Here is a 227,259-nt window from a genome sequence, read left to right on the forward strand (position 1 = left end):
GCCAACCTCCTGGTTGTTTTGGGATTTCCACATCCTTTCCCACTTAGCCACGAATTAGGGGCCTTAGCTGTAGGTCCGGGTTGTTTCCCTCTCCACGACGGACGTTAGCACCCGCCGTGTGACTCCCGGATAGTACTCTCAGGTATTCGGAGTTTGGTTGGGTTTGGTAAGACGGTAAGTCCCCCTAGCCCATCCAGTGCTCTACCCCCTGAGGTATTCATCCGAGGCGATACCTAAATATCTTTCGCGGAGAACCAGCTATTTCCCAGTTTGATTGGCCTTTCACCCCTAACCACAAGTCATCGGAGCCTTTTTCAACAGGCACCCGTTCGGTCCTCCAGTGAGTGTTACCTCACCTTCAACCTGCTCATGGCTAGATCACTAGGTTTCGGGTCTAATACAACGAACTTGACGCCCTATTCAGACTCGCTTTCGCTACGCCTTCGCCTATCGGCTTAAGCTTGCTCGTTAAATTAAGTCGCTGGCCCATAATACAAAAGGTACGATGTCACCCAGAACGAATCTTGGGCTCCATCTGTTTGTAGGTGTCCGGTTTCAGGTCTATTTCACTCCCCTCGTCGGGGTGCTTTTCACCTTTCCCTCACGGTACTGGTTCACTATCGGTCGCTGAGGAGTACTTAGGCTTGGAGGGTGGTCCCCCCGCGTTCAGACAGGATTGCACGTGTCCCGCCTTACTCGTGGATACATCATCGCATTACTCGTACGGGGCTATCACCCTCTGAGGCCCAGCTTTCCTGACTGGTTCCGATTGTCTTTGATGTATCACTGGCCTGGTCCGCGTTCGCTCGCCACTACTAACGGAGTCTCTGTTGATGTCCTTTCCTCCAGGTACTTAGATGTTTCAGTTCCCTGGGTTTGCTTGAAACCTCCTATGTATTCAGAAGTCTCATACCTTCTCTTGATAACCGGAAATCCAAAACCTCTTCGATCGAAATCTAAAGGCCTAGGCATCTTCCATTATCTGGTCGAACCCCACACCGATGTCTTTCGACAAAGGTCTTGGAGTTCCGGCTATCGAAGGTGGGTTTCCCCATTCGGAAATCCGCGGATCAAAGCTTCTTCGCAGCTCCCCACGGCTTATCGCAGCGTAGCACGTCCTTCATCGCCTCTCAGCGCCAAGGCATCCACCGAACACCCTTAAGGCACTTGATTGCTCTCATTATCAATGTCCACACACTCGGCAGAATGTTGTCTGCAGAACTGCCTTGCGGCACGCGCCCTCGATGAACGCTATCTGCAGCCGGACAATGATTAGAAAGACCAGCTTGCTTCGTAAGATCGTTCCGATAGCGAGGCGGTCAAGCTTCGCTAAAAGGATCATTTACAACTCGCCCGTCTTTCAAGTTTGACCTTGAAGGACGCGTGAGCGCCGAAATGATCCGGAGATAATGAAGTATCGCGCAGAAATCTTCTGCACGATCCAACTCGGATCGATCTCCTCTTTACGATGTCAGAAATCACGCAGCCTGCTGTCCATCCGGACTAGCAAGTGCGAAGTGATGTTTCGCGGACGATTTAGGTGCACGATCAGTCGATGATCAAACCATCTGGTGGAGCCAGACGGGATCGAACCGACGACCTCATGCTTGCAAAGCACGCGCTCTCCCAGCTGAGCTATGGCCCCGTAACCAGAAGACGAATGCTCACTCGATGAAAGTGGTGGGCCTGGGAAGACTTGAACTTCCGACCTCACGCTTATCAAGCGCGCGCTCTAACCAACTGAGCTACAAGCCCCTAACGCTATCCTATCAAGGACTAGGGTCTTGGCGTGCAGCAACCGGCGACTAGCGCCAAATGCAATCGCACAGCGCAGCCCCGGCGCGTGTTCGTCCGCGAAGAAAGAGAAACGAAGACGGCGAAATCCCGCCAATGCAGCTCAACAATCCTGACGACTGTTGGCCACTGATGTTTCTAAAACGATCCGATAGTGAGCCGAAGCTCGCTGAAGGATCATCCTTAGAAAGGAGGTGATCCAGCCGCAGGTTCCCCTACGGCTACCTTGTTACGACTTCACCCCAGTCGCTGACCCTACCGTGGCCGGCTGCCTCCATTGCTGGTTAGCGCACCGTCTTCAGGTAAAGCCAACTCCCATGGTGTGACGGGCGGTGTGTACAAGGCCCGGGAACGTATTCACCGTGGCGTGCTGATCCACGATTACTAGCGATTCCAACTTCATGGGCTCGAGTTGCAGAGCCCAATCCGAACTGAGACGGCTTTTTGAGATTTGCGAAGGGTCGCCCCTTAGCATCCCATTGTCACCGCCATTGTAGCACGTGTGTAGCCCAGCCCGTAAGGGCCATGAGGACTTGACGTCATCCCCACCTTCCTCGCGGCTTATCACCGGCAGTCTCCTTAGAGTGCTCAACTAAATGGTAGCAACTAAGGACGGGGGTTGCGCTCGTTGCGGGACTTAACCCAACATCTCACGACACGAGCTGACGACAGCCATGCAGCACCTGTGTTCCAGGCTCCGAAGAGAAGGTCACATCTCTGCGACCGGTCCTGGACATGTCAAGGGCTGGTAAGGTTCTGCGCGTTGCGTCGAATTAAACCACATGCTCCACCGCTTGTGCGGGCCCCCGTCAATTCCTTTGAGTTTTAATCTTGCGACCGTACTCCCCAGGCGGAATGCTTAAAGCGTTAGCTGCGCCACTAGTGAGTAAACCCACTAACGGCTGGCATTCATCGTTTACGGCGTGGACTACCAGGGTATCTAATCCTGTTTGCTCCCCACGCTTTCGTGCCTCAGCGTCAGTATCGGGCCAGTGAGCCGCCTTCGCCACTGGTGTTCTTGCGAATATCTACGAATTTCACCTCTACACTCGCAGTTCCACTCACCTCTCCCGAACTCAAGATCTTCAGTATCAAAGGCAGTTCTGGAGTTGAGCTCCAGGATTTCACCCCTGACTTAAAGACCCGCCTACGCACCCTTTACGCCCAGTGATTCCGAGCAACGCTAGCCCCCTTCGTATTACCGCGGCTGCTGGCACGAAGTTAGCCGGGGCTTATTCTTGCGGTACCGTCATTATCTTCCCGCACAAAAGAGCTTTACAACCCTAGGGCCTTCATCACTCACGCGGCATGGCTGGATCAGGGTTGCCCCCATTGTCCAATATTCCCCACTGCTGCCTCCCGTAGGAGTTTGGGCCGTGTCTCAGTCCCAATGTGGCTGATCATCCTCTCAGACCAGCTACTGATCGTCGCCTTGGTAGGCCGTTACCCTACCAACTAGCTAATCAGACGCGGGCCGATCTTTCGGCGATAAATCTTTCCCCGTAAGGGCTTATCCGGTATTAGCACAAGTTTCCCTGTGTTGTTCCGAACCAAAAGGTACGTTCCCACGCGTTACTCACCCGTCTGCCGCTGACGTATTGCTACGCCCGCTCGACTTGCATGTGTTAAGCCTGCCGCCAGCGTTCGCTCTGAGCCAGGATCAAACTCTCAAGTTGGACTTGAACTTTGAACCGGCTGATCACAACGTTTGACGAGGTCCCACCATTTTTCATCGACCGAAATCGACGAGCTGCCTGCGATTCACATCGCTGGCAACGATGGTGTTTCCTTTAAAACGTGTACCGCCGAAGTCTTTCGTCCGGTCTCGATCAGAAAAGCCGAAGCTTTTCAGAGCCGAGACCCGCAAGGACTCCGCCGTCCACGTTTCTCTTTCTTCATCTTCACTTGTCAAACAGCCCGGGACCGGAGAGGCCCCAACCTTCCTGAGAGGAAGGGTTCCGACACCCTTACCGACGATGGATGAACTCCAACCGACTGGTGTCGGCTGTTGTGTCACTCAACAAGGTGAGGAGCATCAGTGGCGCGTTCGCTCGCCTTGGTCAGTGACCCGGCGGCGCCGCGCTCAGTGGTTGGGGTTATAGGCCCCACCTTCCGGGCTGTCAACGCCAATCGTCAACAAATCGTCGCACAGTGGATTGTTGAAAAAAATTCAGTGATTCCAGTCGATTAGAGAGGGCATGAGCGCGCCGACCGCGGCCGCGCCGCAAAAAATCTCAAAAAAAGTTTGCGCCCCAGGGAGCTCCGGAAGGGCTCCGGAAGCGGCTTCGGGCGCCCTCCCCGGACGGGCTCGGCCGGTCGCCCCTTCAGGAAACTTTTTCCATATTAGGCGCCGTACTAGAGCCACAATCCCGCGGCGTTCTGATAAGAGACAAGCTTGAATCGCGGGGATGCCAGTGGGGGCTGCCGGCGGTTTGCGTGGGGTCAGAGGAAGGCGATCATACGATGAAGCGGCCTTCTTCAGACATTCGAGAGACATCGAGAGATCTTTTTCCGCTTAGCTGTTCGTAATTTCGGCCGGCCCGTCATCAGGGCCTTCTGACCGCGAGCGCCTGTGCGGCTTGCCGTTTCCTGCGATGCCCCTCCAAGAGGGCGACCAGGGAGGGGCTCGAAACCGGGCTGGTATGGGCCTCTTGGGTCGTTGATTGGGGGACTTGGGTTGAACCACAGGACGTCACGCGGCGCTTACGGGCGTGAGACCGGGATCATCGATCTCGGCCACGAGCCGCCGCTTTCCGTCGATGGTTCCGAAGCCGCCGTCATCGACCGCCGTCGTGTTTCGGTCCAATGGTTCAGCGGGACAATTCTGACCGGACTTTGCGGCGCAGCCCTGATCGGCGGCGCCGTTTTCGCTTCGCTCGACGGCGAGATGACCTTCGCCAAGGTGCCGGAGCGGGTCGAAGGCGCGCTGCGTGGCGCGTTTGGCGCAGCTGATCGCGCCGCCACGCTGCACAAGAGCGACCGCCTGCCGCCACCGAACGAATCCACCGCATCGCGCAACATCGTGCGCGTCTCCACGGTGGCCCGCGTCGGCAATCGCGACGTGATGCGGGTGCGTCCCTTCGTCCGGATCGCCGGCAATCTGTCGATGACGACGAGCGACCTGTCGGCAAAAATTCCGCCGTTCAACGCCCAGCGCCTTCTCACCGACGTCGGCTCCGATCCGAAGACCGCCGCCGACGATCCCAACAACCCCGAAGCGGTCGAACCCGACGCCGAGGTCTCCTTCGTCACCAAGGACCTGTCGCCGGTGCTGCCGAAGGCCAAGATTTCCGCGGTGGTGGCGCTCGACGACATCCTGATGCGGGTCCGCGATGCCGCCAACTGGCGCGGCAATGGCGGGGTGCGCTACGCCTCGCTCGCCAATGCCACCGCCGACGTTTCCGGCGCGTCCGACATGAAGATGGCCTACGCCACCGAAGTGTCGCCGTCGGATCCCTATGCCGGCTTCGAGACGCGCGTGGTGCCGGAAAACGTCACGCTGCTGCCGAAGACCAAGGAGCAGATCACCGGCGGCAATCCCAACGGCGAGCGCGTCCATCTGGTCAAGAAGGGCGACAGCGTCGCCTCCGTCCTGCGCGATCTCGGCGCCACGGCGGACGAGATCAAGGCGATCGCCGCGACGCTCGGCCCGCGCGGCCGCGACGGCGGCCTGAAGGAAGGCGAGAAGCTCCGCATCCTGATGGCGCCCGCAAGCCCCGGTGCCCGGCTCCAGCCCTATCGCGTCGTGGTTGCAAACGACACCATGGTCGAGGCGATCGCGGCGCTGTCCGACCTCGGCAAATACGTCGCGGTCGACGTCTCCAGCATGAACACCGTCGCTGATGCCACGGCCAACGCCAACAGCGACGACGATGACGACGATGACGGCACCGGCGTGCGGCTCTACCAAAGCATCTACGAGACCGCGATGCGCAACAAAGTGCCGATGCCGGTCATCGACGACATGATCAAGATCTACTCCTACGACGTCGATTTCCAGCGCAAGGTGCAGCCTGGCGATTCCTTCGACGTGTTCTACGCCGGCGAAGACGAGGGCGTGACGTCGAACGAAAAGAACGACGTTCTGTTCGCTTCCCTCACGGTCGGCGGCGAGACCAAGAAATACTACCGCTACCAGAGTCCCGACGACGGCGTCGTCGACTACTACGACGAGAGCGGCAAGAGCGCGAAGAAGTTCCTGGTCAGGAAGCCCGTCAACAACGCCATCATGCGCTCCGGCTTCGGCGGCCGCCGCCATCCGATCCTCGGCTATGTGAAGATGCACACCGGCGTCGACTGGGCCACCGCCTACGGCACGCCGATCTTCGCCTCCGGCAACGGCGTGATCGAGAAGGCCGGCACTGAGGGCGGATACGGCAAATACATCCGCATCAAGCACAACAACGGGTACGAGACGGCCTATGGCCACATGTCGGCCTTCGCCAAGGGCATGGAAGCCGGCAAGAAGGTCCGCCAGGGCCAGGTCATCGGCTTCGTCGGCTCGACCGGCGCGTCGACCGGCCCGCACGTGCACTACGAAATCCTCGTGAACGGCCGCTTCGTCGATCCGCTGCGCGTGAAACTGCCGCGCGGCCGATCGCTGGAAGGCCCGATGCTGGCCGGCTTCGAGAAGGAGCGCGACCGGCTCGACGGCATGATGAGCGGCCGGGGCGGCGCCATCGCCCGTATCTCGGATGCGACCGGCGGACCGTTGCAGGTCACCAACCGGTAGGCCGGCAACCGGCCGACATCGACCGGACATCTTCACCAACACGGTTGAATGGGACGCTTTCGAAGCGACGCCGCCTTACGCCGACACAACGTCAAGTTTCGTTTGCCAAAGCCGGATGACGGGCGAATACTTTCCAAAAATGGGAGGTCACGCCATGAAGAACAGGCTTGCCTGCACAGCCGTCATTGCTGCGATTTTCTGCACCACGAGCGCGTCAGCCCAGAAATTACCGGAGATTTGGGAGGTCACGAAACTCGTCCCCGGCTCGGCGTTCCATGGCGTGCATGGGCTCGGGATCGACAAGGCCGGCCATCTGTTTGTCGGCAGCGTCGCCGGCGCCATGCTCTACGAAGTGGACATCGCCGGCGGTACCGCCAAGGTTGCAATCCCGGCTCCGATCGGAATGGCCGACGACATCGCATTCGCGCCCGACGGCACCATGGCCTGGACCGGCTTCCTGGCCGGCGATCTCTATTCGCGCAAGGGCGACGGCCCGATCAAGAAGCTCGCCTCCGGCCTTCCCGGCATCAATTCGCTGGCCTTCCGCAAGGACGGCAGGCTCTACGCCACGACGGTCTTCCTCGGCGACACGCTCTACGAGATCGACGTCGAAGGCGTCAAACCGCCGCGTCAGATCATGGAGAAGATGGGCGGCCTCAACGGCTTCGAGTTCGGTCCCGACGACAAGCTCTACGGCCCGCTCTGGTTCAAGGGACAGGTCGCCAAGGTCGACGTCGACAAGGCCGAGCTGACGGTGGTTGCCGACGGCTTCAAGGTCCCGGCCGCGGTGAATTTCGATTCCAAGGGCAATCTGTGGGTGGTCGACACCGCGCTCGGCCAGCTCGTTCGAGTCGATCCCAAGTCGGGCGCCAAGACCATGGTCGCGCAGCTGAAGCCGTCGCTGGACAACCTCGCGATCGACGAGAAGGACCGCATCTACGTCTCCAACATGGCCGACAACGGCATCCAGGAAGTCGATCCGGCCAGCGGCCAGGCCAAGCAAATCATCATCGGCAAGCTCGCGTTGCCCGGCGGCATCGGCGTCACCTCGGAGAATGGCAAGGATACGATCCACGTCGCCGACGTGTTCGCCTATCGCACCGTGGACGGTACGACCGGCGAGGTCACCGAGAAGGCGCGCATGCATGCCGCCGGCGTCACGCTCGAATATCCGATGAGCGCGACGGCAAAGGGCAACGACGTGATCCTGTCGAGCTGGTTCACCGGCACGGTGCAGGTGATCGACAACAAGACCGGCGCGACGCGCGACATGCTGCATGACTTCAAGGCGCCGCATGATGCGATCGTGCTCGAGGACGGCAGCATCCTGGTGGCCGAGCTCGGCACCAAATCGCTGGTCCGCGTCAGCGGCGAGCACGGCAAGGACCGCACCACGCTGATCGGCGACCTCGAGGGTCCGGTGGGGCTCGTCGCCGGATCGCGTGGCGAGGTCTATGTCACCGAAGCCTTCGCGGGTGTCGTGTCCAAGATCGAGCAAAACGGCGAGAAGACCGTGCTCGTAAAGGAGTTGAAGATGCCCGAGGGCCTCGCACGTACCAGCGACGGCAAGCTGATCGTGGCGGAAGTCGGCGCCAGGCGGCTGATCGAGATCACGCCGGAGGACGGCAAGATCACCGAGATCGCGGCCGATCTCCCGATCGGCCTTGCGGGCGCACCCGGCGGCCTGCCGACCCACATCCCGACCGGCGTCGCCATCGGCGCCACCGGCGTCATCTATTTTTCCTCCGACATCGAGAATGCGATCTACAAGGCGGTGAAGAAGTAGCGTCTGCCAGCGGAATCCGGCTGCGGGGGAACCGGCGCGCGGGTTCCCGGTTAGAGGCTAACGGGACCGACCAGCAGGAGGATCGCCCCATGACGCGCCTCTCACGCGACGATGTCGTCAAGGCCGTGGATCGGGCCGACGAGGTCACCATTGCCCAGATTATCGGGACCGGCGCGACCGTCGAGGAGCTCGCCGAAGCCCAGGCCTGGCTCGCCAATGACGAGCCGTTGATCAACGATTTGCGACCGCTGGCGCAGGGACGGGTGCGCGAGCTGGTCGATATCCTGTCCGAGCTTGAAGAAGAAGACGACGAGGCTGGACCGGCCGAGCCCGGCTCCGCGTCCGCCGTCGGCTAGGATCAGCCCAAAACAATTCGCCCCGGAGAAGTGAACCTCTCCGGGGCGATCTGTCGTTTCAGGCAGCGATGACGCTCAGTTCAGCTTCCGCTTCGACGCCGGCGCCTCGAACTGGGCGATCTCCGCGGTTTGCGGGGCCTTGCCGTTGAAGGTCAGCACGTTGCCTTCGGACGAGATCGCGACGTTGTCGCCGTCCTTGACGTCGCCGGCCAGGATCATCTCGGCGAGCGGGTCCTGGAGGTAGCGCTGGATCACCCGCTTGAGCGGCCGTGCGCCGTAGGCGGGATCCCAGCCCTTGGCGGCGAGCCAGTCGCGGGCCGCGCCGTCGAGCGTCAGCACGATCTTGCGATCGGTCAGCAGCTTCTGCAGCCGGGCGAACTGGATCTCGACGATCCGGCCCATCTCGCTCCTCTGCAAGCGATGGAACAGGATGATCTCGTCGACACGGTTGAGGAATTCGGGGCGGAAATGTCCCCGCACCATTCCCATCACCTGCTCGCGCACGGCCGACGTGTCTTCGCCCTCGGGTTGATTCACCAAGAACTCCGAACCGAGGTTCGAGGTCATGATGATCAGCGTGTTGCGGAAATCGACGGTGCGGCCCTGGCCATCGGTCAGGCGGCCGTCGTCGAGCACCTGCAACAGGACGTTGAAGACGTCAGGATGCGCCTTCTCGATCTCGTCGAACAGCACGACCTGGTAGGGCCGGCGCCGCACCGCTTCGGTGAGCGCGCCGCCCTCGTCATAGCCGACATAGCCCGGAGGCGCGCCGATCAGCCGCGAGACCGAATGCTTCTCCATGTACTCGGACATGTCGAGGCGGACCATCGCGGTCTCGTCGTTGAACAGGTACTCCGCCAGGGCCTTGGTCAGCTCGGTCTTGCCGACGCCGGTGGGGCCCAAGAACATGAACGAGCCCATCGGCCGGTTCGGGTCCTGGAGGCCGGCGCGGGAGCGGCGCACGGCGGTTGCGACCGCATGGACGGCTTCGGCCTGGCCGACGACGCGCTTGCCGAGGGAGTCCTCCATCTTCAGAAGCTTGTCCTTCTCGCCCTCCAGCATCTTGTCGACGGGCACGCCGGTCCAGCGCGAGACCACCTGCGCGATGTGATTGGCGGTGACCGCCTCCTCCATCATCTCGCCGGAGTTCTCCTTGGCCTCGATGTCCGCGAGCTGCCGTTCGAGCTCGGGGATCCGGCCATAGGCCAGCTCGCCGGCCTTCTGGAATTCGCCGCGGCGCTGGGCATTGGCGAGCTCGACACGCAAGCCGTCGAGCTCGGCCTTGAGCTTCTGCGCATCGGAGAGCTTGTTCTTCTCCGCGCTCCAGCGCGCCGTCAACGACGCGGATTTTTCCTCGAGCTCGACGAGTTCCTTTTCAAGCGTCTGCAGGCGGCTCTTCGAACCGGCGTCGCTCTCCTTCTTCAATGCTTCCTGTTCGATCTTCAGCCGGATGATTTCCCGATCCATCGAATCGAGCTCCTCCGGCTTCGAATCGACCTGCATCTTCAGGCGCGCGGCGGCCTCGTCCATGAGGTCGATCGCCTTGTCCGGCAGGAAGCGGTCGGTGATGTAGCGGTTGGACAATGTCGCGGAGGCAACAAGCGCGGAATCGGTGATCCGCACGCCATGGTGCTGCTCGTACTTGTCCTTCAGTCCGCGCAGGATCGAGATGGTGTCCTCGACCGAGGGCTCGCTGACGAAGATCGGCTGGAAGCGCCGCGCCAACGCCGCATCCTTCTCGACATGCTTCTGGTACTCGTCGAGCGTGGTCGCGCCGATGCAGTGCAGCTCGCCGCGGGCGAGCGCCGGCTTCAGCAGGTTCGATGCGTCCATCGCGCCGTCGCCCTTGCCGGCCCCGATCAGCGTGTGCATCTCGTCGATGAACAGGATGAAGGTGCCCTCGCTCCCGGTCACTTCCTGGAGCACGGCCTTCAGCCGCTCCTCGAACTCGCCGCGGTATTTCGCGCCGGCGATCAGTGCGCCCAAGTCGAGCGAGAGCAGCTTCTTGTCCTTCAGGCTCTCCGGCACGTCACCGTTGACGATGCGCAGCGCGAGGCCCTCGGCGATGGCGGTCTTGCCGACGCCGGGCTCACCGATCAGGACGGGATTGTTCTTGGTCCGGCGCGAGAGCACCTGGATGGTGCGGCGGATCTCCTCGTCGCGGCCGATGACCGGGTCGAGCTTGCCGTCGCGCGCGGCCTGGGTCAGGTCGCGGGCATATTTCTTCAGCGCGTCATAGGCGTTCTCGGCGGTCGCCGAGTCGGCAGTGCGGCCCTTGCGCAGGGCCTCGATCGCCGCGTTGAGGTTTTGCGGGGTGACACCACCCTTGCTGAGGATCGTGCCGGCCTCGCTGGTCTTCTCCAGCGTGAGGCCGAGCAGCAGCCGCTCGACGGTGACAAAACTGTCGCCGGCCTTCTCGCCGGCCTTTTCGGCGGCATCGAAGGTGCGCGCGAGCTCTGGCGCCAGATAGATCTGCCCGGCGCCGCCGCCGGAGACCTTCGGCACCTTGTTCAGGGCGTCCTCGGTCGCCTTCAAAATTGCGCGGGAATTGCCGCCGGCACGGTCGATCAGACCGGCAGCGAGCCCCTCATTGTCGTCCAGCAGCACTTTCAGAACGTGCAGGGTCGAAAACTGCTGGTGCCCCTCGCGCACCGCAAGCGACTGCGCGGACTGGATGAAGCCCCTGGAGCGTTCGGTATACTTCTCGATGTTCATCTTTTCTTTCCCTCGGCCTGCCCATGGAGCCCTCTAAGGCACTCCAAACGGCATCTTCATTGGGTTTCCGATTACCGCATTGACGTTTCTCAACCGGTAACGGTCGTTATTTACCGACGCTGCCGCCGGCCTGAGGCAGATGTGGGAAGCGGGCTGCGGGAGCGAAAGAGGCGTCTTCACAATTTCGTGCGCGCATCGGCCCGCTTGGCGCGGCGTGGCCGAATCCCCTAAGTAGCGCCATGACAGCCAGCCAGACCGCCGAGATTACCGGCCTCTACCGCTATCCCATCAAGGGCCTCACCCCGGAACCCCTGCCCCGCGTTGCCTTGCGGGTCGGCCAGACCCTGCCCGCCGACCGCCGCTACGCCATCGAGAACGGCCCGAGCGGGTTCGATCCCGAGGCGCCGGCCTGGAAGCCGAAAATCCAGTTTCTGATGCTGGCGCGCAATGAGCGGCTGGCTTCGCTCGACAGCCGGTTCGAGGACGCGACCAACCGCCTGACCATCCGCAAGGACGGCCAGATCGTCGCCGGCGGCGATCTGGAGACCGCCGCCGGGCGCGCCGCCATCGAGCGCTACTTCAGCGAAAACTTTCAGCCGGAGCTGAAGGGCCCGCCAAAAGTCCTGTCCGGCCGCGACCACAGCTTTTCCGACGTCGCCCGCAAGGTCGTCTCCATCATCAATCTGGACAGCGTCCGCGCGATCGAGGCCATGCTCGGCGGCACCGCCGTGCATCCCCTGCGCTTCCGCGCCAATCTCTACGTGAAGGGCTGGCCGGCCTGGTCCGAACTCGACCTCGTCGGCCAGACGCTCGCGATCGGTCAGGCCCGGTTGCAAGTGGTCAAGCGCATCGTCCGTTGCCCGGCCACCAACGTGGACCCGGTGACGGCAAAGCGCGACCTCGAGATTCCGCCGACGCTTTCGCGGCATCTCGGACATATGGACTGCGGCATCTATGCCGAGGTGATCACCGATGGCGAGATCGGCGTGGGGGATGCGGTCGCGGTGGAAGAGCCGAAGCTGGTGTGAGCTTCGTAGGGTGGGCAAAGCGAAGCGTGCCCACCAACTTTATCTCTGCGGAGCGAGATGGTGGGCACGGCGCTAACGCGCCTTTGCCCACCCTACGCTCCCTCACCTCAGTTCGGCATCACATACGCATAGATGCGGCCGCGCGAGACCGGCGCCTCGCGGACGCGGTTGCCGTTGTTGCCGGAGATCATGATCGGATTTCCCTGCGCGTCGACGCCGGTGATGATGCCAACGTGGCCGCCCCGGCCGCCGCGCGACATCACCGCGATGGCACCGACCTGCGGGCCGGAGACACGCGTGCCGTAACGCGCGAATGAATTCGCCATGTCCGAGCCGGTGCCCCGGTGGCCGGTCTTCTCAAGCACCATGTTCATGAAGCGCGCGCACCACAGGCTGCCACGCCCGGTCGGGTTGCCGCCGAGATAACGGCGCGCCTCGGACACGAGGCCCGATCCGCCGCCGAAGCCGCTGCTCATACCCATGTTGCCGGCGCTGCCATTGTCGCCAGCGCTGCTCTTGTTGACAGCGTGGCTCATGTTACGGGCGCGGCTCACTTTGCCGGCGCGGCTCACGTTTCCACCGATGCCCATTTCACCGCCGCCCAGATAGCGCGTGTCACCCATGCCGCCGCTATTGGCGTTCGGATCGTAGCTGGCCTGCGTGTCCATGAATCCGCTGGCCTGCAACTGCGCCGCGCTGCGCTCGAAGCGCGAGCTGCGGGCCTGGTGCCGGTAATGATGATATCTGCTGGCGTGATGCGCGTAAGCGTGCCGCTCTGCGCTATGACGATGCGGCCGTGCCGAGGCCGGAGACGAGAACGCGGCGACCGCCGCGAAGAACAGCGCCAGCGCGACAACACAACGCGACAGGCGAGACGCAAACAACTCGAACATTAGTCATCCTTCGTTGACACCCCCACTTCCCAGCCGGCCCGTGCGCGGCCGACATCCCTCGGGCCGTTAAGCCGCCCCATGTGGCGAGAAAAAGACACCGTGCCGGTGAATAGCTGGGTTGATTTTGTGTCGGTGCCGGCCTGACGCTGCCGCATTGCGGACAACAGCATTAACTGCGATCCTTCACATGCGGCTAGAAGAGAGGGAAACGGTTAATGCCCCACGCCACGACCAGGGACGACGTCCGCATCTATTTCGAGGAAGCGGGCCAGGGAACGCCGATTATTTTCCTGCACGAATTCGCGGCCGACTACACCAATTGGGAGCCGCAGATGCGCTACTTCTCGCGCGGCCACCGCTGCATCACCTATTCGGCGCGCGGCTACACGCCGTCGGACGTGCCTGAGGGCGAGGTCTACACCTACACGCATTTCTACACCGACGCGCTCGCGGTGCTCGATCATCTCAGGATCGACCGCGCGCATCTCGTCGGGCTCTCGATGGGCGCTTATTCGTCGCTTCAAATCGGACTGAACGCGCCGCAGCGGGCGCTGTCGATGACGCTCGCCGGCGTCGGCTCCGGTTCGGAGATCGAGAATCTCGACGCCTGGCGCAGGCAATGCCGCGCCAATGCCGAGCAATTCGAGACGCTCGGCTCCACGGAGGTGGCGAAAGTCACGCGCGAGGCGCCGAGCCGGATTCCCTTCCTGGTCAAGGACCCACGCGGCCACGCCGATTTCTACGCCGCGCTGGCGCGGCACGATGCCAGGGGATCGGCGCGCACGATGCGCGGCTTCCAGGGCGGCCGTCCCTCGATCTACACCATGACGGACGCGATCAGGGGCGTCGCGACGCCGGCGCTGATCATCTGTGGCGACGAGGATGACCCTTGCGTCGGGCCGAGCCTGTTCCTGAAGAAGCATCTTCCGGCCGCGGGCCTCGCGATGTTTCCGAAGTCGGGGCACGTGCTCAACCTCGAGGAGCCCGCGCTGTTCAACGAGACCGTGGAGCGGTTCGTCACGCTGGTGGAAGCAGGTCGATGGCCGGCGCGCGATCCGAGGTCGGTGGCGGCGCAATAGTTTACCCTGTCATTCCGGGGCGCTCGAAGAGCGAACCCGGAATGACGCCTACGGCGTCACTTCCCCTGCCCGCGCGTGAGCAGAAACACGCCCTGCTCGCCGAACATATTCCACACCCACCAGGGCAGGTTCAGCGGCACCGGGCGGCCATAGAGATCGAGCGCCACCGAGCGTTCCATCTTGACGTTGATCTCGTCGCAGAGCTCGACGAAATCCTTGATGGTGCAGAAGTGGATGTTGGCGGTGTCGTACCAGGTCGCGGGCAGGTTCTCGGTGCGCGGCATGTGGCCGCCGATCAGGAGCTGGAGCCGCATCTTCCAGAAGCCGAAGTTCGGGAACGAGACGATGGCGCGGCGGCCGATGCGCAGGAGATTTTCCAGCACCACACGCGGCTGCCGCGTCGCCTGGAGCGTCTGCGACAGGATCACGTAGTCGAAGGCATCATCGGGATAGTTCACGAGGTCGGTATCGGCGTCGCCCTGCACCACCGCGAGGCCCTTGGCGACGCAGCGGTTGACGCCCTCGCGCGACAATTCGATGCCGCGGCCGTCGATGCCGCGGGTCTCCAGAAGCTGGAGCAGATCACCGTCGCCGCAGCCGACATCGAGCACCTTGGAGCCCGGCTTGACCATCTCGGCGACGAGCAGATGGTCGGCGCGAAAATGACCGGACTGTTCCGCGCTAAGGCCGCCCAGCGGCAGCACTTCCTGCACTGACATCCTAGCCACCCCTGCCGTTGAGTCCGCGCGCCTTGCCGGCCGATTCCAGGAAGGCGCGGGCAATGTCGAAGAATTCGGGCACGTCGAGCAGGAAGGCGTCATGGCCGCGATCGGTCTCGATCTCGGCGAACGATACCCGCGCGCTCGACGCATTCAGCGCATGCACCAACGCGCGCGATTCCGAGGTCGGGAACAGCCAGTCGCTGGTGAAGGAGACCACGCAGAAGCGCGTCTTGATGCCCGCGAACGCCTTCGCCAGCACGCCGCCATGGTCGCCGGCGATGTCGAAATAGTCCATCGCGCGCGTCAGATAGAGATAGGAGTTGGCGTCGAAGCGCTCGACAAAGGACGAGCCCTGGTAGCGCAGATAGGACTCGACCTGGAAGTCGGCGTCGAACGAGAAGGTCGGCAGGTCGCGGTCCTGCATGCGCCGGCCGAACTTGCGATGCAGCGCCGCGTCGGAGAGATAGGTGATGTGCGCCGCCATCCGTGCGACCGCAAGGCCGCGATGCGGATGGATGCCGCGATCGGCGTAGCCGCCATTGTGCCAGTCGGGATCGGCCATCACAGCCTGGCGACCGAGCTCGTGAAAGGCGATGTTCTGCGCCGAGTGCCGCGTCGAGCAGGCAATTGCCAGCGCGGAATACACGCGCTCGGGGTAGGCCGCCGTCCATTGCAGCACCTGCATGCCGCCCATCGAGCCGCCGACCACCGCGAACAGCGTGTCGATGCCGAGCCGGTCGATCAGCATCGCCTGCGCGCGAACCATGTCAGGGATGGTGATGACCGGGAAATCCAGGCCCCACACTTTGCCGGTCGCGGGATTGATCGAGGCCGGCCCGGTCGAGCCCATGCAGCCACCGATCACATTGGCGCAGATGATGAAGTATTGGCTCGGATCGAGCGGACGGCCCGCACCGACGAGGGTTTCCCACCAGCCGGGCTTGCCGGTGACGGGGTGCACATTGGCGACATGCTGGTCGCCGGTCAGCGCATGGCAGATCAGGATCGCGTTGGAGCGATCGGCGTTGAGCTCGCCATAGGTCTGGTAGGCGATCTGGAACGGGGTGAGATCTATGCCGCAGTCGAGCGGCAACGGCTGATCAGCGCCGAAATGCGCGACGAGCGAGCTCGGATGATCCACCTCATGCGACCGCTCATCGGCACTGATCGCGGGACTGGATATCGACGTGACGCCAACCATCTGACCATCGACCTCGTTTGCGATCCGACTTCAGACCGCTACTTGCATCAGGCCATAAAAAACCCGGCCTGAACGATAGGTTCGGCCGGGATCGGAAGCGTCCCCGGCCTGTTTAGCGAGTTTTTTAACGTGGCTGCAAGCCGGCCGGCTCAAATGACCACGGAACAGGCAAAACTTAACGGCTTGGACGGTTTTCGTCAAGATACGGTCCTGATTGACCAAATTCGTCCCCGTCGCGTCAGCCGAAAAGGCCCGATTTCCCTTTGCATTTCTCTTTGCTTTCGCCGCTCCGACTGCCTAATCAAGACATCGACCGCGGCGGGTCCGACCTGATGGACCCGCATTGGAACGCCTCTCAACAGCACTTGCCAGATATGTCCCAACGTCCGCCCGCGCCACCATCGTTGCAGGAATTGCGCAAGGAGATCGACGCGATCGACGAGGGCATGCATCGCCTCCTGATGCAGCGCGGCGACATCATCGACCGCCTGATCCAGGTGAAGCAGACCCAGGAGGTGGGCTCGGCGTTCCGGCCTGCGCGCGAGGCCGACATGATGCGGCGGATCGTGGAGCGCCATCGCGGCATCCTGCCGCTCGACACGGTCGAGAGCATCTGGCGCGTCATCATCGCGACGTTCACTTACGTGCAGGCGCCGTTCGCGGTGCATGCCGACATCTCGGTGAGCGAGCCCGCGATGCGCGATTCCGTGCGATTCCATTTCGGCTTCACCGTGCCTTACGTCGCGCATTTCAGCGCGCAGGCCGCGGTCGAGGCGGTCGCGAAATCCAAGGGCGATCTGGCGCTGGTCTCGGCGACTTCCAGCCGCACCCCGTGGTGGCTGGAGCTGGAAGCAGAAGGCGCACCGAAGATCATCGCGCGGCTGCCCTTCGTCGAGCGTGCCGACCATCCGGCCGCGCTGCCCGTGTTCGCGATCTCGCGCGTCGCCGACAGTGCCCTGGTGACGGAGGTGGAGACTTTCAGCGTGCGCGTCTCGGGGTGGAATGCCGAGATCGCGCGGGCGCTGTCGCCGCTCGCCGACATCGTGGCGGTGCCCGATACCGCCTTCGATGGCGCCGCGCTGCTGGTCTCGGTCACGAGCGCGAGCAGCATCGACAAGATCAAGGCTGCCCTGATCGAGGCGGGGGCCTCGGTGCGCTCCACGGCCCTCGTCGGCAGCCACGCGACGCGCTATACGGTGCCCCCGACCGGGTCGAAATCGTAAGTTACGAGCCGCCTGCCATTCCGGAGTTGAAGATGTCCCGCCCCGTGCCGAACCCCGGCATTCTCGATATTGCGCCCTACACGCCCGGCAAGAGCCCGGTGCCGGAGCCGGGCCGCAAGGTGTTCAAGCTCTCGGCCAACGAGACGCCGTTCGGCCCCTCACCCAAGGCGATCGAGGCCTTCAAGAAGGTGGCTGATCATCTGGAAGACTATCCGGAAGGCACCTCGCGAGTGCTGCGCGAAGCCATCGGCCGCAGCTTCGGCCTCGACCCCAACCGCATCATCTGCGGCGCCGGCTCGGACGAGATCCTCAACCTGCTCGCCCACACCTTTCTCGGCCAGGGCGACGAGGCGATCTCGACCACGCACGGCTTCCTGGTCTACCCGATCGCCACCATGGCAGTCGGCGCCAAGAACGTCATTGCACAGGAGAAGAATCTCACCTGCGACGTCGACGCCATCCTCAAGGCTGTGACGCCGAAGACGAAGCTGGTGTGGCTCGCCAATCCGAACAACCCGACTGGCACCTATATTCCGTTCGACGAGGTCAAGCGCCTGCGCGCCGGCCTGCCCTCGCACGTGCTGCTGGTGCTGGACGCCGCCTATTGCGACTACGTCTCGCGCAACGATTACGAGATGGGCATCGAGCTCGTCGCCACCACCGAGAACACCGTGGTGACGCACACCTTCTCCAAGATCCACGGCCTCGCCGCGCTGCGCATCGGCTGGATGTTCGGGCCCGAGCACATCATCGACGCGGTCAACCGCATCCGCGGTCCGTTCAACGTGTCGACGCCGGCAATGTACGCCGCGGTCGCCGCGATCGAGGACACCGCGCATCAGGCGATGTCGAAGCAGTTCACCGAGACCTGGCGCAACTGGCTGACCGAAGAGATCGGCAAGCTCGACCTGAAGGTGACGCCGAGCGTCGCCAATTTCGTGCTGATCCACTTCCCGACCGACAGGGGCAGGACCTCGGACGACGCCGACGCCTTCCTCACGAAGCGAGGCCTCGTGCTGCGGGCATTGAAGAATTACGGCCTGCCGCATTCCCTGCGCATGACCATCGGCACCGAGGAGGCCAACCGCCTCGTCGTCGACGGTTTGCGCGACTTCATGGCCGGCAAATGAGCGTACAGCCGCACTTCCAGCGCATCGCCCTGATCGGCTTCGGCCTGATCGGCGGCTCGATCGCGCGCGCTGCGAAGCTCCAGGGCCTGGCCGGCGAGATCGTCACCACCGCGCGCTCGGAGAAGACGCGCGCGCGCGTGCTCGAGCTCGGCATCGTCGATCAGGTCGTGGCGACCAATGCGGAAGCGGTGAAGGATGCCGATCTCGTCATCCTCTGCATTCCCGTCGGCGCCTGCGGACCGGTGGCGCAGGAGATCGCCGCGCATCTGAAGCCCGGCGCGATCGTCTCCGACGTCGGCTCTGTGAAGGGCGCGATCGTCAGGGACATGGCGCCGCATCTGCCGAAGACCGTTCATTTCGTGCCGGCGCACCCCGTGGCGGGCACCGAGCACTCGGGGCCGGATTCCGGCTTTGCCGAGCTCTTCATCAACCGCTGGTGCATCCTCACCCCGCCGGAAGGCGTCGACGCGTCGGCCACCGATCGCTTGCGCGCCTTCTGGGCGGCGATGGGTGCCAAGGTCGAGGTGATGACGCCGGATCATCATGATCTCGTGCTCGCGATCACCAGCCATCTGCCGCATCTGATCGCCTACACCATCGTCGGCACCGCCGACGAGCTGGCGCAGGTGACGGAATCGGAAGTGATCAAGTTCTCCGCCGGCGGTTTTCGCGACTTCACCCGCATCGCGGCGTCCGACCCGACGATGTGGCGCGACGTCTTCCTCGCCAACAAGGAAGCCGTGCTGGAGATGCTCGGCACCTTCACCGAGGATCTGGCAAAACTCACCCGCGCGATCCGGCGCGGCGACGGCGAAGCGCTGTTCGACCACTTCACCCGCACCCGCGCCATCCGTCGCGGCATCGTCGAGATCGGCCAGGATTCGGCGGCGCCCGACTTCGGCCGGCCGCATGCGGCGCTGAAGAAGCCGTAGCTCCTGTCATTCCGGGGCGCCCGAAGGGCGAGCCCGGAATCCATTGGGCCACAGCGCACGCGGTGAAATGGATTCCGGGTTCGATGCTACGCATCGCCACGGAATGACGAGAGAGGTTTCAATACAGCGGCGGAATCTGGCCGACCTTGACCGGGCCGAGCAGCACGGCGCCGTCGACGAACTTCAGCGGGAAGCTGCGGGCCTTCTTGCCTTCCAGCGTGCTCTCGGTGCCGATCGAATTGATGCCGGCGGCGACGCCGGCATTGGCGTTCTGCTTGATGACCTTGCCGAGGCCGGGAACGGCGCGATCGAGCGCGCCGAACAGATTGTTGAGATCCTGCGACTTCACGCCGGGCGCGACGCGGTCGAGGGTTGCCTGCGGCACACCCTCTTCCAGCATCTTCTCGATACCCAGCGCCGGGATCACGCGCTCGAGGCCCGTCACCGTCATCTGCAATTCGCCGTCGAGTCGGCCATTGGCCGAGAGCCCGAGCGTGCCGGCCGCGACCGCGATCATCTCGCCCTGCTGGATCCGCGACTGCACGATCTCGATATGGCCGCCGGCGGCCTGGATCTCGCGGAAGCGTTGCGGCCATGGCTTTGGGGTGAGGTCGGAGAGCCCGGTGACCTTGGCGCGCGTGTCCGCCTCGAACGGCTCGGCGAGCAAGGGGTGAACACCCTGGATGCTGCCCTGCGCGACGTGGAGCACGGTCTCGATCACGGGATGATCGGACGGCGATCCGTCCGCGAGGCGCCCGTGCAGCTCGACCTGCTTGGCGCGCGCGAGCGGCACCTGCACGCTGCCGTCGAGCCGGTTGATGACGGGATCGTCGAACACGATGGAGGCGCGGTCCGGCACCGCCGGCAGGCCGACCACGCTGCTGCGGCCCTTGCTCCAGTTCACCACGAAGGTGTTTTGCGTAACGCCGTCGGTGAGGGTCGCCGGCGCCGAGAATTCGGCGATGACGCGCTTGGGATCGTAGACCTGGGCGACGACCAGGATGTTGTCGAGCCTCGCCGTGAACGGCGTCTTGCTCGCGTTCTGCGAGACCAGGGCGACGCTGGCGCCGGAGCACTGGACCTCGAAGCGGAACGGGAAGCCCGCGATCGAGCGCTTGGCGCAATCATAGATGCGGCCGGACTTGGCCTCCTGCGCGCGCCAGGCGTCTGCGGCGATTTCGGCCTGCGAAGCGGCGTAGAACCAGAAGCAGCTCCACGCGACGGCGAGGATCAGGAGGAGAATGGGTGCGATGAAAAGGCCCCAACGGGGGCGGCGGCCTGCGGCAACGGTCAGATTGGACATGCGGCGACCCTTTGGCCTCAGATTTTGTCAAATGTAAGCGAGGTTGGCTTGCTCCGAAAGGCGGAGAATTCGCTTCGCTTGGGGGCGCGGTTCTGGTAGCCGTGCCCGCCATGTCGGAAATCACCCTCCCCTCCGTCACGACAGCCAACGGCGACCTCTGGGTGTTCGGCTACGGCTCGCTGATGTGGCGGCCGGGCTTCGAATTCGAGGAGCGCGTCCCGGCGCGGCTGGTCGGCGAGCATCGTGCGCTCTGCGTCTATTCCTTCGTGCATCGCGGCACGCCGGAGAAGCCGGGCCTGGTGCTCGGGCTCGATCGCGGCGGCGCCTGTCGCGGCATCGCGTTCCGCGTCGCCGAAAAGAACCGTGCCGACGTCGTCGCCTATTTGCGCGAACGCGAGCAGGTGACGTCGGTCTACCGCGAGGTGATGCGCTCGGTGTGGCTGGAGAACGATGCGCGGCAGCGCGTCTCCGCACTCGCCTATGTCGTCGACCGCGGCCACGTGCAATATGCCGGCCGGCTGTCGCTCGCCGATCAGCATCGCCACGTGCTCCAGGGGCACGGCCAGTCCGGGGCCAACCGCGACTACGTGACGGCGACGGTGAAGGCGATCGAGGCCGAAGGCTTTCGCGACACGCAACTGCATCAGCTCGCGACGATGCTGCATGGGGAAGCGCATTCCCTGCACGCGCCGGCTCCGAGCGAAGATCGCGAAAGCCGCTAGCTGCCAGTCGGCGCGTAGCTCGGCGCCGAACCGATCAGCTGCTCCTGCTCCTTGCGGCCCGCTTCGACGAGGCGGTCGGTCGCCTCTTCGATCGCCGTTTGCACGCGGGAGAGATACTCGTCCTTCGGCAGGCCCGGCGGCAGCGGATCGAGAAACTCCACCACCAGCGTGCCGGGATAGCGCATGAAGGTGCGGCGCGGCCAGAACAGGCCGGAATTGAGCGCAATCGGCAGACACGGCACGCCGCAGGACGAATAGATCTGCGCAAAACCGGTCTTGTAGTCGGAGGGCGCGCCCGGCGCGCGGCGCGTGCCTTCCGGAAAGATCACGAGCTGGCGGCCGCTGCGCACCGCGTCGCGCGCCCGCCGCGTCATGTCCAGCAGCGCCTTCACGCCGGCCTTGCGGTCGATCGCGATCATCCCGGTCTTGACCAGGAACTGACCGAACACCGGGATCTGCATGAGCTGACGCTTGAGGATGAAGATCGGGCGGTCGAAGAATCCCGGCAGCACGAAGGTTTCCCAGAACGACTGATGCTTTGCCACGATCACCAGCGGCCCCTGCGGGATCTTCTCCTGCCCGCGGAATTCCACCTTGATGTTGCAGATCACCCGCATCAGGACCAGCGTCGCCTTCGCCCACCATTGCGCGACCGTCAGCATGGCGCGCGGAGGCATTGCAAAGGTCGGCAGCGCCACGATCGCGAGACACACCAGCACGGCGTAGAACAGCACGTTGAACACGAGCGAGCGCAGGAAAATCAAGAACATCGACGATCCGATCAATTGCCGATCAATTGGCCTGTGCAGTGGCGGGCCGCTTCGGCTGCATCCCGGGAGGCTGCTCCGATACTTCGGGCGAAAGGTCAATCCCGAAATCCTCCAGCCGCACCCTGACTTCGGCCGCGATATATTTGACATATTCCGACAGCAGCAGCCGCAAGGTGGACGCCGAGGCCCACCACGGCTCCTCGCGCCATTTGTCGCCGACCACGGCGAACGGGATCAGAATCGTCTCCGGCATCGCGTGCGAGAATTCCACCAGCGCGCGCGGCATGTGATAGTTCGAGGTCACCACGATCAGCGATTTGAACCGGCGCGCCTGCGCCCAGCGCCGCGCCTCCGCGGCGTTGCCGCGGGTCGAGAGCGCGGTGCGGTCGAGGTCGACGCAGCAGGTCATGAAGGACTGGTTCTCCGGCAGGGTCCGCGAGATGTCGCTTGCGGTCGAGGTCGGATGCACCCCGGAAATCAGGAGCCGCCTGCCGTAGCCGGCAGCCAGCAACTCCATCGCATCCGACACCCGCGAGGAGCCGCCGGTCAAGACCACGATGCCGTCCGCCTTGCGGTCCGGCGCGATCTCGGCGCCGCGCAACTGCGACAGGAACGCGATGAAGCCCGCCGCCGCGCCGACGAAGGCGAACGCGATCGTCGACACCACGGCTGCGCGCAGCCAGCCGCGCGGCAATTTCGGCGATCGATCGTCGGTCGGCGAGGTCATGCGATGTCGGTAATCCCTTCCCGGATGATTTTAAAACGTTTTGAGGCGAAGTGGAGTCCGGTTTATTCACCCTCTCCCCTGTGGGGAGGGAAGAAGCCATTTCAATCGACATCATTCAGCGTCGAGAACAGCGTCTGGCGCGAGGCGACGGCGGTGATGGCGCCGATCAGCACCGCCTGCACCGCGAGCACGACATAGCCGGAAGGCCGCAGCGAGAAGGTGCCGAGCAGGGCCGCGAACTGGTCGCCGACGGGCGTCCCCGAAAACCAGCCGGCGATCGACTCGGAGAAGCCGAACACCAGCATGGCGGCGCCGCCGCCGATCACGCCGCCCTCCAGGCCCAGCCTGAGGAAATGGCGCAGGAAGCGGTTGGCGATGTAGCGGTCGCCGGCGCCGACGAAATGCAGGACCTCGACGATCGGACGGTTCGCCGCCATGGCGCCGCGGGTCGCGAACGAGACCGAGATGATCGTCGCGATGATGACGAGCGCGAGGATGCCGAGACCGGCGAGCACGGTGGCGTTGGTCATCGAGCGCATGCGCTCGATCCAGGCGCGGTGATCGTCGACGCTGGCGCTTGGCGCCACTTGCGTCACGCGGGCGCGCAAGGCGGCGAGATCGAGCGCCGTGCCGGGCTGCACGCGCGCGATGATCATGCGCGGCACCGGCAGATCGTCCATCGACAGTCCGGTGCCGAGCCAGGGCTCAAGCAGCTTGCCGCTCTCGTCCTTGGTGAACGGCTTGACTTCGACAATGCCGGCTTGCGCGCGCATCGCCTCGGTCACCGCGGCGGTGTCGCGCTCGAGGTCGCGCCCGGACTGCGGGCGAACCTGGATGGTGATTTCGCTCGCGACGTCCGACTGCCATTCGGCGGCGGAGGCGCTGACCAGCAGCACCGTGCCCGTGGTCATCGAGGCGAGGAAGGTCATGATGGCGACGACGGCGACCAGCGCGCGGCCGTGGATCGAGGCGCGCGGCACGATCGGCGACATGTTGCGCGCCTTGGCCGGAAGCTGCGGACGCTCCTGTCCGAGATCGACCAGCACGCCGCGCTCGTCGGGCTTACTCATAGACGTGCAGCCGTCCCTGATGCAGCACCAGCCGCCGCGCCTCGTACTGATCCATCAGGCCGATGTCGTGGGTCGCAATGATGACGGCGGTGCCCGATTTGTTGAGCTCGATGAAAAGGCGCAGCAGGCGGCGGCCGAGCGTCGGATCGACGCTGCCGGTCGGCTCGTCCGCGAGCAGAAGCTGCGGCCGCGAGATCACGGCGCGCGCGATCGCCGCACGCTGCTTCTCGCCGCCGGACAGGATCGGCGGCAGCGCGTCCATGCGTTCGCCGAGTCCGACCCAGCGCAAGAGGTCGATGACCTCCTTGCGATAGCTCGACTCGCTGCGGCCCATGACGCGAAACGGCAACGCGACGTTCTCGTAGGTCGTCATGTGGTCGAGCAGGCGGAAATCCTGGAGCACGATGCCGATGCGCTTGCGCAAGTCGGCGATCTCGTCCTTGCCGAGCTGCGAGATATCGTGGCCGAACAGGTTGACGAGGCCGCGCGTCGGCCGGTGCGACAGGAACAGCAGGCGCAAGAGCGAGGTCTTGCCGGCGCCGGACGGGCCGGTGAGGAACTGGAAGGAGTGCGCCGGGATCTGGAAATTGAGGTCGCGCAGGATCTCCGGCCCCAGGCCGTAACGCAATCCGACATTTTCGAACCGAACCAAGCTCAGCTCCGTTCGAGAGGGGGCGATGGCCGCGACGCGACGCTCCGCCACACGCGATCAACGGTTTTTGCGACCGTTATGGTTTCCGGTTCGTTAACGGTCGCCCTGTAGCATCCAGTACGCCCGGGTCTCCGCGACCTTGGCATCGTCAAGACTCGTTCATGCATCAAGGCTCGTCCATGCATATCGTCTGCCCCCATTGTACGACATCCTACGCCATCAAGCTTGCAAGCCTGGGGGCGAACGGGCGGACAGTCCGCTGCTCCCGGTGCAAGCAGACCTGGGTCGCCTATGCCGAGGATGCCATCGAGGAGGCGTCCGTCCCGGCCATGGCCGCCGCCAGCCAGGCCGACGACCAGTCCGACCTCGCCGAGCAGTGGAACTCCTACGCCAAGGACGACGGCGCCACTGACACGCCTGTGGTCGACAGCCCCTCCATCGCCAGCGACTGGCCGGAGGAGGACGCCAAGGAGACCGAGGACGAGTGGTCGGCGGCGGCCCGGGACGCCGAGGACGAGGTCGCCGGCGCGCAGCACCAGTCCTGGTTCCGCGGCCTGTTCAGCCGGCGCGGGGCACGGGTGAGGCGTCAGGCCCCCACCGCGGCGCCGCGAAAGTCCCATTTCGGCCTGCCGACCGCCTGCGCCGCCATGGGCGCGCTGGTGCTGGCCCTGATCGTCTGGCGCGGCGATATGGTTCGGCTGCTGCCGCAGACCGCGGCCTTCTACAAGATGGTCGGCCTCGACGTTAACCTGCGCGGGCTGGCCTTCAAGGACGTCAAGCTCTCCAGCGAGACCGTTGACGGTAAGCAGGTGCTGGTGATCGAGGGCGTCATCGTCGGCGAGGGCAAGAAGCCGCTCGATATCCCGCGGCTGCGCTTCGCGGTGCGCGACGCGCAGGGCGCGGAGATCTATGCCTGGAATACGGTGCTGGAGCAGACCGTGCTGCGACCCGGCGAGCGCGCCTTCTTCCGCTCGCGCCTGGCCTCCCCGCCGCCGGAGGGCCGCAATATCGACGTTCGCTTCTTCAACCGGCGCGACATTGCCGGCGGCAGCGTGTAATCAGGCTCGCAAGGTCCGCACGGGAGGTTGGTCCCAAGGTTGGTCCCATGCCAAAAATCTTGATCGCCGACGACGAGGATTCGATGCGCCAGCTGGTGGCGCGCGCCATCGCCATGGACGGGCACGAGACCGTGACCGCGCAGGACGGCGCCGAGGCGCTGGAGATCCTGACCCGCGAGGACGGCGCCTTCGATTTGCTGCTCACCGACATCCAGATGCCGGTCATGGACGGCATCGCGCTGGCGCTCTCCGCCGCGCGCGATTTCCCCGACCTGACGATTTTGCTGATGACCGGATTTGCCGACCAGCGCGAGCGCGCCTCGAACCTCAACGCGCTGGTGCATGACGTCGTGACAAAACCGTTCTCGGTCGCCGACATCCGCACCGCGGTGGCGGACGCGCTGGCGGCGAAGAAGAGGTAGCGCGCGCCGCACTTGTAGCACTGCTGTTACGCGATCCTCGTCCCTCATACACGGTGTCGTCCTGGCGAAGGCCAGGACCCATACCGCGAGGTCTATCTTTTAGGAATCGATAGCCGTACTGGACGACGAGTCTTCGCCAAACCACTCCCTGGGGTAATGGGTCCTGGCTTTCGCCAGGACGACATTGGGGAGATAACCGGGTTCTCGCCTCAAAAATCCTTCAGCAGCCGCTCGATATAATCGAGCTCGATCTGCGGACGCGAGGTATCCCCTAAGCGGCGGCGGAGCTCTTCGAGGATGCGGCGGACGCGCTGGGCGTCGATCTCGCCGGGGATCTTGACCGTGTAGTCGTCGCCGAACTCACGGCCGTGAAGCGGGCGACCGAGCGGATCGGTCTGATTGCCGCCGCTCTGCTGGCGGCCGGCCCGGTTGCCGGGACCATCGCCCTGCCCCTCGCCATCCCCCTGCTGCATCGCCTCGGCCATCTTCTGCGCACCCTTGCGCAAGGCGTCGAGAGCCTTGCCCTGCGAGTCCACGGCGCCGTCTGCATTGCCCTCGCCGAGCTTTGAGCCGGCATCGCCCATGGCACCGTCGGCGGTGTCCAGGCTGCCGTCGTCATCGTCACCGTCCTGATCGCCATCCTGACCGGGCTGTCCCTGGTCGCCCTGCTGGCCCTTCTGCCCCTGCTGCCCTTTCTGGCCCTTTTGTCCCTTCTGCGTGAGGCCGCGCTTGGCGAGCTCGTCCTGCAGCTTCTTCAGCCGGTCGCGCAGCGCCTGCTGGTCCTGCTGGAGGTCCGACATCGACTGATCGCCCTGCTGCTTGCCGCGCGAGCGGTCACGCCGGGAGTCCTGGCCCTGCTTGTAGGTCTTGTCGCGCAATTGCTGCTGCTTGCGGATCATGTCGCTGAGCTCGTTGAGCGCCTGCTCCATGTCGCTGTCGCCGGATTGCCCGGGCTGCGCCATCTGGAGATTTTCCATGATCTGCGCCAGCTGCTCGAGCATGCGCTGCGCCGCCTCGCGATTGCCTTCGCGCGCCGCCTTCTCGATCTGCTTCAGAAGATCTTCCAGATCCCGCTGCGTGATGACGGAGCGATCGCGATTGGAGGATTGGTTCCTTTCCGTCGCGCGCTTGTACTCCTCGAGCTTCTGAATGGCATCGGATTGATTGTTCAGGCTGCGCCCGGATTCCTTCTGCCGGAGGTTATCGCCGGCATCCTGCATCGCCTTTTCCGCGCCATCGAGCAGCGCATCGGGATCCTGATCCTGCTGGGCAGCGACGGACGGAAGGCCTCCCAACAGGAAGGCGAGGCAGGCGATCGAGATCGCCTTCAAGACTGGCACGCGCGCTAGCTTCCGCATTTCCGGTCCCGCGTAAACTGATTGGCCCCGTCGTCCCCCGCCTTGGCCCGGTTGCTCGCCGACTTCCGATAGGCCTGAAGCTGCTGACGCAATGCGTCCTGCTGCTGCGCCAGCTCCTCGAGCTGCTCGGGCGTCGCGTGCTGGGTCTTCTGTCGCAGCTCGACGGCCTTGTCGAGGATGAGCTGGACTTCCGCGGGGAACGGCTGCCGGGGTCCCAGCGGATTTTGCTCGGCGCGCCGGGCGAGGTCGCGCACCTTGCCGGCCATGGCCTCGCGGAGCTTCTGCGTCAGCACCCTGATCTCGTCCTCGCCGGCACCGCGCTCCAGCGCCCGCTTGAGCGCGTCCTGCGCCGAGCGCAGCGCGGCGTTGACGCTGCCGGCGACACCGTCGTCCTCGATGGTGACCGCGAACGCCCACATGCTCGCCACGACGTCGCGCATCGCGTCGTCGGTGCGGGCCGCCTCGAGCTGGAGCGCGAGGCTGCGGAGACCGAGATAGCAGCCGGCATCCGGGGTGAACAATTCGGGCGCGATCATCAGCGCGTCGAGCGCGGCATAGACGTCGGAATTCTTGTTGGCGTCGAGCGCGAGGATGCGGCGCTGCTCGATCAGCGCGCGCGCGAGCGAGTTCGTGAACAGCCGCTCGGGCAGGCGCATGTTGAAGGGTTCGCTTCTAGCCTCGTTGCCGGCCTCGTCCTTGGCGGTGAGAGTCAGCGTGACGTCGGCGCCGGCATAGGGATCCTCGCTGAGGTCCTTCACCGTCTGGCCGACGCCGTTGCGGGTGCGCGCATTCGGCAGCACCAGCGGGAATTGCGGCGGCTGGAACAGCGGCCGTGCGGCCGCCTTGGTATCGGCGTCCTTGGTGGCTTCCTTCGCGCCGTCCTTGCCATCGGCGGCGCGCAGGCCAATGTGCGCCTCGGCGCCGGTGACGCCGTAATCGTCCTCGATCTTGTAGGAGAGCTGAAGCGCGCCGCGCGCCTGGCGCTCCGGATCCTTTGCCAGCGCAATCGTCGGCGCGCGGTCCGGCGTTGCCGCAAACGCCCACTGCGGCTGGCCGGAGGGCGCGCGGACATGCGCGGTGCCGTCGCCGGTGATGGCGAAATGCTTCTCGTTGGTGCCCTTGGGCGTGGCTTCAGTGGGGGCGACCTCCTTGAGGCCGCCGGAGACGGCGACATCCAGGCTGCCGCCGGAGGAACGCACGATCAGGGTCGAGCCGGCGGGAACGGCGAGCGGACCGCTGGCGGGCAGCGCCGCGGCCTCCCTGTTGGCGGCAGACAGGATCACCGGCGGCTTGCCGGTGTAGAGCGGCGGCGTGACCCAGGCATCGACGCGAACATTGGTCGGCGCCAGCACGCCGTTCCAGTCGAAGGCCGCCCCAAGCCGCATCGCACGCTCGTCGCCGGCGGCGAAGAAGGTCGCAACCAGCATCACCATGACCAGCGCACGCAGCGCCCAGGGATCATGCAGAGCGAGCCGCGGGTGCGGCAGACCGGCGCGGATGCGCTTGAGCGAGGCCAGCGTGCGCTCACGCTGCGCCTGCCACAGCGCCTTCGCAACCGGGTCCTGCGAGGTCAGCGTGTCCGTGAGCGTGGTGGCCGGGCGGTGACGAATGCCGGAGCCGCGATCGAGCCGGCCCAAAGCCTCCTCGCGGCTCGGCCAGCGGAAGCGAACCAGCGGGAACAGGGCGGCAATCGCGATGCCGGCGAAAACGACGAGACCGATGGCGCGGGCAAGGAACGGCAGCGCCAGCCAGAGACCGGCCCAGGACAGCGCCAGGAACAGGCCGACGACGGTCAGAAGCCGTGCCAGATTCGGCCAGGCACGCTCCCACGCGATGGCATATCTCGCCCGATCGAGGGCCTGCGCCAGCTTCAACCGCGACAGAGCGTCGCCATCGCGGATCGGGTCTGACGGGTCAGGGGTGACGCCGTTCAATAAGCTCTCCAGGTTGCCCGGTGGAGAAGAGCGTATCACAACGGCAGCACTGAGGCATCCGTTCCTGTACGGGAGACACCCCTTTTCCCGCATAACACGAGGACGTGACTGGCCCGCCGCAACCCCGTAATTTCCGCGCCGCCATCCAAGGGAAACGAAGGAAACGCCATGGACAAGAAGATGCACGACAAGGGCCTGGAAGTCCGCAAAGCGGTGCTGGGGGAAGCCTATGTCAACAACGCCCTGAAGAACGTCGACGACTTCAACCGTCCGTTCCAGGAGATGCTCAACGAATATTGCTGGGGCACGGTGTGGGGCCGCGAGGAGCTGCCGCGCAAGACCCGCAGCATGCTCAACATCGCGATGATCGCGATCCTCAACCGCCAGCACGAATTCCGTGCGCATCTGAAGGGCGCGCTCACCAACGGCGTCACCCGCGACGAGATCCGCGAGATCCTGATGCAGGTCGCGATCTACGGTGGCATGCCGGCCGCAGTCGACAGCTTTCGCATCGCGCGCGAGGTGTTCGCGGAGATTGATGGGAAGGCGTGAGGGGGCAGGCTCTCGCCACTGTCGTCCCGGACAAGCGTAGCGCCGATCCGGGACCCATCACCGCAGGCGGATGTGGTTAGCGGGACTCGGAGTGACCGCTTTCGCGCTGCGACTCCTCGCTGGGGCTATGGGTCCCGGATCTGCGCGCGCTTGAGGCGCGCTTGTCCGGGACGACACCGGGGATAGAGCGCGGATTTTCACGACAACAACGAATAATCAACACAAGGAAACACCATGGACATCGGATTCATCGGCCTCGGAAACATGGGTTTCCCGATGGCGCGGCGGCTGATCGAGGCTGGCAACCGGCTCGTCGTGTTCGACACGCGCAAGGAGGTCGTGGACAAGCTCGTGGCGCGCGGTGCGACGCCGGCGACGTCGCCAAAGGACGTTGCCGATCAGGTCGAGACCGTGATGGCGAGCCTGCCCTCGCTGCAGGCTTCGCTCGAAGTTGCAACGGGGACGAACGGCGTGATCGAGGGAAGCCGCGTCAAGCGCTTCATCGATCTGTCCACCGTCGGCTCGACGATGGCTTCGAAGATTCACGGCCTGCTCGCCAAGCGCGACATCGTACAGATCGACTGCCCCGTCTCCGGCGGCGTCGGCGGCGCCGAGAAGGGCACGCTGGCGGTAATGGTGTCGGGGCCGAAGGCGGAGTTCGAACTGCTCAAGCCGGCGCTCGATGTGATCGGAAAAGTGTTCTTCATCGGCGAGAAGCCGGGCGCCGCGCAGACCATGAAGCTCGCCAACAATTTCCTCTCGGCCACCGCGATCGTGGCAACGTCGGAGGCGGTCGTCATGGGTGTGAAGGCCGGGCTCGATCCCGCCGTGATGATCGACGTCATCAATGCCGGCTCGGGCATGAACACCGCGAGCCGCGACAAGTTTCCGCGCTCGGTGCTGCCGCGCACGTTCGATTTCGGCTTCGCCACGGGGCTGATGGTGAAGGACGTGCGCCTCGCGCTGGAGGAAATGAAGCAGCTCGGCCTGTCGATGGAGGTCGCGGACGCCGTGGGGCGCCTGTGGGAGACCGTGATCAGCGCGGAAGGCGCCGATTCCGATTTCACCGCGGCGATCAAGCCGATCGAGAAGAAGGCGGGGGTCGTGGTTGGGGGGAAGACAGGTGGTTTAGCGGGGAAGTAGTTTTCTCGCGCATCCCCTTTCCAGGTCGTCCTGGACAAGCGAGCGTAGCAAGCGCTGATCCAGGACCCATTACCACAGGGCGAGGTTTGGCGAAGACTCGTGGTTACCAGCCTCCCGCCAAAGTACTCCCTGGGGTAATGGGTCCTGGCTTTCGCCAGGACGACACCGAAATTGTCGAGGTTACGTCGCGTCTCACGATGAGATCACGACACGCCTCACAGCCACGGCGCCGGCGTGTCCATCGCGATCAGTTGCTCGACATCGATGCGCGGGCGAACCACGGCGTATTGGTCGTCCTTCACCAGCACCTCGGGCACCAGCGGCCGCGTGTTGTAGGTGCCGGCCTGCACCGCGCCATAGGCGCCGGCGGTCATGATGGCGAGGAGATCGCCCGCCTTCGGCGTCGGCAGCGTGCGGTCGAGCGCGAGATAGTCGCCGGTCTCGCAGACCGGCCCGACGACATCGGCCACCATCGTGGCCGCGTCCCGGGCCGGCTGCGTTACCGGCAGGATATCGTGATGGGCTTCATACAGCGTCGGGCGGATCAGATCGTTCATCGCAGCGTCGATGATGACGAAATTCTTGCCGTCGCCGTGCTTCACATAGATCACCTTGGCAACCAGGATGCCGGCATTGCCGACGATCATGCGGCCCGGCTCGAACATCAGCGTGCAGCCGAGATTATGGCTGACGCGCTTGACCATGGCGGCATAGGCATCGGGCGCCGGCGGCGCCTCGCGATCCATGTAATAGGGAATGCCGAGGCCGCCGCCGAAATCGACATGCGAGATGTCGTGGCCGTCGGCGCGCAGCGTCTGCACGAATTCGGAGAGGATGCGAAACGCCGTCTCCATCTTCGACAGATCGGTGATCTGGCTGCCGATATGCACGTCGGTGCCGGTCACCTGGATCCCGGGCAGCTTCGCCGCGCGCGCATAGACCTCGCGAGCATGCGCGATCGGGATGCCGAACTTGTTCTCGGACTTGCCGGTGGAGATCTTGGCATGCGTGCCGGCGTCGACATCGGGATTGACGCGCACGGAAATCCGCGCGGTCTTGCCCATCTCGGTCGCAAGGCGCGACAACAGCTCGAGCTCCGGCTCGGATTCGACGTTGAGGCAGAGGATGTCGGCGGCGAGCGCAGCGCGCAGCTCGTCTTCCGTCTTGCCGACGCCGGAGAACAGGATCTTGCGTGCGGGGATACCCGCGGCCAGAGCACGCTTCAATTCACCGCCGGAGACCACGTCGGCGCCGGCGCCAAGCCTGGCGAGCGTACGCAGCACCGACTGGTTGGAGTTCGCCTTCATGGCGTAGCAGACCAGCACCTTCTCGCCGGCGAAAGCATCGGCGAAGACGCGGTAATGCCGCTCCAGCGTCGCGGTCGAATAGCAATAGAACGGCGTGCCGACGGTTGCGGCCAGCTCGGACAGGTTCACCGCCTCGGCGTGCAGCACGCCGTTGCGGTAGTCGAAATGGTTCATGGCGTTGGCTCAGTTGCCCCAGCCTATTTGCTGGGTTGGTCGTCCAGGAGCGGGTCGAGAATAAACGGTTTCTTCTTGCCCTTGGACGCCGCGGGGGCGGCGTCGGCGGCGGAGCTGGGGTTGAACAGGCTCGGCGTCTTTTGGGCTGCGGTCTCGGTGTCGGTTGGAGCTGCGACGTTGGCCGTGGACGCGCCGGAGGCGGTCGGCGGCAGGTCGAGGGGACCTTTGCGGCCGCAGCCGGCAAGCGCGAGCGCCGTCAGGCTCAAGACAATGATGGCCCACCCCGAGCCGGCCGGGCGAAACTTTGACGTCACGACGAATTCCCCACTACGCGGGGCGCACCATACAGAGATTGGCGCGCTCTGGCGAGAGCCGGATGACCATGAAACATAAGCGAAATTTTGCCCCTCAGCCCAATTTTCGCTCTTTTTCCAGCCGCTTCGCCCAGCTCTTTGCCTGCGACGCCACGTTCTTCGGCGCGGTACCGCCGAAGCTGGTCCGGCTCTTCACCGACGATTCGACCGAGAGCACGCCGAGCACGTCCTTGGTGATCCTGGGCTCGATCGCCTGCATCTCCTTCAGCGGCAGCTCGTGCAGCGCCACGCCGCCCTCGGCGGCCTTGGCCACGATGCGGCCGGTGACGTGGTGGGCCTCGCGGAACGGCATCTTCAGCGTCCGCACCAGCCAGTCGGCCAGATCCGTCGCGGTGGCATAGCCCTCGCCGGCGGCGGCCTTCATCTTGGCCTCATCGGGCGCGAGGTCGCGGACCATGCCGGTCATGGCGCGGATGGCGAGCGACAGCGCGGCAAAGCCCTCCATCGCGCCCTGCTTGTCCTCCTGCATGTCCTTTTGGTAGGCGAGCGGCAGGCCCTTCATCACGATCAGGAGACCGTTGAGCGCACCGATGACGCGGCCGGTCTTGGCGCGTACGAGCTCGGCGGCATCCGGGTTGCGCTTCTGCGGCATGATCGAGGAGCCGGTGGTGAACTTGTCGCTGAGGCGGATGAGGCCGACCAGCGGCGAGGTCCAGATCACGATCTCCTCGGCAAAGCGCGACATGTGCACGGCGCAGATGGAAGCCGCCGACAGCGTCTCCAGCACGAAGTCGCGGTCGGAGACCGCGTCGAGCGAGTTCGCCATCGGCCGGTCGAACAGAAGCGCCTTTGCGGTCGCGTGGCGGTCGATCGGGAACGAGGTGCCGGCAAGCGCGGCGGCGCCGAGCGGCGATTCGTTGAGCCGCTTGCGGGCGTCCTGGAAACGGCCGCGGTCGCGCGCGGCCATCTCGACATAGGCGAGCAAATGATGGCCGAAGGTCACGGGCTGCGCTGTCTGCAGATGCGTGAAGCCGGGCATCACGGTGCCGGCATGCTCCAGCGCGCGTTCCACCAGAGCCTGCTGGAACGCGGCGAGCGCGGCATCGGTCTCGTCGAGAACGTCGCGGACATAGAGCCGGAAGTCGGTGGCGACCTGGTCGTTGCGCGAGCGCGCGGTGTGCAGCCGGCCGGCGGCGGGGCCGATCAGCTCGGACAGGCGGCTCTCGACATTCATGTGAATGTCCTCGAGCGCGCGCTTGAACGTGAAGCCGCCCTTGCCGATCTCTGACAAAATCGTGTCTAGACCCTTGCCGATATTTTTCGCATCAGAGGCCGTGATGATGCCCTGCGTGGCAAGCATCGCGGCGTGGGCCTTGGACGCGGCAATGTCCTGGGCATAGAGGTGACGATCAACGTCGATGGAGACGTTGATCTCTTCCATGATCTCATCGGGACGTTCCGAGAACCGGCCGCCCCACATCTTGTTGCTCATGATCCCCTGCTCACGCCTTGCTTGTCGCTGGTCACGTTTGCTGGCCGCCGCCAGCCGTATTAAGAGGCCCCTGATAGCCATATCTGCGACCGGATGACAAACGATATGCTCGACACGAAGCCCTCCGCCACGCGCCGGATCCCCCTCGTCATCGCCACCGTGGCGGTCGGCGGGCTGGCCGGCTTCGCTGCGTTGTACGGGCTGGGCCTGAGCCGGGCGCCTACCGGCGATCCGGCCTGCGGGGCGGCAGTGGCTACGGCGCAAAAGATCGCCCCGCTCGCCCATGGCGAGGTGGCGGCGCTGACCATGGCGAGCGCGCCCCTGAAGCTGCCCGACCTCGCTTTCGAGGACGCCGACGGCAAGCCGAAAAAGCTGTCCGATTTCCGCGGCAAGACGCTGCTGGTGAACCTCTGGGCCACCTGGTGCGTACCCTGTCGGAAGGAAATGCCGGCGCTGGACGAGCTCCAGGGCAAGCTTTCGGGCCCGAATTTCGAGGTGGTCGCGATCAATATCGACACCCGCGACCCCGAGAAGCCCAAGACCTTCCTGAAAGAGGCCAATTTGACCCGGCTCGGCTATTTCAACGATCAGAAAGCCAAGGTTTTCCAGGATCTTAAGGCCATAGGCCGGGCGCTCGGCATGCCGACCTCGGTGCTGGTCGACCCGCAGGGCTGCGAGATCGCGACGATCGCGGGACCGGCGGAATGGGCGAGCGAGGACGCGCTCAAGCTGATCCGGGCTGCGACGGGCAAGGCCGCCGCGGCGCTTTAAGAGTTTCAGGCCGTAACGTTGAGATTGCCGCCGACGCCGGGGCCGACATTGGCGAGCGAGGGCTGACCGGCGCCCATCAGCGTCAGGATGGTGGATTTCTCCATATCCATGTTCTGCTTGGTCAGCGTCGCCGCGATATTCGACTGCAACGCGCCTTGCTGAGCAGCCAGCATGGTGCTGACCATTGCCATCATGTCCATTACGCGAACCCTCGTACCGGCCGTAACCTAGGCGCGAGGGGTTAACGCGACATGAATTGTCACGGAGCCGTAGGGTGGGCAAAGCAAAGCGTGCCCACCAATCAGCATCCTAGTTGCGGAGACATGGTGGGCACGGCGCTTTGCGCCTTTGCCCACCCCACGACGTCAGCGCGTCGGAACCGGCTTGGCGCCGCGATAATCGTAGAAGCCGCGCTGGGTCTTGCGGCCGAGCCAGCCGGCCTCGACGTATTTCACCAGGAGCGGGCACGGACGGTACTTGGAGTCGGCGAGGCCCTCGTGCAGCACCTGCATGATCGACAGGCAGGTATCGAGGCCGATGAAATCGGCAAGCTCGAGCGGACCCATCGGATGGTGCGCCCCGAGCTTCATCGCCGCGTCGATCGCCTCGACGTTGCCGACACCTTCGTACAGCGTGTAGATCGCCTCGTTGATCATCGGCAGCAGGATGCGGTTGACGATGAAGGCCGGGAAATCCTCGGAGACCGCGACCTGCTTGCCGAGCTTGGCGACGAATTCCTTGGATGCCTCGAAGGTCGCATCGTCGGTGGCGATGCCGCGGATCAGCTCCACCAGCTCCATCAGCGGCACCGGATTCATGAAGTGAATGCCGATGAAGCGCTCGGGCCGGTCGGTGGCGGCGGCAAGGCGCGTGATCGAGATCGAGGACGTATCCGAGGCGACGATCGCCTCGGGCTTCAACACGGCGCAGAGCTCGTGGAAGATCTTGCGCTTGACCTCCTCCTTCTCGACTGCGGTCTCGATCACGAAATCGCAGTCGGCGAGATCGTCGAGCTTCTCGGCGGCCACGATGCGCGACAGCGCCTTGGTCTTGGCCTCCTCGGTGACGACCTTCTTGGAGACCTGGCGGGCCAGATTGCCGTTGATGGTGGCCATGCCCGACTTGAGGCGATCGGCCGAAACGTCGTTGAGCACCACGTCGAAGCCAGCCAGCGCCGCAACATGCGCGATGCCATTGCCCATCTGCCCCGCGCCGATCACGCCGACCTTCTTGATCACTGCCGCCATAATGTCATCCACCGGAACGGCGCGCATATCGCGCCTGCCTATCCCCCAAGCCGGGAGGTCTGATTGATCAGAGCCTTGATTTAATCAGAACCTTGGCTCGAAACCTAGATTGGATCGCTCCCCCGGCGTGCCCCACGCCAAAGAAAACGCCTCAAAAATGAAACACCGGCCGGAGTGTATACCTCCGGCCGGTGTTTTGAACGGCTTTTACTTGCCGAGCTTGCCGAGTTCGGCTGTCAGCTCCGGAACCGCCTGGTAGAGGTCGGCGACCAGGCCGTAATCGGCGACCTGGAAGATCGGCGCGTCCTCGTCCTTGTTGATCGCCACGATCACCTTGGAGTCCTTCATGCCGGCCAGATGCTGGATCGCGCCGGAAATGCCCACCGCGACATAGAGCTCGGGGGCCACGACCTTGCCGGTCTGCCCAACCTGCCAGTCGTTCGGCGCATAGCCGGCGTCCACCGCCGCGCGCGAGGCACCGACGCCGGCGCCGAGCTTGTCGGCGAGGGGCTCGATGTATTTGGCGAAATTCTCGCGGCTCTGCATGGCACGGCCACCGGAGACGATGATCTTCGCCGAGGTCAGCTCGGGACGGTCGCTCTTGGCGACCTCCTCGCCAACGAACGACGACAGGCCCGGATCGGCCGCAGCCTGAACGCTCTCGACCGGCGCGCTGCCGCCCTCGCCCGCTGCGGCGAAGGTGGAGGTCCGCACCGTGATGACCTTCTTGGCGTCCTTCGACTTCACCGTCTGGATGGCGTTGCCGGCATAGATCGGACGCTCGTAAGTATCGGGGGCGACCACCTTGATGATCTCCGAGACCTGCATGACGTCGAGCAGGGCTGCGACTCGCGGCATCACGTTCTTGAAGCGCGAGGTCGCGGGCGCGACGATCGCGTCATAGGACGGGGCCAGCGAGACGATCAGCGCGGCCAGCGGCTCGGCAAGATCGTGCGCGTAAAGCGCGCCATCGGCGAGCAGCACCTTCTTCACGCCTGCGAGCTTGGCGGCGGCGTCCGCCGCGGCCTTGGCACCCTCGCCGGCCACCAGGACCTCGACGTCCGCGCCGAGCGCGGCGGCCGCGGTCAGGGCCTTGTTGGTCGCATCCTTCAACGACGCGTTGTCGTGTTCGGCAATCAGAAGCGTCGTCATCAGAGCACCCCGGCTTCGTTCTTGAGTTTCGACACCAGCTCGGCGACGTCCTTGACCTTGACGCCGGCCTTGCGGCCCGCCGGCTCGGTCGTCTTGAGAACCTCGAGGCGCGCGGTGACGTCGACGCCGTAATCGGCGACGGTCTTCTCCGCGATCGGCTTCTTCTTCGCCTTCATGATGTTGGGCAGCGAGGCGTAGCGCGGCTCGTTGAGACGCAGGTCGGTGGTGACGATCGCCGGTCCCTTCAGCTTGACGGTCTGCAAGCCCCCGTCGACTTCGCGGGTGACCTTGAAGTCGCTTCCTTCGACCTCGAGCTTCGAGGCGAACGTCGCCTGCGACCAGCCGAGCAGCGCGGCCAGCATCTGGCCAGTCTGGTTGCTGTCGTCGTCGATCGCCTGCTTGCCGAGAATGATAAGGCCCGGCTGCTCTTCCTCAGCGACCTTCTTCAGGATCTTGGCGACGGCGAGCGGCTCGACGGTGCCCTCGGCCTTCACCAGGATGCCGCGATCGGCGCCCATGGCAAGACCGGTGCGGATCGTCTCCGACGCCTGCGCCGGTCCAATGGAAACCACCACGACCTCGGTGGCCTTGCCACCTTCCTTCAGGCGCAGCGCTTCCTCGACCGCGATTTCGTCGAACGGGTTCATCGACATCTTGACGTTGGCGAGTTCAACGCCCGATCCATCGCCCTTGACGCGGACCTTGACGTTGTAATCGACCACCCGCTTTACCGGCACTAAGACCTTCATCGATCCTCTTTCACTCAATTTGGGAGGGGGGTTATCAACTGGCGCGGAACCTAAAGGCCTGACCCGGCCCGGTCAACGCGCGAAGGGGCCAAATTTTAGACCTTAGAAATGCGCCGCCCCAATGGGTCAGCGGTTCTGGCCTGGAACCCAGAGCACGTCGCCGGCGCCGTTATGGTTGGCGGCGCGGCTGGCCACGAACAGGAAGTCCGACAGGCGATTCATATACTGGATACCAGCAGCGCCGACCGGCTCGCCTGGCTGGGCCGCCAGTTCCACCATCACGCGTTCCGCCCTGCGGCATATCGTGCGTGCGACATGGAGGTAGGCGGCAGCGGGCGTTCCCCCCGGCAGCACGAAGGAAGTGAGCGGCGCGAGCTTGTCGTTGAGCGCGTCGATGTCGTGCTCGAGCCGCTCGACCTGGCTTGCCACCACCCGCAGCCGTTCCACCTTGCCCTCACGCTCGGGCACGGCGAGGTCGGCACCGAGATCGAACAGGTCGTTCTGGATGCGGCCGAGCATCGCATCGAACTCGGGCGCATCATGGGTATGGAGACGCACGACGCCGATCGCGGCATTGGTCTCGTCCACCGTGCCATAGGCCTCGATGCGCAAATCATACTTCGGACGGCGTTCGCCCGAGCCGAGCGCTGTCGTGCCGTCGTCACCAGTCTTCGTATAGATGCGATTCAGCACAACCATGTTCAACGCCCCATCGCCCAGACCGCGATCATGGCAATGACAATCGCCACGAACTGCAGCAGCACGCGCCAGCGCATCAGCTTCTGCGAGGTGTTGGGCGAGCCGCCGCGCATCATGTTGACGAGACCGAGCAGCAGCACCAACGCCACGGCACCGGCCGCCGCCGGCAGAATGAAAGTACTCAGGATAGATGCCATCGGGGGTAGATAACACCGTGCGCGCCGGTCCGCTATCTCCCCCCACCCGTCATTCCGGGGCGCGCCAACGGGTCGGCAACGCGGCCCGGTGGCGCGAGCCCGGAATCCATCAAGCAGCGTCACGCGCGGCGAAATGGATTCCGGGCTCGATGCTCCGGGTCGCGCTTTGCGCGGTCCCGTCACATCGCCCCGGAATGACAACTGGCTTGGTCGGCGATCTGGCTTTTAAGCCAATAATATCAGAAGCTAGCTGGATGATTTCTGATCAGCATAGGTCGCCTGTCTTCTTTGCCTCTCCCGGCAAGCGGGGGGATGGTATGCGCCGGGGCAAGCCGTGAAAGCCATCCGCTACATCTACGTCGTCGTGATGGATGCGTTCTACACGTTCCTGGCCGACGACGGCTGGGCGATCGCGAGCCACATCGCGCTGTCGACATTGATGGCGCTGTTCCCGTTCCTGATCGTGCTGACCTCGCTCGCCGGCTTCTTCGGTTCCAAGGAGCTCGCCGACCAGGCCGCCAGCCTGATGCTCGAGGTCTGGCCCAAGCAGGTCGCCGACAGCCTTTCCGGCGAGATCCACGACGTGCTGACCACGACCCGCACCGGCGTGCTGACCATCGGCGCGGCGCTGTCGGTCTATTTCGCCTCGAACGGAGTCGAGGCGCTCCGCGTCGCGCTCAACCGCGCCTATGCGGTGGTGGAGATGCGGCGCTGGTATTGGCTGCGGCTGGAGTCGATCGGCTATACGCTGGTTGCGGCCTTCACCGCGCTTGCCATGGCGTTCCTGATCGTGCTCGGCCCACTCATCATCGAGGCGACGCGACGCCACATCCCGCTGTTCGTCGAGTCCAACGAGAGCATCCTCACCTGGCTGCGCTACGGCATCACCATCGGCGCGCTGGTGGTGGCGCTGATCATCCTGCATGCGTGGGTGCCGGCGGGGCGGCGCAGCTTCCTCCAGATCCTGCCCGGCATCGTCTTCACCATGGTGGCGTCGCTGATCTCGGGCATCGTGTTCGGGCAATATCTGGCGCGCTTCGCCAACAATTACGTGACGATGTATGCGGGGCTGGCCTCGGTGATCATCGCGCTGGTGTTTCTGTATTTCATCGCCGCGATCTTCGTCTACGGCGGCGAGCTCAACGCCGCGATCATCAAGTCGCGGCTACCTCACGGCGTGTCGCTTCAAGCAGCGCAGTCGCTAAAGCACGCGGAGACACGGGCTTGACCAGGAAGGCGTCGGCGCCCGCCTCGCGCGAGGCCGCCTCGTCCTCGCCGCGCCCGGAGACGCCGATGATGGGTATTTGAGCGAGCGGCGCCGGCATGGTGCGGATCCGCCGGATGGCCTCGACGCCGTCGATGCCCGGCAGCACCATGTCCATCAGCACCGCGTCGAAGGCCCCCTGCGCGAGCCGGTTCACCGCGTCCTCGCCGCGCCCAATGAACTCGGCATGATGGCCGAGCTCGGTCAAAATGGTGTTGAGCACGACGCGACCGAACGGATTGTCCTCGACGCTGAGCACGCGCAGCGCGGCCGCCGCATCGGCCTCGGCTTCGCCCTTCGCCTTGCGGGACCTGGCCGGTCCCGCCGCGTCCAGCGACACGGTCAATGTGAAGGTGGCGCCGCCGCCGCGCCGCGGTGCGACCGAGATGTCGCCACCCATCCCGCGCGCCAGCTGCTTCACCGAGGATAGCCCCAAGCCCGCGCCGCCGAAGCGCGAGGCGATGGTGACATTGGCCTGGGTGAACGGGCGGAACAGCCGCTTGATCTCAGCCATGGTCAGGCCGATGCCGCTGTCGGACACCGCGAAGGCGACGCCGACCCTGCCCTTCATCTTGTCGTTTTTCTTGCCTTTGGCCGGACGCCAAGGCGCGACCACGAGCGCCACGCCGCCCTGGTCGGTAAACTTCACCGCATTGTCGATGAGGTTCTCGAGTGCAGCGCGCAGGCGGACGGGATCGCCGACCACCAGCCCTGGCAGCTTTTCGGAGAGCTCGACCTGGGCCTGGAGGCCCTTGGCCGCGGCGCGCCCGGCGAGCGAATCGCCGGCGCTGCGGGCCAGCGCCCGCAGGTCGAACAGATCCTGCCGCAGCGCGCCGCCACCCTTCCCGGCCCCCTTGCCGGTTCGGGCGGCGTCCACGAACAGGGTGGCGAGGCTCGCCAGATGCTCGGCACCGGCCTTGATGGTGTCAGCCCAGCGCCGCTCCCGCTCCCCGAGATCCGAGGTCGCGAGCAGGTCGCTGATCGCGAGAATGCCGGTCAGGGGAGTGCGGACCTCATGGGCAAAGGCGGCAAGCGCCGCCTGGACCACGTCCGGCGCGACCACTTTGGTGCTACGCTTGCGCACCTTTCCGGCCGCCCCGGACCGCTTCCGAGGCAGTCGCCTCGACGTCCGCGTAGTGCGCGCTGGGCGCGTTTTCGCCGCCATAATTCCCCTTCGAAGTATCCCCTTCGAACCCCCGGGCCGTCAGTCGAGCATGGCACGGCGGAACCCCTGGAGTCACGGCGGTGTTTGGCTAAACCCCAGAGAAACTTCACCTAATCCCACCAGAGCGCGGATGCCAGCGGGCGATGCACCGGCGTCGCGTAACTCCCGCAAGCCGGTCGAGCGGCTCGATTTCGACAGCTTCCGCCCGGCTTCATCCCGAATCAGGTCGTGGTGGCGGTAGGCGGGTTCCGGCAGGCCAAGCAGGGCTTGCAGCAGGCGGTGGACGGAGGTGGCGTGAAACAGGTCCTGGCCGCGCACCACCTCGCTGATCCTCTGGAGGCCGTCGTCGACGACCACGGACAAATGGTAGCTGGTCGGCGTCTCCTTGCGAGCCAGGATCACGTCTCCCCAGGCCTCCGGCCGCGCGGGAACGACGCCCCTCTCGCCCTCCGGCCCCTCGCCGAGCTCATTCCAGGCCAGACTGGCAACGCGCCGGCAGGCGGCCGCCATGTCGAGCCGGAGCGCATAGGGCGCGCCGGATGCGATCAACCGCGCCTGCTCGCCGGCGGACAGCGACTTGGCGTCTCCGGGATACAGCGGCGCGCCGTCGGGATCGCGCGGCCACGGCCCATCGGCCTCGCGCGCGGCCACAAGTCTTGCGATCTCGGCGCGGCTTTCGAAGGCGGGATAGACGAGGCCGAGCGCAGAGAGCTTTTCCAGCGCGGCGCGGTAATCGGAAAGATGCTCCGACTGCCGGCGCACCGGTGTTTCCCAGGCAATGCCGAGCCAGGCGAGATCCTCGTAGATCGCCGCCTCGAACTCAGGCCGGCAGCGCGTCGCATCGATGTCCTCGATCCGCAGCAACAGCCGCCCGCCGGCCTCCCGCGCGTGGTCGAAGTTGAGCAACGCCGAATAGGCGTGGCCGAGATGCAGGAAGCCGTTCGGGCTCGGAGCAAATCGGAAAACGGGTGGCGACATATGACAGGATCTCGTGATGGCCGGGCTTGACCCGGCCATCCATCTTCCATGACTCTGTTACGATGGGAGATGGATGCGCGGGTCCCGCCTACGCCGAAGGCATCAACGGGCTTTTCGGTATTGGGCCAGCGCAGCTTTAGCAGAGACGGCAAGCCCGCGCATGACGAGTTAGGCCACAATGACCATCCACCTCGAAACCCAGTCCGATCTCGAAGAGGCCGTCCACGCGCTGGTGAAGCGCGATCCTCGGCTCAAGCCCGTGCTTGCGGCTGCGGGCATGCCGGCCTTGCGGCGACGCGAACCGGGCTTCCCCGGGCTCGCGCATATCGTCTGCGGGCAGCAGCTCTCGACCGCCAGCGCCGCGGCGATCTGGGGACGGCTGTCGGCCGCGTTAGATCCGTTCGATCATGAGGCGGTGGGCCGCGCGCGCACCGACCGGCTGGGACGGCTTGGCCTGTCCGCCGCCAAGATCAAGACGCTGAAACATCTTGCGCGCGAGATCACGGCGGAGCGGCTGAACCTCGACGTGCTCGCCGAGGAAGATGCCGACGCCGCGCATCACACGCTGATCTCGCTGCCCGGCATCGGACCGTGGACCGCGGACGTCTATCTCCTGTTTTGCCTCGGCCATGGCGATGCCTGGCCGGCCGGCGACCTCGCGGTGCAGGAGGGCATCAAGATCGGCCTCGGCCTTCAGGCACGGCCGACGGAGAAGCAGATGGTGCCGCTCGCCGAACCCTGGCGTCCGCTGCGCGGCGCGGCGGCGCATCTGTGGTGGAGCTATTACCGCGCGGTGAAGAAACGCGAGGGCGTGCTCGCGGGCGAGGCGAACGCCGTTTTAAACAATGTTGCTGTTGCAAAGCCCTCACAGGTGAAAGAGAAGATGCCGGCACGAAAAAAGCCGGGACCTTCGCCATGACCTCGACCGACTTCGTCGTTGCGCGCAACGAACTCGAGCAGTGCAAGCTGATCGAGACCGCCATTCCGGATGCAGCCGCGCTGCCGCAGGATGCGCTGCTGGTGAAGGTCGAGCGCTTCGCGCTCACCGCCAACAACATCACCTATGCCGTGATGGGCGACGAGCTGAAATACTGGCAGATCTTTCCGGCGCCGCAGGGCTTCGGCAACATTCCGGTGTGGGGTTTTGGCGAGGTGATCGCCTCGAAACATCCCGGCGTCGCAGCCGGCGAGCGGTTGTTCGGCTATTTTCCGATGGCGACACATCTCGTCATCGAAGCCACGGACGTCAGCAAGCGCGGCTTGCGCGACGGGGCTGCAAATCGGCAAGGCGTGGCGCCGGTCTACAATCTCTACTCACGCGTCACCGGCGACCCCGCCTACGCAGGCCGGCAGGGCGACTACCAGGCGCTGCTGCGACCGCTGTTCATGCTGTCGTTCCTGGTCGACGACTTCCTCGCCGAGAACGATGATTTTGGCGCGCGAACCGTGCTGCTGTCGAGCGCCTCGAGCAAGACCGCGTTCGGCCTTGCGCATCTGTTGCACACACGCGGCCGCAAGGTGATCGGCCTGACCTCAGCCGGCAATACCGGCTTCGTGACGTCGCTCGGATGTTACGACGAGGTCGTCACCTATGACCGCGTGACGTCCTTGCCATCGAATGCGCCGGTCGCCTTCGTCGACATGGCCGGCAGCAGCGCCCTGCGCGCCGAACTGCACCGGCATTTTGGCGACCAGATGAAATGCTCGGTGCGCGTCGGTTTGACACATCGCGCCACCGAGGCCGACGAAGGAGCCCTGCCCGGCGCAAAACCGCGCTGGTTCTTCGCGCCGGACCATATTCGCAAGCGGACGAAGGATTGGGGGCCTGGCGGCATCGAGCAGCGCTTTGGCGCGGCATGGTCGGGCTTCGCGCCGCTGCTGGAGAAATGCCTGCGTGTGATCGAGAGCCGCGGACCGGAGGCGGTGCAGAGCATTTATCTCGACACGTTGAAGGGGCGCATTCCGCCCGAGCAGGGCCATATGCTCTCGCTGCTCGGGTAAAGCGCTTTTGACATCGGCTGATCCAGTATAGCGTTCGACCTCTATTATTATCGGAGCATGATCTCTTCGGAAAACCGCTACACGCTTTTCCGGATCATGCTCCAGAGGAAACGCCGCGAAGACGGCCACGAGGTCGCGAATGCTGGACAGGACGAAGGATATTTCCGTCGCCGCGCAGGCCTGGCTCGATGAATTCGCGGGCGCGCTAGGCAACCCGGAACCCGCCACCGCGCTGGACCTCCTCTTCCTCCCCGACAGCTTTTGGCGCGATGTGCTGGCGCTGAGCTGGAACTTGCAAACGCTGGCCGGCCGCAGCGCAATCGCGCAGGCGTTGGCCGCGCTCGCGTCAAGGGCTGCGCCGACCCATTTCGAGATCGCACCGAACCGTGCGCCACCGCGCTGGGTGACGCGCGCCGGCACCAGCAACATCGAAGCCATCTTCAATTTCGAGACCGCGCTCGGACGCGGCAGCGGCATCCTGCGGCTCGTGCCCGATAGCACCGACGGCGACCGGTTGAAGGCGTGGACGCTGCTCACCGCGCTCGACGAGCTCAAAGGCTTCGAGGAACAGCTCGGCACGTCACGCCGCGCGGCCAGGCCTATTCGCGCGATTTCCGCGGGCCGAACTGGCTCGACCAGCGCAACACGTCGCGCGACTACGCCGATCGCGACCCGGCCGTGCTGGTGGTCGGCGGCGGCCAGGCCGGGCTCGCCATCGCGGCACGGCTGAAGCAGTTGAAGGTCGATACCTTGATCGTCGATCGCGAGGCGCGGATCGGCGACAATTGGCGCAAGCGCTATCACGCGCTGACGCTGCACAACCAGGTGCAGGTCAATCACCTGCCCTACATGCTGTTCCCGGCGAACTGGCCGGTCTATATCCCCAAGGACAAGCTCGCCAACTGGTTCGAAGCTTACGTCGACGCGATGGAGCTGAACTTCTGGACCGGCACCGAGTTCGAGGGCGGCGCTTACGACGAGGCAAAGGGCCGCTGGACCGTCACGCTGCGCCGTGCCGACGGCGGCAAGCGCACCATGCATCCGCGCCATGTGGTGATGGCGACCGGCGTCAGCGGCATCGCCAATGTTCCTCACATCCCAACGCTCGAGAATTTCAGGGGTACGCTGGTGCATTCCAGCCGCTACGAGGACGGCGAAAACTGGACAGGCAAGCGCGCCATCGTCATCGGCACCGGCAACAGCGGCCACGACATCGCGCAGGATCTTTATTCCAGCGGCGCCGAGGTGACCCTGGTGCAGCGCTCGCCGACGCTGGTCACCAATATCGAGCCGTCTGCGCAGTTGGCCTATGCGACCTACAATGAGGGCACGCTCGAGGACAACGATCTGATCGCGACCTCGATGCCGACGCCGCTGGCGAAGAAGACCCATGTGATGCTGACGGAGCAGTCGAAGGAGCTCGACAGGGAGCTGCTCGACGGCCTCTCCCGCGTCGGCTTCAAGCTCGACTTCGGCGAGGCCGGCACCGGCTGGCAGTTCAAATACCTCACCCGCGGCGGCGGTTATTATTTCAACGTCGGCTGCTCCAACCTCATCGCCGAGGGGGCGATCAAGCTCAGGCAGTTTTCCGACATCGAAAGCTTCGTCGCCGAGGGCGTTCGGATGAAGGACGGCACGACCATTCCGGCCGACCTGATCGTGCTCTCGACCGGCTACAAGCCGCAGGAATATCTGGTGCGAAAGCTGTTCGGCGATGGCGTCGCCGATCGCGTCGGCCCGGTCTGGGGATTTGGCGAAGGCTTCGAGCTGCGCAACATGTATGCGCGCACGAAGCAGCCCGGCCTCTGGTTCATCGCCGGCAGCCTCGCGCAGTGCCGGATCAACTCGAAATATCTCGCGCTCCAGATCAAGTCCATCGAGGAGGGGATTTTGGGGCGTGAGGTGGGTACAAGGTAACACACACGTCATTCCGGGGCGCGCGTAGCGCGAGCCCGGAATCCATCTACCCCCCGGGATATGCGGCCCGATGGATTCCGGGTTCACGCTACGCGTGCCCCGGAATGACAAGAGGAGAAACCCAATGCCAGCCATTCTCGGCACCGGCGAGCACCGCTACCGCGTCGTCGAAAACTTCGCGAAACTTCCGGACGGCTGGCAGCTCACCGACGTCGCCGCAGTCGCGGTCGACAGCAAGGACCGAATCTACGTCTTCAACCGCGGCGCCCATCCGATGGTGGTGCTCGACCGCGAGGGCAATTTCCTGCGCAGTTGGGGCGAGGGCCTGTTCTCGCGCGCGCACGGCCTTCACATCGATGCCGACGACAATCTCTACTGCACCGACGACGGCGACCATACCGTGCGCAAATGCACCAGCGACGGCAAGGTGCTGCTGACGATCGGGATCCCCGCAAAGCCGGCGCCGTTCATGAGCGGCGAGCCGTTCCACCGCTGCACCCACACCGCATTGTCGCCGAAAGGCGAGATCTATGTCTCCGACGGCTATGGCAATGCGCGCGTGCACAAGTTCACGCCGGACGGCAAGCTGATCAAGAGCTGGGGCGAGCCCGGCTCCGACCCCGGCCAGTTCAACATCGTGCACAACATCGCCACCGATTCCGATGGCTGGGTCTACGTCGCCGACCGCGAGAACCATCGCGTGCAGGTGTTCAATGGCGAGGGCAAATACGAGACGCAGTGGAACAACCTGCACCGGCCCTGCGCGCTGTGCTGCTGCGGCGGCAGGAGCCCGACCTTCGTGATCGGCGAGCTGGGCCCCGGCCTCGATATCAACCGCAATGTGCCCAATCTCGGCCCGCGGCTGTCGATCGTGGACGCCAAGGGAAATCGCATCGCGCGGCTCGGCGGCGAGGAAGGTCCGGGTGTGGCCAGCGGCAAATTCCTGGCCCCCCACGGCATCGCGCTGGACTCGAAGGGCGACATCTACGTCGGCGAGGTCGGTGTCACCAACTGGGCGACAAGCTTCCCAGACCAGGAGATGCCGGCCGTGGTGCGCGCGACCCGGTGCTTGCAGAAGCTGGAACGGGTACGGGAGTAGCCGCCGCGGCAAGCCACGACGCGCCGCCAAAGGCGGTTCCGCGCCAGTTGCCGGCCCCGCCCCGAATCGCGGCGTTTTTGAGCGCTTTTGCCACCCCGCCGCCGCATTGCCTGCGCCTGAATAAGTCGCTCAACGGGCTTCACAATCCCGTCACGCTGCATGTAGTATGTCAATACATGCTGCTTCGCAGCGTACATGGAGGCCGGGAGCGTTACTTGAACGCACATGTCTCGCAAGGCAGTTGGCCGGTGTTGGTGCTGAATGCGGACTTCCGGCCGCTGAGTTACTACCCACTGTCTCTGTGGTCGTGGCAGGACGCGATCAAGGCGGTGTTCCTCGACCGCGTCAACATCGTCGCGCATTACGATCAGGCGGTCCGAAGTCCCACGCTGGAAATGCAGCTGCCAAGCGTGGTCTCGCTCAAATCCTTCGTCAAGCCGACCACCCACCCCGCCTTCACCCGGTTCAACGTCTTCCTGCGCGATCGTTTCGCCTGCCAATATTGCGGCTCGCCCGAAGACCTCACCTTCGATCACATCATCCCGCGCAGCAAGGGCGGCCAGACCACCTGGGAAAACGTGGTCGCGGCGTGCTCGCCCTGTAATCTGCGCAAGGGCAATCTCACCCCGGCGCAGGCCAAGATGTTTCCGCGCCAGAGCGCCTTCGCGCCGACCGTGCACCAGCTCCACCGCAACGGCCGCATGTTCCCGCCGAATTACCTGCACGACAGCTGGCTGGACTATCTCTACTGGGATACCGAACTGGATCCGTAGGAGCTACGGATGATGCAGCCGGGCTTCCCTCACCGCGTGCTGTCAGCGGCGGTTTCAATTGCACTCGGATTTGGATGGCCTACCTCCGTCTACGCTCTCGATTGCGCGAGAATTGCCAACTTCGAATCCTTCGATAACCATGTCGATCAGGCCAAGAGGGCCGAGGACCTTCGGGCCCGCGAGGCTCTGGCCAATCTAAGTCCAATCGTCCTGAGTGGCCGCCTTGCCAAGGTTCGCCCGCTGCCCGGTCCGGGGACAAACCTGCCAACCGAACTGCTGACATTCGTAGACGTCAAGATTCTGCGTGGCGATTTACCTCGGAGCAGGATCGATCGCAGGGCAGTCATCGCGAGTTACGAGTGGTGCGATGGAGGCTGTACCGAGGAGCAGCAGCGGTGGCACCCAGGCGCATTGCTCACAATTGGAGTTGCGGCCGCGGCTAACGCGGCGGACAAAATGAGCGTGGGCCGGATCAAAAGCGGGCGGATCGACGGCCAGTTTGGTCCATGCGGCGGCGGGGTTCTTTCGCCGCTCGAATTGAAACTGATTTCCACGCCCCCCGAAGAAATCGCGCGGCTGGAGCACGAATACCCGATCCGCAAGCGTCAATAGGCAATAGCTCCTCAAACCCCGATCGCGTTCCTCGCCACCACGTCGCGATAGAACGCCGCGCTCAGTTTCGCGACCCTCGCCTGCGTCTCGAAGTCGACCCGGTAGAGGCCGAAGCGTTTGCCGTAACCAAAAATCCACTCGAAATTGTCCATCAGGCTCCAGAGGAAATAACCGCGGATCGGCACGCCCTCAGCGACGGCGCGCTGCATCTGGGTCAGATAGTTGCGCAGGAACATGATGCGGTCGAGGTCGTAGACCTGACCGTCGGCGGCGATCCTATCCTCGGACGAGGTGCCGTTCTCGCTGATGTAGATGGTCTCGATGTTCCAGATCTTCGCGGCAAGGCGCGGCGCCCAGTAGATCACTTCGGGGCCGACCCGCAGCCATTCCGAATTCATGTGCGGGAACGAGGTGGGGAACGGCAGCACATGGAAGCCGGGCGCGCGGTCGGAGGCGGTGACATAGAATTGCGGCGCGTAGATGTTGAGGCCGACGAAGTCGTTCGGCGTACCGATGATCTTCAATTCCTCGGCCGTGAATTTCGGCGCGTCCGCGCCGGCATAGGCGAGGAAGCCGTCGGTATACTTGCCCTCCAGCACCACGCCGAGGAAGCCGGCATTGAGCTCGCGCGTGGCGATCTCGGCGGCACGGATGTTTTCGGGCGTTGCGATCACCGGCACGCAGGCCGCGATATTCTCGGCTGCGCCGACCCTTGTGCCGGCGCGCCCCGAGGCGCGAATCGCCTGCACGGCAAGCCCGTGCGCCAGCGCGACGTGATGGCGGGCCTGATTGAGCTGCGCGGCCGGCAGCCTGAGGCCGGGCGCGTCGATGCCCCAGCCATAGCCGAAATTCACGAAGCGCCCGACCTCGTTCACGGTGAAGACGTTCTTGACGCGATCGGTCAGGCGTGCGGCGACGTACGCAGCGTAGTCGGCAAAGGCCTTCGAGGTGTCGCTCGACTGCCAGCCGCCGACGCGGTCCTGGAGCGCCTGCGGCAGGTCCCAGTGATAGAGCGTCGCATAAGGCTCGATGCCGCTCGCAAGCAGCTCGTCGACGAGGCGGTTGTAGAAATCGAGCCCCTTGGGATTGGGTTGACCCGTCCCATCAGGAAACACCCGCGGCCATGCGATCGAGAAGCGGTAGGCCTTGACGCCGAGCGCCTTGATCAGCGCGACGTCCTCCTTGTAGCGGTGATAGTGCTCGTTGGCGCGGTCGCCGGTGGAGCCGTCCTCGATCTTGCCGGGCGTGTGGCTGAAAATGTCCCAGATCGATTTGCCGCGGCCATCCTCGTTGACGGCGCCTTCGATCTGGTAGGCCGAGGTCGCCGTGCCCCACAGGAAATCCTTCGGGAAGGGTGCACCGCGCCCGGCCGATGGCGTTTCGCTCTCCGCAGCGCGAACGCCCGTCGCGGCTCCCAGCGCGGCAAGGCCCGCCAGTTTGGCAAAACGACGCCGCGAGAAATCCGCCGACATATCTATCTCCGCGCCTGCTCCATGTCGATCTGATAGGCGGAAATCCGGTCGATCTCGAATGCGACGCTCGGCGGCGATTCCGCATCGACGGGACCGACGCCGACGAAGAACTTCGATCCGATCGCGAGATTGACGATCAGGTACATGGGATCGTCAAAGCCGATCGGCACCTTGATGTCGGAGACCGGCTCGCGGTCGATGAAGTAGACCAGGCGATCCTCCTCCCACAGCACACCGTAATTGTGGAATGTGCTCGAAGCGTCGCCGACCGCGAAGTCGAAGCCGCAGGACTGGATCTTCTGGGTCGACGGAATCCGCCAATGCGTCGTCATCACGAGATCGCCAGGCCGCTCGCCGCGGCCTTCCAGCACATCGACCTCCGGCGGCCAGCCGCCGTCGTCCGCCAGCATCCAGAACGCAGGCCACACCGCATGGCCGACCGGGACCTTGGCGCGGATTTCGAAATAGCCGTGCTTCTGCGCGAACCTGCCCTGCGTGGTCAGGATCCCGGAGATGTACTCGTTGTTGAACAGAACGGACTTCAATTCCTGCGGCGTGCGGCTCGCGACGATCGAGAGCACGCCGTCCTTCACCTTGAACGGATCAAGCCCGAGCGGCGCCGATGCGCGCCCGGTGTAGCGCGGATCGACATAGATCTGCTGCTCGCCATTGGCGCTGGTCTTGCGCTTGAAGTCGGAGCCGTCGCCGCCCCAATAGCGCGCCTCCGGCCACGCCGCACCGCCGGCATAGTGCGGCACCCAGCGTCCGCCCGACAGCGGGTGCTCGTCGAAATCCTCGTTGAACGTCCGCCGCAACGGCAGGAACATCAGCGAGGCAGGATTGACCGTTTCGAGCTTGCGGCATTCGATCATCGACGGATCGGTCGTCACTTGCAGCGACATGGTGCCGGGCGCGCCGTCGAGATCGTCCTGCACTGCGCCGATCGCGGGCACGGCGGACAGACTGATTGCGACCAAAGCGCTCTTCGTCCAACGGCCGATCATCGCTGCACATCGAAGGTATAAGGAAGCGGATTGAGGCTAACGCGCCCGCATTGGCGCGAGCAAGAGCGGCCATGCGGCGGCGCACGAATTTGAGGGTACCGCCCGCAGGCGGGAGCCATATTTTCGTGCACTTGCACAAACCGGGAACCAGCGGTGGGCGGGCCGGCGCTCCGTCAGGTTCGAGGTCGCCGGCGGCATATGGCTTCAGGCCCTGGACCAATCCACCGCAATACGACTGCTGACGGCGCCGCTCGCATTTCTGTCGGTCGGCATCGGCTATCTCTTCTTCACCGCGGCAACACTCGCGGGCGCGGCCTGCTCCACCTTGGCTGGCGCATGCGGGCCATCACGGAGCACGGAACCCGAAGCGCGGGCGTCCGTTCAATCTGGAGGCCCAACGCTCTCGAATACACTGCGGGAGCGGTATCCGGGCCCGTCAAAGCACAGGGGAAGACGCGCCATGCCCACAGCCGAGAAAGATCACGTCTACAAGATCCTGGAACTGGTCGGATCGTCCGAGACCTCGATCGAGGATGCGATCAAGAACGCGGTCAGCCGCGCCGCCAAGACCATCCGCGAGATGAAATGGTTCGAGGTGGTGCAGACGCGCGGCCACATCGAGAACAACGCCGTGCGCCATTACCAGGTGACGCTGCGCGTCGGGTTTACGCTGGAGGAGTGAGGCAGGAACGCCGGGCGGATCCGGCGTGAGGTCAGCGTGGTTAACATCAGCCGACGATAACCCGTCGAAACATCGAGGACCGGTTCCGGCCGAATACGGGATTCGCACAATCAGCGCGGATGACGCAACAGGCCGTTAAGGCGAAAGTGAGAGGTTTGCACCGAAATGGAGCAAGCCTGATGAATACGGGCCGCGACCTCGGGAAAACGCGTCTTCCGCTCTGGGCGGCGGGTTTCGTCATGCTGACTTGCTTCGCCATCCTGGGCCTGAGCGGCTGGCGCGAATGGGAAACGCGCAATGCCGAGCTCAGGACCGCCGAAATCGACGTGACCAACCTCGCGCAATCGCTGATCCAGCATGCGGACGACACGTTCGAACTCGTCGATACCATCCTCGTCGGGCTGGTCCATCGGCTCGAGCTCGATGGAACGGGTCCGGACACCATCGCAAAGCTCCAGACCTATCTGCCGACCCGCAAATCATCGGACCGCATCCGCGGCATCTTCGTCTATGACGAGACCGGCCGCTGGCTTGCCACGACCGAGCAGGTCGACTTCTCCAAATTCAACAACAGCGACCGCGAATATTTCCAGCGTCATCGCGACTCGCCGGATCCGGGCACACTGATCGGACGCCCCGTCAAGAGCCGGGCCGGGGGCCAGTGGATCATCACTGCGTCGCGCCGGGTCAACCATCCCGACGGCAGCTTCGCCGGCGTTGCCCTGCTCACGATCGACGTCAGCTATTTCGTCAAGTTCTACGAGCGCTTCGACCTCGGTCCGCACAGCTCGGCGTCGCTGCTGAACAACGACGGCATCATGCTGGCGCGCAGCCACGACGAGAGCGGCGCCTTCGTCGGACGCGACCTGTCCAACGCGCCGTTGTTCAAGCAATGGAAAAGCCGTCCGGCTGCGGCAGTCTACTATTTCAAGTCGCCGCTGGATAACGTGCAGCGGCTCAGCTACTACCAGCGCAGCAGCCGCTATCCCCTGATGGTGCTGGCGAGCAAGTCGCAGGACGACGTGCTGGCCCCTTGGCGCCGCGCGGCGGGTGCACGCATGACCGTTGTCGTCGGCCTCGTCCTGCTGATCGCGGCGATCGGCTTTTACCTGGTCCGTCAGCTCTTGCAGCGGCAGCGCATGGCACAGGCTCTGATCGCCAAGGAAGCCCATTTCCGCCTGCTGGCCGAGCAATCCAGCGACATGGTGACCCGGATCGGACTGGACAACCGGCTGATCTACGTTTCTCCGTCATGCGCGCGCATCATCGGATGGTCTTCCGACGAACTCCTGGGGACGTCGGCCGTGGCCGGGGTTCACGCGGAGGACATGGAACGGGTCGAGCAGGCCATTGCCGCGCTGAAGAATGGCGAGGCCGAGGAGGCGAGGTTCGTCTACCGTCAGCGCCATCGCGACAAGGGCGAGATCTGGGCCGAGTCGGCCCTGCACGTGACCCGGGCGTCCGACAGCGGCGAGATCGACGGCGTCGTCGCGGTGGTGCGCGACATGACCGAGCAGAAGGACTTGCAGAACAAGCTCGCCTCGCTCGCGGCGACCGACGGCCTCACCGGGCTCGCCAACCGGCGCGCATTCGATGAGCGCCTCGCGGACGAATGGGCCCGCGCCCGCCGCGATGGCACCCAACTCTCGCTCCTGCTGATCGACGTCGATCATTTCAAGGCGTTCAACGACCATTACGGGCATTTGGCCGGCGACGGCTGCCTGCGTGCGCTGGGGCGGATCCTGTCCGCTCATCCCCGGCGGCCGGCCGACTTCGCGGCGCGCTACGGCGGCGAGGAGTTCGCCGTGCTGTTGCCGAACACCGACGCCGACGGCTGCGCCAGGGTCGGCGAGGAGATTCGCGGTGCGTTGCGCGACCTCGCCATGCTGCATGCACAGAATCCGCCCTCGCGGCTCGTCACCGCGAGTGTGGGCGGCGCGACGGCGTTTCCATCCGAGACCACGACCGACTCCAGCGCGCTGGTGGCGGCCGCCGACCGCGCGCTCTATGCCGCCAAGGACAGCGGCCGCGACCGGCTGGTGATGTCGGGACAGGTCGTGCCCTGGCCCGCGAGGAGCGCGTGACGCAGTCGCCGGCCTACCAGGCGTAGCGAACGCTGCCCTTGCCGGCGTAGCTGCGGGTGACGTTCGAGAACTCGCCTTCGAAGCTCGCCGCCGCGGACCAGCCACTCAGCCAGCTCATCTCCACGGAAGCCGTGGTGAGCGCGGAGTCGCGAGCCTGCGCAGCGCCGTTGACGACGAAGCTCGCGCCCGGCAGCGCCTGGAAGGTCGCGGCAATCGGAGCGGTCCGGATTGAAATCATGCGCCCATGCGAGGCGGCCGCGCAGCGTCAGCACGCCGGCCTGCATGGCGAAGGATCTGTCGGTGCGCAGGCCCAGCTCGCTGCGGGTGTCCGTGACGGTCCTGGCGGCATAGCGCAAGGCGAATGCGGCGGAGCCGGCAACGGCCTGCTCGGCATAGGCCGGCAGATCGAGCGTCGTGAACTGTAGCGCGCCATAGGGTGTGATGCCGATCCCGCCGATCCACGGCGCGACATGGCGATAGCCGCCTTCGAGACGACCGGAATACGCATTGGCGTCGAACTCGGCGCGCAGGTGATCGGCGCCTGCGATCGTTGCAGTGCGGTCGGTCGTGATGGCCTGCCAGCCATAGGCCAGCGCCGCCGACAGATAAGCCGACCCGCTCGTGTGTCGCAGATAGGCGGCGGCCTGGAACAGGTCGGAGCGGCCCGAGCCGAGGCCGTTCACACCGAAGCTGGTGCCACCACCGGCGAGCGCGAAGCCAAGCAACGTGTACGGTGAGAGCCGATAGTCGGCTCCGACCACGGTGCCAACGATGCGGCTGGTCGCTGCATTTGAACCGCCCGCCGCGTTGCCGTCGGTCCACTGCGACCCGCCGAAGCCCGCGGCCCACACGCTCCAGCGTTGCGCAAAGGTCTGCGGCGGGGCTTTTGTCATCATCGCGAATGCGTCAGCGCGTTTGAAAGATCGCCCTGGACGGCCACCGTCCCGCCGCTCTGCACGAAGATGGCACCGCCGGCACCGAGGCCACCACCACCGGAGTTGGATCCGGTCCCACCACTGCCGCCATTGCCGGCGCCAAAGCCGCCGCGCCCGGCAGCCGTGATCCCGCCGCCGCCTCCCCCGAAGCCGCCGGCACCGCCGGTCGAGGTGGACAATCCGGCTGCCGAGCCACCTCCGCCGCCGTAGCCGCCCGAACCGCCCGTTGTTGCTCCGCCCGCATTGGCACCGCCACCGCCACCGCCAAAACCGCCCGCGCCTCCAGCCACGGGCCCCCCGCCGGACGAACCACCGCCGCCACCGCTGGCGAAACCACCGGCGCCTCCGGTCTGGGGACCACTACCGCCGTTATGCACCCCACCGCTCGGACCGCCGGCAGTGCCCGAGCTGTTGGCGTCCGAGCCGACGAATAGTCCACCGGCTCCAGCCGGAGTCAGAGGATAGGACTTGCCGCCCACGCCGCCCCCGCCGCCCACCTCTCCGAAGTTGTCCACGACGCCGCCGCCCTTGGCCTGCGTGTTCGAGACGGCGACGTTCGACAAGGTCAATGCGCCGTTGCTGGAAACGAAGATCGCGCCGCCGAGTCCGGCGCCGGCACCGGAGCCCAAACCGGCTCCGCCCTGCGCCACCGCATTGGCGATGGTCAGGCTCTTCAGTGTCACCGAATAGGTCGAGCCGGTGGTCCCGGCATCGCCGATGAAGAACGGCCGGTAGGTGCCGGCGCCGCTGATGGTCGGGTTGTTACCATTGCCGTCAATGGTGATGTTCTTGGTGATGATCGGCAGCGCGCTCAGGAGCGTGATGGTACCGCTGACCTGAAACAGGATGGTGTCGCCGCTCGTGGCGCTGGCGATCGCCCCCCGCAGGCTGCCGGCGCCGCTGTCGGCCGTAGAGGTCACCACCAGCGTCGCTGCGCGCGCCGCACCGGACAGGCCGAAGAACGATGCCATGACCGCAACACTTGCGAGCGTTGCACACCGGCGTGCACCAAGCCGAAGGCTCGTCTGCCCGATCGACAGGCACGAGGGCGGACGCAATCTGGTCGTCATGAAGAGCCTCGGACGCAAGCTGCGTGGCAACGCTGGTGATCTCGACGCGTCGTTAGCAGACTGGACACCTGCACAATGTGCCCGGTGTCTCAGGCGTGGATTTCGGTGAACAGTGATGCATGTGCGGCACATCGAGGCCGCGCGCCCGCAGCCTCGTCGAACGCCCTCATCGTCCGACGTCGCTTGCGTCCTCGTTGCCGAACCGCTACATGCGGGGGCGATGCTGGTCTGCTGCCGGGCTCAGAACATTAAGGCGCGCGACCTCGTCGAGGCGTGATGCGGACGAGACGGCGGTGAACAAGACGATGCTGGCGGACGACCCCGAACACGGGCCGAGCGCGCTGAGACAGTTGCGCGCGATGACCGTGGACATCTGCGATGTCATTGCGCTCACCGACGAGAACGATTTCCACATCACCACCACGACAGTGATGGCCGGCAACGCATTGCTGGTCGATTCTCGCGCCACTGACCTCGAATACGACCGGACGCCTGCGCACATCGCACGCGGCGGCCTCGACCACTATCAGATGACCCTCTGCATCGAAGGCGAGATGCGGTTCAGCTCCGGTCGCCGCGAGGTGACGTTGCGGCCCGGTGACATTTGCCTGCTCGACATGGCGCAGCCGAACCGGACGGTGTTTCGCGGCGGTAGCGGACGCACCCACCTGATGGCAATCATCGTGCAACGGTCGATGCTGGCGCCACGGCTCGCGCATCCGGATTCGGCGACGGCTACCCTGTTGCCGTCAGACCACCCTCACGCGCGCCTGCTCGCAAGCCATTACGCAGCGCTTGCGCTGCCGCCTGAGCCAGAGGCGGGCAGCGTCGAGGCCACGATCGAGGCCATCGCCGACATCGTTGCCGCGGCTGCGGGCGGTACGGCCGACATCGCCGAAGGCGTCGAGCGGGCCGAGCGACATCTTTATCTGGCAATGATCAAGCGCCGCATCGCGGACAATCTCGAGACCGACGCGCTCGGCGTAAGCGAGCTCTGCCGCCATTTCCAGATTTCGCGCGCGACGCTTTACCGGCTGTTCGAGGCAGATGGCGGGCTGGCGCATTACGTGAGAGAGCAGCGGCTCAATCTCGCCTTTCAGCGGCTGTTGTCGCCGGCGGCGCAGGACAAACGTCTAATCGACCTCGCTGTCGGCTTGCGGTTCAGCAGCGACTCCACCTTCATCCGGGCGTTTCGCCGCAAGTTCGGCCTGACGCCGGGCGAGCTCAGGGAGCTGACCGACACGTGGCTCCGCGAGACCGGAGCGATCCCGGCTTTCGATACAGTGTTGCACCAGCTGGCCCGCCGCCGCGCATCACGATCGTAGAGGTGTCGCGCTCATCTCGGAGCTCGGCCCGGCCTGGATTTGTCGTCCACGTTCCAGCGGGATATGACTACGAATCGACCGGACATTTAAGCCAATCCGAGAGTGCTACCGTGACTGACGCGATCAAGCTCGTCCTCTTCGACATGGACAATGTCCTGTGCAACTACGACAGGGGACAGCGTGTGGCATGCCTGGCGGAGCTCGCGGGATCGACCAGCGAGCTCGTCCACAAGGCAATCTGGGACAGCGGATTCGAGCTGCTCGGCGATTCCGGCGCTCTCGACGCCCCTGACTATCTGCGGGGCTTTGGCGAACGCATGGGCTATCCGCTGTCGCTCGACGAGTGGGTGGAGGCGCGGCGCCGCTCGATGCAGCCCGATCACGCGATGCTGGAGATTGCCCGAAGTCTGCGCAAGACCGTCGATATTGCCGTCCTGACCAACAATACCACGCTGGTCGCCGACCACATCGACACGCTGCTGCCGGACTTGCGGCCGCTGTTCGGCTCCCGGATCTACACTTCGGCCCAGTTCAAGACGGCAAAGCCGGACCCGCGCTGCTATCGCCGCTGCCTGGCCGAGCTCGACGTGATGCCGCAGACCGTGCTGTTCGTCGATGATCTCCCGGCCAATGTTGCCGGCGCGCGCGAGGCGGGCCTGTTCGCGCATCACCACACGTCGGTGGAGGCTTTCAGGCAGGCCCTCTCGGCGCACGGCCTGCTTCAGGGCGAATGAATACGCCTTCCGCTTTGCCCGGCCTCAGGCGAGATGGCACGCCACGAAGTGACCGCCAGCGCCCTCCTTCAGCTCGGGCGCGCTCTCCGCGCAGCGCGGCTGGGCGATCGGACAGCGGGTGTGGAAGTGGCAGCCTGACGGCGGCTTCATCGGGCTCGGCACGTCGCCCTTGAGGCGGATGCGCTCACGCTTGAGCTTGGGATCGGGCACCGGCACCGCTGACAACAGCGCCCTGGTGTAGGGGTGCTGCGGGTTGCGGTAGAGGTCGCTGGCTTTCGCCAGCTCGACGATGCGGCCGAGATACATCACCGCGACGCGGTCGGAGATGTGCTCGACCACAGAGAGGTCATGCGCGACGAAGAGATAGGTGAGGTTCAGCTCGGCCTGGAGGTCTTCCAGCAGATTGATGACCTGCGCCTGGATCGACACGTCGAGCGCGGACACCGGCTCGTCGCAGACGATCAGCTTCGGCTCGACCGCGAGCGCCCGCGCGATCACGATGCGCTGGCGCTGGCCGCCGGAGAACTCGTGCGGGTAGCGGCGCATGTGCTCGGCCTTGAGGCCGACCTTGACCAGCAGGCTCGCGACGCGCTCCTCCCGCTCCTTGGCCGATGAGCCGAGCTTGTGGATGACGAGCGCCTCGCCGAGAATCGTACCCACCGTCATGCGCGGATTGAGCGAGGCAAACGGATCCTGGAACACGAGCTGCATGTTCCGCCGCATCGCGCGCAGATCGTTGCCGCCGAGCTGGCGCACGTCCTGGCCGTCGAAGGTGACCTCGCCGTCGGTCGGCTCGATCAGGCGCAGCACGCAGCGCCCCGTCGTCGACTTGCCGCAGCCGGATTCACCGACGAGACCGAGCGTCTCGCCGCGATTGACCGAGAACGACACGCCGTCGACCGCATAGACGCTGCCGACCTGGCGCGACAGCAAGCCGCCGAGAACGGGGAAATGTTTCTTCAGACCGCTGACGCGGAGCAAGGGTTCGCTCATGACGCGGCTCCCAACTGCGTATCCCCCAGGTGACAGGCCATGCGGTGGCCGGGCGAGACCTCGCGGAGCAGCGGCTCCTTCTCGGTGCAGACGTTCATCGCGAACTTGCAGCGCGGCGCGAAGCGGCAGCCGACCGGCGGATTGATCAGGATCGGCACCGAGCCGCCGATCGCCTCCAGCCGCGTCTTGTGCTCGCTGTCGAGGTCGATGCGCGGGATCGAGCGGATCAGGCCTTGCGTATAGGGATGGCGGGGATCGGCGAAGAGATCGTCGACGCTCGCCTCCTCCACCACCTTGCCGGCATACATCACGACGACGCGCTGCGCGGTCTCGGCGACGACGCCCATGGCATGGGTGATCAGCATCACCGCCATGCCGAAGCGCTCCTTCATGTCCTGCAAGAGGTCGAGGATCTGGGCCTGGATGGTGACGTCGAGCGCGGTGGTGGGCTCGTCGGCGATGATCAGCTTCGGCTTGCAGGCGAGCGCCATCGCGATCATCACGCGCTGGCGCATGCCGCCGGAGAACTGGTGCGGGTAGTTGTGCACGCGGCCTTCGGCGTTGGGGATCTGCACCAGCTTGAGCATCTCGATGGTGCGCTCGAGCGCCTGCTTCTTCGTCACCGCTTCATGCCGGCGCAGGCTCTCGGCGATCTGCTCGCCGACGGTGAGCACCGGGTTGAGCGAGGTCATCGGCTCCTGAAAGATGAAGCCGATCTCCTTGGCGCGGATCTCGTCGAGCTGATTGCTCGTCAGCGGCACGAGATCGCGGCCTTCGAAGATGATCTGGCCGGCGGCGATGCGGCCGGGCGGCATCGCGATCAGTTTCAGGATCGACATCGCCGTCACGGTCTTGCCGCAGCCGGACTCGCCGACGACACAGAGCGTCTCGCCGCGGTTGATGGAGATGTCGACGCCGTCGACGGCCTGCAGGATGCCGTCGTCGGTGGAGAAATGGGTTTTCAGGCCCTTGATCTCGAGCAGCGGCGCCATCAGATCACCCGTCGCGCATCGAGCGCGTCACGCAGGCCGTCGCCGATGAAGTTGATGGCGACCACCGCGATGAAGATCGCGCCGCCCGGAAACAGCGCCCAGTGCGGACCGATATCGAGGAAGTCCTTGGCGTCGTACAGCAGCCGCCCCCAAGTCGGGGTGTCCGGCGGAAAGCCGAGGCCGAGGAAGGACAATGTCGATTCCGCGATGATGGCGGCGGCGACGTCGATGGTGCCGGCGATGATCACCGGACCGAGCGCATTGGGCAGGATGTGGCGCACCACCTGCCGCACCGGGCTGGCGCCGAGCGCGCGCGCGGCCTCGACGAACTCCTTCTCGCGGATCGACAGGAACTGCGCGCGCACGAGGCGGGCGACCGGCATCCAGCGCAGGCCCCCGATCACGAGCACGATCAGGATGAAGATGCCGCCCTCGGGGCCGAACGCGGCCTTGAGCCCGTCGCGGAACAGATAGATCAGCAGCAGCAGCAGCGGCAGCTGCGGCAGCGACAAGAACAGATCGGTGAGCCACATCAGCCCGTGACCGACCGCACCGCGCGACATGCCGGCAAGCGCGCCGATCAGCGTGCCGACGAACACCGAGACCAGCATCGCGGCAAGGCCGACCGCGAGCGAGATGCGCCCGCCATAGATCATGCGGGCGAGGATGTCCTGCCCGAGATCGTCGGTGCCGAAGGGATGGGCGAGCGAGGGCCCCTGCATGCCCGCCACGATGTCGATGTCGTCGATCTTGACCCGCCAGACGAAGGGGCCGGCGACCACCGCCAGCACCAGAATGAGGAGCAGGAACGCACTGACCACGGCAAGCTTGTGGCGGCTATAGCGCCGCCACGTCTCGCGCCAGGGCGAGTAGACGCGCCGCTCAGCGGAGGGAGATGCGAGGGTCAAGCCAGCCATACAGGACGTCCGCGATGAGATTGAACAGGACCACAAGGCACGCGAAGACGAAGGTGACGGCCATCACCACCGGCGTGTCGTTGGAAAGGATGGAGGAGATCAGCAGCGAGCCGATGCCGGGGATGCGGAAGATCTGCTCGGTGACGATGGCGCCACCGAACACCGCCGGCATCTGGAGCGCGATCAGCGTGACGACCGGGATCATCGCATTGCGCATCACATGCTTGACGATGACCTTGGCCTGCCCGAGTCCCTTCGCGCGCGCCGTGGTGACGTAGTCGAGCCGGATCACATCCAGCATCGCCGAGCGCACGAAGCGCGTCATCGACGCCGCCTGGAACAGGCCGAGCACCGCCACCGGCATGATCGCCTGCCGGATCATCTCGAGCACCCAGCGGATGCCGGTGGCCTTGATGTCGCTGGAATAGACGAAGGGCAGCCAGTCCAGCGTGACCGAGAAGATCAGGATGAAGAGGATGCCGGTGAAGAAGGTGGGCAGCGAGAAACCGACGAAGGCCAGCACGTTGGCGATCTGGTCAAACAGTGAATACGGCTTGGTCGCCGCGTAGACGCCGACCGGAATCGCGATCAGGAGCGCCAGGATCTGCGCCGAGCCGATCACATAGAGCGTCGCCGGCAGGCGCTGGAGGATGAGCGCATCGACGTTCATCCGGCTGACGAAGGAAAACCCCCAATCGCCATGCGCCATGGCGGAGAGCCAGTGCAGGTAGCGCAGATAGATCGGATCGTCGAGGCCGAACTTCGCCCGAAGCGCGGCAGCGACTTCGGGCGGTACGTTCGGATTGGTCGCCAGTTCCGAAAACGGATCGCCGGGGGCGAGCGCCAGCACGACGAACAGCACGAGCGAAATGCCGAGCAGGCTCGGAATGGCGATCAGCAGGCGACGCAGGACATATTGACTCATAGGGAAAGACCCCGCCTAGGCCTGCGCGATCATACCTCCCGGTACCAGTCGAACAGGTTGTCGGTCTCGTTCGCCCAACCGCTGACCACGCAAACCAGGTTGTTAGCAGCGGCCTCCACCTTGAGGCGATGCTGCACCGGGATGAACACGGTGTCCCCGATCAGGATATCGTTAGCCTTGATGTAGAGCGCCGCGCGCTTGACCGGGTCCATCTCGCCTTCCGCGGCCAGGATCGCGTCGTCATACTCCTTGTTGACGTAGCGCGGGAAATTCTGTCCCTGCCACTTGTTCTCCTTGGTCGCCACATTGGCCGACATATAGCGCCGCATGTGCTGGGACGGATCCGGCTGGCTCATCGGGATCTGGAACATCTCCATGTCGGCATAGAACTTCGGGTAGATGTCGGGATTGCCGGCGTCGGAGGAGAAGAACACCGAGGCGACGACCGACTTCAGCTCGACGTCGATGCCAGCCTTCTGGCAGGCCTGCTTGACGATGGCCTGGGTCTTCTGGCGCGGGCCGTTGATCGACGTCTGGTACAGAAGCTTCAGCTTCTTGCCGTCCTTCTCGCGGATGCCGTCCGCACCCGGTTTCCAGCCGGCGTCATCCAGCATCTTCGACGCCTTCTCGATGCTGAATTCCCAGCTCGTGTTCTTGGAGACGAACTTTTCGGGGCCGTTGAGGAAGTTCGCCGTGGTGCGGCCTGCGCGGCCGTAGATCACCTTCTTCACCGCTTCACGATCGACCAGCATCGCCAGCGCCTTGCGTACGGCGGGATCGGAGAACAGCGGGTGCTTCGTCTTCATCGAAGAGCGCTCGCCATCGACCTCGGTGTTCGGGTCGGTGAAATTCAGCGCGATGAACTCGGTGTCTCCGCCCACGGCGTAGATGGCCTTGCCCTTGCCGCCCTTCTCCAGGCGCAACAGCACGTCGTCTTCCACCTGGATGTTATAGCCGAAATCGTATTCGCCGGTCTGGATCACCGCGCGCGCCGCCGAGACGGCATCGCCGCCGCCCTTCATTTCGAGCGTGTCGAAATACGGACGGTTCTGCATGTGATAGTCGGGATTGAGCTCACCGCGGACGAGATCGCCCGGCTTGAACTCGAGGAATTTGTACGGGCCGGTGCCGACCGGCGAGAGGTTGTTCGGCGCCTCGCGGGACTTCGCGCCTTTGTAATCCGCGAACAGATGCTTGGGGATGATGGTGTTCGGAGCCCCGACGAAAGCATCGGCCCAGAACGGCGTCGGCTTGTTGAAAAGGATGCGGACGGTGAGGTCATCCACCTTCTCGACGACGATGTCGCGATAGGTCGCAATGGTGACCGCGGAGGTCGCGGGATCCTTGGCGTATTCCCAGTTGAACACGACGTCGTCGGCGGTGAACGGCTTGCCGTCGTGCCATTTGACGCCGGGCTTGAGCTTCCAGGTCACCGACTTGCCGTCGGCGGCGAGGCCGCCGTTCTGGATCGACGGGATTTCGGCGGCCAGAACCAGCTTCATGTTGCCGTCCGGATCCCAACAGGCAAGCGGCTCGTAGAACAGGCGCGAACCGTCCTGGTCCTTGGTGCCGGTGGCGAAATGCGGATTGAGCAGGGTCGGCCCCTGCCACCACAGCAGCTTCAGTGCGCCGCCGCCGCCGCGCTTGGTCGGCTTGTAGGTCGAAACGCCTTCCGCCATGGCGACGCCGCCCAGCGCGAGGATCTGGTTGGCCAGCGGTGCGGTCAAACCGACAGCGGCAAGACGCTGGATGAAGGCACGGCGATCCATCCGTCCGTCCTTCACTTGGCCGATCATCGAACGCAGTTCTTTATCCAGCATGGTTTGTCCCCCGTCTGGTTCCCGAATGGATGCAGGCGGCCGCGATGCGACCGCCGGGTTTTGTCTGGCCGTAGATGGCACACCGAATAGGCCGCCCGTCAACTGCGACTGTGTGTATGCAAACGGTGTTCTGGCTGTCCGTTGGGCAAAACTGCGTTCCGCAGCCCAAGCGTTCGGCAATCCGGCGTCAAAACAAGCCGGAATCCACGTTGCACTGCAGAAAATTTGTTCGCCGGATCAGACGAAGTATCGAGACGAAATTCTACACCACGGACATATCCAGTGGCGGCGCGACGTGGTCCGGCAGCGGACAGACGTAAGGTGTCTTGGCTGTTCGCCTCGCAAGGTCGGCTTTCGCGGCCTTGATCAGCTCCGGTTCCGTGAGCGCCTTGATGCCGATACCCGCCATCGCCTTGGCCGCCTGCACCATGGCCTTGTGGGCATGCGGGCTCTTGCCCTGCGCCACCACCTGCCAGGTGTGGAACGGCGTGCCGATTGCAACCGTCGGTGCGTGAACCTGCACGGTCGGCACCACCCAGCTCACGTCGCCAACGTCGGTCGAGCCGACCAGCGGGTTGCGCTTGGCATCGAGCGGCACCAGGAAGTCGGCCAGCGGCCGATCGGTCGGCTCCATCCCGATCGCGTAGTAGACCGAGGCAATGTCCTTGTCGGTCAGCGTCGATCGGATCTGGGTGGCAAACCCCTTGTCCGCGTCGTCGAAATGCGGCGGTCCGAGCTCTTCCATGACCCGATGCAGCGCCTGCTCCAGCGGCGTATTCGGCAGAATGTTGGAGACCGCGGAGATAATCTTCATCTCCACCATGGTTTCGGTCATCAGCGCCGCGCCGTCCGCGATCTTGCTCACGCGGCCGACCAGCTCGTTCATGCCGGGCAGATCGCGGGCGCGGATCGAGTAGCGCACGCGCGCATGCGCCTGCACCACGTTGGGCGCAATGCCGCCGGTGTCGAGCAGCGCGTAATGCACCCGCGCGTCGCTCGGCATGTGCTCGCGCATGTAATTCACGCCGACATTCATCAGCTCCACCGCATCGAGCGCGGAACGGCCGAGATGCGGCGAGGCGGCCGCATGCGAGGTGCGGCCTGTGAAAATGAAGTCGGCGCGCGTGTTCGCGAGCGACGGCGTCACCGCCACTTCCCAGAAGCTGTGCGGATGCCAGGTGATGGCGACGTCGGCATCCTCGAACGCGCCGGAGCGCACCATGAACGCCTTTGCCGCGCCGCCTTCTTCAGCCGGGCAGCCATAGTAGCGCACGCGGCCCGGCACCTTGTTCTCGGCGAGCCAGTCCTTCACCGCGGTCGCGGCGAGCAGTGCCGCAGAACCGAGCAGATTGTGACCGCAGCCATGGCCATGGCCGCCGGTCTCGACCGGACGATGTTCCGCCACGCCCGCCTCCTGGCTGAGACCCGGCAGCGCGTCATATTCCCCCATGAAGGCGATGATCGGTCCGCCCTCGCCCCATTCGCCCATCAGCGCGGTCGGGATGCCGGCGACGTTCTCGGTGATACGGAAGCCCTGATGGCGCAGTTCGGCGAGATGCTCGGCGGCGGACCGCGCCTCGGTGTAACAAACCTCCGGCATGCCCCAGACCTTGTCGCTGAGGTCGATGAAACGCGCCTTGATCGTGTCGACGCCACGCCAGATGTCGCTGCGGTTGTCCATGTTTCGGTCCGTGATCTCTTGGTCAAACGAAGCGGCAATGGTTAGCAGCTTCATTACACGGCGCCTAGCACCTCGCCGGACAGCAGCCATGCGGCGGATGCCGGATCGAAGGACCGCCGGGCCGCCGACCGCGCGCGAAACGGTCCCGCGCCTTTCGAAGATTTCACGCGGCGTTCTGCGGAATAGTTGGGAAACGAGGCTTTCAAGACGGCCTTCTCCGGCCTAAATTATCCATGCTTCGCGCGTCGTTCCGCTAGCCACGGCGGGGCGATGCACTCAGCCAGGAGAACTCCATGCCCGCCCTGACCGAATGGAGAGTGCCGCCGGCCAATCAGCCGCGTGCGAGCGAATACGGTTTCGATCTCGACCGCGCGCTCGCGTCCGTCGTCGGCCTGCACGCCATCATCCCGCCGGACGCGTTCAGCGCCGAGACGCTGGGCACCGAGCGCGCCGGCAACGGCGTCGTCATCGACGACGGGCTGGTGCTGACCATCGGCTATCTCATCACCGAGGCGGAATCGGTGTGGCTGCACCTCGCCGACGGGCGCGTCGTCGAGGGACATGCCCTCGGTTTCGATTCGGTCACCGGCTTCGGCCTCGTGCAGGCGCTGGGTGAGCTCGACGTCGAACCCTTGCCGCTCGGCAGCTCGGCGGAGACCCGGGTCGGCGACCGCGTCGTGGTCGGCGGCGCCGGCGGCCGCACGCGATCGGTTGCGAGCCAGATCGTGGCCAAGCAGGAATTCGCCGGTTACTGGGAATATCTGCTGGATGAGGCCGTCTTCACACATCCCGCGCACCCGAACTGGGGCGGCACCGGCTTGCTCAACGAGCGCGGCGAGTTGATCGGCATCGGCTCGCTCCAGCTCGAGCGCGAACGCGACGGCAAGGCCGAGCACGTCAACATGATCGTGCCGATCGACCTGTTGAAGCCGATCCTGGAGGATCTGCGCAAGTTCGGCCGCGTCAACAAGCCGTCGCGGCCCTGGCTCGGGCTCTATTCAACCGAGATCGACAACCGCGTGGTGGTGATCGGGATCTCCGCCAACGGGCCGGCCGCCCGCGCCGAGCTCAAGACCGGCGACGTCATCCTCGCCGTCGACGGCGAGAAGATCATCAGCCAGACCGCCTTCTACAAGAAGATGTGGGCGCTCGGCGCCGCCGGCGTCGACGTCCCGCTCACCGTGCATCATGAAGGCGTCACCTTCGACGTCACGGTGACTTCGACCGACCGCTTCAAGCTGTTGAAGGCGCCGAAGCTGCACTGACCGGCCGAACTGAAGCAAGGAAGCGGCGATGACCGAGGCCGTCGTTGACGACATCGTGGCCGTGCTGCCGCCGCTGCTGAACGCGCTGGAGGCGCTCGGCTTCTTCACCCGTCACCTGCATCCGCCAGCCTTCGCGTCCGTGATGAACGCGATCGGCGCGCCGGACGACGCACTGCAAGCCGCACATTCGGCGATCGGCACCTGGCCTGAACAATTCGCCGGCTTGCGCGACCGGCTCGATGGTGCCTGCAACGAGACGCTCGCCGCCTTTGCCGGCATTCGCGAGGTCGAGCGCGGCAACGGCGATCTCGTCGCCGTCTTCCGCGCACTGCGCCACGTACCGCGCGCGCTGGAGGCGCTTTATCCGCTTGCCGTGCAATTTCCGCCGGTCAGCAGCTTCTTCCTCAACGCCGCGAGGCGCGAGGACGAAATTCTGCTGGCACGGCTCGAGGCTGGCGCGGGCGAGCACAGTGGCATCTTCCACGATCACAACGAGCCCGGCAGCCGCGGCGGCTTCTCGGTCTATGTCCCCGAATATTATTCGCCGGAGCGCGCGATGCCGCTGGTGATGGCGCTGCATGGCGGCAGCGGCAATGGCCGTGGATTCCTGTGGAGCTGGCTCCGCGATGCCCGCAGCTTGGGTGCGATCCTGGTGGCGCCGACTGCAACCGGTCAAACCTGGGCGCTGATGGGCGACGACACTGATACGCCCAACCTCATGCGCATCCTTGAGACTGTGCGCAGCCGCTGGTCCATCGACGGCTCGCGCATGCTGCTGACCGGCATGAGCGACGGAGGCACCTTCTGCTACGTCAGCGGGCTCGATGGCGCATCGCCCTTTACGCATCTCGCGCCGGTGTCGGCGACCTTCCACCCGCTGATGGCGGAGATGGCGGATGCTGCGCGCCTGCAGCGCCTGCCGATCTTCATCACCCACGGCAAGCTCGACTGGATGTTTCCTGTGCAGACCGCGCGACAGACGCAAGCGGCGCTCTCCGCCGCCGGCGCCGACGTCGTTTATCGCGAGATCGACGATCTCAGCCACACCTATCCGCGCGAGATCAATGCGGAGCTGCTGGCGTGGCTGAACGGATAATGAACAACCTCTCCTTAGATGCGCCGCATGGCCGCGGAACCATCGCGCCGTGCCGACGTTATCGGCGCGACACCGGAGGTTCGCTATGAAGACTTTTTTCGGAATGATTTTGGGCGCGCTGCTTCTCGCGGGCGGCGTCTATGTCTATGACTCCATGCAGACCTCATCCGTCGCCAATGGCGAGGTCGCGACCACCAATCGCACCATTGTGAACTGGGATGTCGCAAAGGCCGACTGGGATGCTCTGCGCGATCGCGCGCACAAGGACTGGGTCCGCATCTCGTCGAAGTAACGTCGCTGACATCATGAACAAGGCGCCGTCGCGGTCCGCGGCGGCGCCTTCGTATTGGGCGTGTCAGTTGCGGCGAGCGCCTTAGTTCATCTTGGCCTTGCGCGCGTCGGCGATGACCTGCTCGAATTCGGTTATGCTGAGCACGCCGGGCACGCGGTACTTGCCGACAATGAAGGCCGGGGTGCCGCGGAAGCCGAAGGCTTCGGCCTGCTCGTTGTTGCGCTTGAGGATGGCGTCGATGTCCTTGGCGTGGTCGGTGAGATCGCGCTTCAGCCGGTCCATGTCGACGCCGGCAGCCGCCAGAAGCTCATTGATGCGCGGCTCGGTCAGGCGCGAGCTGACGCCCATCATGGCGTCATGGGCCTGATGGTACTTGTCTTGGAATTTCGCCGCGAGCGCGATCCGCGCCGCCGTGACCGACACCGGCCCGAGGATCGGCCAGTCCTTCATCACCAGCCTCACCTTGCCGTCGTCCTGGACGACCTGGCGCAGTTCGGGCTCGAGCTTGCGGCAATAGGGGCAATTGTAGTCGGACCATTCGACGATGGTGATATTGCCCTCGGGATTGCCGGCGACGGGCGTGTCCGGATCGCGCAGCACCTTGGTTTCGGTCAGCACCTCGTCATCGGCGGCGGCTGCCAGCGCCGAGGTGATGCCGCCCGCCGCGAGGGCGCCCGCCCCGATCAGCGTCAGCGCGGCGCGCCGCGTCGGCACAAGGCCCTTATTCCTGAATCCAGCCATATCTCGTCCCGTTTCGGTCCCATCCCCGTCGATACGGATCGAGACCGGGAATTGTTACAGGTCATATAGAGTGTTGCGGCGGCGATGTCATCGCACCAGCAGCGTGACCGCCAGCGGGACCAGGAACGAGGTCACCAAAGCGTTCAGGCTCATGGCGATGCCGGAAAAGACGCCGGCGATCTCGTCGACCTGGAACGCGCGCGCGGTGCCGATGCCGTGCGCGGCAAGGCCGGCGGCAAATCCGCGCGCCCGAAAATCGGTGACGCCGGTGCGGTTCATCAGCGGCGTCACGATGATCGCACCCATGATGCCGGTGAGGATGACCGCAACCGCCGCCAGCGAGGGATCGGCGTGCAGGGATTCGGCGATGCCCATGGCAACGCCGGCCGTGACCGATTTCGGCGCCAGCGACAGCACGACGTCGCGCGGCAGCCCGGCGAGCTCGGCCAGCAGCACCACCGACACCACCGCCGTGACCGAGCCGGCAACGAGCGCTACCAGCATCGGCACGATAGATGAGACCACGCGCTTGCGGTTCTCGTAGAGCGGCACGGCGAGCGCGACGGTGGCGGGCCCCAGCAGGAAATGCACGAACTGCGCACCGGCGAAATAGGTAGTGTAGGAGGTGCCCGTTACGAGCAGGAACACACCGATGATCCACATCGCGTGCAGCACGGGATTGGCGAGCGGATGGCGCCGGCTCGCCAGCGACACCGCATCCGTGCTCGCATAGACCAGCAGGGTCACGGTCAGCCACAGCAGCGGGGACTGCGAGAGATAGACCCAGAGCGAGAACGGGTTGTCCTTCATCGGGCGTCCTGTTGCCTCAGGAGGCGGCTGACGAGGCGGAAGGTGAGCACCGTCGCAAGCAGCGTGACAACCACAGAGAGCGCGAGCACGAGGATGATGGCGACGCCGTGCGATGCGAGCAGATCGAGCTCCTGGACGACGCCGACGCCGGCCGGCACGAACAGCAGCGACAGATGAGCCAGCAATCCCTTGCCAGCAGTCTCCACGCCGCCGTTGCGCAACGGCCCGCGCGCCAACAGCGCAAGGCGGTCGCGCGCGAGCAGCAGGATCAGCAGCAGCAGCAGCAGGCCGAGCACGGGTCCCGGCAGCGGCAGGCCGAGGCCGCGCACGACGGCTTCGCCGATCAACTGGCAGAGCAGGATGAGGCCGAGGCTTGCGAGCATGACGAACGCATCAAGGGATGCGCCGGCAGGCTTGTCAATCGCCGCTATGCGCGGGACGCACGCACCTCGGGCGAAGCCGCAACGCGGGGCAGCATCGCCATCAGGGTGCCGGTCATGGTGGCGATCAGCGTGGTCTTGCCCTCGTGCTCGGCAAAGGCCCTGGCCTCGCAGAAGGTCAGCGTGCGGCCGGGCTTGACCACCTCGGCCCTGAAGACGAAGCGCGTGCCGCGGGCGGGTGCGAGCAGCGTGGTCTTGAACTCGACGGTGAGGATATCGGCCTTGTGCGGCATCAGGGTGAAGGCGGCAACGCCGCAGGCATTGTCGAGCCCGGCCGTGATGATGCCGGCATGGATAAATCCGTTCTGCTGCGTGAATTCAGGCGAATGCAGCATCGCCAGCTCGACCTCGCCCGGCCCAAGGCGGACGATCGTGATGCCGAGCGTGCGCATCGCCGGCTGGCCGTCGAACATGGCGATGGCCGCGGCGCGATAGCCCGGGTTTTTCGGCTCGAACGCGGTCATGGCTCAAGCCTCGGCCGGTTCGGCAAGATGCCTCAAAGCGGCGTCGCGGATGGCATCGGTGAACGGCGCGGACCTTCGCAGCTCACGGTCCATATGCACGCCCGTGATCTCGCAGAACGCAGCGATCTCGCCGGTCTCGGCGTTCGTCATGTCGTGCCGGAAGCGGATCGACTTGTCGCGAACCTCGAGCAGGTGGCTGCGGATCTCGACGATGTCGCCGGCCAGCAGCTCACGCTTGTAGGTGATGTTCTGCTGCACGGCGGCCATGCCGCGACCGGAGCTGCGCAAGTAGCTCGGCGTCAGCCCAAGGCGGGCGAACAGATTCCAGTTGGCCTCGTCGAATTTGCCGACATACCACATGATGTTCATGTGGCCGACATGATCGCATTGCCACGGATAGACCGTGCCGCGATAGGTTGCCTCCTGCTCCATCGCAATTTCTCCCTGCGCTTTTCTGCCCCTTGATTGTTGATACGGTAGCGTATCAGGGCCTCGCCGCGTTAGCAATACGGTACCGTATCAAGAACCGGATGGGCTTTCTTCATGAGCGACGGAAAGGGCGATGTCTGGGTCGAGGCGGGATTTACCGAGCTCGCCCGCTCGGGGGTCGAGGGGGTGCGGGTCGAGGTGCTCGCCAAGAACCTCGGCGTCACCAAGGGCGGCTTCTACCGCCGCTTCGCCGACCGCGCCGCGTTGCTCGCGGCCATGCTGGAGCGCTGGCGCGAGGGGCGCACGGCGGCGATCGCGCAGCAGACGAGCCTCGACGGGCAGGCGCCCCGCGAACGGCTGAAGGCGGTGATCCAGCTCTACTCCGAGCGGCTCAACCCGGAAGGCATGGCGATCGAGCTGGCGATCCGGCAATGGGCCCGTTCGGACGAGAACGCCGCGGCGGCGGTGGCGAGCGTGGATGCGGCGCGGCTCAAGCACGTCGCCGAGCTCTATCGCGCGACCGGCCTCGAGGCCGAGGAGGCCGAGGCGCAGGCCTTCCTGTTCTACTGCTTCATCTTCGGCCAGAGCCTGCTGTTCGTCGAGCGCGGCCCGCGCAAGCGATCGCAGCTCGTGGCGAAATCGGCCGAGAAGCTGCTGATCTAAAGCGCGATGCGATCAGGACGAATCGCCATCGCGCTTTAGACCATTGTTTGAGCATGATCTTTCCGGAAAACCGCTGTGTAGTTTTCCGGATCATGCCTCAGCCGAAATGGCCGGAGCCTCGCTCCGGCCATCGCGTCAAGTCGAAGCTCAGGCGGCGCCCTTCAGCTTCTTGTTGCATTCGCTGTAATAGCCGCCGCCCTTCTCGATCCACTTCATGCCGCCATTGCCGTTGGTGGTCTTGTTGGCATTGTACTGGTCGACGCAGGTGTGCAGGCGGGCCTTGCCGGCAGTTTCCTTGGCGTATTTCGGATCGATCGCGTTCGGATAGATCGCGGGACCGGCAGGCAGGCTCGGCGCCGGAGCCGCAGCGGGGGCAGCCTCCTTCTTCGCCTGTTTCGGCTCTGCAGGAGCGGCGGGCGCAGCCGGAGCAGCCGCGGTCGGCGCGGCGGCAGGCGTCGCGTCCGCACCGCACTGGGCCTTGCGGAAGTCATTCCACTTCATGGTGCCGAGCGAGCCGTCCTTCTTGGCCGCCTGATATTTCGCGCTGCACTCCTGCGAGGTCAGCGCCTGTGCCGGCGCGGCGGCCACCAATGCCGCGACACCCGACGCCACGATCGCACACAACAATTTTGCCTGAATGGTCATCCCTAGGTCTCCTCCTTGGTCTTGCCCGACGGAAGTTAAACGAGGATTGCTATCCTAGCGTGCCGGTCGCTTGCGACAAGGATGCGATGACTTTCGCCGCCAAAATATAGTGATCCCGTCACGCAGCTCATTCATGTCGCGTTCAGCAACGCGAGCCGACGTTCCAGCCCTTCGCCATTTTCCCAAGAAGAGTGCAACACCATGACCCTCGCCTCTCGCCTCGCCGCCGTCGCCCTCGCCTCCCTGCTCGCCACCGGCACCGCCTTTGCGCAGACCGCCGCGCCGGCCGCCAAGACCGACACCAAGACCACAACCGCCGCGCCCACGGACAAGAAGGCACCAAAGGAGCACTCGGCCGAGTCGCTCGAATGCTCCAAGCAGGCGGATGCCAAGGGGCTGCATGGCAAGGAGCGCAAGAAATTCCGCTCCGAATGCATCAAGACCGCCAAGGCCGGCTCGGCCGCGCCGGCTGCCGCGGACAAGAAGTAAATCAGTCACCCCCCGGCTTCGGCGAGACGCGTGCGCATTGCGGCATGACCTAGCCGCAATTGTGCGCTTCTCGCTGATTTGCGATAAGGTGGCGTGAAGCAAATCACCGCCTCCCTGCCGTTCGAATGGCCGAGCCGTGCCAAGATCTTGAGCACGGTGGAGACACTCGTCATCGGCACTGCCGGCGGCCTCGTGTTTCTCGTCGCCAATCTCCCCGGCGGGCTGATCTCGGGCTCGATGATCGCGGTCGGTATCGCCGCGATCGCCGGCCGCCAGCTGACGCTGCCGCCGATCCTGACCCAGACCGTGCTGGTGCTGCTCGGCATCTCGCTGGGCTCGGTCGTCTCGCGCCACCTGATCCAGCAAGTCAGCGCCTATCCCCTCACCATCGGCCTGCTCGCACTTGCGACCTTCTGCTCCACCTTCGGCTCGAGCTATTACCTCCAGCGCGTCCATGGCTGGGATCGCACCTCGGCCTTCCTCGCCGGCAGCCCCGGCGCGCTGTCGCAGATCACGATTTTGGCGGTCGAGCGCGGCGCCGACCTGCCGGGCATCGCGGTGGTGCAGACCATGCGCGTCATCATCCTCACCGCCGCGCTGCCGATGGTGCTGGCGCTCGCGGGCGTGGCGCCTTCCGCTGCGCCGTCCCTGACGACGGCCATTGCCTCGCCGCTCGATCTCGTGGAGCTGGTCGCGGCCTCGCTGGCCGCGGCGCTCGTCCTGCGGCTGATCAGGTTTCCGGCGAGCTGGATGTTCGGCGCGATGATCGCCTCCAGCGTGCTGCATGGCGCCGGCTGGGTCGAGGGCGGCCTGCCGAACTGGGTGCGCGGCGTGGCGCTGATCGGCATCGGCGCCCTGATCGGCAGCCGTTTCGCGCGGATGCGAATCAAGACCCTCGCCGGCCACATCAACGCGGCGCTGGGATCATTTGCCGTGGCAATCGCCGTCTCGGCGATCTTCGTCGGCATCGTCGCCCTCACCACGCAGGTGAAGTTCTCGGACGTCGTCGTCGCCTTCGCGCCGGGCGCGATGGACGCCATGCTGGCCCTGGCCCTGACGCTGCACATCGACCCGATCTTCGTCGGCGCCCATCACCTGTCGCGCTTCGTGTTCGTGACGATCGCGACGCCCGGCATCGTGCACCTGTTCGGGCGCACGCAGGACGACGTGGACGATTGAGCGGACGCAGCTCGCGTAGGGTGGGCAAAGCGCTGCGTGCCCACCAACGACTGGCGTGAATGTTGATGAATGGTGGGCACGGCGCGTAAGGAGCGCACCTTTGCCCACCCTACGGCAGCTACGTACGCTTCGCCGTCGCTGCAAATCCCCAGGCGGCGATGGCGGCCATCAGCAGCGAGATCAGCACGTTGTAGCCGGCGAGCGAAAGGCCGAGGAAGCGCCACTGCACCTCGTCGCAGCGCACCACCTTCACGGTGTCGAGCCGCGAGAGCAGATCATTGGCGCTGCCGAGATTGACGACCGGGCCGGAGCAGTCGGTCGGCCCCTTCCAAAACCCCCATTCGACGCCGGAATGGTAAGTGCCGAGCCCGGCATTGGCGAGCGTCGCCAGCGCGAGGATCGCAAGCCCCGCGAGCAGCAGCGGTCGCGGCGCGCCGCTCCTCGCCGCAAGCGCGGTCAGCGCGCCGAGCGGGATCGCGAGATAATAGGCGTAGCGCTGCTCCAGGCAGAGCGGACAAGGCACAATCCCCAGCACGAGCTGGAAGAACCAGGCGCCCGCGATCGTGGCTGCCGCAATCAGCGTGACGAGCAGCGAGGCGATCAGGGCGGGGCTCGTGGCCGCCGGCTTGAATGCAGGTATTGCGGCACTCTGGGTCGTCACGGCAGCCTCTTCCGGTCGGTCGCTTTCCTTAGCCTCTAACCCCGGCCCAAGCGGCTGTCGAGAACAGCCGGGATCACTTTGGCGCGGGTTGACCCCGCTTTGTCCATGGCTATAGTCCGCCGGCTTCGCGACGCCCGCTTTGGGGGCCGACCGAGGGCCCCTGTGGCGGAACTGGTAGACGCGCTCGACTCAAAATCGAGTTCCGCAAGGAGTGCTGGTTCGATTCCGGCCAGGGGCACCAACTAGATTGTTCGTGCTCGTTCGTGAACGTTCGCAGCCGTCCACGCAGCGCTCCAACCCCTTGAAAAGTTAGGACTTCCGCGTACATCGGTGCTCATCACCGTTTGTTCTCGTTCGCTCCCAGCCGCCTGATTTGTTGGTATTTTTGTTGGTATCGAGTTGGTATCGGGAGAACAAACGTTCACGCTGACTTTCGCTATTCCGAATCAAGGAATTGAGCAGATGGCCCGCAAGAACGACGGCGCGCACGCCAACCCAAAGCGGATCAAGACGGACGTCGACTGCCGCGCCGCCCGACCGAAATTTTGCCGGGGCACCTGGAGCCCGGTCAAGATTTCCGACGTGACCGGCGGCGGCCTCTATCTCTTCGTCACACCGGACGTGAGCAGGCCCGGCAACTCTGCTTCCAAACTCTGGCGGATGGGCTATCGCTTCCACGGCCGTCAGAAAACCTACTCCATCGGTCCTTACGGCAATGGTAGCGATGGCACGTTCTCGCTTGCCGACGCGCGGCGCGAGCGCGACAAGGCCAAAGATCAGCTCAAGGAAGACAAGGACCCGAGCACCGAGAAGCAATTGGCCAAGCACAGGCAGGCGGCGACCCGGTCTTTCGGGCAATGGGCCGACGAGTGGCTTGCCAAGAAGAAGGTGGAGAAAGTCAAACGCGGCAGGATCGTCGCGGTGCGCGCCCCCAAGACCATCGAGGTGCTTGAGCTCCGCGTCGGCTACGTCAAGGATCGCTTCGGCAAGCTGCACAGGCAGGACATCAAGCGTCCGGACGTGCTCGCATTCATGCGTTCATACGAAGCCGAGGGAAAGCTCGAAACCCGCGATCGCGTGCGCAGTATCGGTGAGCAAATTTTCGACTATGCCGATGTCGAAGGCGACGGCTACAATCCATTTCGCAACCTGAATGGGCAGATGATTGCCAACATTTCGACGCCGCGTCCCGGCGTCACCGAACCACGCGACGTGACGCGCGTCTTCAAACTCATCAGCGCACCGTGGACGAGAGCGAAGTTTAGTGACGTTGTTGGCCTTGCCTTGCGCTTCGATGCACTGACCATTCCCCGCCCCGGCATGGTCAATGAAATGGAGTGGAGCGAGGTCGATTGGGACGCCGAACGCTGGACTATTCCAGCCGTCAAGATGAAGACCGGTTGGGACCATGTCGTGCCTTTGTCACGGCAGGCACTCGCAATCCTCCGCAGCGTTCAGAAACTGACCGGCCATCGCCGGTACGCGTTCTCCTGCTCGAAGGATGCCCCGCTATCGAACAACACGCTCAACAAACGCTTGCGGCTGCTTGGCATTGACACCAAGACTGATCATTGCGCCCACGGATTCCGGACCACCTTCTCGACCCTGTCTCACCACGAAGAGATCAAGGATGCCAAGGCTTGGGATGGCGATGTCGTCGAGCTGCAGCTCGCGCATCTCGATAACTCTACCGTGGAAGGTCTCTACAAGAAGCACGGACCGCTCGCACTGATCGGCTCGCGTACGAAGCTGATGCAGCATTGGGCTGATCGGATCGACCACTGGCTCGATCCCAAGAAGGTAATGCCGATCAAGGGAGGCGCGCAGGGTTGAGTCACACCTATCATCAGTTGGATAAGTTGCCCAAATTCAATCCGTGGCAAGCTGATGTCGGCGAGAAATGGTCCGCGAGTAGGTTCAAATTCTGGACACGCAACACCCGATTATTGCGATTGGTCGAACAGGAAATCCCCCAGCTTGTTGCATGAAAGATTCTCTGCCGGGGGCGAATGCAAAAGAATGTCAGCAACAGCGGCGACCGGAATCGTGGTCGCCGCCCGGTGTCCATCGTATGCTCAGTGTCCAGCATCGGCGCCCGCCTGGCGAAAACGCGCGACAGAGGGTATTACGGCCCTCAATCACCATGTCTGGCCACGATCGGACGAAGGTTGAATTCCGCGCCTCGACGTCGCCTCTACGGGCCATTCGACTTCTGCCGCGATCGCATCGGATGCATTCCGGGGAACGCAGTCTGGCACATCGTCAGCAATATGAGCGCCCTCGGGCGTCAACGCTCCGCAAGTCTCGACAAACGTTTCTGCTTGGCGAAGTTTTGGCCAGGTCGCCACTGCCATGATCAAGCGCAGGACATCGTCCTCGCCAAGTCGGATGCCCGAGACGAACCGCCAGAAGGAATCTGCCAGCCTCGCTCAGGCGGCGCGCCACGCGTTTACCTCTCGCGGGATCAAAGTCAAGGGCATCGACTGCCGCGAGAACATCGGTAAGTTTTGCCAATTCTCGGTTTCCTTTTTCGAAAGTGTCGACCAGGTGGGTGTGAAATAAGCCGCTCGCAGCGGCATCACGACTCAATGGCCGGAAAAAGGGCGACGCCGGTCAAGCCGGCGCGCCAGTTTGCACGTTACGTCTGGATCAGCATTCCTACAACTCTATACGGTCCGAGTTCAGGGTAGGGACGCACGTCGACAAAGAGATTGGCGGTCAGCTCAGAAACTTCACGGCGAGACGGCGCTCATCACGCCATACAACCGAGCAATCAATATCTAAGCCAGCACCTGGAACGCGCAGGCCGAAAGCCGCGGGCACGAAAGGCGCGCTATCGATTTGGACGATCGCAGAGGAATCCGTGAGGTGGCGGACCTTGCACCGCACAGGACTGCCGTCGACCAATATCTGCGCAGCATAGACACTACGTCGCCGCCCGTTCGCCACGTCTCGCTGCCCCCCGCTCTAGCGCGCGGGAGGTATTAATCTGCGATTCCAGTCTCAAATGAGGCTAGAACATGGTTTCATTGCTAGGCCGCGAGCTTTTTCTTCAGCGAGGCCAACACTCGCCAGAGCGGCATCCTGCAGCGCCACGGCCTGCGCTCGCCGGCTTTGCCATCACCCCAACCGTTCGTGGCAGCACTCTCGCGCGAGGTCAGTGCGCGCTCACGTTCTTAACGGACGACTAAGGGAAAACGCTGGAGACGCGATTGCCTGTATCAGGTTCGACAAGGCGCGGCACGGCAGAGATCAAGCGCCTGGTGTAGTCTGCGCGTGGATTGACAAATATCTGCTCTGTCTCGCCGCTTTCGACAACACGACCATTGCGCATGACCATCACGCGGTCGCTGAGATGACGCACGACCCCAAGATCATGCGAGATGAAGAGATAGCTCATGCCAAGCTGGGCTTTCAGGTCGCTGAGGAGATCCAGAATTTGCGCCTGAATTGACACGTCGAGGGCAGACACTGGTTCGTCACAGACGATCACCGACGGCCCTGGGGCAATCGCGCGCGCGATGGCGACCCGCTGACGTTGCCCCCCAGAGAGCTCGAGCGGGCGGCGCCCCAAGAAGACAGGCGCTAACCCGACCAGATCCAGCAGCTTAATCACGCGCCTGCGCCGCTCCTGCTTCGGTCCGATGTCCCGGGAAAGGCTGTCGGATATGATGCGCTCAACCGTCCAGCGAGGATCAAACGAGCTCAAAGGATCCTGGTAGATGATCGAGATGGAACGGCGCCTCGCCCTGCGCTCGCGCTCCCTGAGCGCGGTCCAGGGCTGCCCATCAAACTGAACAGCTCCCTCATCTGGCAGGTCCAGGGCCAGCACCATCCGAGCGGTTGTGGACTTGCCTGATCCGGACTCACCGACAATGCCCAATGTCTCACCAGATCGCAGCTCGAAGGATACGTCGTTAACGACGGTTCGCAAGATGCCGTCCGGACCCTTGAAGCGCTTCACGAGGTTAGTCGCGCCGAGCACAACTCGACTTGCATCGGCGGAGGGCAGCTGCGGCGGCTTTGGCGCCGAGATCGACAGCCGGGTTGCCGGCGTTCGAGACAGGCGCGAGCCGCGCGGACGGTTCGACGGCACTGCGTCGAGGAGCTGGCGAGTATAGGGGTGTTGCGGATCATGGAAAACGTGGTCTGCCGATCCACGCTCGACAACTTCGCCCTCGCGCATGACCATGACGTCGTCCGCAAGGCGCAAGGCCACCGCAAGGTCATGGCTGATCAGGATAAGGGCCTTGCCGCGCGCCTTGGCCCCCCCAAGCAGTGCCAGCACCTGAGCTTGCACGGTCACGTCCAGGGCGGTAGTTGGCTCGTCCGCGATCAGGAGGCGTGGATCGAGCGCAAGTGCCGCAGCGATGAGCGCGCGCTGGCGCTGGCCACCGGATAATTGATGCGGGAGTTGCCGGGCTTTGATCTCGGGATCAGGAACACCGACGAGTTTGAGGAGCTCAAGCACACGCTCATCGAGCTCCTCGCGGGAAGTGACCGCACGATGAAGAAGCAATCCCTCCCCAATCTCTTTGCCGACCTCCCGGAGCGGATCAAGGGAGACCAGTGCATCCTGTAGAACGAAGCCGATTTCCTTGCCACGGATCCGCCGCCAGGCGCGATCGTCGAGTGATGCCAGGTCCATCCCGGCAAAGCTCAGTTGGCGCGCATGGACATGCGCGCGCCGGCCGGCAAGCCCCACGAGAGCGCGAGAGGTCACGCTCTTGCCTGAGCCGGACTCGCCGACAATGGCGAGGCACCGCCCCGGCCGAAGTGAGAAGGACACGCCGCGCACAGCTGTGCCCTCAGGAACATTGCGCCCGAACGAGACCCGCAGCGAATCGACGTTGAGGAGGTCTGTCTGCTGGGAGACAAGCTTCGGAGCAACGTGCAGCATGTCAGGCCTTTCCTTCCAGACGATCTTGAAAATAGCTTCCGAGAATAGTGACGCTGAGGGCAAATACCACGACGGCTAAGCCCGGCATGATCTCCAGCCACCACGCATAGATCACATAGTTGCGTCCGGCGTTGAGCAGCGCGCCCCATTCAGGCGCCGGTGGAGCAACGCCAAGGCCGAGAAATGCAAGGCCCGAGGCCCAGATAATGGCTTGGCCAACGCCCAGCGTCATCATCACCATTAGTGGGCTCATTGCGTTTGGAAGAATGTGCTTCAAAACAATACGCGGATAAGGATGCCCGATCGCCTTGGCCGCCTCCACATAGGCCGCTCCTTTGACGGCAAGGATCTGGCCCCTGATCATGCGCCCATAACCCGGCGCCGTGCCGATTCCGACCGCTATGATTTCGGTCGAGAGCGATGGCCCCAAGACGCTGACGAAGAGAAGCGCGAGGAACAGCGTGGGAAGTGCGAAGAGCACGTCCAGGAGACGACTGAGAATGTTGTCGAGCGCGCCCCCTGCGAGTCCGGCCGTAACCCCGAGGATCAATGCAATAGACATGCTTAAGCCGGTTGCCCCAAAGCCGATGGCCAGGGACTGACCTGCTCCCTCCACAATCCGGGAGTAGAGATCACGGCCGGATTGGTCTGTCCCTAGCCAGTGCGCGACCGAAGGGGCTCGCAGCGAGGCGGCTAAATCTATCGCCAGCGGATCATGTGTCTGCAGCAGTTTAGGCGCGATCGCCGCGATGATAAAGAACGCCGCTGTAATGGCAGCACCGTAGACCCGTGCGGGAATAGTGCGGGCGGTCGCCCGCCCTCCGCCGAACAGCGAAGACAGGGTGGCTTCGGCAAACGTGCTCATGTCAGTTTGATCCTCGGATCAACCAGCCGGTAGGTGAGATCGACGACCAAGCTGGCAACGACGAACAGACCGGCGGAAATCAAAACCGCCCCTGAGACCACTGGTACGTCTCGTGAAGACGTTGCGGCGACAAGGACGCCGCCGAGCCCCTGGCGCGCAAAAACCGCCTCGATCAAGATTGCTCCAGATAGCAGCTTGCCAAGCGCCCACCCCGACAACGTGATGCCAGGCAAAGCCGCATGACGCAGGACATGGCGGAATCTGACGCCAAGATCTCCCATGCCTCGTGCTCGCGCCGACGTTACGAACGGTTGGTCGAGCACACGCGTGAACTCATGCAGGACCACCTGCCCGAAAAAGCCTGACAACTCCAAAGCCAGTGCGAGCGTTGGAAGAACGAGGCCCATGGCGGAGTTGCCCCCAACAACCGGAAAAACGCGCAATTGGACTGCGAAGACGACGAGTAGGATGGTCGCCAGCCAGTAAGGCGGCAAGGTTGCTAAAAAAACTTGCATCCCACTGAGCAGCTTAGCCCCGATATTGTCTCTACCGGCAGCAAACAAGGTGGTTAGGATGGCGATAACCCATGCAGCCACGAGTGCTGCGATCGCCAGCACGATTGTAGGGCCAATCTGTTCTGCGATGATCTCGAGCACCGGCCGATGCTGCTGGTAGGATTGACCGAGATCTCCATGCAGAATGCCCCAGATGTACTTCGCGTACTGGATAGCAAGCGGCTGATCAAAGCCGTATTTCGCATTGATCGCTGCAAGCTCCGCGGCGGGCGCCTCTCCGACATTGCCACTCCTCACACTGAAGATGATCTGCCCCCGATCGCCCGGCAGCAGGCACTGAATGAGGAAAGTGAAGCTCGCCGCAGCCCACACGACAACGGCACCGGACAGGAACCGCCGCACCAACCAAACAGCTGGACTGTGGGCTGCAAGGTTCACGAATGTCATTTCTTGTCAGTGAAGTGGGCGTCATAGAAGACCGGCTCGCCGACCGAGCCGCGGTCCAACCAGACGTCTTTAAGATTGCTCGCAGTGGCGACAGTGACGTCCAGAACCGTAAACCCAATCACAGGCGCTTGATCTATGATTTTGCGCTCGGCCTGTTGATAGAGGGCGGTGCGCGACGCATCATCGAAGCTTTGTTCCGCCTTCTGAATGACATCCCACAACGCCTGGTCCTGATAGCGAGATGGATTAAAGCCGTTGCGCTGGCCATCCTGGTCCGGCTTCCATGAAATGCGAAAGATCTCAGCACCCGGCGCAACCCAATACAAGAGCACGATCTCGTAATCGTTGAGCCCGAGATTCTTCCCGGCAAAGAAATCCGCTTGATTTGTCGGCTGAAGGCGCACGTCAAATCCAGCCGCCTTTGCCAGGCTCTGCAGTACCTGCAGAGCCTGCTCGCCATCGGGCTTTAGAAAGGCGCTCGAGTAAGAAATCCGTATGAGAAGTGGCTTACCGTTCTTGACGCGAACGCCGCCCTTGTTGCGCTCGGTCCAACCAGCCCGGTCCAGGAGCCGATTGGCTTTGCCAACATCGTACGCATAGGATTGCCCAAACTCGCTGATATATTCCGGCGAGCTCTGGCTGAGCGCGCCATTGCCTTCAAATGGCAAAGAGCCCAGAAAGGACGATTCAATGGCAGCCTTTCGATCGGTCGAATATGCGAATGCCTGGCGGACAAGCACGTCGTCAAACGGCGGCCGTGCAGCAAAAAGCGCGAGGCGCAACGGGGTACCGCCGGTAATGTGCCGCAACACGTTGAAGCGGGAGTTGGCGTCCTTCCACGCGACAGCCGGAATGTCATACGCGGCATCGGTCTCATCCGTGAGCAGTGAGCCGTATCGGACCGTCTGATCGGCAAGGAACTTCCAGTCGATACCATCAACATAAGCCGGGCCCTGGTGCTTTGCGGTGGCCGGCGCCGAATTGTAGTTGGGGTTGCGGCGGAATATGACCTCTCGCCCGTGAGACCACTTCTCAACGATGAACGGCCCCGATCCGACAGGGCTTTCGCAATTCGCAGCAAGGCCCCGCTTGAGTGCGGTTGGCGACAAGATGCCCTGGGACGATTGGGCGAGGACATTGAGCAGCGGCTCAAACGGTGTTTTGAGCGTTATGCGCAAGCTCAGGGGTGCAATAGCAGTTGCCGATTCAAAGCTATCGCTGAGGTAAGGAGCAGCGGTGGGATTTCGAAGATCCGGGTTAGTGCTGAGCCATCCGTTGATATTATCAGCAATGGCCTGCGCATCGAGGGCTGTGCCGTCCGTAAATTTCACATTTGGCTTGATCTCGAACGTATAGACCTTCCTGTCCTCCGAAGTTGCCCAGGATGTTGCAAGCCAGGGGAGTATTTTTCCGTCATTGCTGCGTGCACCAGATTGTCGCTAAACTGCCGCTGAAGGTACCATTGCTGTACCCAGCCCCCGTACAGGCAAGGAGGCTCTTGGAAGTGGCCGTATCGAATGATGCCTCCGTGCTTCGGATTGTCGGATGAAGCGTTTCCTGCAGAGGCGCCAGGCGGTACAGCAGTCAGCGACAGGCTTGCAACCGATAACAGAACGGGCATCGCCTTTCGCATTCTGTGACCTGTCGGTCGAAGGCTAGACAGTTCCAGCGAGGGTTCGTCCGATCGAGACATATCAAGCTCCACATTGTTTGGTGTAAGACCGCGGCATCAGCCGATCAGACAGTTGCATGCTGTTCTGCAGGCTCGGCTGCGGGGATGCCAAAATGTTCGCGCAGCGTCTCGCCGCGATATTCGGTCCGGAACAACCCTCGCCGCTGCAAGATCGGAACGACATGGTCGACAAAGGCCGGAGTGCCATCTTCGAGCACGTCCGGAATGATGTTGAAGCCATCAACCGCCCCTGCGCGAAACCACTCTCCGATCGAACTGGCAATCTGCTCGGGAGTGCCCACCAGCAGGCGATGGCCAAAGGCTTGAACACTGCCGATGATTTCGCGAACCGTGCGGCCTTGCCGTGCCAAGGTCTCGATCGTGCGGTGATGACCGACCGAGAACGCAACATGATGTGGATCGGGCAATAGCTCCTCCGGAATGGGCCTGTCCAGGCTGAGCTTTTCGATAGGCACCTCAATGCTTCGCGCCAGAGCAGTCAGGGCCCGCTCCAGATCAAGCAATTCGTCGACATCTTGTTTGCGACGCTGCGCCTCCTGTTCGGTGCCTCCGATGAAGGTGACGAGCCCAGGAAGGATCAGTGGAGCCAAGCGCCGGCCCAAGTGCTGCGAGAGGGAGCGCAGGCGCCCCGCTTCACGCTGTGCCGTCGCGAGATCGCCAGCGGCGGAGAACACAACGTCGGCGCTGCGAGCGGCAAGGCGCAAGCCAGGATCGGACCCTCCGGCCTGCACGATGATTGGGTGACCTTGTCGTGAGCCAGGGTGAGTGAGCGGCCCGCGGAGAGCGAACGGATTTTTCTTTTCATCAAGTAGCCGGAACTGAGCCGGATTGGCATACACTCCGGATTTCTGGTCAGCGATGATCGTTCCCTCGCCCCAGCTCAGCCAGAGGGCGCGGACGGTTTCGACGAAGACTTCCGCGCGGCTGTAGCGCTCCTCGCGGCCGAGCTGGCGGCCACCGAAGTTCGCCACCGTTGCAGGGCTAGAGGTTGTGACGGCATTCCAGCCGGCCCGTCCGCCGCTGATGACATCGAGCGACTGGAAACGCCGCGCCAGATTGTAGGGATCGTTATAGGTCGTCGATGCAGTTGCGATCAGTCCGATATGTTTCGTCTCGCGCGCGATCGTGGCGAGGACGAGCGTCGGCTCCAGCCCATTGAGCGGCGGTTGACGAGTAATGTCAGAGGGTATCGCGGGCGTGTCCGCGAGAAATACAGCATTCAGCAGGCCAGTCTCGGCGACTTTCGCGGCCCGAACATAGTGCTCGATGTCGAAGAAAGCGCTTGGATTGGTTCCTGGCCGCCTCCAGGACGCGGAGTGACCGCCCGCGCCGTGTAGATTAAGGCCAATATGCAGCGTACGGGTCATAGAAGATTGATTCTCTCGGGACCGTGAATTCAAAGGCAGCTAATTGCGGCCGCAACACTGTGCGGCCGAATCGGGCGCGGCGCTGCACAGCAGCTATGATGCGTGGAAACTGACTTGGAACGACGCTCGCGACAGCTGTGAGCGGCGGTGAAACACGAATACAGCGCAACTAGCGTCAGCAGCCCGACCCCTTCTCTGCGTTGCGACTTCATTGCGAACAAGCCACGATGAGTGCCTTCTCTCGAAAATTCCACGGCCGACGCTCTGCCGTAGGTGATGGCAAAGCTAGCTGCGCGGCACACGAACGCAATAGTTGCGTATTTCAAAGTAATCGCGCGACTTGGTATTGCCTTCTACGACGATCCCTTCACGTGCCCCTCTGCGCAGGATTTGCGCAGAGTTCTTTGCAGTCGCGCAGAAATTCGTTAATGGCTGGATCCGATGCTCACCCGCGGTTAAGCGTCACTTGCGTACGGATTGGCCTGCGTTGCATAGCGAACCGGATGTGATTCCCGTCTGGCCTGCGAGCGCTGGTCTCGGAGGGTGCGATGGCACTCTTGCGTCCGGAAATGGACGCGCGCTCCGTAGGATTAGCCCAAGGCGCTGCAGCGTCCTTTGCCCGATGATGCGGTGAAGATCGTCATGCGTGCGAAGCCAAGGAAGACAAGATCGCAGCCTCGTCGGCGAGACATTGGGTCTGTTTCCAACTTCAACAGTGGCAAGCCAGCCCAGGACGACTGTCTCGGCCTTTGTGAAATTGGCCATCATGATCGTCTCTCCATAGTTAGCGAGACGCCCAAGAGCACTGCATATGCCGGCTTGATGGAAAGCAGACAGACAGCCATCCAAACCGAATGTTTCAAGCGTAACGGCCAGGACCTCCCACTTGACGAGATATTGAAGTTGCAGGTGGTAAAGTTGGGTTCGCGTCAGGCGCCCCTGCACGTGCCGAAAGGACAATCCTACAAATCGGGTGCCAACAGCTCACAACGTCTTCGGGCTTGGCAATCCATCCATTGGATTCCTAGGCTGCAACTTTTTCCAAAAAGCCTCCAATTACGCGGCGCAGTTCGGCGGTACGAAGAGCCACATCGGATGACGCAGTCTTGGCATCTACGGCTGCTTGGCTCGTACGATCGGCGACAGCCGCGACGGTGGACAGATTCGACTCCAGATCATGTGTGTCAGGCAGCCGCCATGTTCTATCGAATTGCTGACGCGCATAGTCGTAGCGTCGAATCGATGAACGGCCGCAGCAATGTTGGCAGCCACCTTGTTGACGACCACTACGAGGATCGCGATCTCTGATTTCAAGCAACGGTTCTCGCAGATCGAGCTGGCGGCGGTTGAACGATCACGAACACGCTTGGCAACGCACTTTGCAACGGCGTTCTCGATGTCCTAATCGTCACTGGGAGCCGACCACTACTCGACATTAACGCGTTGCCACTGTGGAGCGAGCGTGTTCTGGCTGTCTTACCGCATGATCATTTCGCGGCGCGGGACACTGTCTACTGGACTGATCTGCGGGACGAGACGGTGTTTCTGAGTCATTACGATCCGGGAAAAGATTTTTTCTAATCTCCAAGCTCGGTATCGCCTGAAAACCGTCCCAAAATTCGAGCACCACGACGTCAGCCGCGACATCATCAAGAGCCTAATCAGCATGAATACAGGAATCAGCTTGGTGCTCGAATCCGACATTAACTATGGGGGCCTCGTCTACCGCGAGCTGCGCGACGGCGGCGGTCCGAGCCGCTTCGACTTTTCGGCTTATTGGCGGCCCGACAATGATAACCCAGCGTTGGCCGCCTTCTTGAAGCTGCTCTCCGAGCGCTACCCCTCGCCTCCCCTCGGGCGTTGACGCTCCCGTCGGGCCTTCCTAAAGCTCCTGTCCGCCGCCATGAACCGCGCCAGCATGGGCGCGATCAGTTTTGCCGGATCCTGGGGCGGCCGCCCCGTTTCCTGAGCCAGGATTTCGGCGTAGGCGACAAGGTCCCGGTGGACGCTCGCGGGCAATTCGTGCGTCACCTTGGTCGGCTTATCGTCCTCGATCGCTCCGAGCTTCAGCTTGGCCATTGTCCTCACCCTCTGTACGGTTCGAGCACCAGATCGCGGTTGACGATGACCCTCACCGGAAATCCCGGGCGGATCGTCAATGTCGGCTGGATGTTGAGATTGCGGCGGACCAGCTGCTGGCCAGTTTGATTCGCGGAATCCCCCGCCCCGCGCCGGAGCGCAGCAATGAGGTCGCTATTCGTGCTACCCGTATCCGCTCCGGAATTCACCTCGGTGCCGACGGCGAGCAGGGTTGAAAGCGCGGCGGCGCCCAAGAGCTCTTTCCAGTGATTGTCGACCTCGTCTTCGAGGCCTGAGTACCCCGCTGCGTCCGCCCCGGGCTGGCGCTCCAGCACGATCGAACGCCCATTCGGCATGATGAGCCGGGACCAAACCAGCAGCACGCGCGACTGGCCAAAGGCGACCTGGCTGTCGTACGTGCCGATGAGTCTTGCTCCCTGGGGGATAAGGCGGGCTCGGCCGGTAGGGGAATCGTAGACCGCTTCTGTTACTTGCGCCGTGATTTGCCCCGGCAGATCGGACCGAATACCCGTGATGAGAGCAGCCGGAATAACGGTCCCGGCTTGCACCACGAATGGAGAAGCTGGCCTCGTCAGTCGATCTGGGCTGGTGGTGCGGCGATCGACGGATGCACTTACGAAAGCAAGTTTCCGGTCCTGTCCATTCTGCGCGAACGCTTCATCGGACGATGTCGCGGCATTCGAAGGAGTTTCATTGGGCGCCGTCACAGCGGCCGACGGACGGACGTTGGTGCTGGCAAACACCTTACTGGTGCGTGCCGCTTCGCTCTCCTGGTTGACGCGCTGCTGTTCGGGATCAACCCCGAGCGGGCTCGAAGTCGACGACCCTTGGGCGGCGACGATCGGCCGGCCGAGATCGCCTGGCAAAGGAGGCCCGAGACGAGGCACGTTTTTCGGGATCTCGGTGTAGTCCTTGGGCAGGGTTGCAAGCTGATCGGCGACACTGTGGTGATCGGTCGCGTAGAGCCCTTCCGACGCCGGAGTGCGCGATCGCTTCTCCTGCAGAGCCCAGAACACCGCGCCAGAGATGAGCACGAGCACAAGGGCGCCACCACCCGCAAGCACCTTGCGCGACAGGCGCGCCACCTGCTGACGGTCCGGCCGGAGCCGCAGGGTTTCGGCGATCTCGCCCGGCGGCTTAACGCGAGGTGCATCGTTGGGCGTGTCATTTGCGTGGCTAGTATCGCTCACTGCGGCCTCCCGTCGGTCCGCACGATCCTGACCTTCTGATGGTGCTCCTCGCCCAACCTCAGTTCCGCGGCCGCGAACAGCCGGTCCACGATCAGTAGGTTGCCGTAGGCGCGGTAGTTGACGAGCTCGGTCTTGCCGTCAGGCCCGATCACGAACAGCGGCGGCATCTCGCCCTGCCCGATCCCCGGCGAAAACTCGACATAGACCTTGCGGCCATCGTCGTAGGCGTTGACCGGACGCCAGGGCGGGCTGTCGCCCTCGATGGCGTAGCGATAGCGGCGCGCTGCTAGATCCGGGATGAAGGGCGTCGGCGACAGAGCCCGATGACGCGCGCCTCCATCCTCCGGATAGAACCACGCAACCGAAGCCATATAGGGCTTTTCGCGGGAGCGGAGCTCGACCAGGTAAGTGCGCCGGTTGGTGTTGATGACGAGATTCGTCTCAATCGAGGGGCGTGTCGGCTTGACCATGATGTGGACACGACGCGTGTCACCGTTCCCGCTCTCGGTATCGCCGACAACCCACCGCACCGTATCACCAGCTGCAACCGGCCCCGAGCCGATCAGCTGCTCCCCGGGCTCGAGCGCAATGTCCGTAATTCGACCCGGCGCGGCATAGATCTGATAGAGGGCGCCCGGGCTATAGGAAAACACCTGCACTGCATTGAAGTAGCCGGCTTTGCGCGGCTGCACCCGTGCGGCATCATTTGCCGTTTCGATGCGCTCGATGGGCTCCTTGGCTTCCGCGCTCTTGCCGCCGCGTGCAGCCTTCCAGCTAGGTGGCACATGCAGCGGCCGTGGACGATCATCGGCAGGCGCCGGCAAATCGGGCGGCGGCGGAAGCTCGCTATCATAGCTGATTTGCGGCGGCTTGAACGTGGAGCAGCCGCTAAGAGTGGAGACACAGATTAGAAGAGCCAGAGGCAAGCGCGGCCGCACTTTCCGTGACGCAAGAAGAACATGTGACGGCATGGTCAGCCCAACTCCTTCGACCAGTTGATGGCGTTGACATAGATGCCAAGTGGATTCTTCCGCAGCCGGTCCAGGTCACGTGGCATCTCCGCGACGACTGTGAGGATCGCGCTCCATCGCTCGGTCGCGGCGAGTTGACCGTTGTCGTAACGGCGCTCGATCCAGGCCAGACGAAAACTCTCTGGCGAAGCCCGGATCACGCTCGAGACCTCGATTGCAATTTGCATCTTGCCGAGCCTGGCGAACGGATCGTTGTTCCGAGCATAGTCGTTGAGTGCCGCCGCGCCCCGGTCGGTCGTAAAGTCGTAGGCGCGGAGCCAGTTTTCGCGAAGGATGATCGCGTCCATCGGCAGGCCGCGCACGTGCTCGATGAAGCGCGCCAGATGAAACGCGACTTGCGGGTCTGTCGGCTGATAGCTGGCATTTGCCGGCGCAACCGTCTTTGCTTCACCCAATTGATCGACCTCGACCACCCAAGGCGTAATCGTGCCGTGCGCTGATTGCCAGACCAGAGCGCCGGCAAAACCAGCAGAGAGGAAAAGGCAGCCAAAGGCCATCAAACGCCAGTTCTTGGCCTGAACGCGCGCCGCGCCAATGCGGTCATCCCAGACCTGGGCTGCGCGTTGATAAGGAGTGACTGCTGCCGGTGTGCGGCCATAGTGCACGGCCGATCGTTTGAACATCGTTTGCCCCCCAAGAGATGACCAAGAACGGGATTGAAAAGAGAAAGCATCAGCGATCCCCTTGCGAGAGGTCGACAGATCCGCCGCCTCCGCCGTGATCACCCGAGCGAATCGCGTGCGTTGCAGCTGATGCCCCATGCTGGACCGTCCGTGCCCGCTTCATCCGACGAACCCATGCGGGTGCACTGTCTGACGCGCCAGAAGCTTCCCCTTCCCTCTTACCGGCATTGCTCGCGCCATCGCCAAAACCTGCCGCGACTGAGCGCAAGGGGCTTGCAGCAGCCGAACCGCTCGCCTCGAAACCGGCGTGGCTCGCCGTCCGAAACACGCTCGCCGCACCACTCGCAATGGCGCTTCCGCCGCGCGACGCGCCCGCGATGGCGCCGCTGGCGAGACCGGCAGCGCCGGCTGCAAGGCCGGCGCCAGCCGCAATCACCCCACCAGCCGCAAGTCCAGTGCCGACCGCGCTACCCGCGCCAAGCTGCGGGCCGCCAGAAACGATGCCGTTGGCGATGCCAGGTCCGAAGATGCCGAGACCAAGTAGGGAGAGAGCGCCGAGCACCAGCGCCATCGCGTTCTCGATGGCTGGCTGGTTGCCGCCGAAACCTGCCGTGAATTGCGAGAACAAGGTCGATCCGATGCCGACAATGACCGCGAGGACCAGGACTTTTACGCCTGACGAGATCACGTTTCCCAGCACCCGCTCGGCCGCAAAGGCGGTCTTGCCGAACAGACCGAAGGGGATCAGGACGAAGCCGGCAAGTGTCGTCAGCTTGAACTCGATCAGCGTGACGAAGAGCTGGATGGCCAGGACAAAGAAGGCCAGTAGCACCACGATCCAAGCGAACAGGAGAACCGCGATCTGGACGAAGTTCTCGAAGAAGCTGACATAGCCCATCAGCGAGGAAATCGAATCAAGGATGGGACGGCCGGCATCGAGCCCGACTTGGGCGATTCGGCCCGGCCGCAAGAAATCCGCCGATGAGAGGCTTGTGCCCGAAGCCTTCAGTCCAAGACCTGCAAAACTCTCAAAGACGATGCGGGCAAGGCTATTCCAATTGCCGATCAGGTAGCCATCGCCGCGGATTGCACGAGCTTGGTCGGATGTGCGCATGATCCGGGAATACGGATCGACTGCAATCCGTACTCCTCGTACAGCGCGTCGGTGAGGCGGGCGCCTTCCGGCGGCGACCATTCGACGGTCTCGTACGCAAGTTTCACACCTTCGGGTGCGCTCCCCGAAGTGGACGAGGGGCTTGGTGCAATGGCGCCGGCCGATCGGGGCATTGCAGGGCGCCTAACGATGTCGGCTACGACCGGCGCGGCGACAGGCAGCCTCGGAGGCACATGCTGTGTTACCCAATTGAGCAAGGTGGCGACATCGCCGGCCATGCCTTGTGAGACAGGAAAAGCCTTTGGATCGGCAGCAGGCGACTTGTCGATTACGAGCAATCTCGTATCCGTCTGAGTGCCGTGCTTGGCGTAGACGGCGCCGTCGATCGCGGCGGAAAACACGACCCGTCCGCGCTCCTGGAGGCGAACAAAGGCCTCTAGCCACGCCGGGTTATCCGGCGCAAGGCCTGCGCCCGCGATGGCGACGAGGCGCCCACCATCGCAAAGTCGCGCGAGCGCCGAAGCGATGTGCCGAAAAGCGGCGTCCGGCATCTGTCGATCGACATTCGCTACCGCGGAGAACGGCGGGTTCATCAGAACCACGTTTGGTACGAGGTTCACGTCGAGATGATCATCGATCTGCGCGGCGTCGAACCGCGTGACCTCAACGTTGGCGAACAAATGATCCAGCAGCGCCGTGCGGCCTTCGGCCAACTCGTTCAGCATCAGAGAGCCGCCGGCGAGCTCGGCAAAGATGGCGAGCAAGCCGGTCCCCGCGGATGGCTCCAGAACGCGGTCGGCAGGCGTAATACCGGCTGCGGCGCATGCGGCCAGCCCAAGCGGGATCGGTGTCGAGAATTGCTGAAGCGCCTGACTGTCTTCGGAACGCCGCGTATGAGTCGGCAGACAGCTCGCGATTCTCGCGAGCATTGGCAGCATCGCGGCCGTCGAGCCAGCCCTGGCGCGCATGGCCGGACCGAACTTGCGCAGGAAGAGAACGGTTGCCGCCTCGCAGACGTCATAGGCGGTCTTCCAGTTCCAAGCGCCGGCCGCGTCCGAGCCACCGAATGCAGCCTCCATGGCGCTACGCAGGACGGCCGAATCGATGCGACGGCCGCGTTCGAGATCCGTCAAGAGCCGTCGCGCGGCCCCGACGGCGGCAGAGGTGAGAGTGGCAGCGGCACGCATCGAGAGCAACGCGGCGGCAGCGCCGCCCGCGAGAGATTTGGTCATGACAGGATTTCTCGGGAGAGCAGGAACGGGTCGAACCATCAGGCGCTCTCCTTTGGCCCGACGGCTCAAACCCTTCCCGGCCCTGCTCTCCCTCTCAGCCCTCGCCCATAAAAATGGGGACCGGCGCTGTACACCGGTCCCCAAGCAACTGCGGGATGGCCGGAGCCATCCCGCTCAACGATGTCACTCAGCCGCGTCGAGCTGTTGCGGATCATCGTCGCCGGCGTTCTCTCGATCCTCATCGTCGGCGAGGAATTCGGGCAGCGGGCCCGTTTCACCCTCCTGCTCCACCGACGACGCGCTGGGGTCGACCAGACGCAGCGGTTCCGGCAACCAGCCCGAGCCATCGAGCAGACGCTCAGCCTCCTTCGCCATGTCAGCTTTCTTCAGGTGGTCGATCAGTTGCGCCGACGACTCGCCCTTGGCTTCCCGGATCGCTTCCAGGATGCGAGGTTTAGTGACCCGGCCGAGATAGTTATCGACGGTCGGTCGCCAGCCGGCCTGCACCATGTCGAGCCCGACCGCGCGCGCCAGCACATTGGCCTGGTCGAGACGCGTGCGGACACCATGGACGGAGAAGCGGCCCTGAATGTAGCGGCTGGCCGGCTCGTAGACGGCGTTGACCGCAAATGACGCACAGTGAGCGAACAGGGACGCCTGAGCGGCACCGTCGAGAGCTGTGAGCGCATCCCAGAGATCGTTCTCGCCCTTCGGCAACCGTGCTTTCCAGGACTCATGCCGCGCCTCGACGGCCTTCGCGGACGCGCTCTCTCGCAGGCCAGGGGCTTGAGCAGGAAAGGTCGGCGTGTGAAGTCCGATCTCAAGAGAACTTCCGGAGGAGGCAAACCGGTAAAAGGCGGTCAGCACGAAGTTGTGCAGCACCGCCTGGAACGCGATCGCGGGATTTTCTGCCAGCGCATCCCGCAATGCCAGGGTTCGATGCGCCGTCAGTTCGGTGATGAGACGGTCCGGCAGCGGTCGCGCCGCATCCTCGTCATCATCCTCGGTATCAGCAGCACCGCCAGCAACCGAGATGGCCGTCTGCTGCACAGTGGGACTACTTGACCCTTGGCCGCCGCTCGACGATGTATGGGCGTCCTGCCCGACAGCCGGATGATCTTCCTGCGGCGCTTCGTCCTCGCGTCGGACATAGCCCCGGTCCACCGAGAGCCGTCCTTCGGAATCAATACTGACGAAGCAGCCGGCGCGGGAGATGTCGACGGGATCATAGATGATCGAGCGCTGTTCGAACGCAATCAGGGCAGCTTCGATTTCACCGAGGCGCTGATCGACGTCGTCGGGCAGCTCGTCGGCGTCTTGGTAGTCGGATTCCCGCTTGGCATGCTCGGCTTTCAGGGCGTCGATCGTCGCCTGCTCCTCCGCGGTGAGGTCGGCAGGTGTGCCATCGAGTTCCCGAAGGCCCGTGGCATGACCGAAGGGGAAGTCGAGAGCAACCTTGATCCACTTCCATCCTTCCCTGGCGATGGTTTCGGCCTCAGCGGTGAGTTTTTCGGTAACGAGCCGATCGAGCAGCGCGACGTCTTGCAGCCAACCGCCATCATCATGCTGAAAGAGGTCGCGCTCGACGGCGCCGCCTGCTTGCCCGTAAGCGTCAACACCAACGAAGCGAGCCCGACGGTCCGAGGCGCGGACGGCATTTTCTGTCAACGCCCGCCGAAGTTGGTAGGGCTCATCATGGCCGGAGCGACATGCGTTCACCCAGACCTGCTCCTGGCGAGCCTGATCGCCCGTGACGGAGAACGCCATGAGCTGTTCGAGAGTCATGCCGTCTTCGGCATAGACCTCATGCAGCTTCGGCGACACCGACGCCAGCCGCAGGCGTTGCCTGACGATCGCCGGGGTCACGAAATGGCGCGCGGCGATATCTTCCTCGCTGAGGCCAGCATCGCTCAGAGTCCTGAACGCTCGGAATTGGTCCAATGGATGCAGACCGACCCGTTCGTCATTCTCCGCGAGCGAGTCATCTTCTGCGATGCCGCCCTCGCGGACGACGCACGGAACAGCCTGCGTCTTCGCCATGCGCTTCTGTTTCACCAGAAGCTCCAAAGCGCGATAACGCCTGCCGCCGGCGGGCACTTCGAACATGCCAGTCTCATTGCCCTCGCCGTCGAGGACTGCTCGAACGTTCAGGCTCTGCAGCAGGGTGCGCTGGGCGATGCTTTCCGCGAGCTGTTCGATCGAAACACCGGCCTTCACGCGCCGCACGTTGGACTGGCTGAGCACCAACTTGTTGAAGGGGATGTCGCGCGACGGCGACAGCGTGATCTTCTGGACTTTCGTCATTTGGACTCTCCACGATGGGCCGCCAGGAGACTCTCTCTCGGCTTCCAACCCGTCGCGAAGCCCCTCCGCTCCTCTCACTCTGACCTGGAACAACGTCACGCGGCTTCGTGATCGCTTATCCCTGCTTCCGCGGCCGCGGCGGGATCGATGTCGGCAACGAAGCCGAGCAAATAGTCCGCGGCCTTGCTAGCCTGCGAGGCGGCACGCACGATGGCGCGATTGTCTTCGCGCAGGACTTCAAGCCAGGAGCCGATATAGTCGGCATGGCGAACGGTTGGGACGATCCCGAGCGACGCGCAGCTGAAAGCGGAACTCAACTCGGCGACCAGTTCTTCGAAGGCATATTTCTTCGTACCGTAGGATCCGCTCTGGTCGCGGTTCAGACGCGATGAATGCCCGGTCGCATGACCGAGTTCGTGCAACGCGGTGCGGTGCCAGTTGATCGGCTCGAAATAAGCCTGCGGCGGCTGGACCTGAACATAGTCTTCGACTGTTGCATAGAATGCGCGAACTCCACCAATCCGAAATGGAATTCCGCTGGCCTTGATCAGGGCTTCGACCGTGGGTTCGATGAGGCCAGCCGGCGGTGGCGGCGCAGCGGTTGCAATGCCGTCAGGCAGTTCCTCGCACTGATCGGTGTTGAAAACGGTAAATCGTTTGAGGAATGGAATCGCTTGCGCGTCTTCGCCTGTCTCAGCGGCGCGTCGCTTCTCGTCATTCGGCACGAAACGATCCGCGTAGACAATAGTGGTGCCGCGCTCTCCCTTGCGAACGTGGCCGCCAAGCGAGAGCGCCTGGCGGAAGGTGAGCCAACTTTGCCCGGTGAATCCGCGTTCGATAACGGACCCCCAGAGGATAAGAATGTTGACGCCACTGTATTGCCGGTTGGTCGACGCGTTTTTCGGCATCGCCAACGGCGCTTTCGCCGCGGCCGTACCCCAGGGCTGAACCCAGGGGACGCGTCCGGCCTCAAGCTCGGCAATGATCTTGTCGGTGATTTCGTTATAGAGGTTCGCGCGGTCCTGGCCGGCGCGCGCACCAACAGTAGGGTTTGGCATCGCGGTTCTCCGCGACGGGCGCCGCGAGTCTCTCTCGCAGCTCGTAACCCGTCACGGATAAACCCAGCCCGCACTCTTACTCTCAGCCCTTTGCGCAATCTGACTTAGGGCCGCAGGCCCGACCAGGCGTGCGCCAGAGGCGCATCGCCTAAACGGAAAATGGCACCCGCAGGAGCGTGAGCATAGCGACGCCGAAGGCGGCACGCGGGACCGAGTGCAGCGACGAGACCGGTTAAAAGGGCACCCGGGAATGGGGCAGTGATAGCGACGCCGGCATGACGGCGGGCCCCTTTCCCGAGTGCCCCCGGCGAGGAGCACCAAAAGCTCTGGCGCGAGGGATCGAAGCCGCACGGCCGAGACGCTGCGCGGCTCGGTTCACGAGAGCCCGGTGCGGCTCTGGCCGCACGCGCACACGCAGTGAAAGACCTGAGCGGACGTGATTCAGGCAATCCCGCGAGAACCGCCTGGCACTTTTCACAGCGGCCTCGGAATGGGGAAACCCTGTTCTTTGCTGACTGGGAATCCCAGCCTTGTGTTAGCAGCCGGAACAAACGACGGGCTACAGGATTCGTCGTATTCGGAGTCTATCTCAATGCTGATGACCAGTGAACGAAGGCCACCAATACGTACACTGCGGGGATGGGCGATCCACGTTCTCCAAGAAGTAGGCGCCATCCGCGAGTGCGAGGAGCACGGCTGGATGCAGGACCGCGCCGATCCGCATGCGCGGGAGCGGGCCTTCGATATGGCCCGTCGAGACCCGCCAGCAGACGTGTCCCCCGATGCAGCGGTGGCCGCGGTTCGCGACGTGCTGGACTCGATCGGCGACACCTGCCCAGAATGTCCCCCTGACTAGAAGGACCGGCGCCGAGCACCGACGCCAACTCAGCCCTGCGGTTCAGCGGCCTAGCCGCTTCTCCACGCGCTTCCGCGCATTGCCGACTTTTTTGACAGCCTTCTTCACCGCCGGCGCCGACTTACCTGTCTTCTTCGCCTCGTACCGCACTTCGTAGTCCTGCCCGCCGGCTACCCGTGCCCGGTCCTGTTTTCGCCCGCGCGCCGTCTTTGACTTCTTCGCTGCCGCCATGGATACCTCCTGTTCGTGGCGTCGAGGCAACGCAACAAGGATTCGACGGTTCCGGAACGATTCGAACTGTGTCAATTTGAATCGGCTGTAGCGTGGAGTTCTTCAGTGGCGTTTCAGCGTAAAAAGCCGGCGGCTATCGGCGTCAAGGCGTCCTTCCCCGGCTTCATCGAACCGGCCTTGGCCACCTCGATCGAAAAGGTGCCATCCGGAGAGCGCTGGAGTCACGAAATCAAGTTCGACGGCTACCGTGTTCAGGTCCATCTGGCCAACGAGACGGCGAAGATCTTCACCCGGCGCGGCCACGATTGGACGCATCGCTTCAAGAAGGTCGCCCATGACGCCTGGCGGATCAAGGCGAACTCGGCGGTGGTGGACGGCGAGATCGTGGTACCTGCCCCCGACGGCACGACCGACTTCTCGGTCCTGCAGAACGAGCTCAAGGGCAAATCGAAGAGCATCGTGCTCGTAGCGTTCGATCTGCTCTATCTGAACGGCCGAGATATCCGGAAGCTACCGCTCTTTCAGCGCAAGGCCGAACTCAAGAAGATCCTGACCGGCACCGATATCCAGTTCAGCGAAAGTTTCGAGATCGACGGCAGCGAAATGTTCGCGCACGCCTGCAAGCTCGGCCTCGAAGGCGTGGTCTCGAAGGTCCGGGGCAGCGCCTATCCGACGGGACGCACGAATGATTGGGTCAAAAAGACCTGCGTACAGCGTGAGACGCTGACCATTGCCGGTTTCGCACTCGATGGGACGAAGTGGGACGGCATCTACGTCGGCCGGCGCAAGGGCGATGATCTGCTTTACGCCGGCAAAGTCGACCACGGCTTCGACAAGGTCTCGGCCGCCGATCTGCAGAAGCGGCTTAAACCCCTCATCCGAAAGACCCAACCATATACCAAGCGCATCGGTCACAAGGGCATCTGGGTCGAACCCAAGCTTTTGGCCGAGATCGAGTATCGCGCGAAGTCGGCCGAGGGAAAGGTTCGCCACCCCTTCTTCCGGGGCCTGCGGGAGGACCTGTGATGGATGCGTTCGATCGCTTCTGGCAGTGGGCGAACAAGCCCCCCGAAAGTCCGCTGACGATTCCGGTGTGTTTCGGCATTGCCGATCGGGGGTCCCAGTCCAATGCCGATTGACAGTTCTGGCGAAAGAGCTCGGCAAGGCACGCGCGATGGCAAACATCCTGGCTACCCAATCGGCGGAGATGCGGGCCAAAGGCGAGGCGATGATCCAGCAAGCCGACAGGCTGCTTTGCGAAAGTTGGAACGAGCGGATGTGGAGTGACGGCGAACCGATCGATCCGTCACCGACCATCGACCAGGCCGTGAACGGAGGCTTTCCCTGGCTGGATATCAGGTGCGCGCGCTGCAAGACCCCAAGCGACGTGGATCTCGCGGCGATGAAGCACCCGCCGACCACTTTCGTGCACGATCTCGCCAGCCGGCTTCGCTGCCGGAAATGCGCCAAGGCGGGGCGGCGTCCATCCGCAACTCTGCTACAGTTGACGTGGCAGCCGCGCCACCCTCGAACCGAATCCTGACTGATGTGCAATCTTTATTCGATCACGACCAACCAGGCCGCGATCAGCGCGCTGTTCCGCGTCGTGAACCGTTACGTTGGCAATTTGGCGCCGATGCCCGGTGTGTTTCCCGATTACAAGGCACCGATTGTGCGCAACGCGGTCGAGGGGCGCGAACTCGCTACGGCGCGGTGGGGAATGCCATCGTCGTCAAAGGCGCTGATGGACGCCACCAAGAAACGAGCCGAAAAGCTGCAGGCCAAAGGCAAGGCAGCGGATTTCAAGGATTTGCTCAGAATGGAGCCGGACGGCGGCACGACCAACATCCGCAACGTGAAGAGCAAGCACTGGACGCGATGGTTAGGAACCGAAAACCGCTGTGTGGTACCCTTCAACTCCTTCAGCGAATTCAACAAGGCTGAGGGCGGCGATATCTGGTTCGCGCTCGACGAGACCCGTCCCCTCGCATGCTTCGCCGGCATCTGGACCAACTGGACGTCCGTCCGGAAGGTCAAAGAAGGTGAGACGACCAACGACCTCTTCGCATTTCTCACAACGGAGTCGAATACGGAGGTTGGCGCCATCCACCCCAAGGCGATGCCGGTCATCCTGACAACGCCGGAAGAAGTCGAGACCTGGATGACGGCTCCACTCGACGAAGTCTTGAACTTGCAGCGACCGCTTCCGGATGGATCGCTCAGGATCGTCGCCCGCGGCGTCAAGGAAGACCCGGCCGGGCAGACAACGTGACTGGCGAGGACGACGACCAGACAGAGGGCTCACCCCGTCAGCGCAAAATAATCCACATCGACATGTACGCCTTCTACGCGTCCGTCGGGCAGCGTGATAATCCGGACTTGCGGGGCAAGCGAGAACCAACTCCAAGACGAGGGGCGCGCTCTGAAGAATTTAGCTCTTCTCCGCCGAGCGCCGCCAGAGACGCAGACTTTGAGCGACGACACTGCGTTCGGGGATTAGCCTCGACTTAGCTCCCGATTCCGATAGTGCGGCGGTTGCGTGGTCTAAAATAACAGTATGGTCAGTATTTTTGGCACCGCACAAAATGGCGATGTCCCCAGGTTATCCAACCTCCCTTTATCCCGGTTGACCTCTGCGCTCTAAAGTTGCAGCATGTTCACTTATTGTTCCCTGGCGATATAAGTCTCTTAAAGTCCCTCTATTTGCAGCGCCATTCCATGAGAGTTGATGCACGTGAGCTCTTCCGACATGTCACCGCCGAGAAGTCAGAACTTTATCGGAAAATCATGGATGCATTCGCTGCGGCTAAGCGACAGTTCCGCCTCCATCTGAGACCAGACGAAGTTCTTGCCGATGCGCAGTGGGATACCGCACCTCCGAAGATCGAAGATCTTCAAGGTGCTTTGGCGCAGCTAACTGAATGGGGCAATCTCGAGTCGCAGCCCGACACAGCTCGTGTTGCTAGTATCAGTGACTTCTACCGTGCCCGTTTTTTGTATCGTCTTACTGAGGGTGGAGAGGCCGTCGAGTCAGCCCTTACTGTATTCAGCCAAGCACTAAGGCGGCGAGCCGAGCTGCAGAGCGTTGCGCTCGAAGACATTGCAAAGCAGCTACAGGTTCTGCGTAACCTCTCGCAAGATTCCATCTTCGACGATGCAAAAATTCATGAGACCCTGCGTGATTTGGTTCGAGTGTTCGAAGGTCTCGCCGAAAACGCCCAGGCATTCATGGCGAGCATCGGACGCAGCATCGAGCTTCAGCATTCGGATACAACTGCAATTATCGCCTATAAGAAGAGGCTGATCGACTATCTCGATCGATTCATCGGCGACCTTGTCAGCCGCTCGGGCGGCATCGCACAGCATCTTATCGCGCTTGATCCAGTCATTCGTGAGCTTTTGCGGCAAGCGTCGCAACGCGAAGCCCGAGATGCGGCTCCCGGGCAAGACAACGAACAACAGGATGCGCTAGCTCGGTCGCTTGATGCTTGGACGGAGCGATGGAAGGGTTTGCGAGGCTGGTTCGTTAGCCCAGGAAATGATCCGCCGCAGGGCGAGGTGCTAAGATCCAGGGCGCGATCGGCCATTCCGCATCTGCTCGCGGTTATCGCTGCATTGAACGAACGCCGCAGCGGCCGCAGCGATCGATCCGCAGACTTTCGCGTCCTTGCCCATTGGTTTGCAGATTGTGGCAGCGAGGACGGGGCACATCGGCTTGCCCGCGCTGCATTCGCACTCAATCCGGCACGGCACTTCCTAATTGGCGCGGAAATCGCTGACCTGCCAGCTACGACGCCTTGGAATGATGCTCCGCCCGTACGTATTCACCCGCGCTTACGCGAATATGGTGAGATGGCCCCACGTGGTCCGCTACCGCGCGTGCAGGACCGTCAGGCCGAGCGAGAACGGTTACAAGCGCAGCTAACCGAAGAAGATCTTGAAATCCAAGAGGCTCGTGCACGTCTTGCGAGCGGGGAGCCCATGCGCCTGTCTGAGTTCGGCGAGCTCGATCGTCACGGGTTTCAGCTTTTCCTCAACCTTCTGGGTGAAACGCTTCCTGCGCAGACGCACCCCGACGAGACTGTCGAACGACAAACCGGCGATGGCCTGTTGCGGGTACGCCTAGAGCCGCTCGACGCAGACTCGACTGCTGAGATCGCAACCGAAACAGGGTTGTTCACCGGTCGCGACCACGTTCTCACCGTGACTTCGATGGAGGTGAGACATGAATAGCGCGAGCGAACAGCAGGACGGTCAACCACGGCGTGGCGACGGCGGACGCTCGGACGGCAGGGCGGCCCGCGCCGAGAGTCAAAACATCGGGCTGCACCAAGCGCGCTATGTACGAGAGGAGGTTTCAACCGCACTCCGCGCACTCTTGATGACGCCTTTAATGACCTCGGCGCATCCAGATTTTGCGGCTGTGCGTCGCCACTCTGAAACTCTCAGAGAGTGGTTCGCACGCGAGACCGGTTGGATCCTCAATGTCGAACGTGATTGCGCTCGTCTCTTCAAGCGTCCTGCCGATCTCCTCGATCCCACCCGTGGCTTCCCGGATTACGATAAGCGCCGCTATATCCTGTTCTGCCTTGCGTGTGCCGTACTTGAGCGCGCTGATCCGCAGATCACGCTACGAGTGCTTGGCGATCGATTGCTAGCGTTCGCTGCAGAGCCTTCCTTGAATGACGTTGGCTTCAGCTTCACTCTGCAGACACACCATGAACGACGCGAGCTCGTGGCCGTGTGCCGCCACCTCTTGGACATTGGTGTTCTTGTTCGCGTCGCGGGTGAGGAAGAGGGCTTTGTGCATCACGTTTCCGAGACTCCCGAACACCTGCACGATGCGCTTTATGACATCCAGCGTCGCGTGCTGGCCGGGATTCTTGCAGCGGTGCGCGGTCCTTCGACGTGGGCCGCGGAAGAAGCGCCGCAAGATATAGAGCAGCGCTTGCAGGCCCTTACCAATGAACATATGCCGGATAGCGACGAAGGCCGTAGGACCGCCACACGGCGTGATCTGTCGCGTCGTCTCCTTGATGATCCGGTCGTTTACACCGATTCACTCGATGCAAATACGCGCGCGTATTTCTTAAATCAGCGCGGCGCGATGGGCGCCCGGCTCTCGGAAGCTGCTGGTCTCATTGCCGAGCAGCGCGCGGAAGGTTTGGCACTTGCTGACGAAACGGGAGCACTGACCGATCTTTCAATGCCGGCAGAGGGTACCGAGGCGCACGTCACGCTCCTGGTGGCCGAGCATCTTGCTGGGAGGCTCCGCGAAGGAAATGAGCCAGAACATCAGATCTCGACTGAGGTCGACGTCCCGAATTTTATTGAGAAAGCTCGTGAACGTTATGGTCGTTACTGGCGCAAATCGGCACGTGAACCAGGCACGCAACGCGAATTAGCTCGTATCGCTTTAGAGCGGTTGCGCAAGCTTCGCCTGATCTCAATCTCGGCGAACGGTGTCCGTCCGTTACCTGCGATCAGTCGCTTCGCCGTCGGGCAGGCGGAGATCCGGGAAACCGGTACTTCGCGCAAATCTGCAGGCCAACGAAATTCCGATGCGCAATAATGGATCCAAGCCGGACTTGCCCATTCCCGCTCGCGAGCGGTGGCAGCCGCTTCGCCTCGGATTGGTCGATCTCTTTCACTACGATAGTGAGGAGTTCTGGTTTCGTGATGGTCACCTGCTGCTTCGTGGGAACAACGGGACCGGGAAGTCCAAGGTACTCTCGTTGTCGCTTCCATTTCTGTTTGACGCCCAACTGAAGTCGTCGCGAGTCGAACCGGACGGTGACGCGACGAAGAAGATGGCCTGGAATCTGCTGCTTGGGAAGCACGACCGCCGAATGGGATACACCTGGATCGAATTTGGGCGCTTGTCGGAAGACGGACAGCCACGCTACCTGACTCTGGGTAGTGGTTTGTTGGCGGTAGCGGCTCGACCCAACGTCGATAGCTGGTTCTTTGTTCTCGATGGTTCGCGCGTTGGTCAGGACGTGTGGCTGACGAGCCCGCAGCGGGTTGTGCTGACAAAGGAGAAGTTGAGAGAGACGTTAGCCGATCATGGGCAAGTCTATGACACCGCGGCGAGCTATCGCCGTGCCGTGGATGAGCATCTTTTCCAGCTGGGTAATGCCCGCTATTCCGCGCTGATGGACACACTAATTCAACTTCGGCAACCTCAGTTGTCGAAGAAACCGGATGAAGCCAATTTGTCGGCCGCGCTGACGGAAGCATTGCCTCCGCTGTCCACCGACCTTCTCACGGACGTGGCCGATGCGCTCAATCAACTGGAGGAAGATCGTCGGCAGTTGCACGACTACCAAGCGCTCGCTCGTCACGTCGGCCAATTTACGGAACGATACCGGACCTACGCCAGGACACAGACACGGCGGCAGGCACGAGGCTTGCGTAGCGCGCAAACAGGTTTCGACAATGCCAGTCGTGCGGCTAACGAGGCTCGGTCAGAGCTAGGAACGCTGCAAGCGGCAGAAGAAGAGGCGAACGGGGCTCATCGCGTCGCGGAAGAGATAGTAGCCACGAACCGAACACGCCGAGAGGTCTTATTATCTGACCCGGTGAACAAGGACGCGAATCGACTAGATTCTGCCGCAAGAGAAGCCAATGACCGCAAACGCGAGGCCGATCAGGCTGACGCCAGGTCGCAGGCATCGAAGAACCGCTTTGTCAGCGAACAAAATGCCACGTCTGAGCGGGGTGAGCGCGTAGCCAGCATAGGCCACCAAGTGCTCGAGATCAGAAAGGCCGCGTTCCCGCTCGCAGAGCTCAGTGGCATCGAGCAACACTGGAGAAGGGGATTTCTTACCGGGTCAGAGCTTGTCGAACTCGCTGCATCGAACGAACAGGCCTGCGAATCTTCAAAAGACGATCTGCGGCAGACGATTGAGCGCCGCCGTGGACAAGTTGCGCACGTGAGGAACCTTCGCGGAACCGTCGACGAAGGAGAGCGAGACCGTGACGCGAAGAATCGGTCGCATCAGGAGCGGCAGGAAGAAGCGAAGGCGGCAGAGACGCGACGCGATGCAGCGGATCTGGCCATTGAAGCTGAGGGACGTGCGCACCTTGATGCTTGGGAGACGCACTTCAGCACTCTTCAGCAATTGACGCCGCGAGATGCACAAGGATCTCTGAACTTGCTCGCAACGTGGGTTGTTACCCTGGAGGGGGAGAACCCCGCGCGCACTTCGTTGCAAGAAGCGCAGCAGGTGGCCAGCGAGCGCCTCGCTACCCGAAGGTCGGCATTAATCGCCGAGCGACGCGCAATCGAGACCGAGGAGGCGGACCTAACGACCGAGCGCGAGCGTCTTGAGAAAGGCGTGGATGCTGTACCGCCCGTTCCGCTATTCCGTGCGGCGGGGGTCCGAGTTGACCGTGCCGGCGCTCCGCTGTGGCAGCTTGTCGATTTCCACGAGCGTCTTGATGCATCTCAGCGTGCCGGGCTCGAAGCGGCGCTCGAAGCATCGGGTCTACTCGACGCACGGGTGGAGCCTGACGGAACCATGCATGCCCCGAGTGGAGACCGACGGCTCCATGATACGGAACTGATTGTACGGCCGCATCAGCCGGAAACGTTGGCACACTGGCTGCAGCCTTCGGGAGATCAGATCTCGGCGGGCGTTGTCACGAACCTGCTTCTTGGCATGAGTTGCACGGAGCTAGATAGCGGCCAGGCGGAGACCTGGCTATCGCCGACGGGATGCTTCCGAATTGGAGCACTTTCCGGCGCTTGGTCCAAACCGGTTGCAATCTACATAGGCTACGCCGCCCGAGCCGCGGCTCGAACGCGCAGGCTTGCGGCTATCTCGATCAGGCTCGACGAGCTCGCGCAAGCACGCGCTTCCCTGGAAGATCGCTTTGCGGAGCAGGCGCGCGACCAAGAGCGCGCCGCGACAGAGTGGCGCGGTGCTCCTGGAGACGACCTATTGCGAGCCTGCCATGCCGAAGCAACATCAGCTGCCCGCGAATTTATCGCGGCTTCCAGCCGGCTCGATCAAGCCGCTCAAAGACTAGCGGATTCCGTCGAACGCCTAAACAATGCGCGATCAGTCCTTCAGAAGGATGCTCAAGACCTGCATCTTCCTGAGGATCATGTCCAATTGAATGCGGTCGATACGATGCTTGCGCAGCTGACAGAAAAGGTTCTGGCGCTTGCACATACGGCCCGCGAGTTGCGTCAGGCCCAATCGGAGTTGCAGAAGCAACAGAACCGTGAACAAGACGCCAAACAAGAGGCCGACGCAAATATTGCGTACGCAGTCGAGCAGGGGCGCAAGGCTATCGAGGCGAGGATACGGTTAGAAACACTTCAAGAAACGGTGGGAACGAAAGTTGCCGAACTACAAGCCAAGCTCGAGGCCGCTCGGACCGCGCTCGAACTCAGCGAAACCGATTCAAAGGAAACGGGAAAAACTGCGCGCAGCGCAGGCGAGGAACGTGCACGTGCGGATCAAAAGGTAATCTCGGCCGACGAGCTATTGCAGGAGCGAGCCGCCGCGCGTCAAGAAGCCATCACTCGATTGCAGGGATTCGCTGCAACCGACCTTCTATCCATCGCGCTTCCGGAAATTGACCTACCTGATCCTCGAGGTGTGTGGACGATCGAACCGGCACTGACGCTCGCACGTCGGGCCGAACAAGCCCTTTCGGACGTTCCGCATGACGACGAAGCATGGAAGCGAATCCAAAGCCATCTGTCTACGGATTATACCGAACTCAGCCGCGCACTTAGCGCGCTTGGCCACCAGGCCCAAATGGACCAGACGGCCGACTATGGACTGGTCGTGACTGTCGTCTACCAAAATCGACCGGAGCGGCCTGATCGGCTTAAGGAGCGACTCGAGGGCGAGATTGCTCAGCGTCATGAGCTCCTGACGGCACGAGAACGAGAGATACTCGAAAATCACCTTCAAGCCGAGATTGCCGCCGCGATTCAAAGGCTAATGCAGGACGCTGATCGGAAGGTCGATGCCATCAACGAGGAGCTATACAAGCGACCAACATCCACCGGAGTTCGCTTCCGGTTGCAATGGCTGCCGCTGGCCGAGGGGGCCGACGGGGCGCCCGTTGGACTGGATGCCGCCCGAAAACGACTGCTGAACACGAGTACGGACCTTTGGAGTTCCGAGGATCGCAGCGTGGTCGGCGCCATGCTCCAAGATCGAATCAACATCGAACGTACGAACGCCGACGCGACTACGGGCGGCAGTCTCCTCGATCAATTGAGCAGAGCCCTCGACTATCGTCATTGGCATCAATTCACAGTCCAACGTTGGCAGGACAAGCAGTGGCGCAAGCTCTCCGGGCCAGCATCGAGTGGTGAACGAGCGCTAGGCCTGACGGTTCCGTTGTTCGCAGCGGTCGCAAGCTTTTATAGCCAGAGCGGCTCGCCGCACTCTCCGCGGCTCGTGTTACTCGACGAAGTCTTTGCAGGCATCGACGATTCTGCGCGAGCTCACTGCATGGCGTTGATTCGTGAATTCGACCTCGACTTCGTCGTAACAAGCGAACGCGAGTGGGGATGCTATGCTGAATTACCGGGCGTATCCATTTGCCACCTTCAGAGACTTGAGAATATCGACGCAGTACACGTCTCTCGTTGGACGTGGGATGGTCGTGCGAAGCAGCGTGAAGATGATCCGAATCGAAGGTTTGCGGACGCATGATTGAGGGGGACGGCCGTCTCCGACGTCTGCTCGGCGGCGATGCACTTGCATCGCTGAGAATGCGTCTTCGACAGCGCTTTGAGCGAGGTCCGGTGGATGGGAAAATAGAGCGCCTTCGCATTTCAAACCTCAACAGGGACGAGCATTCCGCGCTTGCCGGGCTCATCGGTCGGCCCGCACGTTTCTCGGGCTCCATGCAGATCGATGTACAAGTGATCGATGCGGCCCTAAGCCGAGCAGGCGTGGCAAGCTCGTTGCGCGAAGCGCTGGAGTCGATCGACGGCCCTATCATTCACGCAGAAACTGCTCAGACCGAATTGAACGCGAGATGGTCGAAGGCGATATCTTTCGCAACTCATCTGGATTTCTCGAGCTTTCTTCAAGTTCCCTCGGGCGCGGGCCTGCTCAAGCGGTTGTCAAATAGTGACCCGGACGTCGCTGCGCGGCTTTGCTCGCAGGCGGATACGGTTCTCAAGCTTCTGCCAGCCAAGGGCATGACCCGTGCACAGTTGGCCGCCGGAACGCTAGGCGACGCGCATGCGCTCGACATGGGCGAAGCCGTGGCGACCTTGGTACTCGCTGTCTGGCGCAAGAAGGGTCGCGACGAACGCACCGATGACGAGAATCGGCTGTTTGAGAGCGACGACATTCGCGGCATCGGTGAAGATCGGATTCGGGACATTTGGGCTAGAGCAGGGATTCTAGTCAACGAACTAGCGCGGCCTGCACTGTTTCTGAACCTGAACATCGACAGCAGTCAGACGCCGTCGTCCGGGGAGCCGAATTACGCCTCACTTCGCTTTCTGTTACGTTCCAATCCGCTCTGGGACGTGAGATCGCGAAATGTCTACGTTTGTGAGAACCCCAATTTGCTTGCTATCGCGGCCGACAAACTCGGCGCGAACTGTGCGCCGATGGTATGCACCGAGGGAATGCCTGCTGCCGCGCAACGCGTTATTCTGCAGCAACTGGTAACCGCCGGCGGCCGCCTCCTCTATCATGGCGACTTCGATTGGCCAGGGTTGCGCATCGGCAATCATGTGATGCGCGAATTTGGAGCCATACCGTGGCGGTTCGACGTAACGGAATATCTGGCGGCAGTAGCACGCGCCCCACGTCCCGGCTTTGCATTGACTGGCCTTGAGGTCCACGCCTCTTGGGACGAAGCTCTGACAGCAGCGATGCGAACCCATGGTCTTGCGATAGCCGAAGAAAGCCTGGCCGATGAACTGCTACAGGATTTGGCTCGATGATCGCCCGCTCCACCCTCGTCGTAGACGGGCCATTGGCGATACGCATGCAGCGGCTAGCGGCTGCACGCCAAGGAAACATCGGTCGTGAAATCCTCACCCTTCCGCTTGTTGCCGCGCGGCTGGCCGGCGGGTTTATCGCCCCCGTCACTACCGACGTTCTTTATCCTGCCATTCAAGCGGCTTTGGCCGCCGGCGGCTTCCAAGATCTTGGCAGCGTTTCGAGCCTGCCGGGCATGCCTCGAGCCGTGCTTCAGGCGCTCGACGCAGTATGGCGTGCAGATATTGACCTATCATCCCTTCCCCAGCACGTTGGGCGCTTTGCAGATCTACATCTGCTTGAGACACGCATAAGGGAGCTTCTTCCTCCCTCCAGGAGGCTGCCTCGCGATCTTCGCGGCGCCGCGATGTCAAGGGTATCGCAGTCGAAGACCTTGCTCGGGCCCGTTACGCTTGGCGGGATAGTGGAGATCGATGCCGTCTGGCGTCCCTTGCTGAATGGAATCGCCCACTTCACCGAGCTTTCCTGGGATTCACCTGTCCAAGCCGAGATTGCGTGGTTCAAGGGCACGCTTCGCCGACGCACGGCGGTTGCTCCGGCAAACTTTTTGGCTGAGGCCAGTGGCGATCCGAAATCCGAGGTCGTCGAAGCACTTCGATGGGTACGTCAGCTCTTGTCGTCGGGCCAAGCAAAGGCCGAGGAGATCGCGATAGCGGCGACGTCGACGCCGGGCTGGGACGATCACTTTCTCGCCTACGCAAACAATGCCGGACTCCCGCTCCACTTCTCGCATGGCGTTCCGGCACTCAGCACGCCTGAAGGACAGGCCTGTGCTGCCTTAGCAGACATCTTGACGAACGGCCTGAGCCAGGAACGCGTTTGGCGGCTTTTCAGACGCCTGCCGGCGCGTCCCTTCATAAGTACTCTTCCAGAAGATTGGTTCTCGTCGATACCTCGGAATGCCGGCCTGAGGACTCTGAATCAGTGGCGGGAAGCACTCATCGTGGGTCGATCGTATCGTGCGGCTGGCGACCTAGCTGAGACCGTCCTCCTTCCGGTTCTCGACCTCCTTGCACGGGGACCCAACATCGGGCTAGAGGCCGGCCGCCTGCTACTCAGCGGGGCCAGCTTGGCCATGTGGGAGGAAGCATCACGGAGCGCGCCGCCCCACGCTGTAGCGCTATCGCTGCAGGCATTGCGGGTACTTGATGGGCGAGATCCGGCCAACAGTGTTGTTTGGTGTCCCGCGTCGCACCTGGCTGCGAGCCCGCGACCATTTGTCCGTTTGCTCGGCATGACAAATCGATTGTGGCCTCGCTTTGAGAATGATGATCCTCTCATCCCCGACCATCTTCTCGACCGGCGTACATTGCATGGACTCACGACGGCAGACCGCGACCGTTTACATTTTGACGTCATCCGCAGTGCAACGCGCGAGATATTGGTGCTGTCTCGACCGGAGCGTAACGCGAAGGGCAGCGTCCTCTCCCCGAGCTCGCTGTGGCCAAAGGACGAGGCCATTCATAAGCGGGACCGCATTCCTCCACACGCATTCAGTGAAGCCGACCGACTATTGGCCCGACCTCGCGAGGCAGGGCAGCTCGAACACGTCCGCCAAAGTCAGCTTTGCTGGCGAAATTGGCAACGAGAATCAACTCTGACTCGCCACGACGGCTTGATCGCGTCCGACCATCCCGCGGTTCTGGCCGCCCTCGCCCGCACTCAATCAACGACGTCGCTTCAGCGCCTTCTGCGAGATCCGCTTGGCTTCGTCTGGCGTTACGCTCTGGGATGGCACTCCACACGCTTGGATCCCGAGCCCCTTCAGCTTGATCCAATGGCTTTTGGCGAACTCGTGCACGAGCTTATCAGTGGCGCGATCGCACGGCTTGAACCGAGCCCAGGGTTCGCTCGCGCAAACCCCGATGAGATCGAGGCCGCAATCGCTGCGGCCTCGTCGAGGATTATGGCTTCTTGGCCCCTACAACGCTCCGTACCGCCAGCTACACTTTGGCAGCATACAGTGAAAGAAGCAGCCCGGCGCACGGCCAAGGGGCTTGCATCTGACGAGCCGACGAGGGCCGACACACGAAGCTGGAGCGAGGTCCCGTTCGGCCAGGAAGCATCAATTGGCAGCGAATTGCCATGGAATGAGACGATCAAAATTCCCATTGTTCAGGCCGACCTCATCTACGGCGGTAGGATCGATCGTCTCGACATCCGCGCTTCGGGCGATGGCGCGCAGATTACCGACTACAAGAGCACCAAGCCGCCACCAAAAAGTCAGCAGATCGTACTCGGCCAGGGGCGCGAGCTTCAGCGGGTGCTCTACGCACTGACGGTCCGCACGCTTCTTCCGGAGGTCAGAACGGTTGTCGCAAGGTTGATCTACCTCGCTGATGAGCCTGCCAAGTTCGAATTGAGAGGCGACGAACTGGACAATGCGATTGTCGAGGCCACCAATTTCCTAGCGGCAGCAGTAGAGATCCTGCGGAGTGGACGGATCGCGCCACGGTGGGAGCAGGACGCGCACTACGATGATATGCGCCTTGCCCTTCCTGCGGATCGTGAAAGCTACCTCCGACGCAAAGGGGGCGACTTTCGCGCCGCCAACCGGAAGCTTGCCAAGCTGTGGAATTCGTCCAAATGACACTGGTCGATCAGGACAATCGCATTCGCGCCATGACCGACTTCACGTCGGTCATTCTTGTCGAGGCCGCCGCTGGAACGGGAAAAACCTCACTCATGGCCGGCCGCGTCGCAATGATGTTGGCGGCCGGCTTCCCGCCCGGAGACATTGCCGCCATCACCTTTACCGACTTGGCTGCGGGCCAGCTCGCTCGCCGCATCAGGGAGACCGTAGAATCCCTGCTTGCAGGCGACACACCCGATTTCGTCAAGCCCGTGCTCCCTACCGGCCTCACCGCGGCGCAGTACGCGGCACTCTCTGCGGCGGCCCCGAGGCTCGACGAACTGACAGCCACGACGATCCACTGTCATTCGGCCTGCAATATTGACCCCTAAGCCGGGGGATCGGCGTCCAAAATTGACCCCCTATAGGTTGGTCTGTTGCGCTGCCTGCTTTGGAATGAAGCAGGTGGTCGAGGATGCTGATCGTGGAGACGATTGCGCGGATTCGGCGCGAGCACTTCATCAAGGGCAAGACGATCAAGGAGATTGCCCGTGACCTGAAGGTGTCGCGGAACACGGTCCGGAAGGTGCTGAGGTCAGGAGAGACCTCCTTCGAGTACGAGCGGCAAGTGCAGCCGCGGCCAAAGCTGGGACGATGGGCAGTAGAGCTCGACGGACTGCTGGCGGCGAACGCGGCCAAACCGGCTCGTGAACAGCTGACGTTAATCCGGATCTTCGAAGAGCTGCGCAGCCGTGGCTATGACGGCGGCTACGATGCGGTGCGGCGTTACGCCAGGCGGTGGAGCAAGGAACGCGGGCAATCGACCGCGGCTGCTTATGTCCCGCTAAGCTTTGCCCCAGGCGAAGCCTACCAGTTCGACTGGAGCCACGAGGTGGTCTTGCTGAGCGGCACCACGGTGATGGTGAAGGCCGCCCATGTCCGGCTCTGTCACAGCCGCATGCTGTTCGTGCGGGCCTATCCGCGGGAGACGCAGGAGATGGTGTTCGACGCCCACGACCGGGCGTTCGCCCTGTTCAAAGGCACCTGCACCCGCGGCATCTACGACAACATGAAGACCGCCGTAGAGACGATCTTCGTCGGTAAAGGGCGTCTCTACAATCGCCGCTTCCTGCAGATGTGCAGCCACTATCTGGTCGATCCGGTCGCCTGCACGCCAGCGTCGGGCTGGGAGAAGGGGCAGGTCGAGAACCAGGTCGGGCTGGTCAGGGAACGCTTCTTCACGCCGCGGCTGCGGTTCAAAAACCTCGACGAGTTAAACGCCTGGCTGCTCGACAAATGCATCGCCTACGCCAAGGTTCATCGCCATCCGGAGCTGGTCGATCAGACGATCTGGGAAGTGTTCGAAGCCGAACGCCCCAAACTCGTTCCCTATGCCGGCCGCTTCGACGGCTTCCATGCGGTGACGGCATCGGTCTCGAAGACCTGCCTGGTGCGCTTCGACAACAACAAGTACTCGGTCGCAGCCAGCGCAGTCGGGCGACCGGTCGAGGTTCAAGCCTATGCCGATCGCATCGTGATCCGTCAGGATGGACGCATCGTTGCCGAGCACCCGCGATCCTTTGGCCGCGGCGATACCGTCTACGACCCCTGGCATTATGTGCCGGTGCTCGCCCGCAAACCCGGCGCCTTGCGCAACGGTGCTCCCTTCAAAGACTGGGTGCTGCCAGCCGCGATCGAGCGGATCCGGCGCAAGCTTGCCAGCACCGACGACGGCAATCGACAGATGGTCGACATCCTCAACGCGGTGCTGACTGACGGTCTGCCCGCGGTGGAAGCGGCCTGTGCCGAAGCGCTCAGTCACAGCGTCCATTCGGCCGATGTCGTTCTCAATATCCTGGCCCGTCAACGTGAACCCGCCCCACCGGCCAACATCATGACGCCGGCCGCACTGACGCTCCGTCATGCACCGATCGCCGATTGTGCCCGCTACGACAACCTCCGGAGGACCATCTGATGGAACGAACCCAAATCTTCGACCTCATGGGCGAACTCAAGCTCTACGGCATGAAGGCTGCCTTCGACGAGATCATGGCAACTGCCGTCAAGCGCCAGCACGAACCTCAGCGCATTGTCGGCGACCTGCTCAACGCCGAGATCAACGAGAAGCAAGCCAGGTCGATCAAATACCAGCTCACCATTGCCAAGCTTCCGCTTGCCAAGGACATCGCCGACTTCCAGTTCGACGGCACGCCGATCAATCAGACACTCGTCAATGATCTTGCTGGCGGCGGCTTCATCGCCCAACAACGCAACGTCGTGCTGGTTGGCGGCACCGGCACAGGCAAAACCCACCTGGCCATTGCCATCGCCAGAAGCTGCATCCGATCCGGTGCCCGCGGCCGCTTCTTCAACGTAGTCGACCTCGTCAATCGCCTCGAGACCGAGACCCGCAACGGACGGCAAGGACGGCTCGCCGAGCATCTGACCCGGATGGACTTCATTGTGCTGGATGAACTCGGCTATTTGCCCTTCGCCCAGTCCGGTGGCCAGCTTCTCTTCCACCTCGTCAGCCGGCTCTATGAGCGCGCCTCCGTCATCGTGACCACCAATCTCGCCTTCGGCGAATGGCCGAGCGTGTTCGGCGACGCCAAAATGACCACCGCGCTGCTCGATCGGTTGACCCATCACTGTGACATCGTCGAGACCGGCAATGACAGCTGGCGCTTCAAAAGCCGCGACGACGATCACGCCACCCGCGCTCGTCTCGTCTCCGCTATCCCGGCCAGCTCCAACGAGCCGAGCGCTACCGTCAAACCGCGGCGCACGAAGGGGTCAAAATTGGACGCCGATGAGGGGTCAAATTTACAGGCCGATTGACAGATCCACGGCTTTTGTCAGGCCGTCATCCATAGCCACGGTGTGCAGGCCGGACTCGATCCGGGCGCACGCATCGTCGATGAAACGGTGGCCGAAGCGCTTTTTCGCAGCGAGCTTTCCGCGTGGTTTTCCCGCAGGCTCGCCGAGGGCGCCATTGAGAACGACCCGATTGTCGTGCTGGCGGAAGAAATCCCACTGAAGGTCGTCGATCTCATTCGCGAACTTGCCATGCTCCGTCGGGAGCACCCGGAAGCGGCTCCGATACCTCCGCTACAGAGTGTTCGACCCGACATCGTGTTTGCTCAGGCCGTCGACGACTTTTTTCGATGGCAGACAAGCATCGACAATGACAACTGTTTGCGGGGAATTGCTCATGAGCTGCGTCGGCTCTCGGCGCGATATGTACGCGTTTTCGATAGCGCACCGGATTTCGCGACCCTATGGCGGCTGTGCGATGCCGGTCCATGTCGATTGTTCGCCAAGGGACTTCAGCTCAAGTCCTATGTTGATGCAGCGGAGCTCTTTGGCGCGCACCCCGGCGAGTCGGGCAGCGAGGCCGCGATCCGGCACTATCAGATGGCCGCTGACGCTTGGAACGAGTTGATCGGACATATCGCGAGCTTGCTCGTCTGCATTTTGTCGTCATCGCTCGATCTGCTGCTGGAAAGCTACGAGGGCCGAAAACGGGCAGCCGCGGTGCTCGACTTCGATGACCTCCTCTTGCATGTACGGTCCCTTGTCCGCCGTCACGAAGAAGTCCGTCGCGCGATTGGACGACGTTACAAGTATATACTGGTCGACGAATTTCAGGATACGGACCGCATTCAGAGCGAAATCCTCTTCTCCATTGCAGCAACTGACGACCGAGTGGAACGCTGGGAAGATCGTCGGCTGCGGCCCGGCTCTCTATTCCTGGTAGGGGATCCCAAGCAGGCAATCTATCGGTTCCGAGGCGCGGATATAGAGATCTATGAACTTTGTCGCCGGCTCATCGGCGCACAAGACGGCGGGGCCGTCATCGAAGTAACGGCCAACTTTAGATCTCAAAAGGCGATCATTCGACACGTTAATTCGTGTTTCGAGACGGTCTTCGGCAAGACCGGGCAGCCCAGATATGTCGCGCTTGCGCCGACCATCGCTGACGGCTCCTACCCCACACCGTGCGTGGCTCGGTTTACGATCCAAGTTGTGACTGAAGGACGTATCTATGCGGAGATGTTCCGCGAGGCCGAAGCCGAAAAGGTTGCGGACATCTGTTCTCGCCTAATCGGCAACGTGTTGATCCGGCGCGCAGATGACTCATTGTCTCCTCTTCAGCCCGGGGACATTGCGCTTGTATCGCCAGGGCACACCGAACTCTGGCGCTACGAACGCGCGCTGGAGCAGCGAAACCTTGCCGTATCGTCGCAAGCCGGTCAGTCGCTCATGCGTCGGCAGGAGACTCAGGATATCCTCGCACTCCTTCGTGTACTGGCGGATTCCTCCGACACCCTCGCCTTTGGTGCGCTCATGCGTGGTCCATTGGTCGGGCTGAGCGACCAGCAACTCTTGGACATCACTGCGGGGCTGCCGGAGATGAACGGGCGCCCGCACTTCTTCAGCGTAAGGACCAATCCTTCGACGATCCAACATCCCGTCGCGAAAGCCATCCTTATCAGCCTGCAAGACCTCCGGCGGCGCGCAGCCATCTCGACGCCGAGCCTGATCCTGGCTGAAGCGATTGAACGTCTGAACGTACGGGTGATTTTGGCGGCTCGCCACCGCAATCGTAACGCACGTGCGCTCGCTAACCTGGACGCCCTCATCGAGCGCGCGCGTGGCTATGGAATAGCAGGGCTACGCCCATTCGTTCGAGACCTGCAGGCGGAGTGGGAACGCAAAGTGAGGGCGCCAGAGGGACGGGTCGATGCTGCCGAGCACGCGATTGAAATTGTCACCATACACAAAGCGAAGGGTCTGGAATGGCCGGTCGTGATACCGATCAATTCAACGACTGAGCTCTATCGACCGGATCAGTTCGTGCATCGGCAGTCCGACAATACCCTCCACTGGATGGTTGGAGGCGTCGCGCCACCAGACTTGGCCGCGGCCCGCGCGGAGGAAAGTCGGGAAGACGCAAATCAGCGCGAGAGAATTTGGTACGTAGCCTGTACTCGAGCGCGAGATCTTCTAATCCTTCCGCATATCCCACAGGCTGCGAAAGACTCATGGTTCACTTCAATCGATCTCCGACACGGGGAGCTCCCAGAATTAGATGTTTCCGGCTTTCCGGAATCGTACCAGCGGCAAGCGACAGCGCACGAGAACAAGCAATCTTCTGACATTTTCGCGGCAGAGCAAGGAAGGGTGAGCGAGAGCGCACCGACCGTTGTCTGGCGCCGTCCGAGCGACCACGATCGAGATCGCCTAGCTGATCCTATCGACACAGTTGTCGTGGCTGACTCGCTTGCCGAACAGATGGAAGTGGTCGGCGGCGGAGCATTGCGCGGGATTGTCCTCCACAAGATGATGGAGGAGTTCCTGACGGGCGGGTTGGAGGCCCAGGAGAGACCAGTGGCTTCACGTGCGGACGAGTTGCTCGCCCAGTTGCTAACGGACGCAGACGAGAGGGAGATCCGCCCGGATGCGACGGAGATGGCGAGATGCGCGTTGCGAACTTTAGGCCTGCCGGAGATAGCGGAGATGCGCCCCTTTCTTCTGCCTGAAATGACGATTTGGGGTTCCGAGGACGGTGTCCTGATTGCAGGCCGAGCGGATGCGCTTGCGATCAGAGAGGGTCACGTGGAGGTGGCCATTGATTGGAAGTCGGATATCACCCCGAGTTCTACAGTACGAAACCGCTACGCCTCGCAGCTCAGCGATTATCTGAAGGCGACAGGCGCCAAGCGCGGAATGCTCGTATTTATGAGTCTTGGCGAGATAGTGTGGGTCGAGAATCCGGCCTCCTCATTGGCTCGCCGTCCCGAAGAAGACGGGATAATTCACGAAGCGAGGCCCTTATGATCACGATCAGCCGCGACTGGTGGGAACATCTCGCGCCCAAGGTCATGCACCGGCGGCGGAGTGAGATTGAGACCCTGCTCCGCCAGTGGTGCAGGACCGGATATGGCGCCCATTGGCTAAGTGTCGCCAAGCAAAAGGGAGGCGTTATTCGTGCGAAGCCGGGGGATTTCATACCGGTCGTGCACCTCGTTGCACTGGGTGATGGACCCGTCTTCATAGCGCCTCAGAACCGCGTAAAGGAGGGGCTTCGGACGGTTGGTTCTGACCAATTCAAGTCAGGGCAAATGCTGGAAGCGGGTGAACTAGCGTTAGGAACGGAGATCAGGTTTGACCTCGTGCTGGATCCAGTCCTGCTGGCAGCGGCGGATCGCCTAGAGACCTCTCCGCGCATATTTGGCGTCACGCAGCCTAGAACCTATCTCAAAATTGTCGAAACAGGATCAGCAGGCAAGCGAGCTGGACGAAGCCGAGGAAGTTTTGCGGATAGAACTCCCAGCGGACCAGCAGGCGCCGCCGCCACTGTATCCAGGCGAAGAAGCGTTCGACCAGCCAACGCCGAGTATAACGACGGAGCCTGCGGCCGTCCTGGGTGAGCGACCGCACTCGGTTTGAACGATGTGGCGCGATCATCTCGATGCCTTGTGACCGCAGTTCATCGTCGAGCCCATCGCTGTCATAGGCGCGGTCGCCGATCAGGTTCTCTGGCTTGGCCTCGATCATGTAGAAGTCGAAGCAGAGCTGTACCAAGCGCACTTCATGATGGTTCGCGGCATGCGTGCTCACTGAAAGCGGCAAACCGTGGCGATCCACAATCGCCATGATTTTTAAGCCCTTTCCGCGCCTCGTTGGGCCGATCTCTGCGCCGCCGCCTTTGGCCATCGCAAAGGTCGCGTCGATGAAACACTCCTCTTCGTCGAGCAAGCCTTTCTCGCGAAGTTCGTTGGCGATATCGGTCAGAACGCGTCGCAACACTTCATTGCGACACCAGTTCTGAAAGCGACGATGTACGGTCTTATAGTTCGGATAGCACTGCGGCAGCATGTGCCACTGCGCGCCCGTGTTCAAAATCCAAAGAGCGGCGTCGAGAACTTGACGCGTCGCAATCGGCTTCCGGCCCGGCCGGCCGTCGGCAAGGTGCTCTTCCGGAAAGTGTCTCCGGATGCGCTCCCATTGCTCGTCCGTCAGCCGAATCATCTTTCCTTTATAGCCGATCGACGCTGATCTTCAATTTTGAGATAGGTTCTAGCCAAGTGTTCTCCGCGCCAGCCCAACTGCTGATTGCACCAAAGGCGTGGCCGAAGAAGTCTTACGTTCTTTACCAGCATATATTTGGTGAGGGACCATCCTACCCGGACGATGGCTTCTTCTATGTTGGCGTTACGACGCGAAGCTGGCAGAAGCGCTGGGCAGAGCATCGTCGGGCTGTTGATGCCGGAAGCCCACTGCTGTTTCATCGCAAACTCCGCGAGGAACTGCGCGAAGGACGCGTCACCTATATCCACCATAAGATCATGGGGATTACAGACGATCTCGAGGCTCTTTACGCGACGGAGGAATGGCTCGTCAAAGGACATTGGTCTGACGCACGGCGCTTGAACATGATCCCCGGCGGGAAGTCTGGGCTGAAATATCTTCGAGAGAACGGGATGCTGGCCGAGCGCGTTGTGCCGATGCCCGACGAACGCGATCGGCTGTTAGAGGCCTGGTTACGGGATAACCCGCGTAAAGGTCTCCCGGCACCGTGGGTGTCGGATAAGTGGAAAGACAACGATTGGGCCATTGCGCAGATCTGCGGGCGGGATGACCGCCTTTCAGTTGAGCAAGTGCGCGCCATTCGTGAGCTCGCGGCTCGCTACTCAGCGGAGACCATAGCCGAGAGGATCGGAGCCAGAAGTAAGGAACAGGTTCAGCGCGTGATCGACGGTGAAACCTACACTCGTGTGGTTTGAACACACCGGCGACGGCCCGGATTGGCAGATTTGGAACTGGGGACCTGCCCTTGGGATAAGCCGCTGAAGTCACGGTTCAACGCAGTTTTTCGGGGCATCGACATCCTGTTGAGCGGAAAGATCCTGGAGGGCGGACACCTCGATCATTAGACCTAGTTCGCGTGCGACTACAGCGACGATCCGGATTTCGCCTTTGCGCACCGTATCGTCGACGCTCGAAAGTTCGTGTTCTCCCGAACTCCTCCCGAAACCAAATGGGCTGGAACCGAACTTGCGAGAGTGCCCTTGGTGGACGAAATCGTCGCGCTCAAGGCGGAGTCGGGCCGCAATCTCATCGACTTTGGCGGCGCGGGTTTTGCCTCGGCCTTGGGGCAAATGACGTCGTCGACGAACATCAATTCTACATGAACCAGGTCGCGCTGGGCGAAGGGCTTTCTATTCCCAGCGAGCTGCCCCGCGCTTCCAAAATTCGAGCTGCAGGAGGTGAGGGCTACAGGTTGTAGAGTCGTTGTCGGTGGTAAAATGCACCCTCATTCGTAGGGCAGCTCCCCGAACAGTCCGATCATGAGATCCCCGTCGTACAGAGAAAACGGAATCTCGACGTAGTGGTCGGGGTGACGAGTAAGAGCGCGCCCGTCGTTCGGGCCATTTTTGGTATGGCCGCGGATGTACTCGCCATTCTCCTTGATGTAGGGCAGCACGACCAGCCGACCGTGGTTGGTGGAGAGAATTGTGCCCTCTTTCTAGACCGTCGCCCCTTCGGCCTCGCGTGTCGAAGAGGTCTCCTTCACCTGCCAGCCAATGCCACCGTCGGCCTCGTACCAAAAGACGATACCATTCGAGACCAGGACGCGTTCGCCTCGCGCGAGCGCTTCGGCGAGGAGGCGCTGCACGCTTGCAAGCTGAAGCAGTTGATTGGCGCGGGGCAGCAGGATTTGTCTGATCCTAGCTTTCGCCTTGCCCCAATGCATGGTCGTGCTGAGACCGAAGCCATTCGCAATCTTCGCTCGCTCGGCGGTGTGCGCCGCCTTCTCACCAGCGAGATACGGCTTCGACCAGATGCCGTCGTGCCCGAGGAACAGCAGGTAGTGTGCCCAACGGTTGTTCGATCGACCGACCTTGGCGACCTTGAGATAGGGCATAGCCGCAAGCTGTTCCGCGAGATCGGCACGATAACGCTCTGCCTCTGGTGCGAGCTTCAGCGCATCGGCACTCGGCTGCTCGTCGTCAGCATGACGACGCAGGGCTTCGGCGAGCATCAGCGCCTCTTCGTCCTGAAAGCGCTGCTTTGCTTGCAGGGCTTTGTCGACCTTCAGTTGCAGGGATCGCTTGGCGACCGGGTCCATCGCACGATTAGAGAGCGCCGCTTGTAGAACGGGATTGAGCGCGCTGGCCGCCGCAATGGCGGCGTCTCGATCAGGATAGTGGTCGGCAAAAACCGCGTCATTGTCGCCCGGCACCAGGCGCTCGCGCCAGATTGGAGCGAGTTCACCTTTGTCGACAAGCTCCTGCATGAACCAACGTTCGTGCAGCGGGCGGTAATGGGGCCAGACCGCGAGGATGGTATCGGATGCGCGCTTCAGCTCGGACCATTTCATGCCGCTTTATCCTGACGGGTCCGCACGTCGGCGATCCATTTTTCCAGGACATCGATCTCGCCCTCGATAAGCGCGGGGGCTGGCAAGCGCGGATTGATCTCACCGGGCTGACTATGGAGGAGTGCCGAACAGCGCCCAAAGGCCTCCCGCATCACGGTACAATCAGCGTCGGTAAGCACCGTCAGTTTGATGAGCCCCGTCGTGTCGACCTTGCGCGACAAGCGGCGGATCACCGGCCCCACCACTTCCTCGACGGCGCGTTCCCATGTGGTGCGAAGTTGATCCTGGAAGGACGTCACCTCGCGAAGCCACTTCGCCTGATCGCCGCGCTCGTGATGGATTTTCACGTTCGCAAGATGCGCCTTCATCCCCTCGATCACTTTGTCGAGCGGCATGACGCTGGCCGGCGGCTCCTGGTGACAATAGCCGGCGTTGTCGACGCCGCGGCTGATCAGCCGATAGGCCACCGGTGTCGCCTCCCGCTCTTTGGTCGCCCGGCAGGCTTCATCAAGAAGGAGCAGGAAGGCCATATCGTGGGTGAAGACGATCACCTGCCGGGTCTGCCCGGCCTCGGCCAGTCGGGCGGCAACCTTGTCCCGGTGTAGATGGTCGAGTGAGGAGACGGGGTCGTCGAACACGATCGCCGACTGGGCGTCGATGGTCGAAAGCTCCGCCATGAAAGCGGCGAGCGCCACGCAGCGATGCTCGCCTTCGCTCAGGACTTTACCAACCGGCTCACTCGGCCTGTTGATGAGCCGGACCTGGAAGAAGGGAACGCCCGCGCTGGTTTTCGCCTGCTGAAGCTCGATGGCAAGACCGGCGACGCCGAGCTTGTTTACCTCGATGGCGAACTGGCCACGCAAGCGGTTGGTGACGAGCGCCTGCGCGATACGGGCGCTCTGGGTCGTGATCTTGTTCGTCGCCGTGTCCTTGTTGGCCTTCTCGATCGCCTCGATCGCCTTGAGGCGTTCGATCTGGGCCAGCACATCGGCTTTCACCACACCGAGCCATTTGCGGTCGGTGAGGCCATCACGCTCCGCGATGAGCGCTGCCCGCTGTGGAGAATTGGCCTCCGCCTGGAGGCCGGCAATGCGGGCGGCTATATCATCGAGCACCGTGCGCAAAGGGACGACGGAAGGGACTGCTGCAGGCGGAAGGACCGGCATCGCCGCCAAGTGGTGAGTTCTGAGATGCGCGCGCAGCCGCCAGGCCAGTTGCAGGATTTCACGGCGAAGAGTGGCCGCCAGTTTTTCCTCGCCGAGGTCATCCCGCATCAGGGCGACGATTGCCAGCAGGCCCGTCATCAAGATGGCTTTCGACGAGACTTCCTCGCACTTCTCACTGTAGGCGTCAGCGGCTTCCTGCTCACGGCGCTTGCTCTCGTCCTGAACAAAGGTCTCAAAACTGCGGAGCCGCTGCGCGGCCTCCTCGCTGAGCGGCTGTTGGCAGAGGACGCAATGGGCGCCGCCTTCCGTTACCGGAAACGGCCGATCCGGGTAGGCAGATGCGCGCGAATAATCGCGGGCGGCCTCCCACAAGACCTTCCAAACGTCAGAACCGATGTCGGGCAGCGGTTCATCGGCGAAGAGATTTGCGGATGCGGCTGCTGCGGCGGAGCGCGCGTTCGACAAATGCGTGTGGGCTTCGCTGAGCTCTGTCCACGTTTCATCCGTGGCGACCGCAGCCAGGTGCTCAAGCTGGCTGACAATAGTCTTGATGCGGCTTTCCTGGCCCTGGAGCTGACGAACGGTCCGGGTCGGATCACTTGAGAGATCTGTTGTGAGCGTCTGGAGGCGTGCTTCCTCGTCGGGCGATAGGCCGGCGAGGTTCTCGATGTCTTCCGGTTTGGTCTTGCCCGACAGCCCGGTGATCAGCTTGCCGACTGCAGTGTCCTGCTTGCATTCGGGTGTGGAGAGGACAGCCGGCGTCTGTCCCTGGAGCGCCTTAATCTCCGCAGCCAGCTTGGCCTTTACGTCCTGACAGGCCTGCGCGAGGCCGGCGAGAATGCGGAGCGGAAGTGGAGTGTAGGCGAGATCGTTGGTGTTCTCGACATGGACGTTGGCGGTTCGGGAATCGAACACGCTCACGGCGGAAAGCATTGGGTCCGGCGCGCTGCCCTGGGTCCACGACGCGCTTCGCTTCTGTGCGCCGATAAAGAAGTCGATGCAGGCGGCGGGAGTGCCGGGGCTGGCCGCGTAGATGTTAGGCAGGATCGCATCGCCTTTCGGCGAACGCGCGCGGCAAAGCTGCTTGAGAACGCGAGCATATCCGGACTTACCTGCGCCATTGTCACCATAGATGACCGTGAGGCCGGCTTTGCCAAAGGATAGCCGCTCGCCGGGCGCGAGGGCGTTGACGTGCGAGAGGCCATGAAGGGCGCCAAGGCTGACGACGGCATGGCTGGCCGACGGGTCGCGGACGTGGCTGGCGTCGAGGGGCACTCCCTGTTCGGCGGCCTTGCAGATGGCGACAAGCGTTATGATATCGGCGCTTTCCAGCAGGGGCTGACTACATAGCCTCCGCAGCGCATCGCGCTGCCAAGCCGGCAAATCCGCCGACCATTTGAGAATGTCGGCAAGAGCTGCTGCTTCGTTCGAAAGATCCTCGTCCTGTCCGTCCATGGTTTCCCCCGACCTTTACCTGCTGCCACAGGCCCCGTTTCTATGTTCCCGCAATCACCATCTCAGGTCCCTCTGATGATGCGGCGTTCCTGGCCGAGCGGCACGATCCAGCCCCCCGCACGATCAGACCGTGCAAAGTCATCCGGCTGCGCGGTCTCGGTCAGCCGGACGCGCACTGCGTCGGGCTCGGCGTCGATGGCGGCGCGGATGAGATCCCGGTCTATCCCAACGAAGATCGGCCGGAGATTGAGGCGGGCGAGCGCTTCCTGATCGGCACCGGAAATATCGGCATCGTTTACAGGTCCGGCGCGTGTGACGATTCCACCGACAAGCCCGCTGATCGCGCTCGCCTTTTCAACATCGCCCACCGGGGCGGCGTCGAGCAGCGATCGTGCCGTCTGGACGTCAGCCTGGAGCCGGTTGGCGAAGGGCTGATGGGTCATGCGCTTCAGGGCATCCGACAGTTCGACATGACCAAGTGGCCGAATCAGATTGGCGATGTGGAGGCGGAGCAGCCCAATGAAGAGTGCGTCCTTCTCCTCTGGCTTGATGGGCTCGCCCTCGTCCACGGGGTCTTTGACCGAGAGATGGGCATTGGCCGGGCCTGAGACGGCCATGCCCCAACGTGTTGCGACGGCGATGCGCTTCACGGTGACCTTGCGGCCTCGGGCCGTCACATCAATTCGCGCGGCCTGCTTCCAGGCGCGGGCCAATGCCGCTGCCGGACCTCCTGCATCATGGCAGCCCTTGGCCTCCGCGACGGTCAGGGAGGCCAAGTCGGAGGCACAAGCGACCCAGTCGGGCAGATCACCTCGGGACAAGCGCTTGATCTTCACCTTTCGGCGCCCGTCGAGATCGATGACGCGGCTGCCGAGATGCGCGAAAATCGACAGGCTGAAGTACCGCTCAAGGTAGGCGCGCGCGATGAAGCGCCCGAACAGACCAGATAGGGCCACCTTCACCTCGCGGGCCTGACCAAGTGGCTCCTTGAAAATGAAGGGCGTTCCAGAGCCGGTTGGGGTGAGCAGCGCATCCAGAATGGACCATGCGCCATAGGCAGCGCCCGGCGTTTGCAGCACTTCCCGGATACCGGCGTCCTCGATGGCTGCGACATCAAGGTCGACGGTGGGACCAGTGACGGGATTGGCGGTCGGCGGGTCGAAGCTGTGAAGAAAGGTTCTCGTCATAAGGCGAGCGCTCGGTTCAGGTCGTCGTGCTCGAATGCGCTGGCCATGCGGGTGATCTCGGCCCCGCGGGCGCCCACCGCCTTCGCGGTGTGGCGCCAAGTCGCGGTGATGGTGGCGACTTCCTTGATAATCGCGCGAGCCTGTACCAGCGTCAGCGCGAAGAACTCGGAAGCAGCCTCCAGCAGATCGAGCGAACAGGTACCCTCGTCGAGATCGATGTTGGTTGTCAGAACCCGCGCCTTGAGATCCGTCGGGACAGGATTGAGATCGTAGGCCGGAGAGAGCGACCATCCTGCCTTTCCGAGCCAAAGGAAACCGTGGTTGCGCAGATGATCGTCGACATTGGAGATCAGCACATTGAAGACGACGCGCCGATAAAGAGCATGGGCGTCGGTCTTGCTCTGCGCGCCATATTCAGCGAGGGCATCGACGATTTCGGGATAGCTGCCGCGTTCGCCGTCCCTGATGCCCATCATCGCCATGGCTGACAAGAACGGAATGCGGATTGCGCCACGCCGATCGAAGCGCCGCGACAGCATGACCCTCTTACCGGCGACGTCGATCAATTCGTGTCTGGGGGTGACGATGCCAGCTTGGCCCGCGAGGCGCAGAGCGATCTCCTCCCATGTCTCCATGCTGTAGTCGTCAGTTTCCTTGGGGAACTTGGCGATGGAGAGTTGCCCGTGTTGGTCGATCACCGACGCCTTGGGCCGCGCCCCGCCCAAGGAGGAGCCAGGAGCGAAGATGAGTTGCATATCTTCGTCGGTTTCCTCGTCGCGAAGGATACGTTCGGTGATCTGAAGCAGGCGGCCAAGCTCGACCAGGGCAGGCACGCCCGTGCGAATCGGCGCCTGGAAGGTATCATCGCCAGCCCAGCGAAAGCGCAGCGCGCCCAATCGGGTCTCGTCGGCGACGCCGAGGAGATAATCGCTCTCCGCGAGGGTACGGACCGCACGGCCTTCGCGTTCGGCGAGGCGGCGCGCGGCACGCTGCATGAGGCGACGGCCCCAGGTGTCAGGAGCCGAATCGCCAATGGAACCGAAAGTTGCAAGGCCGGCGGGCGGCGCGAAGGCGCCGCGGCCGAGAGCAAGGGCGGGTTCAAGCGAGAAGGCGTCGGGGTCTTCCAGCCACGCGCCGTCATATTCGAAGAGAATCGTCTCGGCGCCGCGAACGCGACTGCTTCGCGCCAGCCCGATCTGGCGCGCGCGACCTTCGAGATCGATATGGACCTCGAAATCAGCCATTACGGGGCGGTCCAGCCGGCCGTTTGAGATGGACGCGCTTGGGCAGCTCGGCACTGGCGAGGGCCCGCCCGACGCTATCGTTGCTGATGTCGGCAATCTGGCTCAGGCCGTCGAGGAGACCGAGCGCTTGGAGGACACCGGCATAGATGCCGATGCTGACGTTGGTGTCGCCGGCTTCGACTCTCTGGAGGGTGGAGCGGGACGTGAAGGCGCGTTCCGCCACGACCGCCATGGGCAGCCGTCGGCGGCGGCGGGCGTCATGGATGTCCGCGCCCAGCTTGCGCAGGGCGCGCCGCACAGCGGCGGGAGGATTGTGAGGAGTCGGCATTTGCTACCTTCGCACTACAAAATTTGGCTATATGTAGCACGAAGCTAACAGTTTTGCCAGTCCCTTCGGGTTGCCCGCGCTACGCTGGAATAGCGCCACCCAATGGAGACAGCCAGCGAGGCCTCGTCGGACTCGGGCAGCTGGCTACCCGAGACCCTCCTTGCGAACAAAACAAGAAACACGGATCGTGAGGGTTCCGCCGTGACTGATTCGAACAACGCGCAAGTGCCATATCGATGTCTGCATTCGAAGTGGCGTTGGGGAAATTGATGCAATCAAGGAATGCCAAACGGCAACTCGATACGCTTGAGCAACGCTTCGAGCTCGATGAAACCTTCCTGTCATCCCCAAATACGGCCGCGCTGAAATCTGCAGTGATCCGTGCGACCGACCGTCGTACTGGCGATCCGGTGGTCCTTAAATACTGGGCAAAGACCGGAACCGCGGTCGACGCGGACTTCCGAGAACTGTGGCGGCATGAAATGCGCCAGAGCGAGCGCGTGCGTGCTTTCCCGCGGGGGAATGAAGTCGTTGTCGAGGTTCTGGCCTCGGGAGAAAGTGACGATGCATTTTACATTGTCATGCCAAGCGACGTCGCTCCGCTAGAACACGCCTCACGATTTGTGCGCCCCGATCATTGGCTCCGCAGCCTACACGGACCGCGTCAGCGCGTTCTCCTCTGGAAGAATTTGCGCCGTTTGGCGGAAGCTCTCGGTGCCGTTCACGGCCAGGGGTTGGTCCATGGCCGGATCGATGGCCGAGCCGTCTATTCTACTGGAGCCGCGACAACTCCGGATTTTCGCTTGGGCGGGTTCGAGTTTTGCCTGCGGGTCGCAGAACTCAACAAGGCTCCACTGCATGTCATCGCCAAGAGCCGTCCGGTCGGCTCGGTCATCTTTTCCTTCCTCGACGACTGGCGCGCGCTGGGCAAGGTCATCGCCGATCTCATCGGCCTTGATGCAAACAAGCTCGACGAAGAGGACATTCCGTTCATTGAAGGGCGCGCGAAAATCGATTTGCGTGCCTCAGAAATTGACCTGATCCGACTGCTATTTGAACCAGAACGCAATCGTATCCTCGATGCCGCAACGGTCACGAACCGAGTTGACGCTATTCTCAACGATTTGGATGCGGAAGCATTCGCCGATAACGGCCGTTATGTGCTGGCACTTCGACTCGGGCAGACAAGCCGTCTTTCTGCAATCCTGAACGAAGCCTCGGGCGACACATTCGACACCGACGACGCCGAAAGCCAACTCGACTTCATTCGCGCGGATCTGGAAACAGGGGCAAGTCTTACCCGTACAGCAAGGGGCGATCTCCTGCTGATGACCGAAAGCCTGGTCTATGATCTCCAGCCCCTGCGTGCCGCGGGGTCCGATGAAACCTGGAATGTCGCCTCCTGCAACAACGCCCGTTTCAGGGACGACGTCCACCTGGGACGACGGGAAACAACCGACCTTCCCGCGCACCGGATTGAGATCATCCGTTTTGCTGCAGCGTCGCGGCGCTTGAATGAATTGCGGTCGGATGCACTGGATTGGAGCGCGGCCTTCGACATGACGCCGGATGACGATCCGACGCTCACCGTTCGGCGCGGCCTGCTTCTTGCGCAGATTGCCGAAGCGCTCTTCAAGGCAGCCGAGATCGCGCCAGTGGAATTGGTCAACCAGCGGCGTCAAGGAGACAAACGGATCGTTGAAATCGCGGCAAGCGACTCCGAGCATCGGATACGGCTCTCGCAGGCGCTGGGCGTGGGCGAGCCGCACCAACTGATGCGGAGACTTTTCGACCGCGAAGAAGCCGATGTCGACGCGGAATGGCAACTCACCGAAGCTGCCGGGCTCGGCATGACAGTCCGGGCCGCAGCCAGCGTGCGTTTTATTCGTCCGATTCAAAAGAACAACCGGCGGCTTTACGAATTCGAGGTTCTGGACGGCGTCGTCCCGCCGCAGGCACAGCTTCATTTACGCAAGGTCGACGAAACAGGAACGGAGCAGGTCCTCCGGCGACGGCTTCGCATGCTGACAACGTTGTCCACCCAGTCCGAACTGGCCCTCATGCTGGCCGATCCGCGGGGACGACTGCGCACCTATCAGGACGACCCGCTTGTTGAGGATGATCATTTCGGCAAGCTTGACGAGTCCAAGCAGGAGGCGTTGCGCTCAATTTGGTCGACTGGTCCCGGGCAGTTTGTTGTCGGGCCGCCCGGGGTTGGCAAGACCAAACTGGTGACCGAGGTGGTGCGCAGAGCGCTGGAAGGAGACTCAACGATCCGGCTTCTACTTAGCGCGCAGGCGCATCAGGCCCTGGATCATCTCGCGGCGTCCGTTCAGCAAATGCTGAAGAAAACTGGGCTGGACGACGATGTCATCCTGGTCCGATCCAAGGCGGACAATGGCGCCGACCTTTCCGGCGCACAGACCCCAGACCGGGCAAAGGCCTATCTCAAAGAACTCAAGGACAGCTCGCTCTATCGCCGGGCACCGAGGGCCATACAGCAATCCCTGCGCGACATGACGACGGCTGCAAACGTGACCGGCAATCTGCGCGCAAGACTTTCTCTGACAACCCTGCGTCAGCGGCGTTCTTTCGAAGCGCTCGTGCTGCAATCGGCCAATGTTCTGTTCTCGACGACCAACTCCGGCGACCTGGAGCGCTTGATCGACGACGGCGCGCTGTTTGACTGGACAATCGTCGAGGAGGCCGCGAAGGCGACCGGATCGGAACTGCTCGCCCCTCAACTGCTATCGATGCGACGCCTTCTGATTGGGGATCATAACCAGTTGCCGCCGTTTGACACCGACCGGATCGCGGAATTCCTAGAAGACCAAACGCGAGTCAAGGATGCGCTGGCCGAAAGTGATCCACTCATAGGTAACATCTTTCGTGATTTCGGACTGGATGATCTCAAGGAAGCGATCGAAGATGATGGTGTCTTGAGCGAGATTTGTGCGTCGGCGCGCCGCATGCTGTTGCTGTTCGAGAGCCTGGTCACCAGCGAGCTCGACCGGCAGAAACGATCTGACCAGCGCCGGCGGCGTGTGGCGACCGAACTCCTGCAGCAGCACCGGATGCACCCTGCGATCGCCACCGTGATTTCCGAGTGCTTCTACGACGGAACGCTCGATACACCGAAAGAACGCAAAGCAGAATTCGATACCGAGCAGCCACCATTCACGATCACGGACGAGCGCCTGCCCTCTTCGCCGATCGTTTTCATTGATCTCCCGTATGTTCAGCGTGAGGGCAACGCTGGCGAACAACGTCCCACCTATCACAATCCGGCAGAATTGCAGGCTGTACTGTCCGTCCTCGGAATGTTGAAAGCCGCTCCGAAAAAGCCGGAGGAACCGTCAACGCTGGCTGTTCTATCTCCATACAACGAGCAGGTCGAGCGTCTGGGCCGTGCGATCGAAGATGCGCTGCAAGGCAAACTCGCCAATATCGTGGATTTCAAGCGTGGGACGAATGCGCCGGGATTCGAAAGCACGGTCGACTCGTTCCAAGGCAGTGAGGCCGATGTAGTGGTTGTCTCGCTGGTGCGGAACAATGACCATGTCGGGCGACGAGCGCTTGGTATCTTGCGCGACCGGCGGCGCATGAACGTGCTGTTGAGCCGAGCCAAATGGAAACTCATTATCGTTGGCAGCATGGACTTCCTGCGTGTCCAGGGCCGGCGATATCGTCGTCACAACACGGATAACCGCAGCGTGCCGGCATTCCTCGCGAAGATGTCGGAGGTATTCGACCAGTTGGCGAAAGAGACGCTCCCCGATGGAACGACGCCGAAGTTCAAGTTGGTGCCGGCGGCTTCGCTCATGACGGACACAAAATCATGAGCGGCCAGAATGCGGTGCGTGTCGCTGTGCCAGTCAAGCTGGCGCGTCTGCGGGTCTGGGTCGACAAGGGACGCCATTGGAGCGGAGTCGATCGCCTGATCCTGTGGGCTTTGGCTGTTGAGCCCAGCACCGCTGGTGAATTGGCGAAGGCTGCACGGATTCCGGCCCGCCTGATCACGGAAATCATCCTGCGCATGATGCGGTTTGGTTGGGTCGAGCTTGCCGCCGCCCCGAAGGGCGCCTCGTTCCGTACCACCGAGGCCGGTCGCGAGGTTGTTGAGACATTCGAGACCTTACCGCCCGTCACTCGACGGGTCGCGCGCAGAATATCGTTCGCGATGGAGCCTTTCGCTTGGCGAGCTTATGGTCTGCGCGATCTGAAACCATATCGCCCCTCGGAAATCGAGGCGATCGAGCGTGAGCATGACGTCCGTCGGCTCGTCATTGATGGCGGATGGGGTCGATTGTCCAGCCTTGACCTCTACGCTGCCGCAGATCAGGTGCTGGCGGATGACGAGGAGCTTTCGAGCGTCGACTACAGCGCTTCCGACACGGTAGACCAATTCGCCTTGTTCACGGTGATTGGCAACAACATCAAAGGTCTGCCACAAGATTCCGCCGAACAACTCGTTGCCGCGATACGTCAGGCAGCCAAGGACCGGAAGCCGGGCACGCCGATGACGGTCAAGACGCCGCGTCGGTCGGCGGCTTCCGAGATGGCTGGAAACAGCGTGCGTACGGCCCCGATTCGACCCGATGATATTGTGCTCAGCGGACAAGATCATCGCGACCGTTTGATCGAGATTCTCCGCCAAGCCCGCTCCAGATTGATCATGCACTCGACGTTTCTACGCGAGAACGCATTCGTTGAGTTGCAAGAGGAATTTGGCAAAGCGGCAAAACGCGGTGTTCAGATTGACATTTTCTGGGGTGCGGACAGCAATGAGACCGATCGCAAAGCCAACCTGGAGGCGGCCATTGCGATCAATCACCGAATCACAGCAGACCAGAATTTGCGGGGACGTGCGAGAGTTCATCTCTACACGACGCGCTCCCACGCCAAGCTCCTAATCGCGGACGCCACTGGCCGTGGCACCGGAGAGTTTGTCGCTGTAGTCGGATCGTGCAACTGGCTCTATAGCGGGTTCAATCGCGTGGAAACGTCGGCCGTCTTGCGCCATCCCCACGCTGTGGCACGGGTTGCGCAGGAATTCGCCGAACTGATCTTTGACATCGCGACGAGCTCTGACGCAGCCTCCGACCTGACTTCGCTGGCCCGAACACTGCGCACCCATGCGGCTCCAGGCGGTGAAGCGGAGTTGCAGCTTGTCAGAGGAGACGAACACGCGGATCTCATGCGGCTGGCTCGCGAAGCGGCCACCAAATCGATTATGGTCGGCGGTGATCGTCTCGGATTGGCGGCAGAAGCCCGAACGATCATTCCCATGATGGCGGCCGCGAAGCGTTCGGTGCAGGGAATTCTCTGCTACTCGAAGCCCTCAGGACCAGTCACAAAGCAAGATGCCAAGGACTTAGCTGCACTTGCTGGCTCGACTGGCGTCAGGCTAGTTCAAATTCAGGACCGTGAACTTCACGGCAAGTTTCTTCTTTGGGACGACGACCATCTCGTCATCACCAGCTTGAATTGGTCGTCGGCCGATACAAGCGCCGATGCTCCATTGGGCGAAATCGGCCTCTACATCAAGAGCACTGGCCTTGCAGCGAACGTCCGGCGCCGGCTAACCGACGGGTGGCCGACTCTCGATGCCCCCACGAACGCGCCTCATCAGGAGCTGACGCTACCGAGACGCCGCAGACGACGACGTCGTGGCAGAGGTGCAAAGGGTGAGCACCAGAATGCCACAAAATGACTGACGAAGTCTGGGATGACGACGTTCGGTGCGCCTCGCCCACAATTCGATAGGAATGCGAGGCCGCGCCGGTCGTTTCATCCTCGCGTTCAATGAATTGACGACCTTCCGACAGAGATCATCGAACAAGCTCTGGGTCGTCTTGGATATTATGGATCGCGTGTTTCTATGGACCTGAGTACGATCCGTGGCTGACTACACGCCTCAAGCAGCCATGCGGCGCTCTTCCTCTGCTTCGTTCGCCGGTTCTCCTATCGCTTTGGCCAGGAAGAGATCGAGCGCAGCTCGACGGGAATCACGATCCAGGGCGTAAGCCATCTGCTTGAATTCGATTCCTTCAAGCAGCCCTTGAATGTAGCCGGAGATCGTATCGGCGGCCATGATAGGGCGGTGTCGAGCGGATGAATGTACTTGCTCGTCACCGAGCCCTTGGAATGACCGACGAGCGCGGCAATCGTTACCTCCGTAAAACAGAGATCGTTGGCGATGCTGGCAAAGCTGTGGCGCAGGACATGCGGCGTGACCCCGGCGAGCGGGCTATCCTCGAAGATCTGCTCCCGATGGTTCGGGAAGCTGCCGAATGCATTGTCCTCACCCAGACCGGAGAAGACGTAGGTGCCCGTAGCGGTCTTGCGACGTTCCTCCAGATACTCGACGACGGGTAGCCCGATCAGACGAATGGACTCCCTCCTTGCTGTCCACAAGGCGCATGCAGCTCGCGTCGGTGTCGGCCTCAATGCACATTAGCGAGACCATTTCCGAGCGACGGCAGCCGGTCAGCGCGATCTGCCGGATGATATCGACGGTCGTGGCGTACTTCTCATTCGCCGCGGCCTGACAAAGCATCTGCCCGAGAATGCGGTACTCAGCCTGTGTTAGCTTCCGGACATTGTCCTTGGGCTTTTTGATGCCGTGCGACGGATTCGTCTCGATGATCCCAGCATCGACGGCGTAGGTGCGTCGTACCTCGCCATGAAGGCGAGTGCGAACTCGAAAAAATCAAACCTGCCCAGTGCTCGGAACTCGTCGAGCATCATCAGGACTCGATGCCGGCGATCTCGGGCGTGCAGATCCTCGGTCAGGCGCCGACCGATCTGGTTCAGTACCAGGCGGATCAAGGGCTTGGTCCGCGAGATATCAGACGGCGGCACCACGAGGTAAAGCGTCGTAGGACTATCGAAGATGACAGAGAGCTAGGTGATTGGATCACTGAATTAGTGTTGCGGAGTTCGCCAACGTTCGCCGACGCTTATTCAACGAATATTCGACGACTTCACCAGAGTAGATCTAAATCATTGAAATAACTGGCGCTCCCTAGGGGAATCGAACCCCTGTTTCAGCCTTGAGAGAGCATTGGTGTCAACGCTCCTTGCAAGTTGGTGCGGGTGCGACTCCGTCCATTTTCCTTCACACTGACCGCAACCCACAGGCCGGACTAAGCGGCATCTGGACAATGTGCCAGGCGCGTAAATTTCGCTTGCGCTCAAGCGAGCGAAGTTCACCCGTCCTCTCGTGGTAGCTATCTGGTAGCTAGAACAATCCGCAAGCCTTCGAGGAGTTCAGTGAGTCGTTGATTTTGCTGGTACAGTTGGGTGGGCTCGAACCACCGACCTCCTGTTCCACAGACAGGCGCTCTAACCAACTGAGCTACAACTGCATCCTTGCGAGCCGCCCCTGGGGCTACCTGAAAAGGCCGGTCACCGAGGGGGGCTGGACGGGGCGGAAACTAGGTGCAACGGCCGTTTTTGGCAAGGCCGCAAACGGGCGGAATCCACCCTCAAACGACGTTATTTCCAAAGGAAAACCCGGGCCTGGGCCCGGGTTTCTTATTATTTGGGCATGATCCTATCGGAAGACCGCTGCGCACTTCGCGCCCGGCCCTTCGGGTCCGGATCAGGCCCTGATCAAACCGGCCCGGCCGATCAGGCGGCGGGCGGGTAGAGCTTCGAGGCGCTGGCCTTGATCGGCTCGGCGGCGGCGGTCGCGGCGCGCTGGGCGATCTCGGCGAGCTCCTTGGCCTGGGCCTGGAAGGTCTCGAGCTGCTTCTTGCCATGGCTGCTCCACAGCGCGAACGCATCCGACGGCGACTTCACGCCGAGCAGCTCCTGGGTGAAGTCCAGATGGGCGGTCGTATTGGCCTTCATGAACTCCATCAGCTTGGCGGTGTACTCGTTCGCGCCCTTGCTGGCGGACGAGAACACGGCCTCGATGGTGCCGTTATGGCTTTCGGCCGCGTCCTTGAACTTGGCGTAGCTCTCGCGCGCCTGCGAAACGCCCTTTTCGGCGAACGCACGCACCTGCTCCGGCACCTCGAACGGGATGATGGAGGCGGAGAATGGATCAGTCGCACCTGTCATTGTTGTCCCTCACGATCATGGAAAATGGAGTGAGCCTTCTGGCGCGCCCGCCGGCCAACCGGGGCCATCTGTTGGCGGGTACGAAGACTGGATACGCGTAACGAAAAAGATGGCTCGTCCAACGCCCAGCAGTATCCCTGCGTAACATGTCAACATTGTGCAGCGCAACGCGATCCGGGGTGCGCGGGGAAAATTTAATCCCGGAGAGGATGAGGTTCCGGGGTACGGGAACCCGTGGTTGAGGTGCGCTTCGTCATTCCGGGAGCGAGCGGAGCGAGGGAGCCATGATGCGCAATTGCGCATCTGAGAATCCATCGGGCTACCGGAGATCGCAGGGAATTGGATTCCGGGCTCGCGCCAAGTGGCGCGCCCCGGAATGACATCCCCCGGAGGGGCTCGCGTGCTTCGGCCGGGCCACACCCATGCCGCGCGCGAATCCTGCGGATGCAGCGGCTGCGTGGCTTGCGGGGGCGGCCGGATTAAGGTTATCGCGGCTTTAGGGCTTCCCCCGTAGGCTGGGGCCGTGGACCTGCCCGCGCCCGCGCGCGATACTAACCCTTTCTTAAGGCTGTCATTCCCGGCAGCCCTAAGGCTAGAGGCGTGACAGCGAGACCAAAAGCCGGTTGGATGAGTCATTCGGATTTCCAGTTGCGAGGCGTGGGCGATCCCCGGCTGGCCGTGCATGCGACCTCCCCGCTGCCCGCGTGGCTCTGGTCGGTCGACGGCGCGCGCGTGCTGTGGGCCAATCCGGTCGGCGCAAAATTCTTCGGCGCGGCGCATGCCGCAGTGCTGGCGGAAAAGACGTTCGGCCCGGCCGACAGCCATCGCCGCCAGGTCGCCCGGCTCGCCCGGCAGCTGCCGGCGAGCGGCACGGTGCGGCTCGAACGGCTGCGCGGCTTCGGCGCCCGGCTCGGAACGCTGATGACCTGCGCCTGCACGCGGCTGACCTTCGCCGATGGCGGCCAGGCCGTGCTCGTCACCGCGATGGACCCTTCGGTGCGCACCATGCCGCTGATCGAGCGCCTGCATCGCCTCGTCGCGGGCGCCAAAATGCCGATGGCGGCGTTCGCGCCCGACGGAATGTTCGTCGGCGCCAGCGAAGCCGCCCGCGCCCTGCTCGGCTTCCGCGATCTCGGCGAAGCCGGGCTCGAAAGGGCCCGCGGCGATGCGCTTCGCAACGGCCGCGCCGAGACGCCGATCGGCATCGGCCAGATGGTGCTGCAACGGGTCGGCCTCGGTGCCGATATCGGCCTGGTCGCGCTGATCGAGCCGGCCGCCGCGCAGGCGGCAGCGGCGAGCGATGCCGCGCCGGCCGCGTCCGCGCCCGCGAGCACGCCTGACGTCACGCCCGCGGCGCCGGCTCAATCCACGCCGCAAGCCGCCGAGGCGCCGAACGAGGCGCCGCCGTCGAACGAGGCGCCGGCCGCTATCGCGCTGTTCGACGCCTTCGCCGAGCCGGCCGAAACGCCCGCGCCTACCGGGACGATCGCGTCCGAGCCGCCGGTGAGCGAGGCGGCGCCGGAGATCGCAACGGTCCAGGAGACTGTCGAAGAAGCCGTCGCCGAGACGGTTGAAGAGACGGCCCAGGAATCGGCTGACGAGCCGGCTGACGCGCCGAAAACTCCGGTTGAAAACCATTCCTCAGCCATTGTGTCGCCGCAGGCCGCCCCGATCACTACCGGCATGGTCGAGCCGCCGTCGGGTCCCACGGAGACGCCCGCGCCGCATCAGCATCCGCTGCGCTTCCTCTGGCAGATGGATGCAGAGGGCCGCTTTGTGCTGGCGTCCTGCGAGTTCATCCGCCTGATGGGCGCGCACACGGCCGCCGGCTTCGGCCGCCCCTGGCGCGAGATCGCCGAGGAATTCTCGCTCGACCCGGAGGGGCGCGTGGCGCAGGCGCTGGCGAGCCACGACACCTGGGCCGGGATCACTGTGAACTGGCCGGCCGACGGCGGCGAGCATCTGCCGGTCGAGCTCGCAGGCCTGCCGGTCTACGACCACGCGCGCAATTTTGCCGGCTTCAAGGGCTTTGGCGTCTGCCGCGATCTCGACGGCCTCAACCGGCTCGATGCGCTCCGGCGCTTCGAGCTGCTCGCCGAACCGCCGGCGCAGCACGGCCTGTCCGCCGACATCGCCGAGCCCGATCCGGAGCCCGTGGCAGAGGCGCCGCCGCCGGCCGAGCCGCCTGCACCCGAGCCTGAGCCCGCACCCGAAGCTGAACTGCCCGCCCCCGCCCTCGACGCGAATTCACATCCAACCGATCCGGAAACGCCAGTGGAAACGCCTCCCAACGTCGTGCCGTTCCGCCCGCCCGGCGACACCAGATCACCTGGTGATCAGAGATCGCCGACGCTGACGCCGATCGAGAACAGCGCGTTCAACGAGCTCGCCCGGCAATTGTCCGAGCGCCTCGAACGCGAGCGTGAGACGATCGCCACCGCGACGACCGAACCGCCGGCGGAGAGCACGCCCGAACCGCTGATCGAGGCGCCGCACGCGCCGGCCGAATGGCTGACCGAGCCGGCGCCGCCGGCGCGCGGCCACAGCATGCGCGACCGCGCGCTGCTCGACCTCTTGCCGACCGGCATCCTGATCTATCGGCTCGACCGCCTGCTCTACGCCAACCCGGCGTTCCTCGCGCGCATGGGCCATGCCAGCGTGAGCGCGCTGGAGAATGCCGGCGGCCTCGATGCGCTCTATGTCGAGCCGGGCGTATCGCCCGCCAGCAGCACCTCGCAAGGCGGCACGCCGGTCACGATCAGCGCGACGCTTCCCAATGGCGAAGAGCCGCTTCCGACCACCGAGGCGCATCTGCACACGATCGACTGGGACGGCGAGAGCGCGCATGCGCTGGTCTGCGCGCTGCCGGCTGCTGCGCCTGTCGTTACTGCGCCCGCCGTTGCCGAACCTGTCGTTGCGCCGTCCGTTGTCGCCGAGCCAGTCGTCACCGAGCCACTTGTCGCGGAGTCCTTCCCCTACGCGTCCGAGCTCGAATCCCAGGCCGGCGATGCCGACGCCGAGGATCTCGCCGCGATCCTCGACACCACGGCCGAGGGCATCGTGATGTTCGATGCCGAAGGCAACATCCACGTCTGCAACCGCAGTGCGGAGGCGCTGTTCGGCTACGACGGCGAAGCGCTGCTCGAGCAGAACCTGGTGACGCTGTTCGCGCCGGAGAGCCAGCAGATCGTCGCCGACTATCTCGAAAGCCTGAAGAGCCAGGACATTTCGAGCCTGCTCGACCACGGCCGCGAGGTGCTGGGGCGCGAGAAGAAGGGCGGCGTCATTCCGCTCGCCATGATCATGGGCCGCACCAGGCCCGACGGCCCGAACTTCTTCGCCGTGTTCCGCGACCTCTCCCAGAGCAAGAAGGGCGAGAGCGAGCTGACGCAGGCCCGCCGTCTCGTCGACGGCGCGGCGAATGCCAAGGCCGACATGCTGGCGCGGATCAGCCACGAGATCCGCACGCCGCTCAACGCCATCATCGGCTTTGCCGAGGTGATGATCTCCGAGCGCTTCGGCACGCTCGGCAACGAGCGCTACGGCGAATACATGAAGGACATCCGCGCCTCCGGCGAGCGCGTCATCGCGATCATCGACGATTTGCTGGAGCTGTCGCGGATCGAGACCGGCAAGCTCGACCTCAACTTCGCCAACCTCAACCTCAACGACCTGGTCGAAGCCTGCGTCGTGGTAATGCAGCCGCAGGCCAATCGCGAGCGCATCATCATCCGCACCTCGCTCGGCCATGCGCTGCCGCAGGTGAGCGTGGACGCGCGCGCGATGCGGCAGATCACCATGAACCTGATCTCGAACTCGATCCGGCTCGCCAGCGCCGGCGGCCAGGTGATCGTCTCGACCGCGCTCAACGATCGCGGCGAGGTCGCGCTTCGCATCCGCGACACCGGCCACGGCCTTAGCGAGCGCGAGGTCGCGGCCGCGATGGAGCCGTTCCGCACCCCGCCGCCGGGCGATGCCGAGGACAATTCGGCGCTGAGCCTGTCGCTGACCAAGGCGCTGGTCGAAGCCAACCGCGCCCGGTTCAACATCAAGAGCGCAGGCCACGGCACGCTGATCGAAGTGGTATTCGCGCCCGCGCTGGCGCGGGCGTGAGGCTCGGCGAAATCAAACCTGGTCGACTGGGCGAGAACCACCTCTCCCCAGCGGGGAGGTGGCGCGAGCCCGCGGTTCGACCGATCGAACCAAGCGCGAAGGCTCACGCCGCGCGCACGGTGGCGCTGCGCGGCACTCAGGGAAATCCTCGCGCCTCCATGGATTGGCCGAACCATCGCGACGCGACCTGAGCAACCTCCTCATGGTCGGGCGTACCGTCGCAGGCCCACGCGACGAAGCCGTCGGGGCGCACCAACGCTGCACTCAGGCCCAGCCGGTCCTTCGCGTCATCGGCGACATATGTGATCCGGTCGCCCCAGCGGCTTGCAAGCATCCGAAGCGACGCACGGGCGCCGAAGTCCAGCAATATCCCTTTCGCCGTCCTGAGACGTTCTCCGACCGTCGTCCCGTCAGCCAGTTCGAAATCGGGAACACTCCGGCCGACAAGCGGATGGCTGCCGCCGAGATCGTAGCGGAGCGAAACGCCGTGCACGCGCTCGGCGAAATAGGTCGCACCGTCCCGCGTCTCGATGAGATCGCGAATGATGGCTTGGAGCGCGCGGGTGCTCGGTGTCGGCCGCATGATCGCGATCTGCGCGCGCGACCAGTCGAGGATTTGCGCGCCCACAGGATGCCGCTCGCGCGAATAGCTGTCGAGGAGATCGGCCGGGGCGCCGCCGCAGATCGTCGCCGCCAGCTTCCAGCCCAGGTTCATCGCATCGCCAAGACCAAGATTGAGGCCCTGGCCGCCCAGCGGCGAATGGATGTGGGCAGCGTCGCCCGCCAGGAGCACCCGCCCTCTGCGATACGTGGTTGCCTGATGGGCTCGATCCGTCCAGCTGGCGGCGAGCCGAAGCGCCGTGACGGTGACGTCGGTGCAGGAGACGCGACGCAGGACGCCCTGCACATGCTCGCGCGTGATCGGCTCGGTCCGGTGGAAAGCTCCGCCGTCGAAATCGACCATCGCGATCGTCCCGGGCCGCGCATAGGTATACATGCCGGCGGGCGTGTGGTTGCGGCCCTGGCGAAGCCTGTCCGGATCGGTCAGCTCGACATCGATGGAATAGCCCGTGAACTCGGGGTCGGTGCCGACGAAGTCGAAGCCACCGATCTTGCGTACCGTGCTGCGGCCGCCGTCGCATCCGACAAGCCAGCGTCCCCGGAAGGTCTCGCCGGCCGCCTGCACTGCCACGTCTTCGCTCGAGGCGACAATGGCATTCACGGCAAAACCGCGCCGGATCTCGACGCCCATGCCGCATGCGCGCGCGGCCATAACGGATTCGAGCGTTGCCATATCGACGGCGAGGTTGGCATCGGCCGACGTCGGCAGACGCCAGGACCACTTCGCCACATCGATGTTGTCCTGATAGAATTGGATGCCGGCGAAATGACCCGCGGGCCGTCGCGTCTGCTGCATCCAGTGGGCTGCACGCTTGATCGCGCCTGAGGCGGGCTGCTGCGCGGCCACGATCTCTTCCAGCAGGCCACGCCGGTGAAAGGCCTCGAGTGTGGGGATCGAAAGACCGCGCAGGCCAAACGGGAGTTGCTTCAGGGCCGAATGCGAATCTTGCGATTGCTCCAGCACCAGAACCTGGAGACCAGCGAGCCGCAACTCGCACGCGAGAAACAGGCCGACGGGACCGGCACCGGCAATGACGACGTCGTATGGAATCGAGGATTGATCGTGCATGAGACGCTCCTGTGGTCGATGTTCGACCGGAGCGTTCCCTGGCTCGAGAATCACACGGACGAACGATTGGGCGCCCTGGTGGCGTCCGATGTTCGTCGCGGGGATCTCGTGCACAAGGCCAAAGACCAGAGCTTTCGTTACCGAAAGGACTTGGGCTTACCAGACCAAGTCTGCCTTTTCCGACGGAAGACGTATAGTTTCGTGACGATCGATCTGCAACGAAAAAGGCACGGCGCTTGCGGCGCCGTGCCTTTCACATTCATGTGGCCCGGATCAGCTGTAGATCTCGAACAGGCCGGCGCCGCCCTGGCCGCCGCCGATGCACATCGTCACCACGCCCCACTTCGCCTTGCGGCGCGCGCCTTCCTGGAGCAGGTGGCCGGTGAGACGTGCGCCGGTCATGCCGAAGGGATGGCCGATCGCGATCGAGCCGCCATTGACGTTGTACTTGGCGGGATCGATGCCGAGCTGGTCGCGGCAATACAGGCACTGGCTGGCGAAGGCCTCGTTGAGCTCCCACAGATCGATGTCGTCGATCTTGAGGCCGGTGCGCTTGAGCAGCTTCGGGATCGCGAACACCGGACCGATGCCCATCTCGTCGGGCTCGCAGCCGGCGGTCGCCCAGGCGACGAAGCGGCCGAGCGGCTTGAGGCCGCGCTTCTCGGCGTCCTTGGCTTCCATCAGCACGACGGCGGCGGCGCCGTCCGAGAGCTGGCTGGCATTGCCGGCGGTGACGAACTTGCCGGGGCCCTTCACCGGCTCGAGCTTGGCAAGGCCCTCCAGCGTGGTCTCGGGCCGGTTGCACTCGTCGCGGTCGACGACGTAGTCGACGATGCTCTCCGCCTTGGTCTGCTTGTCGACGACCTTCATCTTCGTCTTCATCGGGACGATCTCGTCCTTGAACTTGTTCGCCTGCTGGGCCGCGGCCATGCGGCGCTGCGATTCCAGCGAGAACTCGTCCTGGTATTCGCGGCTGAGCTTGTAACGCTCGGCGACGATGTCGGCGGTGTCGATCATCGCCATGAAGATGTCGGGCGCAACCTTGAGCAGTTCCGGATCGATCGATTCCTTCGGCGTGCCACCGCCCGGCACCGAGATGCTCTCGACGCCGCCGGCGACGATGCAGTCGGCGCCGTCGGAGCGGATCGAGTTGGCGGCCATCGCGATGGTCTGGAGCCCTGAGGAGCAGAAGCGGTTCACCGAGACGCCGGCGGTGGTCTTCGGCAGGCCGGCGAGCAGCGCGGCCTGGCGGCCGATGTTCGGCGCGCCGTGGGCGCAATTGCCGAGGTAGCAGTCCTCGACATAGTCCTTGTCGACGCCGGCGCGATCGACCGCGTGGCGGATGGCGTGGGCCGCGAGCGACATCGGCGGCGTGATGTTGAACCCGCCGCGGCCGGATTTCGCAAGACCCGTGCGCGCATAGGAAACGATGACGGCTTCACGCATTGTTTTCTCCCTTGTCGAACGATTTTGAACGGAGCGTCCTGGTCGCCATTGGTACACAAAGTTGGAGGGCTGCGGGAGAAATAAAAACGCCGCCTCCGGTGAGGGAGGCGGCGTTGTTCCGCGGGTCGGAATATATGATACGCGTCATTCCGGGGCGGCTCGAAGAGCCGAACCCGGAATCTCGAGATTCTCAGATGCGCAATTGCGCACCGAAGTTTACTCTTCGCGTGCCCCGGAATGACGGAGTGTCAGAACGTCAGCGCCTTGGCCTGCTTGACCTGCGGCAGCGCCTGCACCTTGGCGAGCACCTCGGCCGGCACCGCGCCGTCAACCTCGACCAGCGCGATGGCGTCGCCGCCCAGCTTGACGCGGCCGAGATGGAAGGTCGCGATGTTGAGCTTGGCGGCGCCAAGCAGGCTCGCGAACGCGCCGATGAAGCCGGGCTTGTCCTCGTTGGTCACGTAGATCATCGACTTGCCGAACTCGGCGTCGACGCGGATGCCCTTGACGTCGACGAGGCGCGGCTTGCCGTCATGATACACGGTGCCGGAGACCGAGCGCTCCTGGCGCTCCGTCGCCACCGTGACGGTGATCAGGCTCTCATAGTCGCTCTGGGCGGCGCGCACGATCTCGTCCACCACCATGCCGCGCTCCTTGGCGACCACGGGCGCGGACACCACGTTGACCTCGCCCAGCATCGGCCGCAGCAGGCCCGACAGCACGGCGGAGGTGATCGCCTTGATCTTCATCTCGGCGACATGGCCCTCATAGGTGATCTCGACCTTGAGGATGCCGCTCTCGGTGAGCTGGCCGGCGAACGAGCCGAGCTTCTCGGCGAGCGCGATGAACGGCTTCAGCTTCGGCGCTTCTTCCGCCGTGATCGAGGGGAAGTTGACCGCGTTCGAGATCGCGCCGGTGAGCAGATAGTCCGACATCTGCTCGGCGACCTGAAGCGCGACGTTCTCCTGCGCTTCGGTGGTGGAGGCGCCGAGATGCGGCGTGCAGATCACGTTGGGATGGCCGAACAGCACGTTGGTATTCGCGGGCTCCTCGACGAAGACGTCGAAGGCAGCGCCCGCGATGTGCTTGGAATTCAGCGCATCGACCACCGCCTGCTCGTCGACGAGACCGCCGCGGGCGCAGTTGATCAGGCGCACGCCCTTCTTCATCTTGCCGATCGCGGCAGCATCGATGATGTTCTTGGTCTTCTCGGTCAGCGGGGTGTGCAGCGTGATGAAGTCGGCGCGCTTGAGGAGGTCGTCGAGATCGACCTTCTCGACGCCGATGTCCTTGGCGCGCTCCGGCGACAGGAACGGATCGAACGCGACCACCTTCATGCGCAGGCCGAGCGCGCGGTCCGCGACGATCGAGCCGATATTGCCGCAGCCGACCACCCCTAACACCTTGCCGGTGATCTCGACGCCCATGAAGCGGTTCTTCTCCCACTTGCCGGCCTGGGTCGAGGCGTCGGCCTGCGGGATCTCGCGGGCGAGCGCGAGCATCAGGGTGATGGCGTGCTCGGCGGTCGTGATCGAATTGCCGAACGGCGTGTTCATCACGATGATGCCCTTGGCCGTGGCGGCGGGGATCTCGACGTTGTCGACGCCGATGCCGGCGCGGCCGATCACCTTGAGGTTGGTTGCCTTCTCGAGGATCTTGGCGGTCGCCTTGGTCGCGGAGCGGATCGCGAGGCCGTCGTAATTGCCGATGATCTCGGCGAGCTTGTCCTTGTCCTTGCCGAGATTGGGCTGGAAGTCGACCTCGATGCCGCGATCCTTGAAGATCTGCACGGCGGCGGGCGAGAGCGCGTCGGAAATGAGAACTTTGGGTTTGGTCATGGGAATGATCCTCTACCTTCCTCGCAAAGAGGGGCGGCCTTCGGGAGCAGGGTGATGCTGTTTCTTCTTCCTCTCCCCATTCTTACGGGGAGAGGGTTGGGGTGAGGGGCAGCCACAGGCGAAGGTACTCGCGGAGAGAGCCCCTCACCCGGATTGCTGCGCAATCCGGCCTCTCCCCGTAAGGACGGGGAGAGGCTAAGAGCTCACGCCGCCTTGGCGAGCTGCGCCTTGGTCTCAGCGAAGGCCCAGTCGATCCACTGGGTCAGGAGCTCGACGTCCCTGGCCTCGACAGTGGCGCCGCACCAGATGCGCAAGCCGGCCGGTGCATCGCGATAGTAGGCGAAGTCGTAGCCGGCGCCTTCCTTCTCGACCAGCGCGACCAGCTTCTTGGAGAACTCGGCCTGCGCGTCGTCCGAGAGCGCGGTGAGCGCGGGATCGATGAACTTCAGGCACACCGAGGTATTGGAGCGGATCGAAGCGTCCTTGGCCAGGAAGTCGATCCAGGGCGTCTTCGCCTTCCAGTCGGCCAGCACCTTGGTGTTGGCGTCGGCGCGCGCGATCAGCGCCTTGAGGCCACCGATCGACTTGGCCCAGTTCAGCGCATCGAGATAGTCCTCGACACAGAGCATCGACGGCGTGTTGATGGTCTCGCCGACGAAGATGCCTTCGTTGATCTTGCCGCCCTTGGTCATGCGGAAGATCTTCGGCAGCGGCCAGGCCGGCTTGTAGGTCTCGAGCCGCTCCACCGCGCGGGGCGACAGAATCAGCATGCCGTGCGCGGCTTCGCCGCCGAGCGCCTTCTGCCAGGAGAAGGTGACGACGTCGAGCTTGGCCCAGTCGAGGGCCTGCGCGAACGCCGCCGAGGTGGCGTCGCAAATGGTCAGGCCTTCGCGGGTCGCGCTGATCCAGTCGGCGTTCGGGACGCGCACGCCTGAGGTGGTGCCGTTCCAGGTGAAGACGACGTCCGACTTCGGATCGACCTTGGAGAGATCGGGGATTTCACCATAGGCCGCATTGAGCTTGGTGACGTCCTTGAGCTTCAATTCCTTGACGATGTCGCTGACCCAGCCTTCGCCGAAGGATTCCCAGGCGAGCGTGGTGACGGGCCGCGCACCAAGCAGCGACCACAGCGCCATCTCGACCGCGCCGGTATCGGAGGCCGGCACGATGCCGATGCGATAATCGGCCGGCACTTCAAGCACTTCGCGCGTCAGATCGATCGCGAGCTTGAGCTTGGTCTTGCCGACCTTCGCGCGATGCGAACGGCCGAGCGCTGCGTCCTTGAGATTTTGGGCATTCCAGCCGGGGCGCTTGGCGCAGGGGCCGGAGGAGAAATGCGGCACGTTGGGCCGCGAAGCGGGCTTCGCTACAGTCATATTCTACCCTTCCAGATAGTAAGCCTCCCGTTGGGGGGAGGTGTCCCGCCGCGGCTGATACGGGAAACGGGAAGAGTCGTCAAGGAAGTTCCGGCACCTCACGCGCGAGTGATGGCGCTTCCGGCGCGATATCGGGGGATTCAACCCTGGCGAGCGCGTTCAGCAGGTCCGTGGCCTCGCTGATCAATTGCGCGGCTTTGCGTCGGCTGCCGACCTTCAAAATGCATTTGTCATTGGCCTGCACAACGTAGTCGTTGCCGACCTTGATCATCGAATAGCTTGTCATCGAAATCCCCGAACCGACCGAGCTCGGTGTCTGACGCTGCCGTAGCACCGTTCGTTCCCGGCTCAACGTGAACGACGGCTGGGTAGTTTACCGGCTCTTAACATGAACGAATGCGCGATCCGAATTCGCTGATTACGCAAGGCGCGCGACCGGAGCCCCATTCCGATACAATCGGAATGGGGCTCTTGATTTTTGTGTTGACGCGTTTTCTTTACGCGAACCGGTATCCACTTCGCTCGAAAACGCTCTTACTGCCTCAAAAGCGGACAGTCATGCCGACATGACTCGCTGTGAATCCGAGCCGCTTGTAGAAGCGCTGCGCGTCTACTCGCGTCTGATGCGTCAACAGCTCGACCAGGTTGCAGCCACGCGCTTTCGCTTCCGCGATGGCCCATTGCACCAATTGCTCGCCGATGCCGCGGCTGCGACAATCGGCGGCAACGCGCACGTCTTCGAGCAGACCGCGGATGCCGCCTTGCGAGCTGATGCCTGCCAGAACAGCAAGTTGCAGGCAGCCGACCACCCTGCCCTCGCTCTCGGCAACCACCAGCGCGAGATTTGGATCGCGCTCGACCCGCGCGAACGCCTCGTAATAGGCGGCAGGCAGCGGCTCCTCCACGCGCTCGCGGCCGCGCCCGAGATGATCGTCGGCGAGCATCGCCACGATCGCAGCGACGTCCTCGCGGCGCGCGCGACGAATGGAGACGGATTCGGCGTTCATACGGAAACTCCAGGACTCAGCGCGCCGGCGGCAGGCCGAGAAAGGTCTCGACTTCGCCGATCCAGCGGCGGACCGCCGCGTAACGACCAAGATCGAAGCCGCCCTCATGCGCGACGCGCGTATAGGCGAGCAGCGAGATATCGGCGAGCGAAACCGCTTCGCCGGCGAAGAAGCGGCTGCCGGAGAGATGCTGCTCCATGCGGTCGAGCGCCGCATAGCCGCGCTTGACCTTTTCGGGATCGAGCTCGGAGGCGTCCTTGCCGAGATAGACGAGCTGAAAGCGGCACACCGCGATATAGGGCTCGTGGCTGTACTGCTCCCAGAACAGCCATTCATCCATCTTGGCAGCAGTAAAGGCGTCGCGCGGGATCAGCGCGCTGTCGCGGGCGAGGTAGCGGATGATGGCGTTGGACTGCGCCAGCGTGCGGCCGTCGTCGAAGGCAACGGTCGGCACCTGGCCGGCACCGTTCATCGCCAGAAATTGCGGCGTACGCGTCTCGCCCTTGCGGGTGTCGATGTCGATCCACTGGTAGGGCAATGCGAGCTTGTCGCAGACCCACTTCACCTTGAGACAATTGCCGGAGTTGGTATCGCCGTAGATCTTCATCGCTGCCGCCCCGCTTCGGAGCGACAGAGCATCAGGACGGAGGGAATCTGTCAACCGCGCTGCGGCGATGCAGCGTCAGAACTTGTAGCCGAGTCCGACGCGCGCATTGTTCAGCGTCACCGAGGTGTTCATGACCGGCGAGAATTTCACGTATTCGTATTCCACGCGCGCGAACAGACCGTCCCAGATGCAGTATTCGACGCCGAGGCCGGCGGTCCAGCCCACCGCGAATGCGTTGGTTCGACGCTGAGTCTGCGACTGAGACTGGGCCGGAACGGCCTGCGGCGCTCCGAAGGTGGTCGTGGTCAACGTGGCGCCGCCGACGACAATCGTATTCGTCACATCCTGACGCAAATCCACAATGCTCGTCACCGAGCGGGACACGTCCATTCGGCCGACCGCAGCGCCCATGAAGGCATACGGCATGAAATCGCCGCCGTCCCAGCCCACCCGGCCCCGGAGCGTGATCATGTCCTTGACTTTCGCCGCGGCAGTGCCTGTCAGCGTCACGTCATAATTGTCGGTGACGTTCGCAGCGTGTGCGTCGCCGGGCGGGTTGACGATCGTGAGCGAGTTGGTGCCCGACGTGAGCGTCGAGAGGTTGTTGAAGTAGCTGTAGGTGCCCTCAAGACCGAGAATGGCATCGTACCATTGCCAGTTGCGGCCGACGAAGGCGCCGAAATTTGTGCTCTGCGTGTTGGTCTTGTTCATCAGCGACCAATTCGCGGTCGGCTGCTGCAGCACGCTGTCGCGGAAAATGAAATTGGTCAGGCCGACGACGCTCTGGCTGAAGTCGGTCGCGTCGGCCGTGTAGCCGCCATTGACGCCGACATAGGCGCCATCCCAACGATGGGACGTCTTGGACAGACCGTCGGTGAAGCCGCCGCGCAGGACGGGCAGATCCGGCATGTCGGCCGCGTGTGCGGCGGATACAGATCCGAACACCGCCGCCACCAACCAAAGCCTACGCATTGCAACGCTCCAAATCGAACTCGAACTTTCGCCATGATCATGGCTCGTTAACCTTAACCAATGGTTGCGCCGGAGCCCTTCGTCGCCGCGAGCAATGAAAAATACGCAAAGCAAAACGGCGCGGGATGATCCCGCGCCGTTAAGAAGTCCTAACCGATGAGGCTGACGATCAGCCCTTGGTGACGAGAGGCGGCGGCACGTAGGCCGGCGGGCTGTTGAGATCCCAGCGCACGCCGAGCTTGAGGTCGTGCGAGGTGAGCTCCTTGAGCTTGATCGAGGTCGGGCCCGAAGCGCTGTTGTCGAACAAGCGGAAGTTGCCGGGCGCCGCGTCGCCGAGGTTCATGTAGCTGTAGGCCAGTTCGACGGTGAACCCGGGATTGACCTTGTAGGCGAGACCGGCGTGGGCGGCCCAGGCGAAGTTCCACTTTCCGCTGTCGGCGAAGTAGGCAACGCTGGCGCTCGGGGTCGGGGTCAGTGCGGCGAGATAGGCAATGCCGTCGTCGCGGAAGCCGCTGATCTTGTTGTAGGAGCCGCCGACACCGGCGCCGATGAACGGGGTGATGCACCACCAGGTGCCGAGATCGACATAGGCGTTGGCCATGACGACCCACTCGGATTTGCTGCCGCTGTAGTTGTCGGAACCGACGAAGCCGGGCCCAATGACGTTGTCCGCACCATGCAGGTTGGCCTTGCCCCGGTACTGGCCGATCACGTCCGCACGAAACCAGTTGTTGAAGCGATAGCCGACGCCGAGGTCGAACAGCGGGGACGAGTCGAAGCCGAGTCCCTCCGTCGTCTTCGTAAACCCAGGCGCTACGGTGGCCTCGATGCTCTTGGCGCGCTGGTTGGTCATGCCGATGTCACCGCGCAGATACCAGCCGCCGAAGTCGGCGGGCGGAGCCGGCGGCGCGTACATGGGAGGGGGCGCCGCGATCGGCATATCGGCGGCGAATGCCATCGACGAGATCAGGGATGCCGCACCCGCGGCAAGGAGAGACTTAACGCTACGCATTGGCTTCGTCCTTATGGCCGGTGAGGCAAAATGCAGACGCCTCACGTTCTGGAAACTCACGGCCCGGACGATGGCAGCAAATGTTTAAGCGCCACTTAACCCTAATTTTTAAGGTTGATTTTTTCTGACTGTACACGCGGATGCGGCGGAAGCGTTGCAAAAATGCAGCGCCCTTTGTCCTCATTTGCTAACGATGTATGAAGCCGTGTTGCGGCAAAAAAGGATCTGTTAACGCGCGTGCCGCGGCAGTTTTGGCAGGAACACGGCGAGCAGCCCGATCGCCGGGAGGTAAGCGCAGACCTGATAGACGAACTCGATCGAGGTGTGGTCGGCGAGCTTGCCGAGCACGGCCGCGCCGAGGCCTCCGATGCCGAAGGCGACGCCGAAGAACACGCCGGAGATCATGCCGAAGCGGTGCGGCACCAGTTCCTGCGCGAACACGATGATCGACGACGTCGTCGACGAGATGATCAGGCCGATGATGACGCTGAGCACCGCGCTGGCGTGGAGCCCGGCATAAGGCAGCGCCAGCGTGAACGGCAGCGCGCCCAGAATCGAGATCCAGATCACGATCTTGCGCCCGAAGCGATCCCCGAGCGGACCACCGAGAAACGCGCCGACCGCGTTCGCGGCAAGGAAGACGAAGAGATAGATCTGCGCGGCCTGCGTCGACACGCCGAAGCGGTCGATCAGATAGAAGATGTAGTAGCTCGACAGGCTCGAGACGTAGAGCTGCTTCGAGAACAGCAGGGCCACCAGCACGAGCAGCGCGACCGCGACGCGGCGCGAGCTCGGCGCGTCAGGATGGGCTTGAACCGCCGCCGTCTTCTTCGCCTTGATCTGCGGCGCGTACCAGCGGCCGATGCGCCAGAGAACGACGATGGCAAGGAACGCGATCGAGGAGAACCAGGCGATGCTGCCCTGCCCGAACGGCACCACGATCAGCGCCGCCAGCACCGGGCCCATCGACGTGCCGAAGCTGCCGCCGAGCTGGAACACCGATTGCGCGAAGCCGTAGCGGCCGCCGGAGGCGAGCCGCGCGATGCGCGCGGATTCCGGATGAAACACCGCCGAGCCGAGACCGACCAGCGCAGCGGCGACGAGGATGACGAGATATTGGTGCGCGGCGCTGAGCAGCAAGAGACCGAAGAAGGTCGAGGCCATGCCGATCGCCAGCGAATAAGGCTGCGCCTTCTTGTCGGTGTAGTGCCCGACCACCGGCTGAAGCAGCGAGGCCGTGAACTGGAAGGCCAGCGTGATCATGCCGATCTGCGCGAAGTCGAGCGCGTAGGTGTCCTTCAGGATCGGGTACACCGAGGCGATCAGCGACTGCATGGTGTCGTTGAGGAAGTGCGAGAAGCTGATGCCGGCGAGCACGACATAGGCCGGCCCCGCAGCCTTGGCGGCAGCGGGCGCCACGTCGCTGACGACGACGGGCTCGGTCAGCGTTTCCGCAGGTACGACGACAGGCTTGTTCAACGGACCAATCCCGGCAGGCGCGGCGAACCGCCGCATCCGCTAGTTACGATGCAAGCGGCGGTGGAACCACCGCCAAACGTCGATGGCTGGGATGCGCTCGTCTGGCCCTCTCCCCTTGTGGGAGAGGGTGGATCGCCGCGCAGCGGCGAGACGGGTGAGGGGTCTGCCTCCGCGAGTCGAGCTAGCAGCTGTGGTCGGGGATAGAACCCCTCATCCGGCGCTTCGCGCCACCTTCTCCCACAAGGGGAGAAGGAAGAGCTCAGGCCGCCGCCTGTCCGAGCGCCGAGACGATGGTGTCGACGACGTCCTCGACCAGGATGCGGTCCTCGCCTTCGCCCATGACGCGGATCACGGGCTCGGTGCCGGAGGAGCGGATCAGCAGGCGGCCATGGCCGTTGAGGCGCTTCTCGCCGTCGGAGATCGCCGATTTGACGTCGGAATCGTCGAGCGGCTTGCCGCCCTTGTGCCGGACGTTCTTGAGGATCTGCGGCAGCGGATCGAAGCGGTGGCAGACTTCCGACACCGGCCGGCGCGACTTCTGTACCACGGCCAGCACCTGCAAGGCGGCAACGAAGCCGTCGCCGGTGGTGGCGTAGTCGGACAGGATGATGTGGCCGGACTGCTCGCCACCGAGATTGTAGCCGCCGCTCAGCATCTGCTCGAGCACGTAGCGGTCGCCGACCGGCGTGCGCACGAGATCGAGCCCCTGCCCTTTCAGGAAGCGCTCGAGCCCGAGATTGGACATCACGGTGGCGACGATGCCCGGCCGCGACAGCCGGCCGTCTTCCTTCCAGCTCTGCGCGATCACCGCGAGCAGCTGGTCGCCGTCGACGACATGGCCGCGCTCGTCGACCAGGATGACGCGATCGGCGTCACCGTCCAGCGCAATGCCGATGTCGGCGCGCATCTCGCGCACCTTCTTCGACAGCGCTTCCGGCGAAGTCGAGCCGCAATCCTTGTTGATGTTGAAGCCATCGGGCTCGACGCCGATCGGCACCACGTCGGCGCCCAGCTCCCACAGCGCTTCCGGCACCACCTTGTAGGCGGCGCCGTTGGCGCAATCGACGACGACGCGCAGCCCGTCGAGCGACAGATCGCGCGGCAGCGTGCGCTTGGCGAATTCGATGTAGCGGTCATGCACGCCGTCGATACGGCGGGCGCGGCCGAGGCTCGCGCTCTGCGCCAGCCGCTTGTCGATGGGCTCGTCGAGCAGCTGCTCGATCTGCTTCTCGACGTCGTCGGAGAGCTTGAAGCCCTGCGGACCGAACAGCTTGATGCCGTTGTCCTCGAACAAATTGTGCGAGGCCGAGATCATCACGCCGAGATCGGCGCGCATCGACTTGGTCAGCATCGCAACCGCCGGCGTCGGCATCGGGCCGACCAGCAGCACGTCCATGCCGACCGAGGTGAAGCCGGCGACCATCGCATATTCGATCATGTAGCCGGACAGGCGGGTGTCCTTGCCGATCACGACCCGATGGCGGTGGTCACCGCGCTGAAACGCAAGGCCCGCGGCCTGGCCGACCTTGAGCGCGAGCTCCGGCGTGATCAGTCCGTTGGCGCGGCCCCTAATCCCGTCCGTCCCGAAATATTTGCGGCTCATATCGTCCCCCACGCAACAACCAGGGAATCCCCTCTACAACCACGGAGTGCCCGAACGGGCCCCGCATCCCTGATTTGCTGAGGTCTTATAAGGCCATCACGGCTAACTTGGCTTCAAAAAATGTGATTAATCATTACGGAATAGGGGCCGCCTTCGCCCCGCTAACTAATTGTTAACACTATATTTCCCGTTAGGGAACCGAAATGGGGCGGAACCCGCCCCTATTTGGAGCGCTTCACATGGCCGTCGCCGCGGCTCGGCGCCGGCTGGGTGACGTTGACGGGATCCGAGCCCGGGAAGGTCTCTTCGAGGCCCTCTTCCAGGGCGTCCTCGAGGTCCTTTTTCTCCTTGATCTCTTCCGGTGTCGGTGCGGCGTGCGGTCTCGTCATGGCACCCTCCTCTCAAACGATTTGGCTGTGCATCCAACCATGCTAGATGACCCCTCGATCTTCCGATGCAAGACTTTCGGATACGAGACGGGCCCGGGGACACGTTCATGAAGCACATCACCTGTATCGACGATCTTCGCGCGCTGCATAAGCGCCGCGTGCCGAAGGCGTTCTTCGATTATTGCGACCGCGGCTCCTATGCCGAGGAGACGCTGCGCGCCAACCGCGAGGACATGCAGGCGATCAAGTTTCGCCAGCGCATCCTGGTCGACGTCTCCAAGCGCGACACCTCGACCACGATCCTCGGCGAGCCCTCGACCATGCCGCTGGTGCTCGCGCCCGTGGGCCTGCTGGGCATGCAGCATGGCGACGGCGAGATCCACGCCTGCCGCGCCGCACAGGCCGCCGGCATCCCGTTCACGCAGTCGACGATGTCGATCTGCTCGATCGAGGACATCGCCGCCAGTGTCGAGAAGCCGTTCTGGTTCCAGCTCTACGTGATGAAGGACCGCGGCTTCATCAAGGCGCTGATCGAACGCGCGATCGCGGCGAAATGCTCGGCGCTGGTGCTGACCGTCGATCTCCAGGTGATCGGCCAGCGCCACCAGGACATCAAGAACGGCATGACCGTGCCGCCGGAATGGTCGCTCTCGAAGCTGATCGATTTCGCCACCAAGCCGGCCTGGGTGTCGGGTGTGTTGCAGGGCAAGCGCCGCACCTTCGGCAATCTCGCCGGCCACCTGAAGGTCAGCGACGACATCACGTCGCTGTCGACCTGGATCAACTCGCAGTTCGACACCTCGCTGAACTGGAACGACATCGATTGGATCCGCAGCATCTGGCCGGGCAAGCTGGTCCTGAAGGGCATTCTCGACGTCGAGGACGCCGAGCTCGCCGCGAAGACCGGCGCGCAGGCGATCGTGGTCTCCAACCATGGCGGCCGGCAGCTCGACGGCGCACCGTCCTCGATCGAGGTGCTGCCCGAGATCGTCGATGCCGTCGGTGACAGGATGGAGATCATGTTCGACGGCGGCATCCGCTCCGGCCAGGACGTGATGCGCGCGCTCGCGCTCGGCGCAAAGTCCTGCATGATCGGCCGCGCCTACGCCTACGGCTTAGGGGCCGGCGGCCAGGCCGGCGTCGCCAAGGCGATCGACATCATCCAGAAGGAACTGCTGACGACCATGGGCCTGTGCGGCGTCAACAGGATCGAGGAAATCGACGATCACATCATTGCGGTGTGACCGCAGCGTCGGTGCCGTAGGGTGGGCAAAGCGAAAGCGTGCCCACTATCCTGCAGGTCTGCGGATCGATGGTGGGCGCGGCGCAGGCACACCTTTGCCCACCCTACGATTCCGAGGCGCTCGAAAGCCTCCACAATCTCGGCTGTCGTCCCGGCGCAGGCCGGGATCGATGACCACAAGCAGGCGCGGTTACGGGGACTCGGAGTGACCTGCTTCGCGCAACAACTTCATCTTGTGGTTATGGATCCCGGATCTGCGCGCGCCTAGGGGCGCGCTTGTCCGGGACGACGGAATTTGTGGCAGTAGTCGCGCCTCATATCTCGCACCCTCACATCGGCGGCGTGATCCCGTCCCTGCCGACGTTGACGCGGTTGGCTTCCAGCGAGCCGTCCTCCTTCTTCGCCGCGCCGAAGATGATCAGCTTGGCGCCCGGCTTGATCTCGGACCTGTCGCTGGCGACGAAGCTGACGATCGGGGTATCCGGCGGCACCACGACTTTCTTCTCGCCGTCCTTGTATTTCACCGTGATGTTCTGACCGTCGGTGCCCTTCACGGTCTGCGTCACGGTGGCGTTGGTCATGGTCGAGTTGGCGCGCGCGTCCCAGGGCCGAAAACCTTCGGCCGCGCCGCGCTGGTTCTCCGGGAAGATATGCACCGCGATCGCCCTCTGGGTGCCGTCGGGCTCCGGCATGGCGATGACGCCGATATAGGAGCCTTCCTTGATCTCCGACAGCTCCGTCTTCACCACGGCGAAGACCGCGACGTTGTCGGTCATGCGCACATTCACGTCGCTGCCTTCGCGCGTCTTGATGTCGAGCATGTTGCCGTCGACGTTCGCGATGGTGCCGCGGATGCGCACCGTCGGCGCCTGCTGCGCCGAGACAGAGGAAACAGCGATAAAGGTCGCGAAGGCTGCCGCGACGGCGCGCGGCATCCAGTTGTTCGGCTTCGGCATGATTATCCCCTCCAGGGAGTTGCGACGGTCAAACACGGCAACCCCGTGTGACCGCCGCTATTCCCGGCCGTGACGATCACATCGGCGGCGTGAGGCCGTCGCGCCCGACGTTGACGCGGTTGGTCTCGAACGAGCCGTCCGGCAACTGCTTCATGAAGGCGATCACCTTGGCGCCGGCCTTCAGGTCGGTCTTGTCGCCGGGCACGAAGGTCACCACCGGCGTGTTGTCGGGGACGAACACCTTCTTCTCGCCGTCCTTGTACTTGACCAGCAGCGTATGGCCGTCACTGCCGACCACGCTCTCCGACACCGTGGCGTTGGTCATGCTCGAGTTGGGCTTGAGGTCATAGGGGCGCGAGCCTTCGCCGGTGCCGCGCATGCTCTCCGGAAACACATGCACCTCGACGGCGTTGTCGCCGCCGTCAGGCCCCGGCACGGTGGTGGCGCCGACGAAGGAGCCGGGCTTGATGTCGGCGAGTGAAATTTTGGTAATGCCGGACACGCGCACATCGGAGGCGATGTGGAGCTTGACGTCCTCGCCGCTGCGCGACTTGACCTGCAGGATGTCGCCGTTGACGCTCTCGATCGTGCCGCGCACCCGCGTCGGCACCGGCGCCCTCTGCGCGAAGGCATAGAGGGTGGAAGCGGCCACCATCGCGACGGCGATGAGCGGACGTGTGAAAGTTGCACGTTGAACAGGCATGATTGTCTCCGATTGTCCCACTGGGATAGAACTCCGGAGGTGGTGCGCTATTCGCCGTTACCCTCTCAAGACTTTGTGAGATCGGCCTCGACCAATGCGCGCAGCTCGTCCGTGACCCGCGGCCGCCGGCCGAACCACAGCTCGAAGCCGCGCACGGCCTGGTGCAGCAGCATGCCGAGACCGTCGGCGGTCCTGAGGCCGCGTGCCTTTGCTGCGGCGAGCAGCGGCGTCACCAGGGGGACATAGACGAGATCGGCGACGACGGCCGCCTGCGGCAGGCGTGCAACATCAACATCGAGTGAAGGCTGACCGCGCATGCCGAGCGAGGTCGTGTTCACGAGAAGTTTTGCACGCGGCAGCACGTCGTCGATCCCGTCCCACGTAACGGGCTGCACGTTCGGCCCGAACTGCTTCGCCAGCGTCTCGGCCCGCGCGATGGTGCGATTGGCGAGATGGATGCGTTTGATGCCGCGCTCGCGCAGGCCGAACACGACCGCGCGCGCGGACCCGCCGGCCCCGAGCACCAGCGCCTCATCGGCCGTGTCCCAGCCGGGCGCGCTGGCATCGAGATTGTTGATGAAGCCCTCGACGTCGGTGTTGGTCGAGCGCAGCTCGCCGTCCTCGAACCACAACGTGTTGGCGGCGCCGACGGCCTTGGCGCGCGCATCGGGCGTCGACAGCGCCAGCACGCCCTCCTTGTGCGGAATGGTGACGTTGGCGCCGACGAAGCCGCGCAGCGACAGCCGCAGCACGAAATCGCGGAGATCCTCGGGCGGGACGGCCTCGATGACATAGCCGCCGGCGATACCGAGCGTGCGCAGCCAATAATGATGGATCAGCGGCGAGCGCGAATGCGCGGCGGGCCATCCGATCAGACAGGCTGCGGGAGCCTTGGTCACGGTCATCTTCTCCCCGGATCGTATCGGAGGCGATCCATTTCGCGTCCCGCGGGCTCTGTCAAGCGCGCGGGCACGATTCCCGCACTGCGCTTCCGCAAGGCCGTGATGCGGCGCCGGCTTGAGAAGGTGCGCGCCGTCAGGTCGCGGCCATATCATCGGCCGCGGACAGAGCCGCGCCGCCCTTGATGTCGGCGACCGCGCGCTCGATGGCCACGCGATAGCGCGCACGGGGCGGGACGCCATGGGTGAGCAGCGCGCGGCGGACGGCGGGCGAGGCGCCGGTGATGAACAGCCGGATGCCCCGGCGATGGGCCTTGGCGGCGACGCGGCCGAGCACGTTGGCCGCCGTCGAATCCAGGAACGGCACCGCGGCGAAATCGACCACCAAGCCCTTGCGCTTGTCGGCGATGCCGTCGAGCACGCTTCCGATCGCGGAGGCGGCGTCGAAGAGAAACGCGCCGGTGATGCGATAGACCAGCACGTCGCGATCGACCAGACAGTCTGGATTGCTTCGCTGCGCTCGCAATGACGGAGAGGAGGAGGCTGCGTGAGTCCAACTTTCGCCGTGCGCTCGGACGCAGCCCCTCACCCCACCCTCTCCCCGTAAGAACGGGGAGAGGGTGGGGTGAGAGCGTGCTTCCCTCACTGCGCGAGAGACAGACTCACGCCGCGTGCTGATGCGCGGCGATGATCTGGTCGGCGGCGCGGCCGGTGACTTCGGCCATGTGGTCGAACGTACGGGTGAAGCTGCCGGCGCCGGCCGTGGCCGAGCGCAGCTCGACGATCAGCTCGCCGATCTCGGCTTCCGGCATCATGGCGCGGACACAGTCCCAGCCGCTCCAGCCGTCGCGGGTGTCGAAGCCGAGGATCTGGCCGCGCCGCGCCGACAGGATCGCGTTGATCTTGGCGGTGGCATCCGTCGGGCAGACGATCTCGACCACATGGATCGGCTCCAGCAATACCGGCTGGCATTGCGGCAGGCCTTCGTTGAGTCCGACCCGCGCGGCGGTGCGGAAGGCGAGATCGGAGGAATCGACGCTGTGATAGGAGCCATCGGTCAGCGTCACCTGCACGTCGGTGACGGGGAAGCCGAGCGGACCGCGCGTGAGCCCGTCGACGACACCTTCTTCCACCGCCGGGATGTAGTTGCGCGGTACCGCGCCGCCCACCACCTTCTCGGCGAATTTGAAGCCGTCGCCGCGTGGCAGCGGCTTGATGTCGAGCACGACATCGCCGAACTGGCCGTGGCCGCCGGACTGCTTCTTGTGACGCCCGCGCTGGGTGATCGGCTTGCGGATGGTCTCCTGATAGCCGATCGCGGGCGGTTGCGAGGTGACCTTGACGCCGAAGCGATCGCGCAGGCGTTCGCTGGCGACGCGCAGATGCATCTCGCCCTGGCCCCACAGCACAGTGTCGTGGGTCTTTGCGTTCTGCACGACCATGAGCGAGGGATCCTCCTCATGCAGCCGCGTCAGCGCCTGGCCGAGCTTGACGTCGTCCTTGCGGTCGGTGGCCGCAACCGAGATCGCAAGCACTGCCGATGTCGGTTCTGCCGTAACCAGCGCCTCCGGCTGGGTCTTGCCGCTCGACACCATGTCGCCGGTCTTGACCGGATCGAGCTTGGCGAGCGCGACCGTGTCGCCGGCTTCCGCCGCGGCGCGCTTGGTGTCGTAGGCACCGTTGACGGCGAGGATGCCAGAGATGCGCCCCGCGCCGCCGGAGGAGGATTGCAGCGTGGCACCGTCGTCGAGATGGCCGGCGAGCAGCCGCGTCAGCGACAGCTTTCCGCCATGCTGCGAATGCAGCGTCTTGAAGACGTAGCCAAGCGCGTCCTTGCTCTCCGGTGCGCCGAGACGCTTTGCAGTCTCCGCAACACCCGGCGCCTCGTGGCGCAGCGCCTTCATCAGGCGCAGCACGCCGTTTTCGCGCGCCGCGGCGCCGAGCAGCACCGGGCAGATCAGCCCTTCGCGCAATTCGCGGGCGAGATCGTCGAACACGGCATCGCGCGGCGGCTGGATGTCTTCGAGCAGTTGTTCCATCAGCGCATCGTCGTGGTCGGCGAGCTTCTCCAGCATCGAGAAGCGGGCCTCCTTCTCGCGGTCGCGATCGCCGCCTGCGAGCGCGATGACCTCGGAGGCCTTGTGCTCGCGATAGATGAAAGCGCGCTCCAGCGCGAGATCGACGAAGCCCTCGATCAACTCGTCCTTCCAGATCGGGATCTGGCGCAGCACCAGCGGCACGCGCGAGGCGGGCTGGAGCGTTGCGAGCGTCTCGCGGATGCGCTTGTTGGCGCGGTCGATCTTGTTGAGGAACAGGAAACGCGGAATCTTCAGCTCCTCCAGCTCGCGCAGGATGATCTGAAGCTGGGGCAGCTTCTTCTCGTCGGCTTCGCAGACCACGACCGCGGCATCGACCGCGGGCAACGCGGCGCGCATGTCGTGGGCGAATTCGACGGAACCGGGACAGTCGAGGAAGGTGTAGCTGTCGCCCATGAAACTCGTGGTGGCGGCAGTGAGGCCGACGGTCATCTTGTGATGACGGGCCTCGGGCGTGGCGTCGCCGACGGAAGTTCCGGCATCGACGCTGCCGGCACGCGGGATTGCGCCCGTTCGTGCCAATATCGCTTCAAGAAGTGTGGTTTTACCGCTTTGGAATGGGCCCACCAGCGCAATGCACCGTGGACCTCGGGGACTTCTGACGTCTTGTCCCATTCGCCGCCTCCTTGGTGTGGAGCTCGGCCCATGATTGGGTCGGCAAACGCGGATGCTCTGCCCGTCCCCGAGATTTGGCAAGCGTCAAACGTCGCTGCGGTGCGTCCTTGTGATCGCGCCGGTGGAACGGCGCGATCACACGCATAATTGTTAACGGCCGGGGCGGAGTTCCAGGCTTTCGAGGCCGGCGGCGACGTTGAGTCCGACCTGGCCCTGCACGCTGAGCGGCTGGAGCGCGATCGAATTGTTGGAGCCGCCGACCAGCGCATTGCCACCGATACCGACGCCGACCGAAGCGCTACCCTGCGCGCCGGCATAATTGCCCGAGAGATCGCCGGGGCCGAGCCGGTCGACCGGCGCGAACACGCCCCAGGCCAGCGTCGTCTCCTGGGTGATGCCGATGTCGAGACCGACTTTGCGGATGGTCGCGACATAGCGATCCTCCGGCAAACCGTCGGCACGCAGGACGCAGCCGAGATTGGTCACCGATCCCACGATGAAGCCAACGCTGGCACCGCCGCGGCATTCGAGCACGCCAACCCGGACCATCCGCTGCTGCTGAGCGTCGCTGTTTGCGACGGAGACAACGAGGCTGGCGGCAGTGAGCCCGGCGAAGATGAACGAACGGCGCATGAATGTCTCCGGCGATGAATGTGATGCGAGCAGAGAGTCGCGCCTGCAAGCGAGGCGCGACGTTCTATGCCACAAGAGTCGTAGTGGTGCCAGATCACGCGTGACGATAAGCGTGCAAACAATAAAAAGGCCCGCCAGAGGCGGGCCTTTTCGATAGGTATTTGCGACAGGCTCAGCGAAGATTGCCGCAGAAGCGCTGGATGCGCTTGCAGGCGTCTTCGAGGTCCGAGGTCTTGGTCGCGTAGGAGATGCGGAACGCCGGGCCGAGGCCGAAGGCCGACCCCTGCACTACGGCGACGCCTTCGGTCTCCAGCAGCTCGGTGACGAACTGCTCGTCGTTGGAGATCACGTTGCCCGACGGCGCTTTCTTGCCGATCGTGCCGGCGCAGGACGGATAGACGTAGAACGCACCCTCGGGGCGCGGGCACTCGATGCCGTTCGCCTGGTTGAGCATGGAGACGACGAGGTCGCGGCGCTCCTTGAACACCTTGTTGTTGGCGGGGATGAAGTCCTGCGGACCGTTCAGCGCCTCCACCGAGGCCCACTGCGCGATCGAGCACGGGTTCGAGGTCGACTGCGACTGGATGGTCGCCATCGCCTTGATGAGCTGGGCAGGGCCGCCGGCATAGCCGATGCGCCATCCGGTCATGCAATAGGCCTTCGACACGCCGTTCACGGTGAGCGTGCGGTCGTAGAGGCTGGGCTCGACCTGCGCGACCGTGGTGAACTGGAAGTCGTCATAGACGAGGTGCTCGTACATGTCGTCGGTCATCACCCACACATGCGGGTGCTTGACCAGCACGTCGGTGAGCGCCTTCAGCTCGGCCCTGGTGTAGGCAGCGCCGGTCGGGTTCGACGGCGAGCACAGGATCACCCATTTGGTCTTCGGCGTGATCGCGCGCTCGAGCGCTTCCGCCCCGAGCTTGAAGCCGGTCGCCGCGGTGCAGACCACCGGTACCGGCTCGCCGCCGGCGAGCGCCACCATCTCGGGATAGCTGACCCAGTACGGCGCCGGGATGATCACCTCGTCGCCCGGATTGATGGTCGCCATCAGCGCGTTGTAGAGCACCTGCTTGCCGCCGGTGCCGACGATGACCTGGTTCGGCTTGTAGACGACGCCGTTCTCGCGCTGAAACTTCGCGATGATGGCTTCCTTCAGCTCGGGGATGCCGTCGACCGCGGTGTACTTGGTCTTGCCGGCTTCGATGGCGTGGATCGCCGCCAGCTTGATGTTGGCGGGCGTGTCGAAGTCGGGCTCGCCGGCACCTAAGCCGATGACGTTGCGGCCCGCCGCTTTCAGCGCGCGTGCTTTATCCGTGACCGCGATGGTCGCGGACGGCTTCACACGGTCGAGCGCAGCGGCAAGGAAGGACATCGTCATCTCCTGACAAGCGTCGTGACCCATGGGTCGTCACGACTCTGATTGTGGGAATGAAGCCACCCTAAAACGTGTGCCGCTGCGCCGCAAGAAACTTCGGCCCGATCTCGAAAAAGTTTACGGATTCCGGCGTTTCGAGGCGGGATTTCCCGCAATATTCCGTAACTTTGCCGTCCGAATCCCTCATATCCGGCAAGGCCTGTCCTCGGAGCAATTTTGCGTGTTTGCCGTCGCCAAACCAGACCGTCGTCATGCCCAGGCTTAGCCGTCCGAAGGACCCGGGCATCCACGTTCTTTCTGCCGTGCGGCGAGGCGTGGATGGCCGGGACATAGGCGAGCGAAAGCGACGCCGTCCTTCGGACGGCTATGCCCGGCCATCACGATGTGGAAGCATGGCGCCCTGAACCGATCGCCCCTCTCGCGGAGCAACGCATCCACACGTTGACGCAAGCGTGATCTGATTTGCATCGTCGCGTGGAAATGATCTTCCGTGGCGTTGCAGTGCGGTAGGTTTTCGAGTTTTTCTATTGGCTGGCTCTTGCGGCGGATTCGCATCGGCATCATTGTTTAGCCGCGTTGCGGGGCAACAAGCGCCGCGCCTTCCCGTCCTCGGTTTAGAACTCCCAGAATGTACAAGCTCTATTCGATGCAACGCTCCGGCAACAGCTACAAGGTCCGCCTTGCGCTGGCGCTGTTGAACTTGCCTTACGAAGCGGTCGAGGTGGACATTCTGCGCGGCGAGAGCCGGACGCCGGACTTTCTGTCCAAGAACCCGTCAGGCCAGGTGCCGCTTCTCGAGGTCGACGGCAACCGTTATCTCGCCGAGTCCAACGCCATCCTCTGGTACGTCGCCGTCGGCACGCCGCTCGCGCCGGAGAACCGCATCGATCGCGCCGAGGCGCTGCAATGGATGTTCTTCGAGCAGCACGCGCTCGAGCCGAACATCGGCGCCGCCTATTTCTGGCTGTCGCTGGTCAAGGGCGGCCGCGACCTCCAGACCCATTCGCTGGAGGACTGGATGGAACGCGGCTATGGCGCGCTCCAGGTGATGGAGAACCATCTCAAGACCAACGCCTATTTTGCCGCGCGCCAGCTCACGGTCGCCGACATCGCGCTGTACGGCTACACCCATCTCGCCGACCGCTGCGATTTCGACCTTTCGACCTTCCCGGCGATCCGGGACTGGCTGAAGCGCGTCGAGGCCGCGCCCGGCTTCGTCGCGATGGACTGGCGGCCGGCCGACATCGACGACCCCGCCAGCATCGCCGCCAGCGCCTGATGGCGCGGGCCTGGGCGAATAGCGGGCATAAGCGTCGTCTTTGCCGCAATCCCGCCATTTTCGTTGCGGCAGCCGCCGCAATATTGCCGGTTGAAACTGGGAAATTCTGGAACGTCGCGGGTGATTCGCTCGCACGTTGAAGGATTTAGACCCATGATTCGGGCGTCCGGCACGGCAGGCTTTCAGGGCCAACCCGCTACCGTTTCGTCTTCCCGGCTGACCAACGCGGTCGCGGCCTCGCTCGCCGTCGCCGCGCTCTCGCTGTGCCTGATCGTCACCCTGACGGTGCTGTCGACTAAGGCGACCATGGCGATGGGCCTGCCGGTCTGATTCCCGTTTCATCCTGGACCAGCCTTCAGGGCGCCGCGTGACCCGCGCCGACCGGCATCGCGACAGGACGTCGATGAAGTCACCTGTGGTAGTCGTTGCAATCACCCTGACTGCGGCCATCCTGGTCGCGGCCTCGCTGTTGATTTTCACCGGCATGCGCAAGAGCTCGGGCACCTCGACGCTGAATGCGCCCGCGTCGCAGCAACGCGTCAGGCACGCGCACTTGGTCTAAAATCATCCGAAAGCTTTGCGCACCGTCGCAAGCCGCCCTTAAGCACTTCGCACGAATTCGCACCGCACCGGTGCAACCATCAGTCACTGTTGCCGCCTTACCTCGTTCAGGGAGGAACGAGACAGGCCCATGCGATACGGATGGCGTGCGATCTGTGGTCCGGTGCTGACAGCGGCGACCCTGCTGCTGGCGATCCTTTTCGATCGCGCCATCCCCTCGCCCGCACCGCTGCTCGTCTGCATCGTGGCGCTTGCGGGCGCGCTGTCGGGTTTCGCCTCCGCCATCACCAGCGCAGCCTTCGCCGTGACCGGCACGGTGCTGCTCCTGTTCTTCCACCGAGCAATGCCCTTGGCGACCGCGGATCTGGTGCAGCTCGGCCTCCTCGCGGTGACGACCGCCGGCACTGCCGCGATCAGCGGCCTGATGCGCGAGCGGCTGCTCGGCACCTTTGCCGCCGAGCGCCAGAGCCACGCCACCGCCGCGCGGCTGTCGGCCGCGCTCGACCAGGTCGATATCGGCATCGTGCTGCTGGATGCCGAGACGCGCGCCGAATTCATCAACCGCGCGTTCCGCGATTATTTTGCGGTGCCGGACGACATCGCCGACGGCAAACCGCCCTTCGTCGCGCTGATGTATCACGGCCGCGACACCGGCGCGTTCGAGCTGCCGGAGGACGAGCTCGCCACCTTCATCGCGCAGCGCATGGAGATGGTGCGCATCGGCGATGCCACGCCGATCAACATCGCCTTGCGCAGTGGCGAGGTGCTGCGCTTCGTCTGCGCCGCGCTGCCCGACGGCGGGCGCATGCTGAGCTACACCCCGGTAACCGACCTCGTGCGCCACACCGATGCGCCCTCGCGCGCCGACTATTACCGTTCGCTGCGCGACCCCACCGGCCGCAGGCTGATCCGGCACCTGCGCGCCGCGGAATAGCGTCACAGCACGATTGATCGACGCGCCCTTCATCACGTATGAAGGTTGCTTCATCGATCGCGGAATTTCCAGATGTCGCTCACCGTTCGCTCCGTCACCAAGCAGGACTACGATCAATGGCTGCCGCTGTGGGACGGCTACAACGCCTTCTACGGCCGCTCGGGCCCGACCGCGCTCGCGCCCGAGATCACGCGGATGACGTGGCAGCGCTTCTTCGACGCCTATGAACCCGTGCATGCGCTGGTCGCCGAAAGCGACGGCCGGCTGCTCGGGCTGACGCACTACCTATTCCATCGCAGCACCACCGCGATCGAGCCGTCCTGCTATTTGCAGGATCTGTTCACGCTGGAGGCCGCGCGCGGCAAGGGCGTCGCCTCGGCGCTGATCCATGGCGTGTACGAGCGGGCGAAACTGGCGGGATCGCCGCGGGTCTACTGGCAGACGCACGAGACCAACGTCACGGCGCAGCGCCTGTACGACAAGGTCGCGGAGCGGTCCGGCTTCATCGTCTATCGCAAGCTGTTCTAATCCCGCGCGCAGCCTGTGGATAACTACCGCTGTCACCTACGCGTTACATAGCGGGACTAGGCTCCACCTGCGTCTGATCAGGCCCCCCGTCACCGATCAAGCGCCCCAAAGCGGTCCCCGTCAGTCGCCGCGTCTGACAGGGGCCGCATTTTTTTGTCCGCTCTGCCGGCATGGCAGCAGCGCGGCGAGCAGCTTGCTGGCGCGGTGCACCGCGGTCACAATGTGCTGCTGCTCGTCTCACAGGATCTCCCATGGAAATTCGCAATCTCGGCGCCTCCGGCCTTCGCGTGTCTGCGGTCGGGCTCGGCTGCAACAATTTCGGCCAGCGCACCGACCTGGAGACCTCGCGCAAGGTGATCCATCGCGCGCTCGACCTCGGCATCACGCTGTTCGACACCGCCGACATCTATTCGAACATGGGCGGCTCGGAAAACGTGCTCGGCACTGTGCTGGGCGATCGCCGCAAGGACATCGTGCTGGCGACGAAATATTCCAAGCCGATGGCGGAGGACGGAACCAAGCAGGGCGCCTCGCGCCGCTACATCATGGCCGCCGTGGAAGCGAGCCTGAAGCGGCTGAAGACCGACTACATTGATCTCTACCAGCAGCACGACTATGACCCGCTGACGCCGATCGAGGAGAGCTTGCGCGCGCTCGACGATCTCGTCCGGCAGGGCAAGGTCCGCTACATCGGCAATTCGAACTTTCCGGCCTGGCGGATCGCCGAGGCCGAGTACGTCGCACGCGCGATGAATGTCAGCCGCTTCGTCTCCTGCCAGGACGAATATTCCCTGGTGGTGCGCGACATCGAGAAGGACTTGCTGCCGGCAGCAACGGAATACAAGCTCGGCCTGTTGCCGTTCTTCCCGCTCGCCAGCGGACTCCTGACCGGAAAGTACCGGAAGGGCGAGAGCGCGCCTGACGACACCCGCTTCGGCAAGGTGCCGCGGCTGCGCGACCGCTACGTCACTCCGCGCAACGAGGACATCGTCGAGAAGCTCCAGGCCTTCGCCAAGGCGCGCGGCCACAGCATGCTCGAGCTTGCCTTCTCCTGGCTCGCCGCGCGCCCGCAGGTGTCGAGCGTGATCGCCGGCGCCACCCGCGTCGAGCAGATCGAGGAAAACGTCAAGGCGATCGCGTGGAAGCTCAGCACTGATGATCTTGCCGAGATCGACACGATCACCCTGGGCTGACGTTTGAAGCGCGGCGCTATTTCGCGCCGCGCCCCACCGTCTGCATCACTTCGAAGCCTTCGAATTGCGGATGGCCGAGATAAAGCGGCTTGTTGTCGCCGGCCTTGTGATGCGCGGCCCGAAAAGCCTCCGACTTGGTCCACGCCTCGAACGCCGCGTGGTTCGCCCACACGGTGTGCGAGGCATACAGCGTGTGGTCCTCGAGCTCGGGGCCGCGCAGCAGATGGAATTCGACGAAGCCCGGCACCTTGTCCAGATGCGTGTCGCGCGAGAGCCAGACCTGCTCGAAGGCGGCCTCGGAGCCCTTGGCGACGCGGAAGCGGTTCATGGCGATGTACATGGGTGGTCTCTCCTGATGCTCAGGCGATTATCTCGTCATTCCGGGATGCGCCGCAAGGCGCAGGCCCGGAATCCATAACCCCGATCGGGAGTATGGATTCCGGGCTCGCGCCAAGAGGCGCGCCCCGGAATGACGGCGTTTGTGGATTAGGCCACCAATCCCTTCATCGGCCTTGCGCTTGCGCTGTCCGGGAACACCGTCTCGGCCAGCACGCGATCGGACAGGCCGAACTGGCCTTGCAGCACGCCCTTGATCACGGAGCGCAGGTCGGTGGTGGGCTTGAGGTCGCGGGCCTCATAGAGGTTGGCGGGCTTGAGGCCCGGCCAGTCGGAGATGACGCGGCCGCCCTTCACCGCGCCGCCGGCGAGCAGCGCGACGGTGGCGGTGCCGTGATCGGTGCCGTCGGTGCCGTTGATGCGCGCGGTGCGGCCGAATTCGGTGGCGACGACGACGACGGTATCGCGCCAGCGCTCGCCGAGGCCGTTCTCGAATTCGGCGAGCGCGCCGTCGAGCCCGCCGAGCAGGAAGGCGAGACGCCCGACCGGGCCGCCTTCATTGGCGTGCGTATCCCAGCCGTCGAAGGCGAGCGCGGCGATGCGCGGGCCGTCGTCGGCCGCCATCAGCTTGGCGGCTCCGCGCGCGACCTGGCGCATCTGCGCGACCTGATTGCCGCCCTTCGGCTTCATGTCGTCGCCGCTTGCGGCCTTCTCCAACTGGAGGCCCTGCGAGAGGGCCATCGCCAACGCGGGATCGCGGTGACGGTAGAGATCGACGAGCCGCATCGCGGTGTCGTCGTCGGCCTGCGGCAGCGCCACCGGTGCCCAGCCGACGGTCGGCGCATTGCCGCGCAGCACCAGCGGCGTGGTCGGGCCGACGGCAAGGCCGCTCGAGACGCGCTCGCCGCGCGGCAGCGCTTCCAGCGCGCGGTTGAGCCAGCCGGACTGCACCCGGCCGGGGCCGGCATAGCCGCTTTCGAGCACGTCCTGGCCGTCGAAATGCGAACGGTCGCGGTAGGGCGTCGCCACCGCGTGGATCACCGCGGCATGCATGTCGCGATACATCCGCGCGAACTCCGGCATTGCCGGATGCAGCGCGAAGAAGGAATCGAGCATGATCGCGGGATGCGCGCCGTCCGACGCGAGCGCGATCGACCCGTGCAGGCCGGCATAATCGGGGTCGCCGACCGGCGCGACGGTCGAGAGCCCGTCGAGCGCACCGCGCAGGATCACCACGATCAGCCTGGGATCGCGACCGTCGGCTGCGCGCGCGAATTTCGGCAAATAGGCCCAGGCCGCGAAGGAGGCCCCGCCGAGCAGGAGGCCGCGGCGCGAGGTGAGGAGCCGGTTCTCGACGCAGTCGATCATCATCATCTCCTCTGCATTTCCGGCGACATCAGCAGCAGCGCCAGCGCCTGCTGGCGCGATTCCGCGCGCTCGATGGTCCTTCGCGTTTCGATCGACGCCGCGTCTGCCGCTGCGAATTCCAGCAGGTCGAGCGGGTCGATGTTGTTGCCGAGCCGCGCGCCCATCTGCGCGGCGATGTCGAGCCGCAGCTTCATGCCTTCGGGCGCGGCCCAGGCCGCAACGGTGTCCGGGAAACCGTTGGGACCGGACGGCGACCACAGCGGCTGGCCGAGCAGATTGAGACCGTTCAGATAGGCGCCGGGATCCTCCGGCACGCGCGCGAGCAGCCGGCCGCTCGCGACCAGGAAATCGTAAGGGCTGCGCATCTTGGTCAGCGGCGCCTTCCAGGCCTCGTCAGAATCGACCAACGCGGTCGCCATGGCCTTGAGATCACCGTCGGTCTTGACGAAGACGTCGCGCAGGCGCGCGACCAATGCCTGAGGCGGATCGTCGGCGACGAAATGACGGACGAGCTTGGTCGCGATGAAATTCGCGGTCGAAGGATGCCGGGCGATGTCGGCGAGCGCCGCCTCGCCCTGCGCCAGCCCCGTCGGCTCGTAGGTCTTGCCGAGCAGCACTTGCGGCCCGGGCTGGTGTGCATTGACGTTGAAGGCGAAGGAGCCGGGTGTGCCGAGCCCGCCTTGCCTTCCGGCAAAGGTCCAGCCCGTGATGATGCGCGCGAGCGAGGTGACGTCCTCCTGCGTGTAGCCGCCGCCGACGCCGAGCGTGTGCAGCTCCATGATCTCGCGCGCGAGATTTTCGTTGAGCCCGCGCTTGCGGTTCTGCCCCGCCCGCGAGTCCGGCCCGAGCGATTGCTGGTTGTCGAGGAAGAACAGCATGGCCGGATGCTGCTCGACCGCCTTGAGCATGTCGGCGAAGCGCCCAAGCACGTGCGGCCGGATCGCCTCGCGCTCGAACGCGCCGGCCCAGATTCGCGCCAGCTCGCCCTTGCTCGCGGAGATGCAGAAATGGTTGGACCAGAACACGACCAGCCGCTCGGTGAAGCCGCACTCGACCAGCGTCGCACGCTGCAAGCGCGCCAGCGCCTCGGCACGAAAGGTTTTCTGGATCACGTTGAGCGGCTGCGGTGCAGGTTTTGCGGCGGGCGGCGCGGCCATGTTCGGCTGCATGGTCTCGGGCTTTGCCGCAGCGTCCGCCGGCTTGGCTTCGGCCATCTGGCCGGCGATCTCGGTCGCAGCCGTGTTCAGCGAGAGATTGCGGCGGGGCCCGGGCTTCTGATCAGCCGGCGCCTGCGCTTCGGGCGGCGTTCCGGCCTTGGCGGCGGCCTCGCGCGCCTGCTTGACCTCGTCCTGATAGGCGAACACGGCCTGGCCGAGTTGCGGCGTCGATAGCAGGCCGGGCGCTTCCAGCAGCACGCCGTTGGGGCGCGCCAGTTCCGCCTTCACGAAACCGCGCGGATCGGACGCCGCGTTGATCAGATCGCCGGATGCCCCGCCGCGGGCGCCGAAGCCGAAGCGGTTGAGCGCGACGAGGGCGGCTTGCGAATCGCGGGCCATCGATTTGTCCTTCGCGGATTGCCAACCGCTTTCCTGGTCTGTGCGCGGCGGATAATATACCGCGGCGGGAGATGAACCCGACATGAAAATGACGGCACAGCTTTTGCGCAAATCATGACAATTCCGAAAGAATCCTCAATGCAGGAACCGCGCCGTCTCACCTGCTCCCGCTGCGGCACCGAGTTCGGCTGCGACCTCTCGGGCACCTGCTGGTGCGCGGAGGAAACCGCGCGACTGCCGATGCCGGTCAAGGGCGAGGACTGTTTGTGCCGGGATTGTCTGCGCAAGGCGGCGGCGCGTAGCCCGGATGGAGCGCAAGCGTAATCCGGGCTACGGCAGTATCGTAGGGTGGGCAAAGCGAAGCGTGCCCACCATTTTCATTGCGCGTGTGGGGAGATGGTGGGCACGGCGCTTTGCGCCTTTGCCCACCCTACGAAGCGACAAAACTTACACCGCATGCCCCGGCGAGGTCCGCGCCATGCCGTCGAACGCATCGAGCAGCTTCTCGCGCCAGGCGTAGACCGGATCATCCGCCTCCAGCAGCTTGAACGGGCTCGTCACGCGTGCCCACTGAAAACCGCCGAACACGATGTAGTCGGCATAGTTCGGCGCGCCGCCGCCGATGAAGGGCTGCTTCTTCAACGTTTGCCGCATCATCTCCAACGATTTGCGGAAGGCGACCACGCCGGCATCGCGGCTGGCCATGATCTCTTCCAGCGTCTTGCCGCCAAAGCGTGCTTCGCGCGATTGGCGGAAATAGGCGGCATCGACGTCGGCGAGATTCTTCGGGATGTCGGCGATGATCAGCGGAAAGATGCCGCCGACGATGGCGATGTCGCCGAAGGCGTTGATCATGCGCGCCATGGCGCGGCCGCCCTCGCCGCCGAACAGCGACGGGCGATCCGGAAACCTGTCTTCGAGATAGTTCGCGATCGTCCAGGAATCGACGACGGGCTTGTCATCGTGCAGGAGCACCGGGACCTTCTCCGAGCCGTGCGGCGCGATCGCGCTCTTCTCGGTGAAGCGCCAGGGCAGCGATTCCGCCGCCAGGCCCTTGTGCGCCAGCGCCATCCGCGTGCGCCAGCAATACGGGCTGAAGGGACGCGAGGCGTCGGTGCCGACGAGTTCGAACAGTTTGAGCGACATGGCCGGTGCTCCGTCATCGCGAACGCAGCGAAGCAATCCAGACTTCCGCCGCGGAGACATTCTGGATTGCTTCGCTGGCGCTCGCAATGATGATGTGGAGACCTCACCGCCCATGCATGCGCAAAAACCTCTCGCCGTCCTCCGTGACCGCGATCACCAGCCCGATGCCTGCAACCGTCTCGCGCGCGACGTAGCCGCGGTCGGCGGCGTCTTCCCAGATGGTGAGGCGCGGGCACGAGGTCTTCCAGGTCGAAATCACCTCGGCATAGGCGCGCGGCTCGCGCGCGACCCATTCGACGAAGTCCAGCACCAGCGGATCGGCAGTCTCGCTCATTGCAAACCTCCCTTGTCGAAGGCCGCCAGCACCGGGGTGCGAACCAGGAGCCAGCCGCCATAGGCGACGTAGTAGCAGGCGATGGTGGTGATCAGCTTGTTCGACCAGACGATGAATTGCTGGTCGGTCATGGCTTCGAGAATGCGGCGCGCGAGCGTGGTGCCGAGCATGGATGCTGCGATCGCGACGCCGGCGAGCACGGGATCGAAGCTCGCGGCCTGGTCGATGATGCCGCCGAAATAGATCAGCTTGGTGAAGTGGCTGACGAGCTGGCACATCGCCTTCGTCGCCACCTTCTCACGCCGGCCGAAATCGCCACCGAGGAAGAAGGTGTCGAGCAGCGGCCCCGACACGCCGGTCATCAGCATCAAGCCCATGCAGATCGTGCCATAGACGGTGCCCTGCCAGAGCCTATCAGGGTCCGGCTTGATGTTCGTCGGCAGCAGCCGCGCCATGAACGGGGTGATGCCGAGCAGCAGCAGCGCCATCGGCTTGTCAGGCACGTAGCGGGTGAGCGACCAGGCCGCGAGCGCGATGGTCGCGCCGACCACATAGTTCGCGACCGGCCGCCAGCGGATATGCGCGCGCCACAGGAAGGCACGCCAGCCGTTCGAGGCCATCTGCGTGATCGCATGCAGCACCATCGCGGTCGGCAGCGGCATCAGCGCGAGCAGCACGCCGATCAGGATCAGCCCGCCCGCCATGCCGAACAGCCCCGACAGGAACGCGGTGGCGACCATCAGCAATCCAAGGGCAGCGATCATCATGGGCGTCACGCGGGGTCTCCGTAGCAAGTGAGGGACGCAGACTATGCGCTCTCCCTCGCCCCGCTTGCGGGGAGAGGGTGGGGTGAGGGGGAGCCTCCACAAGGGAGGTGGCAGTTGGACTCGCGGAGACCCCCCTCACCCGGAATTTGCTAACGCAAATTCCGGCCTCTCCCCGCAGGCGGGGAGAGGCGAAGAAGCAGCCTCCCGCTCAACAAAATCAGCATGGATTACGCTGATATTTCTGCCTCGCTTGCTCCCCTCGCGCAAACTGAGTTATCTTGCCCTGGCATCAGCTTTCCTGAGGGTCGGTCATTTGCGGCGGCTGCTCTTTCTCAACGGCATCAAGGCATTCGAGGCGGCGGCGCGGACCGGCAGCTTTGCTGCGGCGGGCGTCGAGCTCAACGTGTCGGCGGCCGCGGTCAGCCGCATGGTGCATCTGCTGGAGGAGCGGCTCGGCGTCGCGCTGTTCGAGCGCAAGGCCAACAGGCTGGTGCTGACGCAGGCGGGACGCGCCTATCAAAGCGGGCTGACGCCGATCTTCGATGCGCTCGCCAGCCTGACCGCGCAGGTGACGGCCCCCTCCAGCGTCCGCGTGCTCACCATCGGCGTCGGCCACACCTTTGCGATGCGCTGGCTGATCCCGCGCCTGTCGGAGTTTCGCAACGAGGAGCCCGACATCGAGGTGCGCTTCACCACCGGCGGCGCGTCGGTGCCGTTCGGCGAGGACTGGAGCTGCGGCATCAAGCTCGGCACCGGCGACTGGCCCGGGCTCGTCGCCGAGCCGCTGTTCGCCGGCGACCTCACGCCGGTCTGCGTGCCCCGTCTCGCCGCGAGCCTGAAGCGCCCGGCCGATCTCAGGGGACCCAGCCTGATCCGCGTCGCACATTCAGCCGAGGACTGGCCGATCTGGCTGAAGGCCGCCAACCTCGCGCGCATCAATGCGCGCGGGCCGGAATTCCAGTTTTACGGCCAGGCGCTCCAGGCCGCCGCCGACGGGCTCGGCATCGCCATGGGCATCCGGCCCTACATCGACGACGATCTCGCCGCCGGGCGCCTGGTAGCGCCGTTCGACCTCTCGGTGCCCAAGGGCATGCGCTGGTATCTGGTCTATCGCAGCTTCCAGACCGAGCAGCGCGACTTTGCCGCGTTCCGCCGCTGGATCATGCGGGCGGCGTCGGAACCCGCCGCCCGTCCGGCGAGGCGCACCGGCCGCACCACCGCGCGGAACTGAAATTCAGCGGTTCCGCGGGCAAAAAACCCCGTCGCATGTGAACCGCTTCACATCCTGAAATCCGCAAACGTGGTCCCCTGCCCCTCCAACAAGGCGCTCGAGCAACAGACTCGACCAAGACACTCCGGGGACTACCAATGACGACCATCTACGACGGCTTTGACATCGAATCCTTCGAAGCTGGCAAGGGGCTGTGGCACGCCCGCATCCGGCGCGCCGATTTCAGCCTGGTTGCCATCGACGGCGTGCTGTTTCCGGCCATGGAGGTCGGCTTCGCCTGGCCCGATCGCGACGCCGCGATTGCCGATGCCAAGCACCACATCGATCGCTTCCGCCGGCGGGCCGACAGCGACGACGAATAATCGGTCAGGGACGGCGAAGGGGAACCGGTCATGTCAATCACCGAATTCGACGACGGAGCGCGGCCTCGGATCTACAACCGCGCCGTCCTGTCGAATTGTCCCGAATGCAACGGCGATCTCGCGGTGCTCCGCGTGATCGGCGGCCGCGCCGGGTGCGAGTACTGGACCATGCGCTGCACCGATTGCGGCGGGATCCACCTCGACATCCTCAAGCCGCATGGGACGGCCGAGGACAACGAGGGCCCGCTGCCGGCGGCGTGACGTTTCGGCCTGCTGCCAACCTGCTGTCAGCAGCCTGCGCACGGACGGGCATTCGCCCTTTCCTGAGGGGCGGACTCGTCCCATATTCGCCCCATGGCGAAGAAATCTGCATCCTCCGAAAAATCCGGCAAATCCCCCAAGTCCAAGGCTCCGTCCAAGGCCCCGAACTCGAAGGCGCACCGCCCTGACGTGCAGCCGATCGGGCCGGCGCTGGCCGAGCTGCTCAATCCCGCCATCAACCGCGGCGATGCCGGGCTTGGATCGGGCACCGGCCTCCAGCCGCCGCCGGACAATTCGCGCGACCGCCGCGCCGGGGGCGAGGCCGCCGCGCATCGCGCGCGCGCCTCGACGCCGAAGGACTTTCCCAGTGACCGCCCGGCGGGACTCGACGAGGCGCCGCAGGCCAATTACGGCACCGCGGCCACGATCCCGACGCTCGATCCGGAACTGGCGCGGCAGCTCGGCCTGCCCACCGAGGAGGACGATGCCGAGGCGCTGGCGCGTCCGCCGCGCAGCAAAATGGAGGCGCTCGGCGTCAAGGCGACCGCGGATGCGCTGGAGTCGCTGATCCGCGAGGGCCGGCCGGAGTTCCGCAAGGACGACGGCTCCACGAAGGTATGGACCCCGCATCGGCCGCCGCGCCCGGAAAAGTCCGAAGGTGGCGTGCGCTTCGAGATCAAGTCGCACTACGAACCGCGCGGCGACCAGCCGACCGCGATCGCCGAGCTGGTCGAGGGCATCCAGCGCAACGACCGCAGCCAAGTGCTGCTCGGCGTCACCGGAAGCGGCAAGACCTACACCATGGCCAAGGTAATCGAGGCGACGCAGCGCCCCGCCATCATCCTGGCGCCGAACAAGACGCTGGCCGCCCAGCTCTATGGCGAGTTCAAGAACTTCTTCCCCGACAACGCGGTCGAATATTTCGTCTCGTATTACGACTACTACCAGCCGGAAGCGTACGTCCCGCGCACCGACACCTATATCGAGAAGGATTCCTCCATCAACGAGCAGATCGACCGCATGCGCCACTCGGCGACGCGCGCGCTGCTCGAACGCGACGACGTCATCATCGTCGCCTCGGTGTCCTGCATCTACGGTATCGGCTCGGTCGAGACCTACACCGCGATGACCTTCGCGCTGAAGAAGGGCGAGCGCATCGACCAGCGCCAGCTGATCGCCGACCTCGTCGCGCTCCAGTACAAGCGCACCCAGGCCGATTTCACCCGCGGCACCTTCCGGGTCAGAGGCGACGTCATCGACATCTTCCCGGCGCACTATGAGGACCGCGCCTGGCGCGTGAACCTGTTCGGCGACACGATCGAGACCATCGAGGAGTTCGATCCGCTCACCGGCCACAAGCAGGACGAGCTCGAATTCATCAAGATGTACGCCAACTCGCACTATGTGACGCCGCGCCCGACGCTGGTGCAGGCGATCAAGTCGATCAAATCGGAATTGAAGCAGCGGCTCGATCAGCTGCACGACCAGGGCCGCCTTTTGGAAGCGCAGCGGCTGGAGCAGCGCACCACCTTCGACCTCGAGATGATGGAGGCGACCGGAAGCTGCGCCGGCATCGAGAACTATTCGCGCTATCTCACCGGACGCCTGCCCGGCGAGCCGCCGCCGACGCTGTTCGAATACGTGCCTGACAACGCGCTGGTGTTCGCCGACGAAAGCCACGTCACCGTCCCCCAGATCGGCGCCATGTTCAAAGGCGACTTCCGCCGCAAGGCGACGCTCGCCGAATACGGTTTCCGCCTGCCCTCCTGCATGGACAACCGCCCGCTCCGCTTCGAGGAATGGGACATGATGCGGCCGCAGACCATCGCGGTGTCGGCGACGCCGAGCGGCTGGGAGCTGAACGAGAGCGGCGGCGTGTTCGTCGAGCAGGTCATTCGCCCGACCGGGCTTATTGATCCTCCGGTCAACATTCGCCCCGCCCGCACCCAGGTCGACGATCTCGTCGGCGAAGTCCGCGCCACCGCGCAGGCCGGCTATCGCTCGCTGATCACGGTGCTGACCAAGCGCATGGCGGAGGATCTCACCGAATATCTGCACGAGCAGGGTATTCGCGTCCGCTACATGCACTCGGATATCGACACCATCGAGCGCATCGAGATCATCCGGGATCTCCGGCTCGGCGCCTTCGACGCGCTGGTCGGCATCAACCTCCTGCGTGAAGGCCTCGACATTCCCGAATGCGCGCTGGTCGCGATTCTCGACGCCGACAAGGAAGGCTTTTTGCGCAGTGAAACGTCCTTGATCCAGACCATCGGCCGCGCCGCGCGCAACGTCGACGGCAAGGTGATCCTCTATGCCGACCAGATGACCGGCTCGATGGAGCGCGCCATCGCGGAAACCAACCGGCGCCGCGAAAAACAGGTCGAGTACAACACCGCCAACGGCATCACGCCGGAGAGCGTGAAGAAGCAGATCGGCGACATCCTCAACTCCGTCTACGAGCGCGACCACGTGCTGGTCGAGGTCGGCGGCCACGACATGACCGACGACGTCATCTCGATCGGCCACAATTTCGAAGCCGTGCTCGCCGATCTCGAAACCCGCATGCGCGAGGCCGCGGCCGATTTGAACTTCGAGGAAGCCGCGCGCCTGCGCGACGAAGTCAAGCGCCTGCGCGCCACCGAACTCGCGGTGGTCGACGACCCCACCGCCAAGCAGCGCACCGTCCAGGGCAAGGCCGGCGCCTATGCCGGCACCAAGAAGTACGGCGACGCGGCGAACCTGCCCGTCAGCGCGATGAAGAGGAAAACCGTGAGCTCCGCGCTGAAGGCCAGCGGCGTCGGCAGCGGCTCGAAGGTGCACAAGCCGCATCTCGACGAGATGCACGGCCCGGAATCGCTGCCCTACCGCGAGAAGCCGAGCCTGCCCGCAAAGCCGTTCGGCAGCACGAGCCGGATCATCCAGCCGACGGACTCGCGACAGTCAGGACCGGAGTTCGGCCCCACCCCGCGCTCCAGCGGCGGCGCGCCGGGGCATCGCGGCGGGTGGAAGAAGAGGTAGGGGGCGCGGGGTCATCCGCGTTGTTCGTGGTTATGGATTCCGGGCTCGCGACTTCGTCGCGCCCCGGAATGACGAGGGAGAGATATGCTCCTTCACCCCACGCTCGCCGTCACCACGGCCATCCCCGACAGCAGCAGCACGATGGTAACGAGCTGAAGCGAGGCGACCGGCTGGGTGCGCCAGGCGGTGATCTTGTCGGATCGCGACAGATGGGCCTCGAAGAATTTTGGTTCGTAGACGGTCTTGAAGAAGGAAGGGAAGCTCGAGCCCGGCGCCACCGCGAGCAGCGCATGGGCGATGGAGGCGATGGCGACGCCGGGGTCGCCGACGAGGTCGTGGTTGCCGAGCAGCTTGAGCAGCATCGCGGCGGTGGCGAAGGTCGGGAAGCTCTGGAGGGTCGCGGTCAGCGCGAGGCCTTCGAGCGCGTTGTGGAGGCGGGACTTTCTCGCGGCGATCGTGGCGGCCATGGCACGTCTCCCTGGTGACATGCCGATCACGACAGCCGCGTCGGGGCGGGCGTGATGTGAGATGGGTCACGCCCTTTTCCATAGCCGGAACAAGGGGCGAGATGGATTCCGGGCTCGCGCCGAGTGGCGCGCCCCGGAATGACGGGGGATTACAGCTTCCCCTGCCCGTTCACCTGGCTCTGCTGTTGCCGCTGCCTTTCCTGCTCCTTGGCGTGGTGCCGGCCGTAGAGGCAGCCGGCGGCGGCGCCGAGGACGCCGTGATGGCCGGCATAGTGGCCGGCGACGCCGCCGACGACGGCGCCCTTGATGCAGCCCTTGGCGTTGGCGGTGGAGGTCGCACCGCAGATGAGAAGCGCGGCGGTGACGGCGAGAAGCTGGGATTTCATGGATCGATGTCTCCGGATGCGGTGTCGGCGTCTCAACGGGCGCGGGCGCATCGCGGTTCCACGCGCCTGCGCGGCCCCCGGCATTGCGCAAGGCGATTTCGTGCAGGCGCACGGGCGCTCAACCCATAATTGCAGCCATGAACCTGGCATTGCGCTTGCGCGTCATATCGACTGCAACACTCCTGTGGTTTCGCGGATTGCCGGTGCGCGAAACCGCGCGTTAGCGTTGCGCAACGCCATGCGGCCAATGAGGACGGGCGGAATGACAGTCGAGAAGCTCAATCGCCAGCGCGTCGTGCATCTGCTCGACGCCTTCGCGCGCGGCGACATCGAGGCCGCGCTGTCGTGCTGCACCGACGACGTCGACTTCCTCACCCACGCGCCGATCGACATCCTGCCGCACATGGTGCCGCGCCACGGCAAGGCCGAATTGCGCGCGCTCTGGCAGACGGTCTGGGTGCGCTATTCGGAGATCCGCTACAAGGCGCCGCACATCGTCGCCGAGGGCGACGAGGTCGCCACCTACATGCAGACCTATTTCAGGAAGCGCAGCAACGACCGCGTCGTGCAGTTCGATATGGCGGTGTTCTACACCTTCCGCAACGGACAGGTGGCGCAGATCCGCGAGATCATCGATTCCTACGATCTGGTGCAGCAGGTGCTGGAGCGCGAGATCGGACCGCTGATCGTGGGGGCGCGGGTGGACGGGAGTTAATCCCGACCGCGCTCTTCGCGACGTCGTCCTGGCGAAAGCCAGGACCCATTACCCCGACTGCCGATATGGTGGCACCTTGCTAACCGCTAGCGTGCCCATTGCAGGATTCGGTGGCTATGGGTCCTGGCTTTCGCCAGGACGACACCGAGAATGCGGGAACCAGCGCTCGTACGCTTGAGCCCCCCGGAAGATTACGGGGTTCTGTTGTAAATCTCACAAAACGCGATCAATTGTGCATTGCGAAAACGTGAATTGCGTTTTGGCCGAAATTCCGTATTTTGTTCGCATACAAACGAGTTGAGCGGCCCCGAGGCACGTTTCCTGTGCATCGGGCTGCTTTCCGTTTTTTTGCAAGCCAGCTTCAGGACTGCCCAAAATGACAGAGCACAGCCTCTGGCGTTTCTCGCGCGCATTGCACCGCGCGATCAACGACCGGCATTTCGAGGATATCGAGGCCCTGATCGACGAGGACGTCGAGTGGGCGCTCTATGGCCCGATCGACATGTTTCCGTTCCTCGGCGCGCGCCAGGGCAAGGACGCCGTGCTCGACGTCATCCGCCAGCTCGCCGACAATTTCCAGGTCCGCCGCTTCGATCGCGAGAGCATCATGCTCGGCGTCGATTCCGCCGCCTCGATGCTGCGCTATTCGCTGACGGCGCTGGATTCCAACAAACCGATTTCCTTGCGGGCCGCGCAGTTCGCCCAGTTCAGGGCGGGCAAGCTCGTCAGCTTGCGCGTGCTGATCGACACCTTCGACCTGGTCGAGCAGGCACTCGGCCGTGCCATTCATCTGCCGAAGATGAGCAGCGTCGGCTGAGGGGGGACGCCAACGGGCCCCGCTCTTCGGGACCGATGACGATGCGTGGTGCGACGTCCTGGCCTCCAGCCCCGCCGGATGCCGTCGTGCCGGAAGCCCGTCGTCGGGCGCGCGCCTTTCGCGCGGCCCGTTGGTTTCGCGTCCCCAGGCAAGCGTCCAAAGGCGAGCCGCCACAATTTCGCAACGATAGGTCAGCATCCTCGCTGCGGAATGGCGCATGGTCATTGCGGAAGTCCGCTATATATTATCGGACAGCATGCGCCGGGGTTCGCGGGCAGGACGATGGAATTCTCGACAGGTTTTGGCTGGACCAGGCTGCCAGTGCTGGCGGCCGCGTTCATTTTGGGCTCGGTGCTGACGGTCTCGGCGCAGATCATCCCGCCCTTCTCCCCACCCGCGGCCGCGCCCGACGAGGAAGCCGAGGCGGCGGATACCCCCGACGTCAACGACCCCGACGTGCTCAAAGGCATCGACGTCGACAAGCTCGACTGGGGCCAGCTCGCGATCGACGCCGGCACGCTCAACGACCTCATCGCCGCCAAGAAGCGCGCGCAGGCCGCCGCCAATGACGGGATGAACTGGTCGTCGAACGCCAATGCCAACGGCTCCTCGGCGGTGACGGTGAAGCAGTCGGTATCCTCGTTCTGGGACGCCCGCATCGGCGCCGACATGACGGTGACGAGCGAGCCGCGGACGATGTCCGAGCTCTTGGCGCAGAAGGCCGCCAATGGCGGCAACCTGCCGCAATCCTCCGGCAGCGCCTGGGCGGCGGCGACCGCGCCCGGCGCGGGCCCGATCTGGGACAAGACCGCGGTGGAAGCCCGTGTCGACCCCGGCGCCGAGCAGAGCAAGCTCGGCGCGTCGCTGACCAAATCGGTGCCGCTGTCGGGCGACACGTCGCTGACGCTGCAGAACGGCTACAGCGTCAACCAGCAGGGCACGACCGCGGTCCCCGGCATCGGCGGGCACATCACCCGCAATTACGAGACCGACCAGTCCGCCAAGGTCACCCTCACCGACACCGGCACCAGCATCACCGCCGGCCAGACGCTCTCGACCACCGACGACAAATGGCTGCGCAAGTTCGGCGCCGAGCAAAAGCTGTTCGACAACGTCACCGTCTCCGGCTCGGTCGGCGAGACCTCGCAGGGCGCGATCAACAAGAGCCTGACGGCGGGGTTCAAGAAGAGCTGGTGAGTGTGTTTTCGCCTCTCCCCGCTTGCGGGGAGAGGGAGTCAGACACCGGCCGTGCCGCGAAGGCGCTCCGCCGCAGCCGCCGTTTAGACATTCCTAACCATACGCCACGGCAAAACCCCCGAATGGTCCGCCCTTGCCGCATCTCGGCCCAGTTACGGTCAAAATCCGGCGCCCTGATGCGGATCGCCTTACAGACGTCGTCGTGCGGGGGACACTCGCGCTGCGCTCAACGCGAACAGGGGAACAACGATGAACGCCATGCGTCCGGAAAAGACCGAGACCACCGAGACCGAGACGGTCGACAGCAATCTCGCCGCGGTGACGGAAGTCGAAGCCGGCATCCGTGACTTCGTCCGCAACGACATCGCCTATCTGCGCCGGCCTGCGGCGACGAGCGCCGACGCACCGCCGCTCGATCCGAGCGCGGAGGCCACCGTCACCAACGTCAACTCGCTGATCCAGCGCGTCGCCGGCACCTCGCTCGCCGAGATCGAGAATCTGATCTCCGAGCTCGAGAGCCTGCGCGACCTGCTCCATGCCGAAGGCCAGCGCGTCCAGCGCGAGATCTCCGGCTACGCCCAGCTCAGCCAGGCCGCGATGAAGTCGACCCGCATGATCGCCGACAACGTCGCGCAGTGGAAGCGCGCCGCCGACGGCCTGCGCAACAGCTGATCGGTCAGCACCCGGCATCACCGGCCGCCGCGTTCCGAAAGGGGCGCGGCGGTTTTGATTCCGGGGCGGTGTGAATGCGCGTGTCCGCACGCTGTCTCCCCAATGCAGGCGTCATCGCCCGCCTTGTGCGCACTTGCGCACTGGAGCGGGCGATCCAGTATTCCAGAGACGGCGGTGATTGAGCGGAGACGCCGCGGCGTACTGGATGCCCCGGACAAGCCGGGGCATGACAGCGGAGGGCTTGGCAGGCGGCCACGCAAGTACGTCGGCCAGAGCCCCCCTTTGAACCCTCCACCCCTCCCCGGCGACCAATGCCAAGCGCCCGTCGGTTTACGCGGGCTCAGGGGGACATTTCATGGAAAGCATTCGGCCCGACACCACGGAGCCCATACCGCTGCGACCCGCGCCGAACCAGTTCGGCACGATCATGCTGCGCTTCGTTGGATTATTGGCGGTTGCGATCGCAGTGCTGGCGTTCGTCTATAGCCGCTGAGCGGAAGCCGGACACCGGCCCCGAAACGTTAACGAGCTCTTACCGGGCGGCTTCCACGGTCGAGGCTTCCAGGGTGTAGGCGCCATCGGCATAGCCCTTCACCACCATGCCGGCGACCAGCATCACGGCCAACGTCGCGGTCGCAAAGATAAATCCAACAAACTTGAGTGCGCCGCGGTCAGCCATGGTCCTCGTCCCCTGTCCTCTGCCTATTCGTTCAAATAGACAGCGACAGGTTCATAATTGGTTAGCAACTCGATGGTTCCCCCAACTGCTTCGCGGGTAACCATCTTGCGCAGGCTTATGGCAGCCGCCCGGAATCGCGTCCATAGCGCGCGGGCAACACTCGCGCGCTCTTTTCCGCCGTTCATCTTGGAACTGATCTAACCGCCCTTCCGCATCGGCACGAAGGCTGAGGCGGTGATGGCGTAGACCTCTTCGCCGCGCTGGTTGGTGCCGGTGGTGCGGGCCGTCAAAATGCCCCAGCCGGGGCGCGAGGCGGAGGTGCGCTTGTCGATGACGACATTGGCGTAAGAAACGGTATCGCCGGCGAGCACCGGCCGGATCCAGCGCAGGTCGCGAAAGCCCGGTGACGGGCCCCACACCGCAACCTCCTCGCCGCGCGCTGCGGCCTCTCGCGCCAGACGCTGGCCGTCCGCGACAAGCAGGCTCATGCAGGCCGACCCGACATGCCAGCCCGAGGCCGCGAGCCCGCCGAACAGCGAGCTCTTGCCTTCCTCCTCGTCGAGGTGAAAGCGCTGCGGATCGAATTTTTGGGCGAATGTCTTGATCGACTCCGCGGTGAACGTATAGGCGCCGATCTCGCGGCGATGGCCGATCTCGATCTCCTCGAAGAACCGCATCAGACCGTCCCCTCGCGCCGCTCGATCAGGATCGGCGAGGTCATCTCGCACAGCGCCTGCCCCTTGGCGTTGCGCACGGTGCATTTGAACTTGACGATGCCGAGGTCGGGGCGGCTCTTCGAGGCGCGCGCCTCCATGACATCGACGTCCAGCATGAGGTCGTCGCCGGGCCTGAGCGGCGACAGCCAGCGCACCTCGTCGACGCCGGGGGAGCCGAGCGAGGCGGCGCGGGTGATGAAGCCGTCGGCCATCATCCGCATCATCAGCGAGCACAGGTGCCAGCCCGAGCCGGACAGGCCGCGCAGCATGCTCTTGCTGGCGGCGTCCTCGTCCAGGTGCATCGGTTGCGGATCGAACTCGGCGGCGAAGGCCAAGATCTCGTCGCGGGTGACATGGCGCGGGCCGAACGTTCCGAACCGGCCGGGCGGGAAGTCTTCAAAGGTCAGGGTCATCTTGGGATTGCTGGCGGAAATGACAGATTGTGGCCGCACTTTGCGGCAATCTCAACCCGCCGGCCCGCATGGCTCGTGCTACATTCGACGCGGCGATTCTGGCCTTGAGTCGGGTCAACCGAGGGCCGAAGCCCGATTTGACAAGGCCCGATTTGTCCGGGGGAGAGCGATGTTTTCATTCAGCGACCTGTTTCAGTGGGACCGCTTTATCACGCCGACGATCATCAAGACCTTCTACTGGCTGGTGATCGCGCTGATCTGCCTGTTCGGCCTCTCCGGCATCTTCTCCGGCCTAGCTGCGATGGCGATCAGCCCGTTCGGCGGCTTCCTGGTGCTGCTGTCGTCGATCGCGAGCGTCGTCGTCGGCATCGTGTTCTCGCGCATCGTCGCGGAACTGATCCTGATCGTCTTCCGCATCAACGAGCATCTCGGCGCGATCCGGGATCAGGGCGGCGGGATGCGGTAGCCCGTCATTCCGGGGCGCGCGCAGCGCGAACCCGGAATCCATCGGGCCTCAGAACAAGTGGATGAATGGATTCCGGGCTCGCGCCAAGAGGCGCGCCCCGGAATGACAACTCCGGCTTACGTATTGAACCGGAAATGCATCACGTCGCCGTCGGCGACGACGTATTCCTTGCCTTCGAGGCGGAGCTTGCCGGCATCGCGGGCGCCGGCTTCGCCGCCGAGCGCGACGTAGTCGTCAAACGCGATCGTCTCGGCGCGGATGAAGCCTTTCTCGAAATCGGTGTGGATCACGCCGGCCGCTCCCGGCGCCTTGGTGCCGCGATGGATGGTCCAGGCACGCGCTTCCTTCGGGCCCACCGTGAAATACGTGATGAGGTCGAGCAGCGTGTAGCCGGCGCGGATCAGGCGGTCGAGGCCGGCCTCTTCGAGACCCAGCGTCTCCAGGAAGTCGGCGCGTTCTTCGCGCGAAATGGTGGCGATCTCGGATTCGATCTTGGCCGAGATGACGACGGCGACGGCGCCTTCCTTGGCGGCCTGCTCCTGCACCGCCTTGGAGAACGAATTTCCGGTCGCGGCCGAACCTTCCTCGACGTTGCAGACATAGAGCACGGGCTTGGACGACAGCAGGCCGAGCATCCCGAAGGCGCGCTCCTCCTCCGCCTTGCGCTCGACGAGGCGCGCGGGCTTGCCCTCGCGCAGCAGCACCAGGGTGCGGTTGACGAGGTCGAGCTGCTCCTTGGCGTCCTTGTCGTTGCCCTTGGCCTTCTTGGTGAGGTTGTCGACGCGCTTCTCGAGGCTGTCGAGGTCGGCGAGCATCAGCTCGGTCTCGATGGTCTCGATGTCGGCGAGCGGGGCGATCTTGCCCTCGACATGGGTGATGTCGGAGTCTTCAAAGCAGCGCACGACATGCGCGATGGCGTCGACCTCGCGGATGTTGGCGAGGAACTGGTTGCCGAGGCCTTCGCCCTTGGAGGCGCCGCGCACGAGGCCCGCGATGTCGACGAAGGTCAGCCGGGTCGGAATGATCTGGCCGGACTTGGCGATCGCCGCAAGCTTGTCGAGCCGCGGATCGGGCACGGCGACCTCGCCGACATTCGGCTCGATGGTGCAGAACGGATAGTTCGCAGCCTGCGCCGCGGCCGTCTCGGTCAGCGCATTGAACAAGGTCGACTTGCCGACATTGGGCAATCCGACGATCCCGCATTTGAATCCCACGAGCGTTATTCCTTGCCGTTGTCGTCCTTGGTCAAAAACCCCTTCGCCTGCATGGCAAGATGCACCCTGTTGGCGAAGGTCGCGTCCGTGCCCTTGGCGATCAGCGCCGCGTGCTCGGCGACCGCGTCGCAGAGCGTCGCCACCCAGTCGTTGTCGGCCTTGGCGAAGTCCGACAGCACGTGGCCGTGCACCAGTTCCTTGACGCCGGGATGACCGATGCCGAGCCTGACACGGCGGTAGTCGTTGCCGATATGCGCCGAGATCGAGCGCAGACCGTTGTGGCCGGCGATACCGCCGCCGACCTTCACCCGTACCTTGCCCGGCGGCAGCTCGAGTTCGTCATGGAACACGGTGACGTCGCCAGGGGCGATCTTGAAGAAGCCTGCCGCCTCCTGAACGCTCCGGCCGGAATCGTTCATGTAGGTCGTCGGCTTGAGCAGGATCACGCGCTCGGTGCCGAGCGCGCCTTCCGAGGTCTCGCCCTGAAACCTGCGGCGCCATGGCGAGAAACCATGACGCCGCGCGATCTCGTCGACGGCCATGAAGCCGATATTGTGCCGGTTACGTGCGTATTTCGCGCCGGGATTGCCGAGCCCAACAAAGAGTCGCATGACGCGGCGCGCCCCTCGCTCGGCGCGCGGTCACAGGACCGCGCGCCAGCTCTTTGAGAGATTACTTCTTCTTGTCGCCGCCGGCGGGAGCCTTGGCAGCCGCTGCCGGAGCAGCAGCAGCCGGAGCAGCCGCACCAGCCGCAGGAGCTGCCGCAGCCGGAGCCGCGCCACCAGCAGCTGCCGCAGCAGCAGCCTTCTGCTCTTCGGCGTAGCCGGACGGCGGCACGATGGTGACGAGGGTCGCGTCCTCGCGGGTCAGCGCCTTCACGCCGGCCGGCAGCTTGACGTCCGACAGATGCAGCGAGTGACCGATTTCGAGCGAGCCGACGTCGGCCTCGATGTACTGCGGGATGCTCTCGACGCCGCATTCGAGCTCGATCGCGTGGGCAACGATGTTGACGGTGCCGCCGCGCTTCACGCCCGGGGAGGCTTCCGACTTCACCACGTGCAAGGGAACGCTGATGCGGATGGTGGCGCCTTCGCCGAGCCGCATGAAGTCGACATGGATCGGGAAGTCCTTGACCGGATCGAGGTGATAGTCGCGCGGAATCACGCGGTGCTTCTTGCCCTCGAGGTCGATGTCGACCAGCGTGGTCAGGAACCGGCCGGCGAGGATGCGCTGGCGCAGTTCGCGATCTTCAATCGAGATCGTGACAGGGGGCTGGTTGTTGCCATAGATCACTCCGGGCACTCTGCCGGCGCGACGCTCAGCCCGGGCGGCCCCCTTGCCGCTCTTCGGACGTGCGGTCGCCTTCAATTCCTTGACGGTCGTCGCCATGTCGTTAAGTCCTTGTTTTTGCAAAAGTTAATGGGCCGCAGCGCGGCCCATGGCATCGTCCACAGCAAGCCTCCAGGGGTGCGGGGGCCGCGGACGTGGCGGGCTTTTACCCGGAAGATGCGGAAATGACAAGAAGAATGGGCTGGCGGGCCGCGCCGGACTAGCCGTCATTCCGGGGCGGTCGCGACAGCGACCGAACCCGGAAGCTCGAGGTTCCGGGTTCGATGCTGCGCATCGCCCCGGAACGACAAATACCTATCCCCCCAGCTTCGCCTCCAGCGCCGTGATGCGCGCCTTCAGGGCTTCGTTCTCCTCGCGCGCCAGGCGGGCCATGTCCTTGACCGCCTCGAACTCCTCGCGCTTGACGAGGTCCATGTCGCGCAGGAATTTTTCGGCCTGGGTCCGCATCACCGTGTCGAACTCGCGCTTGACGCCCTGAGCCGCACCGGCGGCGTCGTTCATCAGGCGACCGATCTCGTCGAAAAACCGGTTGTTGGTCTGGGTCATGTCGGTCTCCTGGCGGCCTGCGATAAACTTTGCGCGAACTCTTGGGAAGACAATGGCAATCCGATCGGGCCGGATCAAGGGCCGATCGGCCGTATCCTTGTCATGCCCCGGTTTCCTTGCAATCGTATTCAACGTCCCGGCATAAGAAGAATCACAAGGCGCACGAGATGATCGACCAGCAGATCGCGATTCCTACCAAGGACGGCCACACCGCAACCTTCATCAGCCATCCCGAGCGTGGCGGGCCGTTTCCGGTCATCCTGTTCTACATGGATGCGCCGGCGATCCGCGAAGAGCTGCGCGACATGGCGCGCCGGCTCGCGACATCAGGGTATTACGTGATGCTGCCGAACCTCTATTACCGCTCCGGCGTGATGGAGCTGGGCGCGCTGCCGACCGACCCGAACGCACCGGAGCGCAAGCGCATGTTCGCGCTGATGAGCTCGCTCACCATTCCCATGATCATGGACGACACACGCGCGCTGCTCACTTACGCCGAGGGCCAGGCCGCCGCGAACACGAAGATTGTCGGCACCGTCGGCTACTGCATGAGCGGCCGCTACGCGGTCAACGCCGCCACGCATTTCCCCGATCGCGTCAAGGCCGCCGCCTCGATCTATGGGGTGCAGCTCGCAACCGACCAGGACGACAGCCCGCATCTGGCCCCAGCCAAGACCGGGGCCGAGCTCTACTTCGCCTGCGCCGAGACCGATGTCTACGCGCCGCCGGAGATTATCGAAAAGGTCAAAGAGGGCATGAAAGGTGCCAAGGCCGAGGTCGAGATCTATCCCGGCACGCATCACGGCTTCGCCTTCCCCAAGCGCCCGGTCTATGACCGCGACGCCGCCGAGCGGCACTGGGAGCGTCTGCTGGCGCTCTATCGCCGCAATCTCGTGTGAGCAGCAGTATGATCGGCCTATCCGCGAACTCGATGCACCTCTCCCGCTTGCGGGGGAGGTCGGCGCGAAGCGCCGGGTGGGGGTTCTCTCCACACGGAGATTATCTCGATTGCGGAGACACCCCCTCCCCAACCCTCCCCCGCAAGCGGGAGAGGGGGCGCAGCTCCGTCGGGGCCGCAGCTTGCCCATCAAACTCTAGAAACAAGGCGTGATGCCCTTTCTTCTCATCGACTTTCCCGCCTTCAAGCCGATCGCGATCGAGATCGGTCCGTTCGCGATCCGCTGGTACGCGCTGGCCTATATCTGCGGCATCGTGTTCGGCTGGCTCTATGCGCGCTCGCTCCTGAAGAACGAGCGTTTGTGGGGCGGGCCGGCGCCGATCTCGCTGGTGCAGGTCGACGACTTCATCCTGTGGGTCACGCTCGGCATCATCCTCGGCGGCCGCACCGGCTACGTGCTGTTCTACAATCTGCCCTTCTTCATCGATCACCCCACCGCGATCTTCAGATTGTGGGAGGGCGGCATGTCGTTCCACGGCGGCTTCCTCGGCTGCGTCGTCGCGGTGATGTGGTTCGCCTACCGCAACGGGATCCCGATCCTGTCGCTCGGCGACATCACCACCGCGGTCGCGCCGGTCGGGCTGCTGCTCGGGCGCATCGCCAATTTCATCAACGGCGAATTGTGGGGCCGTGCCACCGATGCGAGCCTGCCCTGGGCGATGGTCTTCCCCAACGATCCCACCCAGCTGCCGCGCCATCCGAGCCAGCTCTATGAGGCCGGCATGGAGGGCATCCTGCTGTTCACGGTGCTTGCGATCATGATCCGCCTCGGCGCCCTGAAGCGGCCCGGAATGATCCTCGGCGCCTTCATCCTGATCTATGGTCTGACCCGGATCGCCGGCGAGCATTTCCGCGAGCCGGACGTCCAGCTCGGCTTCCTCTGGGGCGGATTAACCATGGGCATGCTGTTGTCGATCCCGATGCTTATTGTAGGTCTCATACTTATTGTATTGGCTATCAGGCGCGGTGCGCCGAGGCCGATCGAGGCCATTCGTTAATTCCTTTCGAGAAGAAGGCCGTGACCGAACAGCCGCTACTCAACGAGATCAAGGCGCTGATCAAATCCTCAGGCCCCATGCCGGTCTGGCGGTACATGGAACTGTGCCTGATGCATCCGCGCTATGGCTATTACGTCTCGCGCGATCCGCTCGGGCGTGAGGGCGACTTCACCACCGCGCCCGAGGTCAGCCAGATGTTCGGCGAGCTCCTGGGATTATGGACCGCGTCGGTGTGGAAGCAGATGGGCTCGCCGCAGTTTTTGCGGCTGGTCGAGCTCGGCCCCGGCCGTGGTACCATGATGGCGGATGCGCTGCGCGCGCTTCGCGTGCTGCCGCCGCTCTACCAGGCGCTTCAGATCCACCTGGTCGAGGTCAATCCCGTCCTGCGCGAACGGCAGAGTGCGACGCTGTCGGGCGCGCGCAACGTCGCCTGGCACGACAGCATCGACGACGTGCCCGAAGGCCCGAGCATCATCCTCGCCAACGAATATTTCGACGTGCTGCCGATCCACCAGATGGTGAAGCGCGAGAACGGCTGGCACGAGCGCGTGATCGAGATCGATCCCAACGGCAAGCTTCAGTTCGGCGCGGCCTCCGAGCCGACGCCGCGCTTCGACGTGCTGCTGCCGCCCCTGGTGCGCACCGCGCCGGTCGGCGCCGTGTTCGAATGGCGTCCCGACGGCGAGGTCATGAAGCTCGCCACGCGCGTGCGCGACCAGGACGGCGCGGCGCTGATCATCGATTACGGCCATTTGCGCAGCGATGCCGGCGACACCTTCCAGGCGATCGCGCGCCACACCTTTACCGATCCCTTGAAGGCGCCGGGCCAGGCCGACGTCACCGCCCATGTCGATTTCCAGGCGCTGGCGCGTGCGGCCGAGGATGTCGGCGCCCGCGTGCACGGGCCGGTGACGCAGGGCGACTTCCTCAAGCGCGTCGGCATCGACACCCGCGCGGCCGCCTTGATGCAGAAGGCAACGCCCGAGGTCGCCACCGACATTTCGGTGGCGCTGAAGCGCCTGACCGACACCGGGCGCAGCGGCATGGGCTCGATGTTCAAGGTGCTCGGCATCTCCGAGCCGCGGCTAACTGGCCTTGCCGGCCTCAGCGATCTCGAACACGCCGGAGGGAACTGATGACCCTCGCTTCGTCACTGCTGTCGGCGGTGCCAGGGCTGCGCCATTCCTTCTTCACCCGTGAAGGCGGCGTCTCCGGCGGCATCTATTCGGCGCTGAACGGCGGGCTCGGCTCCAACGACGATCAGGCCCTCGTCGCCGAGAACCGCCGCCGCATGGCCGAGCATGTCGGCGTGGCGCCGGAACGTTTCCTCAGCCTGCATCAGATCCACTCGCCCGACGTGCTCATTGCCGAGACGCCGTGGCCGAGCGGGCCGCGGCCGAAGGGCGACGCGCTGGTTACCAAGACGCCCGGCATCGCGCTCGGCGTCTCCACCGCCGATTGCGGGCCGGTGCTGTTCGTCGACCCCAATGCGCGCGTGATCGGCGGTGCCCATGCCGGCTGGAAGGGCGCGCTCACAGGCGTGCTGGAGTCCACGATTCTAGCGATGGAAAAGCTCGGCGCCACGCGCGGCGGCATCATCGCCGCGATCGGCCCGCTGATCCGGCAGGAGAGCTACGAGGTCGGCAACGAGTTCGTGGCACGCTTCATCGAGGCGGACGCGGACAACGCGATGTTCTTCATCCCGTCGGTGCGCGAGGGCCACGCGATGTTCGACCTCGCCGGCTTCATCCGGACGCGGCTGGAGGCCGCCGGCATCCTGATGATCGACGACCTCGGCCTCGACACCTACGCCGACGAGCGCTTCTTCAGCTATCGCCGCTCGGTGCATCGCAAGGAGCCGGATTACGGCCGCCACGTCCACGCGATCGCGCTCGAGGGGTGAACACACAGGCAACACGCCGTCATTCCGGGGCTCGCGAAGCGAGAACCCGGAATCATCGTGCAGCAATTTATGCGGAGAAATGGATTCCGGGTTCGCGCCAAGTGGGCGCGCCCCGGAATGACAGTGGGATGTGTCGCCCCTGCCCTAGACGTTAATGCGTTTTAACGATATCGCTGCCCTCCATAATGAGGGACGCGTCATTCATCCTGGGCCGCGCGGGTTCGCGCGTGCTGGCGGTCATGCTGCTGGCAGCGGCGACCGCGCTTGGCGGTTGCGCCGGCGGCGGCGGTGCCGCCAACTCCTATGCGATGGCGCCGAGCGCCGGCAGTGGAGCGACGGTGGCGTTCGAATCCATCGACGGGCCGCCGCCACAGGTGTTCGACCGCATGGTCGGCGTGCTCGACAGCGAATCCAAGCTGCGCAGCCTGTCCGTGGTCTCCCGCGAGGGGACGGCTGCCTATCGCGTGCGCAGCTACCTCTCCGCCCAGATCGTGCGCGGCAGGACCGTGATCGCCTGGGTCTGGGACGTCTACGACGCCAACCAGCAGCGGGCGCTGCGCCTCTCCGGTGAGGAACCCACCTCGGCCAAGGGTGGCCGCGATGCGACGCGCGATCCTTGGAGCGCCGCCGACGACCTGGTGCTGCGGAAGATCGCCCAGGCCGGATTCAGCGGACTTTCCAACATGATCAACGGCACGCCGGAGGCGCCGAGCGCTGCTCCGGGCCTGCGGGGACCTGCGGTGGCAAGCGTCACCCCGGAGGCTCCGGCACCGGAGATGCCGGCCTCGGCGCTCGGCTACGCCGAGCGATAACCCCCGCTAAACCACGGCCTCAAGTTGCGGCCAAACCGTTGGCCCGACTCAGGATTTTCAAAGGGAAAACGTAGCATCCCGGGTTGCCATTGCAGCCCCCGGCCTGATATTTCCTCGCCCGTCGTAACCGTGCTTCGAGTGGGTATTCCCAGATGTTGAACGTCCTATCCAGCAAAGCGCGGGAGGAAGCGTCCATGTCGGCCAAGAACGGCTCCATCAAGCTTGTCGCCGGCAACTCCAATCCGGCTCTCGCCCAGGCCATCGCGCAAGGCCTCCACCTGCCGCTGACCAAGGCGGTGGTCCGGCGCTTCGCCGACATGGAGATCTTCGTCGAGATCCAGGAGAACGTCCGCGGCTCGGATGCCTTCATCATCCAGTCGACCTCGTTCCCGGCGAACGACCATCTGATGGAGCTTCTGATCATCACCGACGCGCTGCGCCGCTCCTCGGCGCGCCGCATCACCGCGGTGCTGCCCTATTTCGGCTACGCCCGGCAGGACCGCAAATCGGGCTCGCGCACGCCGATCTCGGCCAAGCTCGTCGCCAACCTGATCACGCAGGCCGGCGTCGACCGCGTCATGACGCTCGACCTGCATGCCGGCCAGATCCAGGGCTTCTTCGACATCCCGACCGACAATCTCTACGCGGCACCGCTGATGGTGCGCGACATCAAGGACAAGTTCGACCTGTCCAAGACAATGGTGATCTCGCCCGACGTCGGCGGCGTGGCCCGCGCGCGCGGCCTCGCCAAGCGCATCAACACCCCGCTCGCCATCGTCGACAAGCGCCGCGAGCGGCCGGGTGAATCCGAGGTCATGAACGTGATCGGCGACGTCGCCGGCTACACCTGTATCCTGGTCGACGACATCGTGGACTCCGGCGGCACGCTGGTGAACGCGGCCGACGCGCTGATCGCCAAGGGCGCCAAGGACGTCTACGCCTACATCACGCACGGCGTGCTCTCCGGCGGCGCGGCCGCCCGTATCACGAACTCCAAGCTGAAGGAGCTCGTGATCACCGACTCGATCCTGCCGACGGACGCGGTGAGCAAGGCGCCGAACATCCGCACGCTCCCGATCGCCAGCCTGATCTCGGACGCGATCGCGCGCACCGCCGCGGAAGAGTCGGTGTCGAGCCTGTTCGATTGATTTTTCTTCGCCTCTCCCCGCTTGCGGGGAGAGGCCGGAATTCGAAGCGCGGATTCCGGGTGAGGGGGACTCTCCGCAAGTCTTCACTCTCACCGTCCCTGTGGAGACTCCCCCTCACCCCACCCTCTCAGCGCGAGCGAAGCTCGTCGCGGCCCCGCATCCGCCTCGCCAAGGCTTCGGCGGGCAAGAGCGGGGCGAGGGAGCGCGCGACGCTTGCGTCCCTTACGACCTAGTCCCACGGGTTGTTGCCAACCGCGGCCCATGACATCATCCGGACGCCGAGTCATCTCTGCCCTCTGGATGCCTGATGCCACGCCGGAAATTTGCCTGGGAGAAGCTGTCGGACGACGAATTGCTCGAGCAACGTCTCAGCAGCCTGAGGGTTACGGTCGAAGGCACCTGGCTCGAGGATTGCGTCGGCACGCTCCACGAGGAGCTCGAAGAGCGGGGCATCCGGCTGCGGCCGCACACATGGATCTCGAGCGAATGGTTCAGTCCGGGCGATGTACCCGGCATCGCAATCCCCTTCTATCTCGCCCATCCCCGCCTGATGAAGCTCGAGAAGAAGATGATGTTCGACGTCGAGGGCGGAACCTGGCGCGAGTGTATGGCCATCCTCCGTCACGAGGCAGGCCATGCCATCCAGCACGGCTATCAGCTGCAGCGCCGCCGGCGCTGGCAGCAGCTGTTCGGTCCGTCGTCGAAGCACTATCCGCGCTACTACCGGCCCAATCCGGCGAGCCGGCGCTACGTCCAGCATCTCCGGCTCTGGTACGCGCAGAGCCATCCTGACGAGGATTTCGCCGAAACTTTTGCGGTGTGGCTGCGGCCGCGTTCGAACTGGCGAACACGATATGCCGGCTGGCCGGCACTGAAGAAGCTCGAATATGTCGACGAGCTGATGGGCGAGATTGCGGGAAAGCGGCCGCTGATCACGACACGGGAGCGTGTCGACCCGTTGAGCAAGCTCGGCCAGACGCTCGAAGACCACTACAAGAAGAAGCAGGCGTTCTACGCCTTCACGCCGCCGAAGACCTACGACCGCGACCTCTCGAGGCTGTTTTCCGCCGATCCACGGCATCACCGCTCAAAACCGGCTTCGAGCCTGATCAGACGGCACCGCGCCCAGATCAGGCAATTGGTCGCGCGGTGGACGGGCGAGAACCAGCTCACGCTCGATGCCGTGCTTGACGACATGATCTCCCGCTGCCGCGAGCTCGATCTGCGCGCGGTCGGCCCCGAACAGAAGCTCGTTCTCGATTTCACCGTCCTCGTGACCGCCAAGACGATGCACGCGCTGTTTGGCCCGTCTCGGCGCAAATGGATCGCGCTATGAGACGCTTGCGTATTCTGGTCCTGATGCATCCGGATTTCATGCCTCCGGATTCAAGCGACGGATACACCGCGCAGGAAATCAACGCATGGAAAACGGAATACGACGTGGTGAGCACCTTGCGCGCGGCCGGCCACGAGGTTCGCGCCCTCGGCGCGCAGGACGAAATCAAGCCGGTGCGCGAGGCGATCGAGGAGTTCAAGCCGCACGTGGTTTTCACGTTGCTGGAGGAATTCCACAACAACGTCGCCTACGACCAGCACATCGCCAGCTATCTCGAGCTGATGAAGGTCCCGTATACCGGGTGCAATCCGCGCGGCCTGATCCTGGCGCGCGGCAAGGATTTGTCCAAGACGCTGGTGCATCACCGCCGGATCGCGGCGCCGGCCTTCGCCGTCTTCCCGATGCGCCGCAAGGTGAAACGCCCGACGCGCCTTGCGCTGCCGCTGATCGTCAAGAGCCTGAACATGGACGGGTCCTTCGGCATCTCGCAGGCATCGATCGTCGATACCGACGAGAAGCTCGCGGAACGGGTCGCCTTCATCCACGAGCGGGTCGAATCCGCCGCGATCGCCGAGCAGTTCATCGAGGGGCGCGAGCTTTACGTCGGCGTGCTCGGCAACAACCGGCTGCGCGTCCTGCCGATCTGGGAACTGAAATTCGGCAGCATGGGCGGGCGCAGGTCACGGCACATCGCCACGGAGAAAGCCAAGCACGACACCGACTATCAGGAGAAGGTCGGCATCGTCGACGGGCCGGCGAAGGACCTCGCGCCCGAAGTCACCGCGCGCATCCAGCGCGCCGCGAAACGCATCTACCGAGCGCTTGGCCTCGACGGCTACGCCCGTATCGATTTTCGTCTCGCCGCCGACGGCACGCCGTATTTCATCGAGGCCAATCCCAACCCCGAGATCGCCAGGAGCCAGGAGTTCGCCACGGCGGCTCAACATGCCGGGCTCAAATATCCGGATCTCCTGCAGCGCATCCTGGCTCTCGGAATAAGCCGGGCCAAGGCGGGGGTGTCGCTGGGGTGATGCAAGATGGCAGCGATCATAGAGTAACCCCTCATCCTTCGAGACGCGCTACGCGCTCCCAGGGATGAGGGGTGATGGTCGTTGCGTTGGGTTAGGCAATTCCCGCCGCGACCTGGCCGCGCAAACGCTCCAGGCCTAGCAGCGTGTTGGCGCAGGCTTCCGCGACCTCGACGCCCTTGATCGCAAAATGCCTGCGGAAGAAATCGTAGTGCACTTCGGTCTCGTGGAATTGCTGCGGCGTCAGCACCGCCAAGAACACCGGCACCTCGGTGCGCAGCTGCACGTCCATCAGCGCCTTGATCACGGTGTCGGCGACGAACTCGTGGCGATAGATGCCACCGTCGACGACGAGGCCGGCCGCGACGATCGCGGTGTAGCGCCGCGTCTTGGCGAGGATCTGCGCGTGCAGCGGGATCTCGAACGAGCCCGGCACCTCGAACACGTCGACATGGGTGAGGTGGCGCGCCTCGGCCTCCTTCATGAAGGCGATGCGGGCCTCCTCGACCACGTCGCGGTGCCAGCAGGCCTGCACGAAGGCCACCCGCTGCGGCTTTGCAAAACGCGGATGCTCGATTGCCGGCGGGTCCACGGGAACCGGCGGCTGGGTCGTCTCGGCAGTTTCGGCTTTGGAAGTTTGGACTTGGGAAGTTTGGACTTGGGGATCTTGCAACATCTGATTCATGGCTTTCCTCAGTTAAGGACCAGAATCAGGGCACACGGAACGACAAACAGCCGCACCTTGCGATGCGTCTGCCACCGACCGTTCTCTTTCATCCGGACTTTAACCGTCGGCTTCGGAGTTGCACCGAATCTGCTGACCCTTCCCTCTCAAGGGGTCCCCGAGGGAATCCCTATCAAGGAGAAGGCGCTCGCGGGCTTAGGCCTTTCGGCCCTTACCGCCGGTGGGGACTTTCACCCCGCCCTGAGAACTTATCCACCCGATATGGGTGGACTATTTCGAATTATGACGAACAGGGAGGCGGCCAGCAAGAACCTTCCTTATGGGTACTACGCATGTGCCTATGACGTCAGGGCGAAACTCTGCGAAAATCCTGCGGGGCAGAAGGTCGAACAGGGCGGGACCTATCCGGACCCGCAAGGAGGGCACCGGCACATGGAACGCAGCAGGCGCCGGCCGATCCGATTCCGGTTTGTTCTCCTCCGTTAAGAATTGTGGCGGAGATGAGCTGTGGACGAACGAGTCCTGACTTGTGGACGGACTCGGCAGCCAGTTGCGCAGATTCCGCAAATCACATCAGTTGATCCGCGACAAGCCCGCGCTGATCCCGGGATCGCGAGAGCGACGCCAAGGGGATCGCCTTAGCAATATTAAGGGAGCGCGCGCCGGACCAACCGCGTGCGTATCAAAGACAACAAGAAGGCAAGAGGTCGAGACGGCATGTCCCTGCTCGAAGGCGCTATCGATTCCAGAAATCACCCGCTCGCGGTGGTCGAGGATATCGCTGCCAGCAACAACTGGCCGTTCGAACGCTCCGGCGAAGACGAACTCACGATTGTCTCGAAGGGACAATGGACCGACTACCAGCTCTCCTTCACCTGGATGGGCGGGATCGAGGCGCTGCATCTGGCCTGCGCGTTCGACATGAAGATTCCGGTCGCACGGCGGAGCGAAGTGCAGCGGCTCGTCGCCGCCGTCAACGAGCAGTTGTGGGTCGGCCATTTCGACCTGTGGACCAACACCGGCATGGTCATGCACCGCCAGGCCCTGGTGCTGCCGGGCGGACTCACCGCCTCGACCGCGCAATGCGAAGCCATGCTCGCCGGCGCCATCCACGCCTGCGAGCGCTACTTCCCGGCGTTCCAGTTCGTGGTGTGGGCGGGCAAGACCACGACGGAAGCGATGGACGCGGCGATGTTCGACACGGTGGGAGAGGCGTAGGGCCTCTCGTGACGTAAGGGCGCTCCCTCCCCACGTCATCCCGGACAAGCGCGCCCAAAGCGCGCGCAGATCCGGGATCCATACCGCGTGATTTCGTTTGTGGCACGCGGCTTGTTGCCAACAGCTGCATCCACTAGAAACATTCGTGGTTATGGGTCCCGGCCTTCGCCGGGACGACACCGAATTTGTGGTGACCACAGTGGCGAACAGCACTCTTCAAAACATCACCGGCACCATCCTTCTCGCCGGCGCCGGCAAGATGGGCGGCGCGATGCTGACCGGATGGCTGGCGGGCGGACTCGATCCGCGCCGCGTCGCGGTGGTCGACCCGCACATCGCACCTGAGATCAGCGCGCTTGCCGCCAAGGGCGTGGCGCTCAATCCCGATGCGAAGGCGGCAGGCCAGGTCGAGACGATGGTCGTCGCGGTGAAGCCGCAGATGTTCCGCGAGGCCGGCGCGAAGCTGAAGCCCTTCGTCTCGGAGAAGACCTCCGTGGTCTCGATCATGGCGGGAACCACGATCGCCTCGCTTCAGGAGGTCTGCGGCGGCGCTGTCGTGCGCGCGATGCCGAACACGCCGGCCGCGATCGGCCGCGGCATCACGGTGGCGGTTGCGGCGAACAACGTCAGCAGCGCGCAACGCGCGGTGGCCGACGCGCTGCTGCGCGCCACCGGCTCGGTCGAATGGGTCGAGGATGAGAGCCTGATGGATGCGGTGACCGCGGTGTCCGGCTCGGGACCGGCCTATGTGTTCCTGCTCGCCGAGGAACTTGCGCGCGCCGGTGTCGAAGCGGGATTGCCCGAGGCGCTGGCGACGAAGCTCGCGCGCGAAACGGTGGCAGGCTCGGGCGAGCTGCTGCATCAATCCGAGCTTCCCTCCGGCACGCTGCGCCAGAACGTCACCTCGCCCGGCGGCACCACGGCCGCAGCGCTCGGCGTGCTGATGGGCGAGCCCGGCCTGCGCGACCTGATGATCCGCGCGATCGCAGCGGCGACGCAGCGGTCGAAGGAATTGGCGAAGTAGCAAGATGCCGTAGGGTGGGCAAAGCGAAGCGTGCCCACCACATCTGTCTCGCACGCTGAGCAATGGTGGGCACGGCGCTCCGCGCCTTTGCCCACCCTACGATTTCGAGCCTGCCCCGAGCCGCTTGTTGAACATCTCGACATTGACGAGCCCGCGCGCGTGGCGGCCCTCGCCGAGCTTGCGCGTGCCCTCGAACGCCTCGACTTCGAAACGGATGACGCGGCGCTCGACCGCGACCACCTTCGCGGTGGTCCGCACCGTCGCGCCGACTAGGGCGGCTGCGAGATGGCGGATGTCGACCTCGGTGCCGACCGTGACCCAGCCCGGCTGAAGCGCAGGGCGGATCGCATCGCCCGACGTCATCTCCATCTCGAGGATCATCATCGGCGTCGCATAGACAAAAGGCATGCCCGGCACGAAGTGCCCGACCGTGCGCTCCGCTGGGACCACCAGCGTGCGCTCCGCGCTCATGCCTGTCGTGATGAAGTCGCGTGCGTCCATGGTGCTTGCTCGTCATTCCGGGGCGCGCGAAGCGCGAACCCGGAATCCAGAAGTTTACAGCTCGAGATTCCGGGTTCAGCCCTGACGGGCTGCCCCGGAATGACGCTAACGCGTCACTTCTTCGCGGCGGCCGCGCGCTCCACGAACGTCTTGCCGCCCTTCATCTTGTGGCGGAGCGGGGCTTCGTTGATCTGGATGACGACGGCATCGGCGTCGACGCCGAGATTCTTCACCAGCGCCTGCGTGATGTCGCGCATCATGCCGGCCTTCTGTTCATCGGTGCGGCCTTCGGCCATGCTGACGGTGATCTCAGGCATCGTTTTCTCCCTGCTGCTGTCGTCATGATCGGGCTTGTCCCGATCATTCAAAGTCGTGTGCATCAAACAGGACGTGGATGCCCGGGACAAGCCCGGGCATCAGGCGATGCGCGAATAGCTAGCCCCAGCTCACGTCATGGCGCGCCAGCACCTCGCGCACCTTTGCGACGAGATCGGCTTCGCTGCACGAGAACTGCGCCGGGCGGGTCTCGCGCCATTCCTGGTTGGAAGCAATCGCAGCGGCCGCTTTCGCGCCTTCGATCAGGTCCTTGATCTGCAGCTCGCCGCGCGCCTTTTCGTCCGAGCCCTGGATGATGACGCAAGGGCTGTTGCGGCGGTCGGCATATTTGAGCTGGTTGCCCATGTTCTTGGGATTGCCGAGATAGAGCTCGGCGCGGATGCCGGCGGTGCGCAGGCTTGCCACCATCTTCTGGTAGTCGGCGACGCGGTCGCGGTCGAACACGGTGACGACGACGGGACCGAACTCGGGCCGCGTGTCGAGCTTGCCGAGCAGCGTCAGCGCGGCCTGGAGCCGCGACACGCCGATCGAGAATCCGGTCGCCGGCACCGGCTCGCCGCGGAAGCGCGAAACGAGGCCGTCGTAGCGGCCACCGCCGCCGACGGAGCCGAAGCGTACCGGGCGGCCCTTCTCGTCCTTGGTGTCGAGCAGGAGTTCGACCTCGTAGACGGGGCCGGTGTAGTATTCGAGGCCGCGCACAACGGAGGGGTCGATCTTGATGCGGTCCGCACCGTACCCCGACGCCATGACCAGCTTGGCGATCTCTTCCAGCTCGCTCACGCCGGCCTGACCAACTTCGCTCTTGGCGAGGTAAGCTTCCGCCGCGGCAATGGCTTCTTTCCAATCGTCGCGCGGTTTGGTGATGGCCAGAACAACGTCGGCCTCCGCCGCGCTCAAATTGGCGCCTTTCGTGAAGTCGCCCTTGCCCTCTTCGCCACCATCCCACCTGCCGGGACCGAGCAATTTACGCACCTCATCGGCGGGAAACTTGTCGAGCTTGTCGATTGCGCGCAGCACAGTCAGCCGGCGTGCGGCATTCTCGTCGCCGGCAAGTCCAATGGCTTCCAGAACACCGTCGAGCACTTTTCGGTTGTTCACCTTCACCACGTACTGGCCGCGCTGAACGCCAAGCGCCTCCATCGTGTCCGCGGCCATCATGCAGATCTCGGCATCCGCCGCCGGCGTTGCCGAGCCGACCGTGTCGGCATCGAACTGCATGAACTGGCGGAAGCGGCCGGGGCCGGGCTTCTCGTTGCGGAAGACGTAGCCGACGCGGTAGCTGCGGTAGGGCAAGACCAGACCGTCCGTCCCGTAGCGCTCGCCGACATAGCGGGCGAGCGGCGCGGTCAGATCGTAACGCAAGCTAATCCACTGCTCGTCGTCGTCCTGGAACGAGAACACGCCCTCGTTCGGGCGGTCCTGGTCGGGCAGGAACTTGCCGAGCGCGTCGGTGTATTCCATCGCCGGCGTCTCCACCGGCTCGAAGCCGTAGAGCTCGTAGACGGCGCGGATCTTCTCGACCATCTCGCGCGTCGCCCGGATCGCGGCGGGATCGCGATCCTCGAGCCCGCGCGGCAGGCGCGCCTTCAGTTTCTGGGGTTTTTTGGGTTTTTCGGCCATGCGCGGCGTTTACCAGCCGACGCGCGAGGCGGCAACCGGGGCGGCAAGCCGGGGGGCCCCAAGTCCACCCGCCTCGGCGTCATTCCGGGGCGATGCGCAGCATCGAGCCCGGAATCTCGAGATTCCCCGGTGCGCAACTGCGCACCTCAGGTCTGGTCCTTCGGACCATCCCGGAATGACGACTGCTTCCCTACGGCTGCTCCATGCGCGCCCGGAGGGCGTCCGCATCCGCCTTCGGCAGCGACTTCAGCGTCGGCTTGATGGTTTCGCCGCCGACGATCTTGCCGTTGCGCATGAACATCCAGTCCGAGATGTCGGCTTCGCTGAATGTGACCTTATCGCCTGCCCGCTTGCCGGGCAGATCACGCGGTTCGTTGGCGAACACGCCCGAATAGCCCCCGTTCGGCAGTTTCTTCACCTCGGCCATCCAGATGTGCTCGCCGCCCTTGCGGGTCGAAAAGCGCACTTTCAGGGCGTGCCCGGTTTCCGACGGCTTGGGCGCCTCATAGGAGGCCCAGAAGGTCGGGAGGGTGTCGCGGGCGCGTGCGATCGCGGTGTTCATCTCGGGGTCGGTGGTGCGCACATCGACAACGGGCGAGCGTCTTCGGCTGCGACCTCCGGCTTGGGGCCGATGGTCAGGATGCCGAAGACGGTGATGCCGGTGATTGCGGCGAGGACGACCCATTTCAGGGGCTGGGAAAGCGTGGATGCCATGATCGCGATGTCCGAATGCCTCGATGTCTCGGGCTTTGTCGCGGGATCGTGGCGGGGCGTTCATGATGCCCGCTCTTCGCCTCTCCCCGCTTGCGGGGAGAGGCCGGAATGCGCGCAGAACGCGCGGATTCCGGGTGAGGGGGACTCTCCGCGAGTCCAACTGCCAGCGTCCCCGTGGAGACTCCCCCTCACCCCGACCCTCTCCCCGCAAGCGGGGAGAGGGAGAAAAATCAAAACACCTTGCGGATCCAGTTGTGGGGATCGTTGGTGCGGCCGTACTGGATGTCGACGAGCTGCTTGCGCAGGCCCATGGCGACCGGGCCGGCGACGCCGCCGCTGATCTCGAAATCGCCGCTCACCGAGCGCACCTTGCCGATCGGCGAGATCACCGCCGCGGTGCCGCAGGCGAAGGCTTCCTTCAGCTTGCCGCTGGCCGCATCCTTGCGCCACTGGTCGAGCGAGTACGGCTCCTCGCGCACCGCCTTGCCGGCATCCTTCGCCAGCGCGATGATGGAGTCGCGGGTGATGCCGGGCAGGATCGTGCCGAGCGGCGGCGTCGACAGCGAGCCGTCCTCGAACACGAAGAAGATGTTCATGCCGCCGAGCTCCTCGACGTAGCGGCGCTCGATCGCATCGAGGAAGACCACCTGATCGCAGCCGTGCTGAATGGCTTCCGCCTGCGCACGCAGACTCGCGGCGTAATTGCCACCGCACTTGACGGCGCCGGTGCCGCCGACCGCGGCGCGCGTGTAGTTCTCCGAGACCCAGATCGACACCGGCGCAGGTCCGCCCTTGAAATAGGAGCCGACCGGTGAGGCGATCACCGCGAAGATGTATTCGGACGACGGCTTGACGCCGAGGAAGGTCTCGCTCGCGATCATGAAGGGGCGCAGGTAAAGGCTGCCCTCGCCGCCCGGCATCCAGGCGCGATCGATGCGCACGACCTGCTCGACCGCCTCGATGAAGACGTCTTCGGGCAGCTGCGCCATCGCCATGCGATCGGCCGAGTCCCTGAAGCGCCGCGCATTGGCGTCGGGGCGGAACAGGTTCACGCCGCCGTCGTCGCGCTTGTAGGCCTTGAGGCCCTCGAAAATTTCCTGGGCGTAGTGCAGGACGGCGCCGGCCGGATCGAGCTGGAAGTTGGCGCGCGCCTCGATGCGCGCCTCGTACCAGCCGCCCTTGGCCTGGTTGTAACGGACGATCGCCATGTGGTCCGTGAAGACCCGCCCGAAGCCGGGGTCCACCAGCTTGGCGACGCGGTCCTTTTCTGGGGTAGGATTGGATGCGGGCTGGATGTCGAATTTCATGCTCATGTCCTTGGCTCCCGCTGCCGGTAGCGGCGCTGTTCTGGCGCCCGCCTGCCCTGTTTCGGGTCCGGCTGGCTTGATTAGAGTTGTGGCCGGGCCACCGCCAGCCTTGTTACGGCCGGTTTCCGTGGCCAGCATGTCGCCGAGGACATGCTTTTGCGGAAGGCGGAAGTCCAGTATGTTTTGTCGAAATGCCGCTCGACAATCGCACGGTAGATCTGATCCGGCCGTCGCCGCCTGTCCGGCTCTCTCCGGCCGCCTCAGCTTCGATGCCACCCGACGCGAAACGATCTAAAATTTCGTGCGGGCTGATCGTTTTGTAACATTGAACCCAAGATACGTCAATATGCCTGACATAAATTTCGCGACTCCCCCTCAAGACGCTGCCGAGCCCCGGCCGGCGGCAGGCGATGGAGGCAATTTGCGCTGGGATATCATCGAGCTGCTGTTCTTCGCCTATCGCGACTTCGTCGGCGATCCCGACCAGGAGCTGGAGGCGTTCGGCTTCGGCCGGGCCCATCACCGCGTCATGCACTTCGTCTACCGCTATCCCGGGCTCAAGGTCGCCGATCTCCTCGACGTCCTGCGCATCACAAAACAGTCGCTCGGCCGGGTGCTCAAGCAGCTCCTGGACGAGGGCTATATCGTGCAGAAGACCGGCGACAATGACCGCCGCCAGCGCCTGCTCTACGCAACGCCGAAGGGCGAGGCGCTGGTGCAGAAGCTCGCCGGGCTCCAGACCACGCGGATCACCAAGGCGCTCGCCGAGATGGCGCCGCAGGATGCGGAGACCGTCAAGCGCTTCCTGCGCGCGATGATCGACCGCGACGATCCGGACAAGGTGCTCGAGACGATCTTCGCCTCCGTCAATCAAGACCCAAAGGAGTGACCGTGCCACTCGCTGCCACGCTCGCCCGTCCGCCGGTGCAACCGGCCGACGACGCCCCGCATCTCCTGCTGGTCGACGACGACCGCCGCATCCGCGATCTGCTGTCGCGCTTCCTCGCCGGCGAAGGCTATCGCGTCTCGACCGCGGCGAGCGCCAGCGATGCGCGTTCGAAGCTCATGGGCCTGCATTTCGACCTCCTGATCCTCGACGTCATGATGCCTGGCGAGACCGGCTTCGACCTCGCCCGCTTCATCCGGACGTCCTCCTCGGTGCCGATCGTGATGCTGACGGCGCGCCACGAAGCGGAAGCCCGCATCGAAGGCCTTCAGATCGGCGCCGACGACTACGTGGCAAAGCCGTTCGAACCACGCGAGCTCGCGCTGCGCATCAACAACATCCTCAAGCGCGCCGCCCCGCCGCCGCAGGCAGCGGTGGTGGAGAAGATCGCGTTCGGCCCCTACGTCTACCATCTCGATCGCGGCGAATTGCGCCAGGGCGAAGAGGTCATTCACCTCACCGATCGCGAGCGCGAGATGCTGCGGATTCTCTCGGAGACGCCGGGCGAGACCGTGCCGCGCAGCGCACTGACCGGCAATGGCAGCGTTAACGAGCGCGCCGTCGACGTGCAGATCAACCGCCTCAGGCGCAAGATCGAGACCGATCCCGCCAATCCGCTGTTCCTCCAGGCGGTGCGCGGCATCGGCTACCGCCTGGTGGCCTCGCCTTAAACCGCAGTGAAGCGCGACCGATGAGCACGATCGATACCGGCCTGACGCTGCTGAAGAGCGCCGCCGGCCGCGTCTCCGCCGCCAATGGCTGGATGGGCAATGCGTTCAAGGGCTGGATGCCGACCGGCCTGTATGCCCGTGCGCTCCTCATCATGATCGTGCCGATGGTGATCCTGCAATCGGTCGTCGCCTTCGTGTTCATGGAGCGGCACTGGAACACGGTGACGCGCCGCCTGTCGGCCGCAGTGGTGCAGGACATCGCCGCGCTGATCGACATCTACAAGGGCTATCCGCAGGACAAGGACCGCGACCAGATCCGCCGCATCGCGCAGCAACGCCTCGGACTCGTGGTCGACTTCCTGCCCGCCGGCGACATGCCGCCGCCAGGACCAAAGCCGTTCTTCTCGCTGCTCGACCAGACGCTGTCGGTACAGCTCGGCCGCCAGATCGGGCGCTCGTTCTGGATCGACACGGTCGGCCGCTCCAACCTCGTCGAGATCCGCATCCAGCTCGACGACGCCGTGATGCGCGTGTTCGCGCAGCGCAGCGCCGCTTACGCTTCGAACTCGGAGATCTTCCTGTTCTGGATGGTCGGCACGTCCTCGATCCTCTTGATCGTCGCAGTGCTGTTCCTGCGCAACCAGATCAAGCCGATCCTGCGCCTTGCCGATGCCGCCGAAAGCTTCGGCAAGGGCCGCGAGGCGCCGAACTTCAGGCCGCGCGGCGCGCGCGAAGTGCGACGCGCGGCGGTCGCCTTCCTCGAGATGAAATCGCGCATCGAGCGCACGATGGAGCAGCGCACCGCGATGCTGGCCGGCGTCAGCCACGACCTGCGCACCATCCTGACCCGCTTCAAGCTCGAGCTGGCGCTGATCGGCGACAGCCCGGAGCTCGAGGGCATGCGCAAGGACGTCGACGAGATGTCGATGATGCTGGAGGACTACCTTGCGTTTGCCCGCGGCGATTCCGGCGAGCAGTCGCAGCCGACCGACATGGCGCAGGCGCTCGAGGAGCTGCGCAGCGATGCCGAACGCCACGGCCACGCTGCAACCGTCGCATTCAACGGATTGCCGGTGGTGACAGTGAAGCCGGCCTCGTTCAAGCGCTGCCTCGCCAACCTCGTCACCAATGCGGCGCGCTACGGCAAAAGCATCGCCATCACCGGCCAGCGCGATCACCGTTACCTGACCGTCACGGTCGACGACGATGGCCCCGGCATTCCCGCGCATCTGCGCGAAGAGGTGTTCAAGCCGTTCCTGCGGCTGGACAACGCCCGCAACCAGGACGAAGGCGGCACGGGCCTTGGCCTTGCCATCGCCCGCGACATCGCCCGCTCGCATGGCGGCGACATCACGCTGGGCGATAGCTCGATGGGCGGATTAAGGGCGAGCGTGCGGATACCGGTGTAGCTGCCGTAGCCCGAATTTCGCTACGCTCCATCCGGGCTACAATCTCGCCTACTTCGGCAGCAGCGCCTTCAGCTTGTCCATGTCGCGCACGTTCATCTTGAAGCCGCCGGGCATCACGATGTCGCCGGGCTTCTGGTCCGGCTTGCAGGCGCCGAGCCATTTCGCTTCGAGCGTCATGGTGGTGTCGCGTCCCGCCGCGCCGGCGGCGCCGCCTTGCGCGTGCGAGGTGGTCTTCACCGTATAGGCCGAGTTGAAATCGCCCGTGATCTCGGCGTGCGAGGTGGTGCTGATGCCGGCGACGCTGCACTCGGAATCGCTGACATAACCGGTCGCGGTCTTCTTGATGTCCTGCTTGGCGCAGATCTGCTTGGCCATCGGGGAGACGTTGTTGTTCATCTCCTTGTCGACGGTCTCGTCGGTGCAGTGCTGCATGGTCATTTCCGGCATCTGCGAGCCGGTCCTGACCATTTTCAATTCCCACAGGCCGGCCTTGCGCACCGGCAGATCGTCGGCACTGGCGCCGCCTGCCGACACCACAAGGCAAAGGGCCGAGCCGAGCAAAGCAAGTTTGCGCGTCATGTGGGAAGCTCCCGGCTGAGAGATCGCTGCGTTACGAAAACGCCTCAGTACAGCGTGCGGATCGGCTGGTTGGCGGCGCCATAGGGCACCCAGCGGCAGGAGAACGAGATGTAGCCGCCCTCATAGGCCTGCACGCCGAGGAATTTGACGACCTTGCCGTACCGCGCGCAATGATCGACCGCGACCTGCCGCGCATCGACCTGATTGGCCATCGAATAGGCGATGATGCCGCCGGTGTCGTTGCCCTTGAACGGGGGCACAGGAAGGATATCGGCGCGCGCCGACTGGCCCGCCATCATACCCAGGGCAAGAAGGCCCGCGGCCGCAATGATTCGCATTCCCGTTACTCCAATTGGTTGGCGCCAGTTTACGGTGCCGGGACGGAAGTGAAAAGAACTGAAGCCCTGTCGGATGCGACGTTCTGGTCAACTCCTGGCCAAGTGTTGCCGCGCTGCACTTGACCTCACCCGCCCTTCGCGGCACCGTCCGACCTCCGCAGATCATCTGTCTGGATTGCCCATGCGCGCCTCGACCTCCCTGAAATCGCTCCGCTTTGCCGCCGTGCTCGGCCTCATGTTCGGGGCGCTGTCGCTCGGTGAGGCCAGGGCCGCCAATCCGCTGGAGCTGAATTTCTGGCTGAGCGGACCGCGCTATGACGGCAATGTGGCAGATTGCGACAAGGCGCTGCCGACGATCGCCACCCAGTTCTGGGAGAAGGAAAGCGCCTTCTGGAATTCCTCGTTGAAGATCACCGGCTTCTCCGCCGTGCACGAGACCGCGTTCCGACCCTGGCAGTCCGACAATATTCCGCGCCGCTATTGCACCGGCGAGGCCATGCTGAACGACGGCAAGGTGCGCAAGGTGCATTTCTCGATCATCGAGGATGGCGGCTTCGCTGGTTACGGCAATGGTGTCGAATGGTGCGTGGTCGGGCTCGACCGCAACTGGGCCTACAATCCGGCCTGCCGCGCCGCCAAGCAGTAATTCGACAGCCCTGATTCGGACCGGGCCACCGGCCTGACGAGGGCCGCCCGAATTTTGTTCTTGAAATGTTCTCATCGCCTGCTAGGCTCGATTGCACAGTCTAGTTGAGGGGCGTCGCCATGTTTCATTCCAGATTGCATTCGTTCTCCCGCCTGATGATCTCGCTGACCCTGGCCTTGACCTTTGCCGCCGGGCTGGTCTTGCCGGCGGGCGTCGCGACAGCGCAGGACAGGCGGCAGAACGCGCCCGGCGAATTCGATTTCTATGTGCTGTCGCTCTCGTGGTCGCCCTCCTTCTGCGAGGAGGCGGCGGAGCGCGGCGGCCGCTCCCAGATCCAGTGCAGCGGCCGGCCCTATTCCTTCGTGGTGCACGGGCTGTGGCCGCAATATGAGAACGGCTTCCCGGAATATTGCCAGCGGCCGGCGCCGCGGCTGAACCGCAGCATCGTCTCCTCGATGCTCGACCTGATGCCGGCGCCGGGCCTGATCTTCAACGAGTGGGACAAGCACGGCACCTGCTCGGGGCTCGCCGACCGCAGCTATTTCGAGACGATCAGGAAAGCGCGCGCCGCGATCAAGATTCCGGCCGAATATCTCGAATTGTCGCAGGCCAAGACCGTGGCGCCTGCCGACGTCGAGGAGGCCTTCATCAAGGCCAATCCGGGCCTCGGCAGCGCCGCCGTCTCGGTCACCTGCAACCGGACGCGGCTGTCCGAGGTCCGCATCTGCCTCAGCAAGGACCTGCAATTCCGCGCCTGCGAGGAGATGGACCGCCGCGCCTGCCGCCGCGACCAGGTGACGATGCCGCCGATCAGGGGTGGGTAGCTGCTAAATCAGCTCCGTCATTCCGGGGCACGCGAAGCGTGAACTATGGTGCGCAGTTCGGTGCTACGTACCGCCCCGGAATGACGGGAGTTACTTTCATCGCGCGATGTCGTAACTCTCCGCCATGAACTACCGTCACGCCTTTCATGCCGGCAACTTTGCCGATGTCATCAAGCACATCGTGCTGGCGCGCATTCTCACTTATTTGCAGGACAAGCCGGGGGCGTTCCGCGTCATCGACACCCATGCCGGCGCCGGCCTCTACGATCTCGAAAGCGACGAGGCGCGGCGCGGTGGCGAATGGCTGACCGGCATCGCGCGACTGATGCAGGCGCGCCTGTCGAACGAGACCGCGGCGCTGACAAAGCCCTATCTCGACATCGTCCGCGCCTTCAATCCGAAGGGCGAGCTCAAGGCCTATCCGGGTTCGCCGCTGATCGCGCGCGGCCTGCTCAGGCCGCAGGACCGCCTCGTCGCCTGCGAACTCGAGCCGAAGGCACGCAAGGCGCTGATCGACGTGCTGCGCCGCGACGAGCAGGCACGCGTGGTCGATCTCGACGGCTGGGTGGCACTGCCGGCCTTCGTGCCGCCGAAGGAGCGGCGCGGGCTCGTGCTGATCGACCCGCCGTTCGAGGCAAAGAACGAGTTCGAACGGCTGGGCGAAGCCTTCTCGGAGGCTTTCGCAAAATGGCCGACCGGTATCTATGTAATCTGGTATCCGGCCAAGAGTCGGCGCGCCACCGATGCGCTGGCACAGCTCGTGGCGCGGCTCGCAGCCGCAGCAAAGCCACCGGGCAAATGCCTGCGCCTCGAGTTCAGTGCCGCGCCGCAGCTTGACGGCGCAGCCCTCACCTCCACCGGACTGCTGATCGTCAATCCCCCTTACACGCTGCATGGCGAGCTCAAGACGATCCTGCCCGAGCTCGAAATGCCGCTCGGCCAGGGCGGCGCTGCCAGATTCCGATTAGAGGTGCCGAGGCCGTAACACTCCGGCATTCTTGGGAAAAATATGCAGGAGCCGTAGTCAATCTGCAAAGAACCGTATTATGCTATTTCCGTGACTGGCTTTACGTTCCGCTTCCGCGAATGGTTGCGGCGGAGTGAAGGCCTAAGAAAGATCCGGCCGGACCGAAAGGTCCGCCCAAGGATGGCCAGCTCCCGGGCTCCGTACGGCCCGGTCATGTCGTGACGTGAGTCTGCGTCACGACGGAGGAGCAATGAGGGGGAGTTTCCCGATGGCCATGACGGGAACGGTCAAGTTCTTCAACGGCGAGCGCGGCTACGGCTTTATCAAGCCGGATGACGGCGGTCGCGATGTCTTCGTTCACATCACTGCTGTGGAGCGAGCGGGACTGAAGGACCTTGCCGAAGGACAGCGTATTACTTTCGAAGTCGAACCGGACAAGAAGGGGAAGGGACCGAAGGCGGTCAATTTGGTCATCCTCTCCTAGCGGGCCTGACGCAAAAAAACCTGGCGCAAAAAAAGTCCCGGCCGCGAGCGGCCGGGAGGTTATTGTCCGGTATTTTCTTATTTGGCTATCAGAAGTGATAGTTGACGCCTGCGCGCACAACGCTGGCGGTATAGCCGTTTGACACGCCTGTAATTGCGAACTGACTCGTCGACAGATCGATGTAGAGATATTCGAGCTTGGCGCTCCAGTTCGGCGCGAGGCCGACTTCCGCACCGGCACCGATGGTCCAGCCGGCGCTGGTGTGCGACTCCGTCCAGCCGAAGGTCTGCGCGCGCAGTTCGCCGAAGGCGAGGCCGGCGGTGCCGTAGAACAGCACGTTGCTGAAGGCATAGCCGGCGCGGCCGCGCAGGGTGCCGAACCACGGATTGGAGAACTTCCACGGCGCGAAGGTGTCGTCGGCGCCAGCGGCCTGGATGTCGCCCTCGACGCCGAACACCCACGGGCCGTTCTGGAAATTGTAGCCGGCCTGAACGCCGCCGACGAAGCCGGACGGCTTTGAGGGATTGTTGTCGACCGAGCCCCACTCATAGCCGATGTTGCCGCCGAGATACGGACCGGCCCAGCTATAGGCGTTCAGCGGCTGGTTGACGGTATAGGGGGCACGCTGCCCGTAACTGAGATCGGCGGCCTCTGCCGAAGCTGTCCAGCCGGCGGCAACCAACGCGGCTGCGCCCACAACGAGCCTCTTCATCACACACTCCAACGCAACTGCCGCAACCGGTGCGATGCCGGCGCCGCCGCGCCATGTCGCATGGTTACGGAACCAAGACCTTTTCGCGTAAGATTTATCGAGAGTTTTAAGTTAAAGGGCTGTTAAGACCCGTTACCGCGCGCTTAACAGACTTAAGGAAGCGTTACCGGGAACTGCGCCGCCATCCTGTGCGTGCAGCATGGCCGGAACTTCAAATCGGTCCCCCCAGCGCCTAAATTCGTCCCATGGTTCACGATTCCACCGACGATCCGGACGACACCCGCGTTCGCAAATCAAGGCGCGGCACAGCACTGGATGCCCCGCCCCAGGAGACGGCACCGCCGGACCTCGATCCCGCCACCACGGGCGGCGACGACGAGGACGACGCGCTTCTGCCTGACATCCTGGAAGAGAGCGGCGCAGTCGGCGAAGAACCGCTGGCGAGCGGCCACGAGGCGATCGAGCGCGCGGTCCGGCTCGCGCCGACCTCGCCCGGCGTCTATCGCATGCTCAACGCGAATGCCGACGTGCTCTATGTCGGCAAGGCCAAGAACGTCAAAAAGCGCCTGTCCAACTACGCGCGCCAGAGTGCGCCGCAGCCGGCGCGCATCCTGCGCATGATCGCAGCCACGGTGACCGTGGAGATCGTCTCGACCAACACCGAGACCGAAGCGCTGCTGCTGGAAGCCAACCTCATCAAGCAGCTCCGGCCGCGCTTCAACGTGCAGCTGCGCGACGACAAGTCGTTTCCCTATATCCTGATCACCGGCGACCACTGGGCGCCGCAGATCCTGAAGCACCGCGGAGCGCAGACCCGGCCCGGACGCTATTTCGGCCCGTTCGCCTCCGCAGGTGCCGTCAACCGCACCATCACGGCGTTGCAGCGCGCGTTCCTGATCCGCTCCTGCACCGATTCCTTCTTCGAGAGCCGCAGCAGGCCCTGCCTGCTCTACCAGATCCGCCGCTGCGCCGGTCCCTGCACCCGCGAGATCGATTTCCCCGGCTATACGACCCTGGTGCGCGAGGCGACCGACTTCCTCTCCGGCAAGAGCCATGCGGTGAAGCAGGAGCTCGCCGGCGAGATGGAGAAGGCGGCCAACGAGCTCGAATTCGAGACCGCCGCGCTCTACCGCGACCGCCTTGCCGCGCTGTCGGCGATCCAGTCGCAGCAGGGCATCAATCCGCGCACGGTAGAGGAGGCCGACGTGTTCGCCATCCACCAGGAGGGCGGCTTCTCCTGCGTCGAGGTGTTCTTCTTCCGCACCGGCCAGAACTGGGGCAACCGCGCCTATTTCCCGCGCGCGGAGAAGACCTTTACGCCCGAAGAAGTGCTCGGCTCCTTCCTCGCCCAGTTCTACGACGACAAGCCGCCGCCGAAGAACATCCTGCTTTCGCATGAGATCGAGGAGAGCGAGCTGCTTGCCAACGCGCTGTCGATCAAGGCCGGCCACAAGATCGAGGTCACCGCGCCGAAGCGCGGCGAGAAAAAGGAGCTCGTCGCCCATGCGCTGACCAATGCGCGCGAGGCGCTGGGCCGGAAGCTCGCGGACACCGCGACGCAGGGCCGCCTGCTCGACGCCATGGCGACGACGTTGAGCCTGCCGCATGCTCCCAAGCGCATCGAAGTCTACGACAACAGCCACATCCAGGGCACCAATGCGGTCGGCGCCATGATCGTCGCGGGCCCGGACGGCTTCGTGAAGAACCAGTACCGCAAGTTCAACATCAAGTCGGAAGGGCTCACGCCCGGCGACGACTACGGCATGATGCGCGAGGTGCTGGAGCGCCGCTTCAAGCGCCTCATCAATCCGCCCGAGGAGGGCGCCAAGGTCAAGGACGACGATTTTCCGCAATGGCCCGACCTCGTGATCATCGACGGCGGCCGCGGCCAGCTCAACGCCGTCCGGGAGATCTTTGCAAATCTCGGCCTGACCCAGGTGTCGCTGATGTCGGTCGCCAAGGGGCCGGACCGGGATGCCGGCCGCGAGACCCTGTTCATGCCGGAGCGCGAGGCGATCAAGCTCGAGCCGCGCGACCCCGTGCTCTATTTCATTCAGCGTCTGCGCGACGAGGCCCACCGCTTCGTCATCGGCTCGCACCGCAAGCTGCGCAAGAAGGACATCCGCGAGGCCGGTTTGCAGGAGATTCCGGGCATCGGCCCGTCACGCAAACGTGCCTTGCTGCATCATTTCGGAACCCTGAAGGAGATCGAACGGGCCTCGATCGCCGATCTCGGCAAGGTTCCGGGGGTGAGCGCCGAAAGCGCCCGCAGGATTTTCGAGTATTTCCATCCCCAGCCGGGGTGAACTAAGGGGTCCGCAGTCATATGGTCGTCGCATCCTGCACCCCATTTGGGAGCGGGACGGTTGACCTTCAGGCTTGAGCGGTATTGGTAGGACGGATGAACATCGCCACGACACGAGGGACGACCAGCCGCGCGATGTCCCTCCCGAACATCCTGACCTATGGCCGGATCGCCGCGATCCCGGTCGTGGTCGGGTGCATCTACGCGCAGTCGATTCTGGATCAGCCGTTGTGGCTGCGCTGGGTCGCGGTCGCCATTTTCATCGCGGCGGCAGTCACCGATTACCTCGACGGCTATTACGCGCGGATCTGGAATCAACAATCGGCGTTCGGTCGGATGCTCGATCCGATCGCCGACAAGCTGCTGGTCGCCTCCTGCCTACTGATGCTGGCCGCCGACGGTATCATCCATGGCTGGTCGCTGTGGGCCGCCATCGTGATCCTGTGCCGCGAGATCCTGGTCTCGGGCCTGCGCGAATATCTCGCCGCGCTGCGCGTCAGCGTGCCCGTCACCAAGCTTGCCAAGTGGAAGACCACGGTCCAGCTCGTCGCCATCGGCTTCCTGCTCGCGGGCGAGGCCGGCGACCAGGTCGTGCCCGTCGTAACCCAGATCGGCCTCTTGCTGCTGTGGGCCTCGGCGATCCTCACCATGTACACCGGCTACGATTATTTCCGCTCCGGCATCCATCACCTCATCAAGGAGGATGAGGTATGAAGGTGAAATATTTTGCCTGGGTGCGCGAACGCGTCGGCAAGGCCGAGGAAACCATCGAGCCGCCCGCGACCGTGCGCACCGTCGAGGAGCTGATCGCCTGGCTGTCCGGCCGGAGCGAGGCCTATGCCTATGCGTTCGAGAAGCCGAAGGTCATCCGCGCCGCGATCGACCATGCCCATGTCAAGTCGGACGCCGCAATCGCGGGCGCCCGCGAGATCGCGTTCTTCCCGCCGATGACCGGCGGCTAGGCCCATGACTTCCCCTGCGACCACCGGCCCCGTCACCATCCGTATTCAAGAGGACGATTTCGACATTGCGCGCGAGATCGCGCTCCTGACCAGGAGCCGGACCGACATCGGCGCGGTCGTGAGCTTCTCCGGCATCTGCCGCGGCGACGAGGATAGCGCGAAGATCGCCGCGCTGACGCTCGAACATTATCCCGGCATGGCCGAGGAAGAGATCAAGCGTCATGTCGACGAGGCAACCACGCGCTGGCCGCTCAACGGCGTCACGGTCATCCATCGCGTCGGGCGGTTCATGCCCGGCCAGAACATCGTGCTGGTGCTGACCGCCTCGCAGCATCGTCAGGCCGCATTCCAGGCGGCCGAGTTCCTGATGGACTATCTCAAGACCAGCGCGCCGTTCTGGAAGAAGGAAGAGAGCGTCACCGGCACCGGCTGGGTCGAGGCCCACGCCCGTGACGACGAGGCCGCCGCACGCTGGACGAAATCCTGATGGCAAGAGCTTCGAAAAAGACCGCGCGCGGCCGCGCCGCGCCAAAGCTTGCGAAGGTCGGCCGCGGCGAGCTTGTCACGCTCGTCGACTACGTCCGCTATGCCGTGAGCCGCTTCAATGAAGCCAAGCTCGCCTTCGCGCACGGCACCACCGATCCGGTGGCGGAAGCGGCCTTCCTGGTCTGCGAGGCCCTGCATCTGCATCCCGACCAGTTCGAGGCCTTTGCCCACGCCCGCGTCACCGCCGCGGAAGGCAAGACCCTCCTCGACCTGATTCATCAGCGCGTGACCACGCGCAAACCGGCCGCCTATCTCGTCAACAAGATCTACATGCGCGGCCTGCCCTTCTATGTCGACGAGCGCGTCATCGTCCCGCGCTCCTACATCGGCGAACTGCTGGAATCGCATTTCGGCGGCGACGGCGAAGCCGGCTCGCTGATCGACGACCCCACGGCCGTCGAGCGCGTGCTCGACCTCTGCACGGGTTCGGGATGCCTTGCCATCCTCGCCGCGTATCACTTCCCGAATGCAACGGTCGATGCCGTCGACATCTCCAAGGGCGCGCTCGAAGTCGCCGCGCGCAATGTCGGGGAGCACGGGCTCGATGAGCGGGTCACGCTCCATCGCGGCGACCTGTTCGCCCCGCTCGGCGATAACAGATACGACCTTATCATCACCAACCCGCCTTACGTCGATGCGGAAGGCATGGCGGCCCTGCCGCCGGAATGCCGGGCCGAGCCGAAGCTTGCCTTCGACGGCGGCGTCGACGGTCTCGACGTGGTGCGCCGGATCCTGCGCGACGCCCCTGAGCACCTGACGCCGGACGGCGGGTTGATCTGCGAGATTGGCCGCGGCCGCGAATTGGTCGACGAGGCCTTCCCGGAACTGCCGCTGCTCTGGCTGGACACCGAAGACTCCGAAGGCGAGGTGTTCTGGATCGCGGCCGCCGATCTCGGCTGATCGGCCGCCGCGGCGGTGCTCCGCGCGGAACAAGTCAAATCCCGTCACGTTCATCCCCGACGAATGTCTCGCTCTCGGAGGATGTCCGCATGCTCGCGCCATCGGGCGAATTGCTGCGCGTCGGCGTGGCGCTGAAACTCAACCATCTCAAGCGTGCCGCCCGGTCCTACTTGCGTGACCGCACCAGCCAGGCCACGGGACGGGCGACGTCCTATGCGGTCGCGGCCGGCCTGTTCGCAGTGGCCGGGCTGTTCCTGATCGCGGCCTTCTTTGTCGGGCTGGTCGCCCTGTACCGCTGGATCGCGATCACCTACGGACAGTTCTGGGGCTTCGGTGCCGTCGGCGCCGTGCTGTTGGTCCTGGCTGCGTGCTGTGCCGGTGCGGCTCTGGCTCAGATGAAGCGTCGGGACAAGCCGATCGTGCCGCTGGCCAGCCGCCTGCGCGTTGCGATCGCCACCCCGCGGATTCCGCGCGGAACGGTCAAGCAGGCGGTGAAGGAGGTCGCGACGACGATTCCCCTGGCGCCGCTCGCGCCCGGCGAACGCAGCCACGGCGGCAACACCCGGCCCCTGCGCGCCAACCGTCCCGTGCAGCTAGGTCTGATGCTCGCAGCCGTCGGGCTACTGGGCTTCACGGCCGCGCGTCGGAGACGGCACGGGCACGGACTGGACGCTTGAGATGCCCGCGCGGCGCTCAGGGCAGCTCGACTCCTGGCTGCTGGTCGCCGCCACCGCCGTCTTCGTGCTGACCGCAGAGCGCTACTTCCAGGACCCCGGCGTGGTCCGGCCGGGGCCTCCGCAAGACCGCCGCAACGGCGAGGCGAATTCACCGGAAACGAGCCCGGCGCGTGCGGCCGTGCAGCCCGGCCATGGCCGCCGTGCGAAGAGTCCCCTCGCTATCCCCTGGGCCGGCTGGAAGGATATCTTCTGGCGTACCTATCAGCGCATCGACCACGATCGCCTGCTCGCCACGGCGGGCGGTGTCGTGTTCTTCGGGCTGCTCGCGATCTTCCCCGCCGTCACCGCGCTGGTCTCATCGTACGGCCTGTTCGCCGATCCCGCGACGATCAGCGCCAACCTGCAAACGCTTGCGACGATGCTGCCCGAGGGCTCGTTCCAGATCGTCGAGGACCAGGTCGCGCGTGTGGTGTCGAAGGGCAATACGACGCTTGGGGCCACCTTCGTGCTCGGCCTCCTGCTTGCGATCTGGAGCGCCAATGCCGGCGTCAAATCGATCTTCGATGCCCTCAATGTCGCCTATGAGGAGCGCGAGAAGCGCAGCTTCATCCGGCTGAACTTGGTGTCGCTGGCCTTCACGGCCGGCGGCATCGTGGCACTGCTGCTGATGGTGGGCGCCGTCGTCGCCTTCCCGCTCGCGCTCGATCATCTCGGCCTGGCGCCCGAAAGCAAGCTGATCGTGGCGCTGGCACGATGGCCGCTCCTGTTCCTCATCCTGCTCGTGGCGCTTGCCATCCTCTACCGCTTCGCACCCAGCCGCGATGCGCCGCGCTGGCAATGGCTGAGCCTCGGCGCGGTGGCGGCCGCCCTGCTCTGGATTGCCGGCTCTGCCTTGCTGTCCTGGTATCTGTCCGAGTTCACCAATTACAACGCCACCTACGGCTCGCTCGGCGCGGCGATCGGCCTGATGATGTGGATGTGGATGTCCGCGATCGTCATCATGTTCGGCGCCGAGCTGAACTCGGAGATCGAACGGCAGACCCTGCGCGACACGACCACCGGGCAACCGAGGCCGCTCGGAAGCCGCGAGGCGGTCTCTGCGGATACGGTCGGCGCCGCCGCCCCGGCCTGACCTCGCCGCGAACGGACCGCTATCCCCTCGAATCAACAATGATGTTAGGGTCACGCGGCTTGGGGGAGCATGAGGCGTGACGGGTTCGCACAGTAACCCGTGTTTTCCCGGGTGAGGCAGTCAGCTCTTGAGGCGTAACGCGCGGCATGATTCGCATTTCGACGATCTTCATCGCCATCTGCATGGTTCTGGTCGCGGCCTCGCTCGGGCTGGCGCTCTACGCGGTCGCCGGCATCAGCGGAACCGAATCCGCGATCGTGGCGCTGACCGCGCTGACCTTCCTGATCCTCTACAACGCGGTGTCGATGCGGCTACGCGACCGCAGCGACGTCGGCGGCCAGATCGCCGACCTCTCGCGCGGCACCGCCGACCTCGCCCGCCAGGTGGCGGAATTCGGCCGCCGGTTGGCTGCGATCGAAGGGCGTATCGCCTCGTCCAATTCGACCAATTCCGACCGCATCCAGTCGGTGGTCGGCGAGATCAACGAGCTCGGCGGGCTGGTCAAGCAGCTCGCGTCCACCGTGTCGACCCATGAGGACCTGCTGGCCGGCGCGACGCCGCCCTCTCCCGCTCCGGTCGCAAGGGCGGAACCGGAAGCACCGATCGACCTGATCGCGCCGCTCGGGGAGCGGCCGGTGGCGCCGCCACCGCTTCCCGCGGCTCCCCCGCCTCCCGCAGCGCAGCCGCGGCCGGCACCGTCAGTTCAGGCCCAAGCCGCCCATCCGGTTCAGACTCCCAACGGACGCAACCAGACCCAATTGCTGGCGACGCTGCGCAGCGCGATCGACGAGAACCGCGTCGACATCTTCCTCCAGCCGATGGTGACGCTGCCGCAGCGCAAGGTGCGGTTCTACGAGGCGGTGACACGGGTCCGCGACGAGCGCGACCAGTTGATCGCCGCCGAGGAGTTCATCAGCATCGCGGAGGCCTCGGGCCTGATCGGGCGTGTCGACAACATGGTGATGCTGCGCTGTGTGCAGGTGCTGCGCCGCCTGATGGTCCGCAACAAGGACGTCGGCGTGTTCTGCAACGTCGCGGCCTCCACGCTCGGCAATTCCACCACCTTCGCGCAATGCCTCGACTTCCTCGAAGCCAACCGGGCGCTGGCGCCGTCGCTGGTGCTGGAGTTCAAGCAGTCGACCTTCCGCAATCTCGGCCCGGCCGAGTCCGAGAACCTCGCCGCGCTCGCCCAGCGCGGCTTCCGCTTCTCGATCGACCATGTCACGGATCTGCGCATCGAGCCGCGCGAGCTCGCCGACCGCGGCGTGCGCTTCATCAAGGTGCCGGCCACGCTGTTGCTCGATCCGAGGCAGGCCTCGACCTCCGACATCCACCCGTCCGACCTCTCCGACCTGCTCGGCCGCTTCGGTATCGACCTGATCGCCGAGCGGATCGAAGGCGAGCGCGCCGTGGTCGATCTGCTCGACTATGACGTGCGGTTCGGCCAGGGGTTCCTGTTCGCGCCGCCCCGGCCATTGCGGCCGGAGGGGGCATCTGCTACCGGCGGGGCCTCGCCGAACCAGGCGCAGGACATTCAGGGATCCAATGTCTCCGGCACACCCAGCCCAGGCGCGACGTCAGCCGCTCCTCCAGCACAACGCATCACCGGCAACGCGGCGCTCGCGCGCCGTATCTGATCGGCCGTGCGCATCATGACCACGCTGCATTTCGCCGAAAGCCTGCGCGAGCTCGTGGGCGATGTGGACGTCGTGCTCAGCGACATCTGGGGTGTGGTTCACAACGGCCTGGAATCTTTCCCCGAAGCCTGCGAAGCGCTGCACACCTATCGCAGCCGCGGCGGTACGGTAATCCTGATCACCAATGCACCGCGCCCCGCCGACTCCGTGCAGCGGCAATTGCGCAAGCTCGGCGTCGCCGACGAGACCTATGACGCGATCGTCTCGTCGGGCGATCTGACCCGGCTCTACGTCGCCGAGCATCCCGGCCGCAAGATGTTCTGGCTGGGCCCCGAGCGCGACAACTCGATCTATCGCGGCCTCGATGCGGTGACCGCACCGCTGGAAGAGGCCGACTACATCGTCTGCACCGGCCTCTATGACGACGAGACCGAGACGGCGGAAGACTATCGCGGCATGATGCTGAAGGCGCGCGAGCGCAAGCTGACTCTGGTGTGCGCCAACCCGGACATCGTGGTGGAACGCGGCGACCGGCTGATCTATTGCGCCGGCGCGATCGCCGAGCTCTATCGCGAGCTCGGCGGCGAGGTGATCTTCTACGGCAAGCCGCACCGGCCGATCTACGAGCGCGCGATGGCGCTGGCCGGCGAACGCCAGGGCCATCAGATCGACCGCAGACGCGTGCTGGCGATCGGCGATTCCGTCCGCACCGACCTCACCGGCGCGCGCGAATTCGGCATCGACTGCCTGTTCGTCACCCGCGGCATCCATGCCGAGGAGTTCGAAGGTCTCGACCAGCTCGACCCGGCATCCGTGATGGAATTGTTCGGCCACCCGCCGAAGGCGCTGATGCGCGAATTGAAGTGGTGACGGCATAGCCGTCATCCCGGGATGGTCCGAAGGACCAGACCTCAGATGCGCAATTGCGCATCGGGGGATCTCGAGATTCTCAGGTGCGCAATCGCGCACCATAGTTCGGTGCTGCGCACCGCCCCGGAATGACACTCGCAACGCAGAAGGCCCGGGACGAGCCCGGGCCTTGCGAATTCAACCGATAGCCCAGGCGCGCTTACGCGCTCGCCATGTCCGGGAAGACCGCCTCGATCTTGGTCTTCAGCGTCGCCGCGTTGAACGGCTTGACGATGTAGTTGTTCACGCCGGCCTTCTTGGCCGCGATCACGTTCTCGGTCTTCGATTCCGCCGTGATCATGATGAAAGGCGTGGTGGCGAGGTTCGGATCCGCGCGCACTTCGCGCAGCAGGTCGTAACCCGTCATCGGCTCCATGTTCCAGTCGGAGATCACGAGGCCGTACTTCTTGCCGCGCATCTTGTTCAGCGCCGCCGAACCATCGCTGGCATCGTCGATGTTCTCGAAGCCAAGCTGCTTCAGCAGATTCCTGATGATACGGATCATGGTGCTGTAGTCATCCACCACCAGAACCGGCATCGACAAATCAACCGCCATCTCGACTCCCCCAACGCAAACCCAGGAATATTACGATTGGAGCCGCCAGGCCGGAGGCCCGTGCAGTTCCACGTTTCAAGGACTAGCACCAAGGCGTTAAACAGCGCGTTAACTGCCGCCGCCCCCGAAGAATTGAAATGGCGTTCAATGCCCCCGCCTCCCCCGCTTGACTTCGCCGGGCGGGTCACGCCACGGTCCCGGCCGGTCCCGCCGGCTCGAGAATTTCCCCTGATGGCCCCGCATTTTACCGTTATCCGCGACACCACGCCGGATTCCGCGATCCCCCGGGGCGCCGTGGTCGCCATGGGCAATTTCGACGGGGTTCATCTCGGCCACCGCGCCGTGATCGCGGCGGCGCTGGAAATGGGCCGGACGCATGGCCGCCCTGCGCTGGCGTTGACCTTCGAGCCGCACCCACGGCGGTTTTTCAGCCCGAATACCCCGCAATTCCGCCTGACGGACGAGCGGGCCAAGCTGCGGCTTCTGGCCGGGACCGGGCTCTCCGGCGCCGTGGTCATGACGTTCGACAAGGCGAGAGCCGGCACCAGCGCGCAAGATTTCATTCACCATGACCTGATCGGGCGTCTCGGCGTCAGCGCGATCGCGGTCGGCTACGACTTCCATTTCGGCAAGGGACGGGTCGGCTCGCCCAGCCTGCTGGTCAATGAAGCGCCCCGGCTCGGCATCGAGGTCGACGTCCAGCCGCATGTCGATTTCGACGAGCGGCCGGTTTCCTCCAGCGCCATCCGGATAGCACTTGCCGAAGGGCAGCTCGACGAGGCCACCACCATGCTCGGCGCCCCCTGGTTCATCACCGGCGAGGTGATCCATGGCGAAAAGCGCGGCCGCGACCTCGGCTACCCCACCGCCAATATCCGCCTGGACGCCAATTGCGGCCTCAAGCACGGCATCTATGCGGTGCGGGTCGGTCGCGGGACCGAGCGCCTGAACGGGGTGGCCAGCTTCGGCCGCCGCCCGACCTTCGACAATGGCGCGCCGCTGCTGGAAATCTTCCTGTTCGACTTCAAGGGCGACCTCTACGGGCAGGCGCTCGACTGCGCCTTCATCGGCTTCATCCGCGAGGAGCTGAAATTCGACAGCATCGAGGCCCTGATCCGCCAGATGGACGACGATTCCGCCCGCGCCCGCACCATGCTGGCCGCCGCCCCGGACGCGTTTCCACGGCTTGGAATCATCGATTGAGACCGAAAGCCGGCCCGCCGGACCTTTGCGCTTCCCTTAGCCCCCTGCTATGGAGTGCCCATGTTTGCGCGGCGCATCATAGGGATTAGCGGCCCGGCTTCCGCCTGAGCCTCCGGCTCGGCGCAAGACCGGGATTTTGTCGTTTCACCCCGCGATTCCGCATCGCCGTCCGTTCCCGCGCCCTTCCGAGCCAGTCAGCCTCATGTCCGAAAAGCCGCAAAAGTCCGACGCCCAAAAATCCGACGCCAAGGACTATTCGAAAACCCTGTTCCTGCCGCAGACCGAATTCCCGATGCGCGCCGGCCTGCCGCAACGCGAGCCGGAGATCCTCAAGCGCTGGCACGACATCGACCTCTACGGCAAGTTGCGCAAGGGCGCGGAGGGCCGGGCCAAATTCGTGCTGCATGACGGCCCGCCCTACGCCAACGGCAACATCCATATCGGGCACGCGCTGAACAAGATCCTCAAGGACGTCGTGACCAAGAGCCAGCAGATGCTCGGCTTCGACTCCAACTACGTGCCCGGCTGGGACTGCCACGGCCTGCCGATCGAATGGAAGATCGAGGAGGAGAACTACCGCAAGAAGGGCAAGCAGAAGCCCGACTTCCGCAACAGCGCCGCGATGGTGGCGTTCCGGAAAGAATGCCGCGCCTATGCGACGCACTGGATCAACGTGCAGCGCGAGGAGTTCAAGCGGCTCGGCATCATCGGCGACTGGGATCATCCCTATCAGACGATGAGCTATCCAGCCGAAGCGCAGATCGCACGCGAGTTGATGAAGTTCGCCGCCAACGGCACGCTGTATCGCGGCTCCAAGCCGGTGATGTGGAGCGTGGTCGAGAAGACCGCGCTTGCGGAAGCCGAGGTCGAGTACGAGGACTACACCTCCGACATGGTCTGGGTGAAATTCCCGGTCGCCTCGCCAGCGCACGGCGCGCTCGCCTCCGCCAGCGTCGTGATCTGGACCACCACGCCGTGGACGCTGCCCGGCAACCGCGCCATCTCGTTCTCACCGAAGATCGCCTACGGCCTCTACAAGGTGACGGATGCGCCTGCGGACAATTGGGCGAAGACCGGTGATCTCCTGATCCTGGCCGATGCGCTGGCCGCAGAAGTGTTCAAGCAGGCCCGCGTCACGACCTATGAGAAGGTGCGCGAGTTGCCGGCGGACACGCTCGACGCGGTGGAATGCGCACATCCGCTGAAGGGTTTTAGCGGCGGCTACGAATTCACGGTGCCGCTGCTGCCGGGCGATCACGTCACCGACGATACCGGCACCGGCTTCGTGCACACCGCGCCCGGCCACGGCCGCGAGGACTTTGACGTCTGGATGGCGAATGCGCGCGAGTTGGAAGCGCGCGGCATCAACACCACGATCCCCTACACCGTCGATGAGAACGGCGCCTTCACCGACCACGCGCCGGGTTTTGTCGGCAAACGCGTCATCAACGACAAGGGCGAGAAGGGCGATGCCAACGAGGCCGTGATCAAGGCGCTGATCGACGCCGGCAAGCTGCTGGCCCGCGGCCGCCTCAAGCACCAATATCCGCATTCCTGGCGCTCGAAGAAGCCGGTGATCTTCCGCAACACGCCGCAATGGTTCATCGCGATGGACAAGGACATCAGCGCGAACGGCCATGCGAAGAAGGGCGACACGCTGCGCGCCCGCGCGCTGCACGCGATCTCGGTCACACAATGGGTGCCGCCGTCGGGCGAGAACCGCATCAACGGCATGATCGCCAACCGTCCGGACTGGGTGATCTCGCGCCAGCGCGCCTGGGGCGTGCCGATCGCCGTGTTCGTGCGCGAGAAGAGCGACGGCTCTGCCGAGATCCTGCAGGACGAGATCGTCAACCAGCGCATCGCCGAGGCCTTCATGGAGGAAGGCGCCGACGCCTGGTACATGGACGGCGCCCGCGAGCGCTTTCTCGGCTCCCGCGCGAGCGAAGACTGGAAGAAGGTCGACGACATCTGCGACGTCTGGTTCGATTCCGGCTCCACGCATGCCTTCGTGCTCGAGGATCGCCAGAACTTCCCGCAGCTCGGCAACATCGTCCGCAAGGTCGACGGCGGCAGCGACACCGTGATGTATCTCGAAGGCAGCGACCAGCATCGCGGCTGGTTTCATTCCTCGCTGCTGGAAAGCGCCGGCACGCGCGGTCGCGCGCCCTACGACATCGTGCTGACCCACGGCTTCACGCTCGACGAGAACGGCCGCAAGATGTCGAAGTCGCTCGGCAACACGGTCGAGCCGCAGAAGGTGATCAAGGATTCGGGCGCGGACATTCTGCGCCTGTGGGTCTGCGCGACCGACTATGCCGACGACCAGCGCATCGGCCCCGAGATCCTGAAGAACACCATCGAGACCTATCGCAAGCTGCGCAACTCGATCCGCTGGATGCTTGGAACGCTGCATCACTTCAAGCCGAGCGAGAAGGTCGCCTATGCCGAGATGCCCGAGCTCGAGCGGCTGATGCTGCACGAACTGGCCGGCCATGCCGAGACCGTTCGCAAAGCCTATGCCGCCTTCGACTACAAGACCGTGGTCGCAAGCCTCGCGGCCTTCATGAACTCGGAGCTGTCGGCGTTCTATTTCGATATCCGCAAGGACACGCTCTATTGCGATCCGCCGTCCTCGCCGGCGCGCAAGGCCGCGCTTACCACGATCGACCTGTTGTGCGACGCCATCCTGAAATGGCTCGCGCCGATCCTGAGCTTCACGACCGACGAAGCCTGGCGGATGTTCCGCCCCAACGCGGAGCCCTCGGTCCATTTGACCCTGTTCCCGGCGGACATCGAAAAGCTCCGCGACGACAAGCTCGCCGGGAAGTGGGAGACGATCCGCAACGTCCGCCGCGTCGTCACCGGCGCGCTCGAGCTCGAACGCGCCGCCAAGAACATCGGCTCGTCGCTGGAGGCATCGCCCGTGATCTATGTCGCCGACCGCGACATGCTGGCGACGCTGTTCGACACCGACCTCGCCGAGGTCTGCATCACCTCGAACTACGAGGTGCGCGAGGGCGAGGCGCCGGCTTCGGCGTTCCGTCTCGATGCGGTGCCAGGCGTTGCCGTCATGGTCGAGAAGGCGGTCGGCACCAAATGCGCCCGCTCCTGGAAGATCTCGCAGACGGTCGGCGAAGACCCTGAGTATCCCGACGTCACCCCGCGCGACGCCCAGGCGCTGCGCGAATGGAAGGCGCTGGGGGTGGGGGTCTGATAGTCGTCCCGGCGAAAGCCAGGGCCCATCACCACCGCCGTCAAAGGTGAACAGAGATCGATGACCCCGAGTCTTTCAAACGATTACCGCCTGGGGTTATGGGTCCTGGCATTCGCCAGGACGACGGCGGAGTATGCCGCGGCGGCGTTGGGTCACGCACGATGACCCCCCTCCGTGCCGGCATCCTCTCGGCCATCGCCACGGTCATCCTCGACCAGGCCTCGAAGCTCTGGCTACTGAATGGGTTCGACCTCGCCCATCGCGGCGCGGTGCGGGTGACGCCGTTCTTCGACCTGGTGCTGGCCTGGAACATCGGCATCAGCTTCGGCTGGCTCCAGAACGACAGCCAGGCGGCGCAGCTCGCGCTGATGGCGGTCAAGGCCATCGCGGTGGTCGCGCTGGCGATCTGGATGGCCCGCTCCCACACCCTGCTTGCGACCGTCGCGCTCGGGCTGATCATCGGGGGCGCCATCGGCAACGGCATCGACCGCCTGGCCTATGGCGCGGTGGTCGATTTTGCCCTGTTTCATCTCGATATCGGCGGAAATACCTATAATTGGTACGTGTTTAACCTCGCGGACGTAGCCATCGTTGCTGGGGTGGCGGGGCTATTGTATGATTCCTTCCTGGGGGTACCCGCCGCAAAAGCGCCCTGATCCCGGCCGATACGGACCGGCAGGTGGAACCCGGCCTTTTGCGAGGGTTGGCCGCGTGCGAGCGGCAATCTGCCACAATATGGAACAGGTACAGTGATGCGCAGCTCGAAGACCAGCGGTTCGATGGTTCGAGACCCCAAATGGGGGTTCATGCGGGCATTGAAATTGTCCGCTGTCGCGCTCGGCATCGGTCTCGTCATGTCGGCAGGCCCGGTCCGTGCCGGTGACGACGGCGACGATGATGACGACATGACCTTCGAAGAGAAGCTCATCGACAATCTGATGTCCGGTATCGGCGCCAAGAGCATGGAGAAGAAAGGTATCGAGTACCGCGAGCGATCGCCGCTGGTGGTGCCGCCCAAGCTCGACCTGCCGCCGCCCGCCGGCACCGAAGCCAAGAACGCGCCGAACTGGCCGAAGGACCCCGACGAGAAGCGCCGCAAGGAGGCCATCGCTCAGAGGAAAAAGGCCGTCAAGGCGACGGAGAACTGGCAGGCGGCCCAGCCGCTGACGCCCGCCGAGATGAGAGCCGGCACGGCAGCTGCCCCGGAGCGCACCAGCAACGATCCGATTCAGCCGGGCACCAACGGCAACCCGTCGCTCAGTCCCGCCCAGCTCGGTTTCTCCGGTGGCCTGTGGAACATGATGAAGGGCGGCAACAGCTCCGAGGAAAAGCAATTCACGAGCGAACCCCCGCGCCAGTCGCTGGTCGAGCCCCCGCCGGGCTATCAGACGCCGTCGCCGAACTACGCCTATGGCGCCGGTCCGGACAAGTCGCGGCGGACCTATTTCGACATCATGTCGGGCAAGGACAAGGAGCAATAGCCCCCTCGCCCGCCGCGACGTCCTGACGGTAGCGAACCTGGCGCCGGCGGCTCATGCGCGCCGGACGCGGCCCTTAAATTGCTTATCAGTAACTTGCCTACGCGTTGAGTTCTCTGCTTCGTGACGCGAAGCCTCAGCCGCACGGTGTAGCATGCCGTGCCTCCGAGCCGGACATCCGGGCTCGGCCTTTCACCAGGGATCATGATGTCCGCAAACCGATCGGTTGCCTGCCTTTTTACCGCGCTGCTTTCGACGAGTGTCCTGACAGCCAACGCCGCCCTCGCCCAGACCACGGTGACATCGGCCCCGCCCGCCAGCTTCACGCTCAGCAACGGCCTCCAGGTCGTGGTGATCCCGGACCACCGCACGCCCGTGGTCACGGAGATGATCTGGTACAAGGTCGGCTCGGCCGACGAGACGCCGGGCAAGTCCGGGCTCGCGCACTTCCTCGAGCACCTGATGTTCAAGGGCACCGAGAAGCATCCGGTCGGCGAATTCTCGCAGACCGTGCTCCGTGTCGGCGGCAACGAGAACGCCTCGACCTCGGTCGACTACACCAACTACTACCAGCGCGTGCCGCGCGAGCAGTTGCCGACCATGATGGAGTTCGAGGCCGATCGCATGACCGGCCTGATCCTCAAGGACGAGAACGTGCTGCCCGAGCGCGACGTCGTGCTCGAAGAGTACAACATGCGCGTCGCCAACAATCCGGACGCGCGGCTCAACGAGCAGATCATGGCCGCGCTCTATCTCAACCATCCCTACGGCCGGCCGGTGATCGGCTGGCACCAGGAGATCGAGAAGCTCGACCGCGAGGATGCCCTCGCCTTCTATCGTCGCTTCTACGCGCCGAACAACGCGATCCTGGTGATCGCCGGCGACGTCGAGGCCGCCGACATCCGCCCGCTGGTCGAGCGCAATTTCGCCTCCATCCCGGCCCAGCCCGCGATCCCGGCACGCCGCGTCCGTCCGCAGGAGCCGGACCCGGCGGCGCCGCGCACCGTCACGCTGTCCGACCCGCGCGTCGAGCAACCGAGCCTGCGTCGCTATTATGTCGTGCCCTCCGCCACGACGGCCGCGGCCGGCGAGAGTGCGGCCCTCGACGTGATGGCCCAGCTGATGGGCAGCGGCAGCAATTCCTATCTCTACCGCGCGCTCGTCGTCGACAAGCCGCTCGCGGTCTCCGCCAGCGCCAGCTATTCGAGCGTCTCGCTCGACCCGACCCAATTCGCGATCTCGGCCGCGCCGAAACCGGGCGTCGGCTTCGCCGAAGTCGAGCAGGTGATCGACGGCGTCATCGCCGACATCGCGCAGAACCCGATCCGCGCCGAAGACCTCGAGCGCGTGAAGACCCAGCTCATCGCGGAAGCGATCTACGCCCAGGACAATCAGGCCGTGCTGGCGCGCTGGTATGGCGGCGCGCTGACCACAGGCCTGTCGATCGAGGACATCAGGAGCTGGCCCGACCGCATTCGCGCGGTCACCGCCGACCAGGTTCGCGCTGTTGCGCAGAAATGGCTCGAGAAGAAGCGTTCGGTGACGGGCTATCTGATCAAGGACACCACCCCCACCAAGCGCGAGGAGAAGCGTTCGTGACCTATCCCTTCCTTCGCACGCGTCGTTTCGCGTTGGCCTTCATCACCGGCGCTGCGCTTGCGCTCGCCGCGGTCCAGCCGTCGCAGGCCGCTGCAAAGATCCAGCGCCTGGTCTCGCCCGGCGGCATCGAGGCCTGGTTCGTGCAGGACGCCACCGTGCCGCTGATCGCCATGGAATATTCCTTTGCCGGCGGCTCGGCCCAGGACCCCAAGGACAAGTCGGGCGTCGCCAATCTCGTCGGCGATCTCCTCGACGAAGGCTCCGGCGATCTCGACTCCAAGACCTTCCACGAGCGGCTCGATCGCCGCGCCATCGAGCTTTCCTTCAGCGCCACCCGCGACACCTTCCGCGGCAGCCTGCGCATGCTGCGCGACAACAAGGACGAAGCCTTCGACCTGCTCAGGATGGCATTGACCTCGCCGCATTTCGACACCGCCGACGTCGAGCGCATCCGCTCGCAGGTGATCTCGGGCCTGCGCCGCGAGACCACCAACCCGACGTCGCTCGCGAGCCGCAAATTCCTGGAGGTCGCCTTCGGCGATCATCCCTACGGCCGGCAGACCAACGGCACGCTGGACAGCGTGCCGACCGTCACGGTTGCCGACATGAAGGACTATGTCGGCCGCGTGCTCGCCAAGGACGGGCTGAAAGTCGCGGTGGTCGGCGACGTCGATCCGGCCACTCTCGGCAAGCTGCTCGACCACACCTTCGGCAGCCTGCCCGCCAAGGCCAATCTCGTGCCGGTGCTCGACGTCGAGGCAGCCAAGCCGCCGCAGCGCGCCTTCGTGCCGCTCGACGTGCCGCAGACTGTCATCACCTTCGGCGGCCCCGGCGTGAAGCGCAGCGACCCGACCTTCATGGCGGCCTATGTCGTCAACCACATCCTCGGCGGCGGCGGACTGTCCTCGCGGCTCTATCGCGAGGTTCGCGAGAAGCGCGGGCTCGCCTATTCGGTGTTCGAATCCTTGCTCTGGATGGAGCATTCGGCGGTCTTCATCGGCAATACCGGCACCCGCGCCGACCGTGCCGGCGACACCATCGACGCCATCGAGAAGGAGGTGCGCCGCATCGCCGAGGAGGGCCCGACGCAGAAGGAGCTGGACGAGGCCAAGTCCTACCTCAAGGGCTCGCAGATGCTGGCGCTGGATACGTCCTCCAAGCTCGCGCAGGCGCTGCTGCAATACCAGCAGGACAAGCTGCCGATCGACTATATCGAGAAGCGCAACGCCATCGTCGACGCGGTGACGCTGGATGACGCCAAGGCGGCCGCCAAGCGCCTCTGGGGCCAGGGCCTCCTGACCGTCGTCGTCGGCCGCGCCCCGCAGGCCGCCGCCCAGCCGGCGGCAGCGGCGCCCAAGTCGAACTGACTTCCCTTACGTGTCCTGAAATGGCCGGGCTCGCCCGGCCATTTGCGTTTCGTATGAGCGCCATTGCCGAACGTGAACGTCCGGGATATGTCCGGACATCACGAATGGTGCCATCATGCTGCGGATATCCCGCGATCTCGTCATCGACGAGGACGACATCGAGATCGGCTTCGTCCGCGCCTCCGGCCCTGGCGGGCAGAATGTCAACAAGGTCGCGACCTCGGCCCAGCTGCGCTTTGACACGCGCAAGCTGACCCTGCCGGAGGATGCAACGATCCGGCTCGCCCGCATCGCCGGCCAGCGCATGACCAAGGACGGCGTGATCGTGATCCACGCCCAGCGCTTCCGCACCCAGGAACGCAACCGCCAGGACGCGATCGACCGGCTCGTCGAGATCCTGAGCGAGGCGATGATACGGCCGAAGCCACGGCGCGCGACACGGCCGACCTTTGGCTCCAAGCAGCGCCGGCTCGAAGGCAAGAAGCGTCGCAGCGACGTCAAGGCCGGACGCGGCCGGAGTTTCGACGATTGAATGGGCAAAGACCTCCGGCCGCCGAGCGGCCGGAGGTTTGCAGGTTCACGTTCCGGCGTCAGTAACGCTTGCCGGTGGCGGGGCTGCCCGAAGCGGAATCGTCGACCGTCCCCTTGTGCGCCGCGCTTCCCGTTGTGCCGACCGTGCCCTTCGTCCCCTTGGTCGACTTCATGCCCGTCTTCTCACCCGCAGCTCCCGGCTGCGTAGCGAGATCCTCATCTTCGCCGACTGACGCGCCCCCCTGCATGGGTTTGCTTTGCATGGTGCCGCCAGGCTTGATGCCAGATGACGTGCCTTGCGCGAAAACGGGCGTCGCAATGAGGGCCGCAAGAGCGCATGCGATTGCAGAAGTCTTCACCAACTTCATCCATTTCTCCTGGATTTTTCGCGATGAACGGGTCGGCTGCGTCCTGCGCCGCCCGCCTGCACCGGACCGGTTCATCGCATAGAGAGTTCGAGCGGCGCGAGCGCGATGCAATCCGCCTCGTGTGGTCATCGTTTAGGGATTTCGAGGCGGTTTCGCGGAATTGTGCTCCGCATATGCGGCAGCGCGGAACACGCTCCCCGCGAGCATCTCCGCTTGCAGCGAAACAGCCCGCTACTACCACCGCATGTTTGGCGGCGCCTAGAGTTTGCGCACGCTGAACTTTACGTGGATGGGCGAGCTCTTGGCAATGCGCGCAGTCGTGCTGGGATTGTGCACCGCAGTAGTGCTGGTGGTGCGGGTTGCCGACGCGCAGATGCCCTTGCCGGCCGCAAAGCCGCCGGACGGCGCGACACTGTTCAAGCAGCAATGCGCGGTGTGTCACACTTTGAGCCTGTCGGAACCGTTGCGGCAAGGTCCGCCGCTGGTCAAGATCGTGGGCCGGACCGCCGGCAAGGTCGACGGCTTCCGCTATTCGGACGGCCTCGCCAAAGCCGACTTCGCCTGGGACGAGACCCGGCTCGATGCGTGGCTGACCAATCCGCAAGCCGTCATTCCCGGCGTGGTCATGGCCTACCGGCAGGGTAAGCCGGAGACGCGCGCCGCCATCATCACCTACCTCAAGGAGCTGAACTGAATGGCCAAGCCCGTCCATTCCATGATCCGCGTGCTGAATGAGGCGCGCTCGCTCGACTTCTACCAGCGCGCCTTCGGCCTCGAAGTCACCGATCACCTGAAGTTCTCGGACTTCGCCCTGATCTATCTGCGTCACCCCTCCTCACCTTTCGAGGTGGAGCTGACGGTGAATTTCGATCGCAAGGAGCCGTACGCGCTCGGCGACGGCTACGGCCATCTCGCCGTGGTAGTCGACGATCTCGATGCCGAGCATGCCCGCTTCGAGCGCGAGAAGCTCGCACCGGGCCCCTTGCGCGACTTCAAGCACGACGGCAGGACGCTGGCGCGCTTCTTCTTCGTCAGTGATCCCGATGGCTACAAGATCGAGGTGATCCAGCGGGGCGGACGTTTCAACTGATCAACTCACAAAGATCCAAATCACAAAAATACGGAGGAATGCCATGAGAGAAGTCGATCGTCGAAGCAAGCACAGCCGCCGCGTCTTTCTCAAG

At 64.1% G+C, this 227,259-nt stretch carries 207 protein-coding genes, 4 tRNA genes, 2 rRNA genes, 9 pseudogenes and 2 riboswitches (2 of these 224 cut by a window edge); of the genes and pseudogenes, 108 read left to right on the forward strand and 114 right to left on the reverse strand.

Going from position 1 to position 227,259, the window contains the following annotated elements; translation table 11 throughout:
- The 4 genes from EI171_RS41720 to EI171_RS41735 all read right to left on the reverse strand — a co-directional run.
- Positions 1 to 1,173, reverse strand: a 23S ribosomal RNA gene (locus EI171_RS41720); it reaches 1,701 nt to the left of the window's first position.
- Between the two features lie 396 nt (positions 1,174 to 1,569).
- Positions 1,570 to 1,645: transfer RNA gene (locus EI171_RS41725), tRNA-Ala, on the reverse strand.
- A 33-nt stretch (positions 1,646 to 1,678) separates the two neighbouring features.
- Positions 1,679 to 1,755: transfer RNA gene (locus tag EI171_RS41730), tRNA-Ile, on the reverse strand.
- Positions 1,756 to 1,981: 226 nt separating this feature from the next.
- Positions 1,982 to 3,470: ribosomal RNA gene (locus EI171_RS41735) — 16S ribosomal RNA — on the reverse strand.
- The 16S and 23S rRNA genes sit together here with 2 tRNA genes alongside, the layout of an rRNA operon.
- Before the next feature lie 1,001 nt (positions 3,471 to 4,471).
- Between EI171_RS41735 and EI171_RS41740 the strand changes: the two genes are divergently transcribed.
- The 3 genes from EI171_RS41740 (at position 4,472) to EI171_RS41750 (ending at position 8,668) form a co-directional block, all read left to right on the forward strand.
- Complete coding sequence (locus tag EI171_RS41740) at positions 4,472 to 6,526, forward strand: M23 family metallopeptidase (protein ID WP_038965357.1); 2,055 nt, start codon at positions 4,472 to 4,474, stop codon at positions 6,524 to 6,526.
- Between the two features lie 154 nt (positions 6,527 to 6,680).
- Positions 6,681 to 8,312, forward strand: coding sequence for an SMP-30/gluconolactonase/LRE family protein (locus EI171_RS41745; RefSeq protein WP_161536640.1), 1,632 nt, complete (start codon positions 6,681 to 6,683; stop codon positions 8,310 to 8,312).
- Between the two features lie 89 nt (positions 8,313 to 8,401).
- The gene (locus tag EI171_RS41750; RefSeq protein ID WP_011084222.1) at positions 8,402 to 8,668 is read left to right on the forward strand and encodes a hypothetical protein; all 267 of its coding nucleotides are present in this window, start codon (positions 8,402 to 8,404) and stop codon (positions 8,666 to 8,668) included.
- Positions 8,669 to 8,743: 75 nt separating this feature from the next.
- Here EI171_RS41750 and clpB read toward each other — a convergent pair whose 3' ends face one another.
- A complete protein-coding gene (clpB, locus tag EI171_RS41755; protein ID WP_011084221.1) occupies positions 8,744 to 11,383 on the reverse strand; it encodes an ATP-dependent chaperone ClpB in 2,640 nt (879 codons plus the stop codon).
- A gap of 239 nt (positions 11,384 to 11,622) precedes the next feature.
- Between clpB and EI171_RS41760 the strand changes: the two genes are divergently transcribed.
- Entirely contained in the window at positions 11,623 to 12,411 is a 789-nt protein-coding gene (locus EI171_RS41760) for an MOSC domain-containing protein (RefSeq protein ID WP_161536641.1), read from the forward strand.
- A gap of 107 nt (positions 12,412 to 12,518) precedes the next feature.
- On the opposite strand, the gene EI171_RS41765 is transcribed toward EI171_RS41760, so the two are convergent.
- Complete coding sequence (locus tag EI171_RS41765) at positions 12,519 to 13,304, reverse strand: TIGR02594 family protein (RefSeq protein WP_161536642.1); 786 nt, start codon at positions 13,302 to 13,304, stop codon at positions 12,519 to 12,521.
- A gap of 215 nt (positions 13,305 to 13,519) precedes the next feature.
- Between EI171_RS41765 and EI171_RS41770 the strand changes: the two genes are divergently transcribed.
- Positions 13,520 to 14,383, forward strand: coding sequence for an alpha/beta fold hydrolase (locus EI171_RS41770; RefSeq protein WP_028173532.1), 864 nt, complete (start codon positions 13,520 to 13,522; stop codon positions 14,381 to 14,383).
- 56 nt (positions 14,384 to 14,439) lie between these two features.
- Here the strand turns inward: EI171_RS41770 and metW are convergent, their stop codons facing one another.
- On the reverse strand, positions 14,440 to 15,102 hold the full coding sequence (metW, locus tag EI171_RS41775; RefSeq protein WP_028173533.1) for a methionine biosynthesis protein MetW: 663 nt from the start codon (positions 15,100 to 15,102) through the stop codon (positions 14,440 to 14,442).
- 1 nt (position 15,103) lies between these two features.
- Entirely contained in the window at positions 15,104 to 16,306 is a 1,203-nt protein-coding gene (locus tag EI171_RS41780; RefSeq protein WP_011084216.1) for a homoserine O-acetyltransferase, read from the reverse strand.
- Positions 16,307 to 16,397: 91 nt separating this feature from the next.
- A riboswitch (SAM riboswitch) is annotated at positions 16,398 to 16,477 on the reverse strand.
- 203 nt (positions 16,478 to 16,680) lie between these two features.
- On the opposite strand from EI171_RS41780, the gene EI171_RS41785 reads away from it, so the two are divergent.
- The 3 genes from EI171_RS41785 to EI171_RS41795 are packed head-to-tail and all read left to right on the forward strand — an operon-like array spanning position 16,681 to position 19,591.
- Positions 16,681 to 17,529 (forward strand): chorismate mutase, encoded by an 849-nt coding sequence (locus EI171_RS41785; protein ID WP_011084215.1) that lies wholly within the window; start codon positions 16,681 to 16,683, stop codon positions 17,527 to 17,529.
- A gap of 32 nt (positions 17,530 to 17,561) precedes the next feature.
- Entirely contained in the window at positions 17,562 to 18,659 is a 1,098-nt protein-coding gene (gene hisC / locus EI171_RS41790; protein WP_161536643.1) for a histidinol-phosphate transaminase, read from the forward strand.
- A complete protein-coding gene (locus tag EI171_RS41795) occupies positions 18,656 to 19,591 on the forward strand; it encodes a prephenate/arogenate dehydrogenase family protein (RefSeq protein WP_011084213.1) in 936 nt (311 codons plus the stop codon). The genes hisC and EI171_RS41795 overlap by 4 nt, the downstream gene beginning before the upstream one ends.
- 118 nt (positions 19,592 to 19,709) lie before the next feature.
- On the opposite strand, the gene EI171_RS41800 is transcribed toward EI171_RS41795, so the two are convergent.
- Positions 19,710 to 20,894: a DUF2125 domain-containing protein gene (locus EI171_RS41800; RefSeq protein WP_060910122.1), complete on the reverse strand. Its 1,185-nt coding sequence runs from the start codon at positions 20,892 to 20,894 to the stop codon at positions 19,710 to 19,712.
- A 110-nt stretch (positions 20,895 to 21,004) separates the two neighbouring features.
- Here EI171_RS41800 and EI171_RS41805 point away from each other — a divergent pair, with 110 nt between their 5' ends.
- Positions 21,005 to 21,616: a gamma-glutamylcyclotransferase gene (locus tag EI171_RS41805; RefSeq protein ID WP_028173537.1), complete on the forward strand. Its 612-nt coding sequence runs from the start codon at positions 21,005 to 21,007 to the stop codon at positions 21,614 to 21,616.
- Here the strand turns inward: EI171_RS41805 and EI171_RS41810 are convergent.
- The 4 genes from EI171_RS41810 to ftsE form a co-directional block, all read right to left on the reverse strand.
- A complete protein-coding gene (locus EI171_RS41810; protein ID WP_028173538.1) occupies positions 21,613 to 22,386 on the reverse strand; it encodes a 1-acyl-sn-glycerol-3-phosphate acyltransferase in 774 nt (257 codons plus the stop codon). The genes EI171_RS41805 and EI171_RS41810 overlap by 4 nt on opposite strands.
- Positions 22,387 to 22,408: 22 nt before the next feature.
- Positions 22,409 to 23,113 (reverse strand): YdcF family protein, encoded by a 705-nt coding sequence (locus tag EI171_RS41815; RefSeq protein WP_011084209.1) that lies wholly within the window; start codon positions 23,111 to 23,113, stop codon positions 22,409 to 22,411.
- A gap of 101 nt (positions 23,114 to 23,214) precedes the next feature.
- A complete protein-coding gene (locus tag EI171_RS41820) occupies positions 23,215 to 24,183 on the reverse strand; it encodes an ABC transporter permease (protein WP_161536644.1) in 969 nt (322 codons plus the stop codon).
- Positions 24,176 to 24,835 carry a cell division ATP-binding protein FtsE gene (gene ftsE, locus EI171_RS41825; RefSeq protein ID WP_027544305.1) on the reverse strand — a complete coding sequence of 220 codons (660 nt, stop codon included), beginning with the start codon at positions 24,833 to 24,835 and terminating at the stop codon, positions 24,176 to 24,178. Before ftsE ends, EI171_RS41820 begins: the two co-directional genes overlap by 8 nt.
- Positions 24,836 to 25,014: 179 nt before the next feature.
- Here ftsE and EI171_RS41830 point away from each other — a divergent pair, with 179 nt between their 5' ends.
- Positions 25,015 to 25,893: an MJ0042-type zinc finger domain-containing protein gene (locus EI171_RS41830; RefSeq protein ID WP_161536645.1), complete on the forward strand. Its 879-nt coding sequence runs from the start codon at positions 25,015 to 25,017 to the stop codon at positions 25,891 to 25,893.
- A 47-nt stretch (positions 25,894 to 25,940) separates the two neighbouring features.
- The gene (locus EI171_RS41835; protein WP_011084205.1) at positions 25,941 to 26,315 is read left to right on the forward strand and encodes a response regulator; all 375 of its coding nucleotides are present in this window, start codon (positions 25,941 to 25,943) and stop codon (positions 26,313 to 26,315) included.
- A 209-nt stretch (positions 26,316 to 26,524) separates the two neighbouring features.
- Here EI171_RS41835 and EI171_RS41840 read toward each other — a convergent pair whose 3' ends face one another.
- On the reverse strand, positions 26,525 to 27,673 hold the full coding sequence (locus EI171_RS41840; protein WP_161536646.1) for a DUF4175 family protein: 1,149 nt from the start codon (positions 27,671 to 27,673) through the stop codon (positions 26,525 to 26,527).
- Positions 27,661 to 29,607 carry a TIGR02302 family protein gene (locus EI171_RS41845; protein ID WP_161536647.1) on the reverse strand — a complete coding sequence of 649 codons (1,947 nt, stop codon included), beginning with the start codon at positions 29,605 to 29,607 and terminating at the stop codon, positions 27,661 to 27,663. Before EI171_RS41845 ends, EI171_RS41840 begins: the two co-directional genes overlap by 13 nt.
- Positions 29,608 to 29,775: 168 nt before the next feature.
- Between EI171_RS41845 and EI171_RS41850 the strand changes: the two genes are divergently transcribed.
- A complete protein-coding gene (locus tag EI171_RS41850) occupies positions 29,776 to 30,159 on the forward strand; it encodes a carboxymuconolactone decarboxylase family protein (RefSeq protein WP_008567285.1) in 384 nt (127 codons plus the stop codon).
- A 234-nt stretch (positions 30,160 to 30,393) separates the two neighbouring features.
- Positions 30,394 to 31,302 (forward strand): NAD(P)-dependent oxidoreductase, encoded by a 909-nt coding sequence (locus EI171_RS41855; protein ID WP_028173543.1) that lies wholly within the window; start codon positions 30,394 to 30,396, stop codon positions 31,300 to 31,302.
- A 215-nt stretch (positions 31,303 to 31,517) separates the two neighbouring features.
- Here the strand turns inward: EI171_RS41855 and lysA are convergent, their stop codons facing one another.
- The 3 genes from lysA to argH all read right to left on the reverse strand — a co-directional run bounded on the left by lysA (position 31,518) and on the right by argH (position 34,589).
- The gene (gene lysA / locus EI171_RS41860) at positions 31,518 to 32,783 is read right to left on the reverse strand and encodes a diaminopimelate decarboxylase (RefSeq protein ID WP_011084201.1); all 1,266 of its coding nucleotides are present in this window, start codon (positions 32,781 to 32,783) and stop codon (positions 31,518 to 31,520) included.
- Between the two features lie 23 nt (positions 32,784 to 32,806).
- Positions 32,807 to 33,097 (reverse strand): lipoprotein, encoded by a 291-nt coding sequence (locus tag EI171_RS41865; protein ID WP_011084200.1) that lies wholly within the window; start codon positions 33,095 to 33,097, stop codon positions 32,807 to 32,809.
- A 94-nt stretch (positions 33,098 to 33,191) separates the two neighbouring features.
- Positions 33,192 to 34,589 (reverse strand): argininosuccinate lyase, encoded by a 1,398-nt coding sequence (gene argH, locus EI171_RS41870; RefSeq protein WP_060910114.1) that lies wholly within the window; start codon positions 34,587 to 34,589, stop codon positions 33,192 to 33,194.
- 105 nt (positions 34,590 to 34,694) lie between these two features.
- On the opposite strand from argH, the gene EI171_RS41875 reads away from it, so the two are divergent.
- The gene (locus EI171_RS41875; protein WP_161536648.1) at positions 34,695 to 35,360 is read left to right on the forward strand and encodes a TlpA disulfide reductase family protein; all 666 of its coding nucleotides are present in this window, start codon (positions 34,695 to 34,697) and stop codon (positions 35,358 to 35,360) included.
- Between the two features lie 5 nt (positions 35,361 to 35,365).
- Here the strand turns inward: EI171_RS41875 and EI171_RS41880 are convergent, their stop codons facing one another.
- From EI171_RS41880 to EI171_RS41905, 6 genes are all read right to left on the reverse strand, one after another.
- The gene (locus EI171_RS41880; protein WP_038965352.1) at positions 35,366 to 35,560 is read right to left on the reverse strand and encodes a hypothetical protein; all 195 of its coding nucleotides are present in this window, start codon (positions 35,558 to 35,560) and stop codon (positions 35,366 to 35,368) included.
- A gap of 165 nt (positions 35,561 to 35,725) precedes the next feature.
- Positions 35,726 to 36,607 (reverse strand): 3-hydroxybutyryl-CoA dehydrogenase, encoded by an 882-nt coding sequence (locus EI171_RS41885; protein ID WP_161536649.1) that lies wholly within the window; start codon positions 36,605 to 36,607, stop codon positions 35,726 to 35,728.
- Positions 36,608 to 36,814: 207 nt separating this feature from the next.
- Complete coding sequence (locus EI171_RS41890) at positions 36,815 to 37,759, reverse strand: electron transfer flavoprotein subunit alpha/FixB family protein (protein WP_011084196.1); 945 nt, start codon at positions 37,757 to 37,759, stop codon at positions 36,815 to 36,817.
- On the reverse strand, positions 37,759 to 38,508 hold the full coding sequence (locus EI171_RS41895; protein ID WP_011084195.1) for an electron transfer flavoprotein subunit beta/FixA family protein: 750 nt from the start codon (positions 38,506 to 38,508) through the stop codon (positions 37,759 to 37,761). The genes EI171_RS41890 and EI171_RS41895 overlap by 1 nt, the downstream gene beginning before the upstream one ends.
- A gap of 126 nt (positions 38,509 to 38,634) precedes the next feature.
- The gene (locus EI171_RS41900) at positions 38,635 to 39,207 is read right to left on the reverse strand and encodes a cob(I)yrinic acid a,c-diamide adenosyltransferase (protein WP_011084194.1); all 573 of its coding nucleotides are present in this window, start codon (positions 39,205 to 39,207) and stop codon (positions 38,635 to 38,637) included.
- A 2-nt stretch (positions 39,208 to 39,209) separates the two neighbouring features.
- A complete protein-coding gene (locus tag EI171_RS41905) occupies positions 39,210 to 39,404 on the reverse strand; it encodes a twin transmembrane helix small protein (RefSeq protein WP_027544319.1) in 195 nt (64 codons plus the stop codon).
- A 334-nt stretch (positions 39,405 to 39,738) separates the two neighbouring features.
- Between EI171_RS41905 and EI171_RS41910 the strand changes: the two genes are divergently transcribed.
- Positions 39,739 to 40,632, forward strand: a complete 894-nt coding sequence (locus EI171_RS41910; protein ID WP_011084192.1) for a YihY/virulence factor BrkB family protein — start codon at positions 39,739 to 39,741, stop codon at positions 40,630 to 40,632.
- Here EI171_RS41910 and EI171_RS41915 read toward each other — a convergent pair.
- Together EI171_RS41915 and gluQRS are read right to left on the reverse strand one after the other, a co-directional pair.
- The gene (locus EI171_RS41915; RefSeq protein WP_161536650.1) at positions 40,559 to 41,833 is read right to left on the reverse strand and encodes an ATP-binding protein; all 1,275 of its coding nucleotides are present in this window, start codon (positions 41,831 to 41,833) and stop codon (positions 40,559 to 40,561) included. The genes EI171_RS41910 and EI171_RS41915 overlap by 74 nt on opposite strands.
- A gap of 72 nt (positions 41,834 to 41,905) precedes the next feature.
- A complete protein-coding gene (gluQRS, locus tag EI171_RS41920) occupies positions 41,906 to 42,811 on the reverse strand; it encodes a tRNA glutamyl-Q(34) synthetase GluQRS (RefSeq protein ID WP_161536651.1) in 906 nt (301 codons plus the stop codon).
- A 178-nt stretch (positions 42,812 to 42,989) separates the two neighbouring features.
- On the opposite strand from gluQRS, the gene EI171_RS41925 reads away from it, so the two are divergent.
- The 6 genes and pseudogenes from EI171_RS41925 to EI171_RS41950 all read left to right on the forward strand — a co-directional run bounded on the left by EI171_RS41925 (position 42,990) and on the right by EI171_RS41950 (position 49,213).
- Positions 42,990 to 43,730, forward strand: a complete 741-nt coding sequence (locus EI171_RS41925; protein ID WP_011084189.1) for a DNA-3-methyladenine glycosylase — start codon at positions 42,990 to 42,992, stop codon at positions 43,728 to 43,730.
- Positions 43,727 to 44,812, forward strand: coding sequence for a DUF2855 family protein (locus EI171_RS41930; RefSeq protein WP_161536652.1), 1,086 nt, complete (start codon positions 43,727 to 43,729; stop codon positions 44,810 to 44,812). Before EI171_RS41925 ends, EI171_RS41930 begins: the two co-directional genes overlap by 4 nt.
- A gap of 139 nt (positions 44,813 to 44,951) precedes the next feature.
- Positions 44,952 to 46,729 (forward strand): annotated as a pseudogene (locus EI171_RS41935) (flavin-containing monooxygenase).
- A gap of 124 nt (positions 46,730 to 46,853) precedes the next feature.
- The gene (locus tag EI171_RS41940; protein ID WP_161536653.1) at positions 46,854 to 47,828 is read left to right on the forward strand and encodes a peptidyl-alpha-hydroxyglycine alpha-amidating lyase family protein; all 975 of its coding nucleotides are present in this window, start codon (positions 46,854 to 46,856) and stop codon (positions 47,826 to 47,828) included.
- A 215-nt stretch (positions 47,829 to 48,043) separates the two neighbouring features.
- The gene (locus tag EI171_RS41945) at positions 48,044 to 48,601 is read left to right on the forward strand and encodes an HNH endonuclease (protein ID WP_028173554.1); all 558 of its coding nucleotides are present in this window, start codon (positions 48,044 to 48,046) and stop codon (positions 48,599 to 48,601) included.
- A gap of 9 nt (positions 48,602 to 48,610) precedes the next feature.
- Positions 48,611 to 49,213, forward strand: a complete 603-nt coding sequence (locus EI171_RS41950) for a hypothetical protein (RefSeq protein WP_011084184.1) — start codon at positions 48,611 to 48,613, stop codon at positions 49,211 to 49,213.
- Positions 49,214 to 49,224: 11 nt separating this feature from the next.
- On the opposite strand, the gene EI171_RS41955 is transcribed toward EI171_RS41950, so the two are convergent.
- Positions 49,225 to 50,685 (reverse strand): GH1 family beta-glucosidase, encoded by a 1,461-nt coding sequence (locus EI171_RS41955; RefSeq protein ID WP_161536654.1) that lies wholly within the window; start codon positions 50,683 to 50,685, stop codon positions 49,225 to 49,227.
- 2 nt (positions 50,686 to 50,687) lie between these two features.
- The gene (locus tag EI171_RS41960) at positions 50,688 to 51,689 is read right to left on the reverse strand and encodes a family 16 glycosylhydrolase (protein ID WP_011084182.1); all 1,002 of its coding nucleotides are present in this window, start codon (positions 51,687 to 51,689) and stop codon (positions 50,688 to 50,690) included.
- Positions 51,690 to 52,149: 460 nt separating this feature from the next.
- Between EI171_RS41960 and EI171_RS41965 the strand changes: the two genes are divergently transcribed.
- On the forward strand, positions 52,150 to 52,371 hold the full coding sequence (locus EI171_RS41965) for a dodecin (RefSeq protein ID WP_011084181.1): 222 nt from the start codon (positions 52,150 to 52,152) through the stop codon (positions 52,369 to 52,371).
- Positions 52,372 to 52,550: 179 nt separating this feature from the next.
- Positions 52,551 to 54,455: a sensor domain-containing diguanylate cyclase gene (locus tag EI171_RS41970; RefSeq protein WP_060910151.1), complete on the forward strand. Its 1,905-nt coding sequence runs from the start codon at positions 52,551 to 52,553 to the stop codon at positions 54,453 to 54,455.
- A gap of 13 nt (positions 54,456 to 54,468) precedes the next feature.
- Here the strand turns inward: EI171_RS41970 and EI171_RS46965 are convergent.
- Positions 54,469 to 56,361 (reverse strand): annotated as a pseudogene (locus EI171_RS46965) (autotransporter domain-containing protein).
- Positions 56,362 to 56,753: 392 nt separating this feature from the next.
- Here EI171_RS46965 and EI171_RS41980 point away from each other — a divergent pair.
- Positions 56,754 to 57,785 (forward strand): helix-turn-helix domain-containing protein, encoded by a 1,032-nt coding sequence (locus EI171_RS41980; protein ID WP_028173559.1) that lies wholly within the window; start codon positions 56,754 to 56,756, stop codon positions 57,783 to 57,785.
- 110 nt (positions 57,786 to 57,895) lie between these two features.
- Positions 57,896 to 58,519: an HAD family hydrolase gene (locus tag EI171_RS41985; protein WP_371740372.1), complete on the forward strand. Its 624-nt coding sequence runs from the start codon at positions 57,896 to 57,898 to the stop codon at positions 58,517 to 58,519.
- 24 nt (positions 58,520 to 58,543) lie between these two features.
- Here the strand turns inward: EI171_RS41985 and EI171_RS41990 are convergent, their stop codons facing one another.
- The 6 genes from EI171_RS41990 to EI171_RS42015 all read right to left on the reverse strand — a co-directional run bounded on the left by EI171_RS41990 (position 58,544) and on the right by EI171_RS42015 (position 65,847).
- The gene (locus tag EI171_RS41990) at positions 58,544 to 59,512 is read right to left on the reverse strand and encodes an ABC transporter ATP-binding protein (protein WP_011084175.1); all 969 of its coding nucleotides are present in this window, start codon (positions 59,510 to 59,512) and stop codon (positions 58,544 to 58,546) included.
- Positions 59,509 to 60,504 carry an ABC transporter ATP-binding protein gene (locus tag EI171_RS41995; protein ID WP_028173561.1) on the reverse strand — a complete coding sequence of 332 codons (996 nt, stop codon included), beginning with the start codon at positions 60,502 to 60,504 and terminating at the stop codon, positions 59,509 to 59,511. Before EI171_RS41995 ends, EI171_RS41990 begins: the two co-directional genes overlap by 4 nt.
- Entirely contained in the window at positions 60,504 to 61,421 is a 918-nt protein-coding gene (locus tag EI171_RS42000) for an ABC transporter permease (protein WP_028173562.1), read from the reverse strand. The genes EI171_RS41995 and EI171_RS42000 overlap by 1 nt, the downstream gene beginning before the upstream one ends.
- Complete coding sequence (locus EI171_RS42005; RefSeq protein WP_011084172.1) at positions 61,387 to 62,346, reverse strand: ABC transporter permease; 960 nt, start codon at positions 62,344 to 62,346, stop codon at positions 61,387 to 61,389. The genes EI171_RS42000 and EI171_RS42005 overlap by 35 nt, the downstream gene beginning before the upstream one ends.
- Positions 62,347 to 62,375: 29 nt before the next feature.
- Entirely contained in the window at positions 62,376 to 64,166 is a 1,791-nt protein-coding gene (locus tag EI171_RS42010) for a peptide ABC transporter substrate-binding protein (RefSeq protein ID WP_161536655.1), read from the reverse strand.
- A 262-nt stretch (positions 64,167 to 64,428) separates the two neighbouring features.
- Complete coding sequence (locus tag EI171_RS42015; protein WP_161536656.1) at positions 64,429 to 65,847, reverse strand: M20 family metallopeptidase; 1,419 nt, start codon at positions 65,845 to 65,847, stop codon at positions 64,429 to 64,431.
- Between the two features lie 293 nt (positions 65,848 to 66,140).
- Between EI171_RS42015 and EI171_RS42020 the strand changes: the two genes are divergently transcribed.
- The 3 genes from EI171_RS42020 to EI171_RS42030 all read left to right on the forward strand — a co-directional run bounded on the left by EI171_RS42020 (position 66,141) and on the right by EI171_RS42030 (position 68,500).
- Positions 66,141 to 67,112 carry a S1C family serine protease gene (locus tag EI171_RS42020; RefSeq protein ID WP_011084169.1) on the forward strand — a complete coding sequence of 324 codons (972 nt, stop codon included), beginning with the start codon at positions 66,141 to 66,143 and terminating at the stop codon, positions 67,110 to 67,112.
- A gap of 28 nt (positions 67,113 to 67,140) precedes the next feature.
- A complete protein-coding gene (locus tag EI171_RS42025) occupies positions 67,141 to 68,208 on the forward strand; it encodes a phospholipase (RefSeq protein WP_161536657.1) in 1,068 nt (355 codons plus the stop codon).
- 85 nt (positions 68,209 to 68,293) lie between these two features.
- Positions 68,294 to 68,500, forward strand: a complete 207-nt coding sequence (locus EI171_RS42030; protein ID WP_027544339.1) for a hypothetical protein — start codon at positions 68,294 to 68,296, stop codon at positions 68,498 to 68,500.
- An 81-nt stretch (positions 68,501 to 68,581) separates the two neighbouring features.
- Here the strand turns inward: EI171_RS42030 and EI171_RS42035 are convergent, their stop codons facing one another.
- From EI171_RS42035 to EI171_RS42055, 5 genes are all read right to left on the reverse strand, one after another.
- Positions 68,582 to 69,241: a DsbA family protein gene (locus EI171_RS42035; RefSeq protein ID WP_060910142.1), complete on the reverse strand. Its 660-nt coding sequence runs from the start codon at positions 69,239 to 69,241 to the stop codon at positions 68,582 to 68,584.
- A gap of 87 nt (positions 69,242 to 69,328) precedes the next feature.
- Complete coding sequence (locus tag EI171_RS42040; RefSeq protein ID WP_011084166.1) at positions 69,329 to 70,051, reverse strand: LrgB family protein; 723 nt, start codon at positions 70,049 to 70,051, stop codon at positions 69,329 to 69,331.
- A complete protein-coding gene (locus EI171_RS42045; RefSeq protein ID WP_161536658.1) occupies positions 70,048 to 70,434 on the reverse strand; it encodes a CidA/LrgA family protein in 387 nt (128 codons plus the stop codon). The genes EI171_RS42040 and EI171_RS42045 overlap by 4 nt, the downstream gene beginning before the upstream one ends.
- A 44-nt stretch (positions 70,435 to 70,478) precedes the next feature.
- Positions 70,479 to 70,955, reverse strand: a complete 477-nt coding sequence (locus EI171_RS42050; protein ID WP_161536659.1) for a PaaI family thioesterase — start codon at positions 70,953 to 70,955, stop codon at positions 70,479 to 70,481.
- A 3-nt stretch (positions 70,956 to 70,958) separates the two neighbouring features.
- Positions 70,959 to 71,387 (reverse strand): thioesterase family protein, encoded by a 429-nt coding sequence (locus EI171_RS42055; protein WP_028173570.1) that lies wholly within the window; start codon positions 71,385 to 71,387, stop codon positions 70,959 to 70,961.
- A 111-nt stretch (positions 71,388 to 71,498) separates the two neighbouring features.
- Here EI171_RS42055 and EI171_RS42060 point away from each other — a divergent pair, with 111 nt between their 5' ends.
- Positions 71,499 to 72,047 (forward strand): TetR/AcrR family transcriptional regulator, encoded by a 549-nt coding sequence (locus EI171_RS42060; protein WP_011084162.1) that lies wholly within the window; start codon positions 71,499 to 71,501, stop codon positions 72,045 to 72,047.
- A 147-nt stretch (positions 72,048 to 72,194) separates the two neighbouring features.
- On the opposite strand, the gene EI171_RS42065 is transcribed toward EI171_RS42060, so the two are convergent.
- Entirely contained in the window at positions 72,195 to 72,692 is a 498-nt protein-coding gene (locus tag EI171_RS42065; protein ID WP_011084161.1) for a hypothetical protein, read from the reverse strand.
- 201 nt (positions 72,693 to 72,893) lie between these two features.
- On the opposite strand from EI171_RS42065, the gene EI171_RS42070 reads away from it, so the two are divergent.
- Both EI171_RS42070 and EI171_RS42075 read left to right on the forward strand, forming a co-directional pair.
- The gene (locus EI171_RS42070; RefSeq protein ID WP_028173573.1) at positions 72,894 to 73,181 is read left to right on the forward strand and encodes a PsiF family protein; all 288 of its coding nucleotides are present in this window, start codon (positions 72,894 to 72,896) and stop codon (positions 73,179 to 73,181) included.
- A gap of 93 nt (positions 73,182 to 73,274) precedes the next feature.
- Positions 73,275 to 74,360 carry an AbrB family transcriptional regulator gene (locus EI171_RS42075; protein ID WP_028173574.1) on the forward strand — a complete coding sequence of 362 codons (1,086 nt, stop codon included), beginning with the start codon at positions 73,275 to 73,277 and terminating at the stop codon, positions 74,358 to 74,360.
- 118 nt (positions 74,361 to 74,478) lie between these two features.
- On the opposite strand, the gene EI171_RS42080 is transcribed toward EI171_RS42075, so the two are convergent.
- On the reverse strand, positions 74,479 to 75,021 hold the full coding sequence (locus EI171_RS42080) for a disulfide bond formation protein B (RefSeq protein WP_011084158.1): 543 nt from the start codon (positions 75,019 to 75,021) through the stop codon (positions 74,479 to 74,481).
- 156 nt (positions 75,022 to 75,177) lie between these two features.
- Here EI171_RS42080 and EI171_RS42085 point away from each other — a divergent pair.
- The 3 genes from EI171_RS42085 (at position 75,178) to EI171_RS42095 (ending at position 77,583) form a co-directional block, all read left to right on the forward strand.
- A tRNA-Leu gene (locus EI171_RS42085) sits at positions 75,178 to 75,262 on the forward strand.
- Positions 75,263 to 75,483: 221 nt separating this feature from the next.
- Entirely contained in the window at positions 75,484 to 76,854 is a 1,371-nt protein-coding gene (locus EI171_RS42090) for an integrase arm-type DNA-binding domain-containing protein (RefSeq protein WP_161536660.1), read from the forward strand.
- Between the two features lie 519 nt (positions 76,855 to 77,373).
- Positions 77,374 to 77,583 carry a hypothetical protein gene (locus EI171_RS42095; protein ID WP_161536661.1) on the forward strand — a complete coding sequence of 70 codons (210 nt, stop codon included), beginning with the start codon at positions 77,374 to 77,376 and terminating at the stop codon, positions 77,581 to 77,583.
- A 625-nt stretch (positions 77,584 to 78,208) separates the two neighbouring features.
- Here the strand turns inward: EI171_RS42095 and EI171_RS42100 are convergent.
- The 6 genes from EI171_RS42100 to EI171_RS45180 form a co-directional block, all read right to left on the reverse strand.
- Positions 78,209 to 79,921: an ABC transporter ATP-binding protein gene (locus EI171_RS42100; protein ID WP_161536662.1), complete on the reverse strand. Its 1,713-nt coding sequence runs from the start codon at positions 79,919 to 79,921 to the stop codon at positions 78,209 to 78,211.
- A 1-nt stretch (position 79,922) separates the two neighbouring features.
- Positions 79,923 to 80,786: an ABC transporter permease gene (locus tag EI171_RS42105; RefSeq protein ID WP_161536663.1), complete on the reverse strand. Its 864-nt coding sequence runs from the start codon at positions 80,784 to 80,786 to the stop codon at positions 79,923 to 79,925.
- On the reverse strand, positions 80,783 to 81,748 hold the full coding sequence (locus EI171_RS42110; protein WP_161536664.1) for an ABC transporter permease: 966 nt from the start codon (positions 81,746 to 81,748) through the stop codon (positions 80,783 to 80,785). The genes EI171_RS42105 and EI171_RS42110 overlap by 4 nt, the downstream gene beginning before the upstream one ends.
- Entirely contained in the window at positions 81,745 to 83,154 is a 1,410-nt protein-coding gene (locus EI171_RS42115; RefSeq protein WP_246740662.1) for an ABC transporter substrate-binding protein, read from the reverse strand. The genes EI171_RS42110 and EI171_RS42115 overlap by 4 nt, the downstream gene beginning before the upstream one ends.
- Before the next feature lie 331 nt (positions 83,155 to 83,485).
- Positions 83,486 to 84,808, reverse strand: a complete 1,323-nt coding sequence (locus tag EI171_RS42120; protein ID WP_161536665.1) for an NtaA/DmoA family FMN-dependent monooxygenase — start codon at positions 84,806 to 84,808, stop codon at positions 83,486 to 83,488.
- Positions 84,809 to 85,832: 1,024 nt separating this feature from the next.
- Entirely contained in the window at positions 85,833 to 86,126 is a 294-nt protein-coding gene (locus EI171_RS45180; protein WP_202633236.1) for a hypothetical protein, read from the reverse strand.
- Positions 86,127 to 86,212: 86 nt separating this feature from the next.
- Between EI171_RS45180 and EI171_RS46290 the strand changes: the two genes are divergently transcribed.
- Positions 86,213 to 86,389 (forward strand): hypothetical protein, encoded by a 177-nt coding sequence (locus EI171_RS46290; protein ID WP_246740663.1) that lies wholly within the window; start codon positions 86,213 to 86,215, stop codon positions 86,387 to 86,389.
- A gap of 255 nt (positions 86,390 to 86,644) precedes the next feature.
- Here the strand turns inward: EI171_RS46290 and EI171_RS42130 are convergent, their stop codons facing one another.
- The 8 genes and pseudogenes from EI171_RS42130 to EI171_RS42165 all read right to left on the reverse strand — a co-directional run bounded on the left by EI171_RS42130 (position 86,645) and on the right by EI171_RS42165 (position 95,460).
- The gene (locus tag EI171_RS42130) at positions 86,645 to 86,887 is read right to left on the reverse strand and encodes a DUF2274 domain-containing protein (RefSeq protein WP_097669065.1); all 243 of its coding nucleotides are present in this window, start codon (positions 86,885 to 86,887) and stop codon (positions 86,645 to 86,647) included.
- A 5-nt stretch (positions 86,888 to 86,892) separates the two neighbouring features.
- Positions 86,893 to 88,098, reverse strand: a complete 1,206-nt coding sequence (locus tag EI171_RS42135; protein WP_097669064.1) for a TrbI/VirB10 family protein — start codon at positions 88,096 to 88,098, stop codon at positions 86,893 to 86,895.
- Positions 88,095 to 89,069: a P-type conjugative transfer protein TrbG gene (gene trbG / locus EI171_RS42140; protein WP_161536666.1), complete on the reverse strand. Its 975-nt coding sequence runs from the start codon at positions 89,067 to 89,069 to the stop codon at positions 88,095 to 88,097. The genes EI171_RS42135 and trbG overlap by 4 nt, the downstream gene beginning before the upstream one ends.
- Positions 89,070 to 89,071: 2 nt before the next feature.
- Positions 89,072 to 89,752: a conjugal transfer protein TrbF gene (gene trbF / locus EI171_RS42145; protein ID WP_097669062.1), complete on the reverse strand. Its 681-nt coding sequence runs from the start codon at positions 89,750 to 89,752 to the stop codon at positions 89,072 to 89,074.
- A gap of 49 nt (positions 89,753 to 89,801) precedes the next feature.
- Positions 89,802 to 90,866, reverse strand: coding sequence for a P-type conjugative transfer protein TrbL (trbL, locus tag EI171_RS42150; RefSeq protein WP_246740401.1), 1,065 nt, complete (start codon positions 90,864 to 90,866; stop codon positions 89,802 to 89,804).
- Positions 90,821 to 92,098, reverse strand: a pseudogene (locus EI171_RS42155) (SAM-dependent methyltransferase); the annotation flags it as partial. The gene trbL and the pseudogene EI171_RS42155, both read right to left, overlap by 46 nt.
- A gap of 183 nt (positions 92,099 to 92,281) precedes the next feature.
- Positions 92,282 to 94,402, reverse strand: coding sequence for a ParB/RepB/Spo0J family partition protein (locus EI171_RS42160; protein WP_161536668.1), 2,121 nt, complete (start codon positions 94,400 to 94,402; stop codon positions 92,282 to 92,284).
- Between the two features lie 95 nt (positions 94,403 to 94,497).
- On the reverse strand, positions 94,498 to 95,460 hold the full coding sequence (locus EI171_RS42165) for an ArdC family protein (protein WP_161536669.1): 963 nt from the start codon (positions 95,458 to 95,460) through the stop codon (positions 94,498 to 94,500).
- Between the two features lie 592 nt (positions 95,461 to 96,052).
- Here EI171_RS42165 and EI171_RS46295 point away from each other — a divergent pair.
- Positions 96,053 to 96,316, forward strand: a complete 264-nt coding sequence (locus EI171_RS46295) for a hypothetical protein (protein WP_246740402.1) — start codon at positions 96,053 to 96,055, stop codon at positions 96,314 to 96,316.
- Between the two features lie 42 nt (positions 96,317 to 96,358).
- On the opposite strand, the gene EI171_RS42170 is transcribed toward EI171_RS46295, so the two are convergent.
- A complete protein-coding gene (locus EI171_RS42170) occupies positions 96,359 to 96,547 on the reverse strand; it encodes a DUF3606 domain-containing protein (protein ID WP_161536670.1) in 189 nt (62 codons plus the stop codon).
- 105 nt (positions 96,548 to 96,652) lie between these two features.
- On the opposite strand from EI171_RS42170, the gene ligD reads away from it, so the two are divergent.
- The 13 genes and pseudogenes from ligD (at position 96,653) to EI171_RS42230 (ending at position 115,957) form a co-directional block, all read left to right on the forward strand.
- Complete coding sequence (gene ligD, locus EI171_RS42175) at positions 96,653 to 97,573, forward strand: non-homologous end-joining DNA ligase (protein WP_161537181.1); 921 nt, start codon at positions 96,653 to 96,655, stop codon at positions 97,571 to 97,573.
- A 148-nt stretch (positions 97,574 to 97,721) separates the two neighbouring features.
- The gene (locus EI171_RS42180) at positions 97,722 to 98,090 is read left to right on the forward strand and encodes a hypothetical protein (protein WP_246740403.1); all 369 of its coding nucleotides are present in this window, start codon (positions 97,722 to 97,724) and stop codon (positions 98,088 to 98,090) included.
- 3 nt (positions 98,091 to 98,093) lie between these two features.
- A complete protein-coding gene (locus EI171_RS42185; protein WP_161536671.1) occupies positions 98,094 to 98,819 on the forward strand; it encodes an SOS response-associated peptidase in 726 nt (241 codons plus the stop codon).
- Positions 98,816 to 98,938 (forward strand): annotated as a pseudogene (locus tag EI171_RS46300) (DNA polymerase IV); the annotation flags it as partial. The gene EI171_RS42185 and the pseudogene EI171_RS46300, both read left to right, overlap by 4 nt.
- Before the next feature lie 327 nt (positions 98,939 to 99,265).
- Complete coding sequence (locus EI171_RS42190; RefSeq protein ID WP_161536672.1) at positions 99,266 to 100,780, forward strand: TIGR02677 family protein; 1,515 nt, start codon at positions 99,266 to 99,268, stop codon at positions 100,778 to 100,780.
- Positions 100,773 to 102,119 carry a TIGR02678 family protein gene (locus tag EI171_RS42195; RefSeq protein WP_161536673.1) on the forward strand — a complete coding sequence of 449 codons (1,347 nt, stop codon included), beginning with the start codon at positions 100,773 to 100,775 and terminating at the stop codon, positions 102,117 to 102,119. Before EI171_RS42190 ends, EI171_RS42195 begins: the two co-directional genes overlap by 8 nt.
- Complete coding sequence (locus EI171_RS42200; RefSeq protein ID WP_161536674.1) at positions 102,109 to 106,233, forward strand: TIGR02680 family protein; 4,125 nt, start codon at positions 102,109 to 102,111, stop codon at positions 106,231 to 106,233. The genes EI171_RS42195 and EI171_RS42200 overlap by 11 nt, the downstream gene beginning before the upstream one ends.
- Positions 106,230 to 107,486, forward strand: a complete 1,257-nt coding sequence (locus EI171_RS42205; protein WP_161536675.1) for a TIGR02679 family protein — start codon at positions 106,230 to 106,232, stop codon at positions 107,484 to 107,486. The genes EI171_RS42200 and EI171_RS42205 overlap by 4 nt, the downstream gene beginning before the upstream one ends.
- Positions 107,483 to 110,134 (forward strand): PD-(D/E)XK nuclease family protein, encoded by a 2,652-nt coding sequence (locus EI171_RS42210; RefSeq protein ID WP_161536676.1) that lies wholly within the window; start codon positions 107,483 to 107,485, stop codon positions 110,132 to 110,134. Before EI171_RS42205 ends, EI171_RS42210 begins: the two co-directional genes overlap by 4 nt.
- Complete coding sequence (locus EI171_RS42215) at positions 110,131 to 110,508, forward strand: UvrD-helicase domain-containing protein (RefSeq protein ID WP_161536677.1); 378 nt, start codon at positions 110,131 to 110,133, stop codon at positions 110,506 to 110,508. Before EI171_RS42210 ends, EI171_RS42215 begins: the two co-directional genes overlap by 4 nt.
- Positions 110,509 to 110,591: 83 nt before the next feature.
- A pseudogene (gene istA, locus EI171_RS42220) lies at positions 110,592 to 112,082 on the forward strand (IS21 family transposase); the annotation flags it as partial.
- An 8-nt stretch (positions 112,083 to 112,090) separates the two neighbouring features.
- On the forward strand, positions 112,091 to 112,954 hold the full coding sequence (istB, locus tag EI171_RS42225; RefSeq protein WP_039183785.1) for an IS21-like element helper ATPase IstB: 864 nt from the start codon (positions 112,091 to 112,093) through the stop codon (positions 112,952 to 112,954).
- A 42-nt stretch (positions 112,955 to 112,996) separates the two neighbouring features.
- Positions 112,997 to 115,957, forward strand: coding sequence for an exodeoxyribonuclease V subunit beta (locus EI171_RS42230; protein WP_161536678.1), 2,961 nt, complete (start codon positions 112,997 to 112,999; stop codon positions 115,955 to 115,957).
- 420 nt (positions 115,958 to 116,377) lie between these two features.
- Here the strand turns inward: EI171_RS42230 and EI171_RS42235 are convergent, their stop codons facing one another.
- Entirely contained in the window at positions 116,378 to 117,151 is a 774-nt protein-coding gene (locus tag EI171_RS42235; RefSeq protein ID WP_161536679.1) for an IS5 family transposase, read from the reverse strand.
- Positions 117,152 to 117,207: 56 nt separating this feature from the next.
- On the opposite strand from EI171_RS42235, the gene EI171_RS42240 reads away from it, so the two are divergent.
- Both EI171_RS42240 and EI171_RS46515 read left to right on the forward strand, forming a co-directional pair.
- The gene (locus EI171_RS42240; protein ID WP_202633074.1) at positions 117,208 to 117,906 is read left to right on the forward strand and encodes a hypothetical protein; all 699 of its coding nucleotides are present in this window, start codon (positions 117,208 to 117,210) and stop codon (positions 117,904 to 117,906) included.
- A 285-nt stretch (positions 117,907 to 118,191) separates the two neighbouring features.
- Complete coding sequence (locus EI171_RS46515) at positions 118,192 to 118,314, forward strand: hypothetical protein (RefSeq protein ID WP_256380409.1); 123 nt, start codon at positions 118,192 to 118,194, stop codon at positions 118,312 to 118,314.
- A gap of 122 nt (positions 118,315 to 118,436) precedes the next feature.
- Here the strand turns inward: EI171_RS46515 and EI171_RS46305 are convergent, their stop codons facing one another.
- The 6 genes from EI171_RS46305 to EI171_RS42265 form a co-directional block, all read right to left on the reverse strand.
- Positions 118,437 to 118,607 (reverse strand): hypothetical protein, encoded by a 171-nt coding sequence (locus tag EI171_RS46305; RefSeq protein WP_246740404.1) that lies wholly within the window; start codon positions 118,605 to 118,607, stop codon positions 118,437 to 118,439.
- 42 nt (positions 118,608 to 118,649) lie between these two features.
- Positions 118,650 to 119,504 carry a hypothetical protein gene (locus EI171_RS42245; RefSeq protein WP_246740405.1) on the reverse strand — a complete coding sequence of 285 codons (855 nt, stop codon included), beginning with the start codon at positions 119,502 to 119,504 and terminating at the stop codon, positions 118,650 to 118,652.
- Complete coding sequence (locus EI171_RS42250) at positions 119,501 to 122,125, reverse strand: AAA family ATPase (protein WP_161536680.1); 2,625 nt, start codon at positions 122,123 to 122,125, stop codon at positions 119,501 to 119,503. The genes EI171_RS42245 and EI171_RS42250 overlap by 4 nt, the downstream gene beginning before the upstream one ends.
- 62 nt (positions 122,126 to 122,187) lie before the next feature.
- Positions 122,188 to 123,312, reverse strand: a complete 1,125-nt coding sequence (locus EI171_RS42255) for a hypothetical protein (RefSeq protein ID WP_202633075.1) — start codon at positions 123,310 to 123,312, stop codon at positions 122,188 to 122,190.
- Positions 123,309 to 124,556: a type II toxin-antitoxin system HipA family toxin gene (locus tag EI171_RS42260; protein ID WP_161536681.1), complete on the reverse strand. Its 1,248-nt coding sequence runs from the start codon at positions 124,554 to 124,556 to the stop codon at positions 123,309 to 123,311. Before EI171_RS42260 ends, EI171_RS42255 begins: the two co-directional genes overlap by 4 nt.
- Positions 124,549 to 124,884: a helix-turn-helix domain-containing protein gene (locus EI171_RS42265; RefSeq protein WP_104462250.1), complete on the reverse strand. Its 336-nt coding sequence runs from the start codon at positions 124,882 to 124,884 to the stop codon at positions 124,549 to 124,551. The genes EI171_RS42260 and EI171_RS42265 overlap by 8 nt, the downstream gene beginning before the upstream one ends.
- 236 nt (positions 124,885 to 125,120) lie before the next feature.
- On the opposite strand from EI171_RS42265, the gene EI171_RS42270 reads away from it, so the two are divergent.
- Both EI171_RS42270 and EI171_RS42275 read left to right on the forward strand, forming a co-directional pair.
- Positions 125,121 to 128,726 carry an AAA domain-containing protein gene (locus EI171_RS42270; RefSeq protein ID WP_161536682.1) on the forward strand — a complete coding sequence of 1,202 codons (3,606 nt, stop codon included), beginning with the start codon at positions 125,121 to 125,123 and terminating at the stop codon, positions 128,724 to 128,726.
- On the forward strand, positions 128,723 to 130,597 hold the full coding sequence (locus EI171_RS42275) for a phospholipase D-like domain-containing protein (RefSeq protein ID WP_161536683.1): 1,875 nt from the start codon (positions 128,723 to 128,725) through the stop codon (positions 130,595 to 130,597). Before EI171_RS42270 ends, EI171_RS42275 begins: the two co-directional genes overlap by 4 nt.
- A 204-nt stretch (positions 130,598 to 130,801) precedes the next feature.
- Here the strand turns inward: EI171_RS42275 and EI171_RS42280 are convergent.
- The 4 genes and pseudogenes from EI171_RS42280 to EI171_RS42295 form a co-directional block, all read right to left on the reverse strand.
- Positions 130,802 to 131,554: pseudogene (locus EI171_RS42280) on the reverse strand (tyrosine-type recombinase/integrase); the annotation flags it as partial.
- 5 nt (positions 131,555 to 131,559) lie between these two features.
- Positions 131,560 to 131,775 (reverse strand): annotated as a pseudogene (locus tag EI171_RS42285) (type IV secretory system conjugative DNA transfer family protein); the annotation flags it as partial.
- Between the two features lie 402 nt (positions 131,776 to 132,177).
- Positions 132,178 to 132,254 (reverse strand) — tRNA-His (locus EI171_RS42290).
- A 265-nt stretch (positions 132,255 to 132,519) separates the two neighbouring features.
- Positions 132,520 to 132,954 (reverse strand): phasin, encoded by a 435-nt coding sequence (locus EI171_RS42295; protein ID WP_011090130.1) that lies wholly within the window; start codon positions 132,952 to 132,954, stop codon positions 132,520 to 132,522.
- Positions 132,955 to 133,581: 627 nt separating this feature from the next.
- On the opposite strand from EI171_RS42295, the gene EI171_RS42300 reads away from it, so the two are divergent.
- Positions 133,582 to 137,067, forward strand: a complete 3,486-nt coding sequence (locus EI171_RS42300) for a PAS domain S-box protein (RefSeq protein ID WP_161536684.1) — start codon at positions 133,582 to 133,584, stop codon at positions 137,065 to 137,067.
- 136 nt (positions 137,068 to 137,203) lie between these two features.
- On the opposite strand, the gene EI171_RS42305 is transcribed toward EI171_RS42300, so the two are convergent.
- The 12 genes from EI171_RS42305 to EI171_RS45185 form a co-directional block, all read right to left on the reverse strand.
- Positions 137,204 to 138,757: an FAD-dependent monooxygenase gene (locus EI171_RS42305; RefSeq protein WP_161537184.1), complete on the reverse strand. Its 1,554-nt coding sequence runs from the start codon at positions 138,755 to 138,757 to the stop codon at positions 137,204 to 137,206.
- Between the two features lie 273 nt (positions 138,758 to 139,030).
- Positions 139,031 to 140,203, reverse strand: coding sequence for a thiolase family protein (locus tag EI171_RS42310; RefSeq protein ID WP_011090135.1), 1,173 nt, complete (start codon positions 140,201 to 140,203; stop codon positions 139,031 to 139,033).
- 248 nt (positions 140,204 to 140,451) lie between these two features.
- On the reverse strand, positions 140,452 to 142,041 hold the full coding sequence (serA, locus tag EI171_RS42315) for a phosphoglycerate dehydrogenase (RefSeq protein ID WP_161536685.1): 1,590 nt from the start codon (positions 142,039 to 142,041) through the stop codon (positions 140,452 to 140,454).
- 203 nt (positions 142,042 to 142,244) lie between these two features.
- Positions 142,245 to 143,417, reverse strand: coding sequence for a phosphoserine transaminase (locus EI171_RS42320; protein ID WP_011090137.1), 1,173 nt, complete (start codon positions 143,415 to 143,417; stop codon positions 142,245 to 142,247).
- A 79-nt stretch (positions 143,418 to 143,496) separates the two neighbouring features.
- Positions 143,497 to 143,688 carry a hypothetical protein gene (locus tag EI171_RS42325; RefSeq protein ID WP_236842134.1) on the reverse strand — a complete coding sequence of 64 codons (192 nt, stop codon included), beginning with the start codon at positions 143,686 to 143,688 and terminating at the stop codon, positions 143,497 to 143,499.
- Between the two features lie 271 nt (positions 143,689 to 143,959).
- Positions 143,960 to 144,424: a GNAT family N-acetyltransferase gene (locus tag EI171_RS42330; RefSeq protein WP_028174705.1), complete on the reverse strand. Its 465-nt coding sequence runs from the start codon at positions 144,422 to 144,424 to the stop codon at positions 143,960 to 143,962.
- Between the two features lie 16 nt (positions 144,425 to 144,440).
- Positions 144,441 to 145,031 carry a glutathione S-transferase family protein gene (locus EI171_RS42335; RefSeq protein WP_060910515.1) on the reverse strand — a complete coding sequence of 197 codons (591 nt, stop codon included), beginning with the start codon at positions 145,029 to 145,031 and terminating at the stop codon, positions 144,441 to 144,443.
- Positions 145,032 to 145,106: 75 nt separating this feature from the next.
- The gene (locus EI171_RS42340) at positions 145,107 to 146,003 is read right to left on the reverse strand and encodes an outer membrane protein (protein ID WP_011090140.1); all 897 of its coding nucleotides are present in this window, start codon (positions 146,001 to 146,003) and stop codon (positions 145,107 to 145,109) included.
- 169 nt (positions 146,004 to 146,172) lie between these two features.
- Positions 146,173 to 147,015, reverse strand: a complete 843-nt coding sequence (locus tag EI171_RS42345; protein WP_028174704.1) for an outer membrane protein — start codon at positions 147,013 to 147,015, stop codon at positions 146,173 to 146,175.
- 228 nt (positions 147,016 to 147,243) lie between these two features.
- The gene (locus EI171_RS42350; protein ID WP_028174703.1) at positions 147,244 to 148,494 is read right to left on the reverse strand and encodes an MFS transporter; all 1,251 of its coding nucleotides are present in this window, start codon (positions 148,492 to 148,494) and stop codon (positions 147,244 to 147,246) included.
- 259 nt (positions 148,495 to 148,753) lie between these two features.
- The gene (gene glmM, locus EI171_RS42355; RefSeq protein WP_028174702.1) at positions 148,754 to 150,097 is read right to left on the reverse strand and encodes a phosphoglucosamine mutase; all 1,344 of its coding nucleotides are present in this window, start codon (positions 150,095 to 150,097) and stop codon (positions 148,754 to 148,756) included.
- A 221-nt stretch (positions 150,098 to 150,318) separates the two neighbouring features.
- Entirely contained in the window at positions 150,319 to 150,486 is a 168-nt protein-coding gene (locus EI171_RS45185) for a hypothetical protein (RefSeq protein ID WP_165448176.1), read from the reverse strand.
- A 107-nt stretch (positions 150,487 to 150,593) separates the two neighbouring features.
- Between EI171_RS45185 and EI171_RS42360 the strand changes: the two genes are divergently transcribed.
- On the forward strand, positions 150,594 to 151,730 hold the full coding sequence (locus EI171_RS42360) for an alpha-hydroxy acid oxidase (protein ID WP_161536686.1): 1,137 nt from the start codon (positions 150,594 to 150,596) through the stop codon (positions 151,728 to 151,730).
- 328 nt (positions 151,731 to 152,058) lie between these two features.
- Here EI171_RS42360 and EI171_RS42365 read toward each other — a convergent pair whose 3' ends face one another.
- From EI171_RS42365 to EI171_RS42400, 8 genes and pseudogenes are all read right to left on the reverse strand, one after another.
- Positions 152,059 to 152,664, reverse strand: coding sequence for a hypothetical protein (locus EI171_RS42365; RefSeq protein ID WP_161537185.1), 606 nt, complete (start codon positions 152,662 to 152,664; stop codon positions 152,059 to 152,061).
- A 97-nt stretch (positions 152,665 to 152,761) separates the two neighbouring features.
- Entirely contained in the window at positions 152,762 to 153,388 is a 627-nt protein-coding gene (locus tag EI171_RS42370; protein ID WP_028174699.1) for a hypothetical protein, read from the reverse strand.
- Positions 153,389 to 153,453: 65 nt separating this feature from the next.
- Positions 153,454 to 154,293 (reverse strand): shikimate dehydrogenase, encoded by an 840-nt coding sequence (locus EI171_RS42375; protein WP_161536687.1) that lies wholly within the window; start codon positions 154,291 to 154,293, stop codon positions 153,454 to 153,456.
- 130 nt (positions 154,294 to 154,423) lie between these two features.
- A pseudogene (locus EI171_RS42380) lies at positions 154,424 to 154,795 on the reverse strand (sodium-independent anion transporter); the annotation flags it as partial.
- 154 nt (positions 154,796 to 154,949) lie between these two features.
- The gene (locus tag EI171_RS42385) at positions 154,950 to 156,998 is read right to left on the reverse strand and encodes an elongation factor G (protein WP_161536688.1); all 2,049 of its coding nucleotides are present in this window, start codon (positions 156,996 to 156,998) and stop codon (positions 154,950 to 154,952) included.
- Positions 156,999 to 157,148: 150 nt separating this feature from the next.
- On the reverse strand, positions 157,149 to 157,631 hold the full coding sequence (locus EI171_RS42390) for a DUF992 domain-containing protein (protein WP_028174695.1): 483 nt from the start codon (positions 157,629 to 157,631) through the stop codon (positions 157,149 to 157,151).
- A 172-nt stretch (positions 157,632 to 157,803) separates the two neighbouring features.
- A complete protein-coding gene (locus EI171_RS42395; protein WP_028174694.1) occupies positions 157,804 to 159,006 on the reverse strand; it encodes a pyridoxal phosphate-dependent aminotransferase in 1,203 nt (400 codons plus the stop codon).
- 67 nt (positions 159,007 to 159,073) lie between these two features.
- Positions 159,074 to 159,262: a hypothetical protein gene (locus tag EI171_RS42400; protein ID WP_038965400.1), complete on the reverse strand. Its 189-nt coding sequence runs from the start codon at positions 159,260 to 159,262 to the stop codon at positions 159,074 to 159,076.
- Positions 159,263 to 159,637: 375 nt separating this feature from the next.
- Here EI171_RS42400 and EI171_RS42405 point away from each other — a divergent pair, with 375 nt between their 5' ends.
- The 6 genes from EI171_RS42405 to EI171_RS42420 all read left to right on the forward strand — a co-directional run bounded on the left by EI171_RS42405 (position 159,638) and on the right by EI171_RS42420 (position 163,504).
- Positions 159,638 to 160,288: a glutathione S-transferase family protein gene (locus EI171_RS42405; RefSeq protein WP_011090153.1), complete on the forward strand. Its 651-nt coding sequence runs from the start codon at positions 159,638 to 159,640 to the stop codon at positions 160,286 to 160,288.
- A gap of 153 nt (positions 160,289 to 160,441) precedes the next feature.
- Entirely contained in the window at positions 160,442 to 160,618 is a 177-nt protein-coding gene (locus EI171_RS45190) for a hypothetical protein (RefSeq protein WP_007596747.1), read from the forward strand.
- 37 nt (positions 160,619 to 160,655) lie between these two features.
- On the forward strand, positions 160,656 to 160,850 hold the full coding sequence (locus tag EI171_RS45195) for a hypothetical protein (RefSeq protein ID WP_074077493.1): 195 nt from the start codon (positions 160,656 to 160,658) through the stop codon (positions 160,848 to 160,850).
- A gap of 129 nt (positions 160,851 to 160,979) precedes the next feature.
- A complete protein-coding gene (locus EI171_RS42410; RefSeq protein WP_011090155.1) occupies positions 160,980 to 161,783 on the forward strand; it encodes a PAS-domain containing protein in 804 nt (267 codons plus the stop codon).
- 72 nt (positions 161,784 to 161,855) lie between these two features.
- Entirely contained in the window at positions 161,856 to 162,311 is a 456-nt protein-coding gene (locus EI171_RS42415; RefSeq protein WP_027548413.1) for a GNAT family N-acetyltransferase, read from the forward strand.
- 251 nt (positions 162,312 to 162,562) lie between these two features.
- The gene (locus EI171_RS42420; RefSeq protein ID WP_161536689.1) at positions 162,563 to 163,504 is read left to right on the forward strand and encodes an aldo/keto reductase; all 942 of its coding nucleotides are present in this window, start codon (positions 162,563 to 162,565) and stop codon (positions 163,502 to 163,504) included.
- A 16-nt stretch (positions 163,505 to 163,520) separates the two neighbouring features.
- Here EI171_RS42420 and EI171_RS42425 read toward each other — a convergent pair whose 3' ends face one another.
- The 3 genes from EI171_RS42425 to EI171_RS42435 all read right to left on the reverse strand — a co-directional run bounded on the left by EI171_RS42425 (position 163,521) and on the right by EI171_RS42435 (position 166,764).
- Positions 163,521 to 163,844: an antibiotic biosynthesis monooxygenase gene (locus EI171_RS42425; RefSeq protein WP_008544592.1), complete on the reverse strand. Its 324-nt coding sequence runs from the start codon at positions 163,842 to 163,844 to the stop codon at positions 163,521 to 163,523.
- A 146-nt stretch (positions 163,845 to 163,990) separates the two neighbouring features.
- A complete protein-coding gene (locus tag EI171_RS42430) occupies positions 163,991 to 165,208 on the reverse strand; it encodes a DUF1501 domain-containing protein (protein WP_161536690.1) in 1,218 nt (405 codons plus the stop codon).
- Positions 165,209 to 165,210: 2 nt separating this feature from the next.
- The gene (locus EI171_RS42435; RefSeq protein WP_161536691.1) at positions 165,211 to 166,764 is read right to left on the reverse strand and encodes a DUF1800 domain-containing protein; all 1,554 of its coding nucleotides are present in this window, start codon (positions 166,762 to 166,764) and stop codon (positions 165,211 to 165,213) included.
- A 114-nt stretch (positions 166,765 to 166,878) separates the two neighbouring features.
- Between EI171_RS42435 and EI171_RS46310 the strand changes: the two genes are divergently transcribed.
- Entirely contained in the window at positions 166,879 to 167,088 is a 210-nt protein-coding gene (locus EI171_RS46310; RefSeq protein ID WP_053815149.1) for a cysteine-rich CWC family protein, read from the forward strand.
- Positions 167,089 to 167,211: 123 nt separating this feature from the next.
- Here the strand turns inward: EI171_RS46310 and EI171_RS42440 are convergent, their stop codons facing one another.
- The 3 genes from EI171_RS42440 to EI171_RS42450 form a co-directional block, all read right to left on the reverse strand.
- Positions 167,212 to 167,910, reverse strand: coding sequence for a glutathione S-transferase family protein (locus EI171_RS42440; protein ID WP_038967273.1), 699 nt, complete (start codon positions 167,908 to 167,910; stop codon positions 167,212 to 167,214).
- A 103-nt stretch (positions 167,911 to 168,013) separates the two neighbouring features.
- Entirely contained in the window at positions 168,014 to 168,244 is a 231-nt protein-coding gene (locus tag EI171_RS42445) for a hypothetical protein (protein WP_161536692.1), read from the reverse strand.
- Positions 168,241 to 169,020 carry a sulfite exporter TauE/SafE family protein gene (locus tag EI171_RS42450; protein WP_161536693.1) on the reverse strand — a complete coding sequence of 260 codons (780 nt, stop codon included), beginning with the start codon at positions 169,018 to 169,020 and terminating at the stop codon, positions 168,241 to 168,243. The genes EI171_RS42445 and EI171_RS42450 overlap by 4 nt, the downstream gene beginning before the upstream one ends.
- Before the next feature lie 304 nt (positions 169,021 to 169,324).
- Here EI171_RS42450 and EI171_RS42455 point away from each other — a divergent pair, with 304 nt between their 5' ends.
- From EI171_RS42455 to uvrB, 4 genes are all read left to right on the forward strand, one after another.
- Positions 169,325 to 170,242: a LysR substrate-binding domain-containing protein gene (locus tag EI171_RS42455; RefSeq protein WP_028174686.1), complete on the forward strand. Its 918-nt coding sequence runs from the start codon at positions 169,325 to 169,327 to the stop codon at positions 170,240 to 170,242.
- A gap of 137 nt (positions 170,243 to 170,379) precedes the next feature.
- Complete coding sequence (locus tag EI171_RS42460; protein WP_028174685.1) at positions 170,380 to 170,604, forward strand: hypothetical protein; 225 nt, start codon at positions 170,380 to 170,382, stop codon at positions 170,602 to 170,604.
- A 30-nt stretch (positions 170,605 to 170,634) separates the two neighbouring features.
- Positions 170,635 to 170,865, forward strand: a complete 231-nt coding sequence (locus EI171_RS42465) for a hypothetical protein (RefSeq protein WP_028174684.1) — start codon at positions 170,635 to 170,637, stop codon at positions 170,863 to 170,865.
- A 93-nt stretch (positions 170,866 to 170,958) separates the two neighbouring features.
- Complete coding sequence (gene uvrB, locus EI171_RS42470) at positions 170,959 to 173,886, forward strand: excinuclease ABC subunit UvrB (RefSeq protein ID WP_161536694.1); 2,928 nt, start codon at positions 170,959 to 170,961, stop codon at positions 173,884 to 173,886.
- Between the two features lie 92 nt (positions 173,887 to 173,978).
- On the opposite strand, the gene EI171_RS42475 is transcribed toward uvrB, so the two are convergent.
- Both EI171_RS42475 and EI171_RS42480 read right to left on the reverse strand, forming a co-directional pair.
- Complete coding sequence (locus EI171_RS42475) at positions 173,979 to 174,353, reverse strand: hypothetical protein (RefSeq protein ID WP_161536695.1); 375 nt, start codon at positions 174,351 to 174,353, stop codon at positions 173,979 to 173,981.
- 149 nt (positions 174,354 to 174,502) lie between these two features.
- On the reverse strand, positions 174,503 to 174,739 hold the full coding sequence (locus EI171_RS42480; protein ID WP_161536696.1) for a hypothetical protein: 237 nt from the start codon (positions 174,737 to 174,739) through the stop codon (positions 174,503 to 174,505).
- 262 nt (positions 174,740 to 175,001) lie between these two features.
- Between EI171_RS42480 and EI171_RS42485 the strand changes: the two genes are divergently transcribed.
- The 5 genes from EI171_RS42485 (at position 175,002) to EI171_RS45200 (ending at position 178,633) form a co-directional block, all read left to right on the forward strand.
- Positions 175,002 to 175,454: a nuclear transport factor 2 family protein gene (locus tag EI171_RS42485; RefSeq protein ID WP_161536697.1), complete on the forward strand. Its 453-nt coding sequence runs from the start codon at positions 175,002 to 175,004 to the stop codon at positions 175,452 to 175,454.
- A gap of 376 nt (positions 175,455 to 175,830) precedes the next feature.
- Positions 175,831 to 176,271, forward strand: a complete 441-nt coding sequence (locus EI171_RS42490) for a nuclear transport factor 2 family protein (protein WP_161536698.1) — start codon at positions 175,831 to 175,833, stop codon at positions 176,269 to 176,271.
- Positions 176,272 to 176,553: 282 nt separating this feature from the next.
- Positions 176,554 to 177,468 carry a hypothetical protein gene (locus EI171_RS42495; protein WP_161536699.1) on the forward strand — a complete coding sequence of 305 codons (915 nt, stop codon included), beginning with the start codon at positions 176,554 to 176,556 and terminating at the stop codon, positions 177,466 to 177,468.
- A 249-nt stretch (positions 177,469 to 177,717) separates the two neighbouring features.
- The gene (locus EI171_RS42500) at positions 177,718 to 178,140 is read left to right on the forward strand and encodes a hypothetical protein (protein WP_161536700.1); all 423 of its coding nucleotides are present in this window, start codon (positions 177,718 to 177,720) and stop codon (positions 178,138 to 178,140) included.
- A 355-nt stretch (positions 178,141 to 178,495) separates the two neighbouring features.
- Complete coding sequence (locus tag EI171_RS45200) at positions 178,496 to 178,633, forward strand: hypothetical protein (protein ID WP_165448177.1); 138 nt, start codon at positions 178,496 to 178,498, stop codon at positions 178,631 to 178,633.
- 39 nt (positions 178,634 to 178,672) lie between these two features.
- Here EI171_RS45200 and EI171_RS45205 read toward each other — a convergent pair whose 3' ends face one another.
- The 3 genes from EI171_RS45205 to EI171_RS42510 form a co-directional block, all read right to left on the reverse strand.
- A complete protein-coding gene (locus EI171_RS45205) occupies positions 178,673 to 178,819 on the reverse strand; it encodes a hypothetical protein (RefSeq protein WP_027545961.1) in 147 nt (48 codons plus the stop codon).
- Between the two features lie 197 nt (positions 178,820 to 179,016).
- The gene (locus EI171_RS42505) at positions 179,017 to 179,496 is read right to left on the reverse strand and encodes a MaoC family dehydratase (protein ID WP_161536701.1); all 480 of its coding nucleotides are present in this window, start codon (positions 179,494 to 179,496) and stop codon (positions 179,017 to 179,019) included.
- Positions 179,496 to 179,948, reverse strand: a complete 453-nt coding sequence (locus EI171_RS42510; RefSeq protein ID WP_161536702.1) for a MaoC family dehydratase — start codon at positions 179,946 to 179,948, stop codon at positions 179,496 to 179,498. The genes EI171_RS42505 and EI171_RS42510 overlap by 1 nt, the downstream gene beginning before the upstream one ends.
- Positions 179,949 to 180,117: 169 nt before the next feature.
- Here EI171_RS42510 and EI171_RS42515 point away from each other — a divergent pair, with 169 nt between their 5' ends.
- Positions 180,118 to 180,414, forward strand: a complete 297-nt coding sequence (locus EI171_RS42515; protein WP_018648333.1) for a DUF4282 domain-containing protein — start codon at positions 180,118 to 180,120, stop codon at positions 180,412 to 180,414.
- 116 nt (positions 180,415 to 180,530) lie between these two features.
- On the opposite strand, the gene ychF is transcribed toward EI171_RS42515, so the two are convergent.
- The 4 genes from ychF to EI171_RS42535 all read right to left on the reverse strand — a co-directional run bounded on the left by ychF (position 180,531) and on the right by EI171_RS42535 (position 183,524).
- Positions 180,531 to 181,628, reverse strand: a complete 1,098-nt coding sequence (ychF, locus tag EI171_RS42520; protein WP_011090173.1) for a redox-regulated ATPase YchF — start codon at positions 181,626 to 181,628, stop codon at positions 180,531 to 180,533.
- Between the two features lie 5 nt (positions 181,629 to 181,633).
- A complete protein-coding gene (gene pth / locus EI171_RS42525) occupies positions 181,634 to 182,239 on the reverse strand; it encodes an aminoacyl-tRNA hydrolase (protein ID WP_011090174.1) in 606 nt (201 codons plus the stop codon).
- A 61-nt stretch (positions 182,240 to 182,300) separates the two neighbouring features.
- A complete protein-coding gene (locus tag EI171_RS42530; RefSeq protein WP_011090175.1) occupies positions 182,301 to 183,017 on the reverse strand; it encodes a 50S ribosomal protein L25/general stress protein Ctc in 717 nt (238 codons plus the stop codon).
- Positions 183,018 to 183,272: 255 nt separating this feature from the next.
- Complete coding sequence (locus EI171_RS42535) at positions 183,273 to 183,524, reverse strand: accessory factor UbiK family protein (protein ID WP_011090176.1); 252 nt, start codon at positions 183,522 to 183,524, stop codon at positions 183,273 to 183,275.
- Positions 183,525 to 183,691: 167 nt separating this feature from the next.
- Here EI171_RS42535 and EI171_RS42540 point away from each other — a divergent pair, with 167 nt between their 5' ends.
- From EI171_RS42540 to EI171_RS42575, 8 genes are all read left to right on the forward strand, one after another.
- On the forward strand, positions 183,692 to 184,423 hold the full coding sequence (locus EI171_RS42540; protein WP_161536703.1) for a dienelactone hydrolase family protein: 732 nt from the start codon (positions 183,692 to 183,694) through the stop codon (positions 184,421 to 184,423).
- A 211-nt stretch (positions 184,424 to 184,634) separates the two neighbouring features.
- Positions 184,635 to 185,480: a prolipoprotein diacylglyceryl transferase gene (gene lgt / locus EI171_RS42545; RefSeq protein WP_161536704.1), complete on the forward strand. Its 846-nt coding sequence runs from the start codon at positions 184,635 to 184,637 to the stop codon at positions 185,478 to 185,480.
- A gap of 20 nt (positions 185,481 to 185,500) precedes the next feature.
- Entirely contained in the window at positions 185,501 to 186,616 is a 1,116-nt protein-coding gene (locus tag EI171_RS42550) for a class I SAM-dependent methyltransferase (RefSeq protein WP_161536705.1), read from the forward strand.
- On the forward strand, positions 186,616 to 187,383 hold the full coding sequence (pgeF, locus tag EI171_RS42555) for a peptidoglycan editing factor PgeF (RefSeq protein WP_161536706.1): 768 nt from the start codon (positions 186,616 to 186,618) through the stop codon (positions 187,381 to 187,383). The genes EI171_RS42550 and pgeF overlap by 1 nt, the downstream gene beginning before the upstream one ends.
- 185 nt (positions 187,384 to 187,568) lie before the next feature.
- Positions 187,569 to 188,195, forward strand: coding sequence for a hypothetical protein (locus tag EI171_RS42560; RefSeq protein ID WP_011090181.1), 627 nt, complete (start codon positions 187,569 to 187,571; stop codon positions 188,193 to 188,195).
- A gap of 194 nt (positions 188,196 to 188,389) precedes the next feature.
- Entirely contained in the window at positions 188,390 to 189,343 is a 954-nt protein-coding gene (locus EI171_RS42565) for a ribose-phosphate pyrophosphokinase (protein WP_028174674.1), read from the forward strand.
- Between the two features lie 307 nt (positions 189,344 to 189,650).
- The gene (locus EI171_RS42570; protein WP_161536707.1) at positions 189,651 to 190,679 is read left to right on the forward strand and encodes a putative zinc-binding metallopeptidase; all 1,029 of its coding nucleotides are present in this window, start codon (positions 189,651 to 189,653) and stop codon (positions 190,677 to 190,679) included.
- Positions 190,676 to 191,710, forward strand: coding sequence for an ATP-grasp domain-containing protein (locus EI171_RS42575; protein WP_161536708.1), 1,035 nt, complete (start codon positions 190,676 to 190,678; stop codon positions 191,708 to 191,710). The genes EI171_RS42570 and EI171_RS42575 overlap by 4 nt, the downstream gene beginning before the upstream one ends.
- Before the next feature lie 91 nt (positions 191,711 to 191,801).
- On the opposite strand, the gene EI171_RS42580 is transcribed toward EI171_RS42575, so the two are convergent.
- Entirely contained in the window at positions 191,802 to 192,392 is a 591-nt protein-coding gene (locus EI171_RS42580) for a 6,7-dimethyl-8-ribityllumazine synthase (RefSeq protein ID WP_161536709.1), read from the reverse strand.
- A 76-nt stretch (positions 192,393 to 192,468) separates the two neighbouring features.
- Positions 192,469 to 192,644, reverse strand: a riboswitch (FMN riboswitch).
- 465 nt (positions 192,645 to 193,109) lie between these two features.
- Between EI171_RS42580 and EI171_RS42585 the strand changes: the two genes are divergently transcribed.
- Both EI171_RS42585 and proC read left to right on the forward strand, forming a co-directional pair.
- The gene (locus EI171_RS42585; RefSeq protein WP_028174670.1) at positions 193,110 to 193,610 is read left to right on the forward strand and encodes a YbjN domain-containing protein; all 501 of its coding nucleotides are present in this window, start codon (positions 193,110 to 193,112) and stop codon (positions 193,608 to 193,610) included.
- Positions 193,611 to 193,761: 151 nt separating this feature from the next.
- Positions 193,762 to 194,634, forward strand: a complete 873-nt coding sequence (proC, locus tag EI171_RS42590; protein ID WP_202633229.1) for a pyrroline-5-carboxylate reductase — start codon at positions 193,762 to 193,764, stop codon at positions 194,632 to 194,634.
- A 96-nt stretch (positions 194,635 to 194,730) separates the two neighbouring features.
- On the opposite strand, the gene EI171_RS42595 is transcribed toward proC, so the two are convergent.
- The 5 genes and pseudogenes from EI171_RS42595 to EI171_RS42615 all read right to left on the reverse strand — a co-directional run bounded on the left by EI171_RS42595 (position 194,731) and on the right by EI171_RS42615 (position 199,118).
- On the reverse strand, positions 194,731 to 195,135 hold the full coding sequence (locus EI171_RS42595) for a thioesterase family protein (protein ID WP_161536711.1): 405 nt from the start codon (positions 195,133 to 195,135) through the stop codon (positions 194,731 to 194,733).
- Positions 195,136 to 195,248: 113 nt separating this feature from the next.
- Positions 195,249 to 195,515 carry a tautomerase family protein gene (locus tag EI171_RS42600; RefSeq protein WP_011090190.1) on the reverse strand — a complete coding sequence of 89 codons (267 nt, stop codon included), beginning with the start codon at positions 195,513 to 195,515 and terminating at the stop codon, positions 195,249 to 195,251.
- A gap of 55 nt (positions 195,516 to 195,570) precedes the next feature.
- Entirely contained in the window at positions 195,571 to 197,091 is a 1,521-nt protein-coding gene (gene hisS / locus EI171_RS42605) for a histidine--tRNA ligase (protein ID WP_161536712.1), read from the reverse strand.
- Between the two features lie 190 nt (positions 197,092 to 197,281).
- A pseudogene (locus EI171_RS42610) lies at positions 197,282 to 197,805 on the reverse strand (YegJ family protein).
- Positions 197,806 to 198,035: 230 nt separating this feature from the next.
- A complete protein-coding gene (locus EI171_RS42615) occupies positions 198,036 to 199,118 on the reverse strand; it encodes a branched-chain amino acid aminotransferase (RefSeq protein WP_161536713.1) in 1,083 nt (360 codons plus the stop codon).
- Between the two features lie 340 nt (positions 199,119 to 199,458).
- On the opposite strand from EI171_RS42615, the gene EI171_RS42620 reads away from it, so the two are divergent.
- From EI171_RS42620 to EI171_RS42630, 3 genes are read left to right on the forward strand one after another with little or no spacing between them, the layout of a single operon-like run.
- Positions 199,459 to 200,001 carry a MarR family winged helix-turn-helix transcriptional regulator gene (locus EI171_RS42620; protein WP_028174666.1) on the forward strand — a complete coding sequence of 181 codons (543 nt, stop codon included), beginning with the start codon at positions 199,459 to 199,461 and terminating at the stop codon, positions 199,999 to 200,001.
- Positions 199,998 to 200,729 (forward strand): response regulator, encoded by a 732-nt coding sequence (locus EI171_RS42625; protein WP_028174665.1) that lies wholly within the window; start codon positions 199,998 to 200,000, stop codon positions 200,727 to 200,729. Before EI171_RS42620 ends, EI171_RS42625 begins: the two co-directional genes overlap by 4 nt.
- Before the next feature lie 20 nt (positions 200,730 to 200,749).
- Positions 200,750 to 202,138: an ATP-binding protein gene (locus EI171_RS42630; RefSeq protein WP_161536715.1), complete on the forward strand. Its 1,389-nt coding sequence runs from the start codon at positions 200,750 to 200,752 to the stop codon at positions 202,136 to 202,138.
- A 48-nt stretch (positions 202,139 to 202,186) separates the two neighbouring features.
- Here EI171_RS42630 and EI171_RS42635 read toward each other — a convergent pair whose 3' ends face one another.
- Together EI171_RS42635 and EI171_RS42640 are read right to left on the reverse strand one after the other, a co-directional pair.
- Positions 202,187 to 202,717: a DUF3617 family protein gene (locus tag EI171_RS42635; protein WP_161536716.1), complete on the reverse strand. Its 531-nt coding sequence runs from the start codon at positions 202,715 to 202,717 to the stop codon at positions 202,187 to 202,189.
- Positions 202,718 to 202,761: 44 nt separating this feature from the next.
- Positions 202,762 to 203,055 carry a hypothetical protein gene (locus tag EI171_RS42640; RefSeq protein WP_011090198.1) on the reverse strand — a complete coding sequence of 98 codons (294 nt, stop codon included), beginning with the start codon at positions 203,053 to 203,055 and terminating at the stop codon, positions 202,762 to 202,764.
- A gap of 181 nt (positions 203,056 to 203,236) precedes the next feature.
- Here EI171_RS42640 and EI171_RS42645 point away from each other — a divergent pair, with 181 nt between their 5' ends.
- The 4 genes from EI171_RS42645 (at position 203,237) to EI171_RS42660 (ending at position 205,976) form a co-directional block, all read left to right on the forward strand.
- Positions 203,237 to 203,701, forward strand: a complete 465-nt coding sequence (locus tag EI171_RS42645; protein ID WP_028174664.1) for a hypothetical protein — start codon at positions 203,237 to 203,239, stop codon at positions 203,699 to 203,701.
- 119 nt (positions 203,702 to 203,820) lie between these two features.
- Positions 203,821 to 204,525: a ribonuclease T2 gene (locus tag EI171_RS42650; RefSeq protein WP_028174663.1), complete on the forward strand. Its 705-nt coding sequence runs from the start codon at positions 203,821 to 203,823 to the stop codon at positions 204,523 to 204,525.
- A 124-nt stretch (positions 204,526 to 204,649) separates the two neighbouring features.
- On the forward strand, positions 204,650 to 205,510 hold the full coding sequence (locus EI171_RS42655; RefSeq protein WP_011090201.1) for a 23S rRNA (adenine(2030)-N(6))-methyltransferase RlmJ: 861 nt from the start codon (positions 204,650 to 204,652) through the stop codon (positions 205,508 to 205,510).
- A gap of 250 nt (positions 205,511 to 205,760) precedes the next feature.
- Complete coding sequence (locus tag EI171_RS42660) at positions 205,761 to 205,976, forward strand: cold-shock protein (protein WP_008544396.1); 216 nt, start codon at positions 205,761 to 205,763, stop codon at positions 205,974 to 205,976.
- 88 nt (positions 205,977 to 206,064) lie between these two features.
- Here the strand turns inward: EI171_RS42660 and EI171_RS42665 are convergent, their stop codons facing one another.
- A complete protein-coding gene (locus tag EI171_RS42665; RefSeq protein WP_161536717.1) occupies positions 206,065 to 206,688 on the reverse strand; it encodes an outer membrane protein in 624 nt (207 codons plus the stop codon).
- 245 nt (positions 206,689 to 206,933) lie between these two features.
- Between EI171_RS42665 and uvrC the strand changes: the two genes are divergently transcribed.
- The 9 genes from uvrC (at position 206,934) to EI171_RS42710 (ending at position 215,717) form a co-directional block, all read left to right on the forward strand.
- A complete protein-coding gene (uvrC, locus tag EI171_RS42670; RefSeq protein ID WP_011090203.1) occupies positions 206,934 to 208,994 on the forward strand; it encodes an excinuclease ABC subunit UvrC in 2,061 nt (686 codons plus the stop codon).
- 95 nt (positions 208,995 to 209,089) lie between these two features.
- Complete coding sequence (gene pgsA / locus EI171_RS42675) at positions 209,090 to 209,707, forward strand: CDP-diacylglycerol--glycerol-3-phosphate 3-phosphatidyltransferase (RefSeq protein ID WP_011090204.1); 618 nt, start codon at positions 209,090 to 209,092, stop codon at positions 209,705 to 209,707.
- On the forward strand, positions 209,704 to 209,955 hold the full coding sequence (gene moaD, locus EI171_RS42680; protein WP_011090205.1) for a molybdopterin converting factor subunit 1: 252 nt from the start codon (positions 209,704 to 209,706) through the stop codon (positions 209,953 to 209,955). The genes pgsA and moaD overlap by 4 nt, the downstream gene beginning before the upstream one ends.
- A gap of 4 nt (positions 209,956 to 209,959) precedes the next feature.
- A complete protein-coding gene (locus tag EI171_RS42685; RefSeq protein ID WP_161536718.1) occupies positions 209,960 to 210,442 on the forward strand; it encodes a molybdenum cofactor biosynthesis protein MoaE in 483 nt (160 codons plus the stop codon).
- Complete coding sequence (prmB, locus tag EI171_RS42690) at positions 210,442 to 211,401, forward strand: 50S ribosomal protein L3 N(5)-glutamine methyltransferase (protein ID WP_161536719.1); 960 nt, start codon at positions 210,442 to 210,444, stop codon at positions 211,399 to 211,401. The genes EI171_RS42685 and prmB overlap by 1 nt, the downstream gene beginning before the upstream one ends.
- An 89-nt stretch (positions 211,402 to 211,490) precedes the next feature.
- Positions 211,491 to 212,078: a phage holin family protein gene (locus EI171_RS42695; protein ID WP_060910444.1), complete on the forward strand. Its 588-nt coding sequence runs from the start codon at positions 211,491 to 211,493 to the stop codon at positions 212,076 to 212,078.
- 1 nt (position 212,079) lies between these two features.
- A complete protein-coding gene (locus tag EI171_RS42700) occupies positions 212,080 to 213,210 on the forward strand; it encodes a YihY/virulence factor BrkB family protein (protein WP_161536720.1) in 1,131 nt (376 codons plus the stop codon).
- Between the two features lie 146 nt (positions 213,211 to 213,356).
- Positions 213,357 to 214,847 carry an EAL domain-containing protein gene (locus tag EI171_RS42705; protein WP_161536721.1) on the forward strand — a complete coding sequence of 497 codons (1,491 nt, stop codon included), beginning with the start codon at positions 213,357 to 213,359 and terminating at the stop codon, positions 214,845 to 214,847.
- Between the two features lie 15 nt (positions 214,848 to 214,862).
- The gene (locus tag EI171_RS42710) at positions 214,863 to 215,717 is read left to right on the forward strand and encodes a TIGR01459 family HAD-type hydrolase (RefSeq protein ID WP_028174657.1); all 855 of its coding nucleotides are present in this window, start codon (positions 214,863 to 214,865) and stop codon (positions 215,715 to 215,717) included.
- Between the two features lie 199 nt (positions 215,718 to 215,916).
- Here the strand turns inward: EI171_RS42710 and EI171_RS42715 are convergent, their stop codons facing one another.
- Positions 215,917 to 216,312: a response regulator gene (locus EI171_RS42715; RefSeq protein WP_008567674.1), complete on the reverse strand. Its 396-nt coding sequence runs from the start codon at positions 216,310 to 216,312 to the stop codon at positions 215,917 to 215,919.
- Between the two features lie 231 nt (positions 216,313 to 216,543).
- On the opposite strand from EI171_RS42715, the gene EI171_RS42720 reads away from it, so the two are divergent.
- The 7 genes from EI171_RS42720 (at position 216,544) to arfB (ending at position 225,708) form a co-directional block, all read left to right on the forward strand.
- Complete coding sequence (locus tag EI171_RS42720) at positions 216,544 to 217,515, forward strand: bifunctional riboflavin kinase/FAD synthetase (RefSeq protein WP_161536722.1); 972 nt, start codon at positions 216,544 to 216,546, stop codon at positions 217,513 to 217,515.
- Between the two features lie 202 nt (positions 217,516 to 217,717).
- Positions 217,718 to 220,732 (forward strand): isoleucine--tRNA ligase, encoded by a 3,015-nt coding sequence (gene ileS / locus EI171_RS42725; RefSeq protein ID WP_161536723.1) that lies wholly within the window; start codon positions 217,718 to 217,720, stop codon positions 220,730 to 220,732.
- A 161-nt stretch (positions 220,733 to 220,893) separates the two neighbouring features.
- Positions 220,894 to 221,388, forward strand: a complete 495-nt coding sequence (lspA, locus tag EI171_RS42730; protein WP_060910439.1) for a signal peptidase II — start codon at positions 220,894 to 220,896, stop codon at positions 221,386 to 221,388.
- A 96-nt stretch (positions 221,389 to 221,484) separates the two neighbouring features.
- A complete protein-coding gene (locus tag EI171_RS42735) occupies positions 221,485 to 222,213 on the forward strand; it encodes a hypothetical protein (RefSeq protein WP_028174653.1) in 729 nt (242 codons plus the stop codon).
- A 204-nt stretch (positions 222,214 to 222,417) separates the two neighbouring features.
- Positions 222,418 to 223,809 carry a pitrilysin family protein gene (locus EI171_RS42740; RefSeq protein ID WP_161536724.1) on the forward strand — a complete coding sequence of 464 codons (1,392 nt, stop codon included), beginning with the start codon at positions 222,418 to 222,420 and terminating at the stop codon, positions 223,807 to 223,809.
- Complete coding sequence (locus EI171_RS42745; RefSeq protein ID WP_161536725.1) at positions 223,806 to 225,176, forward strand: pitrilysin family protein; 1,371 nt, start codon at positions 223,806 to 223,808, stop codon at positions 225,174 to 225,176. The genes EI171_RS42740 and EI171_RS42745 overlap by 4 nt, the downstream gene beginning before the upstream one ends.
- Before the next feature lie 115 nt (positions 225,177 to 225,291).
- Positions 225,292 to 225,708, forward strand: a complete 417-nt coding sequence (gene arfB / locus EI171_RS42750; RefSeq protein ID WP_011090218.1) for an alternative ribosome rescue aminoacyl-tRNA hydrolase ArfB — start codon at positions 225,292 to 225,294, stop codon at positions 225,706 to 225,708.
- A gap of 58 nt (positions 225,709 to 225,766) precedes the next feature.
- Here the strand turns inward: arfB and EI171_RS42755 are convergent, their stop codons facing one another.
- Entirely contained in the window at positions 225,767 to 226,075 is a 309-nt protein-coding gene (locus tag EI171_RS42755; protein WP_161536726.1) for a hypothetical protein, read from the reverse strand.
- 307 nt (positions 226,076 to 226,382) lie between these two features.
- On the opposite strand from EI171_RS42755, the gene EI171_RS42760 reads away from it, so the two are divergent.
- The 3 genes in view from EI171_RS42760 to EI171_RS42770 are tightly spaced (at most 43 nt apart) and all read left to right on the forward strand, a layout consistent with a single transcriptional unit that may run on beyond the window.
- On the forward strand, positions 226,383 to 226,769 hold the full coding sequence (locus tag EI171_RS42760; protein WP_028174648.1) for a cytochrome c family protein: 387 nt from the start codon (positions 226,383 to 226,385) through the stop codon (positions 226,767 to 226,769).
- Positions 226,770 to 227,165 carry a VOC family protein gene (locus EI171_RS42765; RefSeq protein ID WP_028174647.1) on the forward strand — a complete coding sequence of 132 codons (396 nt, stop codon included), beginning with the start codon at positions 226,770 to 226,772 and terminating at the stop codon, positions 227,163 to 227,165.
- A 43-nt stretch (positions 227,166 to 227,208) separates the two neighbouring features.
- On the forward strand, positions 227,209 to 227,259 hold the beginning of the coding sequence (locus EI171_RS42770; RefSeq protein ID WP_060910436.1) for a Twin-arginine translocation pathway signal. 498 nt of this gene lie beyond the right edge of the window; only the first 51 of its 549 coding nucleotides appear in the window; it begins with the start codon at positions 227,209 to 227,211; its stop codon lies off the right edge, out of view.

Source organism: Bradyrhizobium sp. LCT2 (assembly GCF_009931255.1).
GTDB lineage: Bacteria > Pseudomonadota > Alphaproteobacteria > Rhizobiales > Xanthobacteraceae > Bradyrhizobium > Bradyrhizobium diazoefficiens.

Bases quoted from the DNA above. Each gene is read 5' to 3' on its own strand.
- EI171_RS42395 (WP_028174694.1), bottom strand. From the start codon at position 159,006: ATGTCCTTCCTTGCCGCTGCGCTCGACCGTGTGAAGCCGTCCGCGACC.
- EI171_RS41815 (WP_011084209.1), bottom strand. From the start codon at position 23,113: ATGACCTCGCCGACCGACGATCGATCGCCGAAATTGCCGCGCGGCTGG.
- EI171_RS46310 (WP_053815149.1), top strand. From the start codon at position 166,879: ATGACAATTCCGAAAGAATCCTCAATGCAGGAACCGCGCCGTCTCACC.
- trbG (WP_161536666.1), bottom strand. From the start codon at position 89,069: ATGCCGTCACATGTTCTTCTTGCGTCACGGAAAGTGCGGCCGCGCTTG.
- EI171_RS42615 (WP_161536713.1), bottom strand. From the start codon at position 199,118: ATGAGCATGAAATTCGACATCCAGCCCGCATCCAATCCTACCCCAGAA.
- EI171_RS42370 (WP_028174699.1), bottom strand. From the start codon at position 153,388: ATGCCTGTTCAACGTGCAACTTTCACACGTCCGCTCATCGCCGTCGCG.
- EI171_RS42320 (WP_011090137.1), bottom strand. From the start codon at position 143,417: ATGACTGTAGCGAAGCCCGCTTCGCGGCCCAACGTGCCGCATTTCTCC.
- EI171_RS42090 (WP_161536660.1), top strand. From the start codon at position 75,484: ATGGCCCGCAAGAACGACGGCGCGCACGCCAACCCAAAGCGGATCAAG.
- EI171_RS42325 (WP_236842134.1), bottom strand. From the start codon at position 143,688: ATGATCAAGGTCGGCAACGACTACGTTGTGCAGGCCAATGACAAATGC.
- uvrB (WP_161536694.1), top strand. From the start codon at position 170,959: ATGGCGAAGAAATCTGCATCCTCCGAAAAATCCGGCAAATCCCCCAAG.
- hisC (WP_161536643.1), top strand. From the start codon at position 17,562: ATGTCCCGCCCCGTGCCGAACCCCGGCATTCTCGATATTGCGCCCTAC.
- EI171_RS42560 (WP_011090181.1), top strand. From the start codon at position 187,569: ATGAGGGACGCGTCATTCATCCTGGGCCGCGCGGGTTCGCGCGTGCTG.
- proC (WP_202633229.1), top strand. From the start codon at position 193,762: ATGGGTCCCGGCCTTCGCCGGGACGACACCGAATTTGTGGTGACCACA.
- EI171_RS42480 (WP_161536696.1), bottom strand. From the start codon at position 174,739: ATGAAATCCCAGCTTCTCGCCGTCACCGCCGCGCTTCTCATCTGCGGT.
- EI171_RS42130 (WP_097669065.1), bottom strand. From the start codon at position 86,887: ATGGCCAAGCTGAAGCTCGGAGCGATCGAGGACGATAAGCCGACCAAG.
- EI171_RS42165 (WP_161536669.1), bottom strand. From the start codon at position 95,460: ATGCCAAACCCTACTGTTGGTGCGCGCGCCGGCCAGGACCGCGCGAAC.
- clpB (WP_011084221.1), bottom strand. From the start codon at position 11,383: ATGAACATCGAGAAGTATACCGAACGCTCCAGGGGCTTCATCCAGTCC.
- EI171_RS42735 (WP_028174653.1), top strand. From the start codon at position 221,485: ATGCGCAGCTCGAAGACCAGCGGTTCGATGGTTCGAGACCCCAAATGG.
- EI171_RS41830 (WP_161536645.1), top strand. From the start codon at position 25,015: ATGCATATCGTCTGCCCCCATTGTACGACATCCTACGCCATCAAGCTT.
- EI171_RS42515 (WP_018648333.1), top strand. From the start codon at position 180,118: ATGTTTTCATTCAGCGACCTGTTTCAGTGGGACCGCTTTATCACGCCG.
- EI171_RS42335 (WP_060910515.1), bottom strand. From the start codon at position 145,031: ATGAAGATCTACGGCGATACCAACTCCGGCAATTGTCTCAAGGTGAAG.
- EI171_RS41905 (WP_027544319.1), bottom strand. From the start codon at position 39,404: ATGGCATCTATCCTGAGTACTTTCATTCTGCCGGCGGCGGCCGGTGCC.
- EI171_RS42160 (WP_161536668.1), bottom strand. From the start codon at position 94,402: ATGACGAAAGTCCAGAAGATCACGCTGTCGCCGTCGCGCGACATCCCC.
- EI171_RS42420 (WP_161536689.1), top strand. From the start codon at position 162,563: ATGGAAATTCGCAATCTCGGCGCCTCCGGCCTTCGCGTGTCTGCGGTC.
- EI171_RS42070 (WP_028173573.1), top strand. From the start codon at position 72,894: ATGACCCTCGCCTCTCGCCTCGCCGCCGTCGCCCTCGCCTCCCTGCTC.
- EI171_RS42500 (WP_161536700.1), top strand. From the start codon at position 177,718: ATGAACGCCATGCGTCCGGAAAAGACCGAGACCACCGAGACCGAGACG.
- EI171_RS42385 (WP_161536688.1), bottom strand. From the start codon at position 156,998: ATGGGACAAGACGTCAGAAGTCCCCGAGGTCCACGGTGCATTGCGCTG.
- arfB (WP_011090218.1), top strand. From the start codon at position 225,292: ATGCTGCGGATATCCCGCGATCTCGTCATCGACGAGGACGACATCGAG.
- EI171_RS41840 (WP_161536646.1), bottom strand. From the start codon at position 27,673: ATGCGGAAGCTAGCGCGCGTGCCAGTCTTGAAGGCGATCTCGATCGCC.
- EI171_RS42270 (WP_161536682.1), top strand. From the start codon at position 125,121: ATGTCTGCATTCGAAGTGGCGTTGGGGAAATTGATGCAATCAAGGAAT.
- pth (WP_011090174.1), bottom strand. From the start codon at position 182,239: ATGCGACTCTTTGTTGGGCTCGGCAATCCCGGCGCGAAATACGCACGT.
- EI171_RS42250 (WP_161536680.1), bottom strand. From the start codon at position 122,125: ATGGACGGACAGGACGAGGATCTTTCGAACGAAGCAGCAGCTCTTGCC.
- EI171_RS41995 (WP_028173561.1), bottom strand. From the start codon at position 60,504: ATGGCGCCGCTGCTCGAGATCAAGGGCCTGAAAACCCATTTCTCCACC.
- EI171_RS42415 (WP_027548413.1), top strand. From the start codon at position 161,856: ATGTCGCTCACCGTTCGCTCCGTCACCAAGCAGGACTACGATCAATGG.
- EI171_RS42210 (WP_161536676.1), top strand. From the start codon at position 107,483: ATGATCGCCCGCTCCACCCTCGTCGTAGACGGGCCATTGGCGATACGC.
- EI171_RS42300 (WP_161536684.1), top strand. From the start codon at position 133,582: ATGAGTCATTCGGATTTCCAGTTGCGAGGCGTGGGCGATCCCCGGCTG.
- istB (WP_039183785.1), top strand. From the start codon at position 112,091: ATGGAACGAACCCAAATCTTCGACCTCATGGGCGAACTCAAGCTCTAC.
- EI171_RS42685 (WP_161536718.1), top strand. From the start codon at position 209,960: ATGACTTCCCCTGCGACCACCGGCCCCGTCACCATCCGTATTCAAGAG.
- EI171_RS42460 (WP_028174685.1), top strand. From the start codon at position 170,380: ATGACGACCATCTACGACGGCTTTGACATCGAATCCTTCGAAGCTGGC.
- moaD (WP_011090205.1), top strand. From the start codon at position 209,704: ATGAAGGTGAAATATTTTGCCTGGGTGCGCGAACGCGTCGGCAAGGCC.
- EI171_RS41855 (WP_028173543.1), top strand. From the start codon at position 30,394: ATGGACATCGGATTCATCGGCCTCGGAAACATGGGTTTCCCGATGGCG.
- EI171_RS42305 (WP_161537184.1), bottom strand. From the start codon at position 138,757: ATGCACGATCAATCCTCGATTCCATACGACGTCGTCATTGCCGGTGCC.
- EI171_RS41880 (WP_038965352.1), bottom strand. From the start codon at position 35,560: ATGGACATGATGGCAATGGTCAGCACCATGCTGGCTGCTCAGCAAGGC.
- EI171_RS42645 (WP_028174664.1), top strand. From the start codon at position 203,237: ATGCGCGCCTCGACCTCCCTGAAATCGCTCCGCTTTGCCGCCGTGCTC.
- ileS (WP_161536723.1), top strand. From the start codon at position 217,718: ATGTCCGAAAAGCCGCAAAAGTCCGACGCCCAAAAATCCGACGCCAAG.
- EI171_RS45200 (WP_165448177.1), top strand. From the start codon at position 178,496: ATGGAAAGCATTCGGCCCGACACCACGGAGCCCATACCGCTGCGACCC.
- EI171_RS42345 (WP_028174704.1), bottom strand. From the start codon at position 147,015: ATGCGTAGCGTTAAGTCTCTCCTTGCCGCGGGTGCGGCATCCCTGATC.
- EI171_RS42445 (WP_161536692.1), bottom strand. From the start codon at position 168,244: ATGAGCGAGACTGCCGATCCGCTGGTGCTGGACTTCGTCGAATGGGTC.
- EI171_RS42585 (WP_028174670.1), top strand. From the start codon at position 193,110: ATGTCCCTGCTCGAAGGCGCTATCGATTCCAGAAATCACCCGCTCGCG.
- EI171_RS42110 (WP_161536664.1), bottom strand. From the start codon at position 81,748: ATGACATTCGTGAACCTTGCAGCCCACAGTCCAGCTGTTTGGTTGGTG.
- EI171_RS41915 (WP_161536650.1), bottom strand. From the start codon at position 41,833: ATGGCGGCGAAAACGCGCCCAGCGCGCACTACGCGGACGTCGAGGCGA.
- EI171_RS41760 (WP_161536641.1), top strand. From the start codon at position 11,623: ATGACAGCCAGCCAGACCGCCGAGATTACCGGCCTCTACCGCTATCCC.
- EI171_RS41780 (WP_011084216.1), bottom strand. From the start codon at position 16,306: ATGGTTGGCGTCACGTCGATATCCAGTCCCGCGATCAGTGCCGATGAG.
- EI171_RS41960 (WP_011084182.1), bottom strand. From the start codon at position 51,689: ATGATCGGCCGTTGGACGAAGAGCGCTTTGGTCGCAATCAGTCTGTCC.
- pgsA (WP_011090204.1), top strand. From the start codon at position 209,090: ATGAACATCGCCACGACACGAGGGACGACCAGCCGCGCGATGTCCCTC.
- EI171_RS42360 (WP_161536686.1), top strand. From the start codon at position 150,594: ATGAAGCACATCACCTGTATCGACGATCTTCGCGCGCTGCATAAGCGC.
- EI171_RS42295 (WP_011090130.1), bottom strand. From the start codon at position 132,954: ATGACAGGTGCGACTGATCCATTCTCCGCCTCCATCATCCCGTTCGAG.
- EI171_RS42495 (WP_161536699.1), top strand. From the start codon at position 176,554: ATGGAATTCTCGACAGGTTTTGGCTGGACCAGGCTGCCAGTGCTGGCG.
- hisS (WP_161536712.1), bottom strand. From the start codon at position 197,091: ATGGCCGAAAAACCCAAAAAACCCCAGAAACTGAAGGCGCGCCTGCCG.
- EI171_RS41885 (WP_161536649.1), bottom strand. From the start codon at position 36,607: ATGGCGGCAGTGATCAAGAAGGTCGGCGTGATCGGCGCGGGGCAGATG.
- serA (WP_161536685.1), bottom strand. From the start codon at position 142,041: ATGACCAAACCCAAAGTTCTCATTTCCGACGCGCTCTCGCCCGCCGCC.
- EI171_RS41900 (WP_011084194.1), bottom strand. From the start codon at position 39,207: ATGGTTGTGCTGAATCGCATCTATACGAAGACTGGTGACGACGGCACG.
- EI171_RS42030 (WP_027544339.1), top strand. From the start codon at position 68,294: ATGAAGACTTTTTTCGGAATGATTTTGGGCGCGCTGCTTCTCGCGGGC.
- EI171_RS42700 (WP_161536720.1), top strand. From the start codon at position 212,080: ATGCCCGCGCGGCGCTCAGGGCAGCTCGACTCCTGGCTGCTGGTCGCC.
- EI171_RS42505 (WP_161536701.1), bottom strand. From the start codon at position 179,496: ATGCGGTTCTTCGAGGAGATCGAGATCGGCCATCGCCGCGAGATCGGC.
- EI171_RS42060 (WP_011084162.1), top strand. From the start codon at position 71,499: ATGAGCGACGGAAAGGGCGATGTCTGGGTCGAGGCGGGATTTACCGAG.
- EI171_RS41940 (WP_161536653.1), top strand. From the start codon at position 46,854: ATGCCAGCCATTCTCGGCACCGGCGAGCACCGCTACCGCGTCGTCGAA.
- EI171_RS42760 (WP_028174648.1), top strand. From the start codon at position 226,383: ATGCGCGCAGTCGTGCTGGGATTGTGCACCGCAGTAGTGCTGGTGGTG.
- EI171_RS42630 (WP_161536715.1), top strand. From the start codon at position 200,750: ATGAGCACGATCGATACCGGCCTGACGCTGCTGAAGAGCGCCGCCGGC.
- EI171_RS42375 (WP_161536687.1), bottom strand. From the start codon at position 154,293: ATGACCGTGACCAAGGCTCCCGCAGCCTGTCTGATCGGATGGCCCGCC.
- EI171_RS41835 (WP_011084205.1), top strand. From the start codon at position 25,941: ATGCCAAAAATCTTGATCGCCGACGACGAGGATTCGATGCGCCAGCTG.
- EI171_RS42035 (WP_060910142.1), bottom strand. From the start codon at position 69,241: ATGGCTGGATTCAGGAATAAGGGCCTTGTGCCGACGCGGCGCGCCGCG.
- EI171_RS42185 (WP_161536671.1), top strand. From the start codon at position 98,094: ATGTGCAATCTTTATTCGATCACGACCAACCAGGCCGCGATCAGCGCG.
- EI171_RS42105 (WP_161536663.1), bottom strand. From the start codon at position 80,786: ATGAGCACGTTTGCCGAAGCCACCCTGTCTTCGCTGTTCGGCGGAGGG.
- EI171_RS42235 (WP_161536679.1), bottom strand. From the start codon at position 117,151: ATGATTCGGCTGACGGACGAGCAATGGGAGCGCATCCGGAGACACTTT.
- EI171_RS42205 (WP_161536675.1), top strand. From the start codon at position 106,230: ATGATTGAGGGGGACGGCCGTCTCCGACGTCTGCTCGGCGGCGATGCA.
- EI171_RS42475 (WP_161536695.1), bottom strand. From the start codon at position 174,353: ATGGCCGCCACGATCGCCGCGAGAAAGTCCCGCCTCCACAACGCGCTC.
- argH (WP_060910114.1), bottom strand. From the start codon at position 34,589: ATGAGCAACAAGATGTGGGGCGGCCGGTTCTCGGAACGTCCCGATGAG.
- EI171_RS42540 (WP_161536703.1), top strand. From the start codon at position 183,692: ATGATCGACCAGCAGATCGCGATTCCTACCAAGGACGGCCACACCGCA.
- EI171_RS42510 (WP_161536702.1), bottom strand. From the start codon at position 179,948: ATGACCCTGACCTTTGAAGACTTCCCGCCCGGCCGGTTCGGAACGTTC.
- EI171_RS42120 (WP_161536665.1), bottom strand. From the start codon at position 84,808: ATGACCCGTACGCTGCATATTGGCCTTAATCTACACGGCGCGGGCGGT.
- EI171_RS42465 (WP_028174684.1), top strand. From the start codon at position 170,635: ATGTCAATCACCGAATTCGACGACGGAGCGCGGCCTCGGATCTACAAC.
- EI171_RS42490 (WP_161536698.1), top strand. From the start codon at position 175,831: ATGACAGAGCACAGCCTCTGGCGTTTCTCGCGCGCATTGCACCGCGCG.
- EI171_RS41750 (WP_011084222.1), top strand. From the start codon at position 8,402: ATGACGCGCCTCTCACGCGACGATGTCGTCAAGGCCGTGGATCGGGCC.
- EI171_RS41765 (WP_161536642.1), bottom strand. From the start codon at position 13,304: ATGTTCGAGTTGTTTGCGTCTCGCCTGTCGCGTTGTGTTGTCGCGCTG.
- EI171_RS42365 (WP_161537185.1), bottom strand. From the start codon at position 152,664: ATGCCGCGCGCCGTCGCGGCAGCCTTCGCGACCTTTATCGCTGTTTCC.
- EI171_RS42535 (WP_011090176.1), bottom strand. From the start codon at position 183,524: ATGACCCAGACCAACAACCGGTTTTTCGACGAGATCGGTCGCCTGATG.
- EI171_RS41800 (WP_060910122.1), bottom strand. From the start codon at position 20,894: ATGTCCAATCTGACCGTTGCCGCAGGCCGCCGCCCCCGTTGGGGCCTT.
- EI171_RS42765 (WP_028174647.1), top strand. From the start codon at position 226,770: ATGGCCAAGCCCGTCCATTCCATGATCCGCGTGCTGAATGAGGCGCGC.
- EI171_RS42695 (WP_060910444.1), top strand. From the start codon at position 211,491: ATGCTCGCGCCATCGGGCGAATTGCTGCGCGTCGGCGTGGCGCTGAAA.
- EI171_RS42005 (WP_011084172.1), bottom strand. From the start codon at position 62,346: ATGAGTCAATATGTCCTGCGTCGCCTGCTGATCGCCATTCCGAGCCTG.
- EI171_RS42095 (WP_161536661.1), top strand. From the start codon at position 77,374: ATGATCAAGCGCAGGACATCGTCCTCGCCAAGTCGGATGCCCGAGACG.
- EI171_RS42195 (WP_161536673.1), top strand. From the start codon at position 100,773: ATGAATAGCGCGAGCGAACAGCAGGACGGTCAACCACGGCGTGGCGAC.
- EI171_RS46295 (WP_246740402.1), top strand. From the start codon at position 96,053: ATGCTGATGACCAGTGAACGAAGGCCACCAATACGTACACTGCGGGGA.
- glmM (WP_028174702.1), bottom strand. From the start codon at position 150,097: ATGAGCCGCAAATATTTCGGGACGGACGGGATTAGGGGCCGCGCCAAC.
- EI171_RS41745 (WP_161536640.1), top strand. From the start codon at position 6,681: ATGAAGAACAGGCTTGCCTGCACAGCCGTCATTGCTGCGATTTTCTGC.
- EI171_RS42265 (WP_104462250.1), bottom strand. From the start codon at position 124,884: ATGCCGACTCCTCACAATCCTCCCGCCGCTGTGCGGCGCGCCCTGCGC.
- EI171_RS42715 (WP_008567674.1), bottom strand. From the start codon at position 216,312: ATGGCGGTTGATTTGTCGATGCCGGTTCTGGTGGTGGATGACTACAGC.
- EI171_RS42000 (WP_028173562.1), bottom strand. From the start codon at position 61,421: ATGGCTGGCTTGACCCTCGCATCTCCCTCCGCTGAGCGGCGCGTCTAC.
- EI171_RS41925 (WP_011084189.1), top strand. From the start codon at position 42,990: ATGACCATCCACCTCGAAACCCAGTCCGATCTCGAAGAGGCCGTCCAC.
- EI171_RS42410 (WP_011090155.1), top strand. From the start codon at position 160,980: ATGCGATACGGATGGCGTGCGATCTGTGGTCCGGTGCTGACAGCGGCG.
- EI171_RS41955 (WP_161536654.1), bottom strand. From the start codon at position 50,685: ATGTCGGCGGATTTCTCGCGGCGTCGTTTTGCCAAACTGGCGGGCCTT.
- EI171_RS42040 (WP_011084166.1), bottom strand. From the start codon at position 70,051: ATGAAGGACAACCCGTTCTCGCTCTGGGTCTATCTCTCGCAGTCCCCG.
- EI171_RS41820 (WP_161536644.1), bottom strand. From the start codon at position 24,183: ATGAGTAAGCCCGACGAGCGCGGCGTGCTGGTCGATCTCGGACAGGAG.
- EI171_RS42570 (WP_161536707.1), top strand. From the start codon at position 189,651: ATGCCACGCCGGAAATTTGCCTGGGAGAAGCTGTCGGACGACGAATTG.
- pgeF (WP_161536706.1), top strand. From the start codon at position 186,616: ATGACCCTCGCTTCGTCACTGCTGTCGGCGGTGCCAGGGCTGCGCCAT.
- EI171_RS42755 (WP_161536726.1), bottom strand. From the start codon at position 226,075: ATGAAGTTGGTGAAGACTTCTGCAATCGCATGCGCTCTTGCGGCCCTC.
- EI171_RS42260 (WP_161536681.1), bottom strand. From the start codon at position 124,556: ATGGCTGATTTCGAGGTCCATATCGATCTCGAAGGTCGCGCGCGCCAG.
- metW (WP_028173533.1), bottom strand. From the start codon at position 15,102: ATGTCAGTGCAGGAAGTGCTGCCGCTGGGCGGCCTTAGCGCGGAACAG.
- EI171_RS42255 (WP_202633075.1), bottom strand. From the start codon at position 123,312: ATGACGAGAACCTTTCTTCACAGCTTCGACCCGCCGACCGCCAATCCC.
- EI171_RS42595 (WP_161536711.1), bottom strand. From the start codon at position 195,135: ATGGACGCACGCGACTTCATCACGACAGGCATGAGCGCGGAGCGCACG.
- EI171_RS42485 (WP_161536697.1), top strand. From the start codon at position 175,002: ATGACAGTCGAGAAGCTCAATCGCCAGCGCGTCGTGCATCTGCTCGAC.
- EI171_RS42580 (WP_161536709.1), bottom strand. From the start codon at position 192,392: ATGAATCAGATGTTGCAAGATCCCCAAGTCCAAACTTCCCAAGTCCAA.
- EI171_RS42660 (WP_008544396.1), top strand. From the start codon at position 205,761: ATGGCCATGACGGGAACGGTCAAGTTCTTCAACGGCGAGCGCGGCTAC.
- EI171_RS45190 (WP_007596747.1), top strand. From the start codon at position 160,442: ATGATTCGGGCGTCCGGCACGGCAGGCTTTCAGGGCCAACCCGCTACC.
- EI171_RS42180 (WP_246740403.1), top strand. From the start codon at position 97,722: ATGGCAAACATCCTGGCTACCCAATCGGCGGAGATGCGGGCCAAAGGC.
- EI171_RS42635 (WP_161536716.1), bottom strand. From the start codon at position 202,717: ATGACGCGCAAACTTGCTTTGCTCGGCTCGGCCCTTTGCCTTGTGGTG.
- EI171_RS42200 (WP_161536674.1), top strand. From the start codon at position 102,109: ATGCGCAATAATGGATCCAAGCCGGACTTGCCCATTCCCGCTCGCGAG.
- EI171_RS41990 (WP_011084175.1), bottom strand. From the start codon at position 59,512: ATGAGCGAACCCTTGCTCCGCGTCAGCGGTCTGAAGAAACATTTCCCC.
- EI171_RS42655 (WP_011090201.1), top strand. From the start codon at position 204,650: ATGAACTACCGTCACGCCTTTCATGCCGGCAACTTTGCCGATGTCATC.
- EI171_RS42055 (WP_028173570.1), bottom strand. From the start codon at position 71,387: ATGGAGCAGGAGGCAACCTATCGCGGCACGGTCTATCCGTGGCAATGC.
- EI171_RS42565 (WP_028174674.1), top strand. From the start codon at position 188,390: ATGTCGGCCAAGAACGGCTCCATCAAGCTTGTCGCCGGCAACTCCAAT.
- EI171_RS41770 (WP_028173532.1), top strand. From the start codon at position 13,520: ATGCCCCACGCCACGACCAGGGACGACGTCCGCATCTATTTCGAGGAA.
- EI171_RS42275 (WP_161536683.1), top strand. From the start codon at position 128,723: ATGAGCGGCCAGAATGCGGTGCGTGTCGCTGTGCCAGTCAAGCTGGCG.
- EI171_RS41930 (WP_161536652.1), top strand. From the start codon at position 43,727: ATGACCTCGACCGACTTCGTCGTTGCGCGCAACGAACTCGAGCAGTGC.
- EI171_RS41965 (WP_011084181.1), top strand. From the start codon at position 52,150: ATGCCCACAGCCGAGAAAGATCACGTCTACAAGATCCTGGAACTGGTC.
- EI171_RS41875 (WP_161536648.1), top strand. From the start codon at position 34,695: ATGCTCGACACGAAGCCCTCCGCCACGCGCCGGATCCCCCTCGTCATC.
- EI171_RS42310 (WP_011090135.1), bottom strand. From the start codon at position 140,203: ATGCGTGAAGCCGTCATCGTTTCCTATGCGCGCACGGGTCTTGCGAAA.
- EI171_RS41810 (WP_028173538.1), bottom strand. From the start codon at position 22,386: ATGTTCTTGATTTTCCTGCGCTCGCTCGTGTTCAACGTGCTGTTCTAC.
- EI171_RS42430 (WP_161536690.1), bottom strand. From the start codon at position 165,208: ATGATCGACTGCGTCGAGAACCGGCTCCTCACCTCGCGCCGCGGCCTC.
- EI171_RS42190 (WP_161536672.1), top strand. From the start codon at position 99,266: ATGAGAGTTGATGCACGTGAGCTCTTCCGACATGTCACCGCCGAGAAG.
- EI171_RS42015 (WP_161536656.1), bottom strand. From the start codon at position 65,847: ATGGACAACCGCAGCGACATCTGGCGTGGCGTCGACACGATCAAGGCG.
- uvrC (WP_011090203.1), top strand. From the start codon at position 206,934: ATGGTTCACGATTCCACCGACGATCCGGACGACACCCGCGTTCGCAAA.
- trbF (WP_097669062.1), bottom strand. From the start codon at position 89,752: ATGTTCAAACGATCGGCCGTGCACTATGGCCGCACACCGGCAGCAGTC.
- EI171_RS42390 (WP_028174695.1), bottom strand. From the start codon at position 157,631: ATGCGCCGTTCGTTCATCTTCGCCGGGCTCACTGCCGCCAGCCTCGTT.
- EI171_RS42050 (WP_161536659.1), bottom strand. From the start codon at position 70,955: ATGACCGCGTTCGAGCCGAAAAACCCGGGCTATCGCGCCGCGGCCATC.
- EI171_RS42620 (WP_028174666.1), top strand. From the start codon at position 199,459: ATGCCTGACATAAATTTCGCGACTCCCCCTCAAGACGCTGCCGAGCCC.
- EI171_RS42650 (WP_028174663.1), top strand. From the start codon at position 203,821: ATGTTTCATTCCAGATTGCATTCGTTCTCCCGCCTGATGATCTCGCTG.
- EI171_RS42025 (WP_161536657.1), top strand. From the start codon at position 67,141: ATGACCGAGGCCGTCGTTGACGACATCGTGGCCGTGCTGCCGCCGCTG.
- lspA (WP_060910439.1), top strand. From the start codon at position 220,894: ATGACCCCCCTCCGTGCCGGCATCCTCTCGGCCATCGCCACGGTCATC.
- EI171_RS42705 (WP_161536721.1), top strand. From the start codon at position 213,357: ATGATTCGCATTTCGACGATCTTCATCGCCATCTGCATGGTTCTGGTC.
- EI171_RS42020 (WP_011084169.1), top strand. From the start codon at position 66,141: ATGCCCGCCCTGACCGAATGGAGAGTGCCGCCGGCCAATCAGCCGCGT.
- prmB (WP_161536719.1), top strand. From the start codon at position 210,442: ATGGCAAGAGCTTCGAAAAAGACCGCGCGCGGCCGCGCCGCGCCAAAG.
- EI171_RS41890 (WP_011084196.1), bottom strand. From the start codon at position 37,759: ATGACGACGCTTCTGATTGCCGAACACGACAACGCGTCGTTGAAGGAT.
- EI171_RS42440 (WP_038967273.1), bottom strand. From the start codon at position 167,910: ATGTCGCTCAAACTGTTCGAACTCGTCGGCACCGACGCCTCGCGTCCC.
- lysA (WP_011084201.1), bottom strand. From the start codon at position 32,783: ATGAACCATTTCGACTACCGCAACGGCGTGCTGCACGCCGAGGCGGTG.
- EI171_RS42575 (WP_161536708.1), top strand. From the start codon at position 190,676: ATGAGACGCTTGCGTATTCTGGTCCTGATGCATCCGGATTTCATGCCT.
- EI171_RS41805 (WP_028173537.1), top strand. From the start codon at position 21,005: ATGTCGGAAATCACCCTCCCCTCCGTCACGACAGCCAACGGCGACCTC.
- EI171_RS42170 (WP_161536670.1), bottom strand. From the start codon at position 96,547: ATGGCGGCAGCGAAGAAGTCAAAGACGGCGCGCGGGCGAAAACAGGAC.
- EI171_RS42245 (WP_246740405.1), bottom strand. From the start codon at position 119,504: ATGAAATGGTCCGAGCTGAAGCGCGCATCCGATACCATCCTCGCGGTC.
- EI171_RS41970 (WP_060910151.1), top strand. From the start codon at position 52,551: ATGAATACGGGCCGCGACCTCGGGAAAACGCGTCTTCCGCTCTGGGCG.
- EI171_RS42665 (WP_161536717.1), bottom strand. From the start codon at position 206,688: ATGAAGAGGCTCGTTGTGGGCGCAGCCGCGTTGGTTGCCGCCGGCTGG.
- EI171_RS42640 (WP_011090198.1), bottom strand. From the start codon at position 203,055: ATGCGAATCATTGCGGCCGCGGGCCTTCTTGCCCTGGGTATGATGGCG.
- EI171_RS41785 (WP_011084215.1), top strand. From the start codon at position 16,681: ATGTCCCAACGTCCGCCCGCGCCACCATCGTTGCAGGAATTGCGCAAG.
- EI171_RS42340 (WP_011090140.1), bottom strand. From the start codon at position 146,003: ATGCGTAGGCTTTGGTTGGTGGCGGCGGTGTTCGGATCTGTATCCGCC.
- EI171_RS42710 (WP_028174657.1), top strand. From the start codon at position 214,863: ATGACCACGCTGCATTTCGCCGAAAGCCTGCGCGAGCTCGTGGGCGAT.
- EI171_RS41850 (WP_008567285.1), top strand. From the start codon at position 29,776: ATGGACAAGAAGATGCACGACAAGGGCCTGGAAGTCCGCAAAGCGGTG.
- EI171_RS42045 (WP_161536658.1), bottom strand. From the start codon at position 70,434: ATGCTCGCAAGCCTCGGCCTCATCCTGCTCTGCCAGTTGATCGGCGAA.
- EI171_RS42330 (WP_028174705.1), bottom strand. From the start codon at position 144,424: ATGAACGCCGAATCCGTCTCCATTCGTCGCGCGCGCCGCGAGGACGTC.
- EI171_RS45205 (WP_027545961.1), bottom strand. From the start codon at position 178,819: ATGGCTGACCGCGGCGCACTCAAGTTTGTTGGATTTATCTTTGCGACC.
- EI171_RS41795 (WP_011084213.1), top strand. From the start codon at position 18,656: ATGAGCGTACAGCCGCACTTCCAGCGCATCGCCCTGATCGGCTTCGGC.
- EI171_RS41950 (WP_011084184.1), top strand. From the start codon at position 48,611: ATGATGCAGCCGGGCTTCCCTCACCGCGTGCTGTCAGCGGCGGTTTCA.
- lgt (WP_161536704.1), top strand. From the start codon at position 184,635: ATGCCCTTTCTTCTCATCGACTTTCCCGCCTTCAAGCCGATCGCGATC.
- trbL (WP_246740401.1), bottom strand. From the start codon at position 90,866: ATGCGCACATCCGACCAAGCTCGTGCAATCCGCGGCGATGGCTACCTG.
- EI171_RS42065 (WP_011084161.1), bottom strand. From the start codon at position 72,692: ATGACCATTCAGGCAAAATTGTTGTGTGCGATCGTGGCGTCGGGTGTC.
- EI171_RS42010 (WP_161536655.1), bottom strand. From the start codon at position 64,166: ATGCTGGATAAAGAACTGCGTTCGATGATCGGCCAAGTGAAGGACGGA.
- gluQRS (WP_161536651.1), bottom strand. From the start codon at position 42,811: ATGTCGCCACCCGTTTTCCGATTTGCTCCGAGCCCGAACGGCTTCCTG.
- EI171_RS42600 (WP_011090190.1), bottom strand. From the start codon at position 195,515: ATGCACACGACTTTGAATGATCGGGACAAGCCCGATCATGACGACAGC.
- EI171_RS42720 (WP_161536722.1), top strand. From the start codon at position 216,544: ATGGCCCCGCATTTTACCGTTATCCGCGACACCACGCCGGATTCCGCG.
- EI171_RS42740 (WP_161536724.1), top strand. From the start codon at position 222,418: ATGTCCGCAAACCGATCGGTTGCCTGCCTTTTTACCGCGCTGCTTTCG.
- EI171_RS42530 (WP_011090175.1), bottom strand. From the start codon at position 183,017: ATGGCGACGACCGTCAAGGAATTGAAGGCGACCGCACGTCCGAAGAGC.
- EI171_RS42435 (WP_161536691.1), bottom strand. From the start codon at position 166,764: ATGGCCCGCGATTCGCAAGCCGCCCTCGTCGCGCTCAACCGCTTCGGC.
- EI171_RS41895 (WP_011084195.1), bottom strand. From the start codon at position 38,508: ATGAAGGTCTTAGTGCCGGTAAAGCGGGTGGTCGATTACAACGTCAAG.
- EI171_RS45185 (WP_165448176.1), bottom strand. From the start codon at position 150,486: ATGACGAGACCGCACGCCGCACCGACACCGGAAGAGATCAAGGAGAAA.
- EI171_RS42100 (WP_161536662.1), bottom strand. From the start codon at position 79,921: ATGCTGCACGTTGCTCCGAAGCTTGTCTCCCAGCAGACAGACCTCCTC.
- EI171_RS42215 (WP_161536677.1), top strand. From the start codon at position 110,131: ATGACACTGGTCGATCAGGACAATCGCATTCGCGCCATGACCGACTTC.
- EI171_RS42400 (WP_038965400.1), bottom strand. From the start codon at position 159,262: ATGACGACGGTCTGGTTTGGCGACGGCAAACACGCAAAATTGCTCCGA.
- EI171_RS42405 (WP_011090153.1), top strand. From the start codon at position 159,638: ATGTACAAGCTCTATTCGATGCAACGCTCCGGCAACAGCTACAAGGTC.
- EI171_RS42425 (WP_008544592.1), bottom strand. From the start codon at position 163,844: ATGTACATCGCCATGAACCGCTTCCGCGTCGCCAAGGGCTCCGAGGCC.